At 67.7% G+C, this 215024-nt stretch carries 178 protein-coding genes, 1 tRNA gene, 2 pseudogenes and 2 riboswitches (1 of these 183 cut by a window edge); of the genes and pseudogenes, 98 read left to right on the forward strand and 83 right to left on the reverse strand.

Annotation, left to right across the window (positions count from 1 at the left end):
* Window positions 1-142: the beginning of an efflux RND transporter periplasmic adaptor subunit gene (locus tag AC1DCJ_RS05235; protein WP_038685813.1), read on the reverse strand. It extends 1103 nt beyond the left edge of the window; 142 of the gene's 1245 nt are visible here — the first part of the coding sequence; its start codon is at window positions 140-142; the stop codon falls past the left edge of the window.
* 226 nt (window positions 143-368) lie between these two features.
* On the opposite strand from AC1DCJ_RS05235, the gene AC1DCJ_RS05240 reads away from it, so the two are divergent.
* The 5 genes from AC1DCJ_RS05240 to AC1DCJ_RS05260 all read left to right on the forward strand — a co-directional run bounded on the left by AC1DCJ_RS05240 (window position 369) and on the right by AC1DCJ_RS05260 (window position 6214).
* The gene (locus AC1DCJ_RS05240; RefSeq protein WP_448136902.1) at window positions 369-1700 is read left to right on the forward strand and encodes a M20 family metallopeptidase; all 1332 of its coding nucleotides are present in this window, start codon (window positions 369-371) and stop codon (window positions 1698-1700) included.
* 156 nt (window positions 1701-1856) lie between these two features.
* On the forward strand, window positions 1857-2675 hold the full coding sequence (queF, locus tag AC1DCJ_RS05245) for an NADPH-dependent 7-cyano-7-deazaguanine reductase QueF (RefSeq protein ID WP_141057786.1): 819 nt from the start codon (window positions 1857-1859) through the stop codon (window positions 2673-2675).
* A 232-nt stretch (window positions 2676-2907) separates the two neighbouring features.
* Window positions 2908-3201, forward strand: a complete 294-nt coding sequence (locus tag AC1DCJ_RS05250; RefSeq protein ID WP_038685816.1) for a LysM peptidoglycan-binding domain-containing protein — start codon at window positions 2908-2910, stop codon at window positions 3199-3201.
* Between the two features lie 44 nt (window positions 3202-3245).
* Entirely contained in the window at window positions 3246-3749 is a 504-nt protein-coding gene (locus AC1DCJ_RS05255) for a hypothetical protein (protein ID WP_038685817.1), read from the forward strand.
* Between the two features lie 239 nt (window positions 3750-3988).
* A complete protein-coding gene (locus tag AC1DCJ_RS05260; RefSeq protein WP_141057784.1) occupies window positions 3989-6214 on the forward strand; it encodes an NADP-dependent isocitrate dehydrogenase in 2226 nt (741 codons plus the stop codon).
* A 167-nt stretch (window positions 6215-6381) separates the two neighbouring features.
* Here the strand turns inward: AC1DCJ_RS05260 and AC1DCJ_RS05265 are convergent, their stop codons facing one another.
* A complete protein-coding gene (locus AC1DCJ_RS05265) occupies window positions 6382-7233 on the reverse strand; it encodes a hypothetical protein (RefSeq protein ID WP_478070291.1) in 852 nt (283 codons plus the stop codon).
* A 351-nt stretch (window positions 7234-7584) separates the two neighbouring features.
* Here AC1DCJ_RS05265 and AC1DCJ_RS05270 point away from each other — a divergent pair, with 351 nt between their 5' ends.
* The 6 genes and pseudogenes from AC1DCJ_RS05270 (at window position 7585) to AC1DCJ_RS05295 (ending at window position 13156) form a co-directional block, all read left to right on the forward strand.
* Complete coding sequence (locus AC1DCJ_RS05270; RefSeq protein WP_478070292.1) at window positions 7585-8541, forward strand: hypothetical protein; 957 nt, start codon at window positions 7585-7587, stop codon at window positions 8539-8541.
* Between the two features lies 1 nt (window position 8542).
* Entirely contained in the window at window positions 8543-9091 is a 549-nt protein-coding gene (locus AC1DCJ_RS05275) for a GTP-binding protein (protein WP_478070293.1), read from the forward strand.
* A pseudogene (locus AC1DCJ_RS05280) lies at window positions 9084-9497 on the forward strand (roadblock/LC7 domain-containing protein); the annotation flags it as partial. The gene AC1DCJ_RS05275 and the pseudogene AC1DCJ_RS05280, both read left to right, overlap by 8 nt.
* A gap of 50 nt (window positions 9498-9547) precedes the next feature.
* A complete protein-coding gene (locus AC1DCJ_RS05285; protein ID WP_038685821.1) occupies window positions 9548-9907 on the forward strand; it encodes a hypothetical protein in 360 nt (119 codons plus the stop codon).
* A 582-nt stretch (window positions 9908-10489) separates the two neighbouring features.
* On the forward strand, window positions 10490-12226 hold the full coding sequence (gene aceK / locus AC1DCJ_RS05290) for a bifunctional isocitrate dehydrogenase kinase/phosphatase (RefSeq protein ID WP_478070294.1): 1737 nt from the start codon (window positions 10490-10492) through the stop codon (window positions 12224-12226).
* Between the two features lie 57 nt (window positions 12227-12283).
* Window positions 12284-13156 (forward strand): energy transducer TonB, encoded by an 873-nt coding sequence (locus tag AC1DCJ_RS05295; protein ID WP_428710676.1) that lies wholly within the window; start codon window positions 12284-12286, stop codon window positions 13154-13156.
* A 37-nt stretch (window positions 13157-13193) separates the two neighbouring features.
* On the opposite strand, the gene AC1DCJ_RS05300 is transcribed toward AC1DCJ_RS05295, so the two are convergent.
* From AC1DCJ_RS05300 to AC1DCJ_RS05310, 3 genes are all read right to left on the reverse strand, one after another.
* Entirely contained in the window at window positions 13194-14780 is a 1587-nt protein-coding gene (locus AC1DCJ_RS05300; RefSeq protein WP_478070295.1) for a sensor domain-containing diguanylate cyclase, read from the reverse strand.
* A 166-nt stretch (window positions 14781-14946) separates the two neighbouring features.
* Window positions 14947-15954, reverse strand: a complete 1008-nt coding sequence (locus AC1DCJ_RS05305; protein WP_478070296.1) for a cupin-like domain-containing protein — start codon at window positions 15952-15954, stop codon at window positions 14947-14949.
* Between the two features lie 19 nt (window positions 15955-15973).
* Window positions 15974-18973 carry a TonB-dependent receptor gene (locus AC1DCJ_RS05310; RefSeq protein WP_478070297.1) on the reverse strand — a complete coding sequence of 1000 codons (3000 nt, stop codon included), beginning with the start codon at window positions 18971-18973 and terminating at the stop codon, window positions 15974-15976.
* Between the two features lie 411 nt (window positions 18974-19384).
* Between AC1DCJ_RS05310 and AC1DCJ_RS05315 the strand changes: the two genes are divergently transcribed.
* Window positions 19385-20656 carry a sugar MFS transporter gene (locus tag AC1DCJ_RS05315; protein ID WP_320488762.1) on the forward strand — a complete coding sequence of 424 codons (1272 nt, stop codon included), beginning with the start codon at window positions 19385-19387 and terminating at the stop codon, window positions 20654-20656.
* A gap of 9 nt (window positions 20657-20665) precedes the next feature.
* Here AC1DCJ_RS05315 and AC1DCJ_RS05320 read toward each other — a convergent pair whose 3' ends face one another.
* Entirely contained in the window at window positions 20666-21673 is a 1008-nt protein-coding gene (locus tag AC1DCJ_RS05320) for a LacI family DNA-binding transcriptional regulator (protein ID WP_137190577.1), read from the reverse strand.
* Window positions 21674-22057: 384 nt separating this feature from the next.
* Between AC1DCJ_RS05320 and AC1DCJ_RS05325 the strand changes: the two genes are divergently transcribed.
* Together AC1DCJ_RS05325 and AC1DCJ_RS05330 are read left to right on the forward strand one after the other, a co-directional pair.
* Window positions 22058-24589 carry a glycoside hydrolase family 3 protein gene (locus AC1DCJ_RS05325; protein ID WP_478070298.1) on the forward strand — a complete coding sequence of 844 codons (2532 nt, stop codon included), beginning with the start codon at window positions 22058-22060 and terminating at the stop codon, window positions 24587-24589.
* A 152-nt stretch (window positions 24590-24741) separates the two neighbouring features.
* A complete protein-coding gene (locus tag AC1DCJ_RS05330; RefSeq protein ID WP_478070299.1) occupies window positions 24742-25809 on the forward strand; it encodes a hypothetical protein in 1068 nt (355 codons plus the stop codon).
* A gap of 53 nt (window positions 25810-25862) precedes the next feature.
* Here the strand turns inward: AC1DCJ_RS05330 and rho are convergent, their stop codons facing one another.
* Window positions 25863-27635 (reverse strand): transcription termination factor Rho, encoded by a 1773-nt coding sequence (gene rho / locus AC1DCJ_RS05335; RefSeq protein WP_478070300.1) that lies wholly within the window; start codon window positions 27633-27635, stop codon window positions 25863-25865.
* Window positions 27636-27856: 221 nt separating this feature from the next.
* Window positions 27857-28186 carry a thioredoxin TrxA gene (trxA, locus tag AC1DCJ_RS05340; RefSeq protein WP_038685830.1) on the reverse strand — a complete coding sequence of 110 codons (330 nt, stop codon included), beginning with the start codon at window positions 28184-28186 and terminating at the stop codon, window positions 27857-27859.
* A gap of 568 nt (window positions 28187-28754) precedes the next feature.
* Between trxA and rhlB the strand changes: the two genes are divergently transcribed.
* The 5 genes from rhlB (at window position 28755) to ung (ending at window position 33786) form a co-directional block, all read left to right on the forward strand.
* Window positions 28755-30476 (forward strand): ATP-dependent RNA helicase RhlB, encoded by a 1722-nt coding sequence (gene rhlB, locus AC1DCJ_RS05345; RefSeq protein WP_038685831.1) that lies wholly within the window; start codon window positions 28755-28757, stop codon window positions 30474-30476.
* 122 nt (window positions 30477-30598) lie between these two features.
* Window positions 30599-31285, forward strand: coding sequence for a cell division ATP-binding protein FtsE (ftsE, locus tag AC1DCJ_RS05350; protein ID WP_038685832.1), 687 nt, complete (start codon window positions 30599-30601; stop codon window positions 31283-31285).
* Window positions 31282-32232, forward strand: coding sequence for a permease-like cell division protein FtsX (gene ftsX / locus AC1DCJ_RS05355; protein ID WP_314402225.1), 951 nt, complete (start codon window positions 31282-31284; stop codon window positions 32230-32232). Before ftsE ends, ftsX begins: the two co-directional genes overlap by 4 nt.
* A gap of 7 nt (window positions 32233-32239) precedes the next feature.
* The gene (locus tag AC1DCJ_RS05360) at window positions 32240-33082 is read left to right on the forward strand and encodes a response regulator (RefSeq protein WP_038685834.1); all 843 of its coding nucleotides are present in this window, start codon (window positions 32240-32242) and stop codon (window positions 33080-33082) included.
* Complete coding sequence (gene ung, locus AC1DCJ_RS05365) at window positions 33079-33786, forward strand: uracil-DNA glycosylase (protein ID WP_038685835.1); 708 nt, start codon at window positions 33079-33081, stop codon at window positions 33784-33786. Before AC1DCJ_RS05360 ends, ung begins: the two co-directional genes overlap by 4 nt.
* Before the next feature lie 29 nt (window positions 33787-33815).
* On the opposite strand, the gene AC1DCJ_RS05370 is transcribed toward ung, so the two are convergent.
* Entirely contained in the window at window positions 33816-33956 is a 141-nt protein-coding gene (locus AC1DCJ_RS05370; protein ID WP_320488980.1) for a hypothetical protein, read from the reverse strand.
* Window positions 33957-33986: 30 nt separating this feature from the next.
* A pseudogene (locus AC1DCJ_RS05375) lies at window positions 33987-34181 on the reverse strand (helix-turn-helix domain-containing protein); the annotation flags it as partial.
* A 333-nt stretch (window positions 34182-34514) separates the two neighbouring features.
* Between AC1DCJ_RS05375 and AC1DCJ_RS05380 the strand changes: the two are divergent.
* The 4 genes from AC1DCJ_RS05380 (at window position 34515) to rpoH (ending at window position 54085) form a co-directional block, all read left to right on the forward strand.
* Window positions 34515-36653, forward strand: a complete 2139-nt coding sequence (locus AC1DCJ_RS05380) for a DUF11 domain-containing protein (RefSeq protein ID WP_181406161.1) — start codon at window positions 34515-34517, stop codon at window positions 36651-36653.
* A gap of 80 nt (window positions 36654-36733) precedes the next feature.
* Window positions 36734-49048, forward strand: coding sequence for an Ig-like domain-containing protein (locus tag AC1DCJ_RS05385; RefSeq protein WP_478070301.1), 12315 nt, complete (start codon window positions 36734-36736; stop codon window positions 49046-49048).
* 2 nt (window positions 49049-49050) lie between these two features.
* Window positions 49051-52749, forward strand: coding sequence for a TonB-dependent receptor (locus AC1DCJ_RS05390; protein ID WP_478070302.1), 3699 nt, complete (start codon window positions 49051-49053; stop codon window positions 52747-52749).
* Between the two features lie 460 nt (window positions 52750-53209).
* A complete protein-coding gene (gene rpoH / locus AC1DCJ_RS05395; protein ID WP_038685839.1) occupies window positions 53210-54085 on the forward strand; it encodes an RNA polymerase sigma factor RpoH in 876 nt (291 codons plus the stop codon).
* Between the two features lie 143 nt (window positions 54086-54228).
* Here rpoH and purD read toward each other — a convergent pair whose 3' ends face one another.
* From purD to purH, 4 genes are all read right to left on the reverse strand, one after another.
* Window positions 54229-55512, reverse strand: a complete 1284-nt coding sequence (gene purD, locus AC1DCJ_RS05400) for a phosphoribosylamine--glycine ligase (RefSeq protein ID WP_448136632.1) — start codon at window positions 55510-55512, stop codon at window positions 54229-54231.
* 70 nt (window positions 55513-55582) lie between these two features.
* On the reverse strand, window positions 55583-56524 hold the full coding sequence (locus AC1DCJ_RS05405) for a hypothetical protein (protein WP_478070303.1): 942 nt from the start codon (window positions 56522-56524) through the stop codon (window positions 55583-55585).
* Window positions 56524-57381, reverse strand: coding sequence for a hypothetical protein (locus AC1DCJ_RS05410; protein WP_478070304.1), 858 nt, complete (start codon window positions 57379-57381; stop codon window positions 56524-56526). Before AC1DCJ_RS05410 ends, AC1DCJ_RS05405 begins: the two co-directional genes overlap by 1 nt.
* A gap of 17 nt (window positions 57382-57398) precedes the next feature.
* Window positions 57399-58982: a bifunctional phosphoribosylaminoimidazolecarboxamide formyltransferase/IMP cyclohydrolase gene (purH, locus tag AC1DCJ_RS05415; RefSeq protein WP_478070305.1), complete on the reverse strand. Its 1584-nt coding sequence runs from the start codon at window positions 58980-58982 to the stop codon at window positions 57399-57401.
* 178 nt (window positions 58983-59160) lie between these two features.
* Here purH and AC1DCJ_RS05420 point away from each other — a divergent pair, with 178 nt between their 5' ends.
* From AC1DCJ_RS05420 to AC1DCJ_RS05450, 7 genes are all read left to right on the forward strand, one after another.
* Window positions 59161-61698: a tetratricopeptide repeat protein gene (locus tag AC1DCJ_RS05420; protein ID WP_478070306.1), complete on the forward strand. Its 2538-nt coding sequence runs from the start codon at window positions 59161-59163 to the stop codon at window positions 61696-61698.
* A 76-nt stretch (window positions 61699-61774) separates the two neighbouring features.
* Window positions 61775-62380: a CDP-alcohol phosphatidyltransferase family protein gene (locus tag AC1DCJ_RS05425; protein ID WP_137190563.1), complete on the forward strand. Its 606-nt coding sequence runs from the start codon at window positions 61775-61777 to the stop codon at window positions 62378-62380.
* 38 nt (window positions 62381-62418) lie between these two features.
* Complete coding sequence (locus tag AC1DCJ_RS05430; protein WP_478070307.1) at window positions 62419-64173, forward strand: bifunctional alpha/beta hydrolase/class I SAM-dependent methyltransferase; 1755 nt, start codon at window positions 62419-62421, stop codon at window positions 64171-64173.
* Window positions 64170-65504: a phosphatase PAP2/dual specificity phosphatase family protein gene (locus AC1DCJ_RS05435; protein WP_478070308.1), complete on the forward strand. Its 1335-nt coding sequence runs from the start codon at window positions 64170-64172 to the stop codon at window positions 65502-65504. The genes AC1DCJ_RS05430 and AC1DCJ_RS05435 overlap by 4 nt, the downstream gene beginning before the upstream one ends.
* A complete protein-coding gene (locus AC1DCJ_RS05440) occupies window positions 65501-65926 on the forward strand; it encodes a hypothetical protein (RefSeq protein ID WP_478070309.1) in 426 nt (141 codons plus the stop codon). Before AC1DCJ_RS05435 ends, AC1DCJ_RS05440 begins: the two co-directional genes overlap by 4 nt.
* 33 nt (window positions 65927-65959) lie before the next feature.
* Window positions 65960-66592 carry a lysophospholipid acyltransferase family protein gene (locus AC1DCJ_RS05445; protein ID WP_038685849.1) on the forward strand — a complete coding sequence of 211 codons (633 nt, stop codon included), beginning with the start codon at window positions 65960-65962 and terminating at the stop codon, window positions 66590-66592.
* Window positions 66589-67575, forward strand: coding sequence for a phosphatidate cytidylyltransferase (locus AC1DCJ_RS05450; RefSeq protein WP_478070310.1), 987 nt, complete (start codon window positions 66589-66591; stop codon window positions 67573-67575). Before AC1DCJ_RS05445 ends, AC1DCJ_RS05450 begins: the two co-directional genes overlap by 4 nt.
* Before the next feature lie 165 nt (window positions 67576-67740).
* Here AC1DCJ_RS05450 and fis read toward each other — a convergent pair whose 3' ends face one another.
* The 3 genes from fis to prmA form a co-directional block, all read right to left on the reverse strand.
* Window positions 67741-68016, reverse strand: coding sequence for a DNA-binding transcriptional regulator Fis (gene fis, locus AC1DCJ_RS05455; protein ID WP_038685853.1), 276 nt, complete (start codon window positions 68014-68016; stop codon window positions 67741-67743).
* Window positions 68017-68128: 112 nt separating this feature from the next.
* A complete protein-coding gene (locus AC1DCJ_RS05460; protein ID WP_478070395.1) occupies window positions 68129-69001 on the reverse strand; it encodes a DUF3426 domain-containing protein in 873 nt (290 codons plus the stop codon).
* Window positions 69002-69054: 53 nt separating this feature from the next.
* Window positions 69055-69975 (reverse strand): 50S ribosomal protein L11 methyltransferase, encoded by a 921-nt coding sequence (gene prmA, locus AC1DCJ_RS05465; protein ID WP_137190559.1) that lies wholly within the window; start codon window positions 69973-69975, stop codon window positions 69055-69057.
* A gap of 183 nt (window positions 69976-70158) precedes the next feature.
* On the opposite strand from prmA, the gene AC1DCJ_RS05470 reads away from it, so the two are divergent.
* The 4 genes from AC1DCJ_RS05470 (at window position 70159) to AC1DCJ_RS05485 (ending at window position 73438) form a co-directional block, all read left to right on the forward strand.
* The gene (locus AC1DCJ_RS05470) at window positions 70159-71118 is read left to right on the forward strand and encodes a hypothetical protein (protein WP_137190558.1); all 960 of its coding nucleotides are present in this window, start codon (window positions 70159-70161) and stop codon (window positions 71116-71118) included.
* On the forward strand, window positions 71115-71486 hold the full coding sequence (locus AC1DCJ_RS05475) for a hypothetical protein (RefSeq protein WP_137190557.1): 372 nt from the start codon (window positions 71115-71117) through the stop codon (window positions 71484-71486). Before AC1DCJ_RS05470 ends, AC1DCJ_RS05475 begins: the two co-directional genes overlap by 4 nt.
* On the forward strand, window positions 71486-72223 hold the full coding sequence (locus AC1DCJ_RS05480; RefSeq protein WP_478070311.1) for an alpha/beta fold hydrolase: 738 nt from the start codon (window positions 71486-71488) through the stop codon (window positions 72221-72223). The genes AC1DCJ_RS05475 and AC1DCJ_RS05480 overlap by 1 nt, the downstream gene beginning before the upstream one ends.
* 156 nt (window positions 72224-72379) lie before the next feature.
* Entirely contained in the window at window positions 72380-73438 is a 1059-nt protein-coding gene (locus AC1DCJ_RS05485) for a hypothetical protein (protein WP_478070312.1), read from the forward strand.
* Between the two features lie 341 nt (window positions 73439-73779).
* Here the strand turns inward: AC1DCJ_RS05485 and accC are convergent, their stop codons facing one another.
* The 6 genes from accC to AC1DCJ_RS05515 form a co-directional block, all read right to left on the reverse strand.
* Complete coding sequence (accC, locus tag AC1DCJ_RS05490; RefSeq protein ID WP_038685860.1) at window positions 73780-75147, reverse strand: acetyl-CoA carboxylase biotin carboxylase subunit; 1368 nt, start codon at window positions 75145-75147, stop codon at window positions 73780-73782.
* Window positions 75148-75157: 10 nt separating this feature from the next.
* Window positions 75158-75649, reverse strand: a complete 492-nt coding sequence (gene accB / locus AC1DCJ_RS05495; protein WP_038685861.1) for an acetyl-CoA carboxylase biotin carboxyl carrier protein — start codon at window positions 75647-75649, stop codon at window positions 75158-75160.
* Between the two features lie 53 nt (window positions 75650-75702).
* Entirely contained in the window at window positions 75703-76125 is a 423-nt protein-coding gene (locus AC1DCJ_RS05500; RefSeq protein WP_038685863.1) for a lysozyme inhibitor LprI family protein, read from the reverse strand.
* Window positions 76125-76574, reverse strand: a complete 450-nt coding sequence (gene aroQ, locus AC1DCJ_RS05505; RefSeq protein WP_137190553.1) for a type II 3-dehydroquinate dehydratase — start codon at window positions 76572-76574, stop codon at window positions 76125-76127. The genes AC1DCJ_RS05500 and aroQ overlap by 1 nt, the downstream gene beginning before the upstream one ends.
* A 188-nt stretch (window positions 76575-76762) precedes the next feature.
* Window positions 76763-77821 carry an ACR3 family arsenite efflux transporter gene (arsB, locus tag AC1DCJ_RS05510; protein WP_478070313.1) on the reverse strand — a complete coding sequence of 353 codons (1059 nt, stop codon included), beginning with the start codon at window positions 77819-77821 and terminating at the stop codon, window positions 76763-76765.
* Window positions 77822-77830: 9 nt separating this feature from the next.
* Window positions 77831-78142 (reverse strand): ArsR/SmtB family transcription factor, encoded by a 312-nt coding sequence (locus AC1DCJ_RS05515; protein ID WP_313245956.1) that lies wholly within the window; start codon window positions 78140-78142, stop codon window positions 77831-77833.
* Window positions 78143-78181: 39 nt separating this feature from the next.
* Between AC1DCJ_RS05515 and arsH the strand changes: the two genes are divergently transcribed.
* From arsH to AC1DCJ_RS05550, 7 genes are all read left to right on the forward strand, one after another.
* Window positions 78182-78922, forward strand: coding sequence for an arsenical resistance protein ArsH (arsH, locus tag AC1DCJ_RS05520; RefSeq protein WP_478070314.1), 741 nt, complete (start codon window positions 78182-78184; stop codon window positions 78920-78922).
* Entirely contained in the window at window positions 78919-79329 is a 411-nt protein-coding gene (arsC, locus tag AC1DCJ_RS05525) for an arsenate reductase (glutaredoxin) (protein ID WP_478070315.1), read from the forward strand. The genes arsH and arsC overlap by 4 nt, the downstream gene beginning before the upstream one ends.
* A 117-nt stretch (window positions 79330-79446) precedes the next feature.
* Window positions 79447-80535: a DUF5694 domain-containing protein gene (locus AC1DCJ_RS05530; RefSeq protein ID WP_478070316.1), complete on the forward strand. Its 1089-nt coding sequence runs from the start codon at window positions 79447-79449 to the stop codon at window positions 80533-80535.
* Between the two features lie 180 nt (window positions 80536-80715).
* On the forward strand, window positions 80716-82410 hold the full coding sequence (locus tag AC1DCJ_RS05535) for a serine hydrolase domain-containing protein (RefSeq protein ID WP_478070317.1): 1695 nt from the start codon (window positions 80716-80718) through the stop codon (window positions 82408-82410).
* A gap of 66 nt (window positions 82411-82476) precedes the next feature.
* Complete coding sequence (locus AC1DCJ_RS05540; RefSeq protein WP_478070318.1) at window positions 82477-84456, forward strand: PEP/pyruvate-binding domain-containing protein; 1980 nt, start codon at window positions 82477-82479, stop codon at window positions 84454-84456.
* A 48-nt stretch (window positions 84457-84504) separates the two neighbouring features.
* Window positions 84505-85035, forward strand: a complete 531-nt coding sequence (locus AC1DCJ_RS05545) for a Cif family virulence factor (RefSeq protein WP_478070319.1) — start codon at window positions 84505-84507, stop codon at window positions 85033-85035.
* 87 nt (window positions 85036-85122) lie between these two features.
* Window positions 85123-85416 (forward strand): immunity 53 family protein, encoded by a 294-nt coding sequence (locus AC1DCJ_RS05550; protein WP_478070320.1) that lies wholly within the window; start codon window positions 85123-85125, stop codon window positions 85414-85416.
* Between the two features lie 129 nt (window positions 85417-85545).
* On the opposite strand, the gene AC1DCJ_RS05555 is transcribed toward AC1DCJ_RS05550, so the two are convergent.
* Entirely contained in the window at window positions 85546-86007 is a 462-nt protein-coding gene (locus AC1DCJ_RS05555) for a hypothetical protein (protein WP_478070321.1), read from the reverse strand.
* A gap of 76 nt (window positions 86008-86083) precedes the next feature.
* Here AC1DCJ_RS05555 and AC1DCJ_RS05560 point away from each other — a divergent pair, with 76 nt between their 5' ends.
* The 3 genes from AC1DCJ_RS05560 (at window position 86084) to AC1DCJ_RS05570 (ending at window position 89063) form a co-directional block, all read left to right on the forward strand.
* Window positions 86084-87337, forward strand: a complete 1254-nt coding sequence (locus AC1DCJ_RS05560) for a hypothetical protein (RefSeq protein ID WP_478070322.1) — start codon at window positions 86084-86086, stop codon at window positions 87335-87337.
* A gap of 147 nt (window positions 87338-87484) precedes the next feature.
* Window positions 87485-88423 (forward strand): lysostaphin resistance A-like protein, encoded by a 939-nt coding sequence (locus tag AC1DCJ_RS05565; RefSeq protein WP_478070323.1) that lies wholly within the window; start codon window positions 87485-87487, stop codon window positions 88421-88423.
* A gap of 112 nt (window positions 88424-88535) precedes the next feature.
* On the forward strand, window positions 88536-89063 hold the full coding sequence (locus AC1DCJ_RS05570; protein ID WP_478070324.1) for a YybH family protein: 528 nt from the start codon (window positions 88536-88538) through the stop codon (window positions 89061-89063).
* Between the two features lie 256 nt (window positions 89064-89319).
* On the opposite strand, the gene AC1DCJ_RS05575 is transcribed toward AC1DCJ_RS05570, so the two are convergent.
* The 4 genes from AC1DCJ_RS05575 to AC1DCJ_RS05590 all read right to left on the reverse strand — a co-directional run bounded on the left by AC1DCJ_RS05575 (window position 89320) and on the right by AC1DCJ_RS05590 (window position 92741).
* Window positions 89320-89763 (reverse strand): nuclear transport factor 2 family protein, encoded by a 444-nt coding sequence (locus AC1DCJ_RS05575; RefSeq protein ID WP_478070325.1) that lies wholly within the window; start codon window positions 89761-89763, stop codon window positions 89320-89322.
* Between the two features lie 67 nt (window positions 89764-89830).
* Window positions 89831-90673 carry a type 1 glutamine amidotransferase domain-containing protein gene (locus AC1DCJ_RS05580; protein WP_478070326.1) on the reverse strand — a complete coding sequence of 281 codons (843 nt, stop codon included), beginning with the start codon at window positions 90671-90673 and terminating at the stop codon, window positions 89831-89833.
* A gap of 69 nt (window positions 90674-90742) precedes the next feature.
* The gene (locus tag AC1DCJ_RS05585) at window positions 90743-91780 is read right to left on the reverse strand and encodes an AraC family transcriptional regulator (RefSeq protein WP_478070327.1); all 1038 of its coding nucleotides are present in this window, start codon (window positions 91778-91780) and stop codon (window positions 90743-90745) included.
* A gap of 85 nt (window positions 91781-91865) precedes the next feature.
* Window positions 91866-92741 carry a LysR family transcriptional regulator gene (locus AC1DCJ_RS05590; RefSeq protein ID WP_478070328.1) on the reverse strand — a complete coding sequence of 292 codons (876 nt, stop codon included), beginning with the start codon at window positions 92739-92741 and terminating at the stop codon, window positions 91866-91868.
* A 232-nt stretch (window positions 92742-92973) separates the two neighbouring features.
* On the opposite strand from AC1DCJ_RS05590, the gene AC1DCJ_RS05595 reads away from it, so the two are divergent.
* On the forward strand, window positions 92974-93843 hold the full coding sequence (locus tag AC1DCJ_RS05595) for an SDR family oxidoreductase (RefSeq protein WP_478070329.1): 870 nt from the start codon (window positions 92974-92976) through the stop codon (window positions 93841-93843).
* 29 nt (window positions 93844-93872) lie between these two features.
* Here the strand turns inward: AC1DCJ_RS05595 and AC1DCJ_RS05600 are convergent, their stop codons facing one another.
* Window positions 93873-94190, reverse strand: a complete 318-nt coding sequence (locus AC1DCJ_RS05600) for a hypothetical protein (protein ID WP_478070330.1) — start codon at window positions 94188-94190, stop codon at window positions 93873-93875.
* Between the two features lie 82 nt (window positions 94191-94272).
* Here AC1DCJ_RS05600 and AC1DCJ_RS05605 point away from each other — a divergent pair, with 82 nt between their 5' ends.
* From AC1DCJ_RS05605 to AC1DCJ_RS05620, 4 genes are all read left to right on the forward strand, one after another.
* Entirely contained in the window at window positions 94273-94848 is a 576-nt protein-coding gene (locus tag AC1DCJ_RS05605) for a hypothetical protein (protein WP_478070331.1), read from the forward strand.
* Window positions 94849-95117: 269 nt separating this feature from the next.
* Window positions 95118-95387, forward strand: a complete 270-nt coding sequence (locus tag AC1DCJ_RS05610; protein WP_038685884.1) for a membrane protein — start codon at window positions 95118-95120, stop codon at window positions 95385-95387.
* Between the two features lie 129 nt (window positions 95388-95516).
* A complete protein-coding gene (locus tag AC1DCJ_RS05615; protein WP_478070332.1) occupies window positions 95517-96197 on the forward strand; it encodes a hypothetical protein in 681 nt (226 codons plus the stop codon).
* Between the two features lie 91 nt (window positions 96198-96288).
* The gene (locus tag AC1DCJ_RS05620; RefSeq protein ID WP_478070333.1) at window positions 96289-97047 is read left to right on the forward strand and encodes a carbon-nitrogen hydrolase family protein; all 759 of its coding nucleotides are present in this window, start codon (window positions 96289-96291) and stop codon (window positions 97045-97047) included.
* A 49-nt stretch (window positions 97048-97096) separates the two neighbouring features.
* Here AC1DCJ_RS05620 and AC1DCJ_RS05625 read toward each other — a convergent pair whose 3' ends face one another.
* Together AC1DCJ_RS05625 and AC1DCJ_RS05630 are read right to left on the reverse strand one after the other, a co-directional pair.
* Window positions 97097-98620 (reverse strand): carotenoid oxygenase family protein, encoded by a 1524-nt coding sequence (locus AC1DCJ_RS05625; RefSeq protein WP_478070334.1) that lies wholly within the window; start codon window positions 98618-98620, stop codon window positions 97097-97099.
* Between the two features lie 38 nt (window positions 98621-98658).
* Window positions 98659-99081, reverse strand: coding sequence for a DUF2141 domain-containing protein (locus AC1DCJ_RS05630; RefSeq protein WP_478070335.1), 423 nt, complete (start codon window positions 99079-99081; stop codon window positions 98659-98661).
* Window positions 99082-99227: 146 nt separating this feature from the next.
* Between AC1DCJ_RS05630 and AC1DCJ_RS05635 the strand changes: the two genes are divergently transcribed.
* Together AC1DCJ_RS05635 and AC1DCJ_RS05640 are read left to right on the forward strand one after the other, a co-directional pair.
* Window positions 99228-100331, forward strand: a complete 1104-nt coding sequence (locus AC1DCJ_RS05635) for a sensor histidine kinase (RefSeq protein WP_428710715.1) — start codon at window positions 99228-99230, stop codon at window positions 100329-100331.
* Window positions 100328-100966 carry a response regulator transcription factor gene (locus AC1DCJ_RS05640; RefSeq protein ID WP_478070336.1) on the forward strand — a complete coding sequence of 213 codons (639 nt, stop codon included), beginning with the start codon at window positions 100328-100330 and terminating at the stop codon, window positions 100964-100966. Before AC1DCJ_RS05635 ends, AC1DCJ_RS05640 begins: the two co-directional genes overlap by 4 nt.
* 16 nt (window positions 100967-100982) lie before the next feature.
* On the opposite strand, the gene AC1DCJ_RS05645 is transcribed toward AC1DCJ_RS05640, so the two are convergent.
* Entirely contained in the window at window positions 100983-102194 is a 1212-nt protein-coding gene (locus tag AC1DCJ_RS05645) for an MFS transporter (RefSeq protein WP_478070337.1), read from the reverse strand.
* Window positions 102195-102256: 62 nt separating this feature from the next.
* Window positions 102257-103228: an alpha/beta hydrolase gene (locus AC1DCJ_RS05650; RefSeq protein ID WP_478070338.1), complete on the reverse strand. Its 972-nt coding sequence runs from the start codon at window positions 103226-103228 to the stop codon at window positions 102257-102259.
* 184 nt (window positions 103229-103412) lie between these two features.
* Here AC1DCJ_RS05650 and AC1DCJ_RS05655 point away from each other — a divergent pair, with 184 nt between their 5' ends.
* Window positions 103413-104300 carry a LysR family transcriptional regulator gene (locus tag AC1DCJ_RS05655; protein WP_478070339.1) on the forward strand — a complete coding sequence of 296 codons (888 nt, stop codon included), beginning with the start codon at window positions 103413-103415 and terminating at the stop codon, window positions 104298-104300.
* Window positions 104301-104328: 28 nt separating this feature from the next.
* Here the strand turns inward: AC1DCJ_RS05655 and AC1DCJ_RS05660 are convergent, their stop codons facing one another.
* On the reverse strand, window positions 104329-104502 hold the full coding sequence (locus tag AC1DCJ_RS05660) for a hypothetical protein (protein ID WP_447595878.1): 174 nt from the start codon (window positions 104500-104502) through the stop codon (window positions 104329-104331).
* Window positions 104499-104642: a hypothetical protein gene (locus AC1DCJ_RS05665; RefSeq protein ID WP_161578741.1), complete on the reverse strand. Its 144-nt coding sequence runs from the start codon at window positions 104640-104642 to the stop codon at window positions 104499-104501. The genes AC1DCJ_RS05660 and AC1DCJ_RS05665 overlap by 4 nt, the downstream gene beginning before the upstream one ends.
* 228 nt (window positions 104643-104870) lie before the next feature.
* On the opposite strand from AC1DCJ_RS05665, the gene AC1DCJ_RS05670 reads away from it, so the two are divergent.
* Window positions 104871-105473 (forward strand): M23 family metallopeptidase, encoded by a 603-nt coding sequence (locus tag AC1DCJ_RS05670; RefSeq protein WP_141057731.1) that lies wholly within the window; start codon window positions 104871-104873, stop codon window positions 105471-105473.
* Window positions 105474-105486: 13 nt separating this feature from the next.
* Here the strand turns inward: AC1DCJ_RS05670 and AC1DCJ_RS05675 are convergent, their stop codons facing one another.
* The 6 genes from AC1DCJ_RS05675 to AC1DCJ_RS05700 form a co-directional block, all read right to left on the reverse strand.
* Window positions 105487-106596, reverse strand: coding sequence for an alpha/beta hydrolase family protein (locus AC1DCJ_RS05675; protein WP_478070340.1), 1110 nt, complete (start codon window positions 106594-106596; stop codon window positions 105487-105489).
* 10 nt (window positions 106597-106606) lie between these two features.
* The gene (locus tag AC1DCJ_RS05680; protein ID WP_478070341.1) at window positions 106607-107437 is read right to left on the reverse strand and encodes an AraC family transcriptional regulator; all 831 of its coding nucleotides are present in this window, start codon (window positions 107435-107437) and stop codon (window positions 106607-106609) included.
* 68 nt (window positions 107438-107505) lie between these two features.
* Window positions 107506-109557, reverse strand: a complete 2052-nt coding sequence (locus tag AC1DCJ_RS05685) for a TonB-dependent receptor (protein WP_478070342.1) — start codon at window positions 109555-109557, stop codon at window positions 107506-107508.
* A gap of 98 nt (window positions 109558-109655) precedes the next feature.
* On the reverse strand, window positions 109656-110912 hold the full coding sequence (locus AC1DCJ_RS05690) for a type II toxin-antitoxin system HipA family toxin (RefSeq protein ID WP_478070343.1): 1257 nt from the start codon (window positions 110910-110912) through the stop codon (window positions 109656-109658).
* A gap of 25 nt (window positions 110913-110937) precedes the next feature.
* Complete coding sequence (locus tag AC1DCJ_RS05695) at window positions 110938-111273, reverse strand: helix-turn-helix transcriptional regulator (protein ID WP_478070344.1); 336 nt, start codon at window positions 111271-111273, stop codon at window positions 110938-110940.
* A 133-nt stretch (window positions 111274-111406) separates the two neighbouring features.
* Window positions 111407-112228 carry an arylamine N-acetyltransferase family protein gene (locus tag AC1DCJ_RS05700; protein WP_478070345.1) on the reverse strand — a complete coding sequence of 274 codons (822 nt, stop codon included), beginning with the start codon at window positions 112226-112228 and terminating at the stop codon, window positions 111407-111409.
* A 235-nt stretch (window positions 112229-112463) separates the two neighbouring features.
* Here AC1DCJ_RS05700 and AC1DCJ_RS05705 point away from each other — a divergent pair, with 235 nt between their 5' ends.
* Both AC1DCJ_RS05705 and AC1DCJ_RS05710 read left to right on the forward strand, forming a co-directional pair.
* Window positions 112464-115031 carry a methyl-accepting chemotaxis protein gene (locus AC1DCJ_RS05705; RefSeq protein WP_478070396.1) on the forward strand — a complete coding sequence of 856 codons (2568 nt, stop codon included), beginning with the start codon at window positions 112464-112466 and terminating at the stop codon, window positions 115029-115031.
* Window positions 115032-115102: 71 nt separating this feature from the next.
* A complete protein-coding gene (locus AC1DCJ_RS05710; protein ID WP_478070346.1) occupies window positions 115103-117736 on the forward strand; it encodes an excinuclease ABC subunit UvrA in 2634 nt (877 codons plus the stop codon).
* 140 nt (window positions 117737-117876) lie between these two features.
* Here AC1DCJ_RS05710 and AC1DCJ_RS05715 read toward each other — a convergent pair whose 3' ends face one another.
* The gene (locus AC1DCJ_RS05715; protein ID WP_478070347.1) at window positions 117877-120387 is read right to left on the reverse strand and encodes a PepSY domain-containing protein; all 2511 of its coding nucleotides are present in this window, start codon (window positions 120385-120387) and stop codon (window positions 117877-117879) included.
* Window positions 120388-120401: 14 nt separating this feature from the next.
* Window positions 120402-122501 (reverse strand): TonB-dependent receptor, encoded by a 2100-nt coding sequence (locus AC1DCJ_RS05720; protein WP_478070348.1) that lies wholly within the window; start codon window positions 122499-122501, stop codon window positions 120402-120404.
* 226 nt (window positions 122502-122727) lie between these two features.
* Between AC1DCJ_RS05720 and AC1DCJ_RS05725 the strand changes: the two genes are divergently transcribed.
* Complete coding sequence (locus AC1DCJ_RS05725) at window positions 122728-124023, forward strand: anti-phage deoxyguanosine triphosphatase (RefSeq protein ID WP_478070349.1); 1296 nt, start codon at window positions 122728-122730, stop codon at window positions 124021-124023.
* On the opposite strand, the gene AC1DCJ_RS05730 is transcribed toward AC1DCJ_RS05725, so the two are convergent.
* The 4 genes from AC1DCJ_RS05730 to AC1DCJ_RS05745 form a co-directional block, all read right to left on the reverse strand.
* Entirely contained in the window at window positions 124020-124601 is a 582-nt protein-coding gene (locus AC1DCJ_RS05730) for a TlpA family protein disulfide reductase (RefSeq protein WP_478070350.1), read from the reverse strand. The genes AC1DCJ_RS05725 and AC1DCJ_RS05730 overlap by 4 nt on opposite strands.
* On the reverse strand, window positions 124598-126970 hold the full coding sequence (locus tag AC1DCJ_RS05735; RefSeq protein ID WP_478070351.1) for a protein-disulfide reductase DsbD family protein: 2373 nt from the start codon (window positions 126968-126970) through the stop codon (window positions 124598-124600). The genes AC1DCJ_RS05730 and AC1DCJ_RS05735 overlap by 4 nt, the downstream gene beginning before the upstream one ends.
* Window positions 126970-127308, reverse strand: a complete 339-nt coding sequence (gene cutA / locus AC1DCJ_RS05740; RefSeq protein WP_038685914.1) for a divalent-cation tolerance protein CutA — start codon at window positions 127306-127308, stop codon at window positions 126970-126972. The genes AC1DCJ_RS05735 and cutA overlap by 1 nt, the downstream gene beginning before the upstream one ends.
* Before the next feature lie 70 nt (window positions 127309-127378).
* The gene (locus AC1DCJ_RS05745) at window positions 127379-129181 is read right to left on the reverse strand and encodes an endonuclease (protein WP_478070352.1); all 1803 of its coding nucleotides are present in this window, start codon (window positions 129179-129181) and stop codon (window positions 127379-127381) included.
* A 795-nt stretch (window positions 129182-129976) separates the two neighbouring features.
* Between AC1DCJ_RS05745 and AC1DCJ_RS05750 the strand changes: the two genes are divergently transcribed.
* The 8 genes from AC1DCJ_RS05750 (at window position 129977) to AC1DCJ_RS05785 (ending at window position 136342) form a co-directional block, all read left to right on the forward strand.
* On the forward strand, window positions 129977-130261 hold the full coding sequence (locus AC1DCJ_RS05750; protein WP_038685917.1) for a co-chaperone GroES: 285 nt from the start codon (window positions 129977-129979) through the stop codon (window positions 130259-130261).
* 111 nt (window positions 130262-130372) lie between these two features.
* Window positions 130373-132022, forward strand: coding sequence for a chaperonin GroEL (gene groL / locus AC1DCJ_RS05755; protein WP_038685920.1), 1650 nt, complete (start codon window positions 130373-130375; stop codon window positions 132020-132022).
* A gap of 308 nt (window positions 132023-132330) precedes the next feature.
* Entirely contained in the window at window positions 132331-132825 is a 495-nt protein-coding gene (locus tag AC1DCJ_RS05760; RefSeq protein ID WP_137190522.1) for a MarR family winged helix-turn-helix transcriptional regulator, read from the forward strand.
* Window positions 132822-133562, forward strand: coding sequence for a DNA alkylation repair protein (locus tag AC1DCJ_RS05765; RefSeq protein ID WP_478070353.1), 741 nt, complete (start codon window positions 132822-132824; stop codon window positions 133560-133562). Before AC1DCJ_RS05760 ends, AC1DCJ_RS05765 begins: the two co-directional genes overlap by 4 nt.
* Window positions 133563-133575: 13 nt before the next feature.
* The gene (locus AC1DCJ_RS05770) at window positions 133576-133923 is read left to right on the forward strand and encodes a DUF6616 family protein (RefSeq protein ID WP_038685928.1); all 348 of its coding nucleotides are present in this window, start codon (window positions 133576-133578) and stop codon (window positions 133921-133923) included.
* Between the two features lie 267 nt (window positions 133924-134190).
* Window positions 134191-135264: a 3-deoxy-7-phosphoheptulonate synthase AroG gene (gene aroG, locus AC1DCJ_RS05775; RefSeq protein WP_314403975.1), complete on the forward strand. Its 1074-nt coding sequence runs from the start codon at window positions 134191-134193 to the stop codon at window positions 135262-135264.
* Between the two features lie 328 nt (window positions 135265-135592).
* The gene (locus AC1DCJ_RS05780) at window positions 135593-135862 is read left to right on the forward strand and encodes a type II toxin-antitoxin system TacA family antitoxin (protein WP_320488882.1); all 270 of its coding nucleotides are present in this window, start codon (window positions 135593-135595) and stop codon (window positions 135860-135862) included.
* A gap of 75 nt (window positions 135863-135937) precedes the next feature.
* Window positions 135938-136342: a GNAT family N-acetyltransferase gene (locus tag AC1DCJ_RS05785; RefSeq protein WP_448136590.1), complete on the forward strand. Its 405-nt coding sequence runs from the start codon at window positions 135938-135940 to the stop codon at window positions 136340-136342.
* A gap of 40 nt (window positions 136343-136382) precedes the next feature.
* Here the strand turns inward: AC1DCJ_RS05785 and AC1DCJ_RS05790 are convergent, their stop codons facing one another.
* From AC1DCJ_RS05790 to AC1DCJ_RS05805, 4 genes are all read right to left on the reverse strand, one after another.
* On the reverse strand, window positions 136383-139448 hold the full coding sequence (locus AC1DCJ_RS05790) for an efflux RND transporter permease subunit (RefSeq protein WP_478070354.1): 3066 nt from the start codon (window positions 139446-139448) through the stop codon (window positions 136383-136385).
* Window positions 139445-142552 (reverse strand): MdtB/MuxB family multidrug efflux RND transporter permease subunit, encoded by a 3108-nt coding sequence (locus AC1DCJ_RS05795; RefSeq protein WP_478070355.1) that lies wholly within the window; start codon window positions 142550-142552, stop codon window positions 139445-139447. Before AC1DCJ_RS05795 ends, AC1DCJ_RS05790 begins: the two co-directional genes overlap by 4 nt.
* Window positions 142549-143724, reverse strand: a complete 1176-nt coding sequence (locus AC1DCJ_RS05800; protein ID WP_478070356.1) for an MdtA/MuxA family multidrug efflux RND transporter periplasmic adaptor subunit — start codon at window positions 143722-143724, stop codon at window positions 142549-142551. The genes AC1DCJ_RS05795 and AC1DCJ_RS05800 overlap by 4 nt, the downstream gene beginning before the upstream one ends.
* Window positions 143725-144164: 440 nt before the next feature.
* Entirely contained in the window at window positions 144165-144782 is a 618-nt protein-coding gene (locus AC1DCJ_RS05805) for a trimeric intracellular cation channel family protein (RefSeq protein WP_038685940.1), read from the reverse strand.
* A 90-nt stretch (window positions 144783-144872) separates the two neighbouring features.
* Window positions 144873-144964: riboswitch (glycine riboswitch) on the reverse strand.
* Between the two features lie 8 nt (window positions 144965-144972).
* Window positions 144973-145067, reverse strand: a riboswitch (glycine riboswitch).
* A 44-nt stretch (window positions 145068-145111) separates the two neighbouring features.
* Here AC1DCJ_RS05805 and AC1DCJ_RS05810 point away from each other — a divergent pair.
* The 5 genes from AC1DCJ_RS05810 (at window position 145112) to AC1DCJ_RS05830 (ending at window position 147278) form a co-directional block, all read left to right on the forward strand.
* Window positions 145112-145375, forward strand: a complete 264-nt coding sequence (locus tag AC1DCJ_RS05810) for a GIY-YIG nuclease family protein (protein ID WP_128097542.1) — start codon at window positions 145112-145114, stop codon at window positions 145373-145375.
* An 85-nt stretch (window positions 145376-145460) separates the two neighbouring features.
* Window positions 145461-145940 carry a hypothetical protein gene (locus tag AC1DCJ_RS05815; RefSeq protein WP_478070357.1) on the forward strand — a complete coding sequence of 160 codons (480 nt, stop codon included), beginning with the start codon at window positions 145461-145463 and terminating at the stop codon, window positions 145938-145940.
* A 31-nt stretch (window positions 145941-145971) separates the two neighbouring features.
* Window positions 145972-146418, forward strand: coding sequence for a nuclear transport factor 2 family protein (locus AC1DCJ_RS05820; protein ID WP_354284835.1), 447 nt, complete (start codon window positions 145972-145974; stop codon window positions 146416-146418).
* A complete protein-coding gene (locus tag AC1DCJ_RS05825) occupies window positions 146415-146837 on the forward strand; it encodes a DUF2750 domain-containing protein (protein ID WP_181406158.1) in 423 nt (140 codons plus the stop codon). Before AC1DCJ_RS05820 ends, AC1DCJ_RS05825 begins: the two co-directional genes overlap by 4 nt.
* A gap of 117 nt (window positions 146838-146954) precedes the next feature.
* Window positions 146955-147278: a DUF2004 domain-containing protein gene (locus AC1DCJ_RS05830; RefSeq protein WP_478070358.1), complete on the forward strand. Its 324-nt coding sequence runs from the start codon at window positions 146955-146957 to the stop codon at window positions 147276-147278.
* Window positions 147279-147320: 42 nt separating this feature from the next.
* Here AC1DCJ_RS05830 and AC1DCJ_RS05835 read toward each other — a convergent pair whose 3' ends face one another.
* Together AC1DCJ_RS05835 and AC1DCJ_RS05840 are read right to left on the reverse strand one after the other, a co-directional pair.
* Window positions 147321-147584, reverse strand: a complete 264-nt coding sequence (locus tag AC1DCJ_RS05835) for a hypothetical protein (protein WP_478070359.1) — start codon at window positions 147582-147584, stop codon at window positions 147321-147323.
* Window positions 147581-148891, reverse strand: a complete 1311-nt coding sequence (locus AC1DCJ_RS05840; protein ID WP_478070360.1) for an NAD(P)/FAD-dependent oxidoreductase — start codon at window positions 148889-148891, stop codon at window positions 147581-147583. Before AC1DCJ_RS05840 ends, AC1DCJ_RS05835 begins: the two co-directional genes overlap by 4 nt.
* Before the next feature lie 162 nt (window positions 148892-149053).
* On the opposite strand from AC1DCJ_RS05840, the gene AC1DCJ_RS05845 reads away from it, so the two are divergent.
* Complete coding sequence (locus AC1DCJ_RS05845; protein ID WP_038685954.1) at window positions 149054-149815, forward strand: NYN domain-containing protein; 762 nt, start codon at window positions 149054-149056, stop codon at window positions 149813-149815.
* Between the two features lie 18 nt (window positions 149816-149833).
* Here AC1DCJ_RS05845 and AC1DCJ_RS05850 read toward each other — a convergent pair whose 3' ends face one another.
* On the reverse strand, window positions 149834-150043 hold the full coding sequence (locus AC1DCJ_RS05850; protein ID WP_038685955.1) for a hypothetical protein: 210 nt from the start codon (window positions 150041-150043) through the stop codon (window positions 149834-149836).
* Between the two features lie 102 nt (window positions 150044-150145).
* Between AC1DCJ_RS05850 and AC1DCJ_RS05855 the strand changes: the two genes are divergently transcribed.
* On the forward strand, window positions 150146-150766 hold the full coding sequence (locus AC1DCJ_RS05855) for a glutathione S-transferase family protein (protein ID WP_038685958.1): 621 nt from the start codon (window positions 150146-150148) through the stop codon (window positions 150764-150766).
* A gap of 707 nt (window positions 150767-151473) precedes the next feature.
* On the opposite strand, the gene AC1DCJ_RS05860 is transcribed toward AC1DCJ_RS05855, so the two are convergent.
* On the reverse strand, window positions 151474-153648 hold the full coding sequence (locus AC1DCJ_RS05860; RefSeq protein ID WP_478070397.1) for a primosomal protein N': 2175 nt from the start codon (window positions 153646-153648) through the stop codon (window positions 151474-151476).
* A 495-nt stretch (window positions 153649-154143) separates the two neighbouring features.
* On the opposite strand from AC1DCJ_RS05860, the gene AC1DCJ_RS05865 reads away from it, so the two are divergent.
* From AC1DCJ_RS05865 to sppA, 4 genes are all read left to right on the forward strand, one after another.
* Window positions 154144-155148 carry a hypothetical protein gene (locus AC1DCJ_RS05865; protein ID WP_313245879.1) on the forward strand — a complete coding sequence of 335 codons (1005 nt, stop codon included), beginning with the start codon at window positions 154144-154146 and terminating at the stop codon, window positions 155146-155148.
* Entirely contained in the window at window positions 155141-155719 is a 579-nt protein-coding gene (locus tag AC1DCJ_RS05870) for a DUF3106 domain-containing protein (RefSeq protein WP_478070361.1), read from the forward strand. Before AC1DCJ_RS05865 ends, AC1DCJ_RS05870 begins: the two co-directional genes overlap by 8 nt.
* A gap of 176 nt (window positions 155720-155895) precedes the next feature.
* Window positions 155896-157266 (forward strand): MATE family efflux transporter, encoded by a 1371-nt coding sequence (locus AC1DCJ_RS05875; RefSeq protein WP_448134526.1) that lies wholly within the window; start codon window positions 155896-155898, stop codon window positions 157264-157266.
* Between the two features lie 85 nt (window positions 157267-157351).
* Window positions 157352-159256, forward strand: a complete 1905-nt coding sequence (gene sppA / locus AC1DCJ_RS05880) for a signal peptide peptidase SppA (protein WP_137190498.1) — start codon at window positions 157352-157354, stop codon at window positions 159254-159256.
* A gap of 178 nt (window positions 159257-159434) precedes the next feature.
* Here the strand turns inward: sppA and AC1DCJ_RS05885 are convergent, their stop codons facing one another.
* Window positions 159435-159662 carry a hypothetical protein gene (locus tag AC1DCJ_RS05885; RefSeq protein ID WP_137190497.1) on the reverse strand — a complete coding sequence of 76 codons (228 nt, stop codon included), beginning with the start codon at window positions 159660-159662 and terminating at the stop codon, window positions 159435-159437.
* A gap of 160 nt (window positions 159663-159822) precedes the next feature.
* Between AC1DCJ_RS05885 and AC1DCJ_RS05890 the strand changes: the two genes are divergently transcribed.
* Entirely contained in the window at window positions 159823-160599 is a 777-nt protein-coding gene (locus AC1DCJ_RS05890) for an SDR family oxidoreductase (RefSeq protein ID WP_137190496.1), read from the forward strand.
* A gap of 152 nt (window positions 160600-160751) precedes the next feature.
* On the opposite strand, the gene AC1DCJ_RS05895 is transcribed toward AC1DCJ_RS05890, so the two are convergent.
* From AC1DCJ_RS05895 to AC1DCJ_RS05935, 9 genes are all read right to left on the reverse strand, one after another.
* A complete protein-coding gene (locus tag AC1DCJ_RS05895; protein ID WP_478070362.1) occupies window positions 160752-161525 on the reverse strand; it encodes a hypothetical protein in 774 nt (257 codons plus the stop codon).
* A gap of 53 nt (window positions 161526-161578) precedes the next feature.
* Window positions 161579-162385 carry a DUF4124 domain-containing protein gene (locus AC1DCJ_RS05900; protein ID WP_478070363.1) on the reverse strand — a complete coding sequence of 269 codons (807 nt, stop codon included), beginning with the start codon at window positions 162383-162385 and terminating at the stop codon, window positions 161579-161581.
* Window positions 162386-162441: 56 nt separating this feature from the next.
* The gene (tsaC, locus tag AC1DCJ_RS05905; RefSeq protein ID WP_141057678.1) at window positions 162442-163002 is read right to left on the reverse strand and encodes an L-threonylcarbamoyladenylate synthase type 1 TsaC; all 561 of its coding nucleotides are present in this window, start codon (window positions 163000-163002) and stop codon (window positions 162442-162444) included.
* 111 nt (window positions 163003-163113) lie between these two features.
* Window positions 163114-165585, reverse strand: a complete 2472-nt coding sequence (locus AC1DCJ_RS05910) for a DNA topoisomerase I (protein WP_478070364.1) — start codon at window positions 165583-165585, stop codon at window positions 163114-163116.
* A 191-nt stretch (window positions 165586-165776) separates the two neighbouring features.
* The gene (locus tag AC1DCJ_RS05915; protein ID WP_320488911.1) at window positions 165777-166685 is read right to left on the reverse strand and encodes an RDD family protein; all 909 of its coding nucleotides are present in this window, start codon (window positions 166683-166685) and stop codon (window positions 165777-165779) included.
* A gap of 44 nt (window positions 166686-166729) precedes the next feature.
* Complete coding sequence (locus AC1DCJ_RS05920) at window positions 166730-167527, reverse strand: GYF domain-containing protein (protein ID WP_478070365.1); 798 nt, start codon at window positions 167525-167527, stop codon at window positions 166730-166732.
* 37 nt (window positions 167528-167564) lie between these two features.
* Window positions 167565-168038, reverse strand: coding sequence for a DUF494 family protein (locus tag AC1DCJ_RS05925; RefSeq protein ID WP_038685975.1), 474 nt, complete (start codon window positions 168036-168038; stop codon window positions 167565-167567).
* A gap of 42 nt (window positions 168039-168080) precedes the next feature.
* A complete protein-coding gene (gene dprA, locus AC1DCJ_RS05930; protein ID WP_137190490.1) occupies window positions 168081-169223 on the reverse strand; it encodes a DNA-processing protein DprA in 1143 nt (380 codons plus the stop codon).
* Between the two features lie 71 nt (window positions 169224-169294).
* Window positions 169295-170425 carry a LysM peptidoglycan-binding domain-containing protein gene (locus AC1DCJ_RS05935; protein WP_141057674.1) on the reverse strand — a complete coding sequence of 377 codons (1131 nt, stop codon included), beginning with the start codon at window positions 170423-170425 and terminating at the stop codon, window positions 169295-169297.
* Window positions 170426-170549: 124 nt separating this feature from the next.
* Here AC1DCJ_RS05935 and def point away from each other — a divergent pair, with 124 nt between their 5' ends.
* The 5 genes from def to AC1DCJ_RS05960 all read left to right on the forward strand — a co-directional run bounded on the left by def (window position 170550) and on the right by AC1DCJ_RS05960 (window position 176576).
* Entirely contained in the window at window positions 170550-171062 is a 513-nt protein-coding gene (gene def, locus AC1DCJ_RS05940) for a peptide deformylase (protein WP_137190488.1), read from the forward strand.
* 99 nt (window positions 171063-171161) lie between these two features.
* Window positions 171162-172085: a methionyl-tRNA formyltransferase gene (gene fmt, locus AC1DCJ_RS05945; protein WP_428712011.1), complete on the forward strand. Its 924-nt coding sequence runs from the start codon at window positions 171162-171164 to the stop codon at window positions 172083-172085.
* A gap of 1 nt (window position 172086) precedes the next feature.
* A complete protein-coding gene (gene rsmB, locus AC1DCJ_RS05950; protein ID WP_314403060.1) occupies window positions 172087-173427 on the forward strand; it encodes a 16S rRNA (cytosine(967)-C(5))-methyltransferase RsmB in 1341 nt (446 codons plus the stop codon).
* Window positions 173428-173452: 25 nt separating this feature from the next.
* Window positions 173453-175177 carry an ArnT family glycosyltransferase gene (locus AC1DCJ_RS05955; protein ID WP_478070366.1) on the forward strand — a complete coding sequence of 575 codons (1725 nt, stop codon included), beginning with the start codon at window positions 173453-173455 and terminating at the stop codon, window positions 175175-175177.
* Between the two features lie 124 nt (window positions 175178-175301).
* Window positions 175302-176576 (forward strand): O-antigen ligase family protein, encoded by a 1275-nt coding sequence (locus tag AC1DCJ_RS05960; RefSeq protein WP_478070367.1) that lies wholly within the window; start codon window positions 175302-175304, stop codon window positions 176574-176576.
* A 7-nt stretch (window positions 176577-176583) separates the two neighbouring features.
* On the opposite strand, the gene AC1DCJ_RS05965 is transcribed toward AC1DCJ_RS05960, so the two are convergent.
* Window positions 176584-177705, reverse strand: a complete 1122-nt coding sequence (locus AC1DCJ_RS05965; protein WP_478070368.1) for a glycosyltransferase — start codon at window positions 177703-177705, stop codon at window positions 176584-176586.
* 44 nt (window positions 177706-177749) lie between these two features.
* On the reverse strand, window positions 177750-178568 hold the full coding sequence (locus AC1DCJ_RS05970; protein ID WP_428712007.1) for a glycosyltransferase family 2 protein: 819 nt from the start codon (window positions 178566-178568) through the stop codon (window positions 177750-177752).
* Here AC1DCJ_RS05970 and AC1DCJ_RS05975 point away from each other — a divergent pair.
* Entirely contained in the window at window positions 178567-179625 is a 1059-nt protein-coding gene (locus AC1DCJ_RS05975; RefSeq protein WP_478070398.1) for a CDP-glycerol glycerophosphotransferase family protein, read from the forward strand. The genes AC1DCJ_RS05970 and AC1DCJ_RS05975 overlap by 2 nt on opposite strands.
* A 26-nt stretch (window positions 179626-179651) precedes the next feature.
* Here AC1DCJ_RS05975 and AC1DCJ_RS05980 read toward each other — a convergent pair whose 3' ends face one another.
* From AC1DCJ_RS05980 to AC1DCJ_RS05995, 4 genes are all read right to left on the reverse strand, one after another.
* Window positions 179652-181205, reverse strand: a complete 1554-nt coding sequence (locus AC1DCJ_RS05980; RefSeq protein WP_478070369.1) for a PH domain-containing protein — start codon at window positions 181203-181205, stop codon at window positions 179652-179654.
* Entirely contained in the window at window positions 181202-181741 is a 540-nt protein-coding gene (locus AC1DCJ_RS05985) for a PH domain-containing protein (protein ID WP_414715926.1), read from the reverse strand. Before AC1DCJ_RS05985 ends, AC1DCJ_RS05980 begins: the two co-directional genes overlap by 4 nt.
* Window positions 181742-181825: 84 nt before the next feature.
* Window positions 181826-182962, reverse strand: a complete 1137-nt coding sequence (ribA, locus tag AC1DCJ_RS05990; RefSeq protein WP_478070370.1) for a GTP cyclohydrolase II RibA — start codon at window positions 182960-182962, stop codon at window positions 181826-181828.
* A gap of 69 nt (window positions 182963-183031) precedes the next feature.
* Entirely contained in the window at window positions 183032-183949 is a 918-nt protein-coding gene (locus AC1DCJ_RS05995) for a lauroyl acyltransferase (RefSeq protein WP_478070371.1), read from the reverse strand.
* 85 nt (window positions 183950-184034) lie between these two features.
* On the opposite strand from AC1DCJ_RS05995, the gene dtd reads away from it, so the two are divergent.
* The 4 genes from dtd (at window position 184035) to AC1DCJ_RS06015 (ending at window position 187843) form a co-directional block, all read left to right on the forward strand.
* Window positions 184035-184475: a D-aminoacyl-tRNA deacylase gene (dtd, locus tag AC1DCJ_RS06000; RefSeq protein ID WP_478070372.1), complete on the forward strand. Its 441-nt coding sequence runs from the start codon at window positions 184035-184037 to the stop codon at window positions 184473-184475.
* 88 nt (window positions 184476-184563) lie between these two features.
* Window positions 184564-186411 (forward strand): RNA polymerase sigma factor RpoD, encoded by a 1848-nt coding sequence (gene rpoD, locus AC1DCJ_RS06005; protein ID WP_137190476.1) that lies wholly within the window; start codon window positions 184564-184566, stop codon window positions 186409-186411.
* Between the two features lie 144 nt (window positions 186412-186555).
* On the forward strand, window positions 186556-187239 hold the full coding sequence (locus AC1DCJ_RS06010) for a hypothetical protein (RefSeq protein WP_478070373.1): 684 nt from the start codon (window positions 186556-186558) through the stop codon (window positions 187237-187239).
* A gap of 528 nt (window positions 187240-187767) precedes the next feature.
* A tRNA-Ile gene (locus tag AC1DCJ_RS06015) sits at window positions 187768-187843 on the forward strand.
* A gap of 310 nt (window positions 187844-188153) precedes the next feature.
* Here AC1DCJ_RS06015 and AC1DCJ_RS06020 read toward each other — a convergent pair.
* From AC1DCJ_RS06020 to AC1DCJ_RS06030, 3 genes are all read right to left on the reverse strand, one after another.
* Entirely contained in the window at window positions 188154-188474 is a 321-nt protein-coding gene (locus AC1DCJ_RS06020) for a hypothetical protein (RefSeq protein WP_478070374.1), read from the reverse strand.
* A gap of 1396 nt (window positions 188475-189870) precedes the next feature.
* Window positions 189871-190494: a hypothetical protein gene (locus tag AC1DCJ_RS06025; protein ID WP_478070375.1), complete on the reverse strand. Its 624-nt coding sequence runs from the start codon at window positions 190492-190494 to the stop codon at window positions 189871-189873.
* 197 nt (window positions 190495-190691) lie between these two features.
* Window positions 190692-191015: a hypothetical protein gene (locus tag AC1DCJ_RS06030; RefSeq protein WP_478070376.1), complete on the reverse strand. Its 324-nt coding sequence runs from the start codon at window positions 191013-191015 to the stop codon at window positions 190692-190694.
* A 250-nt stretch (window positions 191016-191265) separates the two neighbouring features.
* On the opposite strand from AC1DCJ_RS06030, the gene AC1DCJ_RS06035 reads away from it, so the two are divergent.
* A complete protein-coding gene (locus AC1DCJ_RS06035) occupies window positions 191266-191541 on the forward strand; it encodes a hypothetical protein (protein ID WP_478070377.1) in 276 nt (91 codons plus the stop codon).
* Window positions 191542-191918: 377 nt separating this feature from the next.
* Here AC1DCJ_RS06035 and AC1DCJ_RS06040 read toward each other — a convergent pair whose 3' ends face one another.
* The 3 genes from AC1DCJ_RS06040 to AC1DCJ_RS06050 form a co-directional block, all read right to left on the reverse strand.
* A complete protein-coding gene (locus AC1DCJ_RS06040) occupies window positions 191919-192473 on the reverse strand; it encodes a hypothetical protein (RefSeq protein ID WP_478070378.1) in 555 nt (184 codons plus the stop codon).
* Between the two features lie 249 nt (window positions 192474-192722).
* Window positions 192723-193049: a helix-turn-helix domain-containing protein gene (locus AC1DCJ_RS06045; RefSeq protein WP_478070379.1), complete on the reverse strand. Its 327-nt coding sequence runs from the start codon at window positions 193047-193049 to the stop codon at window positions 192723-192725.
* Window positions 193049-193414: a hypothetical protein gene (locus AC1DCJ_RS06050; RefSeq protein ID WP_478070380.1), complete on the reverse strand. Its 366-nt coding sequence runs from the start codon at window positions 193412-193414 to the stop codon at window positions 193049-193051. Before AC1DCJ_RS06050 ends, AC1DCJ_RS06045 begins: the two co-directional genes overlap by 1 nt.
* 280 nt (window positions 193415-193694) lie before the next feature.
* Between AC1DCJ_RS06050 and AC1DCJ_RS06055 the strand changes: the two genes are divergently transcribed.
* The 3 genes from AC1DCJ_RS06055 to AC1DCJ_RS06065 all read left to right on the forward strand — a co-directional run bounded on the left by AC1DCJ_RS06055 (window position 193695) and on the right by AC1DCJ_RS06065 (window position 195737).
* Window positions 193695-193919, forward strand: coding sequence for a DUF4224 domain-containing protein (locus AC1DCJ_RS06055; protein WP_478070381.1), 225 nt, complete (start codon window positions 193695-193697; stop codon window positions 193917-193919).
* A 423-nt stretch (window positions 193920-194342) separates the two neighbouring features.
* Window positions 194343-194570, forward strand: a complete 228-nt coding sequence (locus AC1DCJ_RS06060; RefSeq protein ID WP_478070382.1) for a helix-turn-helix transcriptional regulator — start codon at window positions 194343-194345, stop codon at window positions 194568-194570.
* A gap of 153 nt (window positions 194571-194723) precedes the next feature.
* A complete protein-coding gene (locus AC1DCJ_RS06065) occupies window positions 194724-195737 on the forward strand; it encodes a YagK/YfjJ domain-containing protein (RefSeq protein ID WP_478070383.1) in 1014 nt (337 codons plus the stop codon).
* Window positions 195738-195771: 34 nt separating this feature from the next.
* Here the strand turns inward: AC1DCJ_RS06065 and AC1DCJ_RS06070 are convergent, their stop codons facing one another.
* Window positions 195772-196350, reverse strand: coding sequence for a hypothetical protein (locus tag AC1DCJ_RS06070; RefSeq protein ID WP_478070384.1), 579 nt, complete (start codon window positions 196348-196350; stop codon window positions 195772-195774).
* A gap of 507 nt (window positions 196351-196857) precedes the next feature.
* On the opposite strand from AC1DCJ_RS06070, the gene AC1DCJ_RS06075 reads away from it, so the two are divergent.
* The 3 genes from AC1DCJ_RS06075 to AC1DCJ_RS06085 all read left to right on the forward strand — a co-directional run bounded on the left by AC1DCJ_RS06075 (window position 196858) and on the right by AC1DCJ_RS06085 (window position 200176).
* Window positions 196858-197277, forward strand: a complete 420-nt coding sequence (locus AC1DCJ_RS06075) for a hypothetical protein (RefSeq protein ID WP_478070385.1) — start codon at window positions 196858-196860, stop codon at window positions 197275-197277.
* A gap of 291 nt (window positions 197278-197568) precedes the next feature.
* Window positions 197569-198246, forward strand: a complete 678-nt coding sequence (locus tag AC1DCJ_RS06080) for an energy transducer TonB (RefSeq protein WP_478070386.1) — start codon at window positions 197569-197571, stop codon at window positions 198244-198246.
* 661 nt (window positions 198247-198907) lie between these two features.
* Window positions 198908-200176: a two-component system sensor histidine kinase NtrB gene (locus AC1DCJ_RS06085; protein ID WP_478070387.1), complete on the forward strand. Its 1269-nt coding sequence runs from the start codon at window positions 198908-198910 to the stop codon at window positions 200174-200176.
* Between the two features lie 55 nt (window positions 200177-200231).
* On the opposite strand, the gene AC1DCJ_RS06090 is transcribed toward AC1DCJ_RS06085, so the two are convergent.
* Together AC1DCJ_RS06090 and AC1DCJ_RS06095 are read right to left on the reverse strand one after the other, a co-directional pair.
* Window positions 200232-200564: a hypothetical protein gene (locus AC1DCJ_RS06090; RefSeq protein ID WP_478070388.1), complete on the reverse strand. Its 333-nt coding sequence runs from the start codon at window positions 200562-200564 to the stop codon at window positions 200232-200234.
* A gap of 109 nt (window positions 200565-200673) precedes the next feature.
* Complete coding sequence (locus AC1DCJ_RS06095; RefSeq protein ID WP_478070389.1) at window positions 200674-202845, reverse strand: TonB-dependent receptor; 2172 nt, start codon at window positions 202843-202845, stop codon at window positions 200674-200676.
* 154 nt (window positions 202846-202999) lie between these two features.
* On the opposite strand from AC1DCJ_RS06095, the gene AC1DCJ_RS06100 reads away from it, so the two are divergent.
* The gene (locus tag AC1DCJ_RS06100; RefSeq protein WP_478070390.1) at window positions 203000-203869 is read left to right on the forward strand and encodes a helix-turn-helix transcriptional regulator; all 870 of its coding nucleotides are present in this window, start codon (window positions 203000-203002) and stop codon (window positions 203867-203869) included.
* On the opposite strand, the gene AC1DCJ_RS06105 is transcribed toward AC1DCJ_RS06100, so the two are convergent.
* Window positions 203866-205653 (reverse strand): EAL domain-containing protein, encoded by a 1788-nt coding sequence (locus tag AC1DCJ_RS06105; RefSeq protein WP_478070391.1) that lies wholly within the window; start codon window positions 205651-205653, stop codon window positions 203866-203868. The genes AC1DCJ_RS06100 and AC1DCJ_RS06105 overlap by 4 nt on opposite strands.
* A gap of 109 nt (window positions 205654-205762) precedes the next feature.
* Entirely contained in the window at window positions 205763-207145 is a 1383-nt protein-coding gene (locus AC1DCJ_RS06110; protein WP_478070392.1) for an aminotransferase-like domain-containing protein, read from the reverse strand.
* Window positions 207146-207262: 117 nt separating this feature from the next.
* Here AC1DCJ_RS06110 and AC1DCJ_RS06115 point away from each other — a divergent pair, with 117 nt between their 5' ends.
* Window positions 207263-208126 (forward strand): DMT family transporter, encoded by an 864-nt coding sequence (locus AC1DCJ_RS06115; protein WP_320488960.1) that lies wholly within the window; start codon window positions 207263-207265, stop codon window positions 208124-208126.
* Window positions 208127-208147: 21 nt separating this feature from the next.
* On the opposite strand, the gene AC1DCJ_RS06120 is transcribed toward AC1DCJ_RS06115, so the two are convergent.
* On the reverse strand, window positions 208148-208471 hold the full coding sequence (locus AC1DCJ_RS06120; protein WP_320488961.1) for a putative quinol monooxygenase: 324 nt from the start codon (window positions 208469-208471) through the stop codon (window positions 208148-208150).
* 214 nt (window positions 208472-208685) lie between these two features.
* Here AC1DCJ_RS06120 and AC1DCJ_RS06125 point away from each other — a divergent pair, with 214 nt between their 5' ends.
* The 3 genes from AC1DCJ_RS06125 (at window position 208686) to arcD (ending at window position 214550) form a co-directional block, all read left to right on the forward strand.
* A complete protein-coding gene (locus tag AC1DCJ_RS06125; RefSeq protein ID WP_478070393.1) occupies window positions 208686-210164 on the forward strand; it encodes a SulP family inorganic anion transporter in 1479 nt (492 codons plus the stop codon).
* 191 nt (window positions 210165-210355) lie between these two features.
* The gene (locus tag AC1DCJ_RS06130; protein ID WP_478070394.1) at window positions 210356-212968 is read left to right on the forward strand and encodes a methyl-accepting chemotaxis protein; all 2613 of its coding nucleotides are present in this window, start codon (window positions 210356-210358) and stop codon (window positions 212966-212968) included.
* Between the two features lie 157 nt (window positions 212969-213125).
* On the forward strand, window positions 213126-214550 hold the full coding sequence (gene arcD / locus AC1DCJ_RS06135; RefSeq protein WP_448136551.1) for an arginine-ornithine antiporter: 1425 nt from the start codon (window positions 213126-213128) through the stop codon (window positions 214548-214550).
* Window positions 214551-215024: the final 474 nt, after the last annotated feature.

Raw genomic sequence — 215024 nt, forward strand, 5'->3', positions numbered from 1 at the left:
CGTTGCGCTCCTGCCCCTCCTGGCCGGCGCCCGCAGCCGCCGCATCGCCCTTGGGCTTGCCACCGCCGAGCATGCGCACCCCGATGAAACCCACCACCAGCACTGCGACCACCAGCAGCACGATCTTCCAGAAACGCGACATTCAACTAACTCCTGAGGCTGGCGGAGGGCAGGGCCCAAATGGCTGGTGCAAAGCATACCCGTCGCCCGGGAGCTTTCATGCATGACGGATGGGACGGGCGATCAGACCGGATGTGACCGGCCGGGTTCCATGAATGAACGCCTGCGGGGGCAGAAAGTTACAGCAGCAAGTGCGCCGATGCCCTACATTCAGGTTCGACCGTCCTGTTCGTCCGTGGAGATGTGCAATGCCTCGTCTGTCGCTGCTGCTGTCCGCCCTGCTGCTTGCCTGCCCCGCGCTGGCCGCGGCCACCCCCGCCGAGCGCCCGGAAGTGACGGCGGCGGCCACCCGGCTGAAGGCCAAGGTGGTCGACTGGCGGCGCGATTTCCACCAGCACCCGGAGCTGTCCAACCGCGAGGAGCGGACGTCGGCCAAGGTGGCCGAGCAGTTGCGCGCGATGGGGCTGAAACCGAAAACCGGGATCGCCCACCATGGCGTGGTGGCGATCATCAAGGGTGGCAAGCCGGGCCCGCGGATCGCGCTGCGCGCGGACATGGACGCGCTGCCGGTGACCGAGCAGACCGGGCTGCCGTTTGCGTCCAAGGCCACCAGTACCTACCGCGGCGAGCCGGTGGGGGTGATGCACGCCTGCGGGCACGATGCGCATACGGCCACGCTGCTGGGGGTGGCCGACGCGCTGGTGAAGATGCAGGCGAACCTGCCGGGCGAGGTGATGCTGATCTTCCAGCCCGCTGAAGAAGGGGCGCCGCCGCCGGAAGAGGGCGGTGCGGCGTTGATGCTGAAGGAGGGGCTGTTTGCCGACTTCAAGCCGGAGGCGGTGTTCGGGCTGCATGTGTTTTCGAGCGTGCCGGCCGGGCAGATCGCGGTGCGCGGGGGGCCGTTGATGGCCGCCTCGGACCGGTTCGGGATCAAGGTGATCGGGAGGCAGACGCACGGGTCGGCGCCGTGGAACGGGGTGGACCCGATCGTGGCGACGGCCGATCTGGTGGGAACGGCGCAGACGATCGTGAGCCGGCGGGCGAACCTGTCCAAGCAGCCGGCGGTGCTGACCTTCGGGGCGATCAAGGGCGGTATCCGCTACAACATCATTCCCGACGAGGTGGAGATGGTGGGGACGATCCGAACGTTCGACGAGGGGATGCGGCAGCAGATTTTCGCCGACCTGCGCAATGTGGCCGAGCACACGGCGGCGGCGCACGGGGCCAAGGCGGTGACGGAGATCTACGAGTCCGAGGGCAATCCGGCGACGGTGAACGATCCGGCGCTGACCGCGCGGATGCTGCCAAGCCTGCAGGCGGTGGTGGGCAAGGACAATGTGTACGAGCCGCCGCTGCAGATGGGGGCGGAGGACTTTTCGCTGTACGCCAAGGAGGTGCCGGGGCTGTTCTTCTTCGTGGGGTCGACGAGCGAGGGGATCGATCCGGCCACGGCGCCGGCCAACCATTCGCCGAAGTTCCTGCTGGATGAGAAGGCGCTGGACGTGGGCCTGCGGGCGTTGCTGCAGGTGAGCCTGGATTATCTCAACGGGACGGCGGCGCCGGCGCCGGCGGCAGGGTAAAACGACGGTAGGCCCCGGCCGCTGGCCGGGGCGAAAACCAGCGCAGGCGGGCGGGTTACGGCCCTCCCGCCGCCTGGGAGCGCAATGACCCGCGGTCGCCATGCCCGTCTGTTTTCGCCGCCAGACGCCGCGCCCCTGCCGGCGTAAAATGGGGCGATGAATACCCCCCAGGACTCCAGCCTCGGTCGCGAGGTTGCTTACCCGTCGCAGTACGATTCCGCGCTGCTGTTTCCCATTCCGCGCCGTGGCGCGCGTGAAGAGATCGGTCTGGACGAGGCGGCGCTGCCGTTCGTCGGGCATGACCGTTGGCAGGCCTATGAGCTGAGCTGGCTGGACCGGCGCGGCAAGCCGCGCGTGGCGGTGGCCACGGTCAGCGTGCCGTGTACGTCGCCCAATCTGATCGAATCCAAGTCGTTCAAGCTGTACCTCAATTCGCTCAACAGCACGCGCTTCGACGATGACGAGGCGGCGCGGCTGCGGATCACCGCCGATCTGTCCGGGTGCGCCGGGGCGGTGGTGACGGTGCGGTTCGGGGTGCCGATGCTGGTCGAGGAGGCCGAGGGCGAATCGCTGGACGAGCTGGATGTGGCAATCGAGCGCTATGGGCCGCCGGCGCCGGAATTCCTGTCGGCCGACGCCGCCCAGGTGGTGACCGAGACGTTGAGTTCGGCGCTGCTGAAATCCAACTGCCCGGTAACGGGCCAGCCGGACTGGGCCAGTGTGAGCATCCGCTACCACGGGCCGCAGATCGACCGCGAGGGGCTGCTGAAGTACCTGGTCAGCTACCGCGAGCACGCCGAATTCCACGAGCAGTGCGTGGAGCGGATCTTCAGCGAAATCACCCAGCGCTGTGCACCCCAATGGCTGGAAGTGGAAGCGCGCTACACCCGCCGCGGCGGCCTGGACATCAACCCGTGGCGGGCCAGCCCGGGCATCGAACTGCCGGCCCGCACCGTCCGCGACCTGCGCCAGTAGAGCGACCCCACGGGTCGCTGCCCGGGAACCCGGCACCGCCTGGTAGAGCGACCCCACGGGTCGCTGCCCCGGAACCCGGCACCACGCCCAGCCACCCATGGGGTGGCTCTACCCCCCGGGCAACGTGGCCGCCCGTCGCCGTTCCGCGCGTCTTCACATCCACGCCATGCCCTATTAACACCCGCTGTGACACCGTCCGTTCCATGTCGTCAATGAAGACGGGAGTGTGTGGATGAGTACCGATAAGAAGGCCGATTTCTCCGGTGTCACCTCCAGCGTGGACAGCACCGCGCAGAAGGTCGAAAAGGCGGATTTCTCCGGCGTTACCGCTTCGGTGGACAGCACCGCCGAAAAGGTAGGAGGCACCTACACCGTGCAGAAGGGCGACTCGCTGTCGAAGATCGCCAAGCAGGAACTGGGCGATGCCAACGCCTGGAAGAAGATCTTCGAGGCCAACCGTGACGTACTCGAGGACCCGGACAAGATTTTCCCCGGCCAGACCCTCAAGTTGCCGCCCAAAGCCTGAGTCACCCTTGCTTGTAGTCCACTGAATTCCCAGGGAGGAATTACATGAAGAAGACATCCATCAGTACTGCCGTTCTCGCTGCCCTGCTGGCCACCGTGGCATTGGCCGGCTGCAAGAAGAAAGAAGACACCGCCGACAACAACGCGCAACCGGCGGCCATGACCCCGGCCGAACCGGCACCGATGACGCCTGCGGCGCCCGAGCCGATGGCCGCGGCAGCCGGCGTGAACGTGACCGCCGTAACGGTGGGCAAGACCGCGGCCGCCGACAAGAGCGTGGCAACGGTGGCGCTGTTCGCACCGAAGGACGACATCATCGTCTCGGTACGCACTGACGGCGCGGCCAACAACGCCAACGTGGCCGCCAAGCTGACGTTCCAGGACGGGCAGGTGGCCGGTGAGCAGAACCAGGCACTCAACACCACCGGTGCCGACACCACCAACGTCACCTTCAAGAATGCCAAGGGCTGGCCGGCGGGCAAGTACCGCGCGGAAGTCACGGTAGATGGTAAGGCGGCAGGAACGCCGCAAGAGTTCGAGGTCAAGTAAGCCGCCAGCCGACTCTCTCCCGGCAACAGGCTCACGATGGACGCAGCCGCGAGGCTGCGTCTTTTTTATGTGCTGGTTTCAGATGATACGAAGCTGGCCGCACCACAGTGTTCCAATACGTTCGCGTATGGCCCGGCTTTGCTCCGGGGGGCTTAAAACGCGACAATGCGGGAGTTTCCCGCAGCGCGCCCCACCCGGCGCGGTCACTCATCAGATCCGCAAGAGAGCCTCCGTCCCCCATGTCCAGTTCGCCCAAGATTCTCTACACGCTTACCGATGAAGCCCCGTTCCTGGCAACCCAGTCGCTGCTGCCGATCGTCGAGGCCTACACCGCCACCGCCGGCATCGCCGTTGAAACCCGTGATATCTCGTTGTCCGGCCGCATCCTGGCGCTGTTCCCGGATTACCTGAAGGACGCGCAGAAGGAAGTGGACCACCTGGCCGAACTGGGCCAGCTGGCGACCACCCCGGACGCCAACATCATCAAGCTGCCCAACATCAGCGCCTCGGTGCCGCAGCTGAAGGCGGCCATCAAGGAACTGCAGGACCAGGGCTTTGCCCTGCCGAACTACCCGGACGTGCCCACCGACGACGTCTCGCGCGACATCAAGGCGCGCTATGACAAGGTCAAGGGCAGCGCGGTGAACCCGGTGCTGCGCGAAGGCAATTCCGATCGCCGCGCACCGCTGTCGGTGAAGAACTACGCGCGCAAGCACCCGCACCGCATGGGCAAGTGGTCCACCGAGTCCAAGTCGCATGTGTCGCACATGGACGGCGGCGATTTCTACGGCAGCGAAAAGTCGGCCACGCTGGCTACCGCCGGCAGCCTGAAGATCGAACTGCAGCAGGCCGATGGCACCACCGTCGTGCTGAAGGAAAAGACCGCGGTCAAGGCCGGTGAGATCGTCGATGCCGCCGTGATGAGCCGCAACGCGCTGGCCAGCTTCGTGCAGGCGCAGATCGCCGACGCCAAGGCCAAGGGCGTGCTGTTCTCGCTGCACCTCAAGGCCACCATGATGAAGGTCTCCGACCCGATCATGTTCGGCGTGGTCGTCGAAGAGTTCTACAAGGACGTGCTGGCCAAGCACGCCGACGTGCTCAAGCAGGCCGGCTTCGATCCCAACAACGGCATCGGCGATCTCTACGCGCGCCTGCCGCAGCTGCCTGAAGCGCTGCAGGAAACCATCAAGGCCGACCTGGCTGCCGAATACGGCAAGCGCCCGGGCCTGGCGATGGTCAACTCCGACAAGGGCATCACCAACCTGCACGTGCCCAGCGACGTCATCGTCGACGCCTCGATGCCGGCGATGATCCGCGATTCGGGTGGCATGTGGAATGCCGACGGCAAGCTGCAGGACACCAAGGCCGTCATCCCTGATCGTTGCTATGCCGGTGTGTACCAGGCCGTCATCGACGATTGCCGCACCCACGGCGCGTTCGATCCGGCCACCATGGGCTCGGTGCCCAACGTCGGCCTGATGGCGCAGAAGGCCGAGGAATACGGCTCGCACGACAAGACCTTCCAGATCCCGGCCGACGGCACCGTGCGCGTCACCGACGAGGCGGGCGCCGTGGTGTTCGAACACGCCGTGCAGACCGGTGACATCTGGCGCATGTGCCAGACCAAGGATGCCCCGATCCAGGATTGGGTGAAGCTGGCCGTCAACCGTGCCCGCCTGAGCAACACCCCGGCGGTGTTCTGGCTGGATGCCGCACGTGCGCACGACGCGCAGGTGATCGCCAAGGTGGAGACCTACCTGAAGGACCACGACACGACCGGCCTGGACATCCGCATCCTGACCCCGGTGGAAGCGACGGCGTTCTCGCTGGACCGCATCCGCAAGGGCGAGGACACCATCTCGGTGACCGGCAACGTGCTGCGCGATTACCTCACCGACCTGTTCCCGATCATGGAGCTGGGCACCAGCGCCAAGATGCTCTCCATCGTGCCGCTGATGGCCGGTGGCGGCCTGTTCGAGACCGGTGCCGGCGGGTCGGCCCCCAAGCACGTGCAGCAGTTCGTGGAAGAGGACTACCTGCGCTGGGATTCGCTGGGCGAGTTCCTGGCCCTGGCCGCCTCGCTGGAACACCTCGGCAACCGTTACGACAACGCCGGTGCCACGGTGCTGGCCAAGACCCTGGACCAGGCCAACGGCCAGTTCCTGGACAACGACAAGTCGCCGTCGCGCAAGCTGGGTGGCATCGACAACCGCGGCAGCCACTTCTACATCGCGCTGTACTGGGCCCAGGCCCTGGCCGCGCAGGACGACGATGCCGCGCTGAAGGCCCGCTTCGCCCCGCTGGCCAAGGCACTGGCCGACAACGAGCAGAAGATCGTGGAAGAGCTGGCCGCGGTGCAGGGCAAGGCCGTCGACATCGGCGGCTACTACCGCCCGGACGTGGCCAAGGCCTCGGCTGCGATGCGCCCGAGCAGCACCTTCAACAGCGCGCTGGCTGCGCTGTAAGGTCTCGACGCCGCACCTGCGGTGATCGACGAAAACCCGCGCTTCGGCGCGGGTTTTTTGTTGGGCTTCGTTGACCCGCCCCGATGCACCGGCACCCCGCCCCTATCCAACCGCACGCAACCACCCCGGGGGTAGAGCCACCCCATGGGTGGCTGCCCATCTCGGCGCTACCGCCGCGTGGCCACCGGCGCCGGGAACAACGGCGTGAGCCGCTCAATGGCCGCATCGAGCCCCGCGAGCTGGTCGGACTGCAGCAGCTCGTTGCGAACCACCTGCTCGTAGTCGCCGCTGCCGCACGCCCCCATCTGGCAGAACTGATCCATCAGCGGGCCACCGGCCACGCAATCGGCGCCGCGCCGGCACGCGGCAATCTGCAACGCGTACCCGGCCAGCTCGCCCGAGACCGGTTGGCTGCCATCGTCGTAGCGGTAGGCCATCTGACCCAGGTAGTTCAGGGCGTCCAGATCGTCGGCGGCGATCGACTGTTCGATCAATTCCAGGTAGTCGGCCTTGTCCAAGGGGGCCTGCGTGGACATATGCAGCCATGCCTGCGATGCAAGGTCGCCCTGGGCGGCTGCCTGTCTGCGCAACGTCCTCGTGGCGGTGAGCGGATAGTGCAGCCCCTCCTTGCCGCCGCAGCGGGCGAAGATGCGGTGCCCGGCATCGATGATGGCCGGGCCCGCCGTCGGATCGAACGCCCCGCCGGCCAGATGCTCAACGCCACGAAGATATTCCGCGCGCGCCAGGTTGACCATCGTGCAGTGCTCATAGCGCTCGGCGAGGGTGCGCTGCGCCAAGCGGTCACCGGCCTGCGCCGCGATGTTGAGCTGCGCCAGTTCCGCGTTGGCCTCTTCGGCCATGCGTGCCAAGGACGCAGTGGACATCGGCAGTGCGGCGACGGCATGGGCAGAGAGTGCCGCGTGCCGCGGCGGCGGCGTGGGCATGTGGGTCGCTGCGGCCTGCGCGCCGGGCTGCCTGTGCAGCACGCTCCAGGCCACCACACCCATCACCAGCACCAACAGCGCACCGGCGAACCAGGCGCCTGCATGTGTCATGCCCCGCATCCCATTGCCTCCCTGCATGCCCGCTGGACCCACCGATACGCAACGACTCTATCGCATCCTGTCGCGCGGCTTCCGCAGGCGTCCGAACTGAGACGTCCATCGAGGCACGCCCGCGGGCATGAAGGCCGCGTCAATGCGAGTGGTACGGAACTTGCCTTGTCGCCACAGCGTCTGGCCACCCACGGGCTGTGCAGAAACGTCACTTCAATCTGTGCGATGCATCACTTAAGCCCCGGTATCGATGGCATAGCCTATCGACGATCTTTTCTGCAGTAAGTGTGATCTCTCACAACGCAGGGGAAGGCGATGGCCAGGGTGCTGGTGGTCGGATCGGATATCCAGGGGGAGCACGCCTTGTTGCAGCGCCTGCGCTCGGCCGCGGCATTGCCGGCCGACACCGTGCGCAGCTGCCGTGACTTGGATGACTGCGATCTGTTGGTGATCAAGGACACGCCCGCGTTACGCAACGCCGCACTGCGGATGGTGCGCGAGCGGCCGAAGATCCAGTTCTGGATTGAAGACCAGGATGGCCACCTGCGGTATGGCCAGGGCGATGAGGACGCGGTGCTGGACGACCATGCCATCGAGCACGCACTGCGCCAGATGCCCGCCGCGCCAATCGTTGTGCCGATCGAAGAGCCCTGCGCGGCACGCGGCGCCAAGGCGATCACCCGCGCGCTGCGCGAAAGCCTGCAGTCCCGGCACGGGCATGCGGTGCTGGCCTTGAAGGGGTTGCCGGTGCTGCTGCTGGATTTCGAGCAGGACCAGATGGTGGTGCCTGACGGCAGCGGCAATGCCGAGCTGGCGCAGCTGCTCTCCGATGATTTCGAACAGCTGGCGCTGCATGGCATCGCCGCCAAGCGCTACCAGCAACTGGCCGGTGAGCTGCCGCGGCAGTCGCTGCGTCCGCTGTTGTGGCACTGGGGCCAGCACCCGGCGCATTGGCACGACCTGGATGTACGCCTGCAACAGCACGCACGGGTGCGCCTGCTGCGCTGGCCGGATTTCCGCGTGCTGGGCCACCAGCACGACAGCTTCCGGCTGTGTTCGCTGCTGCTGAAACGCGCCTGCAGCGTGGACGAGTGTGCGTCGTTGCTGGACATTTCCGGCGACGCGGTACGCGCCTTCGTGCATCCGGCCTACCTGTGCGGTTACGCTGCGCTGGAGGCACCGGCCGGTGGCAGCCGGTTCATCGGCGGCAGCGATGCCGGCGGTCTGCTGGCCCGGATGTGGCGCAGCGTGCGCCAGCGCAGCGGGGGCTGACGTGCGCGAACACAAGATCGTGGTGATGGGCAGCATGGGGTGTGGAAAATCGACGCTGGTGCGCGCCATCGCCGCCGGTGCGGTGATCAACACCGATGTGCACAACAGCGGCCGCCAGGGCGCGGACAAGGCGTCGACCACGGTGGCGATGGACTACGCCGACATCGACCTTCCCAATGGCGACCGCCTGCGTCTGTATGGCACGCCCGGGCAGCAGCGGTTCGATTTCCTCTGGCCGATCCTGCTGCAGGGGGCCAGTGGCGTGGTGCTGCTGCTGGATGCCACCCGCGACACCGTGGCCGACGAGCTGGCCGCGTACCTGGCGGTGTTGCGGCAGCACGCTGCGCAGGTGCCGGCGGTGATCGGTGTGTCGCGGCTGGACCTGGCCCCGCAGTTCGACCTGGAGGCCTGCGCGGTACACACCGGCCAGCAGGGCCGTTGGCTGCCTGTGGTGCCGGTGGACGCACGCGATCGCGAACAGGGGCTGTGCCTGATGGACGTACTGATGAGCGAAATGGAAGCCGGTGCGCTGGTGGCTGCGCATGGCTGATGGACACGATGCACGCCGTCTCGACCCGGCCCTGCGCGCGCGCCTGGGCCACCACCTGCAGGGCTTTGCCGATGACATCAACGGGGTGCGCAGCGTGGTGCTGGCCAGCGTGGATGGTTTCGCGCTGGTGCCGGCGGCAGGCACGCACGGCAATGGCGAGCGCCTGGCCGCGATGACCAGCGCGATGCTGGCCTTGGCCGCCGCGGTGGGGCGCGAGTTGGCGCTGGGCGAACTGGAAGTGCTGATGCTGGAAGCCGGCGAGGGCAAGGTGCTGATGCTGGCCCTGCCTGCAACGCCGGCGCCGCTGCTGCTGATGACCGCCTGCGACGCGCGCTGCGTGATCGGCAAGGTGCTGTGGAGTGCGAAGGAATGTGGCCGCAACATCATGGCCGAACTCAGCGGATCACGAGCCGATCCGCAGGGGAACACGGGGCTCGACAACCAACGGGGTGCAACATGGCAGGACTCGACGATACCTTGAACGCGCTGATGACCATCGATGGCGCGCAGGCGGTGGCGCTGGTCGACTACGAAAGCGGCATGCTGCTGGGGGAGGCCGGTTCGGGGATGGACATGGAAGTGGCGGCGGCAGGCAACACCGAGGTGATCCGGGCCAAGATGAAGACGGCCGCGTCGCTCAATCTCAACGACACCATCGAAGACATCCTGATCTCGCTGGGCAAGGCGTACCACATCCTGCGCCCGGTCTCGCGCAAGAAGGGCCTGTTCCTGTACCTGGTCCTGGACCGCAACAAGTCCAACCTCGCCCTGGCACGCCGCAAGGTGCAGGACGTGGAAGCCGAACTGGCGCTGTAAGGTTCCCTCCGCCGTCGGCCGCGCCGTGGTGGCGGCCGGCGGCGTTTTTTTTGGTCTCCGTCGCTATGCGGGGCAATCAGAAACGTGCTTTTGACCCTTTCCAGGCGCGGCCGTTGGTGGGTCGGCCGCTGGGCCCCCATGCCCTTTCCGGCGACGCCCCCGGCGTCGGCCTGCGGCCGCCACCTCCTCCTTTGTTTCGCCTCCAAGGGCATGGGGGCCCAGCGCCCGACCCACCGACGGCCATCAAAAACCCGGCTCCCCGCCCGCACCGCAAGCCGAGCCCCGTAGCAGCCGGTAGGCTCCTGGGCAAAATAAAGGAGGAGGCCGCCCTGCGGCCGGGGGACATTTGCACCAGGGCCCTACCGGCTGCTGCGGGGCCCTCACGCTCGCGACCCGCCCGATCGAAGACGCCAGACGATCCAAACGGCGCCTGCACACCAAGCCACCCGCGTCGCGCTGTGCTCCCTCTGCGACGGCACTTGCAACAAGACGCTCCCCTCAGAGGGGAGAAGAACCTTTTTCCTGCTACCGCAGGCCGCGGCGGCTGTCGTATGGTGACCGCTGGTCCCTTCGGTGCGATGAATGGCAGCCGCCGATATTCCTGATCCCGGCACGCTGGCCACAACGCTGGCGCTGCTGATCCGCGATGGCTTCGAGCAGTACCACGCGCGCTTTGCGGCCGTCACGCAGCGGGCGCGGCTGCGCTTTGAAACGCGTGACTGGGCCGGTGCCCGGCAGGACGCCGTCGAACGCATCGGCCTGTATGACCACTGCATCGCCCAGACCGTGGATGCCCTGCGCCGCGGCGCAGGCGAGCAGGTCGGCACCCGCACACTGTGGCTGCACGTACGCCAGGCCTACGCCGCGCTGCTGGACGGCCTGATCGATGCCGAGCTGTACAAGACCTTCTACAACACCCTGGCACGGCGGCTGTTCGCCACGCAGGGCGTGGATGCGGCCATCGAGTTCATGGCCATGGATGTCGAGCCGTCCGACGCGATCACCCATCCGGTCGCCCGCCACAGCTACACCCTGTCGGCCACGCGCCCGGCCGAAGCCCTGCTGCGGGTACTGGGTGACTACCGCTTCGACGTTCCGTATGCGCACCAGCTGCGCTGCGCGGCGGCGATCGCGGTGCGGCTGCAGGACGACCTGGCACACTGGGGCGATTACCCGGTGCGCAGTATCGAGTTGCTGGACACCGTGTTTTACCGCGAACGCCGCGCCTACCTGGTGGGACGCGTGTTCGGCGAGCATCGCTTCTCGCCGTGCGTGATCGCACTGGTCAACGACCAGCATGGCCTGCGCGCCGAGGCCGTGCTGACCCGGCGCCGCGACGTGGCGCACCTGTTCGGCGTATCGCGCAGCTATTTCCAGGCCGACCTGGCTACGGTGGGCGATGCGGTGGTGTTCCTGCGCAGCCTGCTGCCGGGCAAGCCCATCGATGAAATCTACACCGTGCTGGGGCGTGCCAAGCAGGGCAAGACCGAGCGTTATCGCACCTTCTTCCGGCACTTCCAGGACCACCCCACCGAGCAGCTGGTGCATGCCGATGGCACCCCGGGCATGGTCATGGCGGTGTTCACGCTGCCCAGCTATCCGCTGGTGTTCAAGCTCATCCGCGACCGCTTCGCCTGGCCCAAGGCGATGTCCCGGCAGCAGGTGGAAGAGAAGTACGCGCTGGTCTTCAACCTGGACCGCGTGGGTCGGCTGCTGGATGCGCAGCCTTACCGCCACCTGCGGTTTCCGCGTGCGCGTTTCGCCCCGGCACTGCTGGACGAGCTGTTGACGCAATGCCGCAGCAGCGTCAGCGAGGACGGCGACGACGTGGTGGTGACGCTGTGCTACGTGCAGCGCCGGTTCCGCCCGCTCAACCTGTACCTGCGCGAGCAGGCCAGCGAGGCCCGGCGCAACGCGGCACTGGACTACGCCCAGGCGATCACCGACATGGCGCGCAACAACATCTTCCCCGGCGACATGCTGCCGAAGAACTTCGGCGTGTCCCGGCATGGGCGTGCGGTGTTCTACGACTACGACGAACTGTGCCTGGTCAGTGACTGCACCTTCCGCGCCTGGCCCACGCCCCGCAATGCAGAGGAAGCGCTGGCCGACGAGCCATGGTTCCAGATCGGCCCGCGCGATGTGTTTCCCGAGCGATTCTGGATGTTCATGGGCTTGCCGGGGGCCGAGCTGGCGGCCGTGCGCGAGCACTTCGCGCACCTGTTCGATCCTGCATGGTGGCAAGGCCTGCAGGCACGCTTCGCCGCCGGTGATTTTCCTGATACGCCGCCTTATGCCTCAGGCCAGCGACTGGCCTGATTGGAAACCCTGCCAGCCCTGCGCTACGCTCAGCGCCGTCCACAAGGAGCAGGTGCGATGCGTTCATTCCATATTCTTGCGATGGCGTTGGCGATCGGCGCGATCGGCATGGCCGCGCTTCCCGAGGCTGCCGCGCAGAGCGAGCGCACGATACGCGCCCAGGCCGAAGCCAGCATGGTGCTGTCCGGGACCGTCGATGTGGGTCCGGAAGGCCAGGTGGAAGGCTTTGCTTTGGACCAGCGCGACGACGTGCCCGTTCCCATCGCCGGCTTCGTCGACCGGGTGGTGAACGCATGGCGCTTCGCGCCCGGCACCGAAGACGGACGCCCGGTCCGCATGCGTACGCCCGTCACCCTGCGCATTGGCGGCAAGTCACAGCCCGATGGCGCTACCCTGCTCACCCTGTTGGCGGCTAATTTCGACCACTACGATCCCGCTGCCACCGATACCGTGACCGCCCTGACCATGCGGCCGCCGTCCTACCCTGACAGTGTCGCGTCGATCGGCGGACGCGGTGATGTTCTGCTGCTGCTGAAGATTGGTCGTGACGGGCACGTACTGGATGTGGCCACCGAACAGGTGAACATGAAGGTGGTGGCCAGGGGGGCGGAGATGCAGCGCATGCGGGATGTGCTGGCGCGCGCGTCGATGGCCGCTGCGCGTAGCTGGAGCTTCCGCGCGCCAACCACCGGCATGGACAAGGACGCCAACGACTGGACGGTGCGGGTGCCGGTGAGCTTCGCCTTCCACGGCGAGGATGTCCGCTATGGCGCGTGGGACGTCTACGTTCCCGGACCCCGCCAGCAGGCGCCCTGGCGTGCGGATCGGGCGCTCGCCGATGATGCCGGCGGCCTGCTGCCAGCGGGCGGGGTGTACATGGCTGACGCAACCCCCACCGGGCCGCAGCTGCTGACCCCGCCAGGCACCTGAACACCCCCGGCCATGCAGTCCGGGGCGGGCGGCGCCCTCAGTTCGGACCGCGCCTTTCCGGCGCCGGGTGCACCACGGTGCGGTTGCGGCCCTGTTCCTTGGCCATGTAGAGCGCCTTGTCGGCCAGCCGCAGCGCCTGCTGCGGATCGTCGTGATAGCTGGGGTAGTGGGCCACGCCCAGCGACACCGTGACCGAGCCGACCTCCTCGAACACTTCGGCCGCCACCTGCACGCGCAGGCGTTCGGCGATGCGTGCGGACGCCTCGGTGTCGATGCCCGGCAGCAGGATCAGGAACTCTTCGCCGCCGTTGCGGCAGAGCAGGTCGGTGTCGCGCGAGTCGTCGCGCATCAGCTGCGCGATGCGCAGGATCACCGCATCGCCCACCGCATGCCCGAAACGGTCGTTGATGGTCTTGAAGCGGTCGATGTCCAGCGCGATGATCCCGAACGGCTGCCCGCGCGCCTGCCAGTCTTCCAGGCCCTGCTGCAGGCCGCGGCGGTTCTGCAGCCCGGTCAGCGGGTCGGTCATGCTGGCGCGGTTGAGCTTGCCGATGCGGTCCTGCAACAGGTTGAAGCTGTACAGCAGGGCCTGCTTGAGGTGCGCCACCTCGTAGTACCACGCGCGGATGCCGGTGACATGGCGGATGGCGATGCCGGTGTCGCGGTTCTGCACGTTGCGCGCCAGCTGCCACAGCGGCAGCGAGATGCGCCGCGCGAACCACCAGGTAATCAGCAGCGACAGCACGCCAAGCGGAATCGCATTCCAGATCACCGCCTTCATCAGCGTGGACAAGGCCGCCAGCGTGGCATCGGCGGGACGCTGGGCCACCACGCCCCAGCCGACGATCGGCACCGGCGCATAGCCGGCCAGCATCTGCACGCCGTGGCTGTTGCGCACCTGCTGGGCGCCGGTGTGGCCCTTGCTGACCGCCAGCACCGCCGGGTTCTCCATCGCGAACTGGCCCACCCGGTTGGGTTCGATGTGGTACAGGATGCGGCCGTTGCGGTCGACCACGTACAGGTAGGAGCCGTCGCGGTAGTAATGCTTGCCCAGCAGCGTCTGCAGGATGCTGCGCTCGCGCAGGTAGATGGTGCCGCTGACGTAGCCCTGGTACTGGCCCTGCGCGCTGAAGACGGGATGGGAGATGGCCACCAGCAGGCGCCCGGTGGCCGACTGGTAGGGGTCACTGATGAATGGCGCGCGCCGGTCCAGCGCATCCTTGTTGCCGCGGCTGTTGAGGGTGACGCCCTGCAGGGCCAGGCTCTGCGGCGAGGTGGCCAGCACGGTGCCGGCCGGGTCGACGATCAACACCGAGTTGAAGCTGTTGGTCTGCAGCTGCAGGCGTGCCGCTTCGGCCTCCAGCTCGCGGCGGTCGTGCGCGCGCTGGCCCAGCGCGGTGGCGCTGTAGGCCAGCTGCTGCTGCGCGGACTGGATGAAGTTCTGGGTGGTCTCGGCCAGCTTGCTGGCATACACCCGGTTGGCTTCCAGGGTGGTGCCGATCAACTGCTCGCGCTGCACCCGGTAACTGGCGTGCAGGGTATTGGCCAGCGCCACCACGGCACTGAGCAGGGCCAGGCCAAGGATCAGCTTGCCAAGGTTGAGGCGGGTGGAAAACGGGCGCATGCGGGGCTTCGGACGGGCAGGGTGCAGCGCCAGCCGGGATCCGGATGGAACGGCAGCGATGGAGCAATCAGGAGCGCAACATCCCACCCCCGGGCGTACTACGGATCACGCCGCGGATTATTGCGGATTACGGCGCGCCGTGGGTGAAGCGCGCACCCGCACGCGTTCAGCGGTCCAGACGTCGGCGCAGCACGCTGCGCACCTGTGCGGCCGTGTTCGCATCCAGCGCGCCCAGCACGCCGCGCGCGTGGGCGGGGACATGTGCGGCGGTATCCGGGTCGGCATGGAACACGTAATGGTCGAAGACGGCACGCCACTGTTCGCGATGCTGCGGTGGCAACTCGCGCAGCGCCAGCATGGCCAGCATCAACGCGTTCATGGGCGCATCCATCCATGCCGGCACCGGACGCCACCAGTAGTTCACCAGGACGTTGAACGTGTCCAGCCCTTCCATGTGGTGCCACCACAGCGAGGGGATGAACACCGCATCGCCCGGGCCCAGCTCGGCCACCTGCGCATGTGCCAACGCCTGGGCAAAACGCGGAAAAAGCTGCAGGTCCGGTGCGGCGAAGTCGACCAGGCTGATGGCCTGGCCGGCGGGGGTGAAATCCAGCGGACCGATGTACAGGTTGTCGATCTGCTCCGGTGCGAACAGGGTCACCCGGCGCCGGCCGGCGGCCACGCAGGCCAGGTTGTCCGGTACATCCTGGTGGGCGGCAATGCGCGAGCGGTTGCCGATCCAGATGCTGGCCAGCGGGTCGTCCACTCCAAGCGCCAACGGATTGCACGTGCTGAAACCGGGCAGGAAGCTGTCCAGCGTGGTCGAAGCCACGTAGATGCCGGGCGGGTCGGGGTCGGGTTGGTACTTGAGCAGGGTGTCGAGCACCACCTTCAGGGCGATCTGCTCACGTCGGAAGTTGAAGCCGCTCATGTCCGCGTTGTAGAACAGCCGGCCCTGCGCCTGGGGCGGCGCCGTGGTGGCGGTGACCGGCAGCTGGCCGTGGTCGAACTGCTTGAGGTGTGCCACCGCTGCGGCCGCCGATGTGCGTGCCGCAGCCACCATCGGCCAGTGTGCCACCAGCCCGCGCAGCACCTTGGGCGTGGTCCAGCCGGGCAGCTGCGTGTGCAGCTGCGCCGGGTCCAGCCCATGCACTTCCTCGATCCGGCCTGTCATCGCGCCGTGGTTCCTGTGCTCAGAACTTGTAGCGTACCCCGAACATGTAACGCGGCCCGGTCTGGGTGGCGTAGCGCAGCATGTTGGTGTGGCGCGCGTAGGTGCGCATGGTTTCGTCGGTCAGGTTGATCGCCTCCAGGCTCAGCGTGAGCTGGTCGCTCACCGCGTAGCTGATGTTGAGGTCCAGCTGGCCATAGGCGTCGGTGTAGTTCGGGTTCGGGCCCTGCCCGCCGATGCCGTTGAGGAATTTGTCGCGCCAGTTGTAGGCCGCACGCACCTGCCAGTTGTACTTCTCGTAGAACAGCACCAGGTTGGCCGAGTCGCTCAAGCCGATCATCGGGTACTGGTCGCCCAGGCTCAGGTTGTCGAAGGTCAGGCCGGACTTCACCTTGGTGTAGTTGGCCGCCAGGCCGAAGCCGGTCTGCCCGAACAGCTGCTGCACGCTCAGTTCCCAGCCGTCCAGGTGGTCCGAGCGCTGGTTGGCCGGCACGGTGATGTCGAACCCGGCGACCGGGTCGCCGGGCTGGCCGACGATGGTGCCGGTGCGCTGGCCGGCCGAGTTGGTGCCGGTGGCGGTCACGCCCGGGTCGCCGTCGTGGTTGGCGAAGATGTAATCGCGGATGCAGGGCATGTCGGTGACCCCGCAGCCCGAGGCCAGCGCTTCGTTCCAGTAGGTGCCGCCCACCGGGGTGTGCAGCCCGGCGCTGGTGTCGCGCACGATGGTGTTGCTGATGAAGTTCTTGATGTTCTTGCGGAAGAAGCCCAGCGAGGCGTAGCTGGATTCGCCGTAGTACCACTCCAGCGACAGGTCGAAGTTGTCGGCCAGCAGCGGCTCCAGCCCGGGATTGCCGCGCGAGCCGGTGCCGCCCTGGGTGCGCACGATGTTGTCGAAGCGGCGGCCGCTGTCGATCTGGGTCCAGCCGGGGCGACCGATGCTGCGGCTGTAGCTGCCGCGCAGCGCCAGCGCCTCGGTGATGTCCAGTTTGAGGTCCACGTTGGGCAGCACGTAGTCGTACTTGCCCTTGCCGCCGATGAAGGTGCCCTCGGCCGCATAGCCCAGGTTGAACTCGTTGGCCGAGCCCCAGTTGATGCTGGTCGGTACGCGCACCAGCGCGGTCGATTCCACCTCGGTCTGCTCGTAGCGCACGCCGGCGGCCACATGCAGCGGCATCGACCAGTCGAAGGTGGTGCGGTACTGCAGGTAGGCGCTTTTGGAGGTTTCGGTGGTGCGGATGTCTTCGGTGTACTCGGTGGGCGCCAGGTAGCAGGTGGGGCAGGGTGGCTCGCCATTGGCGGCCACCTGGCCTGCACGCTCGCGCAGGCGGTCGAAATCGAATACGAGGAACTGGCCGGTCAGGCGGGGGGCGCTGTGCCCGGAGAACGCATCGAAGTACTTGGCCATGTCGTCGGCGTACCAGATGCTGTCGTCATAGTCGGCCGGGCTGCCCAGCCCGCCCCAGCTGTCGCGCTGCATGATCGCCGAGGCCGAGCGGTTCTCCACCTTGGTATGGCCGACGCCGAAATCCAGCGCGGAATAGTCGGCGAACTTGAACGTACCGCTGCCCTGGTACTGCTGCACCTTGGACTTGTTGTAGCTGTTCTGGAACACCGAACCGGTGACCAGCGCCTGGTTGGCCTGCACGCCGCCCGGTGGCAGCGCGATGTTGATGATCGGCAGGTCGCCGCTGTAGTCCACGGTGGTCTTGCCGCGCACGAAGGCGGCCACGCCCAGCACGCCGGCCGAGCCATACGGACTGTCCGGCTGCGATTCGGCGGTGGCATTGTGGACGTCGAAGGACAGGTTCAACGCGTCGTTGACTTCCCAGGCCACGTTGAAGCCCAGCGAGTCCATGCTGTTCTTGGTGGCCAGCTTCATGCCGCCCATCGACACGTCCGAGTTGACCATGTCTTCGCTGTAGATGATCGGCGCCGCGATCGGACCATTGGTCCAGGTGCTGTCGCCGGGGCCGTAGTTGAACCACACCGACAACTCGCTGCGCTGCTGCTGCACCTTGTTCTCCACGTAGGTGTAGTCCAGCGTGGTGGTGACGTTGTCGGCCGGCTTCCACTGCAGGGTGGCCTGGGCGTTGGTGCGCTGGCGCTGCACGCCGTTGACGTTGTAGGCGGTGTTCTGCGGGCGGCCGTAGATGTCGGTGGCGTCGGGACGGTTCTGGATGCGGTCCGAATAGCCTTGGCCGGGTTGCGGCAGCGCGCGCCAGTCGCTGCTTTCGCTGCCCTGGAAGGTGGCCCAGCCCTCGGCCACGGTGGCCTGGTTGAAGCCCGAATCGCGCTCCTGGTGGCTGGCGCTGAGGGTTACGCCGAAGCGGTCGTCGGCGTAGCGCTGGCTGAAGATGCCCGACAGCTCGCCGGTGATGTTGGCGCCCTGCAGGGTACGCGGCAGGTTGTCGTTGGAACTGTCGTTGACCGCCTTCAGGCCCAGGCTGATCACCGGCTCGGCCTCCAGCGGGCGCAGCGTCTTGATGTTGATGGTGGCGCCGATGCCGCCGGTGGGATTGTCGGCGCGGGTGGTCTTGTACACCTCCACCGCCGAGATCGATTCGGAGGCGATGTTGGCGAAATCGAACGAGCGCGAGCCGGACAGGCCGCCACCGCCGTTGCCCAGGTTGGACGCGGGCATCTGGCGGCCGTTGAGCAGCACCAGGTTGAAGTCCGGGCCGATGCCGCGCACGGTCACCTTGGACCCTTCGCCGCTGGAGGTACGGTCGATCGACACGCCGCTGATGCGCTGCAGCGATTCGGCCAGGTTGGTATCGGGGAACTTGCCGATGTCCTCGGCGACGATGCCATCGACCACGCCCTGGCTGTCGCGCTTGAGGTTCATCGACGAGGTGAGGCTGCCGCGGATGCCGGTGACCTGCACCGCGTCCAGCGTGGTCGGGTCGGGCGCCTCGCCCGTGGCCGGGCGGGCCGGATCCTGTGCCCAGGCAGGGCTGGCCAGCACGGCCAGCAGCGCGGAAGTGAGCATCGCCTTGCGGGGTACGACCTTGTACGTCTTCATGAAAGCTCCCTCCCCAGGGAAATCGATAATGGCGTCCTACGGCGTGATGGCACGGTTCAACAGCACACGGGCCGGATTGGGGGCCATCGTTGACAGCGTTGTCAACAAACGACCCTGCCAGTGCCGATCCCACCGGTACGGGCGCCACGTCCAGCGCTGTCATCCGGGCCGTATCGACGACCGGTAAAGCACCGTGGCGCAGGGCCTGCGGCGTGTTTCCTGCGGTATCCCGTGCTGCCGCTGCAGCATGCCGGCAGCGTTGTGCAGTGCAGAACGAAACTGCGCGGATGCCCCACGCAGGCTGCCGTGCCGCCCATGTCCTGTCTGCTGACAGCGCTGGACAATCGATGACGAAGCGGGTTCCATGTGTGGCCGCCGAATGGCTGGCATACCCTTCAACAAGGACATGCAATGGACAACCCTGCTGCAGTGCGCGGGCAACACGTGCAAAGCAACCGCGTGGCGCTGACGGTGGTCACCGCGATCTTCTTCATGTGGGGCTTCCTGACCTGCCTCAACGACATCCTCATTCCGCACCTCAAGGCCGCCTTCGCGCTCACCTGGGTGCAGGCAATGCTGGTGCAGTTCACCTTCTTTGGTGCGTACTTCCTGATGTCGCTGCCGGCAGGACGGCTGGTCGCGGCCGTGGGCTACAAGCGTGGCATCGTGGCCGGGCTGGCCATTGCCGGCGTGGGCGCGCTGCTGTTCTGGCCGGCCGCGCATGCGCATGTGTACGGGTTGTTCCTGGCGGCGTTGTTCGTGCTCGCCACCGGCATCACCGTGCTGCAGGTGGCGGCCAACCCGTACGTGGCGCTGCTGGGACCGGAGCAGACCGCGTCCAGCCGGCTGACCCTGGCGCAGTCGATGAATGCACTGGGCACCACGCTGGCGCCGCTGTTTGGCGGCCTGCTGATCCTGTCGGCCGAACCGCGCACCGATGAAGCCCTGGCGCTGCTGCCGCAGGCCGAGGCGCTGGCCTACCGCGCCGCCGAAGCGCAGTCGGTGCAGCTGCCGTACTTCGGCCTGGCGGTGGCGCTGTTCGTGCTGGCCGCAGCCATCTGGATGTTCCGCCTGCCGGCCATCCCGGGCGTGGAAGAAGGCGCCACCGGCGGGCGCATCCGGGACGCGCTGCGGCATCCGCACCTGCGCTACGGCGTGCTGGCGATTTTCTTCTACGTGGGCGCCGAAGTGTCCATCGGCAGCGTGCTGGTCAACTTCCTGTCGATGCCGGGCATCGGCGAAGGGCTCACCGAGCAGGAAGCCACCCGGTATGTGTCGTTGTACTGGGGCGGTGCGCTGGTCGGGCGTCTGGTCGGCACCGTGCTGCTGGCACGGCTCGACCCGCGCCGCCTGCTGGGCATCTTCGCGCTGGTGGTGATGGCGCTGCTGGCGGTCACCATGCTGGCCGGCGGCGGGTTGGCCAAGTGGGCGGTGGTCAGCATCGGGCTGTTCAACTCGATCATGTTCCCGACCATCTTCGCGCTCGCCATCGCGCGGCTGGGCGCGCTGACCGGCAAGGGCTCCAGCCTGCTGGTGATGGCCATCGTGGGCGGTGCGGTGGTACCGCTGGCGATGGGCTGGGTGGCCGACAACCACGGCCTGCAGCTGTCGTTCCTGCTGCCGATGCTGTGCTACCTGTACATCGTGTTCTACGCGTGGCGGGGCTCGCGCCACGCCGCGTAACCGCGCGCCTCAGCGCCGCCGCGGCGCCTGGGTCGATTCGCGCACCAGCACCGCATGGTCCACCGTGACCATGCGGCCGGCGTCGGGTGAGCGGATGTGGTCGATCAGCTGTTCGGTGGCCAGCCGGCCCATGTGCGAGGTGGGCTGCCGCACCGTGGTCAGCGCCGGGTAGATATGCCCGGCGATCGGCGTGTCATCGAAGCCGCACACCGACAGGTCACGCGGAACGCGCAGGCCACGCTGGCCGGCCACGCGGTAGACCGCGGCGGCCATGTCATCGTTGGCTGCGAAGATGGCGGTGGGCGGCTGCGCCAGGTCGAGCAGCGTATTGGCCGCCTCGATCCCGGATTCGAACGAAAACTGCCCGTTGACCACCAGGCCCGGGTCGTAGGCGATGCCGTGCTCGCGCAGCGCCTGGCGGTAGCCGGCCAGGCGCCACTGGCAGGCACCGTGCGCGCGCGGGCCCTTGATGTGGCCAATGCGGCGGTGGCCCTGTGCCACCAGGTGGCCCATCAGTTCCACCACGGCCGTGGTTTCATCCATGCGCACGCCGATGCGGCCGTCCGGGTGGCGCGGGGCGATGCTGGAAAAGGGAATGTCGTGCTCTTCCAGATAGGCCAGCACCACCGCATCGTCGGTCAACGGTGGAATCAGCACCACGCCATCGGGACGCGAATTCTCGAACAGGGCCGCCAGGTCGGGCAGGGTGCTGCGGCCGACGCCGACCGGCCCCAGGATCAGGTTGTAGTGGGTGGCGTGGCAGGCTTCGAGCATGCCGTTCTGGATTTCCATCAGGTAGTTGCGCGACGGATTGTTGTAAACCAGCGCCAGTGCATAGGAGCGCTGCCCGGCCAGGCTGCGTGCCGACAGGTTGGGCTTGTAGCCCAGCCGCGCCACGGCCGCGGTGACCCGCTCGCGCGTTTCGGCGCGCACGTTGGGCTCGTTGTTGAGCACGCGGGACACGGTCTTGATCGAAACGCCCGCAACTGCGGCGACATCCTCGATTCGACTACGCATGGTGCGGTAGATCCTATGTGGGGGCAGGTCGGCAGTTGCCGATGGTAGTGCGGCAACATCACCGGGAGGTTGCCGAGGCAGGCCGATGGTGCCATGCCGCGATGACTTGTGGCGCGCCGTTGAATTTCGTGCGGCGTTGCAACACCCAGCATGAGATCGATGCAAGCGGTCGCGCGGTAATGCCCGTCGTAGCAGGGCGCACGTCCCGCGCGGGCCTTCCCGCGGTTGACAGCGTTGCCGGGTGTTTGTATGACAGCGCTGTCAGACAGGGGCGTTGAACCGATCCACATCCTCGCCGGCACCCCGTCGTCGCCCATCGCGCGTGGTCGTCATCCGCGCGGCGCCCACCCCGATCGCGCGTCATTCCACCGGAGGTAGTTGTCCGTGAACAGCCCCAACAAGACCCTTCTTGGCAGCTGCCTGCTGCTGGCCCTGGCCGCACCGGTGGCCGCTGCGCCCGCCAGTGGCGACCGCCTGCAGGACTGGCCGCGGGTGACCAGCGCGATTGCCAGCGATGCGGCCATCGAGGCGCGGGTGAAGCAGATCGTGGCGCAGATGACCCTGGCGCAGAAGGTGGGGCAGATGACCCAGCCGGAGATCAAGACCATCACCCCGGCGCAGGTGCGCCAGTACTACATCGGTTCGGTGCTCAATGGCGGCGGGTCGTGGCCGGGCATGAACAAGCACGCCACTGTCGCGGACTGGTTGAAACTGGCCGACGCGTACCGCGCGGCCTCGTTGGCCACCGACGCACGCACGCCGGTGCCGGTGATCTGGGGCACCGATGCGGTGCACGGCCACAACAACGTCCATGGCGCCACGCTGTTCCCGCACAACATCGGCCTGGGGGCGGCCGGCGATGCCGAGCTGGTCGAGCGCATCGGGGAGGCCACTGCACGCGCCACCCGCGCCACCGGCATCGACTGGGTGTTCGCGCCCACTCTGGCGGTGGCGCACGACCCGCGCTGGGGCCGCACCTACGAGAGCTTCTCGTCCGACCCGGCACGCGTGCGCGAGTACGCACGCGCCTACGTCAAGGGCGCGCAGGGCCGCTTCGGCGACGACGGCAACGTGGTGGCCACGGCCAAGCATTACATCGGCGACGGGGCGACCGACAACGGCCGCGACCAGGGCGAGGCGCTGGTGGACAAGGCCACCATGGTCAACGTGCACGGGCAGGGCTACTACGGTGCGCTGGGCGAAGGCGTGCAGACGGTGATGGCCTCGTTCAACAGCTGGAACGACCGCACCGGCCGCGTCGACTACGGCAAGATGCACGGCAACAAGGCGCTGCTCACCGATGCCCTGAAAGACAAAATGGGCTTCGACGGTTTCGTCGTCTCCGACTGGAACGGCATCGCCCAGGTGCCGGGCTGCCGTAACGACAGCTGCGCGCAGGCGATCAACGCCGGCATCGACATGGTGATGGTGCCCGACGACTGGAAGGCGTTCATCGCCAACACCATCGCACAGGCGGAGAAGGGTGAGATCCCGATGGCGCGCATCGACGATGCAGTCAGCCGCATCCTGCGGGTCAAGCTGCGCGCCGGCCTGTTCGAGCACACCCCGTCGGACAGCCGCTACGCCGGTGACGCCAACGCCGTGCAGCACCGCGCGCTGGCGCGTCGGGCGGTGCGTGAGTCGCTGGTGCTGCTGAAGAACGAAGGCAGCGCGCTGCCGTTGCGTCGCGACGTGCGGGTGATGGTGGTGGGCAAGAGCGCCGACAGCCTGTCCGACCAGGCCGGTGGCTGGTCGCTGACCTGGCAGGGTACCGAGAACACCAACGCCGATTTCCCCAACGCCGATTCGGTACTGGGTGCGTTGCGCGCCGAGCTGGGATCGCAGCAGGTGGCCTACAGCGCCGATGGCACCGGGCTGGATCCGAGCAGGTTCGATGTGGTGGTGGCGGTGGTGGGCGAAACCCCTTACGCCGAAACCAACGGCGACATCCTGGCCTCAGATTCGGTCAGCCACAGCCGTGCCTATCCGCAGGACCTGGCCGTGCTGCGCGCGGCGCAGGCCAGCGGCAAGCCGGTGGTGACCGTGTATTTCTCCGGCCGCCCGATGTACACCAACGACCTGCTCAACCTGTCCCAGGCGTTCGTGGCCGCGTGGCTGCCGGGCAACGAAGGCCGTGGCATCACCGACGTGCTGGTGGCGGGCAAGGACGGAAAGCCCGCGCATGACTTCCGCGGCCGGCTGAGCTTCCCGTGGCCGGGCGTGCCGTGCCCGGCACCGATTGACCGGCCCGACCCGAAGCGTCCGCCGCTGTTCGCGCTGGGTCACGGCCTGGCCTACACCGCGCCCGGCACGCTGACGCGCCTGCCCGAAGCCAATCCGGACAACTGCGGAGAGGTGACCACGCTGCCGATCTTCAACCGCGCCGATACCCCGCCGTTCGCGCTGCACGTGGCCGCCAACGGTGCCACCCAGCCGCTGGGCAACGACCTCAATGCCACGCTGCGCTGGCCGACCGCCACGCCGGTGGTGCAGGTGCGCACCGTGCAGATGAACACCCAGCAGGATGCCAAGGAAGTCACGTGGCGGGCACCGGCGCAGTTGATCGCACGCAGCACCTCGCGGCGCAACCTGGGGGCGCTGGCGCGCAACCATGGCGCGCTGCAGTTCGACGTGCAGCTGGTGCAGCGCCCGACATCGCCGGTGACGGTGAGCATGCAGTGCGGCACCGGGTGCGAAGGCGGCGTGGATATCGCGCCGCTGCTGACCACGCTGGCGCCGGGCCAGAAGCAGACCGTGACTGTGCCGCTGGCGTGCTTTGCCAAACGCGGCGTGGACCTGGGCGCGGTGGAAGCGCCGTTCGTGGTGAGTGCCGACACACCGTTTGCCGCGGCGTTCACCCAGGTGCGCGTGTCGGTGAATGCAGACAAGGCGCCGGGCGTGGTGCGCTGCCCGTAACGCGCCACCGTCGGATGCTGGCCAGCGCCGCGTAGCTCTGCGGCGCTGCGCCGGGTCCCGATGTTGGTGGGGTGGTGCATTTGCAACTTTTTGCATGGCCAGCACGGGATGTCGCCGCTCAAAATCGTGGGTTTCGAAGAGACCCGCCGTTCATGCGACGCCTACTGAAAACGCTGCGGGTCATGCCCTATGCGGTGCACCGCCCGCATTTCATCGAGCCGCATCTTGCACGGACGCAGCAGCTCCTGCAGGACGGCGACTTCGCTTCTGCCGATGCCGTGCTGGCGAGCCTGCCGGCCGAGACGTATGAGTCTCTGGTGTGGCGCATATGCAGGGATCGCCGCGCCCCTCACTGGCTGACGACGTGGTCTGCGCAGCAGCCATCCTCCCCTCATCCCCCGCTGATAGAGGCATACATGGATGTTTGGGGCGCGTGGGCGGTGCGGGGCGAGACCTATGCGAATGCCATTTCTTTCCTGCGCCGAAGACGCTATCCGAAGATCATGGCACAGGCCTACGAGAAGTTTGTCCGGATCGTTGAACACGATCCGGACAACGCCATGGCGTTGGCGGGTTTGATTCATTGTGACGTCGTCATAGGCATCGGTGAAGGACAGCGCGATGCCTGGCTCAACCGGCTGCTTGAGGCAGGGCACTTTCACGGTCCCGCCATTCATCAGTATGCCCGGGGAACCCTTCCCAGGTGGGGTGGATCGCATGACGAGCATGTGCAGTTCGCCGGTTGGATCGTGGAGCACGCACCTGCCGGGAGCTGCTCGCATGTCGTGGCGGCGCAGGCCATACTGGATGACGCGTTCACTACATCCGAAGAGATCACCGATATCCGGAAGATCGCCGGACACCTTGCCGACGATGCGGTCGCGGCGTGGTTGCGCCGCGCCCTCCTGAAATGGGCCGACGCTACTCCGGTTACATTGGCTGCCCGCATCGGGGAAATCGGCACCCGCAGTGACGATGCCTATGATGGGGTATGCCTTGAAACATTCGCGCTTGCTGCGTACTTCGCCGGTGCGAACGAGGAATCACGACTGCTGCTCAAGGCGCTGCGCGGACGGTTGCAGATCGATGACTGGGAGAACTTCATTCCGCCCATGCCGATGTGGTTGTACGCCATCACGTCGAAGCGACGCGGTGCGAGACGGGTTCATGATCGCGTGTGCCGCGCCTTGGGGCTGGACCCGCGCGATGTATGCATGTAATGCAAAAAAGGCCCCGCGATGCGGGGCCTTTTTCTGTTCGCCTGAAGCGCCTATCAGCGCTTCATCGAACCGAAGAACTCGTCGTTGGACTTGGTGTTCTTCATCTTGTCGAGCAGGAATTCCATCGCGGCCATTTCATCCATCGGATGCAGCAGCTTGCGCAGGATCCAGATCTTCTGCAGCAGTTCCGGTTCGATCAGCAGATCTTCGCGACGGGTACCCGAGCGGTTGATGTCGATCGCCGGGAACACGCGCTTTTCAGAGATGCGACGGCTCAGGTGCACTTCGCTGTTGCCGGTGCCCTTGAACTCTTCGTAGATCACCTCGTCCATCTTGCTGCCGGTATCGACCAGCGCGGTGGCGATGATGGTCAGGCTGCCGCCTTCCTCCACGTTACGCGCCGCGCCGAAGAAGCGCTTCGGACGGTGCAGGGCGTTGGCATCCACACCACCGGTGAGCACCTTGCCGGAGCTGGGCACCACGTTGTTGTAGGCACGCGCCAGGCGGGTGATCGAGTCGAGCAGGATCACCACGTCCTTCTTGTGCTCGACCAGGCGCTTGGCCCGCTCGATCACCATTTCGGCCACCTGCACGTGACGCGCAGCCGGCTCGTCGAAGGTGGAGCTGATGACTTCGCCGCGCACGGTGCGCTGCATTTCGGTCACTTCTTCCGGGCGCTCATCGATCAGCAGCACGATCAGGTGCACGTCCGGATGATTGGTGGTGATCGCCGTGGCCACCTGCTGCATCATCATCGTCTTACCGGCCTTGGGCTGGGACACGATCAGCGAACGCTGACCCTTGCCCTGCGGTGCCATCAGATCGAGGATGCGGCCGGTGATGTCTTCGGACGAGCCGTTGCCGCGTTCCAGGGTGAAGCGCTTGCGCGGGAACAGCGGGGTCAGGTTCTCGAACAGCACCTTGTTCTTCGACGCTTCCAGCGGCTCACCATTGATGGTGTCCACGATCGACAGCGCGAAGTAACGCTCGCCGTCCTTCGGGAAGCGGATGCGGCCGGACAGGTGGTCGCCGGTGCGCAGGTTGAAGCGGCGGATCTGGCTGGGCGAAATGTAGGTATCGTCCGGGCCGGCCAGGTAGCTGGCTTCGGCGGCACGCAGGAAACCAAAGCCGTCCGGCAGGATTTCCAGCACGCCGTCGGCGGCAACGCCGTCGCCATGGCGGGTGAGCACCTTGAGCAGGGCGAAGATCACGTCCTGCTTGCGGGCACGTGCCACGCCTTCGGAGATCTGCAGCTGCTCGGCAATTTCCAGCAGCTTCTGCGCCGGCATGCGCTTGAGGTCGCTCAGCGAATAGACCGGGAAGCCTTCGGGCACGTTGGCCTGCTGGCTGCGCACGAACGGCTGCTGTTCGCCGTTGTCCTGCGGCATGCCGTCGTCGTTGTAGCGATCGCCACCGCGATTGCGGTCACGGCGATTGCGGAAACGATCACGGCGGTTGCCCTGACCCTGACCCTGACCTTGGTTCTGGCCCTGGCCTTGACCCTGCTGGTACGGGTTCTGCCCGCCCTTGGGATTGTTGTTGCCGTTCTGGTTGCGCTGGCCACCGTCGCCGGTGTCCTGTTGCGCATTGCCCTGGGCAGAGGCGTCGCCGCCGGTAGAGGCGGACGGTGCCTGCTGCGGCGCCGACGGAGCGGCGACCGGCGCCGGCGCGTCATGCGCGGCAGCCAGGGGCAGTGCAGGCTGGGAGGGGGGAGAACCTGCCTCGGCAGCGGTGTTGGCGGCGGCCTTGGCGACGCGCGGCTTGCGCACGCGCTTCTCGGCGGGCGCGTCGGCGCTCCCGGGTTCGGAAGTAGTGATATCGGACAAGTGCTGGATTCCTCGCTAGAAGGTGCGAGCGCCCGGCAGGGCAGCGAACGTTGGGAAAGGATTCTGGAAAGAACGTCGTCCAGAAGATGCGGCGCGCGAATGCGGCCGGATGCTGCCGACACTAACACCGGCTCGCGGCGGTGCGCAAGCCGGGTGGGGCAGGGTCATTCATGCGGGGCAGGCCCCGCGGGCAGCCGGCAGGGGCCGGCTGCCTGCTGCGATCAGGCCAGCGCCTTGTCCAGCATGCCGGCCAGCTGGGCCTTGCCGACCGCGCCGATCTGCTGCGCCTGGACCTGGCCGTCCTTGAACACCAGCAGCATCGGGATCGAGCGCACGTGGTACTTGGCGGCCAATGCGCGGTTCTGGTCCACGTTGACCTTGGCGATCTTGGCGCGGCCGTTGTAGGCGTCGGCCAGTTCGTCCAGGGCGGGGGCGATCATCTTGCACGGACCACACCACTCGGCCCAGAAATCGACCAGCACCGGTTCCTTGGAATTCAGCACTGCGCTATCGAAGTCGGCATCGCCGACATGTACAACCTTGTCGCTCATCTTGGTTTCTCGTCTGGAAATGCACCCGGCCGAGCCGGAGGAGGTTGAATTTGGACGCCACCGGAAGGTGCCGTCCGCGTCTGCTGCCTCGTGGCCGCGAGGGCGGCCAGCGGTGCGCCAGGTGGATGCCTGGTCGCTCACGGCGGGCAGTGTACCCCTATCGTCGCGGCCGGGCAGGTGCTGCCTGAAACCCAGCATCCCGTGATTGGCGCCCTGCATTGATGGGGCAGTCCTTCTCTATATGCGGCCGTGTGCGACCGCCTCCAGTGGCCGTGGCGCGCGCGTTCAACTGGCGGCAGGCGCGGTGAAAACATGTGAAAACCGACGGGTCGATACCGGGGACCGACGGTGACAGCCGGCCTCTGGCGGGCTGTCTCAGCCATCCTTGCGACGGCGGAGGCCGGTTTGGCGCCGACATTGCGCTAAACTGCGCCATTGTGCGGCGCCCCTGGACCGGTAGGTCCGGCCCCGTCCAACCCCGGCGCAGGGCCCGCAATGGCGACGGTGCCCCCCAAGATTGCAAGCCTCCCGCGCACCGCTGCCGGGGCGGCCTTACCAAGACGGACACATGAGCGACAAACCGCTGACCGATTTGACCTTCTCCTCCTTCGAGCTGCACCCGGCCCTGCAGGCCGGACTTGAAGGAGCCGGATTCACCCGTTGCACGCCCATCCAGGCGCTGACCCTGCCGGTCGCGCTGCCCGGCGGCGACGTCGCCGGCCAGGCCCAGACCGGCACCGGCAAGACCCTGGCCTTCCTGGTCGCGGTGGTGAACCGCCTGCTGACCCGCCCGGCACTGGCCGACCGCAAGCCGGAAGACCCGCGCGCGCTGATCCTGGCCCCCACCCGCGAACTGGCCATCCAGATCCACAAGGATGCGGTCAAGTTCGGTTCGGACCTGGGCCTGCGCTTCGCGCTGGTCTACGGCGGTGTGGATTACGACAAGCAGCGCGAGATCCTGCAGCAGGGCGTGGACGTCATCATCGCCACCCCGGGCCGCCTGATCGACTACGTCAAGCAGCACAAGGTGGTGTCGCTGCACGCCTGCGAAATCTGCGTGCTCGACGAAGCCGACCGCATGTTCGACCTGGGCTTCATCAAGGACATCCGCTTCCTGCTGCGCCGCATGCCCGAGCGCAGCACGCGCCAGACGTTGCTGTTCAGCGCCACGCTCAGCCACCGCGTGCTGGAGCTGGCCTATGAGCACATGAACGAGCCGCAGAAGCTGGTGGTGGAAAGTGAGTCGATCACCGCCGCGCGCGTGCGCCAGCGCATCTACTTCCCGGCCGACGAAGAAAAGATCCCGCTGCTGCTGGGCCTGCTGTCGCGCAGCGAAGGCGCGCGCACCATGGTCTTCGTCAACACCAAGGTGTTCGTCGAGCGCGTGGCCCGTTCGCTTGAAAAGGCCGGCTACCGCGTCGGCGTGCTGTCCGGCGACGTGCCGCAGAAGAAGCGCGAGAGCCTGCTCAACCGCTTCCAGAAAGGCCAGCTCGAAATTCTGGTAGCCACCGACGTGGCCGCTCGCGGCCTGCACATCGACGGCATCAAGTACGTCTACAACTACGACCTGCCGTTCGACGCCGAAGACTACGTGCACCGCATTGGCCGTACCGCGCGCCTGGGCGAAGAAGGCGATGCGATCAGCTTCGCCTGCGAGCGCTACGCGATGGGCCTGCCGGACATCGAGGCCTACATCGAGCAGAAGATCCCGGTCGAAGCGGTCACCAGCGAAATCCTGACCTCGCTGCCGCGCCCGGAACGTGCGCCGGCCGAAGCGGGCGAGGACGGCGACGAGAACGAGAGCGTTGGCCAGATCTTCCGCGAGGCACGCGAAGCGCGTGCGGCCGAAGAACAGCGCCGTGGCGGTGGCAGCAGCAGCGGTCGCGGTGGCAAGCCGTCGGCCGGTGGCCGTGGCGAACGCCGCGCACCGGGCGAGCGCAGTGCCGACGGCAAGCCGCGCCGCGAGCGCAAGCCGCGCGTGGAAGGCGACGCCCCGGTCGAGGGTGAGGTCAAGCCGCAGGCCGCGGTGGCCCAGGCCGCCGTTGCCCCGGCTGACGCCCCGAGCGCCGCCGACAGCCCGGCCGTGGAAGGCGAGCGCGCCCCGCGCAAGCGTCGTCGTCGTCGCCACGGCCGTCCGGTCGAAGGCGCCGAAGGTGCCGCACCGCAGGCATCGGTGACCCCGGTGCAGGTGACCGCCAAGCCGATGCGTGGCACCCCGGCCGCCGATCCGGGCGCGTCGTTCCTGACCCGCATCGGTCGCAAGATTCGCCGGATGCTCTCCGGTAGCTGATCGGCATTGCCGATCAGCGGGTGGCACCCGACCGTTGGTCGGGTGGCGTGCCCGCCGTGCCGACCGTGGGTCGGCACCCCCCCCACCTGCACGCCGCCACCCTCGTCCTGCATAATCAGGGGATGAGCGTCCTGCGTTTTGACAATGTCAGCAAACAATATGCCGGCGGCCACCAGGCACTGGTGGACGTCAGCTTCGATGTCGCCCCCGGGGAAATGCTGTTCGTCACCGGTCACTCCGGTGCGGGCAAGAGCACCCTGCTCAAGTTGATCCACCTCGACGAGCGGCCCAGCCGCGGCGCGGTGATCTTCAATGAGCGCAACCTGCTCAAGGTGCGTGGCGGCAACATCCCCCGGCACCGTCGTGAGGTGGGCGCGGTCTACCAGGACCACCGCCTGCTGATGGACCGCAGCATTGCCGAGAACGTCGCCCTGCCGCTGATCCTGCGCGGCACCCGCCGCGCCGATATCGGCAAGCGCGTGCGCTCGGTGCTGGAACGGATGGGCCTGGGCCACCGCGAAAAAGCGCTGCCGTCGCAGCTGTCGGCGGGTGAGCAGCAGCGCGTGGGCATCGCCCGCGCGATCGTCAGCGAACCGCGGCTGCTGGTGGCCGACGAACCCACCGGCAACCTCGATCCCACCCTGGCGGCGGAAATCATGGCGCTGTTCGCCGAGCTTCCCGAGCGCGGCACCAGCGTGCTGGTGGTCAGCCACGACCTGGCCCTGCTGCGGCACATGCGCAAGCGCGTGCTGATCCTGGACCACGGCAAGCTGATCGACGACATCTCGCCGCAGGACCTGGCCGAATGAACGCACCCACCAACAAGGAAGCTGCAGCACCGTCGCGCCTGGGCGTATGGCTGCATCACCACGGCCATAGCGTGGTGTTCAGCCTGGGCCGTGCCTGGCGCAAGCCGTGGGCCACGCTGCTGACCATCATGGTGATGGCGCTGGCCTTGGCCCTGCCGTTGGGCCTGTCCATCGCGCTGGACAACCTCACCCATTTCGCCGGCAGCGTGCAGCAGTCGCGCGACATCAACCTGTTCCTCAAGACCGACACCGACGCGGCGGCGGCCGGGCAGGTCGCCGATGCGTTGCGTGGCCGGGCCGATGTGGCCAACGTCACCGTGCAGACGCCGGAGCAGGGCTTGCAGGAACTGCGCGACGGCGCCGGCCTGGGCGAGGCGATCGATGCGCTGCACGACAACCCGCTGCCCACGCTGCTGATCGTCACCCCGAAGGCGGGCGCCGACGACGCACGCCTGGCGCAGTCGCTGGAAGGCCTGCCGCAGGCCGACCTGGTGCAGCACGATGCGCTGTGGCGCAAACGCCTGGACGCCTGGCTGGGCTTCGGTGCGCGCCTGGTGCAGGTGCTGTCGGTGCTGCTGGGCCTGGGCGCCGCACTGGTGGTGGGCAATACCGTGCGCCTGGACATCCAGGCACGCCGCGAGGAAATCGGCGTGCTGCAGCTGCTGGGCGCCAGCGACGGCTTCATCCGCCGCCCGTTCCTGTACCTGGGCGCGTGGTACGGCCTGGGGGCCGGCGCGGTGGCGCTGGCGCTGATCGGCGTGGCTGGCTTGGCCTTGCGCCCGCCGCTGGCCGCGTTGTCTGAAAGTTATGCCAGCCCGTTCGTGTTGCACGGGCTGGATCTGCTGCATTCATCGTTCGTGCTGGTCGGCACCGTGGTGCTGGGCTGGCTGGGCGCGTGGCTGGTGACGGGGCATTTCCTGCGCCAGACCCGACCGACCGAAACCTGAGGCCCGCATGCGCCCGCAAGCCCTGAAGCACCTGGTCGACGATGCACCGCGCGTGATGGTGGTCGACGGCTCCAAGCTGGTCCGCAAGTTGATTGCCGATGTGCTGCAACGCGAATTGCCGGCGGTGGAGGTGGTGGGCTGCGCGAGCATCGAAGAGGCGCGCAACGCCCTCGCAGCCGGGCCGGTGAACCTGGTCACCACCTCGCTCACGCTCAGCGACGGCGATGGCCTGGCGCTGGCGCGGCTGGTCCGCGAAACCGCCGGGCAGGCTTACGTGCCGGTGATCGTGGTATCCGGCGATGCGCAGCAGCACCTGGAACAGCGCCGCTTCACCGACTACGTCACCGATTATTTCGACAAGGCGCTGGGCCATGAGGCGCTGGCCACGTTCATACGTGGCTATGTGCAACCGGAAACCATTCCCGGCGCCACCATCCTGTATGTCGAAGACAGCCGCGTGGTGGCCGAAGCGACCAAGCGCATGCTCGAACGCCAGAGCCTGCGCGTGCTGCACGTGATGACTGCCGAGGAAGCCTTCGCGCTGCTCACCGCCGAATCGCTGGGCCGCAGCAGCCACCGCATCGACCTGGTGCTCACCGACGTGACGCTCAAGGGCGAGCTGAGCGGGCTGGACGTGGTCGAGCGCGTGCGCGTGGATTTCGGCTACGGCAAACGCCGCCTGCCGGTGTTGGTGATGACCGGCGACGGCAACCCGCTCAACCAGTCCGGCCTGCTGCAGGCCGGTGCCAACGACCTGGTGCAGAAGCCGATCGAAGAGCGCTTGCTGGTAACCAAGGTCCTGTTCCAGCTGCGCCTGTCGCGGCTCAATGAAAAACCCCTGGTGCGATGAACGACGACGCAACCCCCAGCATCCAGCTTGAACCGAGCTGGAAGGCACGTATTGGTGAGTGGCTGCTGCGTCCGGACATGCGTGACCTGTCCAGCTTCCTGCGCCAGCGCAAGGCCGCCGGCGCGCAGGTGTTCCCGCCCGGCCCACAGATATTCGCCGCGTTCGATGCCACCCCGTTCGAGCAGGTCAAGGTGGTGATCCTGGGCCAGGACCCCTACCACGGCGCCGGCCAGGCCCATGGCCTGAGTTTCTCGGTGATGCCCGGCGTCCCGGTGCCGCCGTCGCTGCTCAACATCTACAAGGAAATCGAAGCCGACCTGGGGATTCCGCGCCCGGACCACGGCTGCCTGCTGCCGTGGGCGCGCCAGGGCGTGCTGCTGCTCAACGCGGTGCTGACCGTGGAGGCCGGCCAGGCCGGTGCGCACCAAAAGCGCGGCTGGGAAGGGTTCACCGACCATGTCGTGGACACCCTCAACCGCGAACGCGACGGGCTGGTGTTCATGCTCTGGGGCAGCTACGCGCAACAGAAGGGCAAGGTGATCGACACCGGCCGCCATCGGGTGCTGAAGGCACCGCATCCGTCGCCGTTGTCGGCGCACCGCGGTTTCCTTGGGTGCCATCACTTCTCGATGGCCAATGAATACCTGCAGCGCCGCGGCCAGACGCCCATCGACTGGTCGCTGCCGCCGCGCGCGGCGCTGTAATCCGGGCCGGCAACAGGCCGGCCGCCCGTTTACTCGGTCAACATTTCCATTATCGCGCGCGCCACCTGGCGCTTGCGCGCGGGCATGCGCCGCAGTAACGAGAGAATCTCGGTTTCCTGGGCGGTACGTGCTGCTTCTACCGGTAACGCCTCCGGCAACGGCAGGTCCACGCCGTCGTCCGGACGCCCGGGACCGCGCCCGGTAGCCAGCCATTCAAAATGGACTTGCGTCACAATTGCGATGCAGGCAAGGTGTTGCACGCTCGGGAATGTACCGCCTTCCCGTTCCCACTGCGCTACGGCACTACGTCGCACGCCGGCCGCCAACGCCAACTGCGCCTGGGACAGGCCAGCCGTTAGTCGGGCTCGCCGGATTCTGTCGCACATGGCCTGCATTTTGTGACCCCCTTTCCCTGTTCGGTAAGCACTGCTTCCCTGGAAGTGATTCTTTTCCTGTGTGTACAGAATCGCTTACGTCCACTGCTATATCCGGGGTAATCGTCCGACGCCGACCCGCCAGCAAGCGTCACTGCCCCCCTATTTCACGCCGTCTTGTTTGACGGAATTTTCGTTGCCCCGCATTAATCAGCCCGAACCGGACATAAACGCATTCCCAAGCGGGAAACGGCACCGGCAGGCACGATCAGAACGACGACGGAGTAACTCCGCCGCCACGGTCGAACTCTGCCCAAAATCGGCGGAGACGCATGTATGGTTAATGTGAAAGGCGTGAACGTTCCGTCAGTGCGGTGGCAGTCATGGCTGCTGTTGGCACTACTGGCGGTGCTTTCATGCCTGGGCCAGGCGCGTGCGCAATCGGCCTGTACCGCCGGTGCCTGCGTGAGTGCCGGTCCGCGGCTGGCCTCGGTGGATTCCACCCAGAGCCCGGTGCTCAACCTGCTGTTCGGCGCGCTGCTGCCCGGCACCAGTCTCAACCTGAGCGTGGCCGACTGGAACAACCTGGCCGGCGCCAACATCAACCTCAACGCCTTGCTGACCCAGCTCAACGGCGGGGTGGTGGTGAGCGATCCCAGCCAGGTGCTCAACGCCAATATCACCCTGGGCCAGCTGCGCGCGGCGATGGTGCAGGTGCTGCAGGCCGACGGCCAGACCGCCGCGGCCAACGTGCTCAACGCACTGCCGTTGGGCGTGGCCGGGACCACCGGCAACATCCGCCTGGCCGACCTGCTGCAGATCGCCCTTCCCACCGGGTCGCTGGCCACCGTGCGCCTGAACGTGCTGGACCTTCTGACCGGCGGCGTGCAGCTCTACAACTTCCGCAACGTGCTCACCACGCCGACGCCGATCACCGTCAACACCGCGGCGCTGGGCCTCAACGGTGTGGCCAACGTGCGCCTGTGGCTGCAGGTGATCGAGCCGCCGGTCTACACCTGCGGCACGGTGGGCGCGGCGTTCCACAGCGCGGCCATCCGCATCAAGCTCGACCTGGACCTGGTGCAGGGACTCAACACCGGCACGCTCAGCGCCGCGCTCAACGGGCTCAACCTGCTGGGGGTGTCGCTGTCCAACACCAGCATCACCGCTGACGTGCTGCACCTGCAGCTGTATGCCGATGTGGCGCGTGCCGAAGGTTCGATTTCGGCGGTGAACCTGGTGGGCAACGCGGTCACGCTGCAGGCGCGCCCGGGCCTGGTGAACCTGTATGTCGGCCAGATCAGCGACGCCACCTTCTTCAACCGCAGCACCGTGCTGACCGACACGGCACTGACCGCCGCCACGCTGACCTCGCTCAGTGTGAAGGTGCGGGTGGCGGCCAACGTGCTTGGCCTGCTTACCCCGATCGCCGACATCACCGTGCCGCTCACGGTCAGCGTGCGCAGCTTCGCCACCGCCACGCCAGGGCTGCAGAGTGCCAGCTTCACTGGTCCCTACCCACAGACCCGCACGCTGACGGCCGGTACGGTGAGCGCGGCCACGATGGTGTCCACGCTGGTCAACTCGTTGAACATCCAGGTCACCAGTGGCAACCCCACCGTGACCCTGCTCGGCGGCCTCCCGCTGCCGCTGCCGGTGGCCGACCTGGTCAACGGCATCGTCAACACGCTGCTTACGCCCATCCGCTCCGCCGTCAACGTGCTGGTCACCCCCGTGCTGACGGCCGTGCTCGGGGGCCTGGTCGACAACCTGCTGGCGCTGCTGGGCATCCGTATCGGCCAGGCGGTGTTCACCGTGGAAGGCATCACCCAGGCCTGCGCGGCGACGCTGCAACTGGTCAAGGACCTGCAGCCCACCAGCGACACCGGACGCTTCAACCTGTCCATCACCTACAACGGCAGCACGGTGGGCTCGGCCAGCAACGTGGGCAACAACGGCGCCACCGCGGCGGTGATCACCGTGCCCGGCGGCAGCTACGCGCTGGCCGAAGCCGCCGCCGCCGGCACCACGCTGGCGCGCTATGCCAGCAGCTGGCAATGCACCGACCAGAACAACACCGTGGTGTCTTCCGGCAGCGGCGGCAGCTTCACCCTGCAGGCGCCGGCGATGACCGCCACCGCCGTGACCCTGGTGTGCCGCATCACCAACCGCACGCGCCAGGCCGAGCTGTCGATCACCAAGAGCGACGGCAGCGGCACCTACACACCGGGCGGCACGGCCACCTACACGCTGCTGGTGCGCAACGACGGGCCCGACCCGGTCACCGATGCCGTGGTGGCCGACAACCTGCCCAACGGCATCACCCTGCGGGGCGCCTGGACCTGCAGTGCCACCAGCGGCAGCACGTGCGCGGCGGCCAGTGGCGGTGCGGTGGGCGGCAACGCGGTCAGCGTGGGCGTGAACCTGATCAATGGGGGCCAGGCAACGATCAGCGTGCCGGTCAGCTTCAGCAGCAACCCGGGCGCGTACTAGCACCCGGGGCGGTACCGCAGTGGGCGTGGGGATGACCCCGCGCCGGGGATGGACACGATCACCGCTTCGAGGATGAGCGCATGGCAGCACGCCGCACGCAGGGCAGGGCACGCAGGGCATCGGCCGGCATCGCGCATGCGGTGGGGCTGTTGGCGTTGCTGCTGTCTCCCACGCTGCTTGCGCAGAGCTACCCGAACCCGCTCAACAACACCGCCACGGTGACCGCGCCGGCCGATGTGGGCGACCCGACCCCGGGCAACAACACCGCCACCGATACCAACGCGCTGGCCCTGCAGGCGCAGCTGAGCGTGACCAAGACGTTGCTGAGTGCCAGCCCGGTGGCCGCCGGCGGCGCCGTGCAGTACCGCATCCAGGTGAGCAATGCCGGCCCCTCGGCGGCGCAGGGCGTGGGCGTGGTCGACACCGTGTCGTCGCTGCTCACCAACGTGGCCTGGAGTTGCCAGCCCAGCACCGCGGCATCGTCGTGCGCGCAGTCCAGTGGCACCGGCAATGCCGTCAACGTGCAGGTCAACGTGGGCGTGGGTGACAGCGTGGTGCTGCTGGTCAATGGCACCGCGCCCAGCGCCACCCCGGCCACCGTGCCGGCCAACAGCGTCGCGCTGGTGCTGCCCACCGGCACCACCGACCCGACCCCGGGCGACAACAGCGCCACCACCCCTGCCGTGCCGGTGCAGGCCAACGCGCTGGTGGCCAACAACGATGTATTCGCCACCGCAATCTCCTCGGCCACCGGTGGCACCACGCCCACCGTGCTGGCCAATGACACGCTCAACGGTGCGCCGGTGGTCGGCGCCAACCTGATCATCGCGCTGCAGGGCGCGCCGGCCGGATTCACCATCAACAGTGCCGGCGTGATCACGGTGCCGGCCGGCGCCACCGCCGGTGCCAGCAGCCTGACCTACCAGATCTGCGAGAACGCCTCGCCGACCAACTGCGCCACCGCCACGGCCAGCGTTGTGATCGGCCCGACCGCGGTGAACGACAGCTTCAACGCCACCGGTGGTGCGCCCTCGTTCGCCGGCAACGTGGCCAGCAACGACAACGCACCGACCGGTGCCGTGTTCAGCGCCGTCGGCACGCCGCCGGCCGGGCTCACCGTCAACAGCGATGGCACCTTCACCTACGCGCCTGTCGGCGGCATCGCCACGCCCACCTCGTTCCAGTACCAGGTCTGCCTGCCCGCGCCGAATGGCACCGTCTGCGCGACGGGAACCGCTGCGATCGTAGTCAACGCCAACGCGCTGGTGGCGGTGGATGACACCTTCGCCACGCCGATCCCGGCCGGCACCGGGGGGCTCACCCCTACCGTGCTCACCAACGACACGTTCAACGGCGGCGCCGTGCCGCTGGCCCAGGTGACGCTGAGCCTGGTGGGCGCGCCGACGGGCTTTGCCATCAATGCCAACGGCACCGTGCAGGTGCCGGCCACCGCCGCGGCCGGTCCGCTGGCGCTGACCTATCGCTTCTGCGAAAACGCCTTGCCGGCCAACTGCGCCACCGCCACCGCCAATCTGGTGGTGAGCCCGGATGCAGTGAACGACACGGTGACCACCCCCGGCGGCGGTCAGCCGGCCACCGGCAGCCTGGCGGGCAACGACAACATCGCCAGCGGGTCCACCTACACCCTGGCCACCGCGCCCACCCGTGGCGCCGTCGTGGTCAACGCCGATGGCACCTTCAGCTACACCCCGTCCAACGGCAATACCGGGCCGGACTCGTTCACCTACCAGGTGTGCCTGCCGGCCCCGAACGGCACCGTGTGCGACACCGCCACGGTCAGCGTGAACGTGCAGGCCAACCAGATCGCCGCGGTCAACGATGTGTTCACCACGCCGCTGCTGCCGGGCACCACCACCACGGTGAGCCTGCTGGGCAACGACACCCTCAATGGGGTGGCGGTGGCCCCGGCCGCGGTACTGCTCACCCTGAGCGGCGCACCGGCCAACTACGCGGTCAACGCCAACGGGCAGGTGCAGGTGCCGGCCGGTGCCGCGGCCGGTGCGGTGACCTTCGACTACCAGATCTGCGAAATAGCGGCGCCCACCAACTGCGCCACCGCCAGCGTGCAGCTAGTGGTCGCGCCCGATGCGCTCGACGACGCCTTCGTGGCCACGGCGGGCGTGCCGCTGACCGGCACCGTGACCGGCAACGACAACGTGGGCGTGGGCGCACAGTTCAGCCTGCTGGCCGTGGCCGCGCATGGCACTGTGACGGTCAATGCCGATGGCAGCTTCAGCTACACCGCGCAGTCGGCGTACATCGGTCCGGATATTTTCCGCTACCAGGTGTGTCTGCCGGCACCGAATGCGGGCGTGTGCGATGCCGCCACCGTGACCGTCAATGTCGGCGCCGCCGTCATCGCGGCCGGCAACGACGACTTCACCGGCACGCCGCTGACCAGTGCCGGTGGGCTGACCGCCAGCGTGCTGGACAACGACACCTTCAACGGCGCGGCCATCCTGCCTGCGCAGGCCACGCTGTCGCTGATCAATGCACCGCCAGCCGGTTACACACTGGCCGCCAACGGCCAGCTGCAGGTGCCTGCCGGCGCGCCGGCCGGGCCGATCAGCCTGACCTACCAGCTGTGCCAGGCCGGCACCAGCAACTGCACCACCGCGAGCATCGCGGTGGTGATCGCGCCCGACGCGGTGGCCGATGCGTTCACCACCCAGGTGGCGCGCGCGGTCAGCGGCAACGTGGCGGTCAATGACACGGTCGCCGCCGGCACCACCTACGCCGTGACCGGTGCCACGCCGGCCGGGCTGCTGTTCAACCCCGATGGCAGCTTCACCTACACCCCGCCGGCGCAGTACACCGGCACCACCACGTTCACCTACCAGGCGTGCCTGGCCGCGCCGTTCGCCGTCGTCTGCGATACCGCCACGGTCACCCTCAACGTCAATGCCGGCACGCTGGTGGCCAACGACGATGACTTCCGCGCCGCGATCATCAACCCGGCCAGCGGCGGTACCACCAACAGCGTGCTCGGCAACGACACCATCAACGGCGCGATTCCGCCGGCCCCGGCCGATGTGATCCTGAGCCTGCTGGGCGCGCCGGCCGGCTATGTGATCAACAGCAACGGCACCGTGTCCGTGCCCGGTGGCGCGGCGGCCGGTGCGGTCAGCTTCTCCTACCAGCTGTGCGAAGCGGCACTGCCCAGCAACTGCGATACCGGTGCGGTGCAGCTGCTGCTGGGGCCGGTGGCGGTCGATGACATCTTCAGCACGCAGGTCGGCGTGGCGGTGACCGGCAACGTGGCCGGCAACGACAACGTACCGGCCAACGCGAGCTTCAGCCTGAGCGGCACCGCGCCGGCCGGGCTGGTGTTCAACCCCAATGGCAGCTTCACCTACACGCCGCCGGTGGGCACCCAGGGCGCGGTCACCTTCGCCTATCAGGCCTGCCTGCCCGCACCGGACACCACCGTGTGCGCCGGCGCGTCGGTCACGGTCAACGTCAATGCCGGCACCCTGGTCGCCAACGACGATGATATCCGCGCGACCCCGATCAACCCTGCCGTGGGCGGCAGCACGGCGTCGGTGCTGGGCAACGACAGCCTCAATGGCACCGTGCCGCCGGCCTCGACCGATGTGCTGCTCACGCTGGTGGGCGCGCCGTCGGGCTACACGCTGGGCAGCGATGGCGTGCTCGCCATTGCCAGCGGCGTGGCTGCCGGTGCGGTCACGCTCACCTACCAGCTGTGCGAAGCGGCGCTGCCGGGCAACTGCGATACGGCCCAGATCCGCCTGCTGGTCGCGCCGCTGGCGGCCGCCGATGTGTTCTCCACCCCGGCCGGGCAGCTGCTGGCCGGCAACGTGGGCAGCAACGACAACGCGCCGGCCGGTGCGGTGTTCCGCGTGCCCGGCGCGGTGCCGGCGGGCCTGCAGTTCGGCGCCGATGGCAGCATCCAGTACACCCCGCCGGCCAACTTCACCGGCCCGGTCACGTTCACCTATGAGGTCTGCCTGCCCGCGCCGGACAGCGCGCAGTGCAGCACTGCCACGGCCACCATCAACGTCAACGCGGGCACCTTGGTGGCGCGCGACGACGACATCAGCGCCACGCCGCTCGCTCCCGGTGGCACCGCTGCCAGCAGCGTGCTGGTCAATGACACGCTCAACGGCGTTACGCCGCCGGCCGCCGCCAGTGTGCTGCTGAGCCTGGTCGGTGCGCCGGCCGGTTACGCGCTCGATGCCAACGGCCTGCTGCAGGTGCCCGCGGCCGCCACCAGTGGCGCGGTGGTGCTGACCTACCAGGTCTGCGAAGCGGTGCTGCCCAGCAACTGCGCCAGCGCCACCCTGCGCCTGGTGGTGACGCCGTCGGCCAGCAACGACACCTATTCCACCGCGGCCGGGCAGGCGCTCAACGGCAACGTGGGTGACAACGACAACGTGCCGGCGGGCGCGCTGTTCAGCGTGGTCGGTCCGGTGCCGGCCGGGCTGACCTTCACCGGGTCGGGCAGCTTCACCTATGTGCCGCCGGTGGGCGCTACCTCGCCGGTGAACCTCGACTACCAGGTCTGCCTGCCGGCGCCGAACGCGGCGCTGTGCGCCACGGCCAGCGCCACCATCACCATCACCGTGGGCAGCCTGGCCGCCAATGGCGATGACTTCAGCACCACCCCGATCAACCCGGTCAGTGGCGGCAGCACCACCTCGGTGCTGGCCAACGACTCGCTCAACGGCGCCACGCCGCCGGCAGTGGCCGACGTGCTGCTGTCACTGGTGGGCGCACCGGCCGGCCTGGCCATCACCGCCGAAGGCGCGGTGACCGTGGCCGCCGGTACCCCTGCCGGGGTCAAGAACCTCACCTACCAGTTGTGCGAAGCGGCCGCGCCGGGCAACTGCGACACCGCGACGATCCGCCTGGTGGTGGCACCGTCGGCGCTGGACGATGCGTTGTCCACCGCGGCCGGGCAGGTGCTCACCAGCAGCGTGGCCAGCAACGACAACGTGCCGGCCAGTGCGGTCTTCCAGGTGGTGGGTATCCCGCCGGACGGGCTGGTGCTGGCCGCCGATGGCAGCCTGGTCTACACCCCGCCAACCGGGTTCAGCGGCGCATCCACCTTCGCCTACACGGTCTGCCTGCCGGCACCCGATGCGGGCGTGTGCGCCACCGCGAACGCAACGCTCAACGTCAACAGCGGCACGCTGGTGGCCGTGGCCGATACCTTCGCCACCCCGATCGCGCCGGGCACGGCGTCGCCCACCGTGCTGACCAACGACACCCTCAACGCGGCCACGCCGTTGCCTGCCGAGGTGGTGCTGTCGCTGGTCGGCGCGCCCACCGGTTTTGCGATTGCCGCCGACGGCACCATCAGCGTGGCCACCGGCACCGCGTCCGGTGCCACCACGCTCACCTACCAGATCTGCGAGGCCGCCGCGTCGGCCAACTGCGCCACCGCCAGCGTGGCCCTGGTGGTTGCTCCGGCACCGGCCAACGACGCCTTCGCCGTGCAGGCCGGGCAGACGTTGACCGGCAATGTGTCGGGCAACGACAACATGCCGATCGGATCGGTGTACGCGCTGCAGGGCACGCCGCCGGCCGGGGTCACCTTCAACGCCGATGGCAGCTTCACCTATGTACCGCCAGCGGGCACCACCAGCCCGGCCAGCTTCGATTACCAGGCCTGCCTGCCTGCGCCGAACAGCGCCGTGTGCGGCACCGCCACGGCCACGCTGAACATCAACAACGGCCTGCTGGTGGCGGCCGATGACAGCTTCGGTGCGATCGCGCCGGGCGCCAGCACGCCCAGCGTGCTCGGCAACGATGCGCTCAACGGGGTGACCCCGCCGGCCGCGGCCACGGTGTCGCTGTCGCTGGTGGGCGCACCGGCCGGTTTCACCCTCAGCCCCACCGGTACGCTGTCGGTGGCCGCCACCGCGCCCACCGGCGCCATCGCGCTGGTTTACCAGATCTGCGAAACCGCGGCGGCCAACAACTGCGCCACGGCCACCATCGCGCTGGTGGTGCGCCCGGTGCCGGTCAACGACGTGATCGCCGTGCAGTCCGGGCAGCCCAACACCGGCAACGTGTCGGGCAACGACAACATGCCGGCCGGCTCCACCTGGAGCGTGGTCGCGCCGCCGCAGGGGCTGGTCTTCAACAGCAACGGCAGCTTCACCTACACCCCACCGGCGGGCACCATCGGCCCGGTCACCTTCAGCTACCAGGCCTGCCTGCCGGCGCCGGATGCCGCGGTGTGCGGTACCGCGACGGCGACCTTGAACATCGCGGTGAACGCGGTGGTGGCCAACGACGACACGTTCGCGGCCCCGATCACCGCCGGTTCGGCCACGCCCAGCGTGCTGGCCAACGACGCCCTCAACGGGGTCACCCCGCCGGCCTCTGCCGATGTGCAGCTGCTGCTGGTGGGCGCACCGGCCGGGTTCGTGATCAACAACGACGGCACCGTGCAGGTGCCGGCCGGCGCGACTGCCGGTGCGACGCTGCTGAACTACCAGCTGTGCGAGACCGCGTCGCCGACCAACTGCGACAGCGCCGCGATCGGCCTGGTGATCACCCCGGCACCGCAGAACGACGCGTTTGCCGTGCAGGCCGGTGGCACGCTGGTGGGCAGCAGTGTGGCCACCAACGACAGCATGCCGGCCGGCTCGACCTGGGCAGTGCAGGGCACGCCGCCGACCGGGCTGGTGTTCAACGGGGATGGCAGCTTCACCTACACCCCGCCGGTGGGCACCACCGGGGCGGTCACCTTCACCTACCAGACCTGCCTGCCTGCGCCCAACGGTGGCGTGTGCGGCCTTGCCACGGCCACGGTGAACGTCAACCTGGGCACGCTGGTGGCCGGCGATGACAGCTTCACCGGCGTCGTGCCGGGCACCGCCACGCCCAGCGTGCTGGCCAACGATGCGCTCAACGCGGTGAGTCCGCCGGCCGCGGCCAGCGTGCAGCTGAGCCTGGTGGGTGCGCCGGCCGGCTACGCCATCGCCGCCGATGGCACCATCACCGTGCCCACCGGGGTCACCTCCGGCCCGGCCACGCTGACCTACCAGATCTGCGAAACCGCCGCGCCGTCCAACTGCGATACCGCCACGGTGTCGCTGGTGATCACCCCGTCCGCGCAGAACGACGCGTATGCCGTGCAGGCCGGCGGCTCCATCAGCAACGGCAACGTGGCCGCCAACGACACCCTGCCGGCAGGCTCCACCTGGACGGTGCAGGGCGCCACACCGGCCGGGCTGGCGTTCAACGGCGATGGCACCTTCACCTACACCCCGCCGATCGGCACCGTCGGCCCGGTGGTCTTTACCTACCAGGCGTGCCTGTCGGCGCCGAACGCCTCGCTCTGCGACAGCGCCAGCGTCACCCTCAACATCAGCAACGGCACCCTGGTGGCGGTTGACGACACCCTCAGCGGGGTCGCTGCAGGAGGCACCACCAGCGTCAGCGTGCTGGCCAACGACACGCTCAATGCGGTGAGTCCGCCGCTGCCGGCCAGCGTTGTGCTGACCCTGGTGGGTGCGCCGGCCGGGTACACCCTCAATGCCGACGGCACCCTTGGCGTGGGCAGCACCGTGACATCGGGCACCACCACGCTCACCTACCAGATCTGCGAAGCCGCCGCGCCGACCAACTGCGATACCGCCAGCATCACCGTCATCGTCAGCCCCACGCCGCAGAACGATGCCTTCTCGGTGCAGGCCGGGCAGACGTTGAGCAACAGCGTGGCGACCAATGACAGCCTGCCGCCGGGCTCGACCTTCACCGTGCAGGGCACCCCGCCGGCCGGGCTGACCTTCAACCCCGACGGGTCGTTCACCTACGCCCCGCTGCCCGGCACGCCGAGCCCGGTGACCTTCACCTACCAGGCCTGCCTGCCCGCACCGAACGTGGTGTGCGCCACCGCCAGCGTCACCCTCAACATCGCCACCGGCTCGCTGCTGGCCGGCAACGACACGCTCAGCGGCGTGGCACCGGGCACCACCTCGGCGGCCAGCGTGCTGGCCAACGACAGCCTCAACGGTGTGTCGCCGCCGGCGGCGGCCAACGTGCTGCTGACCCTGGTCGGCGCACCGGCGGGCTTTGCGATCACGCCCACCGGCACCATCAGCGTGGCCACCGGCGTCAGTGCCGGACCGACCTCGTTGACCTACCAGATCTGCGAAGCCGCCGCGCCGGGCAACTGCACCACCGCCAGCGTCACCGTCATCGTCAGCCCGACGCCGCAGAACGACGCGTTCTCGGTGCAGGCCGGGCAGACGCTGAGCAACAGCGTGGCCAGCAACGACAGCATGCCGGCCGGCTCCACCTGGGCGGTGCAGGGCATGCCGCCGCCGGGCCTGACCTTCAACCCCGATGGCAGCTTCACCTACGCGCCGCCGGCCGGTGCGGTGTCGCCGGTGGGCTTCACCTACCAGGCCTGCCTGCCGGCGCCGAACGGCAGCCTGTGTGCCACCGCCACGGTGGCGCTGAACATCAACAACGGCACCCTGAGTGCAGGCGATGACACCCTGGTCGGCGTGCTGCCCGGTGCCACCATCGGCACCAGCGTGCTCGCCAACGACAGCCTCAACGGCGTGTCGCCGCCGGCCGCGGGCGATGTGTTGTTGAGCCTTGTGGGCGCGCCGGGTGGCGTCACGCTCAACCCCGACGGCACCATCACCGTGGGCAGCGGCGTGGGCTCCGGGCCGACCACCCTCACCTACCAGATCTGCGAAGCGGCCGCGCCGTCCAACTGCGACACCGCCAGCGTCACCGTGGTGGTCACCCCGGCGCCGCAGGATGACGCCTACGCCGTGCAGGCCGGGCAGACCCTGTCCAACACCGTGGCCGCCAACGACAACACCCCGCCCGGTGCGCAGTTCACGTTGCAGGACACCGCGCCGGCCGGCTTGACGTTCAACGCCAACGGCAGCTTCACCTACACCCCGGCGGTCGGCGTGGTCGGCCCGGTCAGCGTGGCCTACCAGGTCTGCCTGCCGGCGCCGAATGCCAGCCTGTGCGGGCGCGCCATCGTCACCATCAGCATCAACAACGGCCAGCTGGTGGCCGGCGATGACACGTTCACCGGCGTCGCACCGGGCACCACCTCCGGGCCCAGCGTGCTGGCCAACGACAGCCTCAACGGGGTGTCGCCGCCGGCTGCGGGCGATGTGCTGCTGAGCCTGGTCGACGCGCCGGCGGGCTTCAGCATCGGCACCGACGGCAGGATCAGCGTGTCCACCGGCGTCACTTCGGGTGCAACCGCGCTCACCTACCAGATCTGCGAAGCCGCCGCGCCCGCCAACTGCGACACCGCCAGCGTCACCGTGGTGGTCAGCCCGGCACCGCAGAACGATGCGTACTCGGTACCGGCCGGGCAGACGCTGACCAACACCGTGGCCAGCAACGACAGCATGCCGGCCACGGCGGTCTATACCGTGCTGGGTGCGACTCCGGCCGGCCTGAGCCTGACCAGCACCGGCGCGTTCACCTACACCCCGCCGGGCGGCACGCCGAGCCCGGTCAGCTTCACCTACCAGGCCTGCCTGCCCGCGCCGTACGCGGCCAGCTGCGGCACCGCCACGGTCACCATCAACATCAACAACGGCACGCTGGTGGCCGGCGATGATGTGCTCACCGATGTGCTGCCCGGCGCCACCTCGTCGGCCAGCGTGCTCGCCAACGACCGCCTCAACGGGGTCAGCCCGCCGCCGCCTGGCGATGTGATCCTCAGCCTGGTGGGCGCACCGGCCGGCATCTCCATCAGCCCCGATGGCACGATCAGCGTGGGCACTGGCGTCGCGTCGGGCGCCACCCAGATCACCTACCAGATCTGCGAAGCCGCCGCGCCGGCCAACTGCACCACCGCCGGTGTCACCCTGGTGATCACCCCGGCCCCGCAGAACGACAGCGTCACCGCCCCGGCCGGGCGCCCGACCCTTGGCAACGTGTCGTCCAACGACAACACGCCGCCGGGCGCGCTCCACACCCTCACCAGCGGTGCAGTGCCCGGGCTGGTGTTCAACGCCGACGGCACCTTCAGCTACACCCCACCGTCGGGCACCACCGGGCCGGTGACCTTCACCTACCAGGTATGCCTGCCTGCGCCGTACAGCGCGCAGTGCGGCACGGCCAGCGTCACGCTCACATTGTCCGGCTCGGCCAACGTGGTGCTGTCGGTCAACGACGACTTCACCGCTACGCCGGTGGACCCGTCGGTGGGCGGCACCATCGCGCGCTCGGTGCTGGACAACGACAGCTTCAACAACGTGTCGCCGCCGCCGGTGGGCAGCGTGGTGGCCAGCCTCACCGGCAGCACGCCGGGCTACACCATGAACAACCAGGGCCAGATCATGGTGGCCGCCGGCGTGCAGCCGGGCCAGGTGCAACTGGCCTACCAGCTGTGCGAGAACGGCGTGCCGACCAACTGCACCACGGCCATCGCCACGGTGCTGGTGCAGGGGCCGGTGGGTGCGCTGCTGGCGGTGGACGACAGCGCCGGTCCGATCGGGCCAGCCGGGCAGGCACGCGTGTTGAACGTGTTCACCAACGACACCTTCAACACCGCACCGCTGGACCCGGCCCAGGTGAGCTTCGCGCCGGTGGCCACCCCCGCGCTGACCTTCAGCGCCGATGGCTGGGTGGACGTGGCCGCCGGGCTGGCACCGGGCAGCTACAGCACCACCTACACCCTGTGCCTGCTCAACCAGCCCACCGTGTGCGACACCGGCACGGTCAGCGTGACCGTCATCGCGGTCCCGCCGGGCGTTGATGCCGAGGATGACCAGGTGCAGGTGCCGCAGGACGGCGTGATCGAGATCGACGTGCTGGGCAACGACCGCGTCAACGGCACGCCGATCGATCCGGACACGGTGACGGTGACCATCACCGCGCCGCCGCCGTATGGCACGGCCACGGTGATGCCGCGCGCCCGCATCCGCTTCGCCGCGTTGACCAACTTCGCCGGCGTGCAGGGCTTCGACTACCAGGTGTGCGACGTGGCCGACCCGGCCATGTGCGCCAGCGCCACGGTCACCGTGACCGTGGAGCCGAACGTGCTCACCCTGGTGGACGACGCGGTCACCATGGAGACCACCGCGCCCGTGCAGATCGACGTGCTGGCCAACGACAGCGCCCGCAGTGCACCGCTGGATCCGGCCTCGCTGCAGGTGGTGACCGCACCGACCCACGGCAGCGTGCAGTGCGCCAACGGCCTGTGCAGCTACACGCCCGCCGCCGGGTTCGCCGGCACCGACAGCTTCCGCTACCGGGTCTGCGACGTGTCCATTCCCACCGCACTGTGCGCCGAAGCCAACGTGGCGGTCACCGTGTCCGGCCAGCAGGCCGTGCTGCGCCTGACCAAGGTGGCCGCCAAGCGCAGCGCGCAGATCGGCGACCTGGTGCGCTACACGGTGACCATCGACAACGTGGGCGAGGTGGATGCCAACGGCGCCACCCTGCTGGACACGCTGCCGCCGGGCTTCACCTTCGTGCGCGGCGGGTTCGCGGTGCAGGACGCCGACAACGATGCGCGCACCAGTGGCGTCCAGCCGCTGCGCATCGACGGCATCGACATCCCGGTGGGCGAGCGCGCCACGGTGGTGTACTACCTGCGCGTCGGGGCGGGCACCGGCACCGGTGTGCACACCAACCGCATCACCGCCATCGATGGCGAGAACCGCAGCATCGGCAACGTGGCCTCGGCCGATGTGGACATCACCACCGATCCGCTGCTCGACGAGAGCCTGATCATCGGCAGCGTGTTCGACGACCGCAACGGCAACGGCGTGCAGGACCCGGGCGAGCGGGGCATTCCGGGCGTGCGCGTGGCAGCGGTGGAAGGCCTGCTGATGGAGACCGATGCCTTCGGCCGCTATCACCTGGTGGGCATCCCCGGCGGCCAGGCACGCGGGCGCAACTTCATCCTCAAGGTCGACCCGTCCACGTTGCCCAGCGGGGCCCGCTTCACCACGCCCAATCCGCTGGTCCGGCGGATCACGCCCGGGCTGCCGGCACGGTTCGACTTCGGTGTGCGCATGCCCGATGGCGCGCTGAGTGCCGCATCGCCCGCCGACGCGACGGCGCCCCGGCCGGTCCGGATCGAACTGGGCGATGCCTTGTTCGCACCCGGCAGCGCCCGCCTGGATGCCAGCCGTGACGCCGTGCTGGACAAGGCGGCACAGGCGCTGGTCACACGCGGCGGCGGCCGTGCGCTGCTCACGGCCGCCCCGGGCCAGGAGGCCCTGGCACGGCAGCGTGCGCAGGCGGTGCAGGCCGCACTGGCCACGCGCGTGCCGACGACGGTTGCAGCGGCCAGCCACATCGAGGTCGTGGGCGGCGACGGCAGCACGCTGTACCGGCTGCGGCTGGACGATCCACCCGAGCCTCCTCCCGGCGCGGACCGCACCACCAGGGAGGGGCGTTGACCATGGATATCACCCTGAGCAGACCCTCGACCTGGACCGCGCTTCTTCTTCGCCGTGCGCCGCTCACGCTGGGCACCGCGCTGTTGCTGGCCACCGCGCCGGCCATCGCCCAGACGGCGCTGCCGCCCACCGCACCGGATGCGATCCGCTGCCAGGACGACAGCTGCCGCAGCGACGACGGCCTGCTGCTGCGCATCGGCGATGACGATGGCGCGGTGCTGCCGTTGCCGGGCCGCGTTGATCCGCGCGCGGCCAACGCGGTACCGCTGGCACCGGCCACCACGCCGGATGTCGCCGGTCCCGGCGGCCAGTTCATGGCCGAACTGCCCAATGGCGGCGTGGTGTGGGCCACCGAAGACCCCACCATGGTGCCGCCCAGCCTGAGCGTGCAGGCGGCGGCCACGGTGCCGTTCGAAAACGGCCGGGTGATCCGCCCGCTGCGCTTCCACAGCTACAACAACTACGCCTCGTTCATCCAGAAACTGGAGGTGACGCTGTACCGCGGCACCGACACCGACCTGGTCACCCCGCTGGCGCGGATCCCGTTGCCCGCCGATTACGTGGGCGACGCCGAATGGGATGGCACGCTGCCCGAACAGATCAAGCTGCGCACCGGCGATGACCTGATCTACGTGGCCCGCGCCTACGGTGCCGGCGGCGCGTTCGACGAGACGCGCATCCAGCGCATCCAGCTGGTCACCCCGGCCGACTTCGACCGCGGCCTGCAGGTCACCCGCGAGAACGTGCAGAAAACCCTGGGCCAGGCGCTCGACGGCGACAGCGCGCAGGACCTGCAGGTCAGCAACAGCATCTACGGGCAAAGCACGCTGCGCCTGCAGAACATTCCCATCCACGGCTCACGCGTGCGCCTGTATGGGCGCAATCTGGAACCCAACAGCCGGGTGCGCATCAACGGCCAGGACTTCCCGGTGGACCTGGAGCAGAAGTTCGCCGCCGAGTTCCTGGAGCCGGTGGGACAGCACCGCTACGACGTCAGCGTGGAAGCGCGCGATGCCCCTTCGGCGCAACGCCAGCTGGACGTGGATGTGACCGGTCGCTACCTATTCCTGGTGGCCATCGCCGACGTGACGCTGTCCAAGAACAGCGCCAGCGGCAACGTGCAGCCGCTGGCCGCCGACGATCGCGACACCGACGGTTTCCTCAGCGATGGCCGGTTGGCGTTCTATCTGAAGGGCAAGATGCGCGGCAAGTACCTGGTGACCGCGCAGGCCGACACCCAGGACCGCGAGCTGAAGTACCTGTTCCGCGACTTCACCCAGGCCGATGCACAGGACGTGTTCCGCCGCCTCGACCCGGACCTGTATTACCCGGTGTACGGCGACGATTCCACCACCTACCGCGACGTGGATACCCAGGGCCGCTTGTATCTGCGCGTGGACTGGGACCAGAGCCAGGCGCTGTGGGGCAACTACGCCACCGGCATCACCGGCACCGAGTACGGCCAGTACGTGCGCTCGCTGTACGGCGGCGCGTTGAACTGGCGCTCGCTGGAGGCCACGCCGCTGGGCGAGGCGCGTTCGCAGCTGAAGGTGTTCGGGTCCGAAGCGCAGTCGGCACCGGGGCATAGCGAATTCCTCGGCACCGGCGGCAGCCTGTACTACCTGCGCCACACCGATGTGCTGCCCGGTTCGGAGCAGGTGGTGCTGGAAGTGCGCGATCGCACCACCGGGCGCACCGAAACCCGCGCCACCCTGCAGGAGGGCGTGGACTACGAGATCGACGACCTGCAGGGTCGCCTGATCCTGACCCGCCCGCTGGCCCAGCTCACCCGCGAGAACGTTCGCAGCATCACCCGTGACATGCCGCTGGACGGCTACGACCAGTTGCTGCTGGTGGACTACGAATACGTGCCGCTGGGCTTCAGCAGCGACGACGTCACCTACGGTGCGCGCGGCCGCCAGTGGATCGGTGACCACGTGGCGATCGGGGGCACCTGGATCGACGAAAACCGCAGCGGCGAAAACTACAGCCTCAAGGGCGCCGACCTGACCCTGCAGGCCGGGCGCGGTACTTACCTGAAGGTGGAACAGACCCGCACCGATGCGACTGCCGCACCCGTGTTCTATTCGGACAACGGCGGCCTGAGCTTCATCCGCCGCAACCCGTACGAAGGGCGGCGCTCGGGCACGGCCAGCGCGGTGGAAGCGCGCGCCAACCTGCGCGAGCTGGGCTGGACCGCGCAGGACTGGAGCGTGGGCGCGTGGTGGCGCGACGTAGATGCCGGTTTCTCGGTAGCCCGCCAGGACACCGGCCAGCCGATCCAGGAATACGGCGCGGAGTTCCTGGGCTACCTCACCGACGACTTCAGTCTGTACGGCCGCCACACCCGCACCGAGCAGGGCGAGCTGGCCCTGGAGCAGAGCCAGCTCACCGCCGAGTGGCGGCTGGGCAACGACGGCCAGCTCACCGGCGAACTGCGCCGCGTGCGCGAAGAACAGGCGCTGCAGGACGTGTCGGCGATGCTGGCGGCAATCGGCTACCGGCAGCGTTTCGGGTCGTCGTGGGAGCTGTACGGCACCGGCCAGGTGACCCTGGACGATGACGGCGGCGCGTACGAGAAGAACGACCTGCTCACCCTGGGCGCGCGCTACCTGTTCGGCGACCGCAGCAGCGTGGGCGCCGAAGTCAGCGGCGGCAGCCGCGGCAACGGGGCCAAGGTGGATGCCGAGTACCGCATGGCGCCGGACCACAGCCTGTACGGCAGTTACAGCTACAGCACCGACCGCACCGGCACCGACCCGCTGTTCGACACCGGCCTGCAGAGCGGCTGGACGCTGGGCCAGCGCTGGCGCCTGAGCAACCAGGTCAACGTGTACAACGAAAGCCAGTACCTCAAGGACCGCCGCCAGGACAGCGCCGGGCTGGTGCACACCTTCGGCATGGACTTCTATCCCGCGCAGGGCTGGAACCTGGGCTTCACCGTGATGGACGGCGAACTGGATTCCACCGTGGGCCGCATCGACCGCCGCGCATACAGCGTCAGCGGCGGCCGCACCGACGCGGTGGCGCAGTGGAACAGCAAGCTGGAGTACCGCCGCGACAGCGGTGCCGAGCAGCGCGAGCAGTGGGTGACCACCAACCGCCTGCTGTACAAGCTCAACGAAGACTGGCGCTTTGCGCTGCGCGCCAACTACGCCGACACCGACGACCGGATCAATCCGGTGGCCGATGCCAAGCTGGTGGAGACCAACATGGGCTTTGCCTGGCGCCCGCACGACAACACCGGGTGGGCCGGCTTCGGCAAGTTCACCTATCTCTACGACGTGGCCTCGCTGGGCCAGGAAGGCGGCAACCTCTACGACCAGCGCTCGCAGGTGCTGTCGGTGGAGGGCATCCGCCAGCTGGGCGCGCGCTGGGAAGTGGCCGCCAAACTCGCCTCACGCTGGGGCGACTACCGCACCGGCCGCGGCGAAGGCGCCTGGCTGAACAGCCGCGCCGACTTCGCCGCGCTGCAGCTGCGTTACCGCCTGTTCGAGAAGTGGGAAGGGCTGGCCGAGCACCGCTGGCTGAAGGTACGCGACGGTGGCGTCCGCAAGGGCTGGCTGCTGGGCGTGGACCGCCGGGTGGGCGAGAACTTCAAGGTCGGGGTGGGCTACAACTTCACCGAGTTCAGCGACGACATGACCGAGCTGAAGTATGACCAGAAGGGGTTCTTCTTGAATATGGCGGGGTACTACTAGGCTTCGGTGTTGGCTGGCCTGCCACGCATCGGTCTTCGTCATTGTCTGGCCTGCCACGCATGGCGTGGCACTACCGGAGATGGCGGCTTCGGCGGTCGGCTCCGGCCGCCGCTCGTAGAGCCGGGCTCTGCCCGGCTGGGCCACCGACCAACCCGACCCCTTGCCATGCTGCTGGCCGGTTCCGCACCGCCCTGCTCGCCGGGCTGAATGCCTGCCAACACTTTTCGGCTGAATGGGGTAGGGGAACCCAGTCGTTCAGCGGAAATCGACGCTCCGTGGTCGCATTTATTCGATCAAGCTATTGATTTAAAAGGCGTTTGCCGTATTTTTTGACCCTCTCGCCACTGTCATCATTTCGCGGTACGTTATCCGGGTAATCAGTGCCATCGTTGCATGAACAGAACGCTGGAACTTCTTTCCCCTTTAGCAGTCCAAGTTTCAGACTGCTAAGATGAGCCCTATGAGCCAGAACACGTCTACTGCCCTTGTGGCAAACAATCTCCCGATTCCCAGTGCGCTCGGTTCGCTGGACGCCTACATCGGTGCCGTGCACCAGATCCCGGTGCTGTCGGTCGATGACGAGCAGGATTTGGCCCGCCGCTTCCGCGACGAGCTGGACCTGGACGCCGCGCGCGAGCTGGTCCACTCCCACCTGCGCTTCGTGGTGCACGTGGCCCGTGGCTACAACGGCTACGGCCTTGCCCTGGGCGACCTGATCCAGGAAGGCAACATCGGCCTGATGAAGGCGGTGAAGCGCTTCGACCCGGACATGGGCGTACGCCTGGTGTCGTTCGCGGTGCATTGGATCCGTGCGGAAATGCACGAGTTCATCCTGAAGAACTGGCGCATCGTGAAGGTCGCCACCACCAAGGCGCAGCGCAAGCTGTTCTTCAACCTGCGCAAGTCCAAGACCCGTCTGGGCTGGATGAACGCGGCCGAAGTGCGCGCGGTGGCCAAGGATCTGAACGTTTCCGAGCGCGAAGTGCTTGAAATGGAATCGCGCCTGTCCGGCCGCGATATCGGTTTCGATGCGCCCAGCGACGAAGACAACGAAAACGCCCCGCCGTCGCCGGCTGCGTACCTGGTGGCCGACGCGGAAGATCCGTCGATGGCCTACGAGCGTGCCGACAGCGAAGACAACAAGCTGCAGCTGCTGCGCGAAGGCATGGCCGAACTGGATGCGCGTTCGCGCGACATCATCCGCCGTCGCTGGTTGGACGCGGACAGCAAGGTCACCCTGCAGGAGCTGGCCGACGAGTACGGTGTGTCGGCCGAACGCATCCGCCAGGTCGAGGCGAACGCGCTGAAGAAGATGAAGGCGCTGTTTACCGCGTAATGCGGGGCGGCGTTGAGGTGATGAAAGGCCCGGCACTGCCGGGCCTTTTCTTTTCTGGAAGCGTCGGTCCTGTAACGCAACGGCCCGGCAATGCCGGGCCGCTGACGTCACACGCTCCATGCCATGCACGGATCAGCGCGGCCTCACTTCTCCCGCGCGATCGCACGCCAGCCGATGTCGGTGCGGTGGAACTCGTTGTCCCAGGTCACCTTCGCCACGCCGGCATACGCGTTGGCCTGCGCATCGCCCACGCTGTCGCCCAGCGCCGCCACGCACAGCACCCGGCCGCCCGCGCTCACCACCTGGCCCTGCGCGTCCAGCGCCGTGCCTGCATGGAACACCTTGGCCGTGGCTGGCACCGTGTCCAGGCCGTGGATCACATCGCCGCTGATCGGCGTTTCCGGGTAGGGCGCCGCCGCCATCACCACGCCCAGCGACGGGCGCGGATCCCACTGCGCCTGGACCTCGTGCAGGCGTGCGTCGATGGCCGCCTGGACCAGCTCCACCAGGTCCGACTGCAGGCGCAGCATCACCGGCTGCGTTTCCGGGTCGCCGAAGCGCACGTTGAACTCGATCACCTTCGGCGCGCCGTTGGCATCGATCATCAGCCCGGCATAGAGGAAGCCGGTGAACGGAATGCCGTCGGCGATCATGCCCTGCACGGTCGGGTTGACCACCTCGCGCATCACCCGGGCATGCACCGCGTCGGTGACCACCGGGGCCGGCGAGTACGCGCCCATGCCGCCGGTGTTCGGGCCGGTGTCGCCGTCGCCCACGCGCTTGTGGTCCTGCGAGGTCGCCATCGGCAGCGCGGTGGTGCCGTCCACCATGGAAATGAAACTGGCTTCTTCGCCGTCGAGGAACTCCTCGATCACCACGCGCGCGCCGGCGTCGCCGAACGCGTTGCCCGACAGCATGTCGCGCACCGCGTCTTCGGCCTCGGCCAGGGTCATCGCCACGATCACGCCCTTGCCCGCGGCCAGGCCATCGGCCTTGACCACGATCGGTGCGCCCTTCTCGCGGATGTAAGCCAGCGCCGGCTCGATCTCGGTGTGCACCGCATAGAACGCGGTGGGGATGTTGTGGCGGGCCAGGAAGTCCTTGGCGTACGCCTTGCTGCCTTCCAGCTGCGCGGCGGCGGCGGTCGGCCCGAAGATGCGGTGCCCGGCGGCGCGGAAACGGTCCACCACGCCGGCCACAAGCGGCACTTCCGGGCCGACCACGGTCAGGCCGATGCCTTCGGCGGCCACCAGGGCCAACAGCCCGTCCAGGTCGGTGACCTTGACCGGCACGTTGCGGCACTTGGCCTCGGTCGCGGTACCGGCGTTGCCGGGGGCCACGATCACTTCCTCCACCGTCGCGGACTGGGCCAGTTTCCAGGCCAGGGCGTGTTCACGGCCGCCGGCGCCGATGACCAGGATCTTCAATGCAGTTCTCGCGTGTGGGGGCAGGCCCGCGATTTTACGCGGTGTCGGCCGGGCCTGCATTCGCCCCGGCTCAGGGCGTGTCGCAGCCCTCACGTTGCAGCGAGTCGGGCACCGTATACGCCCGTAGCGTCGGGTCGAAGATCAGCCGGTGATACTCTTGGAACGGGCCGGCGCAGTCCTGCCCGGTGCCGCGCACGATGAGCGGCCAGAAGCCGTCCACCGCCTCGTTGCTGCCCAGCTGCGTGCTGAAGTCGATGTTGTAGTGCGCGTCCTCGCACACGGAGCGCTCCGCATCGCAGTCTTGGCTGCCGTCGTTGTCCAGGTGGTCGCGGTAGCTGGCCACCTCGCGCAGGTAGTCGCCGTGCATCGCCACATAGCTGCGGTTGATCCGCGTGGTGCCGCGGCGGGCCCACGGATGGGTGATGATGAAGGCGTCGCGCTGCGGCCCCAGCCCCACGATTCCCACCGTGCCCGGCGCCCCCCACTGGCCGTACTGGGCCTGCAGGCGCTGGGCGATGATGCGGAAGGGCACTTCCAATGCCATCAACTGTTCCACCCCGCTGGTGTCCTTGGGCACGCGCGCATCCTCGCCCACCTGCAGCGCGTACAGGTCGATCCGGCCCGGCTCCACGCTGGCGGCATCCTCCAGCCGCTGGCAGACCGCCAGCAGGGTGCGCGCGCGGCCATCGCGATGCACCGGTTCACGCGCGCACACCTCCCGCGTGACCGGGCGCTGCGCGTCCACCTCGGTGTCTTCCCACTGGTCCTGCCAGGCGCCCTCCAGCCGTGCGCGGCCGCCGTAACGCGCCTGCAGGAAGCCCAGCAGACGTTGCTCGGTGGTGCCGCGCAGGTGGGGCATAGCCTCTATCGGCGCGCTGGTATCGAGCGCCCGTCGCGGCTTGGTGGGGTTGGCCGGTGAGCTGCTGTTGGTGCAGCCGGCCAGCAGCACAAGCAGGGCGGTGGCCAGCGCGGGCCGGTGCGGGCAGGTCACTGCACGGCCCGCGCGCACCATCACTCGCACCCTTCGCGGTTCAATGTATCGGGGAAAGCGTAGGTCCAGGTCTTCGCGTCCAGGGTGAAGCGATGCTCGCGGCGCACCGGGGTGCGGCCACAGCTCATCCCGGTTTCCTCGATCACCAGCGGCCACTGCCGTGCAGCCGGGTCGCGGGCATCGAAGGTGAGGGCGAAATCGAGGTTGAACAGGCGGGCCTGGCAGTCCGGCTCGGCGTCGGCATCGTCGCAGTCGTAGGCACTGCTGTTGTCGATGTGGCTGCGCACGCCACCGGCCTCCACCAGCCCGTTCGGGCCGGGCAGCACCAGCGTCTGGGTGATCAGCGAATAGCCCTGGCCAAACCAGCCGTGCTCGATGCGGAACCCGTAGAAGTCGCTGCCGGCGCGGATGATCTGCACCGTGCCGGGCTGGCCCTGGCTGCCGAAGTTCTGGCCGGTCAGTTCGGCGGCCACGGCGAAACGGTCGGCCTCGGGGCGCAGTACGAAGAAGTCGATCGCGCCCGGGTCCGGGTGCGCGCCGTCCAGCGGCCAGCCGCATACAGCCAGCAGCTGCTGCCAGCTGTCGCCGGTCACTACCGGTTGTTCGGCGCAGACGCGCCAGTCGGTGGGGCGGGTGTCGCCATCCTGGTTCCAGCTGCCACGCCACTGACCGTCCAGTTTCGCGGCCTTGCCATAGCGTTCGGTCAGAAAGGCCTGCAGCCGCGCGGTACGGCTGACGTGGGCCACCGGTGCGGCAGGCGTCTGCGCCGCAACGGGGGCGGCCGGGGTCGCCGGTTCACTGGCCGGGGTGCACCCGGCCAGCGCGGCCGCACTGGCAATGGCCAGCGCGGCGAGGGTCTTCATGTGCTGCGGGGACATCCGTGTCGCTCCAAGGGTCAGTGGCGGAAGTGGCGGACGCCGGTGAACACCATGGCCAGGCCGTGTTCGTCGGCAGCGGCGATCACTTCGTTGTCGCGCATCGAGCCGCCCGGCTGGATCACCGCCTTGATGCCGGCCGCAGCGGCGGCATCGATGCCATCGCGGAACGGGAAGAACGCATCGGAGGCCATCACCGAGCCTTCCACCACCAGGTTCGCGTCGGCCGCCTTGATGCCGGCGATGCGCGCCGAGTACACCCGGCTCATCTGCCCGGCACCCACGCCGATGGTGCGGTTGTCCTTGGCATACACGATGGCGTTGGACTTCACGAACTTGGCCACCTTCCAGGCGAACAGCAGGTCGGCAAACTGCTTGTCGGTGGGGGCCAGCGTGCTCACCACGGTCAGTTCGTCGCGCGCCATGCCACGGTTGTCCGCGCTCTGGATCAGCAGGCCCGAGCCCACGCGCTTGGTGTCGTAGTTGTTGCGGCCCTGCCCATGCGGAATGCGCAGCACGCGCACGTTGGCCTTCTTCTGCGCGTATTCCAGCGCAGCCGGTTCGTAGTCCGGGGCGATCAGCACTTCAACGAACTGGCGGTCCAGGATCACCTTGGCGGTGGCGGCATCCAGCGGCTGGTTGAAGGCGATGATGCCGCCGAAGGCGCTGGTCGGGTCGGTCGCGTAGGCCAACTCGTAGGCATCGCCGTTGCCGGCACCCACGGCCACGCCGCACGGGTTGGCATGCTTGACGATCACGCAGGCCGGCGCGTCGAACTGGCGCACGCATTCCCACGCCGCGTCGGCGTCGGCCAGGTTGTTGTAGCTCAGCTCCTTGCCCTGCAGCTGCTGGAAGGTGGCCAGCGTGCCCGGCACCGGGTACAGGTCGCGGTAGAACGCGCCGCTCTGGTGCGGGTTCTCGCCGTAGCGCAGGTCCATCACCTTCACGAAGCTGGAATTCATCTGCGCCGGGAATTCGCTGCGCACCGGCACCGCCGCATCGCGGGCGGCAACGGCGGACAGGTAGTTGCTGATCGCCGCGTCGTACTGGGCCACGCGGTTGAACGCGGCCACCGAGAAGGCAAAGCGCTTGGCGGCCGACAGCTTGCCGTCGTTGGCGTCCAGTTCGGCCAGCAGCTCGGCGTACTGCGCCGGGTCGGTGGCCACGGCCACGCGCGCGAAGTTCTTCGCGGCCGAGCGCAGCATCGCCGGGCCGCCGATGTCGATGTTCTCCACCGCATCGTCCAGCGTGCAGTCGGCCTTGGCGGTGACCGACTCGAACGGGTACAGGTTCAGCACCAGCAGGTCGATCGCGCCGATGCCGTGTTCGGCCATCACCGCGTCATCCAGCCCGGCACGGCCGAGCAGGCCGCCGTGCACCATCGGGTGCAGGGTCTTGACCCGGCCGTCCATCATTTCCGGGAAGCCGGTGACGTCGGCCACGTCCTTGACGGCCAGGCCCGCCTCGCGGATCGCCTTGGCGGTGCCGCCGGTGGACAGCAGCTCCACGTTGCGCGCCGCCAGGGCGCGGGCCAGGTCGATCAGACCGGTTTTGTCGGAGACGGACAGGAGGGCCCGACGAACGGGCAACAGATCAGCAGTCATGGGGACAGGGCAATCGGCAGCGGAGCGGGGCCAATATTGTAGGCGGTGGGGGCCGGTGGCGGGCGCCGCCCGGCCGATATTGCCCCCGGCAGCCGCATCCGGCACACCGCCCGGCCCCCGCAGGCCGGCGGCGCTGGGGTAGGCTGCGCGCTCTGCCAGGGATTTGCAGGTCCAGAACGTGTCGACAGCAACATGGAAGGGGCCGCTGCTGGCCAGCCTGGTGGTATTCGCCGGGACCGGCACCGCCGTGCAGGCGCAGGACACCGCGCGCGGGGCGGCCGACGCACCGGTGCAGGTCGTGGAGATTGCGGCGCTGCCGGTGGCGGTGGATGCCGCCCACGGGGCCAGCGTGCCGGCCGATGCCGACGGGTCCAGCAGTGACGACCTGGAGCAGCGTGCCTACCGGGCCTACGAAGACCAGGACTGGCCCCAGGCCAGCCGCCTGATCGCGCAGGCCATCGCGCTGGCGCCGGACCAGGCCGGCCTGTACCGCCTGAAGGCCTACATCGCCGCCGCGACCGGCGACGACGCCGGGGTGCTGGCGGCGGCGGAGCAGGCGCTGCAGCGCGATCCGGGCGATGCCGAAAGCCTGCAGCTGCGTGGCAGTGCGCGGGCCAAGGCGGGTGATGCGCAGGGCGCGTTGGCCGACTATGCCGCGGCCTTGCAGGCGGGCTGGCATACCAGCGGCTTCTTTCGCAATTACCTGTACGTGCTCAACCAGCAGCATGCCAACGCGCGGATGCTGGAGGTGCACGCCGCCTACGAAGACGCCTACCGCCGCGACCCTGAAGGCACCGGGCTGCACCCGGACATTCCCTTCCATGCCGCCCAGGCCTACCAGCACCTGGGCCAGCCGCGCCGCGCGCTGGACCTGCTGGACCAGGCCATCGCACAGTTGCCCCAGGTGGCCGGCTACTACGGCAACCGCGCGCTGGCCCAGCACGCGCTGGGCCGCTCCAGCCAGTCGCTGGCCGACGATGCGCGGGCGATGCAGCTGGACCCCACCGAGCCGCTGTATCCCTACAACCGCGGCGTGACCCGGTTGGACCTGGGCGACGCGGCCGGGGCGCTGCAGGACTTCAAGGCGGCCGTAGCGCTGGGCAAGGACGACGCCGATACCTGGCTCAACATCGGCGTGGTCGAGGAGCGGCTGGGCCACACGCGTGAGGCGCTGGCCGCCTATGACCGTGCGTTGGCGAAGGCGCCGGGCAACGCGAAGGCGCTGACCAACCGCCTGTCGCTGCTGGGCAAGGCCGGAAAGGGCGATGCCGCGGCGGTAGCCGCGCAGGCCGCCCACCTGCCCACCGAAAACCAGGCGCAGCTGCTCTTCAACCAGGGCCAGGCGCAGACCCGGGCAGGGCAGTGGCAGGCCGCTGCGGATCTGTTCGCGCAGGCGGTGCGGCTCGACCCCGGCCTGGACACCGCCTGGCTCAACCTCGGTGTGGCGCAGGCCCGGCTGGGGCAGCATCAGCGTGCGCTGGACACCTTCAACGATTACATCCAGCGCGCTCCGCTCAAGACCCTCGGCCTGCTCAACCGCGCCAACGTGCTGCACGAACTGGGCGATGACGGCGCGGCCGAGAAGGACCTGCTGCGTGCCGCCCAGCTGGAGCCGGGCAACCTCGACATCCAGCAGCGCCTGGCCACCCACTACAGCCGCACCGGCCAGACCGACAAGGCGCGGCGCTACTATGCCCAGCTGGTGCAGCTGCCGGGCAACCTGTCGCCCGATGCCTTCATCAACTACGCGGCGATGCTGCTGCAGCTGGGCGATACCCGCGAGGCGGCGGTGGTGGCGGCCAACGGTGTGGCGCGTTTTCCGGACGACTACGGCCTGCGCGTGAACCTGGGCAATGCATTGGGGGACAGCGGCCAGCACCCGCAGGCGGTGGACGCCTACCGCGCGGCGATGCGGCTGCAGCCGGCGCGCCTGGACGCGCACTACAACCTGGGAAACCTGTACCTGCAGCAGCTCAAGCAGCCGCGCAAGGCCGTGCAGGAATACCGCACCGCGTTGAAGCTGCAGGGCGATCCGGAGCTGGACGTTTCGGCCCAGCGCGGACAGCGCATGGACATCCACCTCAACCTGGCCAGCGCGCTGGCCGACACCGGCGATGCGGACGCCGCGCGCCGCGCGCTGCAGGCCGCCATCGATGACGCACCGGACGATTACCGGCCGTGGTTCAACCGCGCCGCGATGGCACTGTCGGCCGGCAACCCGGCGGCGGCCGCGCCGGACTTCGAGGCGGCGTGGGTGCGCCTGGACGCACTGCAACACGCGCAGCCGGCGCAGGCGCAGCCTGACCTGGCGTTGCAGGAACACGCCGGCTACGTGCTGTTCCACCTGGGGCGCACCGGCGAGGCGGCCAGCCGCATGCAGCAGGTGCTGCAGGCGCAGCCGGACAACATCGACGCGCAGCGCAACTATGGCTACATGCTGCTGGACCTGGGCCGGCCACAGGATGCGAAGCGGTTGTTCGACCAGGCCTTCACCCGCGAACCGGACGAGGTGGACGGCTGGCTGGGCATGCTGGCCTGCGCGATGCTGGAGAGCGACCCGGCGCAGCTGGGCCGGCTGAAGCGACAGTTCGAACAGCGCTTCACCACGCGTTACGTGCTCGCCGCAGGTCTGCCGGCGCAGTTGATGCGCAGCGAAGGCTACTGGTACTCCGACCGCTTCCTGCAGCTCTGGCAGCAGCTGCTGGCAGCGGAGTGAGCCGATGCCGTCGGCGGGCGTTTCCCTGCATCGGCGCCGACAGGTAGATTAGCGAACGTCAGGAGGACAGCACGGCATGTCGATCTATGCATTGAAAGGGCGCTTCCAGGATCTGCTGCGCCCGGGCGTACGCGGTCTTTACCGCGCGGGCATCACCGCCAATACGGTCACGGTGTTGGCCGCGGGGGTGTCGTTGCTGGTGGCCGCTGCCGTGTGGCGCTGGGCGCCCCTGCACCCGCTGCTGTATCTGGCCCTGCCGCTGTGGATGCTGCTGCGCATGGCACTCAACGCCGTGGACGGCATGCTGGCCCGGGAATTCGGCCAGCAGTCGCGCCTGGGCGCGTATCTCAACGAGTTGTGCGACATCGTCGCCGACGCCGCGCTCTACCTCAGCCTGCTCAGCGTGCCGGGGGTGAACCCCACCGCGTTGTGGGCGCTGACGTGGATGGCCGCGGTTTGCGAGTACGCTGGCGTCCTGGGCGTGATGGTGGGGGCCAGCCGGCGCTATGACGGGCCGATGGGCAAGAGCGACCGGGCGTTCGTGATCGGCCTGATCGGCGTGCTACTGGCGCCGGGCTGGATCGACGGCGCCATCGTGGGATGGATCGCGTGGGCAGCGGCCGCACTCTGCGTGCTGACCAGCTGGCGGCGCGTTCGACAAGGATTGGCGGAGATCGGCTGACGTGGCCGGATCCCGCCGGATGCACAACGGAGTGATGCATGCGCGCACAGCACCATCTGCAGTTCCACAGTTTTGATGGCCAGCCGCTGTTCTACCGGCATTGGTCGGCCAGCGGGTTGGCTGCCACGCGCCGTGCGGTGGTGCTGCTGCATCGCGGCCATGAGCACTCCGGCCGGGTAGCGCATCTGGTCGATGAGCTGGACCTGCCCGACACCGATGTGTTCGCCTGGGATGCGCGTGGCAATGGCCAGTCGCCGGGCGAGCGCGGCGATGCGCCGGGGTTCGAGGCGCTGGTGCGCGACCTGGACAGCTTCATCGCCCATATCGGCCAGCAGCATGGCATTGCCGTGCAGGACATCGCGATCATCGCCCAGAGCGTGGGCGCGGTGGTCGCCGCCACCTGGGTGCACGACTACGCGCCGCCGCTGCGCGCGCTGGTTCTTGCCTCGCCGGCCTTCAAGGTCAAGCTGTACGTGCCGTTGGCGGTGCCCGGGCTGAAACTGATGCAGAAGCTGCGCGGCAACTTCTTCGTCAACAGCTACGTCAAGCCGCAATGGCTCACCCACGATCCGGAGCGGGTGGAAAGCTACCGCACCGATCCGCTGATCACCCGGCCCATCTCGGTGCGCGTGCTGCTGGGGCTGTACGAGGCCGCCGATCGCGTGGTGGGCGATGCGCAGGCCATCACCGTGCCCACCCAGCTGCTGGTGTCCGGGTCGGACTTCGTGGTGCATCGCGCGCCGCAGGACCGCTTCTACGAGCGGCTGTCCTCGCCGATCAAGGAACGCCACCTGTTGCCGGGCTTCTTCCACGACACCCTGGGCGAGCGCGACCGTGCACCGGCCATCGCGGCCATCCGCCGCTTTGTCAGCGAGCGGTTCGCGCAGCCGCTGGTGCGGCCCAGCCTGCGCGATGCGCACCGGCATGGCCCCACCTTCGACGAGGCGGAAATCCTGTCCTGGCCCCCGCAGCGCAACAGCGCCAAGGACCTGTACTGGCGTTTCACCCGGGCCGGGCTGCGCTTCGGCGGCACGCTGTCGGAGGGCATCGCGCTGGGTCTGGAAAGCGGCTTCGATTCGGGCAGCACGCTGGACTACATCTACCGCGACCAGGCACGTGGGAGCGGCCCGCTGGGCCGCATGATCGACCGCAACTACCTGGACGCGATCGGCTGGCGTGGCATCCGGATCCGCCGCACCCATGTGCGCGAGCTGCTGCAGCTGGCCGCGTTGCATCTGCATGGCGAGGGGCACCCGGTGCGCGTGCTGGACGTGGCCGCCGGGCATGGTCGCTACGTGCTGGATGCACTGGCCCAGGGCGAACAGCGCGCCGATGCGATCACCCTGCGCGACTTCAGCGAACGCAACGTCATCGACGGGCGCAAGCTCATCAGCGAATTCGGTGCCGATGACATCGCCACCTTCGAACAGGGCGATGCGTTCGATGCGGCTTCGCTGGCAGCCCTGCCGGTGGCCCCCACACTGTCCACGGTGTCGGGGCTGTACGAGCTGTTCGCCGACAACGATGCGGTACTGCGCTCGCTGCAGGGCATCGCCGCGGCCATGCGCGAAGGCGGCTACCTGGTGTACACCGGGCAGCCGTGGCACCCGCAGCTGGAGTTCATCGCGCGCGCGCTCACCAGCCACCGCGAAGGCGCGGCCTGGGTGATGCGCCGGCGTACCCAGCAGGAAATGGATGAACTGGTGCGCCTGGCCGGGTTCGAGAAGGTCACCCAGCGCATCGACCGCTTCGGCATCTTCACCGTGTCGCTGGCGCGCCGGGTGCTGCCGTGACCGAGGGCGTGCGGCCCTGGCGCCGCGCCCTGCTGTGGCTGGCCTTGCTGGGGCCGTTCTTCTTCCTCAGCTATGGCCTGGCCAATGCGATGGCCGGGCGCCTGTCCTACGTGCCCTCCATCGTGTTCGACTGGGAAGCGGCCATTCCGTTCCAGCCGTGGACCATCGTGCCGTACTGGTCCATCGACCTGTTCTACGTGGCCTCGTTCTTCATCTGCACCCAGCGCGCCGAACTGGACATGCATGCGCGCCGGCTGCTCACCGCGCAGTTGCTGTCGGTGGCCTGTTTCCTGCTCTGGCCGCTGCGCTTCAGCCTGGAGCGACCGGAAACGACCGGCGTGTTCGGCTGGCTGTTCGACGTGCTGCTGGGCTTCGACAAACCGTTCAACCAGGCCCCCTCGCTGCACATCGTGCTGCTGGTGGTGCTGTGGGTGCGCTTCCAGCAGCACCTGCGCGGGTGGTGGCGTGCGGCCCTGCACGTGTGGTTTGCGTTGATCGGCATTTCGGTGCTGACCACTTGGCAGCATCACTTCGTGGACGTGCCCACCGGCGTGGCCGTGGGCTGGCTGTGCGTGTGGCTGTGGCCGGCGCACGGCCGCTCGCCGTTGGCCCACTGGCAGTGGGCGCAGGACGGCACGCGTTGGCGGCTGGCGATGCTGTACGGATTGGGCAGCGCGCTGTGCGCGTCGCTGGCGCTGACCTTCAGTGGCTGGGTGCTGTGGCTGGGCTGGCCGGCGGTGTCCCTGGCGCTGGTGGCGCTGGGCTACGCCGCGTTGGGCACGGCGGTGTTCCAGAAGCAGGAAGACGGCCGGCTGAGCATGGCCGCGCGCTGGCTGCTGGCGCCGTACCTGCTGGCGGCCTGGTTGAACTCGCGCTGGTGGACCCGGCGCGCGCCACAGCCGCAACTGGTGATCGACGGCGTGTGGCTCGGACGCATGCCGGCGGCCGGGGCATCCTTGCCGATGTCCACCGTGGTGGACGTGTGTGCCGAGCTGCCCTTCGCGGGGCAGGTGCGGCACTACCGCAGCGTGCCGATGCTGGACCTGGCCACCCCCACCGCGCACGACCTGCAGCGTGCTGCCGAGGCCATTGCACACGGGCATCGCCGTGGCGAGGTGCTGGTGTGCTGCGCGCTGGGGTATTCGCGCAGTGCGGCGGCCGTGGCCACCTGGCTGTGCCGCAGCGGACACGCCGACAGTGCCGACGCGGCGATCCGCCTGCTGCAGCTGGATTGCCCGCATATCGTGCTGCATGACCGGCACCGCGATGCAATTGAACAGGCCGTGCGCGATGCCGCCGCGGCCAACGGAAGCACACAGGTGAGCGCATGAGCATGCTGTTCCAGTTGCGGGTGATGACCGCGGTGCTGCGCCAGGCCCGCATGGCCACCGGCATCTCGGTGCTGCTCGCAGGCGCGGCGCTGGCACTGCTGTGCCTGTCGATGCCGCCGCTGGTGGTGGCAGTGCCTGCGTTGGTATCGCTGCTGGCTGGTGCGGTGCAGGCGTACTACGCCGCCCGGGTCAGCTTCGATGCGGCGTTGCTGGAGGCATTGCAGGTCAGCCATCCCGACGCCGCACCCGGGGTGATCGATGACGTGCTGCAGAAGCTGGGGCTGCGCGAAGCGTCCACCGCCACGCGGGGTTGGCAACCGCGCTGGCAGGGCATGCGCCGCCTGCTGCGCTGGCAGCTGCTGGCGCTCGGCGCGCAGGCGGTGTGCCTGCTGGGCGCGCTGGTCCTGAAGACGTTGCCGTGATGCCACCACCGCCCCTCGCAAGGACGCCTGCCCATGTTTGCTGACCTCATCGCGCGCGGCTGCAGCTTCGCCATCCGCGCGCTCACCGGGGCGCGCGCGCTGTGGCAGGGCTGCGCCCCGTCCAGCGACCACCGCGTGTACTACGGCAACCATGCCAGCCACGGGGATTTCGTGCTGATCTGGTCGGCGCTGCCGATCACCCTGCGCCGCCAGGTGCGACCGGTGGCGGCGGCCGACTACTGGCAGCGCGATGGCCTGCGCCGCTATCTGATCCACGCGGTGTTCAACGGCGTGCTGATCGAGCGCGATGCAACCAAACGCACTGAAGACCCGATCGCCTGCCTGTGCCAGGCCGTGGATGAAGGCAATTCGCTGATCCTCTTCCCCGAAGGCACGCGCAATCCCGACGAGGGCGTGCTGCCGTTCAAGAGCGGCATCTACCACCTGGCCCGGCAGCGTCCGGAACTGGAGTTCGTGCCGGTGTGGATCGACAACCTCAAGCGGGTGATGCCCAAGGGCCGCTGGCTGCCGCTGCCGCTGCTGTGCACCACCACCTTCGGCGAGCCGCTGCGGCTGAAGGCCGATGAAGACAAGGACCGCTTCCTGGAGCGCGCGCGGCTGTCGCTGATGGCGCTGGACCCGCAGCCGCGCAGGGAGCGCGCATGACCATCTGGCTCTCGACACTGGCCACCGACGTGGCGCAGTTGTCCACGCACGCGCAGACGCGCCTGCTGTTTGCCGGCATTGCGGCGGTGCTGGTGGTGGCCACGCTCATCGCCGAAACCCTGCGCTGGCGCGCGCGGCATGCGCCCAGCAGCGTGTTGGCCAACCTGGTGTCGCGGATCCGCGCGTGGTGGGTGATGGCGGCCGTGGTCGCGCTGGCGTTTTTCTTCGGGCGAACCGGCGTGGTGCTGCTGTTCGCGCTGGTGTCGTTGTTCGCGCTGCGCGAGTTCATCACGCTCACCCCCACCCGTGCCGGCGATTACTACGCGCTGCTGGCCGCGTTCTATGTGGTGCTGCCGTGGCAGTACTGGCTGGTGTGGACCGACTGGTACGGCATGTACACCTTGCTGATTCCGGTCTACGCGTTCCTGTTCCTGCCGATCCTGGCCACCATCGGTGGCGACACCACCGACTACCTGGAGCGGACGTCCAAGGTGCAGTGGGGGTTGATGATCTGCGTGTTCTGCATCTCGCACGTACCGGCGCTGCTGAACCTCAAGCTGGCCGGGGTGGACCCGGCGCGCAACCTGCTGCTGTTCGCGTTCCTGGTGATCGTGGTGCAGTCCTCGGACGTACTGCAGTACATCTGGGGCAAGCTGATCGGCAAGCACCTGATCGCGCCGAAGCTGTCGCCGTCCAAGACCGTGGAAGGCTTCATCGGCGGCGTGCTGTCGGCCAGTGCACTGGGCGCGGCGCTGTGGTGGCTGACCCCGTTCACGCCGTGGCAGGCGTTCGGCATGTCGCTGGCAGTCAACCTGATGGGCTTCTGGGGCGGCCTGGTGATGTCGGCGATCAAGCGCGATCGCGGCATCAAGGACTGGGGTCACATGATCGAAGGCCACGGCGGCATGCTCGACCGGCTGGATTCGGTGTGCTTCGCCGCGCCGGTGTTCTTCCACCTGGTGCGGTATTTCTGGAGCGCGTGACCCGTACCGACACCGAACCGGTAGGCATCGACCGTTGGTCGATGTACGTCAGCAACCGTGGCGCATGACCCGAACCGGTAGGCATCGACCGTTGGCCGATGCACGTCAGCAACCGTAGCGCATGACCCAAACCGGTAGGCATCGACCGTTGGTCGATGCACGGCATCAGGTGGCGATGCCGTATTCCTTCAGCTTCTTGCGCAGCGTGGCGCGGTGGATGCCCAGCATGGCCGCGGCGCGGCTCTGGTTGCCTTCGCAGTGGTTGAGCACTTCCACGAACAACGGGATTTCCATTTCGCGCAGCACGATCTCGTACACATCGTCGGCATCGCAGCCATCCAGGTCGCGCAGGTAGCGTCGGACCGATTGGGCCACGTGTTCGCGCAGCGGTGGCTTCGGCGCGCCACGACTATTGTCAGGACGAGAAAGGACAGCGTTCAAGGAGGTTCCCGGTGCAGATGCCGGGGCGGACAGCAGCCCCGGTCGGAGAATTGTAGGGGGCCAGTCTAGCGCGTGCGTGGGCAGCCCGCCACGCTCGACGCGCCAGGCACGGTTACTGGAACTCGAAGGTGAATGCGACGGTGGAGGCGGCGGGCTCGCGTACGCGGAACGCAATCTGTGCACTTTGGCCGGGGTCCAATACGCTGTTGGCGTCAAGCGAACGGTCCAGGTAATCGTGCGGGGCAAACACCCCGGTGCCGATCACGCGCCCATCGGCATCGGACAACGACAGCCGCAGCGCCGGCCAGGCCTGGGCCCAGCGCGCATCGTTGCGGAAGCTGGCCTGCACCTGCAGTGCACCGGGCTGGCCCGGCACCGGACGCACGTCGCGGCTGATCATGCTGAACGCCGCCGGCTCCTGCCACGCAGGCAACGTGCAGCGCAGCACGCTGCACAGCCCGGCAATCCACGGCCGGCTGCCGGCATCGGCGGCCAACCGCGCGCGGTCGGCCACGGCAATCTGCAGCACCAGCAACAGCACCAGCCCGGCCAGGACGCTCCATTGCCAGCGCGGGGTGTGCAGGCGTGCGGCGCGCAACCGCATGAAGCTGGGTGCGGCGGCGCTGCCTGCGCCGATCGCCGGTGCAGGCACGTCCATGCTGCCGTCGTCGTCGGTCGCATCCTGCTGCGGCATCGGGTCGCCGGCAGCGGCGTGCACGGTGTCATCGTCGGTGTTGGCCGTCGCGTGCGTCGGTTGCCGTTGCGCTACGTCCGCCACGGGCGGCTCACGGTCATCGCGTTCGGCCGGCGGCGGATCGAACACCGCTATCTCAGGCGGCCTGATCTGCGCAGGCGTCTCACGCAACGCGCCGTCCGTGGCCGGTGGTGCGTCGTCCGGCAGCGGCCGCTCGCGCGGCGCATCGTCCGGGCTGGCGCGCAGGAAGGTGGCCAGCGGGCGGCGGGGTGGCGGGGTAGGCTCGGTCATCGATTCGGGGCCGGGCGGCAGGGTCGCGCCCATTCAAGCACGTTCACGCCAGCTCAGGCGCGGCGCACGCCGGTGATGCGCATCCAGTCTTCGTCCTGGGCGGTTTCCAGCTGCTCGAACCACGGCGCATAGCGCACCAGCAACTCGTCTTCCTGGCCATGCAGGATGCCCGACAACGCGATGCGCCCACCGGGGGCCACGCGTGCGGCCAGTACATCGGCCAGGGCATCCAGTGCCGAGGCCAGGATGTTGGCCACCACCACCGGGTAGGTAGCCGGCGGCTCGTCGTGCGGCAGGTAGACCTGCAGGCGATCTTCCAGGCCATTGCGCTGCGCGTTGTCGCCGGTGGCGATCACCGCCTGCGGGTCGTTGTCCACGCCCACGGCACGCGCCGCGCCCAGCTTCAATGCCGCCAGCGCCAGGATGCCCGAGCCGCAGCCGAAATCGAGCACGGTCTGGCCGTCCAGCACGCCCTCGGCGGCCAGGCTGTCCAGCCAGCGCAGGCACAGCGCGGTGGTGGGGTGGGTGCCCGAGCCGAACGCCAGGCCCGGGTCGAGACGGATCACGGCGGCATCGTCGGCCTGCGCGGCCTCGGGCAGGTCGTGGTTCCACGGCACGATCCAGGTGCGCTCGCCGAACGCCATCGGCTGGAACTGGTCCAGCCATGCGCGCTCCCAGTCTTCATCGGCCACCGCACGGAAGCTGGCATCGGACCAGTCCAGGCCCGGGTCGAAAGCCTCCAGCGCGGCCAGCAGCGCCAGTGCGTTGGTCTCGGCCGCGAACAGGGCGGTGAGTACCAGGTCGTTCCACAGCGGGGTTTCGCCCACGCCCGGTTCCAGGATGGCGCGCTCGTTGCTGGTATCGGCATCGGCGTCGAGCAGGGTCACCGCCAGCGCGCCGACATCGTCCAGCGCATTTTCGTAGCGGGGCTGGGTGGATTCGCTGCAGCGGAGGGTGAGTTCCAGGAACGGCATGGGAAGAATTACCTGCGGAAAACCGTGAATGCTAGACCATTGTGGGGGCCTGCGGCCCGTGGCGCGCCCTTGGTCAGTCTCGCGCGGTGGCGAGAATGCAACCGCCACGCAGTTCAGACACGGCCCGGAGGGCTTGCTAAACTTGGCGTTCCGCTGCCCTACGGGCATCTTCCGGTCCTGCGCATGGCGCTCGTGCCCACCCTCAAAACCTGGTTGCTGGTCGTACCGGCCCTGGCGTTGCTGGGGGTGGTGGGCTATCGCGCCGGTGGGCATGTGCGGCACGACGACACGGTGCCCGGTACGGTGGACGAAGCGCCGGTAACGCTGGTCTCGTCCGCGCCGATGCAGGCCCAGCAGCTGGCGCGCCAGTTGCTGTCGATCGAGCGCGGCACTGCGGTGGCCTCCGGCCTGCCGCTGGATATCCGCGCCGACATCGAAGGCGATACCGATCTGTTCGCCTATGCCCAGCGCCTGCAACTGCAGGCCGCCAACGGCAATGCCGAAGCGTCGTGGATGGTCAGCCGCGTGTACGACTACTGCGCCATCTATGCGATGGATCCGGGCGGCTACCAGTTGGACAACGCGCTGTTGAACGGGCTGGGCCTGACCGCCGCGCCGGCCATGGTGCAGGCCCGCGAGCGCGTGGCGCGACGCTGTGGCGGCTTCGTGGCCAGCGACGGACTGGGACGCCAGTTGATCCTCACCCAGCGCCAGCAGGCGGCCAAGGCCGGCAACCTGGCCGCCGAGGCGTCGTTGTTCGCCGACGGCCAACCGTTGATGACCACGCCGGAGTATCGCCGGGGGCTGGTCGAGCGCGTGCTCGATTCCCGCGACCCGGAAGCCTTCATGGCGCTGTCGCCGGCGATGGGACAACGCGCCAGCGGCGACCGTGCGCTGGAGGGTCTGGTGGCAGGGGATCAGTTCAGTGAACTGGCCTGGCGGCTGGGTGCATGCCAGCTGGGCATGGCCTGCGGGCCGGACAGTGTGCTGATGAACAATTTCTGCGCGAACGGTGGGATCTGTTCGCAGGACGGTGGGCAGGATTTTGCCACCTTCGTCTATGACGCCGCGGTTTCGCGGCAAGGTGCGGGGAAAATGAAGGCTTTGGTTGAAGAACTGATCAAGAAGAGGAAAGGGCGATGAATTACCGTCGATTCCTGCACGGTGCCAAGTTCTGGTTCTGGGTGGTGTTGTTCGTGGCCTATTCGGCCGGCGCGGTCGGGCTGGTGATGATCGATACCTATGAGGATCGCTATCGCAACCTGTCCAAGGTGCAGTTGACCTCGGTGAAGACGCAGGAAGACGTGCGACGCGCCGGTGCCAGCCAGGTGGCCGCGGTATACCGCGCGCAGAGCGGCATGCCGTTCGCGTCGCTGCCGGCCGGCAGCACCTTCCAGGTGGTGTGGCCCGATGGTTCCACCGAAACCATGGTGATTGTCGACCCGACCTCGTCGCTGGGCGTGGCACCGGTCAAGAACAGCCAGGTGACCGCGGCGAACGCGCCGCGCTGATGCCGCAGGCCGAAGGGGGCGTGGTTGCCACGCGCCCGCTGCGGTTGGTGCTGCTGCCCGGTCTGGATGCGACCGGCAGCCAGCACGCCGCGTTCTCCGCCGCGATGCAGCGGCTTGGGGTGGTGGTCACGGTGATTGCCTACCCCGTCGACCGCACGCTGGACTACCCCGCGCTCGCGAGCTTCGTGCGGCAGGCATTGCCTACCGACGGCGACTACCTGCTGTTGGGTGAATCGTTTTCGGGGCCGCTGGCGTTGTCCATCGCCGCTGCACCGCCGCCCGGTCTGCGTGGTGTGATCCTCTCCACCACGTTCGCGCGTTCGCCCTGGCTGGCATGGCGTCGCCTGCAATCGCTGTTGTACTGGGCGCCGGTGCGTGCGCTGCCGATGCCCGCGTTGTCGTGGCTGCTGCTGGGCCGTTGGAGCACGCCCGCCTTGCGCGATGCGCTGCGCGATGCCCTCGCCAGTGTCGATGCGGATGTGCTGCGCAGCCGTGCGATTGCCGCGCTCGGCGTCGATGTCGCTGTCCACGCAGGCGCGATGAGGCTGCCCACGCTATGCCTGCATGCGGTGCAGGATCGCCTATTGCCCCGGCGCTGCCAGCGCCACCTGTCGGCGTTGCTGCCCGCGCAGGCCACTCGATGTCTGGACGGCCCGCATCTGATGCTGCAGGCGCGGCCGGAAGCGGCGGCGCAGGTGGTGGCTGCCTTCATGCAGGATGTCTGCGGCAGCGCGTAACAGTCGTGGGCGTAGCCGGCATACACCCGATGTGACCGGCGCGTTGTGATCCTGTCCACGCGGTCTTCGCTTACGGATCTCGGGCAATTCACGGTGTGACGCGCAGCCTGCGGGTGTTGGCTGCATCCGCAGCGCACGTGCCGGAGACCCTGTCGAATGAATACCCGAGGCGATTACGCCGCATCCGAACCACACGCCACCGCGACGGTTGCGGTCGTCACCCCGCCCCCCATTGCGCCGCACGACAGTGCCACGTCCTGGGGCGCAATCTTCGCCGGTGCCGCCGCGGCTGCCGCGCTGTCGCTGGTGTTGTTGATCCTGGGCGTCGGCCTGGGGCTGTCGTCGGTATCGCCGTGGTCTTATGAGGGCGTGTCGGCCGAGGCGTTCGGCTGGTCCAGCATTGCCTGGCTCACCTTCACTGCCATTGCCGCCTCCGGACTGGGCGGCTATCTCGCGGGCCGGCTGCGCAACAAGTGGAGCAACCTGCACGGCGATGAGACCTACTTCCGCGATACCGCACACGGCTTCCTGTCGTGGTCGGTGGCTACGCTGTTGACCGCTGGCCTGCTCACCACCGCCATCGGCGGCGTGCTGGGCGCGGGCGCCAAGGTGGCCGGTGCCACCGCAGGGGCGGCCGCCACCACCGCAGGCGGGCTGGCCGCCGCTGCCGGTCCGGCCGCCATGGGCGGTGACAACGGCGACCTGCAGTACTGGGTGGATGGCCTGTTCCGCGCCAATCCGAATGCACCGGCTGCACCGGCCGCACCGATGGGCCCGCCGCCGGCACCGGTTGCCGGCGCTGCACCGGCGATGGTGCAGCCGCAGGCAGGCGCCGTAGCACCGCCGCCGCGCCCGATGCCGGGTGCCGAACGCGGCCCGGGTCCGGGTCGGGGTGACGTCCGTGGTGAGGTCAACCGCATCGTGGTCAACAGCCTGAAGGGCGATGCGATGGACCCGGCCGATACCCAGTACCTGGCGCAGCTGGTGGCCAACCAGACCGGCATGAGCCAGGCCGAAGCACAGGCCCGCGTGACCGACATGCAGACCCGCCTGCGCGCCTCGCTGGAGAAGGCCAAGAACGACGCCAAGCAGGCGGCTGACGACGCCCGCAAGGCAACCGCCTACGCGGCGCTGTGGCTGTTCATCACGCTGCTCATCGGCGCGTTCAGCGCCAGCCTGTTCGCCACCTGGGGCGGCCGCCGCCGCGACCTGTAACCCACCGCTCAACGAGGAGGATTCACCATGAGATACCTGCTGCTGTGGTTCCTGGGCATTCCGATCCCGATCCTGCTGCTCATCGCGCTGCTGCGTTGAGGCAAAGCGTACCGACCAACGGTCGGTACCTACCGGTCGGTGTCGACCCTTGGTCGACCCACCGGAACCGGCCCAAGCACCGGTAGGTGCCGACCGTTGGTCGGCACGGGGAACCGGCCCAGGCACCGGTAGGTGCCGACCGTTGGTCGGCACGCAGGAACCGCTCCCCGTAACCCATATTCCGGACAAACAAAAAGGCGGGGGAATCCCCCGCCTTTCTGCTGTAACGCTCTACCGCGCGATCAGGTCAACGCAATCGACTTGTTCTTGCGTTCGGCCAGGCGCTTTTCCAGGTAGTGGATGTTCTGCCCACCGGCCTGGAAGCCCTTGTCGCGCATGATCCGCTGCTGCAGCGCCACGTTGGTCTTGATGCCATCGACCACCATCTCGCTCAGCGCCACGCGCATGCGCGCGATCGCGGTTTCGCGGTCCGGGCCGTGCACGATCAGCTTGCCGATCATCGAGTCGTAGTTCGGCGGCACGCGGTAGCCACTGTAGATGTGGGTATCCACGCGCACACCGGGACCACCCGGCGGATGGAAGGCGGTGATCTGGCCCGGGCTCGGCACGAAGGTCTCGGCGTCTTCGGCGTTGATGCGGCATTCGATCGCGTGACCGGTCAGCACCACGTCGCTCTGCTTGATGGTCAGCTTCTGGCCGGCGGCAATGCGCAGCTGTTCGCAGACCAGGTCGATGCCGGTCACCATCTCCGTCACCGGATGCTCCACCTGCACGCGGGTGTTCATTTCGATGAAGTAAAAACGGCCGTCTTCGAACAGGAACTCGAAGGTACCCGCGCCGCGGTAGCCGATGCGGATGCAGGCTTCCACGCAGACCTTGCCGATCTGCTCGCGCATTTCGTCGCTGATGCCCGGTGCCGGCGCTTCTTCCACCACCTTCTGGTGGCGGCGCTGCATCGAGCAGTCGCGCTCACCCAGGTGGATGGCGTTGCCCTGGCCGTCGGCCAGCACCTGGATCTCCACGTGGCGCGGATTCTCCAGGAACTTCTCCATGTACACCTGGTCGTTGCTGAAGGCAGCCTTCGCTTCGGACTTGGTGGTCTCGATGGCCGCCTTCAACGACGCCTCGGCATGCACCACGCGCATGCCGCGACCGCCGCCGCCACCGGACGCCTTGATGATGACCGGGTAACCGATCTCACGGGCAATCTTGGTGTTGGCCACGATGTCGTCGGTGAGCGGGCCGCCCGAGCCGGGCACGCACGGCACGCCGGCAGCCTTCATCGCACGGATCGCTTCCACCTTGTCGCCCATCAGGCGGATGGTGTCGGCCTTGGGGCCGATGAAGATGAAACCGGACTCTTCCACGCGCTCGGCGAAGTCGGCGTTCTCCGACAGGAAGCCGTAACCCGGGTGGATGGCCTGGGCGTCGGTGACTTCCGCCGCGGCAATCAGCGCCGGAATGTTGAGGTAGCTCTCAGACGACGGTGCCGGACCAATGCAGACCGACTCGTCGGCCATGGCCACGTGCTTGAGGTTGCGGTCGACCGTGGAATGCACGGCCACCGTGCGGATGCCCAGGGTGTGGCACGCGCGCAGGATGCGCAGCGCGATTTCCCCTCGGTTGGCAATAACGACTTTGTCGAGCATGGACGAGTCCTTAGCCGATCACGAACAGCGGCTGGTCGAATTCGACCGGCTGGCCGTTTTCGCCCAGGATGGCGACGATGGTGCCGGAAACATCGGCTTCGATCGGGTTGAACATCTTCATCGCTTCGATGATCGCCAGCGTTTCGCCTGCCTTCACGGCCTGGCCCACCGACACGAAGGCCGGCTTGTCCGGCGAGGACGACGAGTAGAACGTGCCGACCATCGGTGCGCGCAGCACGTGGCCGTCCGGCAGGGCATTACCGGCCTTGGCGGTGCCGCCGGTGGAGGCTTCGGTGGGCGACTGCATCGGCATCGCCGGGGCCGCGGCGGCCTGCACCGGCGCGGGCGCCATCATCATCTGCGGGGCGGCCTGCATCATGCCGTAGCCGGAGACCGGGGCGCGCGACAGGCGCACGGACTCTTCGCCTTCCTTGATTTCGATTTCGGCGAGGTTCGACTCTTCCAGCAGGTCGATCAGCTTCTTGATTTTGCGGAGATCCATGGGGGCCTCTTGGCTCGTGGTGTCAGTGTGGTGGGAAGCGCGGTGCGCTCGGGTCAAAGCAATTCGTAGAAATCGCGCAGTTGCCGCGTACGGTCGCGCGCCAGGGTGATCAGGCAGCGCATCTGCGCGCCATTGCGCGCGGTGCCATCGGAGTTGAGGGCGTAGACCGCATTGCAGTCGTGGTCGCGCAGCTGCATCCAGGCACGTTGCGCCAACACCAGCTCCTGTTCGGCATTGCCGCAGTAGCTGCAGCTGCCGCCCTTGGCCGGCGTACGCAGCTGCTTGCGCGCCTGCGCATACACGGCATTGAGTTCGACGTCGGCGGCGGCCGCCACGTCCGAGGCGCACAGGTCGCTCTCCATCGTGGTGGTCGGGTGCGCACAGTCGATGCCTTCGGCCTCACGGTCGGATGCCGCCGCGCCGGCACACAGGCCAGCCGACAGCACCACGCAGGCAAGGGCGCGCAGCAGCGTCATCAGGCGCGCGTGCCCTGCAGGCGGGTCAGGGCGGCATCCATCGCGTAGCGGTAGCTGTCGGCCCCAAAGCCGCAGATCACGCCCACCGCCTTGTCGCTGAAATAGCTGTGCTGGCGGAACGGCTCGCGCGCATGCGGGTTGGACAGGTGGATTTCGATGAACGGCACGTCCACCGCGGCCAGCGCATCGCGCAGGGCCACCGAGGTATGGGTGAACGCGGCCGGGTTGATCAGGATGAAGGCGGTGCCGTCTTCACGGGCGGCCTGCACGCGGTCCACCAGGTGGTGTTCGGCGTTGGACTGCAGGCTCTCCACGTCATGCCCGGCGGCGTGCGCCTGGGCCAGCAGGGCCTGGTCGATCTGCGCCAGCGTGGTGTGCCCATACACCCCCGGCTCGCGTGTGCCGAGCAGGTTGAGGTTGGGGCCATGCAGGACCAGCAGTTTCGCCATGGGTGCCACGAAGCGGGAAAGGGCGAAGTCTGGCGGAACCGGCTGATGGTGTCCAGTTCGGCGAAGTTACGCGTGTTTCAATCGATTGTTTGAAATGCGCTGCATTCACCCGCCCCGCCAGCATCTCACGCGCTCACCCGCCTGATGCAACACGCGCCCCTGCACGGCCGTGCCACGACCCGGAGCGCTCACCCGGTATGCGCGTCCGCTGGAAACCACCGCTTCCCGAGACGCAACGCCACATGCACCAGCAGGATCAGCACCGGCACCTCCACCAGCGGCCCGATCACGGCGGCGAACGCCACCGGTGAGGCCAGCCCGAAGGACGCGATCGCCACGGCGATGGCCAGTTCGAAGTTGTTGCCGGCCGCGGTGAACGCGATGGCCGTGGTGCGTGGGTAGTCGCGGGCGATGAACCGGCCCATCAGGAAGCTGAGGATGAACTGGATCAGGAAGTACAGCGTCAGCGGGATGGCGATGCGCACCGCATCCATCGGAATGCGCAGCACCTCGCCCCCTTTCAGGCTGAACATCGCCGCGATGGTGAACAGCAGCGCGGCCAGCGTGATCGGGCTGATTCGCGGCAGGAACGTCTCTTCATACCAGCGGGCGCCCTTGCGCGCCTGCAACCAGCGCCGGGTGAGGAAGCCGGCCAGGAACGGAATGCCCAGGTAGATCAGCACCGCCTCGGCAATGGTCCAGAAGCTGACGTTGATGACGCTGCCCTGCAGCCCGAGCATCGAGGGCAGCCACGACAGGAAGAACCACGCATAGCCGCTGAACAGTGCGATCTGGAAGATCGAGTTGAACGCCACCAGCCCTGCCACGTACTGGCTGTCACCGCGGGCCAGCTGGTTCCATACCAGCACCATGGCGATGCAGCGCGCCAGGCCGATCAGGATCAGGCCGGTCATGTAGTCGGGATAGTCGCGCAGGAACAGCACGGCCAGGCCGAACATCAGCAGTGGCCCCACCACCCAGTTCTGCAGCAGCGAGAGAAGCAACACGCGCTTGTCGGCGAAGACCCGGGGCAGTTCCTCGTACTTCACCTTGGCCAGCGGCGGATACATCATCAGGATCAGGCCGATCGCGATGGGGACGTTGGTTGAACCGACCGACAGGCTGTCCAGCGCGGCCGGTACGCCGTCGAACATCGCGCCCAGCCCCACGCCCAGCGCCATGGCCAGGAAGATCCAGAGGGTGAGGTAGCGATCCAGAAAGGAAAGACGCGGGGGCTGAGGGGTCATGGCGCGTGCTCAGCAACCGGGCCGGTCACAGGCCGCATCATCGGCGCAGCAGTTTTCGGTGAGGTAGGCCACCAGTGCGTTCATGGCCTGGAACTCGGCCCGGTAGCAGATGGTGCGGCCACGCTGCTCGGCGTTGATCAGCCCGGCCGCGCTCAGCTCCTTCAGGTGGAAGGACAGCGTGGCCCCGGGCAGCGCCAGCGCCTGGGCGATGTCGCCGGCCAGCTTGCCGCCGCGGCCGGCCTGCACCAGCAGGCGGAAGATCGAGAGTCGGGTGGCGTGGCCCAGGGCAGCCAGTGCATGTGTTGCCGTCGTATGTTCCATGATTCTAGAATAATGGAACTATTCGCGATGGACAACCCCATGCACCCCCTCCCCAACGTAGTGCCCGGCGCTCTGGACCTTCCCTCGGCCGCCAGGCTGGAGCAGGGCACGCCGCTGCATCACCGCCCGCGCATCCTCATCCTGTATGGCTCGCTGCGTCCGCAATCGTTCAGCCGCAAGCTGGCGCTGGAAGCGCAGCGGCTGCTGGAACAGCTTGGGGCGGACACCCGGCTGTTCGATCCGCGTGGCCTGCCGATGCTCGATGCCGAACCGGCCACGCATCCCAAGGTGCAGGAACTGCGCCAGGCATCGCTGTGGTCCGAAGGCCAGGTGTGGGTCAGCCCGGAGCGGCATGGCACGCTGACGGCGGTGTTCAAGAATCAGATCGACTGGCTGCCGCTGGAAGAAGGCAGCGTGCGCCCCACCCAGGGACGCACGCTGGCGGTGATGCAGGTCTGCGGTGGCTCGCAATCGTTCAACGTGGTCAACGCGCTGCGGGTGCTGGGCCGTTGGATGCGCATGGTGACCATCCCCAACCAGTCGTCCGTGCCCAAGGCGTGGCAGGAGTTCGATGACGCGGGGCGGATGAAGCCGTCGGCCTATTACGATCGCGTGGTGGACGTGATGGAGGAACTGGTCAAGTTCACCCTGCTGGTGCGCGGGCGCAGCGACTACCTGGTGGACCGCTACAGCGAACGCAAGGGCGCGGTGGAGGCGGTCGCGCTTGCGGCCGCTGCCGGCGTGGTGGACGCAGCCTTGAACCAGACGGAGGGCGCATGAACGCCGTCATTTACCACAACCCCAATTGCGGCACCTCGCGCAACACGCTGGCGATGCTTCGGCACGTGGGCATCGAACCGGAGGTCATCGACTACCTGGCCCACCCGCCCAGCCGCGCGCGCCTGATCGAGCTGATCACAGCGGCGGGCCTGAGCGTTCGCGATGCCATCCGGCAGAAGGGCACGCCCTATGACGCGCTGGGGCTGGGCGACGCCGCGCTCAGCGACGACGCACTGCTGGACGCGATGCTGGCCCACCCGATCCTGATCAACCGGCCGTTCGTGCAGACGGCGCTGGGCACCCGGCTGTGCCGTCCCTCCGAGGTCGTGCTGGAGATTCTGCCGCCGATGACGCGTCCTTTCATCAAGGAAGACGGCGAGGTGGTGGACGCGGGGCAGCGGAGCTGACCGATCCCGATGCAGCAAACGCCGGAAGGGTTGCCATGACCATCGGGGGTTTCCGCTGCGCGCCCGGTGCACCAGCATCGCGTCCAGGCAAGGCACCCGCCATTGCATGGAGGCAGCATGATCGGACGCATCAGCGGTATGTTCATTCTTGGGCTGTGCAGCGCCAGCGCGCTGGCCGCCGGGACGGGGTACCAGACCCCCTTCCACCCCGATCAGCTGAAGGGCCCGCCGGCGGGCCGGCCCAACGAGGTGCTGGTGCTGGGCTCGCCGCACCTGTCGGGCATGCCGGAGGCCTTCGCACCCGCCCAGCTGGAACCGCTGCTCGAGCGTCTGGCCGCATGGAAGCCCGAGGCGATTGCGGTGGAGGCCGTGTCCGGCCTGCAGTGCGACTACATGCGCCGCAATCCCGCGCGGTATGCCGACAGCGTCAGCAGCTACTGCGTGGATACCGGGCCGGCGCAGGCCGCAACCGGCCTGGACGTACCGGCCGCCAACGCCGAGGCCGAGCGCCTGCTGGCCCAGTGGCCCGCCACCCCCAGTGCGGCGCAGCGGCGACGGCTGGCGGCGGTATGGCTGGCCGCCGGTGAGCGCAACTCCGCGGTGGTGCAATGGCTGCGCCTGCCCGCCGAGCAACGCATTGCCGCTGACGGTATGACCGACGCGCTGGTGGCTTTCCTGGACAAACGCCTGCAGCGGCGCGACGAGTCCGTGCTTGTAGCCGCCACGCTCGCCGCCCGGCTGGGACTGGAGCGGGTGTGGGCGGTGGATGACCACACCGCCGATTCGCCCACCCCCAAGGAGGTGGAGAAGGCTGCGGCTGATGCGATCACGAAGGCATGGGACAACCCGTATTCGAAAGCCCGCGCCGCTGCGGACATTCCGCTGTACGCCAACGTGGCACAGCCTGACGGCCTGCTGGCGATCTACCGCGCCTACAACGCACCGGAAGGCGCGATGCAGACCTACCGCAGCGATTTCGGTGCAGCGTTGGTGGAACCGTCGCCGCAGGCATTCGGCCGCAACTACGTGGGCTACTGGGAAACCCGCAACCTCCGCATGGTCGCCAACATCCGCGACGTGGTCGGGCAGACCCCCGGCATGCGCCTGCTGGCCATCGTCGGCGCGTCGCACAAGCCCTACTACGAGGCCTACCTCAACCTGATGCACGACGTGCAGCTGGTGGATGCCGAGGACGTGCTGCGCTGACGCCCATCGACGGCGTGGCGCCTAAGCACGCCGTTTCAAATGCAGGGGTTCGGCTAGGCCAGGAGATAACTTCCGGCCTATATCGCAGCCTTCGATGGCCATGCTAGGTTGCGCTGCCCAACACTGCCGTGGGCATCCATCCAGGGGCCTGCCGTGCGTGTCAGTCGATCCGTCTTGTTGATGGCGATCCTCGCCGCCGCATGGGCCGTGCAGCCCACCCTTGGTCAGGCGAAGCCCGCCGGCATCCCACCGGCGGATCGCCACGCGCAGGTGGACGCGCTGTTCGCTCCGTGGAACGGCACCGCCACGCCCGGCTGCGCGGTGGGGATCTCCCGCGACGGTGTGCTGGACTACGCGCGCGGCTACGGCATGTCCACGCTCGAGTACGACATCCCCCTCTCCCCGGAATCGATCTTCCTCGTCGGCTCGGTCTCCAAGCAGTTCACCGCCTTCTCGATCGCGCTGCTGGCACAGGACGGCAAGCTGTCGCTGGACGATGACATCCGCACCTACCTGCCGGAGATGTCGAACATTGGCCGCAAGATCACCATCGCGCAGTTGATGCACCACACCAGTGGCCTTCGCGAGCAGGGGCAGCTGCTGTACCTGGCCGGGTGGCGCAGCGACGACCTCATGACCCAGGACGACATGCTGGCCATTGGCAGCCGGCAACGTGGCGTGAACTTCGCGCCGGGCAGCGAAACGCTCTACAACAACCTGGGCTATACGCTGCTGGCGGTGATCGTGCAGCGCGTCTCCGGCAAGCCGCTGTGGGCCTTTGCCGATGAGCGCATCTTCAAGCCGCTGGGCATGGCCGACACCCACTTCCAGGACGACCACACCGAGATCGTGCGCGGGCGTGCCGCGGCGTACCAGGCCGATGGCAAGGGCGGCTGGAAGATCAGTATTCCGGCCTCGGACTACTACGGCCCGACCGGGCTGTTCAGCACCGTGGGCGACCTGCTGAAGTGGCAGACCAACTTCGTTGACGGGCGCGTGGGTGGGGCAGCGTTGGTGGCCTCCCTGCAGCAGTCGGCTGCGCTGGATAGCGGCGCCCCAACTGGCTACGGCGGCGGCGTGTTCGTGAGCACCTACCGTGGTCTGCGCACCATTGGCCACGATGGCGTGCATGCCGGGTACCGGGCCGACGCGCTGGCCTTCCCCGACCAGCGGCTGGCGATCGTGACGCTGTGCAACGGCACCACGCTTGCACCTGCGGAGCTCAACCAGAAGATTGCGGCGGTGTATCTCGGGGCCCAGATGACGCCCGTTGCATCCCCGGTGAAGGTACCGGAAGCGGCGTTGCTGCCGCTGGCGGGCGTGTATTGGAGTGCCGTGACCGACGAGGTCGTACGGGTAGAGGTGAAGGACGGTGGGCTGCGTCCGGTCGGCGCGTCGTCCCCGTTGGAAGCGCTCGGTGGTGGGCTGTTCCGCGCGGGCGAGGTGGCGCGATGGCAGTTCGACACCTCCACCAAGGCGCTGCCAGCAGCACGCGAGCTGCGGATCTGGGATTCCTGGCCCACGCCGCGCGTCTTCTCGCGCGTCAATGCGCCGATGCCCAATGCCGAGGCGCTGGCATCGATGGCCGGGCAGTACCGTATCGACGAGGTCGGCATGACCTATACGGTGCTGATCGTGGACGGCAAGCTGACCGTGCGCTGGCCGCGCCAGAGTGACCTGGTGCTGGAAGCCGTGGGCGGTGACCGCTTCGTCAGTGGCCCATGGACGGTGACATTCACGCGAACGTCGCTGGGTGCGGTGGACGGGTTGACCCTCACAGCCCGCCGGTTACGGCGCCTGCGGGCCGAACAGATCACCACGGTGGAGGTGCCGGCGGTAGCGGCGACACGCATAGGCGCCGACCACGCGCGCTGACGCCCGATCCTCCAACGCTGCCGGACTGGCTTATGATCCACCCACTTCAACTCCTGCACCGGCATCATGGACCGATCCCGTACGCACCTTGCCTGGCCACCGCGCGTGCTGGCCCTGCTTGCGCTGCTGCTGTTCTGCACCTCAGCTGCGCTGGCGCAGACCGCACGCAAGCCATCACCCTACGAGTACCGGCCAGGTAACGAGGCCGCTGCAACGCCCACCGAAGGGCCGGACTATCTTTCGCGCGTCGACAACCGCGCGCAGTTCATGCAGTTGGCCCGTGTCTACAACGCCGGCACCGCGCTGGAGATGCCGCACCTGATCTTCGTGATCGACCGGCAGAACGCTGCGCGAATCTACTACATCAACACCCCACGCATTGCGCTGCACGAGCAGTTCGTGCGCCGCCAGCGGCTGGTGCGCAGCCTGGACAAGGCCATGCTCAACGCCCAGTACAGGGACCCCGAGCGGCGCTTCCTGTTCGGCACGCTCAGCTGGCAGCGCGATCTGCCCGGCTACACCTACGAGTTCTGGGAGGGCGACAAACTCACCGCGCCCCTGCTGCGGCAGACCGACGCGGTGGTGCGCGCATCCTTCCGCGAGCCGATCCGCTTCAAGACCAACTCCACCCAGCACGAGCAGCTGGCCACCAGCATGGGGCTGGCCTACGTCAGCCAGGAGGCACTGCTGCGTGAGCAGCGCTTCCTGCCGTTGAACACCGGCCGCGCCGAGGGGCGGCTGCGCATCGTGCGCTCGGAGGCACAGCTGCGCACGCTGTCGCCGGGCGACATCCCGGTGCTGGACGAGGTGCCCATCGCGCTGGCACCGGTGGCCGGCCTGGTCACCCAGCGTCCCTCCACCCTGCTGTCGCACGTGAACCTGCTGGCCAAGGGCTGGGGCATTCCCAACCTCTACCTGCGCGATGCCCAGGCGGCCCTGCGCCCGTACGACGGCCAGTGGGTCGCGCTGGAGGTCACCCACAACAACTACCAGGTCACCCGCCTGACGCGCCCGGCACGCACGCCGTCGGCCACGGCGGCGCGCCCCACGGTGCGCAACCTGCCACGTCCGGACCTGAGCGTGGTCGCCCTCAAGCCGCTGGCCGCGCTGCGCGCGCGTGACAGCGGCCATTGCGGGGTGAAGGCGGCCAACCTGGGCACGCTGAAAACCGCGCTGCCACCCGCCGCGCGCGTGCCCGACGGCTTCTGCATCCCGTTCGCCCACTACCAGGCGATGATGCAGCGGCTGCGCATTCCCCAGCGCCTGCAGGAACTGCAACGTCTCCCCGGTTTCAGTACCGACGCGGCCGTCCGCCGTGACGCGCTGGCGGGACTGCGTGCGGAGATCGCCAACGCCGCGCCCGATCCGGCCTTCGTGCGCAGCCTGGACAGCCAGTGGCGCAGCCAGTTGCAGGGCGGCGCGGTGTTCGTGCGCAGCTCGTCCAACTCCGAGGACCTGCCGGGCTTCAGCGGCGCGGGTTTGTACACCACCGTGCCCAATGTCACCCGCACCGACGACGTGGCCAAGGCCGTGCAGACGGTCTGGGCGTCGGTCTTCAACTTCGAGGCGTACGAGGCCCGTACGGCCGCCGGCCTGCGCCAGGACGCGGTGGCCATGGCGGTACTGGTGCAGCGTGCCGCGCCTTCGGACAGCTCCGGCGTGATGATCACGCGCGATCCCTTCGACGCCGCCCGCCGCCACATCACCTACATCTCGGCCAAACGCGGCCTGGGTATCCGCGTGGTGGAAGGCAAGCGCCAGGCCGAGCAGGTGATGTACTCCACCTGGTCCAAGGCGGTGCAGGTGCTGAGCCGGTCGGCTGAAGATACCCAGCTGGTGGCCAACGCGGCCGGCGGTGTGCGCGAAGTGCCCATCACCGGCTCACGCCAGGTGCTCACCGATGCGCTCATCGCGCGGTTGGCCCGGGTGGGCGCCAGCACCAAGCAGGCACTGGGTGGCGTGGACCAGGACATCGAGTGGGCCGTGGTGGGGGATGAGGTACTGATCCTGCAGTCGCGGCCGTACGTGGATGGCAGTGCGCGGTAGCGGATGCGCTGGCGTGCGCCGGTTGAACCCACCTATCAGGAGCGTTGCATGGCCATACGAAGCATCCCGCTGATCGCCTTCTTCGTCGCGCTGGTTGTCTGTGCCCCGGCACGCGCCGAACGCACCGTGGCCGACGATGTGCAGGCGATCGAACACGTGATGGACGCGTTCCAGTCAGCGCTGATCCACAAGGACAAGGCGGCCTACATGGACCTGTTCTTCTCGGACAAGCCCGCCGACATCGGCTGGCAGTTCGTGTCGGAGGATGTTCGCCTGGCGACGATCCGCAAAACCAAGCCCGACGCGATCAAGGCGCGCCAGCTTCCCTCGAACACCTTTGTCGCCCTGATCGACGAGGTGGTGGCGACCACCGAGCCGCGCGCCGAGGAATTCTCCAACGTGAAGATCGACACGGACGGCGATGTTGCGTCGGTGTCGTTCGATTACCGTTTCCTTGCCAACGGCGCGACGACCAACTGGGGCAGGGAGATGTGGCAGCTGGTGCGAACCGAGCGCGGCTGGAAGATCTTCTCGGTGGTGTATTCGATCCATGACAGGTTGAGCAATGCGGGCGACTGATGGCTCGCGCCGGCACAGTTCAGCCCGTGCGTGATCTCTCACTATGCAGCCATCCGGCCCGTGGTCCGGGTCACAAAGGGGACGTCGATGCACGCGCTTGACCGCCTTCAGAAGTGGTACGCCGATCAGTGCGATGGGGACTGGGAACATTCCTTTGGCATCAGGATCGACACGCTGGACAACCCGGGCTGGACGGTGTCCGTGGACCTGATCGATACGGTGCTTCAGGACAAGCCCTATGCCCCCATCCGCCGAGGTGACTCAGAGACGGATGCGCAATGGCTGTATTGCAAGGTCGACTCGTGCAGGTTCGAAGCCGCCGGCGGCGTTGCGTGCCTTCCCGACATGTTGGAGCAGTTCCTTTGCTGGGCAGGTTACTGAGCGTGTTGGCACGCCGGCCTTTGGGGCCGATGACCAAACGTCCACGTACGGCTTAGTGCACGCCTGTGCGTTGCGGGGAGCTCAATCCCTCTTCAACGCGCAGGAATGCATGCATGAAGCAACGAACGGTCAGGGTTCCTGGTAGTCGCTTTCATCGTAGCTGCCCATCACCGTGCAGGTCAGCGATGAACTGCCTTCGCCCAGCATGAGCTCACCCATCTTCGTCGTGCGTCCAGCGTTGGCGGCGAGCCTTGCCGCCTTGCGCACAGCAGCGGCGCTGGCGTTGAACGCGGCGGTGTAGCTTTCGCCCAGGTCACCGTCCGGATCGATATAGATGGATACCTCGCGCACCGGTAAGCCGAACACGGCAAACGGAACCGGTGGGGTGATCGGCTTGAACTCGCCGGACGCGCTGCGGTCAAGGGCCTTCCAGGCGGCGCTGTCCGCGTCGGGTTGCGTCCTGCATTCCAGTGCGGCCTGGATCGCCGGTGCCACGGCACGCCATTGCGCCGCATCCAGCGCGTGAGCCGCCGGCGCGGCGAGGAGGCCAACAAGCAGTGGTGCGATGTACTTCACGCGGGCACTGCGCACCTGCGTCATCCATTGACCAACGATCATTCCCTGTTACTCCGGTTGCGCCTCAGGGTGTCAACGGCGACGGACCACGATGGCCACTCCCTGGCAGGGGCAAGTCTACGATCTGTGCCTGCACCGGGCCACCCTTCGGCAGGTGCGCGCAGCCGCATCGGGGTGCGGCCTCCCGGTGACGGCTCCAGGCCGTAGAATCGCGATTCCAACGGTGAAGGATCACGACATGAAGCACAGGGGCAGGGGACCGGGCAGGCTGTGCATCGCCCTCGCAGGACTGACGCTGCTGGCCGGGTGCACCGAACCGCCCATGGCCGAGCCCAATGTGCAGGCAACGGCAGGGAGACGCGCGCCCGATCCTTCCGTTGAGGGGGCGACGCGGGCCGAACCCGCCCCGGCGCCGACGCCGACGCCGACGCCGACGCCGACGCCCGCCGCGCAGTTCGAAGCGCCGGCCAAAGCGGACACCCCGCCGACCACCTGCCGCATCGATGGGTTCGTGATGCCGGCCAACGCCAAGGTCTATGCGGCGGGTGCCTATGCAGGCAAGGAGACCGACCTCCAGATCGACCAGAGCGGCCACCAGGCCACGACCATCCAGGTGGCGGTGCACGCACCTGACGCCCCGGTGGTGCTGCTGCTGGGCGCTTACGAACCCACGGTCTGGAGTGTGGGCTGGACGCGTGGCACGCGTATCGCCGCGGTGCTGCTGACCGGCTATCACCGCCAGCAGCTGACCGGCCTGCCCGCCGCGGTGCCGCTGCTGGTGAGCACCTACGACAATCGCGGTCCCTGCGGCTATGCCTACGTGGGCGGCGAAGGCTCAGTGAAGCTCAATCCCCTGGCGCGCGAAGTGTTCGGGCGCGCTGTGGATGTGGCCTATGAGGCGCGTGATGGCCGCGCGGTGGTCGGCAGGCTACCGCCGGGCGCGCCATTGGTGACCGATGCCGCAGCGGCCCCGGTGCAGGACTTTCAGTTGAAGGGCGTAGCGCCAGCAGGCCAGGCCGGCATCGACGCGGCGCTACGCACTGGCATCCTGCGCCCCGCAACAGCGGCCGACCTGCGCGCATGGGAGGCCGCCCGCCAGCAGAACACCGGCGCGCCGGACGTGCCGCGCATCGAGGGGGCCAGCGCAGCGCGTCAACAAAGCGTGCCGTACCGCAGCTACACGGTGCTCAAGGCGTTCGCCCTTCCCGCCGGCCTGTATGGCGCCCACTCGGCCACGTTCTTCGTCGCGCCCGGCGTACCGGCACCTACCGGCAATCCCGGGCATTCGGATGTGCGTTTCATCGAGAACGGACGTTGCCTGGGGGTGACGTGCGGGATGCGGTAGGAGCAGGGCGCGGTCATCACGTATGCGGCTACGTGGCACTGACGAACCCCGCGACACCCTGCGGGGCGCTTGTCCCATCGCGATGTATTGCGATGCATCCGCTGGTTGCCAGTAGCAACGCACGAGAAGCACGACAAGGATCCGTCAATGAACGCACCCGACGTCAGGCGTATCGCTCGAAAGCTGTTGTCGCTCTATATGGCCGTGGCCATCAGCGTCGCCGCCGTGCTTACGGTGTCGGCCATTCTGGTGTTGCCCGCCTATGTACTGGGCCACGCCGACATGGACATAACGTTCGATATCCGGGAGCCCGGCGGTCCAGGCAGTCGGGACGGTTCTGCGGTGTACGGGTTCAACGAAGCCAAGGGCATCACCTGTAACGATGCCACCGACGACATGGCAGATGGCAAATGGTGGATACGCTGCCGGTACGTAGCCGATAAGGTGAGCTATGCCACCGACTATCTGCGCGCCAACGGGCTTGAGGTGGGTGGAACCTACGCGCGCATCGTCATGCAACCGGCGGGCGGAAGTTGGATAAACCTCGTTTGCGCGGCCTTTCTCGTTGCCTGCCTGGGCCTGATCTGGAGCTGGCGGGACGCCTCACGCCTGCGCCGTGAGCTGGGATGGATCGCGGGTAACAAAGGCAGAAGTCTGCTCGCGGCTGTGGTCCCGGGCGTAGTGACGATGGCGGCGGCCGGCGCGTGCACCTGGATGCTGGGAAGCGCACCTGCCCCTCAGATACCGCCGATGCGCCACGAGTACATGGTGGCCATGTTCATGACGATCGTGGTGACAGCGCCGCTGGTTGAAGAGTTGCTGTATCGGGGCGTCCTCTTCGATGTGTTGGTCAAGCGCAGCACTGTGGTGGTGGCCGCATGCCTGGGAACCGTCATCTTCGTCGGCGCCCATGTGGGAACAGAGTTCTGGAAGATCGATCCGGTGCGCGTGACGGCCCTGGGCATGGGGTCGCTTGCGCTCTACGCCGTCAGGGTCCGTACCGGCTCGCTGCTGCTGTGCATCGTGGGGCACATGCTGCTCAATGGGTTCGTATTCTACGTCTACGCTGCCAGTGCGATGGATTGAGCGTGGCTGCGTCCCACCGGTCAACCTGTGCGCTTCCCGCACCGGCATGGCCATCGGCGTATTCTTGGAGCAGCGGCAGCCGTCGCCATCCTTGACCACAGGAGCCGGATCCATGCGCGCATTGGTACTCGCTTTGATCTTCCCTTGGCTGGCGCTCACGGCAAGCCCGGCGGCCGCGCAAGGCGCTCCCGCCGCCCAAACGCAGACACCGCTTCCCGATGTGCCGTTGCCGGCCGAACTCGATCGTGTGCTGCGCGACTACGAGCGCGCATGGAATGCCGGTGACGCAGCAGGACTTGCCGCGCTGTTTGCCGACGACGGCGTGATACTGCAAAGCAACCAACCGCCCGTACGCGGCCGCGCCGCCATCGAGGCGGCCTACGCGGGCCAGGGCCCGGGCGGGTCACTGCGCCTGCGCGCATTCGCCCACGCAGTGTCCGGTACCGTCGGCTACGCCATCGGCGGATACGGCTTCGGCGGCAGCCGACGCGATGCGGGAAAATTCACCCTTGCCCTGCAACGTGCGGCGGATGGACGGTGGATGATCTTCTCGGACATGGACAACACGAACGCCGCGCCGCAGGCGCGCAAGCCGATCGACGCGCCCCATCCCGCGGCAGCGCCTGCCGCACGATCCTGAGCGCGTGGTGAGGGGGCTTGATGCGGCCAACATCACGCCGTGGATAGGATGGTGCAGCGACACCCATCTTGGGTAGACACACCCTTCTTTGAAGCACCCAAGCGCAACGCGTATTCCCACCCCGCCAGCCCGAGAGCACGGCCATGCACCGCAAAATAGGGGCATGGCCGCAGCGTGAGCGCTACGCGCTACGCGCTGCGCACGTGCGCAGCCGGCACTACACCCGCAACGCACGATCAACGGTGCACTGTCGCCTTTACTTCGGTACGCCGGTCCACGATTTGCTCATGATCTTCCACTGCCCGTCGGTCTTGAGCAGCACCACGTAGTCCACGCCATCCCATCCGGGGTAGTCCAGGTTCACCCGCACGGCGGCCAGGTTCCGGGCCACATCCACGATCTGGTAGCTGCGTTTGCGCTGGGCCTCGTTGGCGGCCGGCTTGCCATCGAACCCCTCGGCGAACTGTTCCCCGGTGCGGGAGGCCAGTGCCGGTCCGCGGGCTTCCGAGTAGCCGATCATGACGCCATCGCTGCGGAAGACCTGCTTGGCCAGTGTGTTGTCGGCGCTGCGGTAGGCGCGCATGAAGGTCTGCATGACCTGGTCTACGGCCGCACGGTCGCTGCTTTGTGCGGCGGCGGCGGTGGGAAGCAGCAGGAGCAGCGCGCCTGCAAAAGCCAGGGGTCGGATCGAAGTTGTCATGGGTGTTCCTGTGGTGTGGGTAGGCGAACAGCGCCAGGCGGCGCCCGGCGTTGGGTACTGCGGTGAATCAGTTCGGTGCGGCGCGTTGCGGCAACCGGTGCGCAGGCGGGCCGAGCGCGGCCACCACGGCGCGGGCCACGGGCGCGGCGGAGGCGTAGTTCTGCCCGGTCACCAGCCGGCCATCGACCTGGATGTGCGGCGCCTCGCCGTCCACGGCATGGAACACGCCGCCGCGCGCACGGACGGTCGTGCCGATCAGGAACGGGAACTGCTTGAAGTAGGCCGCGCCCTGCTGTTCGTGCTCTTCGGGAAACCCGCTGACACGCTTGCCCGCGATCAGGTAACCGCCGCTGGCCAGCCGCAGGTTCACGATGCCGGCCGTGCCGTGGCACACCGCTGAGACCACGCCGCCGTTGCCCTCGTAAACCTGCAGGGCGATGCGTTGCAGGGCCGGGTGCTCGGGGACGCCGTACATCGCATTGCTGCCGCCCACGTAATACACGGCGCGGTAGCGGGCCGCGTCCACCTGGGCCGGGGTGAAGGTGGTGCGCAGCGGGTCCATGATCCGCGCGTCGTGCAGCCGGGCGGCCACGTCCGGGCTGACGTAGTCATCGAGGATCGGCACGGCGCCGCCGTCGGGGGACACCATGTCCACTGCGTAGCCGGCGGCATTGAACACGTCCCAGGCATGCACCACTTCGCCGAAGCTGATGCTGGCCGGCAGCGTGGAGGTGCCATGCACCGTGCTGCTGGCGATGATGAACAGGATGCGGTCCGGGCTGCCCGCTGCGGGCCGCGCGGGGGCAGCCGAGGCAGCCGCAGCAGGTGCGGCGTCGGTGCTGCAGGCGCCGCCCAGCCAGACGCTCAGCAGGAGCAGCAGGCAGGCGGCGAAGGTGCGGAACGTGTGCATGGCGCTGGCTCGTGGGAAGGAGCCTGCACCCTATCGGATGTCTTTCAGATCAATATGTTGCGGAACGTTTCAGGAGTGCTGAAATCGATTCTGGGAGTCGCTGCCGGTGGCGCGGAACGCCGCCGGGGTGATCCCCTCCCACTTCTTGAAGGCGCTGTGGAAGGTGGACATGGACTGGAAGCCGGCCTCCTCGGCCACCCGCTCCAACGGCTTGGGTGGTAGCTGCTGAAGCAGGGCTTTTGCCTCAACCACGCGGAGCTGCGCCAGGTACTGCTTGAAGGAGGTCTGGTTGTTGTCGTTGAGCAGCTGGGACAGGCGCGCCTGCGGCATGCCCAGCCGCCGGGCCAGCCGGGGCAGGGTCAGCGCAGGGTCCAGGTGCAGGCGTTCGGTGGCCATCAACGTGGCCAGGGCCTGCAGTTGCGCGGCGGCCTCGGGGTCGGGAATGCGGCGGTCCTGGTAGGGCTCGATCGGCGCCTGGCCCGCGCGCAGGCGCAGCCAGGCCACGATGCTGGCCGCAAGGACGAAGGTGAACGACAACGCGCCCACGATGTAGGACGTGTAGCCGGCGGTGTAATACGCGATCCAGATGACCCAGATCCCCGCCAGCGCGCCGAGCAGCATCGGCGCCGCCGGCGTGCCGCGCAGGCGGGTGCGATAGACGTACAGGTGCCCGCTGGCCAGCAGCAGGTAGCCCAGCCATGCGTAGTTGATGGCCGGGGTGATGCCGTGGCGCCACAGGTCCACATGGGTGGAATAGGGCACCACCACGTTCAGTGCGATGGCCATCACCAGCAGCGCGCCCAGGTGCCAGCGGTCTGTGCGGGCGGGGCCGGAGGCATCGCCCTGGCTGGAGCGGATCAGGAAGAACAGGCAGGGCCCGATGAAGAAGCACGCCGTCAGGCCGAGCTGCAGCACCACCAAGGGGATGTCCGGCCAGAAATGGAAGGCCACCGATTTCCCGGTTCGCACGCCCACCATCAGGATCAGCAGCGCCAGCCAGCGCTGCGACGGCGCACCGTTGGCCCGCCACCACAGCACCGATGCCGCGACGATGCCGTTGAAGGCACCCAGCATGGCGAAGAAGAACAGGAAGTGTTGGCTGAGCATGGCCGGAGTATTGGGTAAAACGGCCCTTCGTCAAGCTGCCAGAAGTCCCGTGTGCGGTGGTGGCGGCACCGTCGGCCGGGCCCTTTTATCCGTTCAGAACCAGCGACATGTCGGGATATCGGGCGCATAGGAAGTCAACGAACGCGCGCACCTTGGGCGCTGCCAGGCGCCTGGATGTGTGCAGTACCCATAGCGCGGGATCTGCGCCCGACACCACGCCCCACTGCACCAGATCGCCGCGGGCAAGATGATGCCAGGCAATGGACTCTGGCATGAGAGCGACGCCCGCGCCTGCCAGTGCTGCGTCGCGGATCATGAGGAAAGAGGACAGCCTGAGCCGGGGAATGGGCTCCAGAACCAAGCGCCCATTGTCCAGGTCCCAACGACCGGATTGGAAGGTCGAGGCGACGATCGCCGGCACCTGCCTCACCGCACCAGGGTCTGGTTGGGCAATACCGGGAGCGGCGACGACGACAAGCCGATCCATGGCGAAGCAGCGTCCCACCAGGGTGCTGTCGGGGCTCGGATTGACCCGGATGACCACATCGAACTGCTCGTCGACCAGATCGACCATGCGGTCCTCAGCCACGACCTCGATCAACACTTCCGGGTAGGCCGCGCAGAACGCAGCGCTTATCTGCCCCATGGCCAGTTGAGAGAACAGCACGGGGGAGGCGACGCGCAGGTGCCCGCGCGGCAACGCCATGCCTTCGCGTGTGGCGATCATCGCCTCGGCGACCTCTCCCATGGGCGCCTCGATCCGGCTGGCAAGGAGCTGGCCGGCTTCAGTGAGCATCAGACCCCGCGCGCTGCGCTCGACCAGTCTTACGCCGAGGTGCTCTTCCAGATCCGAGATTCGCCGGGACAACGTCGCTTTCGGTTTGCCGCTTGCCCGGCTGGCCTTGCCGAGGCTTCCACTCGCGGCCACCAGCAGGAAGTCACCCAGATCATTCAGGTCCATGGTGTCTCACATCTGGAACGGTGGGTCTACATATTGTCGTCTTCGTTCTGGAGGTGCAACGGCCTATCGTCCCTCCATCGCATCCATCCCGGCGTCACGCCCTTGCACATCACGCATCGGACAGCACGGCTCCGGTCTGGCCATCGAACGCAATCGCACCCCCTCGCGCGCTGACAACGTCGTCGCGGATTTCCCGCACTGATTCCTGTTCCACTCCCTGAAGGAGATTCACATGAGCATTCTTGTCACCGGCGCCACAGGCACCCTCGGCTCTCTCATCACCCACGGCCTCGCCAGCGCAGGTGCCGACGTCACCGCTCTGGTCCGCACCCGCGGGAAAGTGGCGTTCCCCAACGGTGTCACCGAAGTCGTCGGCGATCTGACCGACGTGCCGTCGATCCGCGCTGCATTGGCGTCGGCACGCACGCTGTTCCTGCTCAACGCGCTCACGCCGGACGAAGTGACCCAGGCGCTGATCGCGTTGAACCTTGCCCGCGAAGCCGGCATCGAACGCATCGTCTACCTGTCGGTCATCCATGCCGACAAGTTCACCAATGTGCCGCACTTCACCGGCAAGCACACGGTTGAACGCATGATCGAAAGCCTCGGCATTCCTGCCACCATTCTGCGTCCGGCCTACTTCATGCAGAACGAGTTCATGGTCCAGAAGACGATCCAGGACTATGGCGTCTACCCGATGCCGATCGGTGCCGCCGGCGTCGCCATGATCGATGCGCGCGACATCGCGGAGATTGCCGTGGCGGAACTGCTGCGACGCGACCGCGCCCCGTCTGCGCTGGACACCGTTACGCTCGATCTGGTGGGGCCGCAGGCAGTGACGGGCGCTTCGGTAGCCAAGGTGTGGAGCACGGCGTTGGGTCGGGAGGTGATCTATGCGGGCGATGACGTGGCAGCGTTCGAGGCACAGATGGCTGCATTCGGTCCGTCGTGGATGGCCTATGACATGCGCCTGATGATGGCGGGCATCCAGACGTTCGGGATGCAGGCAACCGAAGGCACGGTTGCGCGTCTGGAGGCCATCCTTGGGCATCCGATGCGTACCTATGAGGACTTCGTTGGTGAGCTGACGACGAAGGGTTGACCGCCTCATAGGTTGGGCAGGCCGGCGAGTTACCAGTAACTCCCCGCAGCCGCGTCGAGCGCGTTCAGCAGGTGGGCTTCTTCAAGCGGCTCCGGCGATTGGCCTGCGTCCATTTCCCACACCTGCAGCGGCGCGTTGCGTTCGGCGAACACGCGGACGATGTCGCGGATCTCACTGTCACGCTGCACATGGTCGTTGCCATACAGTTCGCAGGTGTAGAACGTGCCGCTGGCGCCCAGCGCCAGTTGGCCACGCGCGTGGCCCAGCGAAAGCGCCAGCCGACGGTGCAGGAATGCCGCCAGGTGCAGGTCGGTGGTGGGCAGCAGGGAGGCGAGGGCGATCTTCATGCCGCCAGTATCACCGACCTGCTTGGTCAGCCTGCGCTGCTAAGATCGGCGTCCGATCGACTCACTGCCGAAGTCACCGCCCGTGCTCTACCACCTGCGTCTGAAAGGCAATGGCGCGCACATGATCGGATCGTGCGACGAAGTGGACCCGGCCAGTTGCGTTCCCACGTGTGCCACCTGCGGCTACCGCACCGATCCGGACTTCACCAACCCCGGATTCCGGATGCGCAGGCGCCGCCTCGACATCTCCTGCTGCTACGACGGTGCGGTGGTTGTCAGCGACCGCTTCCGAACCCTGTATGCATCATTGGGTGGATCCAACCTGCGCTTCGTGGACCTGCCGAAGGCACCGGGCTTCCATCACCTCACGTGCATCACCCCGGTCGCGCTGGACTATGCCGCCATGGGGACGCAGTGCCTGCGTTTGTGCACCGGCTGTGGACGGCACCTGGATGTCGTGGGCTGCGTCACCCTCGTGCTCGCTCCCGGTGCGCTTCTGGCCGGCAATGAGCTGGCCTTTGCCGACCGGTATTTCGGCTCGCACAACGAGGCCACTCCGCTGCTGCTGTGTGGTGAGCTTCTGGCGAAGGCCATTGGGGCCGCGGGACTGGCGGGCATCGATGCGTGCGAACCGGTGGCGATGACGCAGCAGGGGTAGCAGCGATCTCTGTCGCGCGCCTCGCCGCGAGCGTGGCCGCTTCTGTGCGCAGCACGCGTTGTTATCGCAGCCACGCCATGATGCTGATGCCCGGCGTGCTGGTCACTCACGTAGCACGCGTTCTCATGGAGACCGATGGAGTGAAGCTGAAGCGATGATGGTCGCTCTTCACGCTCCCTCTACGTCTTCCAATCGCAGCTGAAAGCCGGTCATGGCTCTGGCGAAAAGGCCGCTATAGTCCGGGTTCCCCAGACGAAGGAGGGAGTGCAATGTTCCTCACCAAGCGACAGATCAACACCGCCCGTACGCTCACCGTGGCCATCATCGCCACCGTCGGTCTCAGTGCCTGCGCCACCTATAAAGACGAATTTGCAACGATCAACTCACGCCTCGACCAGCTCGACGTGAAGGTTCAGGGCGCAGCCCAGAGTGCCGAATCGGCCAACCAGTCCGCACAGCAGGCCAACCAGCGTCTGGATCAGATTGAAGGCCGCGTCCAGCAGCTTGAAAAGGCGCCCCGCCGCACGCCGCGCGGTTAATTGGAATCGGGTTCCGGTGGCCGTTGCAGGCCACCGGCGTCCCGTGATCACACCGTCTTAACTGCAAGGAACCGTGCCATCCCTACGTATTCATCTCCTGCATTCCGGTCCGTCTGTGGCGCGCTGGTCATGGCGTTGGCGTTGGCCGGCACCAACGTAGCCCGCGCCGAAGAACCCGTTGCCCAGCCTGCCGCCGCCGTCGATGAGCTGCCGCAAGGCCAGGAAGTCTCCGACACCGTGATCGAGCTTGCCGGCTGGGTGGTCGCAAGCAAGGACAGCCAGGGCTATCCCTTCGCGGTGCTGGACAAGGCCGCCGCCCAGATCCTGATATTCGGCGGCGACGGCAAGCTTCGCGGCGCGGCACCCGCGCTGTTTGGCTCGGCCATCGGCGATCATTCCGCACCGGGCGTTGCCGGTCTTGCGCTTCGCGCGATTCCGGGACGCGACCGCACCACACCGGCCGGTCGCTTCGTGGGCGGCTACGGCCCCTCCATCGATGCCGGGCGCGTGCTGTGGGTGGACTACGAGTCCGCCGTCTCCCTTCATCCCACCCCGCCTGGTACGCCGGCCGAGAAGCGTGCCGAACGCCTGGCCTCGGCGTCGCCGGACGACAACCGTGTCACGCACGGCTGCATCAATGTCTCGACCCCGTTCTATGAGCAGGTCGTGCGGACCACGTTCGAGCGCGGTGGCGTGTTCTACATCCTGCCCGACAAGGCGAGCATCGCCGAGACCTTCCCGGCGTTCGCGGAGAGTCGCGCGGCTGCGCAGGACGGCGACGGAAAGCGTACACGTTCCGCCCGCAAGTGATGGACGCATTGCCGTGTTGCCCTGTGCCCGCTTGACGGTGTATTGAAGGGCGCACGCAGCGCATTCCGCCCTGCCTGGCAGAGGAAGCGCCATGAAGCTTGTTGCGGCACAGATGCGCGCGCTTGCCGGTGATATCGATGGCAACATTCACCGGCACATCGCCGTCATTGAACGGGCCGCGTCCCACGGCGCGGCGTTGGTGGTGTTCCCCGAACTCTCGCTCACCGGCTACGAACCCCGCCTGGCGCAGCGGTTGGCGATGGCCCAGGACGATCCGCGCCTGACGGTGTTCCAGGCACTCAGTGACCGGCACCAGATGCTGATCGCGGTCGGTGCTCCGTACAGCGGGTATGAGGGCATCGAGATCGGCATGTTCGTGTTCCGCTGCCGGCAAGCGCCGGCGGTGTACGCCAAGCAGATGCTGCATGCCGACGAACGGCCGTACTTCCATCCGGGCGACAGGCCGATGGTCGTCGCGCTGCGCGGTGCGGTGATCGCGCCGGCCATCTGCTACGAATCGCTGCAGGCGGTGCATGCGCAGGCCGCGGCAGCGCGTGGGGCAACGGTCTACTTGGCCAGCGTGGCCAAGGCCGCGCGTGGCGTAGAGACAGGCTACCGGCATTACCCCCCTATCGCGCGGCAGCACGGGATGACCGTGATGATGGCCAACGGGGTGGGCGCGGCCGATGATTTCGTCATGGCGGGTCGCTCCGCCGTCTGGCGCAATGACGGCCAATGCGTGTGCAGTGCCGATGCGGAGGGCGAGGCGCTGGTGGTGTATGACCTGGCCACGCAGGTGGGCGAGGTACTGCCGATGGACGACGCTGCGGCCCCGGAACCGTCGCCCTGACGCGCGCGATCCCGGGGAGGTGCTGCTCGATTCTCAGCGTCTCACGCCATCAGCCGCGCGCGGCGAACGTGCCATGGAAGCCCAGCGGTACCGCATACGGCAGCCATGCCTGTACCAGCGGACCCGCATCGATGCGCTGCGCATCCAGCACCGCGATACCGCTGCGTTGGGTGGCCGCATCCAGCAGCGTACCCACCAGCCAGCCGTCGTCGGCGCTGCGGCTGCCCGGGCGCGGGACGAACACGTGTTCCTCGGCGAGGATATCGCGACCGTACCGGTGCACCTCGCGCCGACCCCGATCCACGTCGTAGCTGGCCACCGCGTTGAAATAGGGCGCCGTTGTTTCGCCCTGCATGGCCGGTGCGTACAGGCGCGCACCTCGGCCGCCGGCGCTGCGGCGGTCGAATAGCGGGAATTCGATGCCCTGGATACCGGTCTCTTCCCAGTGCGCCTTCCCGGTGCGCAGGTCCAGGTGCAGTTCGCGCAGCGAGGCATTGGAATGGGTCGCGTGCGCGGCATCGCCGGCCATCGCGGCATGCATCGGTGAGCGCGCTTCGTTGATGTCGTCGTGGCGCACGGTGCGCATGACGATGCGACCGTTGCGCTGGTAGGCGTCGCCGAAGTGGTAGGCCGCGGTGAAGTCCGCTTCGAACCACTGCGCGGTATCCGGCGCCGCCTTGGGTACCACGGCAATGCGGCAGGGGCGGTCCGGGGCGAACTGCAGGCGCTCGAAGAAGGCCGCACCGGATGGCTTGACGTCGAACGGCATCAGCATGAACACCAGATGGTCGTCGGTCATGGCGAAGGCATGCAGGTAGCCCATGAACTGGGTGTCCAGCACGGTGGCCGAGCGCAGCTGCCCGTCTGCGCCGATCTTCCAGACCAGCAGGCCGGTGCCGCCCAGCAGCGACAGCGAGCCAAAGTTCCACACGGTGCCGTCGCGGTCCACCAGCGGGTGCGCGGAGAACGGCACGGTGGCCAGGTCCGGGCGCCAGGTGGTGGGCCCCAGCGTGGTCAGTTCATCGGGGTCCAGTTCGAACGCCGAGCCGGCTTCGCACAGCGCGAAGAGGCGGCCATGAATGCTGATCACCGAGGTGTTGGCGGCGTTGGCATCGTCGTTGTTGCGTACCGCCTGCATGTCCGGCACGGCGGTGCCGGCGGCCGGGTACAGGAAGCGGCCGGCCTTCTGCTCGCGGGTGAACTTGGGCGTGGCCACCATCCGCGCGCGATGGGTCAGCGTGCCATCGCCGTTGAAGTGCCAGCCGTGCACCATGCCGTCGCCGTCGAACCAGTGGTCATAGCGGAAGCCGTTGCGTTCGGTCCAGGCCGGGCCGTTGCGGTACAGCGTACCGGCCAGCCCCTGTGGCAGGCGGCCCTGCAGCTGCACCGTCGCCGGCCCGAGGGTTTCGGTGGTGACGCTGCGCCAGCCGGTCAGCCAGGGGTGCTGCTGGCGGGCGGCGGCGAACGTGGCGGCATCGCCGGCCATGGCCGGCAGGCTGCGCAGGGCAGTGGCGCCGATCACGGCGGTGGTGGTGGCCGACAGCAGCGAGCGGAGGAAACGGCGGCGGTCCATGCGGGAATCTCGAAAAGGGGACGGAGGAGGGCGTGCGGTCAGCGCAGTGCGATGTCGATGGCCGCGCCGTCGGCCGGCACGTGTACCCGCGCTTCGTCGAAGGTGGGCTTGCGCTGCACGCGCGGGTTGTTGCTGAAGCCGTAGCCTTCTACCGGGATGCCCACCAGGTTGGTGTCCAGCGTGCCGTTGTCGTTCTCGTCATGGGTAACCAGCACCGCGTAGTCACCGGCGGGCAGGCTTTTGAACACCACCTGCGCTGCATCGGCCGTGGCCGGCAGGCTCTGCGCCTGCACCGGGGCCGCCTTGCCGTCCCAGCCGACGGCGCTGTCCACCACCGCCAGCCGCACGGTACCGGTATGGGCGCGGATGCCGTGCAGGTCCACCTGCAGGTCGCCGGCAGCGGCGGTGGAGGTCAGCAGCAGGCCGGCGAACGGAAGGCAGAACAGGGCGTTGCGGATCATGGCGGTGGCTCGGTTGGGTGTGGGGCCAGTCTGCCCAGTGCACTGCCGCCGCCCCATGCCCAGTGGTCATCGATCCGCAGTGCCGGAAGTCACTTTCTGCGTCGCGCCCATTGCCGGGCGGCATCCTGCACGGGCAGCATGCGCACATGCCTTCTTTCCTGCGCACCCTCATCAGCCCCCTCAGCCTGGCCGGCCTGCTCACCATCCTGGGCGTGGGGCTGTCGCTGGGGCTGCCCTCCGATGCCGACGGCGCGCTGCGCTGGGGCGTGCTCGGGGTGTTCATCGCGCTGTTCCTGGCCTACGACCATCTGCCGCCGCGGTCGCCGCTGCGCCTGGTCAGCGACGTGCTCCAGGCGCTGCTGGCGTTGTGGCTGTGCTGGCTGGAGCCCCGCGTGGGCACGGTGCCGGTGCTGCTGGTGGTGCTGGTGGCCCACCTGGCCGAGCACTGGTCGCCGCGCGCGGTGCTGGCCACTACGGTGGTGCTCAACGTTGCCCTGTACCTGGTGCTGCGCCACAGCGGCTTCAGCCAGCCGCTGCTGATCGTGGCGATCTACGCCGGCTTCCAGGCGTTTGCCGCGCTTACCGCGCACTACGCACGCAGCGCCGAGCAGGCACGCGATGCGCTGGCCCGGGTCAATGCGGATCTGCTGGCCACGCGCACGCTGCTGGCCGACGGCGCACGCGACGCCGAGCGCCTGCGCCTGGCGCGCGAGTTGCACGACGTGGCCGGGCACAAACTCACCGCGATGCGCCTGAACCTGCGCGCGTTGTCTACCGATCCTGCGCTGGCCGGCCGTGAGCAGGTGCTGCTGGCCGAGCGCCTGTCCGCTGAGTTGCTCGGCGATATCCGCCAGGTGGTGCAGTCCATGCGCGATGACCGCGGGCTCGACCTGGCCACCGCGCTGCAGGCGCTGGCGGCGCCGTTCCCGCGGCCCGGGCTGCGCGTGCGCATCGGCGCGCAGGTCCGCATCGGCAATCCGCTGGTGGCCGATGCGGTACTGCGGCTTGCCCAGGAAGCGCTCACCAACGCGGCCCGGCATGGCGACGCCAACACCGTATGGCTGGACATCGACACCGACAACCACGGCGTGCGCATCGACATCCGCGATGACGGCCAGCGCAGCGAGCGCATCCGCGAAGGCAACGGCATCACCGGCATGCGCGAACGCCTGGCCGAGCTGCAGGGGCAGCTGGAACTGGCGCGCACCGATGCCGGTGGCATGCACCTGATCGCGCGGTTGCCGGCATGAGCGCGGCAACCGTGCGGGTCGCACTGGCCGACGACCAGGCCCTGGTGCGGGCCGGCCTGCGGGCCCTGTTGCAGGGGTTGGGCGTGCAGGTGGTGCTGGAGGCCGACGACGGCCAGGCATTGCTGGATGGCCTGGCCCACCAACCGGTGGACGTGGTGCTCAGTGATATCCGCATGCCCGGCCTGGACGGCATCCAGGCGCTGCAGCAGGTGCGTGCGCGCGGCGACACCACGCCGTGGCTGCTGCTGACCACCTTCGATGAAAGCGATCTGCTGTTGCGTGCCAGCGAAGCCGGTGCGCAGGGCTTCATGCTCAAGGATGCCGCCCCGGAAGATCTGCACGAGGCGATCTGCCGCGTCGCCGCCGGCCACACGCTGCTGTTGCCGGTGAGCACCGACCCGGTGCGTGCGCGCTACCGCTTCCACGATGAAGCGCCGCCCAGCGATACCTTCAACGAGAAGGAAGTGGCGATCCTGCGCTTGCTGGCCGGCGGCTATTCGAACCGCGAAATCGCACGCAGCCTGTTCCTGGCCGAGGGCACGGTGAAGAACTATGTCTCCACCATCCTGGACAAGCTGGGCACGCGCGACCGGACCCGCGCGGTGTTGAAGGCGATCACCCTGCGGGTGATCTGAGCCGCGGGCCCGGTACTCAGCCGCGCCGACCCACGCGCGCCACCGCGACCGCTGCGGCCGACGCCAGCAGCAACAGCAGTGCACTCACGCCGAACGTGGCCCGGTAGCCGGCACCGTCGTACAGCAGGCCACCCACGGTGGAGCCCAGCGCGATGCACAGCTGCACCACCGCCACCATCAGGCCACCGCCGGCCTCGGCGTCGCGCGGCAATGTGGCGGCCAGCCATGACCACCACCCCACCGGCGCCGCGGTGGCAACCAGCCCCCACGCCGCCAGCAGCACGGCGGTCACCGTCAGCGAATGGCCGAACACGGTCAGGCCCAGCGCGATCACCGCCATCACGAGCGGGAAGAGGATCAGTACCGGGTACGGGCTGCCCTTGAGCAGGCGTCCCACCAGCAGCGTGCCGACCAGGCCGGCCACGCCGATGGCCAGCAGGATGCTGGACAGCGCGGGCAGGGCGACGCCGGTGGTGCCTTCCAGGAAGGGCCGCACATAGGTGAACAGCGTGAACTGCCCCATGAAGAACAGACCCGCAGCGAGCATGCCCAGCGCGGGCAACGGGCGGGTGAGCAGCCGCAGCGCGCCGGGGCGTGCGGTGGCATGCGGGGCCGGCCGCATCGACGGCAGCGCAATCCACTGCCATGCCAGCGCGATCACCGCCACGGGCACGATGCAGAAGAAGGCACCGCGCCAGCCGATGATGCCGCCCAGGTAGCTCCCCAGCGGCGCGGCCACCACCGTGGCCAGTGCGTTGCCGCCGTTGAACAGCGCCAACGCCTTGGGCACCTCGTCCGTCGGTACCAGGCGGATGGCCACGGCCGCCGACATCGACCAGAACGCACCGATGACCACGCCGATCAGCGCCCGCCCGAGCATGTACATGGCGTAGTTGGCGGCCGTGGCCACCACCACGCCGGACACGCACATCAGCACCGTGAGCAGAAGCAGCAGCGCCTTGCGGTCCATGCGGCCGGCCACGCGCGCGGTGAGCAGGCTGGTGACCACCGCGAAGGCGCCGGAAATGGCGATGCCGTAGCCCACCCAGCCTTCGCTCACCCCAAGCGTGGCGGCGATCGGCGAGAGCAGGCTGACCGGCATGAATTCCGAGGCGATCAGGGCGAACACGCACAGGCTCATGGCCAGTACGCCGCCCCAGTTGGCCGGATGAGGCACAGCGTCGTGGGCGGCGATGGCAGGCAGGGGAGGGGAGGCAGGCGTGGACATGACGACTCGGTAGGGGCGAAAACAGGGCGCCGGCCCGCGGTGGGCCGGCGTTTGTTGCGGGCTCAGCGCGCGCGCACGTGGGTGGTGAAGAACGCGGTCAGCGCGTCGAATGGAATCAGCGCCACCCGGTCGTACAGGTCCACATGCCCGGCGCCGGGCACCACCAGCAGCTGCTTGGGCTGGCCGGCCAGGCGGTAGGCCTCTTCGCTGAACTCACGCGAGTGGGCGGTCTCGCCGGTGATGAACAGCATCGGGCGCGGTGAGATGGTCTCGATGTCGGCGAACGGGTAGAAGTTGAGGAACTTCAGGTTGCTGGTCAGCGTGGGATGGGTGGTCAGCGCCGGCGAGGATCCGGCCGGGGTGTACTCGCCGCGCGGGGTGCGATAGAAGTCGTAGAACTCGCGTTCAACCGGCGAGGACGTTTCATCGATGCTGTGAACCGACCCGCTGGTGTACTGCACCGGCCCGCCGGCGAATTCCACATCGCGCTGGGCCACCGCGGCGGCAATGGCGGCCTTGCGTTGTGCCACGCTCACCGCGTGGCCAAGACCGTTGCGGTTGGCCGCGCCCATGTCGTACATGCTTACCGTGGCGATGGCCTGGATGCGCGGGTCGATCTTCGCCGCGCTGATGACGAAGCTGCCGCTGCCACAGATGCCGATGGCACCGATGCGGTCCTTGTCCACGAACGGCTGCGTGCGCAGGAAATCGACCGCCGCGCTGAAGTCCTCGGCGTAGATGTCCGGCGACACGGCGTTGCGCGGTTGTCCTTCGCTTTCGCCCCAGAACGACAGATCCAGCGAGAGGGTGACAAAGCCCTGCTCGGCCATGCGCGTGGCATACAGGTTGGCGCTCTGCTCCTTCACCGCCCCCATCGGGTGACCGACCACGATGGCCGCGTGCGGCACGCTGCGGTCCAGATCCTTGGGCACGAACAGGTTGCCGGCCACCTGCATCTGGTACTGGTTCTTGAAGGTGACCTTCTGCACGGTCACCCGGGGGCTGGAATAGAAATTGTCTGCGCCGTGGCTCATATCGGCTCCTGAGGCAAAGAGGGGAAGGGTCAACAGCGCAATCAGCGCGAGCAACCTGGGCATGGGCGATCCATCGGTGAGTGGGCCAGCCCAGTGTGGTCGCGCGGGCACTATTTGATTAGCTAACCAATCGGGAATGACGCTGTTAGGTGCGCTAATCAATGTGGCGTGCCAGACTTGCCCCATGGCACGCCGCAATCTCAATGACCTTCTGGCCTTCGTCACCGTTGCCCGCGAGGGCAGCTTCACCCGTGCCGCCAGCGTGCTCGGGGTGACCCCGTCCGCGTTGAGCCAGGCCTTGAAGGCGCTGGAAGAGCGGCTGGAGATCCGCCTGCTGACCCGCACCACGCGCAGCGTTTCGCCCACCCAGGCCGGCGAGCGCCTGCTGGCGGCCATTGGCAATCGCTTCGATGAGATCGAAGCGGAACTGGACGCGCTGACCGCACTGCGCGACAAACCGGCCGGCACCGTGCGCCTGACCAGTGGCGACTTCCCGCTGCGCACGCTGCTGCTGCCGCGGTTGATGCCCCTGATGCACCGCTACCCGGACATCAACATCGAGTTCGATGTGAGCTACGGCCTGCGCGATATCGTGGCCGACCGCTTCGACGCGGGCATCCGGCTGGGCGAAAGCATCGACAAGGACATGGTGGCGGTGCCGATCGGCCCACCGCTGCGCATGGCGGCGGTGGCCTCACCTGCCTACTTCGCCAGCGTGCCGCCGCCGAAGGTGCCGGCGGACCTGACCGGGCACCGCTGCATCAACATGCGCTTCCCGACCCGTGGCGGGCTGTACGCGTGGGAGTTCGAGCGTCGGGGCCGTGCAGTGAACGTGCGCGTGGACGGCCAGCTGACCTTCAACACCTCGCCGCACATGGTGCTGGCCGCGCTGGACGGGCTGGGCATTGCGTTCCTGCCCGAGGACGAGTTTGCGCCGCACCTGGAAGACGGTCGGTTGCTGCGGGTGCTGGCGGACTGGTGCCCACCGTTCCCGGGCTATCACCTGTATTACCCCAGCCGCCGGCAGCATTCGCCGGCGTTCGCGCTGGTGGTGGAGGCGTTGCGGCGCTGAAGCGGTTGGCCGTGTTTGTCAGTGCCACTTACAGCGTGGTGCTGTCCACCAGTTGTCGCCCGGCCTGGGTGAGGTCGATGTCGCCGTCCTCGGCCTGTGCTGCATAGCCGGCCGCAACGGCCCAGTTCGCGTCTGCGTCGGATACCGGGCGGGTGGCGTTGATGTCATCCAGGATGCGGCGCTGCTCGGCGGTCAGGCTCACGTGGTCGGCCCGCTGGACCCCATCGCGGCCCCGCTCTGCCTGGCACGGATGGCGCGGCGGTGGTTCACCCACCACACCAACCCGGGCAGCCCATACAACAGGGCGCCGACCAACAGAAATATCTTGAATGCGGTGTTCATGGGGTGCCTTCGATAGCAGCCTGCCGGGCGTCCAGCGGAGGGAAACCGGAATGAATTTCCCAGGCGACAGCTGCAGTTCAGCAGATAGGGCGTGAAGCCGCTGTCCATCCTGGGCGGCACCGCCGTGAGGCTGGCCAGACGGGCCACGCACTTCATGCCCAGCCCACACACGCTTTGTACCCTCGTTGCCTGCGCCCCACTGGAGCAACGATGCGCCCGGATACACCGATGTCTTCTTCTGCCGCTACCCCCTCACCGGCACGTCGGCTGCGCCGCTGGCTGGTCCGCCTGCTGCTGTTGGCCACCTGCGTGGTCGCGGTGGGTGCCCTGTGGAACAGCCGCTGGGCAGAGGTGCCGCGGGCGATGTGGACACTGGCGCGGATGCCGCCGCCCACCGCACTGCCGGTGCCTGTGGACGGGGTGACGGCCCGGCGCATCGCCGATACGTTCGGCGCGCCCCGTGGCCGCGACCGCACCCATGCCGGCATCGACATCTTCGCCAAGCGCGGCACGCCGGTACGCAGCGTGGGCGACGGGATCGTCGCCGACGTCCGCGAGGGCGGGCTGGGCGGTCGGCAGGTGTGGGTACTGGGTCCGGCCCGCGAGCGCTATTACTACGCCCACCTGGAAGGCTGGCGCGACGGCTTGGTGCGCGGCGAGGTGGTGGCGGCCGGCACGGTGCTGGGCTACGTGGGCGACAGCGGCAATGCCAAGGGCACGCCACCGCACCTGCATTGGGGCATCTACGGGAGCGAAGGCGCGTACGACCCGCTGCCGTTGCTGCGCGCATGGACGCCGGCCCCACGCGCAACGCCGGCAGCGCGGCGATGACGTCGGGCGCGCGCTAGCGGGTAGCGGGCGTGCTCGATACCGGTGCCAGCGCTTGGCCAAAAAGCTGCAGCGCCTGCGCGATGGCCGCTGCGTGGGCCGCGGCTTGTGGCGCCTCCGGCGGGCAAAGCGTGGCCAGGCGTTGGCGGCCGAGCGGGGTGCAGGCGGCCAGGAATTCGTAGTGGCCTACGCTAGGCAACGCGCGCAGCGTCGCCTGCGGTGCGAGCGCTGCAAGCACCTCGCCATTGGTGGATGGCGGCGCTACCGCATCGGCGTCGCCAAGCAGAATCGACACCGGCTGCGGCAGTGCGCGCAGCTGCGCCGGCGTAAACGCCTGCACGATGGCCGGTGCCATCAGGAAGGCGGCACGCACACCGGGCACGCCATGGTCATCGCCTGCCTGTGCCATGTAGGGCGCCAACGCGGGCGTCGCCGCCGCGTCGATGCGGGCCTGCAGGGTGGACGCGGGCATTTCCAGCTGCGGCTGGCACACCCCGTCATCCGGGGTGGCGCGGCAGAACGCCAACAGGTGGGCCATGTCCACGCGGGCACCGGCGGCGGCCAGCGCGGTGAAGCCGCCGGCGGAGAAACCGGCCACCCCCAGGCGCGTGGCATCCACGTGCGTGCCGAGCTGCGCGTCGGCCTGCACCGCGGTGAGGGCGGCCTTGAGGTCCTCGGCCCGTTCCCAGATCAGGATGCTGCCGGCCAGCGTCATCGGCTCCACGCCGTTGTTGCCCGGGTGGTCCACCGCGATCACCAGGTAGCCGGCCCGCGCCATGGCAATGCCGAACCAGCCCATCATCCGCGCGCTGCCGCCATTGCCGTGCGACAGCAGCAGGGTGGGCAGGGCACCCGGCGCAATGGGCGCGTCGACGGCGGCGCTGCCCACGTTGAACAACGGGGCGTCCGGTGGCCCGATGGTGATGGGCCGCTCGCGCGCACCGGGCGCAGCCGGGTACCACACGGTGTAGCGCAGGCCGTCGTGCTGCGCGGCATCGCGCACCGCGGCGCTGGCGCTGCGGGTCAGGCCATGGCGCTCGCCGACCACGGCCGGCGCGGGGGCTGCAAGCGCGTGGGCGCTGGCCAGGCAGAGCAGCAGGGTCAGGCAACGGGCAGGCACTCGCATCGGCGTTCTCTCAGGTAGGGTTGGTGTCGGTTAGTGGCAGCCAGATTTCCACGCCGCCGTGGCCGCTGTGGGCGTCAAACCGTGCGTCGTAGCGTTCCAGCTCCGGCGCATCGGCCAGGCTCAGCCCGGATGCGGGCAGGTAATGGTTCAACAACCAGTACCAGGTGGAGCGGATCGCCGAGATGTGGCCGGCGTGCCACGCCACCACGTAACGATGGGCGGGAATGCGCACGGTCTGCCAGCCGTCCGGCAGCGCCGCGAAGCCGGCCACGCCGATGCCGGCGATGTAGTCGAAGCTGCCGTCATCGTCGCTGTTGCAGCACACGCCATAGCTCACCTCCGGCGCGGTGGGGCAGTGCAGGGCCAGCCGTTGCCATTGCGAGGGAATGGCGGCCACCGATGCGCCGTGGTGGCGCGCGCCGATCCCGGCTACCAGCAAGGTGTCGGCGTTGACGATGCGCGGTGGCTGCGCGCAGGGCAGGGCATCGTCGTGCAGCTTGATCGCCTCCACCAGCGCGATGCTGTCCAACCCTTGCGCGCGCACCTGTTCCGGCGGGCGACCGAACTGCTCGGAGAACGCACGGGTGAAGGTGGGATGTGAGGCATAGCCTGCGTCCAGCGCGACCTTCAGGATGTCGCGCGCGCCGCCGGCCAGTTGCCGCGCCGCTTCGCTCAGGCGTCGCCCGCGCAGGTAGCGCACCAGCGAGGTGCCGGTGCTGGCCTGGAACACGCGGGACAGGTGGAACGGCGACACCCCCACCACGCGCGCCACATCGGCCAGTGCGATCGGCGCGGCGTGGTGGCTTTCGATGTACCACAGGGCCCTGCGTGCCGCGCTCATGCCGCCTTCCGGATCGGGACAGGCACGCAGCGTAGCCCAGCATCGCCAGGGCCGCTTGGCCGTTCTTGCTACAGCGTGAGGTTCAACGACACGAACAGGCTGCGTCCCGGAGCCGGCGAGAACATCGGCTGGTCATCGCCGCCCCAGAAGAAATTGTCGTACCACGCGTAGGCGTAGGTGCGGCCGGTGAGGTTCTTCACCTGCACGTCCACGCTGAGCCGGTCCGACACCGCATAGCCGGCGCTGGCGTCCAGCACCGCGAAGCCGCCATAGCGACCGTGCTGGTTGCGCTCTTCGATGTAGTAGTCGCCTTGCCGGCGGCCCTGCATGCCGAAGCGCCAGCGCGCATCGGGACGGTAGTCGGCCCCGATATTGGTGATGTGGCGCGGCGTGGCCAGCACCTCGTTGCCGGCCAGCGAGCGGCCATCGGCGGTGAACGCGCTGATCACCTTGGCCTGCTGGATGGCGTGGGATGCCCAGAGCGTCCAGTGCGCGTTCACGCGTGCATTGAACTGCAGGTCCACCCCGCGTCGCCGGGTCTGGCCCAGGCCGACGGTGGTGCCGGTGGCGGGCATGTTGGCCACTTCATCGGTGGCATCCTGCTGCCAGACGGCGACACGGGCCTGGGTGCCGTCGGCCGGGCTGAAGCTGATGCCCAGTTCCTTGCCGGTGTTGACCGACGGGCGGAACGCGGCCTGCCCGCTGGTCAGGTAGGCCGGGGCGGTGGACCCGGTCAGCACCTGGAAGGTGCGGCCCCAGTTGGCATATACGTTCAGCGAGGGGGTGAACGCGTACGCCACGCTGAGCTTGGGTTGGTCTATCCAGCCGGAGCGCTGCAACGGCGCGCGGATGCCGCCGGGCAGGTGGGTGTCGCCCGAGAACCGATCCACGCGCCACGCCGGGACGATTTTGAGCGCCGGTGTCGGCTGGATCACGGCCTGCAGGTAGCCGCCGACGTTGTCCAGGGAATAGCGGTCATCGTTCTGGATGCGCGCCGGGACGGCATCGAAGTCGGTCGGGATGCCGTAGGCGTAGCGCAGTCGCCGGTACGCGTTGTCCTGCTGTTCGGCGTTGATGCCACCGGCCACGGTGAGCCGCTCGCTGGCGCGCCAGGTCAGGGTACTCAGCAGCCCCGTCTGCCGTTCGTCCCACTGCCGGCGCTGGCGCGGCGCGTTGCCGGGCTGGTAGTCGGTGAAGGTCACCTGGCGGTCGTCCTCGTACCGGTTGTAGTACAGCCGGTTGCTGAGCTGCAGGGTGTCGGTGAGGCGCACGTCGAGGTGCGCACCGAGGGTGCGCATGTCACGCACATCGCCATCGTTGGCATTCTTGCGCGGCGATGCGCGGCGCGCGTTGGCCAGTTCGGTGGCGGTGAGGAAGCCGGGTTCGTCGGCAACGTGGTGGTACACGCGTGCGACCAGGCCGGCCTTGAGCACGTCCTCGTCGCTGCCGATGAACCATTTGCCGCCCAGCGAGTACTTGCGCGACCGGTCGTGGTCGCGATAACCGTCCGAGGCCTGGGTGCCGATGAAGTAGTTCTGTGCCACGCCGTTGGCCTCGCGACCGAGCGCGACCTGCACTTCGCGGCTGGCGAAACTGCCGACGCTGAGCCGGGCATCGGTGTAGGTGCCGCCCTGGCGGGTGCCGATGTTGATGTTGCCGCCGATGTTGTGCAGGCCGTAGCGCGGGTCGTTGGTGCCGCGCACCACTTCGATGTAGTCGATGTCCAGCGGGAAGATCATGTCCACGAAGCGCTGGTTGCCGCTATTGACGTTGCTGGGAATGCCGTCGATGAGGATCTTGATGCCGTTGATGTAGCCCTCGCCATTGAACGCACGGAAGCTGGCCTTGCCGGACTCGGCGCCCTGGCGGGTTTCGGTGAGCTGGATGCCCGGCATCTGGCCCAGCAGTTCCCAGCTGTTGCCGACGTTCTTGGTCGCGATCTGGTCGGCGCCCATCACATCCACCGAGGTCAGCACCTGGCGCGACGCCAGGGGGCCGGTGCTGCCTTTGCGGGCTTCAACGCTGCCGAGGGTGACGGTTGGATCTGGCGCGGGGCCGGCGCCGACATCAAGGGGAAACAGGGCCGCCAGCAGGGCTGAGGCAAGAGCAGGGGTCTTCATGTGGAAAGGGGGAGGCGGCCACGACGTAATAGGCGATGATATAACATAACTAAACGAGAAAGGTGCGTGGCCATGCCTTGGCTCTCGGTCATCGCGTGTCAGCGGAAGCCGGCCACCAGGTGCTGCAGCGCATCGGGTGCGCCCTCGAAGATCGACGGGTTGAGGATGTTCCGGGCGCGCAGCAGGTTGCGGTCCACCTCGGCCAGGCCTGCTTCCTGGCACACCGCATCGAAGTGCTGCTGGATGCTGGTGATCTGTCGTGCGATGAGCGCGGTTGCCGCTGCGTCATCAAGCAGGAAATGCGGCGCCGCCTGCAGGCAGGTAGCCAGCCTGCTGCTGCGCTGCTGGCCAACGATCAACATCGCCTGGCTGGCTTCGTTGCCCGCGCGCGCCTGGGGGCAGATGTCGTAGGCAGGGGTGAGTGCAAGCGAGCTGCCATTCCAGAACGCGGCATGGTTGCGTGCGTGATCGTCGGTGTTGCCGCACAGCACATTGAACACCAGTCGACCGAACAACTCATGCAGGGTCGGCACGGGTGCATCGAAACGATGACGGACAATCTCGGCCAGGGTTTCATAACTGGCGTAGCGCGCCATCAATTCGTCCAACTCCAGAATCGTCAACGCCGACACCATTGCCCGCCGCTGGTAGCCATCGGCGGTGTGCTGGCGGTCGAAACGCTGGATCAGCAGCACGTCCCTTCCCGCTGCTGCCGTCAGCTGGACCACGGCAACATCCAGCCCCGCCAAGGCAGCCAACCGCATGGCCACGAACTCGCTCTTGACCACGTTGAAGGTATCGCTGGACGAGGAGAACTTCGCGATCCACTTGTGCGCCGGCGTTTCGATCATCGCCTTGGGCCGGGCCCCGCCCAGTGAGGTGCCGTGGTACAGCGCCTGCTCAAGCGCCGGCGTCAGTGGCAGACCTAGATCCACTCTTGCCGCTGCCTGCTGCAGTTCCTCCAGCGGTGCCCCTTGCGAGGCTCGCGCTTGGTAACGGGTGGCCGACGCTTGGAAATCGAGACAACCAATACGGTCCGAGCCGGACTCCAGCAGGTATGCAAGCTCGCCCAGGGCGGCCGGGTCCATGTCGTTGGCAGCCCGTCCGTAGCGATGGTTGAGGATGACGCGTCGGCCCCATGCATCCGGCGCTCCGTCACGCAGGCAGCCGGCCATGGCCAGGCCGGGGCGCGGTTCGATGGCCCCGGTGACCAAGGGCAGTTCGGGCAGGTAGAGCGCAATCCGGTCTTCGCGTGCCAGATAGCTGCGGCCGTAATTGAACACGTAACGGTCCTGTTCCTGCACCACGCGCCCGGCTACCACCGGTTCGGTTGCGCCCGGTAGCCAGGTCCACACAAACACCTCGTGAGCGCTGGCTGGCTCAGAAGTCATCATTCACCGCGCGGGTTCGGGGCCGTGCGCTGCGCGGGAGCAACTGCAGCGACTTCTCTACCGAGGCAGCGGCGAGCCGGGTGACCATCGGATCCGGAGAAAACAAGGGAACACCCACGATCGCCGCCAGCTCGAACACCGAGCCGATGGCACAGCCCCCATCGCCCGCTTCCACGCGCTGTACCAGACTCCGCGATACGCCTGCACGCTGGGCCAGCGCGTCCAGCGTTATTCGCCGCTCCAGGCGCGCCTCACGGATAAGACGTCCCAGCAGCACCACCGCCTCCTGGCTGTAGCGGGACAAGGAATGGCGGACTTTGGGCATGTAAAGCTCGTATATGAGGCGGAGAGGTGCTTCCCGGGTCGTTTATGAATCATGCGCCCGCGAAAACCCCCTGTCAAAGCAGCGGGTTTGCTCATATATAAACCATTAAGCGCCTTCGCGGCTCATTTTTGAGTCATGCCGCCCCGCGCAGCCACGCCGTGATCGCCTCCTGCAGGCGCGGGTGCGCGGGCACGGTGATGCCGAACGCCTCGTGCAGCACGGTCAGCACATCGTCGGCGTCGTTGAGCATGCGGCGCTCGCTGGGCTGCCCGCGGCGGTGGACTGTGTAGGCCCCGGCGCCGATCGTGCGGCGCCCGTCCGGCCCGGCCAGGGCGACTCGTAGCTGCCCGGGAAAGGAAGAATGCGGGTGCGTGCATACGTACCAGTTGCCCACCTCATGGTCGATGGGCGCCTGCATCTGCAGGTCGAAGTGGTAGAGCGGCCGCCACTCGCCGGCGACGTCCACCCGTAGCAGGAACTGGTCGTGCTGCTGGTCCAGCCGGTAGTGCTCGTGCGGCGTGGCCTGGGCGAACCGATGGTCCAGCCGCAGCGGACCGGTCGGCGTGTTGCCGCCAAAGCCGACGTCGGCGATGTAGTCCACCGCGTCGATCCGCACCAGCACCAGCATGTGGGTGCGCGCGGTGGGGGCGTCATCGGCGCGTCCCATGACCACGCGCGCGGCAAGGGCGCGGGCATCGAAGCCCAGGTGCTGCAGCAGCGCCAGGAACAGTCCGTTGAGCTCGTAGCAGTACCCGCCGCGTCCTTCGCGCAGCAGCTTGTGCGCCACGCTGGGCAGGTCGATGGCCACCGCATCGCGCAGCAGCGTGGTGAGCGTCTCGAACGGAAACGTGGCGTTGTGACGTTCCTGCAGCAGCGCCAGCGTGGCCAGGGTAGGGGGCGGAGGCGCCGCGACGCCGAGGCGGGCCAGGTAGTCGCGACAGGTGTGCGGGTCCATGGGCAGCGGCCATGCGGGAAGGTGACGCCACTGTGGCGGCTCAACCGTGGTTGAGGTCAAGCACGGGCGATCGAACGCTGAATCGCGCCCGCGGAATGCCGGCCACCGTCATCTTGCCGTCGCTTGCCCCCGCTACAAGGGGCGGGGGTGGCAGCGCGCTGCGGCCGCTTCGAAAATGCAGCCTAAAGACCGCCTGTTTCCGGCCGATACCGATGCGTCAATCCGCCTGGAGCATCTGATGTCGGTCGTCCCCCGCCGCCCGTTGTCCCGGTTCGCCCGCTTGGGTGAACACCTTCCACGTCCCGGCTTCAGCCGCGCCATCGGCGCGCTGCGCCGGCTCAGTGTGGCACGCAAGCTCAAGGCCGCGCTGCTGGTCTGTGGCAGCGGCCTGCTGGTCGTGGCGCTGGTCTACGCCGGTACCCGCTACAGCAGCGAGCGTGCCGCCGCCACGTTCGCCGCCCACCAGCAGAACGCCGCGCTGGCCAGTGCACTGGCCACCCAGGTGGCCGAAGCCCGCCGCCTGCAGACCCGCTATGCCATCCACTTCGACGCTGCCGACCGCAGCGCCCTGCAGCAGGCCCAGCAGCAGCTGCAGCAGTCGCTGCAGGCGTTGCAACGCGCCCCGCACGACCGCGGCACCGCAGCCGCGTTGACCGCACTGGCGGCGCGCGCCCAGGAGTTCAGCGCCGGCATTGCGGCGCTGAACGACCGCGCCGACGAGATGGGGCGCGGCGACGCCGGACTGCGCGCGCAGCTGGACGCCAGTGCCGCAGCACTCGATACCCTGCTCGCCGACGCGGCCCAGCTGCCGTTGGCGCTGCAGTGGCAGCGCATGCGGCGGCAGGAAGCGCTGCTGTTGCTTACCGGCGATGCGGCGCATACCGACCAGGCCAGCGAGGCCAAACTGCCGTTCGACCTCGCGGTGTCGGCCTCGGGCCTGCCAGGTCCCACCCAGGACGCGCTGCGTGCCGCGATGGACGATTACCAGGGCGCGTTGCTGGCCTATACCGCCGCACGGGTGGGGCTGGACGTGGAGGCGATGGCGCTCACCGATACCGCCGCGCAGGTCGCGCCCGCGCTGCAGCACCTGCAGCAGGCGCAGGCGGCCGCGCTTGCCGCAGCACGCGCACGCCAGCAGGCCCAGGCACGGGCGATGACCGTGCTGTTCGCCGCGACGCTGGCGCTGGTGGCACTTGTGCTGATCGCCAGCCTGGTGCTGGTCATGCGGGCCGTCCGCCAGCCCATCGCCGACACCCTGCGGTTTGCCGAGGACATCGCCGAGGACCGGCTCGACAGCGTGCTTGCGGTGCACAACCCGCACGACGAGATCGGCCAGTTGGCGCAGCGGCTGATCCACATGCAGCAGCGGCTGCGCGAGCGCATCCAGGCCGAGCGCGCCAGCGCGCAGGACAACACCCGCGCCCGCCAGGCATTGGACAGCGCCCAGGCCTGCGTGATGGTGCTCGACCCGGACGGGCGCATCGGCCTGCTCAACCGCGCGCTGCTGGCCGAACTGGCCACGCAGGAAGCCCAATGGCGCGGCCAGCCCGCCGCCGCGCTGCATCCGGTGTTCGAACGCATCGTGGCGCAGCTGCACGGCAACGCGACGTCCAGCCATGAGATCCTGCATGCCGGCATCGGCTACCAGCTGGTGGTCAATCCCATCCTCGACCACGACCAGCTGCTCGGTGCGGCCGTGGAGTGGCGCAGCCGCGCGCTGGAAACCACGGTGGAAACCGAAGTGGCCGCGCTGGTCGATGCCGCCGCGCAGGGCCAGCTGCACGGTCGCATCGACACCACCGGCAAGCAGGGCTTCGTGCACACGCTGGCGGTCAGCATCAACCGCCTGCTGGATACCTTCCAGGGCAATCTGTCCGGCGTGCAGGCGGTGCTGTCCGGGTTGGCGCAGGGCGACCTGCGCGTGCGCATGCAAGGTCAGTTCCAGGGCGTGTTTGCCCACCTGCGCGACGATGCCAACGCCACCGTGCAACAGTTGACCGACATCGTGGCGCGCATCCAGCAGGCGTCATCGGCCATCGACCAGGCCGCCGGCGAGATCGTGGCCGGCAACCAGGAGCTGGCCGGGCGTACCGAGCGCCAGGCCGCGCATCTGGAAGAAACCGCTTCGTCGATGGAAGAGCTCACCGCCACCGTGCGCCAGAACGCCGACGCCGCCCAGCAGGCCAACCAGCTGGCGCTGCAGGCCACCGGCGTTGCCCAGCAGGGCGGCGCCTCGGTGGCACAGGTGGTGGCCAGCATGCGCGACATCGCCGACGCGTCGCGGCGTATCGGCGACATCACCGGGGTCATCGACGGCATCGCCTTCCAGACCAACATCCTGGCCTTGAACGCGGCGGTGGAGGCGGCGCGGGCCGGCGAGCAGGGCCGCAGCTTCGCCGTGGTGGCCAGCGAAGTGCGCCTGCTGGCCCAGCGCAGTGCCGACGCCGCACGCCAGATCAAGGGCCTGATCGAGGCCTCGGTGGACACCGTGGCCGCCGGCAGCCGCCAGGTGGACCAGGCCGGTGCAACGATGGGCCAGATCGTCGGCAGCGTGCAGCAGGTCAGCGCCATCATGGCCAGCATCTCGGCCGCCTCGCAGCAGCAGAGCGCCGGTATCGAGCAGGTGGGGCATACGCTGCTGCAGATGGATGGCAGCACCCAGCAGAACGCCGCGCTGGTGGAGGAAGCGTCGGCGTCGGCGCAGGCGATGGAACGCCAGGCCGCGCTGCTGTCCGACGCGGTGGCCGCCTTCGTGCTGGAGGTGCCGGCAGTGCGGCCGGTAGCGGCGCGCGCGGTGGGCTGAACGCGCGACCGATACGCAGCCCTCACGCGTCTTCACTGGCTGCTTCGACGGGCGCTCATTATCCTGCACGCATGAGCACCCGTCGCACGCCCCCCGCAGCTTCCGCACGCAACGCCTTTGTCCGCGTCCGCGGCGCCCGCGAACACAACCTGAAAAACGTCGACGTGGAGATCCCACGCGACGCCCTGGTGGTGTTCTCCGGCATCTCCGGTTCGGGCAAGTCCTCGCTGGCCTTCGGCACCTTGTACGCCGAAGCGCAGCGGCGTTACCTGGAGTCGCTGTCGCCTTATGCGCGCCGGCTCATCGACCAGGTGGGCGTGCCCGACGTGGACGCCATCGAAGGGCTGCCGCCGGCCGTGGCGCTGCAACAGCAGCGCGGCACCGCCAGCGTGCGCTCCAGCGTGGGCAGCGTCACTACGCTGTCGAGCCTGCTGCGCATGCTGTACTCGCGTGCGGGCAGCTACCCGCCGAAGCAGCCGATGCTGTTTGCCGAAGACTTCTCGCCCAACACCCCGCAAGGCGCCTGCCCGAACTGCCATGGGCTGGGCCACGTCTTCGAGGTGACCGAGCAGTCGATGGTCCCCGACCCGTCGTTGAGCATCCGCGAGCGCGCCATTGCGGCGTGGCCGCCGGCCTGGCACGGGCAGAACCAGCGCGACATCCTGGTCACCCTCGGCTACGACGTGGATATTCCCTGGCGCGACCTGCCCAAGAAGCAGCGGGACTGGATCCTGTTCACCGAAGAACAACCGGTAGCGCCGGTGTATGCCGGCTTCACCCCGGCCGAAACCCGCGCCGCGCTGCGCCGCAAGGAAGAGCCCAGCTACATGGGCACCTTCAGCGGCGCGCGCCGCTACGTGCTGCATACCTTCGCCACCACGCAGAGCGCGATGATGAAAAAGCGCGTGGCGCGCTACATGGTGGGCACCGTGTGCCCGGTCTGCGACGGCAAGCGGCTCAAGCGCGAAGCGCTGTCGGTCACCTTCGCCGGGCTGGATATCGGCGCGCTGTCGCAGCTCTCGCTCAGTGCCATGGCCGATGCGTTGCGCCCGGCCGCTGAAGGGCGCTTCCAGGCCCCCGCCGCGTCCGGCACGCGCAGCCGTGCGGCCGGTCGCAAGGCGCAACAGGCGCGTGCGGCCGCCGGCGGGCCATCCCACGTGGGCAGCAGCGACGTGCGCCGCACGCCGGACCTGTCCGAAGAAAAACGCATTGCCGCGCAGCGGATCGCGCAGGACCTGGTAGAGCGCATCGGCACGCTGGAAGCACTGGGCCTGGGCTATCTGTCGATGGACCGCGCCACCCCGACGCTGTCGCCCGGCGAACTGCAGCGGCTGCGGCTGGCCACGCAGATCCGCTCCAGTCTGTTCGGCGTGGTGTACGTGCTCGACGAGCCGACCGCCGGCCTGCACCCGGCCGACGGGCAGGCGCTGTACCACGCGCTGGACCAGCTCAAGGCCAGCGGCAACACGTTGTTCGTGGTCGAGCACGACCTGGAGATGCTGCGCCGTGCCGACTGGCTGGTCGATGTGGGCCCGGGCGCCGGCGAGCATGGCGGGCAGGTGCTGTACAGCGGGCCGCCAGCGGGGCTGCGCACGGTCAAGGCATCGGTGACCGCGCCGTATCTGTTCGATAGCGGCCGCGGCACGCGTCGCACCCCGCGTACGCCCGCGGCCTGGCTGGAACTGCGCGGGATCCACCGCAACAATCTGCACGGGCTGGACGCGCGCTTTCCCATCGGTGCGTTCACCGCGGTCACCGGCGTGTCCGGTTCGGGCAAGTCCAGCCTGGTCAGCCAGGCGCTGGTGGAACTGGTCAGCGAGCATCTCGGCCACGAGCCGGTGCGCGAGGAGCCCGACAGCGAGCTGCCTGTGCCCAGCAGCATCGAACGCACCCGTGGCCGCCTGCATGCCGGTGCCAGGCACATCACGCGGCTGGTCAACGTGGACCAGAAGCCAATCGGGCGCACCCCACGTTCCAACCTGGCCACCTACACCGGCCTGTTCGACCACGTGCGCCGCCTGTTCGCCGCCACCCGCACCGCCAAGGCACGCCGCTACAGCGCCGGGCGTTTTTCCTTCAACGTGGCGCAGGGCCGCTGCGACACCTGCGAAGGCGAAGGCTTCGTGCACGTGGAACTGCTGTTCATGCCCAGCGTGTACGCGCCGTGCCCCACCTGCCATGGCCAGCGCTACAATGCCAAGACGCTGGAAGTGGAATGGAACGGGCGCAACATCGCCCAGGTACTGGGCATGACCGTGGAGGAAGCCCTGGCCTTCTTCGCCGACGAGGCCCCGGTGCAGCGCCCGCTGCAGCTGCTGCGCGACATCGGCCTGGGCTACCTGCGGCTGGGCCAGCCGGCCACCGAGTTGTCCGGGGGCGAGGCGCAGCGGATCAAGCTGGCCACCGAACTGCAGCGCAGCCAGCATGGCAGCAGCCTATACGTGCTGGATGAGCCGACCACCGGCCTGCACCCGGCCGACGTCGACAAACTGATGGCGCAGCTGCAGGGACTGGTGGACGCGGGCAACACCGTGGTGGTGGTGGAACACGACCTGCGCGTGGTGGCCGATGCGGACTGGGTGATCGACGTCGGCCCGGGGGCGGGCGAGCAGGGCGGCACGATCGTGGCCACCGGCACACCCGCGCAGGTGAGCCGCGCCAAGGCCGGTGCCACCGCGCCCTACCTGCGACGCTGGTTCCCCTAAACCGTGCGTCGCTGCACGACGCGATCACCGACTGAAACAACCCAGCCCCGGTAGAGCGACGCCATGCGTCGCTGCACGACCCGACCACCGATTGAAGCAAACCAACACCGGTAGAGCGACGCCATGCGTCGCTGCACCCCTCAATACACGTCGCGGCGGTAACGTCCTTCGCCCAGCAACGCATCCACCTGGTCCTCGCCCAGCACCTCGCGCAGCACCGCATCCACTCCATCGGCCATGCCGTGCAGCGAACCGCACACGTAGAGGCTGCCCCCCATCGCCACCCAGGCCCGCAGCGCCTCCGGGTCCGCACGCAGGCGGTGCTGCACATAGCCGCCGCCGTCCACGTCGCGCGAGAACGTCAGGTCGACGCGGGCCAGGTGGCCCTCGGCCTGCCAGGCCGCGATCTCGTCGCCGTACAGCCGGTCGAACGCGCGGGTGCGCTCGCCGAACACCAGCCAGTGGCCGCGGTCGCCGTGCGCGGCGGCTTCGCGCAGCAGGCTGCGCAGGCCGGCGATACCCGTGCCATTGCCGATCAGCAGCATCGGTGCGTGTTCCGGGAAACGGTGGAAACCAGCGTTGCGACGCACCCGGGCCTGGATCATCGCCCCGGGGGCGGCGTGCACGCACAACCACCCCGCGCCCAGCCCGTGGCGGCCATCGGACAGGTGGGTAAGCCGGATTACCAGCTGCAGTCGATCATCGTTGGGGACCGAGGCAATGGAGTACTCGCGGTGCGGCAACGCGGGCAGCGTGGCCAGCCAGGCGGCGGCGTCGGTGACCGGCAGGGCCGGCGGGACGTCGGGCAACACACGGCCAGCCGCCACCTCGACCAGCGTGGTGGCCACACCGTCCACCACGATGCGTGCCGCCGGGTCGAGCCCGTGCCTGGCCAGCACGGCGCGCACGTATGCATCGGCATGCCGCGGTGCCACTTCCAGGATGTCACCGGCCTGCCAGCTGGCGTGTGCCGGCGGGGTCAGGTCCACCTGCCAGATCGCCGCGGCGGCGCTGCCTGCGTTGAGTTGCTGGCGGCTCTGCAACACCCACGTCTGCAGGGCGGCCGGCGCCAGCGGCGGTGCCGTGTCTTCGATGCCGCTGATCGCGCCCAGCTGCTGCTGCCAGCGTGCGAGTGCCACGGCGTCGTCGCGGTCCACTTCCAGGGTGGGGAACAGGCGCTGCGCGCCCTGCGTGTGCAGCCACGCATCCACCGCACGCGAGAAGCCGCAGAAGCGCACGTACTCGCCATCGCCCAGCCCCAACAGCGCATAGTCCAGCCCAGCCAGCGGCAGGGATCGGGTGAGCAGGCGGCGCTCGAACACGCGTGCGGCGTCCGGCGCTTCGCCATCGCCGAAGGTGCTGATCACGAACAATGCCTTGCCGGCCTGCTGCAGGCTGGCAGCATCGAGCTGCCCCAGCGCACGGACCTGCACCGCCAGTCCCGCCGCCTGCAGCTGCGCGGCCGCGCGCCATGCCAACTGTTCGGCGAACCCGCTCTGGCTGGCGAAGGCGACCAGCCACGGTGCCTGGCCGTTGCCTCCCGCCGTGGCGATGGGCAGGCGCGCGTTGCGTACCTCGCGCTTCTTGCGGCGCCGGTCCAGGTACAGCATCCAGCCAGTGATGAAGAACAGCAGCATGGCCAGGCTGCTCAGCATCACCACGATGCGCCCGGGCAGGCCGAAGAAGCTGCCCGAGTGCAATGCGAACACGCTGACCATCACCTTGCCGCCCGCGCCCTGGGCCGCATACGGCTCATAGCCCAGCAGTGCGCCGCTGGCCGGATCGATCTGCACGATGTCCTGAGCGCGGTCGTGCGCGGTGTTGGTGCCCTGCACGCGCGCAATCACCGCCCGCCCGGGCTTTGCCGGGAAGCGCAGGTCCACGTAGCCGCCGCGCACGCCCTCCAACGCGTACAGCGTGGCCTGCAGCTTGCCCAGGTCCAGCGCGTCCGGCCCGGCGGTCGCGGTGGCCTGTTCGGCACGGGCGCCGCCCAGCAGCTGGGTAGCGCCCGCGCGGTACCAGTCGAACGACCACCACAGCCCGGTCAGCGCGATCAGCAGGTACACCAGCAGCACCCAGGTGCCCACCACCGAGTGCAGGCTCCACAGGAACGCGCGCCCGCTGCGGGTCCATTCCACCGCCAGCCAGGTGCGCCAGTGCCACCAGCGGCGAGGCCAGCGCAGGTACAGCCCCGACAGGCAGAAGAACACCAGCACGATCGCGCAGCTGCCGGTAACCACGCCGCCGCGCTCGCCGGCCACCAGGTGCCGGTGCAGGTCTTCGACGAAGGCGAAGAACGCCAGGCCGCGCAGGTCATTGAACACCCTGCCGGTATAGGGATCGAAGTAACGCCAATGTTCCTGGCCGCCCTCGAAACGCACCACCGACAGCCGCTGGCCGGTGGCGTCCATGCGCAGCCGCTGCATCGCGCGCGGCTGGCCCTGCTGCAGCCGCGGCACCAGCTCGGTCAGTGCCATCGGCTGCGCACCGGCTTCATGCTGCCGGGCCACCTGGGCGAACACCGGGTTGGCCGCGCGCATGATCTCGTCTTCGAAGGCCAGCGTGGCCCCGCTCAGGCCCATCACCGCCAGCACCGTGCCGGCGGTGATGCCGAGCAGCCAATGCAGCTGGAACAGGGTCCACTTGAACATGCGGGTCGGTCCGGTCAGAAGTCGAGCTGGTAGCTGAGGGTGACGGTACGCCCGCGCCCGGCGAAGTAACGGTCCGGCTCGATCAGCGCGCTCTGCGAGTAGTAGGTGATGTACTGGCGGTCGAGCAGGTTGGCCACGCCCAGCTGCACGCTGCCCTTGGGCAGGGTGTACGTGGCGGCCAGGTCGAACAGTGCATAGCCCTGGAACTGCTTGGCCGCTTCATCGAAGCTGCGGTCGAACGCGTACTGCCCCTGCACGAACGTGGACAGCGCGGGCGTCCACTGCGCCGACCAGCTGGCAATCACCCGGTTCGGCGCGATGTTCAGGCCATCCAGGCGCGCATCCAGCCGGTCATCGGCATCGCTGTCGTAGCGCCCGCGCGTCCACGCATAGGACAGGCCGAGTTTGTGCGCTTCGTTGAGGCGGTAGCGCACGCTGGCATCCAGGCCTTCGATGCGGGTTTTCTCGCGCGCCATCTGGAAGGCACCATCGACTGCGATGATCCGCGTACCCAGGTCCGAGCGCGACTGGAACAGCGCCACGTCCGCTTCCCATGCACCGGCACGCAGCCGCCCGCCGAGTTCAACATTGCGGGTCAGCACCGGTTCGAGCGTATCGAGGTCGGCCACCGACGTGCCTCGGGTGTTGATCGAGCGCAGCACGCGGCCCACGTCAGGCATGCCGAAGCCTTCGGAGTAGCTGCCGAACACGTTGAACGTGTCGGTCGGCGCGAACACCAGGCCGGCGTTGTACAGGGTTTCGCCGAAGGACAGTTTGCCGCCCTCCACGTTGACCCGGTTGTAGCGGTACAGAGTCTGGTAGCTGTCGATGCGCAGGTCGGCTTCTTCGCGGCGCACGCCCGCCTGCGCGGTCAGCGTGGGGAGCAGTTTGTACTCGGCCTGCACGAAACCGGCCACGTTGCGGAACGTGGATTCCGGCACATAGGTGCGGCCGGTGCCGTACAGGTCCTGCTTGCCACTGTCGTGCAGCAGGTCGATGCCGCCGGTGAGCTTGAGCGCGCCGCCCAGCAGGTCGTCGCGACCCAGGCTGGTCTTGGCGCCCCACTTGGAGGCTACCGAGCGCGACTGGTCGTACAGCGTGCCTACCGGGGCGATCAGCGGATCCTGGAAGGTCGAGGAGCGGTCGCCGCCGAACAGGCCTTCGAATTCCTGGTTGAACACCATCGCGCGCAGTTCCATCCCGGCCAGGTCGTGATGGATATACGACAGCCCGGTGGTCCACACATCGTTCCACGGAGGCGTGCCCGGCGGGGTGCCGCGCACCGACGTGGTGGGAATGCCGGCGCTGCGGTTGCCGGCCACGGCGAGGTAGTCGGCCTTGGACTTGATCCGGTAGCGGTTGGAACTGAACTGCAGTTCCTGGTTGTCGTCGAACCAGTAGCCCAGCTTGGCGTGCAGGTCGTAGGCGCGGGTGGCCATCAGGTCGCCCTGCGTGGTGTCGGTGCCGATCGCGGCGCCGTCGCCGTCCAGCCACAGGCCTTGGTCTTCATAACCGGCGCCCAGCAGGTAGTCCCACCGGCCCTTGCTGCCGCTGATGCGGTAATCGGTGCGATAGCTGGTGGTGTCACCGTCCAGGCCGCTGGTCGGCACGGTGGTCTGCACGCCCAGGTGCTGGTTGATCTCGCCCGGCTCGGGGCGGCGGGTGATCAGGTTGATGGTGCCGCCGGTGGCGCCCAGCCCGTTCATGGCGTTGGCGCCCTGGATCACCTCGATCCGCTCGACCATGGCGTAGTCGATGGTGTGCGCTTCACGGCCGGTCGGGCGCAGCGGGTTGGACTGCGGAATGCCATCGACCAGGATCAACGGCGTGCGCCCACGCAGGGTCTCGCCACTGCCGTTCATCTTGCCGCGGCTGGGCGTGTACGACGGCAGCAGGCTGGACAGCAGGTCCGACGAGTTGCCGCTGATGCGCAGCTGCTGTTCGATGGCCTGGCGGTCGATGATCACCACCGTCTGCGGCGCGGTGTCGGCCAGCTGGCCGGTGCGCGAGGCGCTCACCGTGACCGTGTCCAGGGTGCGGGCGTCGGTCTGCTGGGCGATGGCGGGCGCCGACAGCAGCGCGGAAAGGGCGATGAACAGGGGAGATAAGCGCACGGGCACGTCCTTGGAGCATGGACGTGGCAACACCAGCCCAGCAGCGAATGAGAATTGATCGCGTCAATTCTGAGTGTGCCTCACTTGGCGGTCAAGCTAAGGACACCCTGTTCCTGCGCAAGATTTGGAACAAACACGGTGCAAGTACAAGATCGGGACGACAAAGGTAGTATTGAGAAATTCGACTGTGATGGTAGGTTTAACCAAACTGGACAGGGGATTGGCTATGGATATTTGGGAAAGGCGACAGGACGAGACAGGGAAAGTTGACCCTAAGCGAAATGAGTATGGTCGAGACCGAGCTCGAGTAATCCACTCGGCGTTCTTCCGTCGGTTGCAAGGGAAGACGCAGGTCCTCGGGCTTGGTGAGAGTGATTTCTACCGCACCCGTCTTACTCACTCGATAGAGGTTGCCCAAATTGGAAGTGGAATCGTTGAGCAGCTTCAGGGGGATTCGAGGCAGTCTGATTTCCATCAGTTTCTTCCCTCATCAAATCTGATTGAGGCGATCGCACTGGCGCATGACATCGGGCATCCACCGTTCGGGCACGGGGGGGAGGTGGCGCTGAACTACTGCATGCGAGAAGAGGGCGGATTTGAAGGTAATGCGCAGACGTTGAGGATTGCTGCAAAGTTGGGTGAGTACTCCAAGGACTTTGGCTTGAACCTGACTCGGCGAACGCTTCTTGGACTTTTAAAATATCCTGTACTCCACTCTGCTGTCGTGAATTCTGGAAAGTACGGTGGAGCGGCTGCGCCCTCTAACTTGGACGATTACAAGCCGCCGAAATGTGTGTTTGATTGTGATGCTGAGTCTCTCAGCTTCGTGCTTGAGCCGCTCTCATTTACAGAGCGCAATGTATTTATGGCGGCGGAATCTGTAGATGGGAAGCACAGCAAGTCAGTCCATAAGGCATTCGATACGTCAATAATGGAGTTGGCTGACGATATTGCTTACGGAGTTCACGATCTTGAGGATGCAATCGCGTTGCGATTCGTCAGTGAGCATCAGTGGCGTAGTCATGTACATGACAGGATCACGGATGGGGCTGCGAACTACCCGCTGAGATCGGAAATTGATTGGATAACTAAAGAGCTATTCTCTGGCTGTAGTCGTGAGCGAAAGCACGCAATCAGTTACCTAGTTGGGTACTTTATTCGCGCTTGCTTCATTGTTGACAATGGACGATTCTCAAATCGTCTGTTCGGACTGACGGCCACAATGGATGAGGGTAAGCGTGACGAACTCGAGCTCTTGAAAGCGTTTGTCGTCAGGAAGGTGGTAAAAACCGCTGAGGTGCAAACGCTAGAGTACAAAGGGCAGCAAATGGTGATCAGACTGTTTAGTGCGATCGCTGATAATCCAACACGTCTATTGCCAGACAAGCAGAAGATGGACTACGAGCATTACGGGGTTCGCGCCATATGTGACTACTTGGCCGGTACGACGGATGACTATGCAACGCGCCTTTACCACAAAATGTTTACGCCGTCCTCTGGATCGGTGTTCGACAGACTCTAAATGCGCTTGGGCGGGCGTTCTACACTGCCGGCCCAATCCTCGATCTCGCCGGCCGCGAACGGCCCCAGCTTCTGCTTCACGATGCGCCCGCGCGCATCCACCAGCACCGAGTAGGGCAACAGCCCCTGCGCGTTGCCCAGCCGCACGCTGGCATCGGCCGGCCCGGGCGTGTCCAGCACGATCGGATAGCCCACCGGCACCTGGGTCAGGAAGTCGCGCACGCCTTCGGGTGTATCCAGCGCCAGCCCCAGCACCTGCACGCCGTCGGCCGGCTGGGCGGCGGCATAGGCGGCCAGCGCCGGCATTTCTTCCACGCATGGGCCGCACCAGCTGGCCCACACGTTGATCAGCAGCGGGCGACCGCGGAAGCGGGCCAGATCCACGGGCGTGCCCGACACATCGGGCAGGGCAATGGCGGGCATCGCATCGCCGATCCCGGCGCCCGGGGTGACCGCGCGCGGTGGCGGAGGCGGTGTTGCTGCACCGGGGCGGTTGAAGAACCACGCCCCGGCGGCCACGCCCAGAACGGCCGCCAGAACGGCCACCACCGCAAGTTGGCGGGGTGGCCGCGGGCTCATCGCGCGGTCCGCAGCAGCGCTTCTTCGACGATGGCCTGGGTGAGCACCGTGGGCAGCACGGTCGGCGGTGCGCCCGGGCCATACACCACGTACAGCGGCACGCCCACGGCCTTGTGCTCATCCAGGAACGCGGTGATTTCCGGGTCGACGTTGGTGTAGTCGCCGCGCATGTACACCGCGTTGGTACGGCGCAGGGTGTCGTGGAAAGCATTGGTGCCCAGCACCGTGCGTTCGTTGGCCTTGCAGGTCACGCACCAGTCGGCGGTCATGTTGACGAACACCACGCGGTTGTCCTGGCGCAGACGGTCGAGCATCTGCGGGGAGTAGGCCACCACGTTGTCGGCGGCGGCCGCGGCCGCCTTGGCCGGCGGCACCAGCCGGGTCACGCCCCACACCGGCACCAGCGCGGCAAGCAGCAGCAGGAGGGCCAACAGCCCGCCCACGCGCTGGCTGCGCCAGCGGCTGCGTTCGTACCACCACAGCGCCAGTGCCAGCACCACCAGGCCACCCAGCACCAGCGTCATGGCATCCACGCCACGCTGCTTGCCCAGCACCCACAGCAGCCAGATCGCGGTGCCGTACATCGGGAAGGCCAGCACGTGCTTGAGCGTTTCCATCCAGGCACCCGGGCGCGGCAGGCGCTTGGCCAGCGACGGAATGAAGCCGATCAACAGGAACGGCAGCGCCAGGCCCAGGCCCAGTGCCATGAACACCAGAATCGCCGGCACGGTGCTGGCGGTGAACGCATACGCCAGCGGCAGGCCCATGAAGGGCGCCACGCACGGGCTGGCCACCACGCAGGCCAGCACGCCGGTGAAGAAGTCTCCCACCGGGCCGCTGCGCGCGGCCAGCGACTGGCCCACACCGCCCAGGCTGCCGCCCAGCGTGAACACGCCCGACAGGCTCAGGCCCACGGTGAACATCAGGTACACCAGCGCGGCGATGAACCACGGGTGCTGCAGCTGGAAACCCCAGCCCGCGGCCTGGCCGGCGGCACGCAGGGCCAGCACCAGGGCACCGATCGCGGCGAAGGCCACCAGCACGCCAGCGGTGTACCAGAGCGCATGGCTGCGGGCGCGCTGGCGGCTTTCGCCGCTCTGCGCCACGCCCAGCACCTTCAGCGACAGGATCGGCAGCACGCACGGCATCAGGTTGAGAATCAGGCCACCCAGCAGGGCCAGCAGCAGCGCGCCGATCAGCGTGGTGGGCGCGGCATCGTCGCCCGGCGGGCGGGTGCGCTGCGCGTTGTCGGCACTGGCATCGGGCACGCCCGACGCGTCGGTCGCGGTGGCGGCCGTCTCGTTGGGGCGGATCAGCATCGGCTGGGTGGCCATGCCGTCGGTGTCGCGCTCGCGTGCCTGCGCGCGCTTGTCCTTGCCGGGCAGCGGCGCAATCACGTCGTTCTGGTGCGCGGCTTCATCGGCGCGCGCGTTGACCTTGCCGGCCGGCAGCGCCAGCTTCACCCGCCGCGTCATCGGCGGGTAGCAGATGCCATCGGTCTGGCAGCCCTGGAAGGTGATCACCAGGGTGGCTTCGTCGGCGTCGGCACGGCTGCGGCGCAGCGGCAGCTTGACGTCGACCTGGTCGAAATACACCGCTACATCGCCGAAATGTTCATCGCGGTGCGACTTGGCCGCCGGCCATGCCGGCTTGTCGGCGCGGATTCCGGCGGCGCCTTCCAGCTTCAGCGAGGTGCGGTCGCGGTAGAGGTAGTAGCCCGGCGCCGGGCTGAAACGCAGCAGCACGGTGTTGCCGTCATCGACGATGGCGTCGAAGCCGAACGCACGTTCGGACGGCAGCGGCAGGGCCTGAGTGTTGGCGGCGCCCGGCAGGCGCAGGCCGCCGCCGTTGCCGGCCAGCGGATTGTTGAACGGCGAGGCGCCAACGGCCGCAGGCGCGGCGGTGGCCGGGGCCACGCCCGCAGCGGCGCCGCTGCCGGCGGGCAGCTTCACTTTGATGCTGCGCTTCTGCGGCGGGTAGCACACCCCGGCATCGGCGCAGCCCTGGTAACGCACTTCCAGGGTCACCGTGTCGGTGCCGTCGTCGGCCTTGCCCGGCAACACGGCGGTGAGCCGTTCGCGGTAGGTTTCCACCTCGCCGAAGAAGTCGTCGTGGTGCTTCTTGCCGGCCGGCATCTGCAACGCCTCGGCGGCAAAGCCGGCATCGGCCTTGACCGTGGTGCGGTGGCGGTACAGGTAATAACCCGGCGCGATCTTCCAGCTGATCTCGACGCGGTCGCGATCACGCGCCTGCGCGGTCAGCCCGAACGCCTCGTCCACCGGCAGCAGGTCTTTCTCGCTGACGGCCCACGCCGGCAGGGACACCACGAACAACGCGCACAGCGCGGCAACACGACGAAACAGCGTCATCAATCACTTTCCTCACGGGTCTGCGCCCGAATCCAGTCCAGGTACGCCGGCAGGCCGGCGCGGGTTTCGACCGCGATGCACTCCGGGAGTTCATACGGATGCAGCGCATGCACCCGTGCGATGGCCGCGTCCAGGCGGCTGCCGGTGGTCTTGATCAGCAGCTGGACCTCGTGGTCCTCGCTGATCTCCCCGTGCCAGCGGTAAGTGGAGTGCGCCCCGTCCAGGCGGGTAACACACGCCGCCAGGCGTTCTTCCACCAATGCACGTGCCAGCCGCGTGGCGCAGGCCGCGTCGGGGCAGGTGGTGAACAGCATGAATACGGGATCGACGGTCGACATGACCGCCGAGTATAGGACTGCCAGACCCGAATGGTCCGGCCGGCGCCGTTGCGGCGCCGGCCGGCGGGGCTCAGTTGAGCAGCTGGCAGCTGGTCGGCTTGGCCGAGGTGAACAGGGCCGGGGTGGCCCATTCGGGGTGGTCGATGAACGGGTTGCGGTTGCCCTGGAAGCTGTAGATCACTTCATTGCGGGCGCGTTCGGCGGCATCCGGCGGGTCGGACAGGTGCCATTCGATCAGGGTCGAGAGCAGGCCCATGTACGCCGGCGAGGCCGAGGTCTTGACGATTTTGGCCCGGTCGTCGGTCAGCTCCAGGTCGGGTTCGGACTGGCCGGTCTTGGCGTCTTTGCCCCCTTCATAGCGGATGGCCATGTACATCACGGCCCGCGCCATGTCGCCCTTGCGGTGGCCCCACACTTCAAAGGTGCCGGTATTGCCGTCCGGCGTGCGCACCCAGTTGGAGTTGCCGGGATAGCCGCCGCTGCCGCCGCCGAAGCCGTTGTTGGACTCGGTGGCGCGCTCGCCGCAGTTGCTGTCGCACTTGCCGAACGGCTTGTTGCCGCGGTCGGCGTTCCACTGTGCGTCGGTCAGGTACAGCATGTGGGTGTCGGTGTAGGGCGCATACGGCAGGCCCTTGTCGCCGGTGGTGTTGGCAAAGCCCAGCGAGTTGGGCCAGGTGTGCTCGCGGTTGTAGGTCAAGCCGCTGCCGGTGCCCGCGCGGCCGCTGACCTTGGTGTAGCTGCGGTTGCGGTAGGCGTCCAGGATCTTGCCGCTGTTGTTGGGATCTTCGTCGGCGATTTCCAGGATGGTCCAGGTGCTGGTGCCCGAGCCGCTGTACGGGTAGGCGGTGTGGCCCTTGATGGTTTCATGCAGCGAGCAGCGCAGCTGGCTGGGGTTGGCGGTGTTGACGCGCGAGTAGTACTCGCCGGGGGTGCCCGGGTTGCCTGGATCGGGATTGCCCGGGTCCGGGTTGCCGGTGCTGCTGGCCACGGTGAAGGCGATGCGGGTGTCGGCGGCGGGGCGGGCGCCCTGGGCGTCGCTGACCTTGGTGGCGCGGATGTCGAACCGGCAGGCTTCGCCGGCTACGAGGGCGGTGTTGGTGGAGACGGTGAAGGCGCTGCCGCTGCTGGCGTGGCTGAGCGGCACGCTGCCGGACTGGCCGCAGCTGAGCACGAATGCACCGCTGGCCAGGGTCACGGTTTCGCTGAAGGTGACGGTGAGGTCGGCGGCGGCCGGGAAGGTGCTGGCGCCTTGTTCGGGGGTGGTGGTGCGTACCGACGGCGGGGTGTTGGGGCCGGTGCCGCCGGTGCCGCTGAAGGTCTGGCCGTTGTTGCAGGCGCCGAAGGTCTGTTTGGCCGATTCGGCCCAGGTGAAGTGGGCGTACTGGCTGCCGCTGCCGGTGAGCTGGAGGGAGGTGCCGGGGGCGGTGCTGTTGCTTTCGCTGACGGGGATGTTCTGGCTGGTCAGGCCGGCGGCCGGGCCGCCGCTGGCGGTGATGGTGCCTTCGTAGCTGATGAACTGGACGACCTTGCCGCTGGCGTCGACGAGGGCGATGCCGTCGTTGGCGCCGTTCTGGAGGCCGTTGGTGGGGTAGGTGACGGTGGCGAGGGTGGCCTTGCCGCACCCGGCGGCGGTGCCGGCGGGGACCGGGTTGTTGGCATACACGGTGGCGGCCGAGGGGCTGCTGCCGTTGTACAGGTAGAGGCGGTAGGTGCTGAGGTCTTCACCGCCGGTGGCGACGACTTCGATGGCTTCGCCGACGTCGCCGGCGGGCGTGCTGTCGTCGTAGTGCAGTTCATTGATGAATACATCGGCCTGGGCGGTGCCGGCCAATGCCAGCAGGCACGCCAGGGACAGCGGTGTGAGCAACCTCATCTACTTCTCCTTGTGATTGGTTATTGCTGGCCGAATCTAATCAATCCAGATGACACATCTATCGATATGTCGGGATCGGCCTTCCGCAGTGGGACGTGCGTCAAGGAATTGGCGGGGGAGGGTTCTTTTTTTTTCGAAGCTGAAGAGCCGGAGCCAGAGCTGGAGCCAGAGCTAGAGCTAGAGCCAGAGCCGTGAAGCCAGAGCCTCGGTTGGCCGGTCCTGCAGGCTGGGCGGGGGTGTGAGGGTTCACGGGACACGCTGCAAGTACGTCCCTGTAAGCTCCGCCACCGCATCCATGCGGTGGAGGGTCCCGTGAACCCTCACACCCCCACCCCAGACAGTTGGCTGGGGGCCCGGGGGAGAGCGGGCGCCTTTCCGCGCTTGGCGGGGAGGGCGTCTGCCTCTGCCGTTCCGTGAGCAACGGCAGAGTGTCTGAGGGGTGGTAGGGGTGGGGATGCGGGACCCTGAGCCGCATGGATGCGGCGACGGAGCTTACATGGACGTACTTGCAGCGTGTCCCGCAGCCCCGCCCCTACCAGCCCGGCGCGTCGAGCCCACAGTCTCGGGGCGCAGTTGACCTTGATCTTGACCTTGACCTTGATCTTGCCTCGAGCCCCACCGGCCGCCGGCCGGAAAAATTTCGTCTTCGCCCCTTGAAAGGGAAGTGCCCAGCACCATCTCTGCTCTGTACCCGCACCGTCGGGTTTTTTCGTGAGCGTGGCTGGCAGTCGCCCTGTGCGAGTGCTAACATCGCCAGACTTTTCCAGACCAATCAACAACTTAAAAGGGTCTCACATGAGCATCAAGCCGCTTCATGACCGCGTCGTAGTCAAGCCGATCGAAGCCGACGAAATCTCGTCCGGCGGCATCGTGATTCCGGATTCCGCCAAGGAAAAGTCCACCAAGGGTGAAGTCGTGGCCGTCGGCCCGGGCAAGCCCCTGGACAACGGCAGCGTGCGCGCGCCGTCGCTGAAGGTCGGTGACAAGGTCATCTACGGCCAGTACGCCGGCAGCAGCTACAAGTCCGAAGGCGTCGAGTACAAGGTCCTGCGCGAAGACGACATCCTCGCCATCATCTGATGACGCAGAGCGGGGCTCTGCCCCGCCGCGCGGTAGCCGGACTGACCGGTCGACCGTATCCCCCATTCAAGCAGCCGGGCATCGCCCGGCTCTACATAAAAGGTAATCGCAATGGCTGCCAAAGATATTCGTTTCGGTGAAGACGCTCGTTCGCGCATGGTGCGCGGCGTCAACATTCTCGCCAATGCCGTCAAGGCAACCCTGGGCCCGAAGGGCCGCAACGTCGTGCTCGAAAAGAGCTTCGGCGCCCCGACCATCACCAAGGATGGCGTGTCCGTTGCCAAGGAAATCGAACTGGCTGACAAGTTCGAGAACATGGGCGCGCAGATGGTGAAGGAAGTTGCTTCCCGCACCAACGACGACGCCGGCGACGGCACCACCACCGCCACCGTGCTGGCCCAGGCCCTGATCCGCGAAGGCGCCAAGGCCGTTGCTGCCGGCATGAACCCGATGGACCTCAAGCGCGGTATCGACAAGGCCGTCATCGCCGCCGTCGCCGAGCTGAAGAACATCTCCAAGCCGACCGCTGACGACAAGGCCATCGCCCAGGTCGGCACGATCTCGGCCAACTCGGACGAGTCGATCGGCAACATCATCGCCGAAGCCATGCGCCGCGTGACCAAGGAAGGCGTCATCACCGTTGAAGAAGGCTCGGGCCTGGACAACGAGCTGGACGTCGTCGAAGGCATGCAGTTCGACCGTGGCTACCTGTCCCCGTACTTCATCAACAACCAGCAGTCGCAGACCGCTGACCTGGACGATCCGTACGTGCTGCTGCACGACAAGAAGATCTCCAACGTGCGCGACCTGCTGCCCGTGCTGGAAGGCGTCGCCAAGGCCGGCAAGCCGCTGCTGATCATCGCCGAAGACATCGAAGGCGAAGCGCTTGCGACCCTGGTGGTCAACACCATCCGTGGCATCGTCAAGGTCGTGGCCGTCAAGGCACCGGGCTTCGGTGATCGTCGCAAGGCGATGCTGGAAGACATGGCCGTGCTGACCGGCGGCACCGTGATCTCCGAGGAAATTGGTCTGTCGCTGGAAAAGGCGACGATCAAGGACCTGGGCCGCGCCAAGAAGGTGCAGGTCTCCAAGGAAAACACCACGATCATCGATGGCGCCGGCGAGAAGGCCAACATCGAAGCGCGTGTCACCCAGATCAAGACCCAGATCGAAGACACCTCGTCCGATTACGACCGTGAAAAGCTGCAGGAACGCGTGGCCAAGCTGGCCGGCGGCGTTGCCGTGATCAAGGTCGGTGCCTCGACCGAAATCGAAATGAAGGAAAAGAAGGATCGCGTCGACGACGCCCTGCACGCTACCCGTGCAGCCGTTGAAGAAGGCGTGGTCCCGGGCGGCGGCGTTGCGCTGGTCCGTGCAGTCACCGCGCTGAGCGGCCTGAAGGGTGCCAACGAAGACCAGAACCACGGCATCCAGATCGCCCTGCGCGCCATGGAAGCCCCGCTGCGCGAAATCGTGGCCAACGCCGGCGAAGAGCCGTCGGTCATCGTCAACCGCGTCAAGGAAGGTACCGGCAGCTTCGGCTACAACGCGGCCACCGGCGAATTCGGCGACATGCTGGAATTCGGCATCCTGGACCCGACCAAGGTGACCCGTTCGGCGCTGCAGAACGCTGCCTCGATCGCCGGCCTGATGATCACCACCGAAGCGATGGTTGCCGAAGCCCCGAAGAAGGATGACGGCGCTGGCGCAGCTGGCGGCGGCATGGGTGGCATGGGCGGCATGGGCGGTATGGACTTCTGATGTAGAGGCCGGCCTACGGTCGGCACACATCGGTCCGGTAGGTACCGACCGTTGGTCGGTACCCGCCATGCGCCAACGTACGACGAAAAACCCCGCCGAAAGGCGGGGTTTTTTTGTGCGCGCATCACCGCCTCACAGCACGCGCGTCGCTGCGTCCGCTTCCTCCTGCAACCAGTGCAGGAAGCCCTGGATGGCTGGCACAGGCAGTTAACCGCCCACGGTGGAGGCGCACAGGCGCGGCGCACGCACTTCCACTGGCGTCGCGACGGCGATATAGTTAGCCGCCGTATTACTTGTGCAGCGCCCGTATGTTGGAAACAAAACACCAGGCGTTTCTGACCGAGCTGGAGCGCCGTGGCCAGTCCGATGCGGGCGAGTTGGCGCTGTGTTTCCAGCTGTTGTCCCTGGCCCGTGCGATCGACCAGGACTGCGCCAGCCGCCTGGCGCCGCAGGGCCTCAGCGAAGGGCGCTTCGTGCTGCTGTTCCTGCTGCGTGGGGCCGATACCGCGTTGTCGCCGCACCAGTTGGCCGAGCGCGCCGGCGTTACCCGCGCCACCGTGACCGGCCTGCTGGACGGGCTGGAGCGCGAGCAGCTGGTGAGCCGCCACAGCGACCCCGATGACAAGCGGCGCATCCACGTGCGCCTGACCCGGGCGGGGCAGACACTGTCGGCGCGCCTGTTCGACCAGCAGACGCAGTGGATCGCCTCGCTTTTTGCCGACATCAGCGCCACCGAGCGCCAGGTGCTGGGCACGCTGCTGCACCGCGTGTGGTCGCGCACCGATGCGGGACGCACCTCATGAAAACGCCGATCACCCGCGAGCGGCGCGGCCAGCTGGATCGGGGCGAGGCCGAAGCGGCCCATCTGGCCGAAGTGCTGGCCGTCGATTTTGCCCGGCTGATGGCCCATGTCGCGCCGACCTTGCCGGCCTCGGCGCTGGCCCCGATGCGCAACGCCGCCAAGCTGGGCATCACCCTGCGCATGCAGGGCGCTGCCACGCTGCTGCGCGCGCATGGGCATGGCGATCATGCCCACTGGTCACGGCACGCCAGCGACACCGTGCGCGGCTGGGCCTGTTACCTGATCGGCAGCGATCCGGCGCTGACCCTGGAGCGCAAGCTGGATGCCCTGCGCGCGTTGGCCGACGATCCGCACTTTGGCGTACGCGAGTGGGCGTGGCTGGCCGTGCGCCCCCACATCGCCGCCGAGCCGCTGCGGGTGCTCGTGCACCTGCAGGCCTGGGCCCAGGATGCGTCGCCGAACGTGCGCCGCTTCGCTTGTGAGGCACTGCGCCCGCGCGGGGTATGGGCCGCACATATCACCTTGTTCAAGCAGGAACCCCACCATGCGCAGGACCTGCTGGACGCACTGTGCTGCGACGCTTCGCGCTACGTGCAGGATTCGGTAGGCAACTGGCTCAACGACGCCGGCAAGACCCAGCCGGACTGGGTCCGCGCGCTGTGCGGCGAATGGCAGCAACAGCACGCCGACGATCCGGCCAACACCTACATCCGCAAGCGCGCCCTGCGCTCGCTCTGACCCAAGGAATGCCATGTCGTACATGCTGATCGAGCTTTACACCGCCACCCCCGCCTGGACCGCGCTGGACCCGGTATCGCGCGGGGCGCTCTTCGCCCGCATCGGCGCGGGCATGCAGCATGTCGATCCGGCGCGGATCAAACCGCTGGCCATGGGCCCGCTGGATACGGACGTGCCGCGCAGCAGCGCAGAGCAGTTCTACGCCGTGTGGCAATGCAGCGACCGCACGGACGCTGATGCGCTGCTGGCCGCCATTGATGGCACCGGCTGGCACACCTACTTCACCACCACCCACATCGCGGGCGCATCGGGCGGACTGCAGCAGCATCTGGCCGAGCTGGCGGCGCTGCCGAAGGCATGACGGCGTGCGGGCAACGGCTGAACACCGCGGCCCAGTTGCGAATGAAACATTTTGCGCCGCACAAAAGCTGTGCTATCAATACTCCCCAATGAACGCACGCCCCGCCAATGCCTACTTTTGGTATTACTTTCCGAAGCCACCGGCGGAGGAAGGCATGCGCTCACCCTGAAGAAACCTTCAGACGCATTCCCGAAAGCCGCCAGCGCACCTGGCGGCTTTTTTGTTGCCGCCGCGCTGGGGACCCCCACTTCCAAGGAGTTTTCCCCCATGCCCCCGCACACCGATGACCTGCGCATCCGCAAGATCGAACCGTTGACCCCGCCGGCCCAGCTGCTGGCCATGCTGCCCTGCGACGATGAAGCCTCCGACACGGTCAGCGCCTCGCGCGCGGCCCTGCACGAGATCCTGCACGGCCGCGATGACCGCCTGGCGGTAGTGATCGGCCCGTGCTCGATCCACGACCCGGTGGCCGCCATCGAATACGCCCAGCGCCTCAAGCCACTGCGTGACGCCTACGCCGATGAGCTGGAAATCGTCATGCGCGTGTACTTCGAAAAGCCGCGCACCACGGTGGGCTGGAAGGGCCTGATCAACGACCCGGATCTGGACGGCAGCTTCAACATCAACAAGGGCCTGCGCGTGGCGCGCGGTCTGCTGCGCGACATCAACAAGCTGGGCCTGCCCGCCGGCGTTGAATTCCTCGATGTGATCTCGCCGCAGTACATCGCCGACCTGGTGGCCTGGGGCGCGATCGGCGCACGCACCACCGAAAGCCAGGTGCACCGCGAACTGGCCTCGGGCCTGTCGTGCCCGGTCGGGTTCAAGAACGGTACCGACGGCAACATCAAGATCGCCGCCGACGCGATTGGTGCTGCGTCGAATCCGCATCACTTCCTGTCGGTCACCAAGGAAGGCGGCACTGCCATCGTCGCCACCGCCGGCAATCCGGATTGCCACGTCATCCTGCGCGGCGGCAAGACGCCCAACTACGACGCCACCCATGTGGAAGCGACCAGCCAGACCCTGGCAAAGTCGCACCTGGCCGCGCGCATCATGATCGATGCCAGCCACGCCAACAGCAGCAAGAATCCGGAAAACCAGCCCAAGGTCATCGCCGACATCAACGCGCAGCTGGCCAACGGCGAAGAGCGCATCGTCGGCGTCATGGTGGAAAGCCACCTGGTGGCCGGTCGCCAGGACCTGGTCGACGGCCAGCCGCTGACCTACGGCCAGAGCATCACCGACGGCTGCATCGGCTGGGACAGCTCGCTGGCCGTGCTGGAAAGCCTGGCTGAAGCGGTGCGGGCGCGGCGGGCGGTGCGGATCAGCGAAGCGGCGTGAGCCGAAGGTGCGCCCACGACGGCGCAGGAAACCACCTGCGTCGCATGGGCGGGCGCATATTGATCCGTGCGTCTTCGCCCATCGCGCCATGACGTTTCCCGGTAGAGCCACCCCATGGGTGGCTCTACCTGAGGCGTGTCGCCGCTGCTTCAACACCACGGTGACGGCGTAGGTGGCACGTCTACCTACGCGTTGATGCGGGCGTTCCCTATGTATCGCGGGGGATCAACGACGTAGCGTGAACACTCTGGTACCCACGGGGAGCACGACGTTGAGCGCAGCGCAAGGTGTGTGTACAGTGTATATACAACCTCCTGGATCGCCCGCCATGGCTCTCCCCAGCAAAGTCATCAACTTCAGGGCACCTGCCGACAAACAGGCGCTGATCGACCGTGCGGTCAAGATCAGTGGCGTAAGCCGCACCGAGTTCATCCTGGACGCTGCCTGCGACAAGGCGCGGGAGGTGCTGGCAGATCAGACCCAGTTCTCGCTCACTTCTCAAGAACTGAAGCGCTTCAACGCACTGCTGGATGCACCGCTGGAAAGCAATGCCGCCATCCGGCGGCTGCTGAACACGCCTGCACCTTGGGAGCGCTGAGTGGTACAGCTGGGTGTGCCGTGTGCGCTCGCCAGCGGGCATCGGGTGGACGACTTTCGATGCAGCGCTTTGGCGTTGACCCGCTGGCTGCAGGAGCGGGCGCACCGGAACCAGGTGTCCGGGGCATCGCGCTGCTTTGTGGTCTGTGATGCGCAACAGAACGTGTTGGGTTACTACGCTCTCGCCGCCGGCGCGGTTTCACACGGGATCGCGCCGGGCAGCATTCGGCGCAATATGCCCCATCCCATCCCGGTCATCGTACTGGGCAGGTTGGCGGTACACGCGGATTGGACCGGGCAGGGTATCGGTGCGGGGCTGCTTAAGGATGCCGTGCAACGCACCCTCCACGTGTGCCGTGAGATCGGTGCACGTGCGTTGGTGTGCCACGCCATGGATGAAATGGCGAAGGCGTTCTATCTCAGGCACGGGTTCATTGAATCCCCCATGGATGCGATGACGGTGATGTTGCCTGTTGCATAACGGCGCCGCGGATGCCGGCCGTGCCCGGCGCGCAAGGTGATCACGGTGTGCGCCGCAGCTTCGCCAACGCCAGATAGATCGCCGGCGTTGTGTACAGGGTCAACCACTGGCTCACCAGCAACCCACCCACAATTGCAATGCCCAACGGCTGGCGCATCTCCCAGCCTTCGCCGGTGGCCAGCATCAGTGGCAACGTACCCAGCAACGCGGCCACACTGGTCATCAGGATCGGGCGGAAGCGCAGCCGTGCCGCCTCGCAGATGGCCTCATACGACGACAGCCCGCGCTCGCGTTCGGCCGACAGCGCGAAGTCGATCATCAGGATGGTGTTCTTCATCACCACGCCTACCAGCAGGAACAATCCCAGCAGCGAGATCAGGTTCAATTCGTTGCCGAACGCCATCAGCGCCAACAGTGCGCCCACGCCGGCCGAGGGCAGGGTGGACAGGATCGCCAGCGGCTGCACGAAGCTCTCGTACAGCACGCCCAGCACCAGGTACACCGCCAGCATCGCGCCGACGATCAGCCACAGCTGACGCTCACGCAATTTCTCGAAGCCACCGGCCTCGCCACTCAGCCTGGCCTGCACATGGGTGGGCAGCATGATCCCGGCCATCGCGCGGTCCACGGCTTTCACCGCCTGGTCCAGGGTTACGCCGGGTGCGAGCGCGAACTCGATCCACACCGAGGCGAACTGCTGGCTGTGGTAAATGCGGTCCGGCGCCATGCCGTAGGACCAGCTGGCAATGGAGGACAGTGGCAGGCGCTGACCGTCCTTGCCGATCACGTGGATCTGGTCCAGCGTGGACGGGTCCTGGGTATAGCGCGGGTCCAGTTCCATCACCACGCGGTACTGGTTGAGCGTGTCGTACAGCGTGGCCACTTGGCGCTGGCTGAAGGCGTTGTTGAGCACCGAGGCGATCATGCGCATGTCCACGCCCAGCCGTGCGGCGGCGTCGCGGTCGATGTCCAGCACCACCTGGCGCATGCCTTCATCGCCCTTGGATTCCACGTCCACCAGCTCGGGCAGGGCACGCAGGGCGTCGGCCACCCTGGGGGCCCATTGCCGTAGGGGTTCCAGCTCGCCGGACAGCAGCTGGAACTCGTACTGGCCACTGTCGCCGCTGCCTTCCAGCTTGATGTCCTGGTCCACCCACAGGAACATGCCGCCGCCGGGAATCTTCGGCATGTTGCTGCGCAGGCGGTCGATCACCTGCTGGCTGGACACCTTGCGCTCGGCCAGCGGCTTCATCTTGATCATGATGAAGGCGTTGTTGACCCCGCTGCGCCCGCCGATGTACCCGATGATGTCGCTGATGGCCGGGTCGGCCAGCAGCAACGTCCGATACGCGTCGATCTTGGGCTGCATCACCTGGAATGACAGCCCATCGTCGCCGCGCGCGAAACCCCGCAGCTGGGCGGTGTCCTGCTTGGGCACGATGCCCTTGGGCACCTGCTGGAACAGCCACACGTTCAGCCCGATCACCGCGCCGAACAGCAGCAACGGCACCGCCAGCCAGCGCAGCATCGTCTGCAGGCTGGCCACGTAGCCGCCGCGCAGCCGCTCGAACAACGCCGTGCCGCCCCGCTGCAGCACGTTGCCCGCACCGGGCCGCTCACGGCCCAGCAGACGCGCGCACAGCATCGGGGTCAGGCTCAGCGAGACCAGCAGCGACACGCCCATTGCCGCCACCAGGGTCAGCGAGAACTCGCGGAACAGCTTCTCCACGAAGTCGTCCAGGAACAGGATCGACACGAACACCACCGCCAGCGCGATGTTCATCGACAACAGCGTGGCGCCCACTTCACCGGCACCACGCAGGGCCGCGTCCATCGGCGAGGCGCCGTTCTCGCGATGGCGGGCGATGTTCTCCAGCACCACGATGGCGTCGTCCACCACCAGCACCGCGGCCACGATCAGCGCCATCAACGACAGCGTGTTGAGCGAGAAACCGAGCAGCGCGATCACCGCCAGTGCGCCCAGCAGCGACACCGGAATGGCCAGGGTGGGTACCAGCGCGGCGCGCCAGTGGCCCAGGAACGCCAGCACCACCAGCACCACCAGGGCAATGGCCAGCAGCAGGGTCAGCTCAGCCTCGCGCAGGGTGGCGCGGATCACCGGCGAGCGGTCCATCACCACCTGCATGTCGATGCTGGCCGGCAGCAGCGCCTGCAGCGTGTCCATCTGCGCGTTGATGGCGTCGACGGTCTCGATGATGTTGGCGTCGGGCTGGCGGCTGACGATCAGCAGCACCGCCGGGCGCTGGTTGTGGAAGCCGCTGGCATAGCGGTCTTCCACGCCCTCGCTGACCTGGGCCACGTCGCGCAGGTGCACCGGGCGGCCCTCGCGCATGGCGATGATCAGGTCGCGGTACTCGGCGGCGGTGCGCAGCTGCAGGCTGGCCTCCAGCTGCCATTGCCGGCTCTGGCTGGCCACGGTGCCCAGCGGCTTGAGTGCGTTGGCGGTGCGGATGGCCGCCGCGACGTCATCGAGCGCGATGCGCTGCTGGTTGAGCGCATTGGGGTCCAGCGACACCCGCACCGCCGGCAGCGAACTACCGCCGACCTGCACTTCGCCCACGCCGGGAATCTGCGCCAGCTTCTGCGCGATCACCGTGGAGGCCACATCGAAGATCTGCCCGGGCGAGAGGCTGTCCGAACTCAGCGCCAGCGCCAGGATAGGTGCCTGCGAGGGATTGACCTTGTTGTATTGGGGCATGCCCGGCATGCCGCTGGGCAGCTGCGCGCGGGCGGCGTTGATGGCCGCCTGCACGTCGCGCGCGGCGCTGTCCACGTCGCGCCCCAGTTCGAACTGCAGCTCGATCTGGGTGGAGCCCTGGGTGCTGGCCGAGTCGATCCGGCTCAATCCCGGAATCGTGCCCAGCGCCCGTTCCAGCGGCGTGGCCACGTTGGCCGCCATCGATTCGGGGCTGGCCCCGGGCAGGCTGGCGCTGACGTTGATGGCCGGGTAGTCCACCTGCGGCAGCGGTGCCACCGGCAGCAGCCGCAGGCCCAGCAGGCCGGCCAGCACCACCGCCACCGACAGCAGCAGGGTGGCCACCGGATGCTGCACGAACCAGCCGATCGCCCGCGCCAGCGGACTCACGCGTGGGCCTCGGCCGCATCGTCGGCACGTTCGGCCGGGCGCTGGCGGAAGCGGTCGAAGAACAGGTAGATCACCGGCGTGGTGAACAGGGTGAGCACCTGGCTGACGATCAGCCCGCCCACCATCACCACGCCCAGCGGCTGCCGCAGTTCCGCGCCCGAGCCGCTGGCAAACATCAGCGGAATGGCGCCGAACAGTGCGGCCAGCGTGGTCATCAGGATCGGACGGAAGCGCAGCAGCGCGGCCTGGTGAATCGCCTGGCGCGGGGCCAGGCCGAACTCACGCTCGGCCTCCAGCGCGAAGTCGATCATCATGATCGCGTTCTTCTTCACCAGCCCGATCAGCAGCACGATGCCGATCACCGCGATCAGGTCCAGGCTGCGCCCGCTCAGCAGCAGGGCCAGCAGCGCGCCCACCGTGGCCGAGGGCAGCGTGGAGAGGATGGTGATGGGGTGGATGAAACTCTCATACAGCACGCCCAGCACCAGGTACATCACCACCACCGCGGCCAGCACCAGCCACAGCGTGCTCGACAGTGAGGCGCGGAACGCGTCGGCCGCGCCCTGCAGGCGCAGCTCCACCCCGGTGGGCAGGCCGATCGCCGCACGCGCGCCTTCAATGGCCTCCACCGCTTCGCCCAGCGACGCACCGCGTGCCAGGTTGAACGAGAACGTTACCGCCGGGAACTGGCCCACGTGGTTGATCAACAGGTGCGCCGGGCGCTGCTCGATGCGCGCGATGCCATTCAGCGGCACCTGTTTGCCATCCGGCCCGGCCACGTGCAGTCGCGCGATGGCGTCCGGCCCGAAGGCCACGTCCGGGCGCGCTTCCAGCACCACGCGGTACTGGTTGGCCTGGGTGAAGATGGTGGAGATCTGGCGCTGGCCGAACGCGTCGTACAGCGCATCGGCCACCGCGTCCACGCTGATGCCCAGGCGCGCGGCGGCGACGCGGTCGATCAGCACGTGCGCCTGCAGGCCCTGGTCCTGCAGGTCGCTGGCCACGTCGGCCAGGGCCGCGGACTGCTGCAGGTGCGCCAGCAACCGGGGCGTCCACTGCGCGAGCTGGTCGCTGTCGGGACTGGTCAGGGTGAACTGGTACTGGGTGCGGCTGATCCGGTCCTCGATGCCCAGTTCCTGTACGGGCTGCAGGTACAGCTTGATGCCGGGTACGTGCGCCACGCGCTGCTGCAGCCGCGCGATGATCGCCTGCGCGTCGGCATCGCGCTGCGCATGCGGTTTCAGTTCGATCAGCAACCGGCCACTGTTGAGCGTGGCGTTGTTGCCGTCCACGCCGATGAACGAGGACAGGCTGGCCACGTCCGCATCGTCCAGCAGCGCCGCGGCAAGCGCCTGCTGGCGCTGCGCCATGGCCTGGAACGAGATCGACTGCGGCGCTTCGCTGATGCCCTGGATCAGGCCGGCGTCCTGCACCGGGAAGAACCCCTTGGGCACCCACACGTACAGCGCGGCGGTAAGCAGCAGGGTGGCCACGGTGGCGCCCAGCATCAGCGGCTGGCGCTGCAGCACCCAGTGCAGCTGGCGGTCGTAGATCGCCACGACGCGGTCGAACGGGTCGCCCTGCTGCGCCGATTCCTGGCCGTCGGCATCGCGGCGGGTGGCATGCCCGGCCTTGAGCAGGCGTGCGCACATCATCGGCGTCAGCGTCAGCGAGACCAGCAGCGAAATGCCGATCGCCACCGCCAGGGTGATCGCGAACTCGTGGAACAGCTTGCCCACCACGTCGGCCATGAACAGCAGCGGGATCAGCACCGCGATCAGCGACAGGGTCAGCGAGATCAGGGTGAAGCCGATCTGCCGGGCGCCCTTCAGTGCCGCCTGCATCGGCGTGGCGCCGCGTTCCAGGTGGCGGGCGATGTTCTCCAGCATCACGATCGCATCGTCGACCACGAAGCCGGTGGCGATGGTGAGCGCCATCAGGGTGAGGTTGTTGAGCGAGAAACCGGCCAGCAGCATCACCCCGAAGGTGCCCACCAGCGACAGCGGCACCGCGATGCTGGGAATGATCGTGGCCGGAATGTTGCGCAGGAACACGAAGGTGACCATCACCACCAGCGCGATGGCGATCAGCAGTTCGTGCTGCACGCCGCGGATGGAGGCGCGGATCGATTCGGTGCGGTCGCTCAGCACCGCCACGTCCACGCCCTTGGGCAACGACGCCTGCAGCTGCGGCAGCAGCGCCCGCACCTGGTCCACCACGGCGATCACGTTGGCACCGGGCTGGCGCTGGATGTTGATCAGCACCGCCGGCGTGGTGCCCGACCACGCGGCCAGCTGGCGGTTTTCCGCGCCGTCTTCGATCGTGGCTACATCGCCCAGGCGCAGCGGCGCGCCGTCCTTGTAGGCCAGGATCAGCGCCTGGTACTCGGCCACCGAGCGCATCTGGTCGTTGGCATCGAGCATGATCGCGCGGGTGGGGCCGTCGAAGCTGCCCTTGGGCATGTTGACGTTGGCCGCGCCGATCGCGGTGCGGATGCTGGCCATGCTCAGCCCGTTGGCGGCCAGCGCCGACGGGTTCACCTGGATGCGCACCGCCGGGCGCTGCCCACCGGCCAGGCTGACCAGGCCCACGCCCGGCAGCTGCGACAGGCGCTGGGCCATGCGCGTATCCACCAGGTCGTGCACCTGCGGCAGCGACAGCCCCTGCGAGGTCACCGCCAGGGTCAGGATCGGGGTGTCGGCCGGGTTGACCTTGCGGTACACCGGCGGCACCGGCAGGTCGTCGGGCAGGAAGCTGTCGGCGGCGTTGATGGCCGCCTGCACTTCCTGCTCGGCCACGCCCAGGGCCACCTCCAGCGAGAACTGCAGGGTGATCACCGACGCACCGCCCGAGCTGGTGGAGGACATCTGTTTCAGCCCGGGAATCTGGCCGAGCTGGCGCTCCAGCGGCGCGGTCACCGCACTGGTGGTCACCCCCGGGCTGGCGCCCGGGTACAGCGTGGTGACCTGGATGATCGGGTAATCCACCTGCGGCAGCGCCGCCACCGGCAGCAGCCGGTAGGCCAGGATGCCGGTCAGCAGCAGCGCCACCATCAGCAGCGTGGTGGCTACCGAGCGCTCGATGAAGGGGCGCGAGAGGTTCATGCGCCGGTCCGCGGCGCGTCCACCTGCGTGCCCGGCGTGGGCACCACCTCTACCGGCGCACCTTCGCGCAGGCCGTCGATGCCTTCAACCACCACCCGCTCGCCGGCCTTGAGGCCTTCGCGCACCGAGACGCGCTCGCCATCAGCCGGGCCCAGCACCACGTTGCGCAGGTGCGAGGTGTTGTCCGGGGCAATCACATATACATAGCTGCCCTTGCTGCCGAACTGCACGGCGGCGTTGGGTATCACCACCGCATCGGCACTGCTGACCTGCAGGCGGATGTTGACGAACTGGTTGGGGAACAGCGCCTCGTCGGCATTGGCGAACTGCGCGCGCAGCTTCAGCGTGCCGGTGGCGGTGTCGATGCGGTTGTCCAGGCTGGACAGCACGCCGCTGCCGAGCGCATGGCGCTCTTCGCGATCCCAGGCTTCCACCGTGAGGTCGGGCGTGGCGCGCACGGCGGCGACCACGGCCGGCAAGTCCGGCTCGGGTACGGTGAAGAGCACGCTGATCGGCGTGGTCTGGGTGATGGTGGCCAGCGGTTCGGTATCACCGCTGCGTACCAGGTTGCCCACGTCCACGTTGCGCAGGCCCATGCGCCCGGCTACCGGCGCGGTGATGCGCGTGTACTGCAACTGCAGGCGGGCTTCATCCACCGCGGCCTGGTCGGTCTGGCGCCGGCCCTGGAGTTGGCGCACCTTGCTCTGTTGGTCGCTCAGGTCCTGGGCCGACACGAAGTGCTTGGCCTGCAGTTCGCTGTAACGCTTGAGCTGGGTCTGCGCGTTGTCCAGTTCGGCCAGGTTCTGTTGCTGGGTGCCCAGCGCACGCGCCAACGCCACCTGGTAGGGGCGCGGATCGATCTCGGCGATCAGGTCGCCGGCCTTGACGTGTTCACCCTCGCGGAACGACAGCCGCAGCAGTTCGCCCTCCACGCGGCTGCGCAGGCTCACGGTATGCAACGGCGTCACCGTGCCCAGCGCCTTCAGCCGTACCACCAGGTCTTCGCGCACCACGGTGGCCACGCGCACCGGCGTTGCGGTGCTCGCGGGTGCGGCTTCGGCGGCCGGCGCGGGCGACAACACGCGCCAGGCGATCACGGCGGCGGCCAGCACGGCCACGACCAACAGCGGTTTGAACAGACGACGGGAACGCGAGGGGAGCGGGGCAGACATGGGGCATCCTGCGCGTGCGCCACACGGCGAACGCGTCCATGGTTTACCGGCCCGTGGGGGCAGGCGAGGCGAAGTGGGGTTGTCTGGCGGGGCCGCTGGTCGAATGCCGCAGCGTGGCTGGATACCGACCCGGGAGGGGCGGGGGCGTCATGGTACCGCGTGTGGGTGCCTGCACTCACATGCCCTTGGTCATGGGGCGGGGCAGGGCCCGGGTGGATGGGCGCATTGCGTCATCCGACCAACGCGGTCACGGGGGGCGCATGCATGCCGCTACCCGACCAACGTGGTCACGGGAAGGCGCATGCATGCCGCCGGTAGGTACCGACCGTTGGTCGGTACGCGCCGTCACCCGACCAACGGTCGGGTGCTACCGGTGCATTGAACGTGTGTCATGCCACCCGACCAACGGTCGGGTGCTACCGGTGCATTGAACGTTCCGTTCAATGCACCTCGTCGCGGTAGACGAACTTGGGCATTTCCCATTTGAAGTGGATCGCCAGCAAACGCAGCAGGAAGCCGCCGCCCAGGCACCACAGCGTGGCCGCGTTGATCGACACGCCCAGCTCCAGCAGGCCCAGGTAGGCCGCGCCGGTGAACAGGGTGATCACCGCATACAGTTCCTTCTGGAAGATCAGCGGCACCTCGTTGCACAGCACGTCGCGCAGCACGCCGCCGAAGGCACCGGTCAACATGCCCGAGATCAGCACGATCGGCGCGGCGTGGCCGGCATCGCGCGCCACCGCGCAGCCGATCAGGGTGAAGCAGATCAGCCCCAGTCCATCCAGCACCAGGAAGGTGCGGCGGAAGTGGTGCATCCAGCGCGCCACCCAGGTGGCGATCAACGCCGCGCAGATGGTGAAGCCCAGGTACTCGGGGTGCTTCACCCAGCCCAGCGGGTAGTGGCCCAGCACGATGTCGCGCAGCGAACCACCGCCGAGCGCGGTGACGCAGGCGATAATGACCACGCCGAACAGGTCCATGCGCCGCCGTCCGGCGGACAGCGCGCCGGTCATGGCTTCGGCGGAAATGGCGATGAGGTAGATCAGGGAGAGCAGCATGGGGGAGGCTCCGGGCACGTCAGGCGGGGACGGAAGCACGCACATCGCACGCCAGCGCGGGGCACTGTCGTGAGGGTGGGATTCCGTTGCCGCTCCCGCTGTCCTTTTGCCTGAGAGTTCGGTGGCCAAGGCCACGTGCCCCTTCGGCGGGTCATTGAAGACCTCTCTCCAGATCGGCGTGCTGGATGCATGGTTGGTGGCGTTCCGAGCCACCGGCCTGAGCGATTATGGGAGCCTGCGCCTTCGGCGGGTGCCAGCGTGGCACCTCTCTCCTGCATCCGGGGCGGATTCTAGCAGCCGCCGGGCGCTCTCCGGTGGATAATCCCGGTATGCCCGCTGAACCCGCCCCTTGGTACGTGTACCTGCTGGAATGCCGCAACGGCAGTTATTACGCCGGCATCAGCAACGACGTGGACGCCCGCTTCCAGGCCCATCTGGCCGGCAAGGGCGCCAAGTACACCCGCGCCCATCCGCCGGTGAAGCTGCTGGCCATGCGCGCCTACCCAGACCGGGCGACCGCCTCCAAGGCCGAATGGCAGCTCAAGCGCCAGCCGCGGGCGCGCAAGCTGGCGTGGCTGCAGGCCACCCCGTAGCGCCGGGCTCTACACGGCTGCGCGTGACGCTGGCTCGCCGTCACGGCGTAGGCCACAATCAGCCGACCATCGGGAGGGAACCAGGATGTTCGATCTCCAACGAAAGCCGCTGACAGGGACGCGCACGACGTGGCTCCTGTCGCTCCCCACGCTGCTGCTGGTCGGCGTGGTGATCGCCGCGCCCGCATCGGCGGCCAGGCCCGTGAACGCACTGCGTCATGGCGGCATTGCCCCGGCCGACGCCTTCCGCGCCGCCTACGCCCCCGATGCCATCGCGGCCGCGCGCACGCCGCTCGACCCGGCCAAGGTGCCCGCCCACCTTCGTGGCCTGGTGCCGCTGGCCGAATACTGGGGCATCGGCGACGACGTCCTCCGCGAGATGATGCAGGAGGGGGAGAGCCCGGCGAAGAAGAAGGCGATGGCCGATGCGGTCAGCCCGCACAATGCGGCGATCACGGCCTGGCTGGACGGTCTTCGCACGGGTGAGCCGATGAGCGACGAGGCGGCTGCCTTCATGTACATGCAGCTGGGCCTGACCGAATTGGAGCTGTTCGGCGAGGAATGAGCTGCGCCACCTACCCGAGGGAAACCCTGCGATGACCCCGCTTGCCCTGTTGCTCGCCCTTGCCGGCGCTACTACACCTGCCGCCCCCGCCATCGATCCCGCCACGCGTGCCGCGATCGAAGCCACCTGCCTGGACTACGTGGACGGCCAGCTCGAAGGCGACCCGGCCCGCGTGGCGCGTTCGCTGCACCCGGACCTGGCCAAGCGCGCGATCCTGGGTGACACGCCGGATGAGCGCCTCGGCCTGCGCCGGATGTCGAAGGAAGAACTGGTGGAGCTCACCCGGCAGGGCGCGTTGAAAACCCCGAAGGACCAGTGGAACCGCAGCTGCACGCTGCTCGACGTTACCGGCAACGCCGCCTCGGTGCGGTTGGAAACACCGTGGTTCGTGGACTATTTCCACATGGGCCGGTTCGGCGAGCGCTGGGTCATCGTCAATGCGCTGTGGTACAGCAAGCCGAAAGCGGCGGCGAAGTGACGACCACGCACAGCGACAGTGAGGCGGGATATCGATTCGGGCCGCACGAGGTCGACGCCGTGCTGCGTGCACGGCCAGAGAAGCGCTACGCCTATTTCGTCAATCGCGTGGCCGACTGGGAAGAAGTGTGGGGATTGCGCAACACCGATGGCTGGGTGATGTCGGCTACCGATGCGGATCAACAGGTGGCGCCGTTCTGGCCGTTTCGCGCGTTCGCCGAACGTGCGGCGGTGGGCAGCTGGTCGAACACGTGGCCGGAGAGGATCGCGCTGCACGCCTTCCTGGAGCGCTGGCTGCCCGGCCTTGCCGGTGACGGTCGGCGGGTCTGTGTGCTGCCTGACGAACACGGCCAGGGCGCGACCGTCGAGCCTGCCACGCTGAAGGCCGATATCGAAGAAGAGCGGGAAAGACTCGAATAGTCTGCGGGAGACGAACGCGCGCGATTGACCGCCCGCCGCGTCACCGCGATCATGCGCTGCGCCCTGCGCGTCTCCACGATGCAAGGCCGCATTTCACCCCACAGACAAGGAAAGCACATGACCGATACAACCGCACAACGACAGGCGCAGGCACTGGCCGCCCTCCAGCAGGCCGTGGGCACCGAAGCCGGGGAAGACGGCGTGGATATTTTCGCCGACCACCACCGCGACGAGCTGCCGGCCAGCTATTGGCAGCAGCACCTCGGCGACGTTGCGCCGACGTCGGCCGCCATCATCGGCCTGCTGGAATTCAAGTCGGCCTGGGGCGAAAACGAGATCGAGTATTTCGATTTCACCCTGCCGGGCGACGTCACGAACTACGTGGTGTCGGTGCACTTCGATGAGGCCGGCGAGATCGACGCGATCGCGATGGAAAGCTGATGCATCGGGGCGAAGTCACCGGACATACCGATGGGTTCACCCCTAACGCGGCGGCAGCACGAACATCAGCAATACGCACAGCGCCAGAATGCCCACCAGCACCCAGCGCAACCCCTGAGGTGACAGCACACCGAACAGGCGCAGCTGGCTGGCAGCGAAGTGGTGCCCGCAGTTCGGACAACGCACCTGCATCTGCACGTGGCGCGGGGTGATCGCGTTGAAGAACATCGGCACGCCGCTGCGCACCAATGCCCTGCGGCTGTCGAACACGGCCGCGCAGCCCGGACAGGTTTCGCGGTTGCTCATGGCGCGGGCGGCGGCGGGGTATCGCTGGGCAGCTTCGGCCTGCGGTCCTCGCGGTCATCCCCGAAGATGATCCGCGCACTGCGCTGGTAGCTCCAATACGCCACCGCCCAGTTGAGCAGCACCACGATGCGGTTGCGGAAGCCGATCAGGAAGAACACGTGCGCGGCCAGCCAGAACCACCAGGCCAGCACGCCGGACAACTGCAGCTTGCCCAGGTGCACGATGGCCGCCATGCGCCCGATCGTGGCCAGGTTGCCGAAGTCCTGGTACTTGAACGCGCCCGGCGCCGGTTTGTCGTCCAACCGCGCGCGGATGATCGCGGCCACATGCTTGCCCATCTGCTTGGCCGCCGGTGCCACGCCGGGCACCGGCCGGCCGTCGGCCTGGCTGAGCGCGGCCAGGTCGCCGGCAACGAAGATCTCCGGGTGGCCCTCGATCGTCAGGTCGGGCTGTACCGGCACGCGGCCGGCGCGGTCCAGCGGCACCTCGAGCGTGCGTGCCAGCGGTGAGGCGGCCACGCCGGCGGCCCACACCACGGTGCGCGCCGGCACGAACTGGTTGCCCAGCTGGAAGCCGTCGCCGTTGATGTCACTGACCGGCGTACCGGTGAGTACTTCCACGCCCAGTTTTTCCAGCTGGCGGCGCGCCTTCAACGACAGCACCTCGGGGAAGGTCGACAGCACCCGGGGGCCGGCTTCCACCAGGCGCACCTTGGCGCTGGCCGGGTCGATGTGGCGGAACTCGTTGCGCAGCGTGTGCCGGGCGATTTCGGCCAGGGTGCCGGCCAGTTCCACCCCGGTGGGCCCGCCGCCGACGACCGCGAAGCTGAGCCAGGCGGCCTTGCGGGCCGGATCGGGCTCGGCCTCGGCGCGCTCGAAGGCCAGCAGCAGTTTGCGGCGGAGCGCGATGGCATCGTCCAGGGTCTTCAGCCCGGGCGCATCGGCGGCCCATTCGTCGTGGCCGAAGTAGGCGTGGGTGGCACCCGTGCACAGCATCAGCGTGTCATAGCCCAGCGCGCTGCCATCGGCCAGGGTGATCTGCCGGGCCTGCTTGTCAATCGAGGTCACTTCGCCCAGGCGCACTTCCACGTTGCGCTGGTCGCCCAGGATGTGGCGCAGGGGCGCGGCGATATCCGGGGCCGACAGGCCGGCGGTGGCCACCTGGTACAGCAGCGGCTGGAACAGATGGTGGTTGCGGCGGTCTACCAGGGTGATGCGCACACGCGCGCTGGCCAATGCCCGGGTGGCCCAGAGGCCGGCGAAGCCTCCACCGATGATCACCAGGTGGGGCAGGGTATCGCGGGTCATGCAAGGACTCCTTGGCGGGGGCCGGCCCTCCGGCCCATGGGTTCATGGTCGACGCGGCATATCGTCGCACGTGAAGCACGATGTTCACGCGGATGACAGATACTGGGTTCAGGGGCCGTCGCGCTGGCGCATGGCCGTGGTCGCATCGCTGTGGAGGCTGACATGACCGAACCGGAAAAGCGCATCGCCCTGCTCATCGATGCCGACAACGCGCCGTCGTCGAAGATCGACGTGGTGCTGGCCGAGGTGGCGCGCTATGGCGTGGCCAACGTGCGCCGCGCCTATGGCAACTGGAAGAGCCCGGCGCTGAAGGGCTGGGAATCGGTGCTGCATGCCTATGCCATCCGCCCGATCCAGCAGTTCGCCTACAGCCGGGGCAAGAACGCCTCGGACATGGCCATGGTCATCGATGGCATGGACCTGCTGTACGCACGCAACCTGGATGGGTTTGCGATCGTCTCCAGCGATGCCGACTTCACCCCGCTGGTGATGCGCCTGCTCACCGACGGGGTCAAGGTGTACGGGTTCGGGGAGAAGAAAACCCCCGAGCCCTTCGTCAATGCCTGCTCCAAGTTCACCTACCTGGAGGCACTCGGGCAGGACCTGGCCGCCGACCCCGAGGTGGAGCACGGCAACGAGGAAACCCGGCCGCGCAAGAGCGGCCCCGAGCTGCGCAGCGACACCCGCCTGGTGCAGATGCTGCGCAGCGCGGTGGCCTCGGCCGAAGCCGACGATGGCTGGTCGCACCTGGGCCCGGTGGGCAGCCAGATCGGCAACCAGGCCTCGTTCGATTCGCGCAATTACGGCTACGGCAAGCTCAGCGAACTGCTGGCCGCCACCGGCTTGTTCGAGATGAAGAAGGACGGCAAATCCACCTACGTGCGCGCGCTGCCGAAGAAGGGCGCGGCCAAGGCGGCCAAGTGATGCACGGTGGGGTGCCGGTCAGTGCGTGGCGTGCACCACCGACAGCGTGCGCGCGTCGGACTGCTGGTAGCCGTCGATGACACCGCGGCCGAAATCCTGCAGCGTGCCGAACGACATCAGCACCAGCGCGGCGGCCAGCATCAGGTTGCGATGATGACGGCGGTAGCCCACGACCAGCAGCACGATACCCAGGCACAACAGACTGATTTCGAGGATCTGCGCAAACATTGCATTTCGCCCATGAGGTGACGGCCACGCCGCCGACCGGCGTATCGTAGCGCCACTGCGCGGTGCTGTGGCACCGCTTCTGTCCGAACCGGGAAACCAACCATGCTGAAGATCTGGGGCCGCCACAATTCGAGCAACGTGCGCAAAGTCCTCTGGTGTGCCGAGGAAATCGCCGTGCCCTACGAGTCGATCCAGGTCGGCGGTGCGTTTGGCGGCACCCAGTCGCCCGAATACCGCGCAATGAACCCCAACGGCCTGGTGCCGTTGATCGAAGACCACGGCCTGCCGCTGTGGGAATCCAACACCATCGTGCGTTACCTGGCCGCGCGCTATGCGCTGGGCACGCTGTACCCGGAAGATGTGGTGGCGCGCGCCCAGTCGGAGAAGTGGATGGACTGGACCACCTCCGCCTTCTCCGGCGTATTCCGCGACCTGTTCTGGGGCACTCTGCGCACCGCCCCGGCCGACCGCGATGAAGCACGCATCGCCACCGCGCTGGTGCGCTCGGGCGACCTGCTGGCCATGGCCGACGACGCGTTGTCGCGGCAGCCGTGGCTGTCAGGCGATGACTTCGCCATGGGCGATATCCCGCTGGGCGCCTTCATCTATGCCTGGTTCGAAATGCCGATCCAGCGCCCGCAGTTGCCCCACCTGGCGGCCTGGTACGAGCGCCTCAAGCAGCGCCCGGCGTACCAGCGCGGGGTCATGACCGCGTTGACCTGACGCGCCGTGCCGACCAACGGTCGGCACCTACCGGATGGGTGACACCGACCGGATGGGTGGCACATACCGGATGGGTGGCACATCCGGATGGGTGGCACATCCGGATGGGTGACACCGACCGGATGGGTGGCACATACCGGATGGGTGGCACATGGTAGGTGCGGACCGTTGGTCCGCACGTGCCCCGCGCATGCGATGCAACGATGGCGAACGCGCCGCACCGACCAACGGTCGGCGGTGGCACATGGTAGGTGCGGACCGTTGGTCCGCACACGGCCCGCGCACGCGATGCAACGATGGCGAACGTGCCGCACCGACCAACGGTCGGCGGTGGCACATGGTAGGTGCGGACCGTTGGTCCGCACGTGCCCCGCGCGTGCGACGCAACGACGGCGAACGCGCCGCACCGACCAACGGTCGGCGGTGGCACATGGTAGGTGCGGACCGTTGGTCCGCACATGGCCCGCGCACGCGATGCAACGAAGGCAAACGCGCCGCACCGACCAACGGTCGGCGGTGGCACATGGTAGGTGCGGACCGTTGGTCCGCACATGGCCCGCGCACGCGATGCAACGAAGGCAAACGCGCCGCACCGACCAACGGTCGGCGGCGGTACGTGGTAGGTGCGGACCGTTGGTCCGCACGTGCCCCGCGCATGCGATGCAACGACGGCGGACGTGGTGTGCCGACCCACGGTCGGCACCTACCTAGTACAGATCCGTCGGATCCACATCCAGCGACCAGCGCACCTTGCGTGCCTGCGGCAGCGCGTGGATCTGCGGGGTGATCAGGTCCAACACGCCGTGCAGCGGTTGGCGTGCGGGCGCCGACAACAACAGCTGCGTGCGCTGGTACCCGGCGCGGCGCGGCATCGGGGCTGGCATCGGGCCGTAACGCTCCACCGCGGCATCGTCGGGAATCAACCCGCGCACCGCGGTGAGCATCGCGTTGGCATGCTCCACCTGCTGCGACTCGGCGCGCAGCAGCGCCAGGTGCGCGAACGGCGGAAAGCCGGCCGCTTCGCGCTGCTGCAGCTCGGCCTCGGCAAAGGCGTGGTAGCCGCCATTGACCAGCGTTTCCAGCAACGGGTGCCCGGGGTGGTGGGTCTGCAGCCACACCTCGCCCGGATCGGTGGCGCGCCCGGCGCGCCCGGCCACCTGGATCAACTGCTGGGCCAGCTTCTCGCTGGCGCGGAAATCGGCCGAGAACAGGCCCTCATCGATACCCACCACCACCACCAGCGTCAGCTTGGGCAGGTCGTGGCCCTTGGCCAGGATCTGCGTGCCGACCAGGATCCCGGCACGGTCGCCCAACGCCGCCAGTTGGGTTTCCAGCGCATCGCGGCGACTGGTGGTACCGCGGTCGATGCGGATCACCGGATAGTCGGCGAAGGCCTCGACCAGATGTTCTTCCAGGCGCTCGGTGCCAATGCCCTGCGGCTGCAGCGCCAGGCTGCCGCAATCGGGGCAGGCCAACGGCGCGGACTGGCGCGCGCCGCAGTGGTGGCACTGCAGGCGGCGGCCGCCGGCGTGCACGGTCATCGGCGCGTCGCAGCGCTGGCACGGCGCGGTCCAGCCACAGTCGTGGCACAGCAGCACCGGCGCATAGCCGCGGCGGTTCTTGAACACCAGTACCTGGTGGCCGGCCTGCAGGTGCTCGGCAATGCCCTGCAGCACCTCCGGCGACAGCCCGTCACGCAGCGGCCGCTTGCGCACGTCCAGCACGCGCACCCGCGGCGGGCGCGCATCACCGGCGCGTACCTTCAGGCGCAGGTGGGTGTAACGGCCGGCCTGCGCGTTGTGCAGCGATTCCAGCGACGGCGTGGCACTGCCCAGCACCACCGGCACGTCCAGCGCCTTGGCCCGCACCAGGGCGAAATCGCGCGCGTGGTAGCGGATGCCGTCCTGCTGCTTGTAGCTGCCGTCGTGCTCTTCATCCACCACGATCAGCCCGGCGTTGGGCAACGGGGTGAAGATCGCCGAGCGCGTCCCCACAATCACCTGCGCTTCGCCACGCGCGGCTGCAGCCCACACGCGTGCGCGCTCGTTGTCGTTCAAGCCCGAATGCAGCACGTGCACCGGAATGCCCAGGCGGGTGCGGAAGCGCGACAGGGTCTGCGGCGTCAGGCCGATTTCCGGCACCAGCACCAGCGCCTGCCGGCCGCGTGCCAGGCAGTCCACGATCGCCTGCAGGTACACCTCGGTCTTGCCGCTGCCGGTCACCCCGTCCAGCAGATAGGCGCCGAAGCCACGGGCACCGGTGATCGCCGCGATCGCGGCGGCCTGCTCGGGGTTGGGCTGGGGGCCGGCGCTGGCGTGCGCAACGGGCACCTGATGGTCCAGCGCGATCCGCTCGACCACGCCGCGCTTGGCCAGGGCACGGGCGGCGCTGCGCCAGTCGTCCATACGGGCGTCCAGCACGTCTTCGTCCACCACGCCCTCGGCCAGCAGCGCGCCCAACCGCTGCGGACGGGTGCCGGCACGCAGGCGCTCGCGCTGCGCGTGGCCGTCGGCGGTCAGCTGCCAGCCCCAGCGGTGCGTAGCAGGTACCGCCTCGCCCCGTCGCAGCGGCGCCGGCAGGGCGGTGCTGACCACCTCGCCGAGCGGGGCATGGGTGTAGCGCGCCAGCCACTGCAACGAGGTCCACAGCTCGCCGCCCAGCAGCGGTTGCGCATCGATCCAGTCCAGTGCGGTGCGCAGCGTGCCGCCATCGGCCACCACGCCGATGCCCGCCACCACTCCCACCAGCTCGCGCGAGCCGAACGGCACCCGCACCCGGCGCCCGACCATGCCGGCATGTGGCGGCTCGCCCGGCGGCGGGGCGTAATCGAACCACTGGGGCAGGGGCAGCGGCAGCGCAACCTGAACGGTCGGCGCATTCAGGTGGGGCGCGGGGCCACCGGTCAGCGACAGGATGGGGGCCGGATCGGAACTGGGCATCGCAGCAGTGTAGCGGCCCGCCCACGCCCCGGCAGCGACCATGAACACGCTTGCGGATCTCTCTGCGCGAACCTAAATAGCGGCTAAATATCTGTCCTGTCGAGAGATTCAGGCTTATCCACATCTTCTGTGGATAAGTCTGTGTGCCACTCTCGATCTCCGGGCCGTGCGTCAGGAAGTTCCGACCTCTCCCTCAACTTGGTCAAAAAATAGCCATACAACAATAGTGATTAAATTCAACAAGATAGCTGTGAAACAAAGCTGAAACATGCATCCCATGGCTATCACACCCCGTTGTACCCGCGTTTTCCTTGATGCTGTGCACAACCTGCGGCCATGACAGCGGCAATCCGGCTGCCCCGTCTTCACACGCTGCCCATATCGGCACGCCGGATTGGCCGCGCAATCGCTATCATTTCCGCAAATGATGGAGTTGCTATGACGGCTGCGACGGCCCCCCTTTCTTCTACCGCAGCCGGCGCGCTGTCGGCGTTCCTGCGCGGCGTTGAACGCCGTGCCCTGGTGGTGGCCGAGCTGCAGTGCGGCGACCCGGCCGTGGCCGAACAGGCCCTGGTGGCCGTGATGCGGGCGTTCGCCGGTATCGCCAGCGACGTGCCGATGGCGCAATGGCCGGACCGTTTCTGGATCCTGCTGGCCCACCGCACCCCCATCCGCATGCCGGCCGAGGGCGGGCGCTGGGAGGCAGGGCTTGGCCACCTGCAGGCCCTGCCGCCGCCAGCACGGCTGGCGCTGCTGCTGCGCATCGGCGGTGGGCTGGACGAAGCGGCCGCCGCACAGATCCTCGACCTGCCCGTGGCCGACTACCAGCAGGCACTGGCCGACGCCTGCCCGCGCGATGCGCACGGCCATCCCGATGCGGCCGGCTGGCGCGCGCTGGCCGAACAGGTGCAGCAGCGCCTGCGCGACCTGCCGCTGTCACGCTTGCAGAAGCTGCAGCAGCCGGTGGCCGCGCCAACCCCGGCCAACCACGATGCCGCCTCCTGGCGCACCCCGAACAAGGCCGACGCCACGCCGGCCCGGGCCCGGGCGCGCCGCAAGGGCGGGCGCCGGCTGCCCTGGAAGGGGTTGTTGATCGTGGCGGTCACTGCCGGCGTGCTGCTGGGCGGGGCGGCCTGGTGGAAACATGCCCGCACCGCGACCGACCCGGCCGCCAGCGCGCCCGAAGGCGCCGTTGCAGACGCCGGCCCGGTGCAGGTGGAAGCCCTGCCGGCCGAGGATGTGCCCGTGACCGCGCCGGCCGACCCGGCCCATGCCGCCACCGACGCGGCCATGCTGGCCGACCCGGACCTGCCGCTGGCGCGCGATGCCGACCTGTATGCCTGGTCGGCCGCGGGTGGCCCGGTGCCGGTGGATGAATCACAGCCGCAGCCCAGCCGCCCGGAAGCGGCGGCGGCCGGGTTGGAGACCAGCACCGATGAATAAACCCCTTCTGCGCGTGGCGCTGTTGCTGGCCCTGCCCGCGTTGGCCAATGCCGCCTCGCAACCGTTGCCGTTGCCTGACCGCGACACGGCGGCGCCGGCCGTCGCCACACCGGCCACCGCGGCGGCCATTCCGACCACCCGCGCTGCGCTCGACCCGGCCCAGCTGCAGGAGCTGCGCCGCCGCTACGCCGCCTGGCAGGGCCTGCCGGCGGGGGAGCGGGCGCGCATCCGCGATGCCGCGCAGCGCATGGCTGCCTTGCCACCGGCCCAGCAACAGGCGTTGCGCGCACGTTTCGACGCGCAGGACCAGCGCTTCCGCGACGGCTGGCTGCTGGGACCGCAACTGGGCCAGGCCTTCCCCAAGCTGCAGGGATTGTTCGGCTACCTGCCGGCCGAACAGCGCGAACCCGCGTTGGCCATCCTGCGCCAGCTCAGCCTGGACCAGCTGGCCCAGCTCAGCCTGGTGGCCCAGCGCACGCCGCCGCAGGAGCGCGACCAGGTCCGCAGCCAGTTCCTGGCGCTTGCGCCTGGTGCCCGCGACGCCTGGTTGAAGCAGAACGTCGGGCATTGAGCGCATTCCCGCCGCCGCGCATCGCCAGGTGCGAGCGTGGCGGCGGCGCCATCGTGTCGCAAACCGCATATTCACCCCCGGTCGTGGGTTTTGATCTGCCACGCGCGTAAGATGACCGGCCGCAACCCGGTGCCTGTGCCCTCCGCGCGCTGCCGCAGTTGCCGTACGTGATCCCCATGTCCATCGCTTCTCCTACGCCGCGCCTTTCCCAGGAAGTGCGCGCCACCGGCCTGCTCGCGCTGCCGCTGGTGCTGGGCCATGTTTCCACCGGCCTGATCTCCTTCGTCGACAACGTCATCGCCGGCCACCACGGCACCCAGACGCTGGCTGCCGTCACCATCGGCACCGCGCTGCTGTGGCTGCCGATGCTGATCCCGATCGGCACCCTGATCTCGCTCACCGCCTCGGTGTCGCAGCTGCATGGCGCTGGGCGCGAGCGCGAGATCGGCCCGCTGTTCCGCCAGGCACTGTGGCTGGCGCTCGGCCTGGGCCTGATCATGTTCACCTTCCTCACGGTGGTGCCACCGCTGCTGCCGGCGTTCGGCATCGCCCCGGACATCGTGCCCGGTGCCACCGCGTTCCTGCATGCGGTGCGTTGGGGCGGCCCGGCGCTGACGCTGTACTTCTGCATGCGCTACCTCAGCGAGGGCATGCACTGGACGCTGCCGACCATGATCCTGGGCTTCGGCGGCCTGGTGATCTTGGCGCCGCTGGGTTACATCCTCTGCTACGGCAAGTTCGGCTTCCCGGAAATGGGCGCCGAAGGGCTGGGCATCGCCTCGGCCACGATGATGTGGATCCAGGCGCTGTGCTTTGCCGGCTACCTGTGGAAAACCAAGCGGTTCGCGCACCTGCAGCTGTTTTCGCACTTCGAGTTGCCGCGCTGGGCCGCGATCTGGGACCTGCTGCGCACCGGCCTGCCCATCGGCATCACCGTGCTGATGGAAGGCGGGCTGTTCATCGTCACCGCGCTGCTGATCGGTCGCCTGGGGGCCACCGAAGCGGCGTCGCACCAGATCGCCATCAACGTGGCGCAGCTGTGCTTCATGATCCCGATGGGCGTGGCCGAAGCCACCACCGTGCGCGTAGGCCATGCGGTGGGCAGCGGCAACGGGCTGGGCGTGCGCCGGGCCGCGATTGCCGGGCTGGTGATCATCCTGGGTACCCAGACGCTGTCGGCCCTGGTGCTGCTGTTCGGCCACGACGCTATCGTCGGGGTGTACACCGCCGACATGGGCGTGGCCGCGCTGGCCTCCACGCTGCTGCTGTACGCCGCGGCGTTCCAGTTCCCCGATGGCGTGCAGGTGCTCTCGGCCGGCGCACTGCGCGGGCTCAAGGACACCCGCGTGCCGATGTTCATCGCCATGTTCTCGTACTGGGGGCTGGGCATGCCGCTCGGTGCCGGTCTGGGCCTTGGCCTGGGCATGGGACCGCAGGGCATGTGGCTGGGCCTGATCCTGGGCCTGACCGCCGCCGCCATCCTGATGGCCTGGCGCCTGCGCGTCAGCAGCCGCCGGGTCGGCCTGGCGTTGCCGCCCGCCGCCTGACGACCCCCTTACTTGTGTCCGATGCCGGTCTGCCCGGCACCGGCTATGCTGGCATTACGGCAAGAAGCCAACTGGAGTTTTCCCCATGAACCAACCCGCGCGTCGCAATCCCGTCGCCAGCTTCTTCATCGGGCTGTGGGATGTGATGAACTTTACCCGCAGGCTGATCCTCAACCTGGTCTTCTTCGGCCTGCTGTTGTTGATCCTGATCCTGTTCGTCGTGGCGATGGGCAAGGGCGCCAGCTCTGGCAACGCATTGCAGGACCGCACCACCCTGGTGATCGCGCCGGAAGGCCGGCTGGTCGAGCAGTTCAGCGCCGACCCGGTCAGCCGCGCGCTGTCCAAGGCGATCGGTGACAACAGCGCCGAGGAAGTGCAGCTGCGCGACCTGATCCGCGCCCTCGATGCGGCCCGCACCGACAAGAAGATCGAGCGCGTGGTGCTGGAGCTGGACAAGCTGCAGCCCAGCGGCTTTGCCTCGATGCGTGAAGTGGCTGCCGCGCTGCAGGAACTGCGCGCCGCCGGCAAGCAGGTGGTGGCCTTCAGCGAAAACATGAGCCAGTCGCAGTACCTGCTGGCCGCGCAGGCCGACGAGGTCTACCTGGACCCGATGGGCGGCGTGGTGCTGGAAGGCCTTGGCCGTTACCGCCAGTACTTCCGCACCGGCCTGCAGGACAAGCTGGGCGTGGACGTGCATCTGTTCAAGGTGGGTGAATACAAGTCCGCCGCCGAGCCGTACGTGCTCGACGCCGCCTCGCCGCAGGCCAAGGAAGCCGACCTGTTCTGGATGAACGATGTGTGGCAGCGCTACCTGGGCGACATCGCCAAGGCGCGCAAGCTTGACGCTGCACAGCTGGCTGCCGGCATCGACACCATGCCCGAAGGGATCGCCGCCGCCGGTGGCGACCTGGCCAAGTTCGCCCTGCAGCAGAAGCTGGTGGACGGGCTGAAGACGCGCGAGGAAGTGGAAGACCTGCTCACCGATCGCGGCGTTGCTGACGAAGACGCCGACGGCGGCTTCCGCAGCGTGAACCTGGATGCCTACCTGTCCGCGCTGGACAGCCGCCGCTCGCCGGTGGATTCGCGTCCGCAGGTAGCGGTGATCGTGGCCGCCGGTGAAATCGCCGGTGGCGACCTGCCGGCCGGTCGCGTCGGTGGCGTGTCGACCTCGGCCCTGTTGCGCGAAGCCCGCGACGACAAGGACGTGAAGGCGGTGGTGCTGCGCGTGGATTCGCCCGGCGGTGAAGTGTTCGCCTCCGAGCAGATCCGCCGCGAAGTGGTGGCGCTGAAGGCGGCCGGCAAGCCGGTGGTGGTGTCGATGGGCGACCTGGCTGCCTCCGGTGGTTACTGGATCAGCATGAACGCCGATCGCATCTACGCCGATCCGTCGACCATCACCGGGTCGATCGGCATCTTCGGCATGATCCCGAACGTGGCCCGTTCGCTGGACAAGATCGGCGTGCACACCGATGGCGTGGGCACCACGCGCTTCGCCGGTGCGTTCGACATGACCCGTCCGATGGACCCGGCCGTGGGCCAGGTGATCCAGTCGGTGATCAACAAGGGCTACGCCGATTTCACCGGCAAGGTGGCCGATGCACGCAACAAGCCGGTCGAGGCGGTCGATGAAGTCGCCCGCGGTCGCGTGTGGAGCGGTGCGCAGGCCAAGGAGCGCGGTCTGGTCGACGAATTCGGTGGGCTCAAGGCTGCCGTCGCCGATGCGGCCAAGCGCGCCAAGCTGGGCGAGGTGGACAAGGTTCGCGTGCGCTACATCGAGAAGGGCGCCACGCCGTTCGCGCAGTTCATGAGCGGCTTTGCCGGCAGCCACGCCGGTGCGTGGATGCTGGGTGAGTCGGGCATGGCGCGGCTGATGCTGGCCCGTTCGATGCCGGAGCTGGATACTCAGCTGCGCTTCGTCGAAGACGCGGCCCGCGATCCGCGCGGCAGCGCACCGGTGAAGGCACTGGCGTACTGCTTCTGCGGCTTCTGATGCGCTGACGCGCACGCGATGAAAAAACCCGGCCAAGGCCGGGTTTTTTTTGGGGTTCCAGACCCGGTAGAGCCACCCCATGGGTGGCTGCTCTCCGATCCGGCGCCACGCGCAGCCACCCATGGGGTGGCTCTACCGATGCGATCCAGCGCCATGCGCAGCCACCCATGGGGTGGCTCTACCGGTTGGCGGGGGTGTCGCTGGCGGCTTCTTCGGCGGCGCGGGTGTCCGGCGCCTTTTCCAGCATCTCGCGAGCCGCCTTGGCCTTGTCCAGCGGCTGCTGGATGGAGTCGCGCAGTGCGGTGGCCTGCGGCTCCGGCGGTTTGTCCGGTGCCGGTGGAACCGGTCGGTTGCAGCCGGCCAGGGCCAGCAGCGCGGTCAGCGGCAGGACGACACGGATGTTCATGGCAAGCGCACCTTGATGGCCGGGGAGGACAGTGTCGCACCGTCGCCGCCGGCGTGCATGCGGGGCGGACCATGTGCAGGGGCTGCGCTATCCTGCGTCCAGCGCACCGCATGGTGCAGTGCGCAGCATCACGGGGCAGGGCCCCGCGCAGGAGATACAGGTGAGCGCGCAACGTTGGCGATTGGATGGGCAGACCGCCTTGATTACCGGTGCAAGTGCCGGCATCGGACTGGCGATTGCCCGGGAACTGGCCGGGTTCGGCGCGGACCTGTTGATCGTCGGGCGCGATCCCGATGCGCTGGAAATGGCCCGCGATGAACTGGTGGATACCTTCCCCGACCGCGAAATCCACGGCCTCGCCGCCGACGTCTCCGACGACGAGGACCGCCGTGAGATTCTCGACTGGGTCGAAGACCACAGCGATGGCCTGCACCTGCTGATCAACAACGCCGGCGGCAACATCACCAAGCCGGCCACCGAATACACCGAAGACGAATGGCGCGGCATCTTCGAGACCAACCTGTTCTCGGCCTTCGAGCTGTCGCGCTACGCGCACCCGCTGCTGGCCCGGCACGCCGCCTCGGCGATCGTCAACGTCGGCAGCGTGTCCGGCCTGACCCACGTGCGCAGCGGCGCGGTGTACGGCATGACCAAGGCGGCCATGCACCAGATGACCCGTAACCTGGCCGTGGAATGGGCCGAAGACGGTATCCGGGTCAACGCGGTGGCGCCGTGGTACATCCGCACCCGGCGCACGTCCGGGCCGTTGTCCGATCCGGATTACTACGAAGAGGTGATCGACCGCACCCCGATGCGGCGCATCGGCGAGCCGGAGGAAGTGGCGGCCGCGGTGGGGTTCCTGTGCCTGCCGGCGTCCAGTTACGTCACCGGCGAATGCATCGCGGTGGATGGTGGGTTCCTGCGGTACGGGTTTTGAGGCCGATTCGCGGGCGGTAGCGCAGCCGACCAACGGTCGGCTCTACCGGGATGGGGTGGCGCAGCCGACCAACGGTCGGCTCTACCGGATGGGGTGGCGCAGCCGACCAACGGTCGGCTCTACCGGGGTGGGGTGGCGCAGCCGACCAGTGGTTACGGGATGGGGCAGTCGCTGTCGGCGAGGATGGCTTGCAGGCGTTCGCGTTCGGCTGTTGCCAGGGCCGCGTTTTCCGGCGTGGCGAAGCGCTCCCGTCCGCGCGCATCGCGGAAGCGCTGCTGCCAGCTGTTGCAGCGCTGTGCTTCAACGACCGGCGCGCAGATATCGCGGATCACTTCGCAACCGGCCGCGTTGAGCGGCGTGGTGCCGCCCAGGCCGGTGACGGTCATCAGTTCGCAGTGCGGCGGCGCCGGTTCGCGTTCGTGCAGGTAGCCGCCGCCGTCGCGGCCCTGGCAGGCGTAGATCTCCGGCAGCGGCTGCTTGGCCACGGCGTCTGCTTCGGCCTGCTGCTGGGCCTGGCGGCGCACCACGTCGCTGTCCAGGATGGCCGTGCCCTCGGCTGCTACCGAGGTCTGCACATCGCCGGCCAGCAGTACCTGCAGCGGCGCGTGTGCCAGGGTGACGGCGGCACCGGCCGGATCGGCGCTGGTCGGCACCGCGGCCGCCACCGGGGCGGGCGTCGGCACCGCCGCCGGTGCAGCGCCGCTGGCCGGCGCGGTGAAGCGCTGGATGCGTTGCTGCGTGCCCGGCGGGCAGGGCGCGTTCTGTACGGTGAGGGCGCCATCGGCGGCCGTACACCGGAACAGCACCACATCCTCCGCGGCATGCGCCGGTGCGGGCAGGCACAGCCACACCGCGAGCAGTGCCACGCTGCCGCGGGGCGCGGCGCGGCGCATCATGGACAAGAGGGGCAGGGAAGCGATGTGCATCGGGTCGTGGTGGCAAGGCCGAAGGCGTAGCGAAGTGCGCATTGAAGCACGTGCTAGCGGCAGTCGCGTTCCAGTCGCGCATCCACGCTGCGCTGCTCGCGGGTGAGCGCGTCGCGCTGGCCCTGCAGCGCACTGTTGTACTGGCGCACCAGTTCCCAGCGACGATCCTGCAGGCGTGCGCAGACATCCTGCTGCGGCAGCGGGTTGCACGCGTCGCGCACCAGCACGTTGCCGGCGGGCACCACGGTGTCGGTGTAGGTGCCGGGGTAGACCTCTCGGCTGCCTTCCCAGTGCGTGCTGCCACTGCCCACGCTGAGGCTGCCGCCCACGTGCGGGCCGCCGCCGGAGATCGACAGCGAGCCGCCACTGGAACTGACCGAGCCCGATCCCGCGCCGGACCCCATTGGGGCGATCGGCGGCAGGGGACGGTGCGGACGGCCGCCCCCGGGCGGGCGATGGCCGCCGCCATACGGCAGGTACACGCTGGTCCAGATCGGGACCCAGCGCGGATTGCCCTCACCACTGTCGCTGGTATAGCGGCTGCCGTCGTCGCGTACGCATTCGTACAACGGCTGCGGCGGCTGCACGTACACGTGGCGCACCTCGCGCTGCGGCGCGGCCGGTGCCGGCGTGGCGGTGGGGTCGCGGTCGCTGCGCACCACGCGCGGGGCGGGGTCGCGCGGGCGTTGCATGTCGCGCACTTCCTGGCGCCCGTCGCGGCAGGGCGCATCCTGCAGCGACACCGCGCCATTGCTGCCCACGCACCGGTACACGCGCACGTTGCCGGCGTCCTGCGCGGCCAGTGGCGCGCTGACGCAGCACAACAGCAGGGACAGGCGCAGGGCGGTCGTTCGGGGCATGGGTCCAGTGTGCGGCTTTACCGGCAGCGGCGCAAAACAGCGGGCATGGGGGCTGCTCAGCTGCGCAGTATCTGCCCGCTGAGCGCGTCGCGGATCGGGGTGGGCTGGGCCAGTCCGCCGGTGTCGCCGTCGATCAGGCCATCCAGCAGTGGCAGCAGCGCGGGGTCCAGTTCGGTCCGGGTCCGCGCCGGTGGCTTGCCGGCCAGGTTGGCGCTGGTGGACACCAGCGGGCCGCCCCAGGCGCGACACAACGCGGCCACCAACGGGTGCGCGCTGATGCGTACGGCAATGCCGCTGTGTGCGCCGGTGATCCAGCGCGGTGCGCGCGGGCCGGCCGGCAGGATCCAGGTGTTCGCGCCAGGCCAGCTGGCCAGCACCACGGCCTGGCGTTGCGCCGGCAAGGCCTGCAGGCGCACCCAGTCGTCGAGCTGGGCCAAGTCGGCCGCCACCAGGATCATGCCTTTCTCGACCGGGCGCTGCTTGAGCTGCAGCAGCTTCATCACCGCCGCCTCGTGGGCCGGATCACAACCCAGGCCCCAGACCGCTTCGGTGGGGTACGCCACGACCCCGCCTGCGCGGAGCACGGGCAGGGCGGTATCCAGGGTGAGTTCGTTCATGGCGGCAACAGCGGGCGTGGGCATAGGCCCACATTATCCGCCCGCGGCGTGGCAACCGGGTGATCCCCGCGCAGATCCACGCATGGCGTGGGCCTGCGCCGGTGGAGGCCCTCAGGCCTTCTTGGCGACCGTCTTCTTGGCGACTTTCTTGGTGGCCGCTTTCTTGGTGGCTGCCTTCTTGGCCGGTGCCTTCTTGGCGGCGGCCTTCTTCGGCGCAGCCTCCTTCTTCACCGTGGCCTTCTTGGCGACCACTTTCTTGGCCGCCTTCTTGCCGAAGCCCTTGCGCACCGGCTTGCCGGTTTCTTCCATCAGCTGCTGCACTTCGGCCAGGGTCAGCGACGCCGGCTCACGATCCTTGGGGATCTTGCCGTTCATCCTGCCATCGCTGATGTACGGGCCGAAGCGGCCGTTCAACACCTGGATGTCGCTGCCTTCGAACTCCTTGATGATCCGGTTGCGCGCGATCTCTTCCTTCTCTTCGATCAGGAACACCGCACGGGCCAGGTCGATCGTATAGGGGTCGTCTTCCTTCTTCAGCGAGGCATAGGTGCTGCCACGCTTGGCGAACGGACCGAACCGGCCGATGCCGACGCTGACGTCTTCGTCCTTGTCCTGGCCGAGCGCGCGCGGCATCAGGAACAGCTCCAGCGCGTCTTCCAGGGAAATGGTGTGCATCGACTGGCCCGGGCGCAGCGAGGCGAACTTGGGCTTGTCTTCGGCATCCTCGGCGGTACTGCCGATGGCCGCGTACGGCCCGAAGCGGCCCAGCCGCACGCTGACCGGCTTGCCGGTCTTGGGGTCGGTGCCGAGCTCGCGCGCGCCACTGGCTTCGGCGCGGTCAACCGACTCGTTCTTCTCTTCAACCAGCTTGCTGAAGGGGTCCCAGAAACGGGCCATCAGCGGAATCCAGTCTTCCTCGCCACGCGACACCGCATCGAGTTCGTCTTCCAGCTTGGCGGTGAAGTCGTAATCCACGTACTGGGTGAAGTGGCTGGACAGGAACTTGGACACCGCACGGCCGACGTCGGACGGACGGAAGCTGCGGCCTTCCATTTCCACGTACTTGCGGAACAACAGGGTCTGGATGATCGAGGCGTAGGTCGACGGGCGGCCGATGCCATATTCTTCCAGCGCCTTGACCAGCGCCGCTTCGGTGAAGCGCGGCGGCGGCTGGGTGAAGTGCTGGTCGGCCACGATGCGATCGAGCGGCACGCGGTCGCCGGGCTTCATCGCCGGCAGCTTGCGGCCTTCGTCGTCATCCTCGGCGCTCTTGGTGTCCTTGCCTTCTTCGTACACGGCCAGGAAGCCGGGCACCACCACGGTGGTGCCGCTGGCGCGGAACACGTGTTCGCTGCCGGCCGACAGGTCCACGCTCACGGTGTTGAGCGTGGCCGGGATCATCTGGCAGGCCACGGCCCGCTTCCAGATCAGTTCGTAGAGCTTGCGCTCGTCGTCGGTCAGGAAGCGTGCCACCTGCGCCGGGGTCCGCAGGGCCGAGGTCGGGCGCACCGCTTCATGCGCTTCCTGGGCGTTCTTGGACTTGGTCTGGTAGGTGTTGGGCTGGTCGGGCAGCGAGGCGATGCCGTAATCGCGGGCGATCACGTCGCGGATCTCGGCCAGCGCGTCCTGGGACAGGTTGACCGAGTCGGTACGCATGTACGAGATCAGGCCGACGGTGCCTTCTTCCTCGCCGATGGCCACGCCTTCGTACAGCTTCTGCGCCACCTGCATGGTCTTGCGGGTGGTGAAGCCCAGCTTGCGCGAGGCCTCCTGCTGCAGCGTGGAGGTGGTGAACGGCGGGGCCGGGCGGCGCTTGCGCTCCTTGCTGGCCACGTCGGTGACGTGCAGCGCGCCCTGCGCGGCCTGCTGGATGCGCAGGCGTGCGGCTTCGGCGGTATCGCCGTCGGTCACGGTGAACTGTTCGAACTTCTTGCCGTCCAGCTTGGTCAGGCGCGCGGTGAACGGCTGCGAGGGATGCGCACAGGCGGCATCGATGCTCCAGTACTCGCGGGCGATGAAGGCTTCGATCTCTTCCTCGCGCTCGACGATCATGCGCAGCGCCGGGCTCTGCACGCGGCCGGCGGACAGGCCGCGCTGCACCTTGCGCCACAGCACCGGGGACAGGTTGAAGCCCACCAGGTAGTCCAGCGCGCGGCGTGCCTGCTGCGCATCGACCAGGTCACCGGCGATCTCGCGCGGGTGGCCCATGGCTTCCTTGATGGCGCGCGGGGTGATCTCGGTGAAGACCACGCGCTGCATCGGCTTGTCCTTGACCAGCCCGCGTTCCTTCAGGATTTCGGCGATGTGCCAGCTGATCGCTTCACCCTCGCGATCCGGATCGGTGGCCAGGAAGATGTCGTCGGCGCCCTTGGCAGCCTTGACGATGGCATCGACGTGCTTCTCGTTCTTCTCGATGAGGTCGTACCGCATCGCGAAGTTGTTGTCGGGATCGACCGCGCCTTCCTTCGGCACCAGGTCGCGCACATGCCCATACGAGGCCAGGACGGTGTAGTCCTTGCCGAGGTATTTGTTGATCGTCTTGGCCTTGGCGGGCGATTCGACGATGAGCAGGTGCTTGGGCATGTCAGATTAATTCTGTGGGCAGCAGCCCGGGAGAGGGCGCTAGGGTGGAGCAAATGGCCGCATTAGTGAAGGGCAGCGGGCGATTTCCATAAACTGAACGCCCGGGTATGCGCCGGGCGTTCAGCTTTTCCTCTTATTAGAGGAATCACGACCGAGCCGCTCGTGTCAAGCGGCCCGGTGTGAGGGCGGGGTCAGGACATGGACGAGGCGATGACCCCGATCATGGCAATGCCCACGCCGATGGCGGCCACGGTGACCAGGCCGGAAACCACCAGAACCACGATGGTGACGGTGCCGAGGGCCGGCTGCTGCAGGTGCTCGTTTTCGGTGTACGCCCATTTGTCGACCACCACGGTGTCGCAGATCATGTCGTGCAGGGCCTGCTTGCGCTCGGTGAAGGCGGCCATGATGAAACCGATCATCAGGGTCAGGCTGCTCAGCAGGAAGCCGAAGTAGCGCCCGATGCCGCGGCCCAGGGTGAGCCGTTCGCCATTGCCACGCACCACCTTGATGCCCACGGCCATCTTGCCCAGGGTGGCGCCACCGGCCGAGGCGTGGAAGCCGGCGTAGTAGGCCACGCCCAGTGCCAGGCCGGCGACCATGGCCAGCAGGCTCATCACCAGCGCCACCGACTCGTTGCCCGACACCGCGCCGATGCCGTTGAAGATCAGGCTGATCGGAATGTTGACCACGCTGACCACCACCGAGTCGAGGAAGTAGCTGGCATAGCGCTTCCAGAACCCGGCGTAGACCACGTTGCCGCCACCCACCACTGCCGCGTTGGCATAGCCACCGGCGGCCGGTGCGGTGTACGGCGAATGGGTGCCGCCACCGGTGCCCGGCAGCGGCGCGGTGCCGTTGTCGATGGCCGTGTAATCGCCGCGCAGGTCGAAACCGCTGCCCAGGTTCTCCGCAGCGCTGCTCAGGTTCTGCAGCTGCAGTTCGTCGACCGCCTCGGACAACGGCTTCCACTGTGCAAAGCCCTCACGCCAGACCAGCGTGGTCAGGCTGATCTGCGCGCGCTGGAAACGCAGGCGCATCTCGTCGGCGGTCAACGGGCCCTGGCGTTCCTGGCCATCGGCGAAATACCACTCAGTCATTGCTTCAATCCCCTTTGGGTTCATCCATGGACATGCGTCCGTTGTCAGCCGCGGCAGTGCTGCGGCAGGTACTTGTCATCCGGCTCGCCGGTGCATTCCCACTGGTGCAGTTCCGGGTCGAAATCCAGCCACAGCTGCTTGCCGTCCAGGGCCGCTTTGTCGGGTACCGACAGCTCGGCTTCGATGCCGCAGTGGCTGTTGTCGAAGCGACCGATCCGCACCGCCGCCAGGTCGCCGCTGGCATAGCTTTCGGCCGGCTGGAATCCGTCGTCGTCGTTGACCGGGCAGCGCCCGTGGGTCTGCACGAACTCGCTTACCTGCACCTTGATCGGGTCCAGTTCGGTGATGGCCTGCGCGGTCTTGGAGCGCAGCACATACTCCTGGTAAACGGGCAGGGCGATCGCGGCAAGAATGCCGATGAGCACCACCAGCAGCAGGCCGACGATGCCGGCCACGATGCCGGCGATGGCGCAGCCGGACAGACCCTGACGCGGCGGTACCGACGTGGCGGCCATGGCGGGCGCGGCAGCGGCCGTCAGCGGCGGGGCAGGCGTGGGCGGCACCGGGCCGGGCGCGGGGCTGTCCACGGGGATCTGCGGCGGCAGTGCAGCAGCGAGGGTGTCTGTTTCGGCAGGGATGTCGGCCACAGGCGCCGGCGGCGCGGCCAGCACCAGGCCGATCTCGTCGGCCACCTCGCGCAGCGGTTGCCACTGCGCCATACCCTCGCGCCAGACCAGCGTATCGGCCGCAATGCGGCTGGACTGGTACAGCGCGATCAGTTCATCGGACGCCAGCGGCCCGCGCTGCTGGCGATTTCCTTCTGCATAGAACCACTGGCCCACGGCACGCTCCTGAATGCGCTAGGCGCCCAGTGTACGGTCAGTGAAGCGGTTCCGGTTCGTCAATGAACATCTGCGTTTCCATCCAGGCGTAGGCGGCCTCGGACCCGGGCTGGTTGAACAGCACCATCAGCACCACCCACTTGAGGTCGTCCAGGTCCAGCTCGTCCTGGTCCAGGGCCATGGCGCGGTCCAGCACCAGCTCGCGCTGGTTGGCGTCCAGAATGCCGTGCTGCTCCAGGAACATCAGGAAGCCGCGGCCTTCAACGTCCAGCTTGTCCAGTTCCGGTCCGTGGTAGATGCGCACCGGGCCATCGACCCGGGCCACGTTCACGGCCGGGCGCTGGTCGGCGAGGGCATCGAGCCAGTCGAACGCTTTCTTGATTTCGGTGGGGCTGAAGCCGGCCTGTATCAGGCTGTTCTGGAGGGTGTCGCGGTCACGGACGAGGTCCGGGTCCTCGCTGAAATAATGTTCGAACAGGTACAGCAGGACATCCAGAATGCTCTCTTTCATTGCCCCTCGGCCTGCGTCAACGACGCTGTGGAGGTGAAGAAACTAGGGTTTTCGACAGTAGCGGCCATAGGCGGCAACCACCTTTCCTTCCAGTTCCATGACCAGCAGCATGGCCGACAGCTGGGCCGTCGTCAATCCGCTGCGTTGGATCAATGAATCCATACCCGTTGGGTTGTCATCCAGTGCCTGCCACAAGCGCTGGTAGTCCGGGTCGGGGAAGGAGGGGGCGCGCCGAGGCGCCGGTCGTGCCTGTTCAGTGGGGGCGTCCAGCCGGGTTCGCAAGGCCTGGCCCAGGGTGCCGGCCAAGGCGGTCAGCCCGGCGATCACTTCGTCGGGGTGCTCCACCAGCATCACGCCCTCGCGGATCAGCCGGTGGCAGCCGCGCGCCCGCGGGTTGCGTACCGAGCCGGGCAGGGCGAAGACCTCACGCCCGGCCTCGGCCGCCAGCCGGGCGGTGATCAGCGCCCCGGACCGCAGCGCCGCTTCGATCACCACCGTGCCCAGGCTGAGCCCGGCGATCAGCCGGTTGCGCGCGGGGAACTGGCCGGCCTTGGGCGCGGTGCCGGGCGGATACTCGCTGACCACCGCGCCGCCTTGGGCGATCCGCGCCTGCAGGGTGGCATGGCGCGGCGGGTAGGTCTGGTCCAGGCCGGTGGCCACCACCGCCACCGTCACGCCGCCCGGCACCCGCAACGCCGCGTCATGGGCGCGCCCATCCACCCCGGCGGCCAGCCCGCTGACCACCGACAGCCCGCTGCGCGCGAACGCGGCGGCGAATTCGGCCGCCAGCTCCGCGCCGCTGGGCGACGGCGTGCGACTGCCCACCACGGCAACCCCGGGATGCCAGAGCATGGCCGGGTCGCCCTGCACGAACAGCACCAACGGGGCCTGGGGATGGTGGCGCAGCAGCACCGGGTAGTCGTCGCTGTGGATCGGCAGCAGGTGGTGGCCCGGTTGCGAGGCCCAGTGATGGGCCCGTGCCAGTGCAGCCGGGTCGGGGTGGGCCAGCCGCGCGCACTGCTCGGCGGTGCAGCCGCTGGCCCGCCAGCTCGATGGCCCGGCACGCAGCGCAAGGGCGGCATCGGCGTGGGTCTGCAGGAGGCGCCGCCGCGGCGGCAGGGGGCCGCCGGCCAGGACCAGGCGGAGCAGGGCGTCGCGGGTGTCAGGCAGGAGGGTTTCGCACATCCGCCAAGGCTAGGCCGCATACAACAACGGCGCCCTGGGGCGCCGTCGGAGTAGTGCGTAGGGTTTTGCGTTTACTGAGCGTCAGGATGCTTCGCTGCGTACCCGACCAGCACCGGCTTGACCCCCTGCATCACCAGCGCATAGCTGACCTTGTCGTAGGTGCGGAACACCATCGCATGGGCTGCGTATTCGTCGGGCAGGGTGATGCGGCCGGCGCCGTCGGTGAGCGAGTCGTCCATCCGCGACGAACCGGGGAACTTCATCCGGTTGGCCACGTGGCGGCCCTGGCGCCACAGCGACACCACGGTGCCGTTGTCGATGCCGTCGGCACTGCCGGCCGAGATCGCCACGATGTCGCGCGGGCCACCGGACAGGAACATGTCGGTGACGGCCAGTACGCGGATATCCAGGCCTTCGGTCTGGGCGGCCGGAACGTGCGGGAAGAACTGCAGGTCGTACGGTTTGGCCTCCACCGGCACCAGGCGATCACCGACCCGGACTTCACGTCCGCCGATCTGGGTCTGCAGGGCGATGGTGGTCACATCCACGTTGCCAGACGCCACCTTCGTGACGGTGCCAACGTTGACCTGGGCCAGCTCGTAGCCCAGCGTCTGGTTGCGCTTGCTGGGCACGAAGAAGTCTTTCCAGAGGTTGCCGCTGCCCGGGGTGACGTCACCGTTGGCGGTCAGTTCCTCGGTCGGCTTGGGCAGCGCGAAGCGCACGGTCGGGCGGACCACGGACCAGCGCTGGCCCACTGCAGCCCCTTCCAGCCCGCGCACATAGGCGGTCTGGCCACTGGTGGCACGCAGGCGGTTGTCTTCCAGGCCCGCCACGAACGGCAGCGACTTGACCTCGTCGACCACGCTCAGCTGCTTCAGGAAGGGCTCGACCTGGTCCAGTGGAATGCCGGTGATCGGCGCTTCCTGGCGCGGGCCGGGCTGGGCCACGACGCGGTCCAGGTAGGCCAGGCTCAGCACGTCACCCGGGTAGATCAGGTGCGGGTTCTTGACCTGCGGATTGGCCTGCCAGATTTCCGGCCACAGCCACGGCTTCTTGAGGAAGCGCGCGGAAATGTCCCACAAGGTATCGCCCTTGCGGACGACGTAGGTATCCGGGTGCCCGCCATTCACTTCAACGGCGGTAGCATAGGTGGCAACGGTCAACATCGCCACGGCGACGACCGTACGAGTACGTTCAAACATAGGTGGTGCCTGATTCCCCAACAGGTTGCCGCACTATAGTCCAGAAACCGGGGCGCAGGGCAAGCGTTGGCGATAGAATTGCGACGTACGCCGCTTTGACCGGCGCCCCCTACCGGTATTTGCCATGGCTATCCTGCCCATTCTTGAGTTCCCCGATCCGCGCCTGCGCACCAAGGCCGCGTTGATCGACGCCGCCGAAGTGACCACGCCGGCGTTCCAGCAACTGCTCGACGACATGTTCCACACCATGTACGACGCTCCGGGCATCGGCCTGGCTGCCAGCCAGGTGGACGTGCACCAGCGCTTCATGGTCATCGACGTCAGTGAAGAGAAGGACACCCCGCGGGTGTTCATCAACCCGGAGATCGTCGCCAACGAGGGCGGCCAGGTCTACCAGGAAGGTTGCCTGTCGGTGCCGGGCATCTTTGCCGACGTCACCCGTGCCAACCAGATCACCGTGCGCTTCCTGGACCGCCAGGGCCAGCCGCAGGAACTGACCACCGACGGCGTGCTGGCGGTGTGCATCCAGCATGAGATGGACCACCTGGACGGCAAGCTGTTCATCGATTACCTGTCGCCGCTGAAGCGCGAGATGGTGCGCAAGAAGCTGGCCAAGGCGCGCAAGCACGTTGCCTGAGATGCCCAAGGGCCGGGCCGCGCGGGCTGACCGCGGGCCGGGCCTGGTTGTGCGGCGCCGGCCACCGGCGCCGTTTTTCTTTCTGCAAGTGGGGTAGCCATGAAGATTGTCTTTGCCGGTACGCCGGAGTTCGCCGTGTCCTCGCTGCGCGTCGCCGCGCGCCACCATGAAGTGGTGGCCGTGTACACCCAGCCGGACCGTCCGGCCGGGCGTGGGCGCGGGCTGATGCCGTCGCCGGTGAAGCTGGAGGCGATCGCGCGTGGCATCCCGGTGTTCCAGCCCGAGCACCTGAAGACCCCCGAAGCCCAGCAGCAGCTGCGCGACCTGCAGCCGGACCTGATGGTGGTGGTGGCCTACGGGCTGATCCTGCCCAAGGCCGTGCTGTCCATCCCCACCCACGGCTGCTGGAACGTGCATGCCTCGCTGCTGCCGCGCTGGCGCGGCGCCGCGCCGATCCAGCGTGCGATCCAGGCCGGCGACAGCGAAAGCGGCGTGTGCCTGATGCAGATGGAAGCGGGCCTGGACACCGGTCCGGTACTGCTCAAGCAGCACCTGGCCATCGGCGCCCATGACACCGGCGGCCAGCTGCATGACCGCCTGGCCGAACTGGGCGCGCAGGTGCTGTCGGACGGACTGGGCCTGTTGCGCGCCGGCATCAAGCCGATTGCCCAGCCGCAGCCGGAGGCGGGGGTGACCTACGCACACAAGCTGGACAAGGCCGAAGCCCGGCTGGACTGGGCGCAGGACGCGCAGGCACTGGAGCGCACCGTGCGCGCCTTCAACCCGTGGCCGATCGCCGAGGCCCAGCTGGCCGGCGAGCGCGTGCGCATCCACGGCGCGGTGGCGCTGCCGGACAACCAGGGCAAGGCCCCGGGCACGCTGCTGGCGGCCGCCCGCGAAGGCATCGACATCGCCTGCGGTCAGGGTGCACTGCGCCTGCGGGTGCTGCAGCGCGAAGGAGGCAAGGCGATCACCGCTGCCGACTACCTCAACGCGCGCCGCGACCTGAGCGTGGGTGCCTGAGATGACCCAGCTCCGGCAGGACAAGCAGGCCCCGCAACGTGCCGCCACCGCCCCCGGCGTGCCCACCCGTGTACTGGCCGCCAAGGTACTGGCCCAGGTGATCGGCCGCGGGCGCTCGCTCAAGGCCGAACTGGCCAAGGCACTGCCCACCCTGGACGACAGCCGCGACCGTGCCCTGCTGGAGGCGCTCTGCTTTGCAGTGCTGCGCCGCCGCGGTGCCTACGACGCCGCGCTGGCGCAGTGGATGCAACGCCCGCTGGGCGTGCGCGAAGACGAACTGCGGGCGCTGCTGCTGGTGGGCTTTGCCCAGCTGGATGCGCTTGAACTGCCCGCCCATGCGGCGCTGTCGGCCACCGTGGACGCCGCCCGTGCGATGGGCCGCGACCGCCAGGCGGGCATGGTCAACGCGCTGCTGCGCCGCGCCCAGCGCGACGGCATTCCGGCCCAGCCGGCGCGCGCTGCGTTCCCGGACTGGCTGGCCGGCATGATCGAACAGGACTGGCCGGAGCAGGCCGAGGATGTGTTCGCCGCCAGCCTGCAGCCCGCGCCGTTGTGGCTGCGGGTGAACCGCCAGCACGGCAGCCGCGAGGCGGTGCTGGAACAGCTGGCTGGCGCGGCCATCGAGGCCGAGGCGTCGCCGCTGTGCAGCGATGCGATCCGCCTGCCAGTGCCCGTGCCGGTGGCCGCGCTGCCCGGGTTTGCCGCCGGCGCGTTGTCGGTGCAGGACCTGTCGGCGCAGCAGGTGGCCGATGCCCTGGCCCCGCGCCCCGGCGCCCGCGTGCTGGACGCCTGCGCCGCACCCGGCGGCAAGGCCGCGCACCTGCTGGAGCGTGATCCCAGCCTGCAGCTGCTGGCACTGGACATCGATCCGCGCCGGCTCAAGCGCATCAGCGAGACCTTCGCCCGGACCGGCGTGGGCGCGCAGGCGCGCGTGCTGGCGGCCGACGCCGCCGCGCCGGACAGCTGGTGGGACGGGCAGCCGTTCGACTGCATCCTGCTGGATGCGCCGTGTTCGGCCACCGGCATCATCCGCCGCCAGCCGGACGTGCTGGTGCACCGCCGCCCGGCCGATATCGAGGCCTTGGTGGCGCTGCAGGCCCGCCTGCTGGATGCCTGCTTCCGCATGCTGGCCCCCGGCGGCACCCTGCTGTATGCGACATGCTCGATCCTGCGTGAAGAGAACCAGTTCCAGATCGAGTCCTTCCTGCAGCGCACCCCCCGCGCAGGCTTCCTGCCGTTGGGCGAGGCCTTCGGCCACGACTCCTGGGCCGGCCGCCAGCGCCTGCCCGGTGAAGAAGGTGCAGACGGATTCTTCTACGCGCGTCTGCTAAAAAAGGGCTGATACCCCGCTGCTGGACCCGCGTCATATGTTGAACACCCCTGCCAGACGCGAGTTCTGGCTGCTTGCCACGATGGCCCTGCTGGTGCTCGGCGCCGGCCTGGGCCTGCGCGACCCCTGGCCGTCGGACGAGCCGCGCTTTGCGCTGGTGGCCAAGCAGATGGTGCTCAGCGGCGACTGGCTGTTCCCGCACCGTGGCACCGAGCTGTACTCGGACAAGCCGCCGATGCTGATGTGGGCGCAGGCCGCGCTCTACAGCGTGTTCGGCAACTGGCGGGTGGCGTTCCTGCTGCCGTCGCTGCTGGCGGCACTGGGCACGCTGGCCTGCGTGTACGACCTGGGCCGGCGCCTGTGGACCCGTCGGGTGGGCCTGTACGCGGCCTGGGCGCTGTTGTTCGCGGTGCATTTCACCTTCCAGGCCAAGAAGGCGCAGATCGACCCGCTGGTGGTGTTCTTCATCACCCTGGCCAACTACGGCCTGCTGCGGCACCTGCTGTGCGGACCGGCGTGGCGGTGGTGGTGGCTGGGCTGGTTCGCCGCCGGGCTGGGCGTGATCACCAAGGGCGTGGGCGTGCTGGCGCTGCTGATGGTGCTGCCGGCGGCGGTGGCCTCGCTGCTGGGCTGGCCGCGGGTTCGCCTGCACGTGCGCGATTGGCGCTTCTGGCTGGCCCCGCTGGCCTTCGTGCTGGCGGTGGCGCTGTGGCTGGTGCCGATGGTGCTCGCCGCCACGTCCAGCGGCTCGGTGGAGTACCGGGCCTATATGAACGACATTCTGTTCCGGCAGACCGCCAAGCGGTACGCGCAGTCGTGGGACCACCACCAGCCATGGTGGTACTTCCTGGCCACCATGCCGTCGATGTGGCTGCCCGCGATCCTGGTGGTGCCGTGGGCGATCCCGGCCTGGTGGCGCCGGCTGCGCCGCCGCGATCCGCGCTATCTGATGCTGCTGGGCTGGTGGCTGCTGATCGTGCTGTTCTTCTCGATCCCGCACGGCAAGCGCGATGTCTACATCCTGCCGGCGCTGCCGATGTTCTGCCTGGCGCTGGCGCCGCTGCTGCCGGGGTTGCTGCGACGGCGCGACGTGCAGTGGCTGCTGGGCGCGTTCAACGTGCTGCTGGTGCTGGCCCTGCTGGGGGCGGGCATTGCCATGCTCGTCGGCCAGCCCGGCTTTGAAAGCCGGCTGATCCTGCAGCGCGGCATCGATGCCTCGGTGACCGCGGCGCTGGGCTGGATCGGCGTGGCGCTGGGCGCCTGGGGCATGGCCAGCCTGTGTTTCAGCGGCGCACGGCGACGCCACGTGGCGGTGCTGTCGACCCTGGCGATGGTCTGGGTGGCCTACGGGCTGGTGGGCTACCCCCTGTTCAACGATTCCAGCTCCGCGCGGGGGTTGATGCAGCAGGCCGGGCAGCGCATCGGCGCCGACGCCCAGCTCGGGCTGGTGGGCTGGAAGGAACAGAACCTGCTCATGGCCGACCGCCCGGCGACCACGTTTGGCTTCAAACGCCGTTGGTACAGCCAGCTGCAGGACGGCGTGGCCTGGCAGGCGCAGGCGCCGCAGCAGCGCTGGCTGCTGGTACAGGAAGCGGCCGTGCTGGAGTGCATCGACCGCAACCGTGCCGAACGGGTGGGCGTGGCCAATCGCCGCGGCTGGTGGCTGGTACCGGCCAACGCCGTGGTCGGCCCGTGTCGGCCCAGTGCCCGGGAACTGGCACGGATCACCCTGGAACAGGGCCGGGAAGCGCCGGAGGAGTGATGGGACTCTCATGGATCATTACGGGACGATCAGCGACAATGCCGCCTGCTCGCCCGATCCTGGAATGGAGGCCGGTGAACCCGTTCCTCCACCGTCATTACGCCGCATTGCCCAGATCGTGACCATGTCTCCACTCCGTCCTGCCCGCGCCAACCTCGCCTTGGCATGGGCCTTCACGATCGCGCTCGGGTTGTCCCCGGTGCTGCTGATGTCGACCCTGGACGGTGGCAGCGCGGGCTACTACCTGCTGGTCCTGCTGAGCATCATCGTGCTGTTCGTGGTGCGCAGGGCCGCGCCCGGGCAGGTCTGGTGCGACAACCGCCGCGAGTACGTGTGGATGGGCGTGGGCGTGGCGGTGATGCTGATCGGCGTGCTGACCAGCCTGCTCGTGCACGGCCTGTGGAAGGGCTCGGAGGTGGAAAAGGCCTCGCGCTTCCTGACCGTGCTGCTGATCCTGGCCGCCGCGCTGCGGATTCCGCGCCCGATTCTGGCCCATGGCCTGTTCGGCCTGTTGCTGGGCATCTGGTATGCGGTGATCAACGTCGGCTGGCTGGTGTTGAGCACCGGGGGACGCCCGGCCACCCGCCAGTTCAACACGGTGACCTACGGCAACCTGACGCTGCTGTTTTCGATGCTGGCGCTGCTGCTGCTGGGCTACCGCATCACCCGTTTCAAGCGCACCGAGTTCGCGCTGAAGCTGATCACCGGCGTGGCCGGGCTGGGCGCATTCCTGGCCACGCAGACCCGCGGCGGCCTGCTTGCCGTGCCGGTGCTGGTGTTCATCGCACTGCTGGTGCAGGGGCGCCGGCTCAACCGTTACAAGGCCTGGGCCGGTGCGTTGCTGCTCGGCGCGGTGGGCCTGATCGTGCTCAGCGACAGCACCCTGCGCGAGCGCATCCACCTGGGCGTGAACGAATTCGAAGAGTGCCAGGTGACCCACCTGGCCGATACGTCGGTGTGCATCCGCCTGCAGCTGTGGAGTGCGGCCGGGCACATGATCCAGAGCGAGCCGGTGTTCGGCATCGGCGGGGGCGACCGCTTCCGCGAAGAGCTGCGCAGCCTGGCCGAGGCGCGCCAGGTGTCGCCCACCGTCGCGCGCGACTACGGCGAAACCCACAACGACCTGCTGTATTTCCTGGCCACCTACGGCGTGCTGGGCGGGCTGGGGCTGGTGCTGCTGTACGCCGCGCCCGGCTGGGTGCTGCTGCGCCGCCTGTGGCGCGAGGACGACGCCGGGCGCCTGTTCGCCGGTGCCGGGGTGATGATCTGCGCCAGCTACCTGGTGTTCGGCCTCACCGAGATGATGTTCCGCGACATGCGCTCGGCATCGTTCTACGCCACCTGGGTGGCGGTGTTCCTGGCCCTGTCCGACCCGGTGCGCAGGCGCCAGGCGGACTGAGCCCGGTTCAACCGCCCTGCAGGGCGGCGTCGTAGCTGGCTTCGGTCAGGCTGGTGAACGTGTCCAGGCCGAACTCGCGCACGGCACGCGCGCGCGCGGCCACGCCGATCCGGCCCAGGTCGTGGCGCTGCGCATACAGCTGGGCCACCTGGGCGACGATGGCGCTAATGTTGCGCACCGGCACGATCCAGCCGTCCTGGCCGTGGTCGATGTTCTCCGGCAGACCGGCGTAATCGCTGACCATCACCGGCGTGCCCATCGCCATCATTTCGCGGCAGGCGAAGGAGATCGTCTCCACGTCGTGGGACAGCACGAAGCCTGCGTCGCCGCTGGCCACGAACGGCCGGATGTCCTCCAGCAGCCCGGGCAGGTGGACCTGCGCGCCAAGGCCCAGCGCGGCTACCCGTGCCAGCAGGCGCGGGTCCGCGTCGCGACCGGCCACGGCCACGTGGATGTGGCCGCGGATCGGCTCGGGCAGCGTGGCAACAGCCTCGACCAGGTCGATCCAGCCCTTGTGGCCGTCGGTGCCGGCATTGCTCACCATCACCAGCGCATCGGGATCGGTCGTCCAGCGGGCGCGCAGCGCCGCGCCGGCAGACGCATCGACCGGGGCGAAGCGGGCCAGGTCCACGCCATTGCGCACCACGTCGATGGGGCAGCGCCGGTACGGGCTGTCCAGCAGCATCTGGCGGGTATGGGCGGATACGGCGATCACCCGGTCGGTGCCCCAGCGCGCGCGCAGGCTGTTGCCGAACGTGTTGCTGGGCTTGCTGTTGTGCTTGGTGAACACCATCTTGGGCCGGTGGGCCAGGCCGGCCACCGCTTCCATCATCACCCGATGGTCGCGCGCGCCGTTGGCATGCACGATGTCGATGCGGTGCCGTTGGACCAGGTCGCGCAGGCGGCGCATGTCGGCCCATTGCTGGGGCAGCGTGGGCAGGCCGCTGCTGAAGGCGATGTCCAGCGGTTCGGCACTGCCTTCGTCGCGGACCACGCGCAGCACGCGGCTGTTGTCCGGGGCGGCCATGAACAGCTGATGGCGCGCCGACAGCGCGCGTGCCAGCGACACCAGGTAGGTGGTGTGGCCGCCGCCGTCGCCGGAATGGAAGTTGGTGTAGAGGATCTTCATGGAGGTCTTCGATCAAACGCGCATGAAGTCTGCCACAGCAGCGCTCATGCGGCGTCGCTGCGGCGCGGCGGGTCGCTCACCGGCTGCCCGTGCTGCAGCATCCACAACATGATCGTTTTCTGGCGCACGTAGTTGGCGCGCACGTAGGCATACACCAGCCCGTGCCAGCCATCGCGGAAGCCGCCGCGCAGCAGCAGCCCGCGCCAGAACCGCCACGCCGGGGCCAGGACCAGCTTGGCCAGGGTGGCGCGCTTGCCGCGTGCGAACTCGTGCTCGGCCATCATCCGCGCGTAGCGCTGGGTCTTGCTCAACTGCTGTTCCAGCGAGCGGTACGGGTAGTGGATCAGGTCGCCGCGCAGCACGCCCACGCTGCCGTCGACGCTGGCCGCTTCGTGAATCTCGCGCTTGCCGCGCCAGCCGCCGTGGCGGCGGTCGAACAGGCGCAGCACGCGGTCCGGGTAGGCGTTGCCGTGGCGAAGGAACTTGCCGAAATACTCGGACAGGCGCGCGAAACGGTAGCCATGGTGGCCGGCAAAGCCGCTGGCCTGGGCGGCCAGGATGGCCGCGCGCAGGTCGTCGCTGATGCGTTCGTCGGCATCCAGGCACAGCACCCAGTCATGGCGGGCCTGTTCAACGCAGAACGCCTTCTGGCTGCGGAAGCCGTCGAACGCGCGCTGCAGCACGGTGGCCCCGGCGGCGCGGGCGATGGCCACGGTGGCATCGGTGGAATGGGAGTCCACGACGATGATCTCGTCGCAGAAGGCCAGCGAGGCCAGGCAGTCGCCGATGCGGTCGGCTTCATTGAACGCGATAATGCAGGCCGAGATGCGAGGCCGTTCAGTGGGAGCGGTCGTGGAGGACATGATGGCCGAGTACCTGCTGTTTGCGACGGAGCGTTATGCGCTGCCCATTCTCGCCCCTCTGGCCCAGGCGTTGCACGCGTCCGGGCAATCGGTGTCGGCCTGGTTTGCCGATGGCGCCGCCGGGGGCAGCCTGCCGGGGGTGCCCAACGTGGACCTCACGCAGGCGCTGGCGCTGCGCCCGCGTGCGGTGTTCAGCGCCGCCAACTGGGTGCCGCCGTTCATTGCCGGGGCCAAGGTGCAGGTCTTCCATGGCTTCAATGTGCAGAAGCGCGACAGCGCCCGCGGCCATTTCCGCGTGCGGGGCCTGTTCGATCTGTACTGCACGCAGGGACCGGCCACCACCGACCCGTTCCGCGAACTGGCCGCGCGTCAGGGCCATTTCGCGGTGGCGCAGACCGGCTGGCCGAAGCTGGACCCGCTGTTCCGCGACGACGGGGGCGCCAGCGCGGCGCTGCGGGCGCCCGCCGCTGGCCGCCCGGTGATCCTGTTCGGCTCCACCTTCACCGAACGCCTGAGTGCGGCGCCGCACCTCTACGATCACATCGCCGCCGACATCGCGCGCGGTGAGCGTTACTGGCTGCTGACCCTGCATCCCAAGTGCAGCGAAGAAATGTTTGCGCGCTACCGCGCCCTGGCCGGCGACAACGCCGCCTTCATCGAGCCCGAGCAGGTGATGGCCGCGCAGCGTGCCGCCGACGTGCTGGTGTCGGACACCTCCTCGATCGTGTCCGAGTTCGTGGTGCAGTACAAACCGGTGGTGACCTTCCGCAACCGCGTGCCGCAGCCGCACATGATCGACTTCGACGACGCCCCCCAGCTGCCGGCGATGCTGGACCGCGCGCTGTCGCCCGAGCCGGCACTGGTAGCGCAGATCCAGCAGTACGCCGACAGCATCCACCCGTACCGCGACGGGTATTCCAGCGAGCGGGTGATCGCGGCCACGGAGGATTTCCTGGCCGGGGAGCTGGGCACGCTCAAGCGCAAGCCGTTCGGCGCGTGGACGCGCGGCCTGCAGATCCGGCGTGACCTGGGGTATTGGGGGCCGTCGAAGCGGTAGAGCCGACCGTTGGTCGGCTGCGTCGGTTACCAGCGCAGGCGTCGCTGCGCCAACGCCGCGCTCAACCGCGCATGCACCGCGCGCGCCTCGGCGTCGGGCAGGTAGCGCAGGCACAAGGCCACGCTGCCGCTGGCACCGGCGGTATCCAGCCACACGCTGGCGGTCCCCAGCAGGCGGTCCAGCGGCGAACGGCTCAAACGCAGCACCTGCAGTTTGTCCAGCTCGGCGAACCGCCACCAGCGCTGCCACCAGCCCCCGCGCACGGCCACGTACTGGTCGTCCAGGTGATAGCCCATGCGCGCCATCTGGCGATGCGCGCGGAAGGCCGACCACGGCAGCCACAGCAGGATCACAGCTGCCCACGGCACCTCGTTCCACATGCCTGCCGCGGCCACCAGCGGTACCCACACCGCCGTGCCCAGGCTCAGCCGCCACCAGCCGCGCTGCTGCACCGGTTGCCAGTGTGCGGGTGGCCATTGCACCTGCGGCAGCAGGTGCTGCACCAGCGCGTCGGCCGCCTCTGGCGTGGCCAGCGGGGCCAGTTCGCGCAGGTCGCGGCGCTGGTTCTCTTCGGAGACCCCGGCGGCAATGTCGATGCGCAGATGGCGGCGCCCGGCCCAGCGCTGCAAGGGGCTTTCGCGCAGCGTCCAGGCTTGGATGCGACGCCGCGCCACGCTGCTGCGCAGGCGCGTGAGCAGGCCGCTGACCACGGTGAGCCGGCGTTCCTGTTCGCTCAACTGGAAGCCGTGATAGCGCAGCAGTGCCAGCACCACCGAAAACACGCGCAGCAGCACCCAGAACGCGGCCGCAGCCACCAGCGCCGCCACCGCCCACACCCAAGTGGCCGGATGCAGACCATTGGCGTAGCCCAGCGCCTGACGCCCGCCTTCTTCAATCGCGTCGGTCACGGTGCCATCGGGGAACAGCTGGAACGAGGCGCCCACGGCGGCCAGCACCACCACCCAGCCGCGGTTGGACAGCAAGCCGATGCGCACCACCTCCGGCGTGCTCAGCTGCAGCAGCACGCCGTCATCCACCGGCGGCGTGACCGCCTCTGCATCCAGATCCGCATCCGCGGTCGTCGGGGGCGCCACGACCGCCTGACCGCGGTGCCGCACCAACTGTTCCAGCGCCAACGCCTGGGACAGCTTGAGCACGCGCATTTCCGCCTCGGGCCGGGCGCCACCGGCCGATTCCAGGCGCAGTTCGGCCACCCCGAACAGGCGATGCAGCGGGTTCTGGTGCACCACCACGTTGTGGATGCGCGCGAACGGAATCTCGCGCCGGTTGCGCGACACCACCCCGCTGCGCACGCTGATGGCGTCGCGGCCGATCCGGTAGCGATAGGTCAGGTACTGCAGCACCGAGGTGCCCACCAGCACCACGATCACCACCAGCGCGGCCAGGTAGGACCACATCTGATCGCGATCACCGCGGTTGCCGAACACCAGCAGCGCCACCAGCGGCAGCAGGAACTGGCGCAGCTGCATCAGCAGCACGAACAGCCATGACCACCGGTGCAGACGCTGCTCTGGCGGCGCCTCGTTCAATGCGGCCTCTGCCGGGGGCGGGCTGCTCACAGGGCGTCGTCGTCGCGGTCGAGCTGGTGGGCCAGGGTGTCGCGCAGGCGTTCGGCATCTTCGCCATCCAGCCCGCTCAGGCTCACCGCGCTGAAGCGGCTGCCGGCGGTGTGCACCACCAGCGTGGCCAACCGTGCGCCGCGCTCGATCGGCCCCCGTCGCAGGTCCAGGTGCTGCACGCGCGAGATCGGCACGCGGGTTTCCTGCTGCCACATCAGGTCGCGGCGCACGCCCAGGCCTTGTGCATCGAGCCGCCAGAACGTGCGGCGCTGGCGGCGGTAGCCAATGGCCGCGCCGATGGCCGCACCCAGCACCAACATGCCGGCCACGCCCAGCCAGCGCAGCGGCAGGTCCAGCAGCACCCATGCCGTGCCGAGCCCGCCACCGATCAATACGGTGCCGGTGATGGCCCCGGCCACCGCGGCGATGGCGGCGGCACGCCGTGGCAGCGCCTGCCAGTCAGGGCTGTGCGGCAGCGGCAGCGGCGGCAACGGCGGCGGCGAGGGAACGGCAGGGGTGTCGATGGCGTCGGACAAGGCAGGGCGCTCGGCAAGGGAAATGCCGGGCGTGCTGCTGCTGGCGGTGCGCCCGTCGCGCAGACGGTAGCAGGTTGCCGCGCGCTATTGCGCGGCCTGGATCAGCGCGTCGACGTCGAGCAGGTGGCCGGCCCGTTCGGCCTTGGTGCGCAGGTACTGTTCGTTTTCGGCGGTGATATCGCCGGTGACCGGCACGCAGTCCACCACGTCGATGCCGGCATTGCGCAGCCGCTGCGCCTTGGTGGGGTTGTTGCTGAGCAGCTGCACGCGCTGCACGCCCAGCCCCTGCAGCATCGCCACCGCGCTGCCGTAGCGGCGCTCGTCGGCGCCGAAGCCCAGCTGCGCATCGGCGTCGATGGTGTCCAGGCCGTCGTGCTGGTAGCCGTAGGCGCGCATCTTGGCGGCGATGCCGGTGCCACGGCCTTCCTGGTCCAGGTACAGCAGCACGCCACCGCCCAGTTCCTTGAGCTTGCGCAGGCCGCGCCGCAGCTGGTCGCCGCAGTCGCACTTGAGCGAACCGAACAGGTCGCCGGTGAGGCAGGACGAATGCACACGCACCGGCACCACGGCGGACAGATCCGGGGTGCCCACGATGATCGCGACCTGGTCACGCTGGGCCACGCCGCCGCGGAACACGGCAAATTCGGTCATGCCCACCTCACGCAGCGGCACCGGCGAGCGGGTGACCAGTTCGTAGGCGTGGGCGGCCTGCTCGGCGCCCTGGTGCAGGTCGCACAGCGATACCTGTGCACAGTCATCGAAGCGGTGGTCCGCCGGCTCCAGCAGCACGCCCACCATCGCCGGCAGCAGCAGGCCCAGGCGGGCGATTTCCACCGCGCCATCGTCCAGCGCCTGCCCGGCCGACCAGCCCGCCGGCATCACTTCCGGTTCGCGGCGGTAGCTCAGCGAGGGCAGGGCGTCGAAGTCGATGCCGGCCAGCGGCACGCGGGCGCCGTGTTCGGCGGCTACCCCCAGCACCCGCGCACGGGTGGCGGTGAGGAACAGGTAGTGGCGGTCGGCGGCGGCCTGGGCGAACGCGCTGAAGCTGCTGCGGGTGCTGCTGTCCAGGGCGATGAAGGCCAGCCGCTGGCCGTGGCCGTCGTCGATCACCACCGGGCGGCCCGCGCGCAGTTCGGCCACCGCCCGTTCGCAGCGGATCGCGGCCGGGTCGCCGAACAGGGAAGAAGCAGCATCAGACATGGCAGGGGCCGTGGGGGACATCGTGGGTTCCACAGTGGGGACGGAAGGCGCCATTTCCAATCGCGCCGGGGGCGCGACGCTGCGTCGCAGTCAGTGGGGGTGTTCCTCGGTGGCATAGGGGTCCACCTCGTTGCTGCCCGGCGGGCGCAACGTGTAACGCTTGTAAGTCCACTGGTACTGGGTGGGGTCGCGCCGGGCGATCCGCTCCAGCCCGGCGTTGAGTGCGGTGGCCGCCGTGCGCGGGTCCGGGTCGGCCACGGCCGGGTCGGCCGGCTCGACGTGCAGGGCAAACTGCATGCCCGGGCCCACGCGCTCGCACCAGCCGTACAGCACGGTGGCCCCGGTCCGTTCAGCGAGCCGGTTGACCAGGGTCATGGTCAGCGCCTCGACCCCGAAGAACGGGGCGAACACGCCGTCGCCGGCCTTGGGCTGCTGGTCGGGCAGGATGCCGGTGGCGCCGCCGTCCTTGAGCACCTTGAACAGCTGGCGCACCGCCGGGCCCTCGGCGCGCACCTGCTGCACGTTGTCGCCGCCACGCACCAGCTGCAGGAAGGCATCGCCCACGGCCTCGTCGGGGGCCTTGTAGACGATGGCGATCGGCCCGCGCGAGGCCAGCCACTGGTTCAGCAGCTCCCAGTTGCCATGGTGGGGGGCGGCCACGATCACGCCCTTGCCGGCGGCCAGCGCCGCGTCATACAGCGCCTCGCCATGGCGCTCCACCAGGCAGGCCAGGTTCTGCTCACGCGGGCGGGTCCACAGGCGCAGGGTTTCCAGCGCCTGCAGCGCGGTGGAGCGCAGCACCTGGCGGTGCATCTGCACCCGCTGGGCGTCGGTCAGTTCGGGGAAGGCCAGTTCCAGGTTGCGCCGGGTCACCCGGCTCTCGCGCGCATTGAGACGGATCCACAGCCACGCCAGCACGTGGGCGAAGCCGCGCAGCCAGGACCAGGGCAGGCGGGTGAACAGGGCGGCGGCGCGGTAGGCCAGGCGGGCGGTGGTATGCGGTTTCATCACGGGGAAGTCTAGCCGCTGGGACAATCGGCGTGGACCGGCGGGCGCGTTAAGGTAGGCGGCCCCCACCCCGGAAGCCCCGCCCATGCTCGTTCTCATCCAGCGCGTCACCCAGGCCAGCGTGCATGTCGATGACGTGGCGGTGGGCCGGATCGGCCCGGGATTGCTGGCGCTGGTGGGCATGGAGCCCGGCGACAGCGAGGCGCAGATCGCGCGGATGGCCGATCGCCTGCTCGGTTACCGTGTGTTTGCCGATGAAGGGGGAAAGATGAACCGGTCGCTGGCCGATACCGGCGGCGGGCTGCTGCTGGTGAGCCAGTTCACCTTGGCCGCCGATACCGGCAGTGGCATGCGGCCGGGCTTCAGCACGGCCGCCCCGCCGGCCGAGGCTGAACGTGGATTCAACCGGTTGGTGGACATCTGCAGGCAAAAACACGCCCCGGGGGTGGAAACAGGCCAGTTTGGTGCCCATATGGTTGTCAGCCTGGTCAACGATGGTCCGGTGACCTTCCTGCTCAGACCCTGACCCCCGGGACCACCGCCCGGGCGGTGGGGCGCCAGGCTGGTATAATGCTAGGTCCTATTCCTCTCCCTGCCGGTGGCGCGAGCACTACATGGCCAACGAACGTCCTGCCCAGCAAAACGACATCAAGCTTCTGATCAGCAAGGGCCTGGAACAGGGCTACCTGACCTACGCCGAAGTCAATGATCACCTGCCCGACGACATCGTCGATCCGGAGCAGATTGAAGACATCATCGGCATGATCAACGGCATGGGCATCGATGTCCATGAAGTTGCTCCCGATGCAGAAACCCTGTTGCTCAACGATGGCAACACCGGCAACCGCGAAGTCGATGACACCGCGGCCGAAGAAGCTGCCGCCGCGCTGAGCGCGCTCGACACCGAAGGTGGTCGCACCACCGACCCGGTGCGCATGTACATGCGCGAAATGGGTACTGTCGAGCTGCTGACCCGCGAAGGCGAAATCGCCATCGCCAAGCGCATCGAAGAAGGCCTGGGCCAGGTCCAGGCCGCACTCGGCACCTTCCCGGTGTCGGTGGAATCGCTGCTGGCCGACTACGACGCGCACAAGGAAGGCAAGAAGCGCCTGGCCGAAGTGATCGTCGGCTTCAACGACCTGGTCGAAGAAGTCCCGGCCCCGGCCGTGGCTGAAGACACCAGCGACGACGCTGAAGACGACGCCGACGACGAAGACGACGGCGACGACGTTGAAGAAGAAGCCGGCCCGACCGGTCCGGATCCGGAAGAAGTCGCACGCCGCATGCAGGCCTTGAGCGACGCGTACACCGCGTTCAAGAAGGCCGCTGCCAAGGGCGACCGCAAGCCGCTGGCCAAGCTGCGCGACGACATGGCCGCCGTGTTCGTGACCCTGAAGCTGCCGTTGCCGCTGACCGATGTGCTGGTCAAGCAGCTGCGCGACGTCATGGCCTCGATCAAGTCCCACGAACGCCGCGTGCTGAACCTGGCGACCGTGACCGCGCGCATGCCGCGCAAGGACTTCATCCGCTCGTGGGAAGGCAACCAGACCAACCTGGAGTGGGTGGAAGACGCACTGAAGCGCAAGCAGAAGTGGTCTTCGGCCCTGCGTGACGTGAAGGACCAGATCATCGCCGAACAGCAGGCGACGATCGACATCGAGAAGACCACCTGGCTGGAACTGGACGAGCTGAAGGAAATCAGCCGCGCCATGGCCTACGGTGAAGCGCGTGCGCGCAAGGCCAAGAAGGAAATGGTCGAAGCCAACCTGCGCCTGGTCATCTCGATCGCCAAGAAGTACACCAACCGCGGCCTGCAGTTCCTCGACCTCATCCAGGAAGGCAACATCGGCCTGATGAAGGCCGTGGACAAGTTCGAATACCGCCGTGGTTACAAGTTCTCCACGTATGCGACCTGGTGGATCCGCCAGGCCATCACCCGTTCGATCGCCGATCAGGCGCGCACCATCCGTATTCCGGTGCACATGATCGAAACGATCAACAAGTTGAACCGCATTTCCCGTCAGATGCTCCAGCAGTATGGCCGCGAGGCTACGCCGGAGGAGCTGGCCAAGGAAATGGACATGCCGGAAGACAAGATCCGCAAGGTGATGAAGATCGCCAAGGAGCCGATCTCGATGGAAACCCCGATCGGCGACGACGAGGATTCCCATCTGGGCGACTTCATCGAGGACACCAACGTGGAGTCCCCGATCGAGAACACCACCAACATCAACTTGTCTGAAACCGTGCGCGACGTGCTGGCCGGCCTCACCCCGAGGGAAGCCAAGGTGCTGCGCATGCGCTTCGGCATCGACATGAACACCGACCACACCCTCGAGGAAGTGGGCAAGCAGTTCGACGTCACCCGCGAGCGCATCCGCCAGATCGAAGCCAAGGCGCTGCGCAAGCTGCGTCACCCGAGCCGGTCCGAGCAGCTGCGCAGCTTCCTGGATATCGATTGATCGATTCCGGCAGTTCGCGATGAAACACCAGCAGACCCCGCGCAAGCGGGGTTTGTTGTTTCTGGCGTTCGCCCGGGTTGGGCGCTGCAGCGCACGCGGGGTAGCATGCGCGTCGCTGTTTACTGCCTAGTCAACGCAATGCTTATGAAACCGTGGGTCCTGCTGCTTGCGCTGTGTCCGTTCGCCGCATTGGCGCAGACGCCGCAGCAGCCGTCATGCAACCTGTCCGACTTCTTCACCAGCCAGTTCGACTACACCGTGGGGAGTGTGGTGGAACCCGGTCAGGTGGTGCTGCTGGGCGAACGTGCGGGGTGCCTGGACGAGGAGCGCGCGGGGTGCCGCACTGGCGAGAAGGTGGCGCCGGCCAGCAGCCTGGTGATCGGCGACCGCTGGAACGAGTACTACTGCGTGCAGGTGCTTCCCCCCGGCAAGGAAGTAGTGGGCTGGGCGCCGGCCGGGCGTGTCATGAAGAAGGGACATATGGCCGAAACCGACTTCACCAGCTGGCTGGGGTATTGGGACGGGCGCGGTGGGCGCGGTGGCCGCACGCTGGAAATCCGGTACGAGGGACGCACGCTGCTGTTGAGCATGCTGCCACCGGGTGGCGAGGGCGCAGGCACGCTGATTGGCAGCGCCGAGCCGATGGGCGACGAGCTGTTCCTGGGCGAGGCGCCCTGTGAGGCGCGTGCCTCGCTGCAGGGCTCGCAGTTGGTGGTTACCGACAACGGGCAGTGCGCCACCCCGGCCGACAGCCTGCGGGGCGTTTATGGCAGCCGGACGGTTGCGGAGAGGTTGGAGCGGCTGATGAAGCGGCTGGAGGATCGGTAGGTTAGAGGTGTTGTTTCGTTGCACGTTTCGTAACTTAATTCCGCCGTTCTCTACATCGATGATCGGCTTGAGGCGAGATTAATCAACGGGTTACGAGTTCATCCCGTAATGGCCGCCCTGAAGTTGGCGTGTGGATTCGTAACTTAATTCGCCCAAACCGAGGCCGTCGTCCGTCCCCGTGCCATCCAACCGCAGGCGCTGTTCGACAGCTTGCCTGCTGGCAAGGTGGCAGGCCTTGGTCGATCGCGACGCGTAGGCCACCAGGGATAGGTTGCACGCGTTCCAGCGGCTCATCGGCGACAGTGAAATGCATCCGCCCCCGGAGCTGCGCACCTGCACTGGGCTGCACCGCTGGCGGTGGACTACTGGCAGCGCGTGGCGGGCTCGGCGCTGCTGCGCTCGGCCGAACTGCGCGAGCTGGCGGCGGAGAATGCACGCCGGGTGGAGGCGATGGGGCAGCGTTTCGGATGATGTTTGGGTGTGTAGTGGAAAGCGTGCAGGGGGCTCCACTACACTGTGCAGCTGCGGGGGCCTATAGCTCAACGGTTAGAGCAGAGGACTCATAATCCTTTGGTTCCAGGTTCGAATCCTGGTGGGCCCACCACATTGACGTCTACTGAAGTAGCGATAGCGATAGCGGTATCGCCACACCTTGGGGCCGGTCGGACGCACCTCAATGCACAAGCCACGACGTGTATTGGTATGCGACCGCTATCTCAGAGACGGATCGGATGCTTCCACTTGCGTTCCCCAAGTTCGTCGGGCAGGCGCATCAGCACGCGGCCCAACGGTCGGAATGCCACTTCTTTCTCATGCTCCTTCTGCATCCATCCCTTCGGCTGGCCGCCAGCGTTTGACAGGTCCACCTTATCGCGCTTTATCTGACTGCCTCCTCGGGCTGTGTGATTTCACGTTCAGCGGTGCTTCTCTGCGCAACTCGATTCTTCGGTTTGGAGGCAGCAAACATACGACCAGTCGTCGCCCCGTTCCTTCTTCCTCGCGTGCGCCGCGTTCCACGCCACGGAAGCACATTGCTGCAACCCTACTGTGCTGCCAAGTAGTCGTTCTGTGGACTCCGGCGTATCGTAGTAGTAGACGTTGAAAGTTTGTTGCTCTAACTGTTTGCAGGTGAATCGTGAGTACTCCTTACAGGAGTTTTGTTCGCAGCCTACGAGAGCGATGGTTGCGACCGCAAACGACAGGAGCTTGGTCACCGTGCTCTGAAGGAGGGTCATCGCGTCGCTCCTCGTGTCATCGCATCGACGTATGCCATGCAGCCCTCCACGAACGACTGGGAGTTGCCAGTGCAGTTGGAGGCCGCCGATACGCCTTGTCGGGCCGCCCAGGCATAGCCGGCACGATGCCCACTGCAATCGGTGGCGCACCTGTAGTCCATGAATGTCCCAGGGGGATCGCTAGGGCGCTTAGTCGCACTCTCGACCCACCGGTAGTTGAGCTGGCGACATGCGCTATCGGTGGGAAGAGGATTCGCGGTGTAGGTCCGGATGCCGTCCCTGATGCATGCAAAGAGATGTCCCTCCTTGCCTTGGTACTCCTGAGCCGTGGCCAGGCCAGCAGCGGCCATCGACGCGGTAAGAACTAATACCTGCAGGGCTGCCATCTCCTCCCCCTCCATGAGTTGCCGAATCGTAGCACCCAGCGAGGCGGCCTCGCTTCGCATAGGAACCCAACGCCAATGAGACCATCGAGACAAGCCCCTCACACCGCCGACCAGGCCGCCGGCAAGCTAAATGTCGAGGTAGGCAAGGGGCAGACCCTCGAGTAGAAATAAGCCAAGCTTATCGTCGAGGGGGTTGCGAGCAATGCCTTTGTCAGCATGCCGTTTGCGCAGCACTCTGGGGTAGCCGGCGGCAATGAGCTGAACGAGCTTGTGAGGTCTACCCGCGCTGCAGTTGGACGAGTCGCGAAGGGCGATATTGGCCAGGCAGACGGCCTACTTATCAGCCAAACCATCGCCCTGAACGCGGTGTTCTTGGAGATGAGCCGGCGAACTGCGCTCAACATGGGCTCACACCTTGGTGCGATGGAGACCTACATGCGGCTGGCCTTGAAGGCGCAGTCCCAATGTCGGACCACACTGGAGTCACTGGCAGAGATCAAGAACCCCCGGGCGGTGGCATTTGTGAAGCAGGCAAACATTGCCGGCGGCCATCAACAGGTGAACAACCATGCCCCGGAAAGTCCCGGGCAGGCACCGGAAAGGACCGGGCGCGCGGGAAGAAAAAGACAGCAGAACAAACTATTGGAGGACGTCCAAGATGCGCAGTGGCTGGACCCCAGAGCGGCGTCGGCGGCAAGCGCTGGCGATCCAGAAATGGCGACCGTGGGAGCGGTCAACGGGGCCTCGCACCAGCCAGGGCAAGGCAAAGGTCGCCCTGAATGCCTGGAAGGGAGGAGAGCGCCCTGCTCTTCGCGAGCTCGCTCAGGTGCTGGCAGGGCTGCGGCAATAGGCGGGGGCCAGGAATGAGTTCTCTAGCGGATATCCCAGCCCTCCCCGCGGCAGCAGAAGCCTTGGACTCCTGGGACTGGATGGAGTGGCTCTTGGCCGCCCATGAACGGCAGCCATGGACTCGACCGGCCGTAAGGACGGTCCACGGGCTTTGCTAACTGTCACTGCTTCCAAGCGGGCTTGTTGCGAGGAATAGGCGCGTTAGTAGATATGACTATCGCGCGATCGGCACGGAGAGCAAGCGCGACGATTTCTTGCTTGAAGTCTCCAAATTTGCATGCCAACACTTGATCAACAAGGAAATCACCCAATGTCATCGGCGGAGGCTCCCAGCCCGGTGAAGCACCAACTGCGTGATAGATCTGTGGCTGAGAACGGTCTGATGGGCATTCCATGACGACTGAGTGTTTGCTGATCTGAAGCATTCTACGGGTTTGGCTCGCTAGCTTATCGCCCGCTACGGAGCCACCAGCAAGGCTCGATACGTCATTCTTAGCCTGAATCAGGACAGCCTTCTGGTCGCTGTTTCCGAATTCATCCTCCCATGTGAGCACGACGCCTATATCAATACCTGTAGATTTTTCGGCTGCTCCAGGGCCTCGATCTGTCGAGGGCACACCTTCGATCCTCAGGTACTGACCGCTAGGACTCCGAATCTCTCTTTTGTACAACCTTCCAAAGAGAGCTGCTGTGTAGGCTGGTTCCTGTTGGAAAGCAGTGCGATCCAATATCGCCGCTGCTTCACGAATCAGTTCCTTCAGCTCTTCCTTTATGACGTCTTCCATTTCCAATCCCCTGCTTCGGTGTGATCGAGGTTCTACGCACAATATGCGATCAATTGTCGTGGTTGGACAAGAGTCAATTGGGAGCCCTTGCAAGATCGTAGCGGGTGGCAACTGCCAATATGGGTTGGTCAGCTACTTCAGCAATGGACGATGGATATCTTCCATTCGATCCAAGACATCCTCCCGCTGCATTAGTCCTACTTCCGGGTCTCCATGCAGACGTACATGTCCCACTCTCTTTCGTATCGGCAGCCAACGCCACACTCATAGCTCCCAAAGTCGTCTGATGGGTTCTCAGATGCCAATTGTCTCAGTGCGCCAATGGAGGCGCTTTGGCACTGCTCGAAGGACTCGTAGTGGCCGTAGATCGCCTTGGAGGCGTCTTCGGCTGCCAGCGACCTCCCTGGAGGGTAGACGAAGGCCGTCCAAGTCGATGGCGGTTTGGCACAGGCCCCGAGCAGGGCGAAGACGGGTAGAACGACGAACGGCAATCTAAGCATGGCCGGATCCTTGGCGTTCATGGGCATCCTATCAGCATCCACCACGCGACAGCATTGCGAACGCATCGGCCAAGTATGACGAACGAAATTCTCTGCCTGCTGAGTGGGTGGCGAAGGGAGGCATCAGATTCCAGTCTTGCTAGTCTGCGCGGGGGGGCGATCAATTCACAGGCGCTGTGACCATCGTTCTGTGAGGGCCGCTCAATCTCGTGGTCGTTTCAAGATCAGCATTAGTGCCAACGTCTTGTGACCCCTAGCCTTCGAAGGGCTTGTGTTGATCGAAGTCAATGGTGCGCGGTATCGTTGCGGTCTGAACTATATGGGGATAGCTGTGTTGAACCACACCGGATTGGCTGACAAGGCTTACAAGCACCTGGCGAAGACAGCGAACGAGACGAGCGATGAAGGTGGTCTCGAAGCCCTGCTCAGCCTTCTTGAAAATTTTGACGATTCTCTCAGTGGCCTTGATGCTCAGGATGAAGTCAAGCGTGAAACGCGCGTTGTCATTATGCAAAGGCTCAATCGGTTTCGTGCTAAAAATGGTTAGGGAATGGGGAGTGAGCGGAAGGCGGGTCTTGGTTTGCCAGCAAGACAGGGTGAAGCAATCCGCGGCCGTTCCTACTTCCGGGATTGTGGTGGGCATGGTGGTCGGTGATCATCGCGAAAGTCACCAGCACGCCTGAGCTGCTGGTTCTCCAGGGCGTGGACCCCGGGGTTGTTTGGTGGGCTACGCCTAGTTTCCAGTGGTTGACCTTGGCCGTGACTATTGCCGCCGCAACCTGGTTCTATGTCAGGGAAAACCGTTATCGCTGAAACCGGGGGAGATCTGAAGTAGCGTCCCCGCTCGCGCGGGGACGTCCGTACTCGACGTAGTCAGGTGCGGATCAACAAACTTTGAAATGCGTCGTGTGACGGGGTTAGCAACTACTGGCAAACGTACTCCGTAGAGCTTTCAAAGAACCTGTCGTAGAAGTCGTTGGGATTGTGGCCAGAGCCGAAGTACACAAGCTCTCTACGGTAGTAGTTGGCGACGCCATAGACTCCAGGCGAGCTACAGGTCGCAGGCATTGCGCCTTGGTAAAATTGACCGCTGAAGGTGTAGTGGGACTCCTCGCAGGAGTAGCCGCCGCCAACGGCTTCGGGATCTGGCCTACAGGTGCCGCCAGCGCCCTTCATATTCTGAAAACCGGTGGATGCGTCGCTCGGGCACGAGCCCAGTCCTTCCGGGCCCCAGTCGCCGTACAAGTAGACGCCGCTCGGCCCATCCACGCCGCCCTGGCAGAAGTTGGTATAGGCCACCGGATAAGGCTGGATGGTTTCCGAATCCACCCATAGCAGGCGGCCCGTTGGCACCCACTGACCGGCGAACGCGCTCTGGGCGAAGCCGACCGACAACAGAGCAAGGGACACGCCCAACATCAGGCGGCGCGGGTTCGAGCGGGCAGTCCTGCAATCGTTTTGCTTTGAGTTCACTTCCATCTCTCCATGAGTAGGGTAGTGCTGCATTGCTCGTGTACGGTCGCAACAGCCCGGCAGAGGTGCAATCGGAAAACCGCTCAGAAGGCTGTAGGTAAAGCCCCACCATGCTTCGGAGCCGAGGCGCCCGTATCTGCTCGATGAAACTCTGTCTGGTGGCGACTGCAGGAGAGGTTCTCAAATGGAGGGACGAGAACAGGGGCATTCCGAAGGGCCGGAAAGGTAAGCGGAGCAGTGCATCGGCCGCCGCCGCTAAGCCTGCCGCGCGTCGGCGCACCGGCGCCCGTTAGTTCTCCTCGTCGTCGGTGCCAACAGAGCTGCGAGCCTCTCATCGGCCGAGCTAGGGCGGGGGGCTGCTTGGGATGCTTTTGGTGCCGCAGGCAATACTGCAGAGGTCCGCCGCGAGCGCTCCCACCAGTCCTCAAGATCGGCCGGGTGAATCCGATCCGACTTGGCACTAGATCCTAGTCGGATAGAGGTGAGTTGCCCTCCATCGATGGCTCTGCGAATGGTCTTGGGCGAGCAGGCGCTTCGTTCTGCTGCCTCGGCCAGCGTCATCAGCTTTCCAGACAGGGCCATTAGCGTTTCCCGTTGCGTTGGTCGTAGCGGCGCAGCCGCGCTAATGCCTCCTCCATCTGAGGAGACGTAGGGACAATGGAGGGCGACGCGCCGGCCGCCACGTTGGATTTCCAGCCGCTGGAGCTGTGGATTGCCCTGTACAGCTCGTTCTTCTCGTAGAGCTTCTTGCCCATGAACTGTCTAGGCGAGAGGTCGTACTCTCCGGCCTTCGTATTGAACTGACTGAGTGACACCCCACAGTAGTGCGCTGCCTCTTCCACGGTCAGCCAGTCTTTGCCGGAAAGGTCGATCCGCAGGGTGATCAGCTGCTGCCTCAAGAGGGCGATCTCCTGCTCAAGCGGCAGCGCGGCTGGCAACTCGTCCATGGCTTCTCCTTGGTCTGTAGCCGAGAGTAGCGCCCTGGGGCATGATCGGCACTGGCTACTCTGAGACGTCCGATGAATGGGGAAGTGCTGTCGCGCGCTGAAGTCGAAGAGATCACTCGAACCCCGATCAGGGTGCGGCAGTTGGCGTTCTTTACGCAGAACCGAATCCCTCATTACGTCAACGAGTACAACCGGGTGATCGTGCTGCGCAAGGTAGTAGGAGCGCCAGAATCGCCCGACGCGCCTAGGCCAGTGTGGCGGTCCAACAAGGAGATTTGAAATGTCTGAGAAGCTCTGCCTCACAAAGGATGAGATCAAAGCCCTGACGCGCACGCCCATGAAGGCCCGTCAGCTGCAGTTCCTTCGCCAGAACGGAATCCGGCACTACATCGACGGGCACGGGTGGCCGGTGGTCCTGCGGGCCGCAGTGGGGATCATCGAACCGGCTCCGGTGGCCAAGGTGCTTGAGTGGCGATCCAACAAGGAAGTGCCTGACCTCGGCTGAAGTGCCGTCAATCAAACGGATTTCAAACCCATAACACGATAGGGAGAGGCATCAGCCTTTCTGCTATGCCGGCGCAATGCCGGCTCCCTACCGACTAGGAGCCTATCGTGTTCATCGAACGATCCAATTCCCCTCTCGAGTACCTAGCCGCCTTCGCGGTCGTCTTCATGGCTGGCTTCTTGACGAGCCAGCTCAGGTGAATCGCCAGAGGGGAGCTTCAAGCTCCCCTCCCTCCTGAAACTTGGTTCCGGGTCAGAGAAATTTGGTTCCTTTTGGCGCCATATCGATGGCAGGCTCTCTCTGGCCCATTGAAATCAATGACTTGCGAATTAGTTGAGTAAAAGTTCACTACCGCTAGCGCGCTCCCCAGCTCGATCTTGGCTGCCTAAGCTCTCCTCTTCGCAACCAGCTGAGGATCAGGAAATGCCGCTCGCTAGCAACAAACCGCTCTGTGTAATTACCCGTGAAGAGGCACAGAGGCGCCTCGGGCTCGGCCGTTCCACTTTCTACGCGTTCTCCAATGAGAACTCGCCCTCGTACAAGCCGTCCTTCCCCAAGCGTGTTCGTCAGGGCGGCCTGGTGGGTTTCATTGAGCACGAGGTGGATGACTACGTTCGTAGCCTCATGCAGGCGCGGGAGGTGAGCCGCTAGGGAGCTCTAACTTTCCCGACTAGTGAGCCGGTTTGGTTCCTAGTGAGACCGGATTCGCGTGGCGTTCCCTGTAAATGGCGACTAACTGCCAGCAGGAATGAACGTTGTTATCAACGAACAGAGTTATCAACGAACAGAATTGGAAGAAATTACATGGGTATCGCAGCAAACAGCGTTTCAATGACGCGGCGAACGTATCTCTGGAACGAAGACGGCAGGCCCGTCATCACCGGTGAGCAGACCGCGATCTATGCCGTGAAGAAGGTCGTAGACATGATGGCAAGGCTGATGCGCAGTAAAGGTGACCTCTTCAAGGTGGGCGCCACGGGTCTCGTCTTGCAGGATGATCTGGCTCAGCAGTTCCGGACCTGCCTGAAGGCTGACTTGGCCAAGATCGCGCGGCACTTCCCTGCCCATCGCCACAGCCCGCTCTTCACCATCTTCAAGCGCTTCAGCGCGCCCGTACGCTTCAAGTGCAGTGGGAAGCTCTTCCCAGAGGATGTTGCTCCCCTCAATGCTGCCGTGGCAAAAATGCGCGCATTCTCTAAGGGCGCCGCATTGGGGCCTGCGTTAGCGAACATGCGTCGCGCTGAGCGCAAGAACCGCAGCAGCACCCGCGAGCTGCTGCATCAGTTGCGCCAGGGCTACTCCAAGTTGCTGATCATTCGATTGGACTTGGGCTACTTCTCGAAGATCCTGACGGATTTCGGCTTCTGCGCTCAGGATCTACCGATCAATGAGGTGAAGCGCCATCGCGATGCATTCGTTGCCTACCTCCGCAGCGGGCCGTACTCGAAGCACCTCGCCGGATACATCTGGCGCCTTGAGTGCGGCCTGGAGAAGGGCAGTCACTTCCACATGGCCATCTTCTTCGACGGCCAGGCGCTGGCCAAGGACATTAGTATCGCCGACGCCTTAGGGCACTACTGGAAGAATCGTGCCTCGGGTGGTCACGGTATGTATTTCAGCTGCAACAAGAACAAGGAAGCGTACGAGCGCTGCGGGATCGGTATGGTTGCACGTACTGACGATACGGCCTGGGCCAACGTGGAGGAGGCAATGTTCTACCTCACCAAACAGGACTACTACCTCCGGTTCCGCCCCGCCAAGGGCGTTCGGACGTTTGGTTCCGGGGGGCCGTACGGTGGCGTCCAGCCCGTTGAGTAGGCAATGCAACGCTGGCCCCCTCGGGGGTCAGCGGTCATTTTGCTGAACTCAACTGAGATACCAACGCTAACATCGCCGGTCGCTTTTTCAGCCTTGCAAGCCAATCGGTCTGATTTGAGCCCATGTCGTGATCCTTCCCGAACGCCTGGGCTTGAATCTCAAGAGCTGCAATTGTCCTAAAAGCGCTTTTGGCATGGTGCGATTTCAACTTCGCTGCTATCGCGTCCAGCTTCTCAGCGAGGTTGGCTGCCTTGGAGTCCCCCCCTCTTTTCCCTGCTCGAGCTGGCCGGTCGACTTTGCTTGCTTGAAACCGGCCTTCGCGTACGCCTCGGTGATACGCCAGCGAATTGCTCGCCTGAAGCAGATGGAACCACGCGTCCTCCAAGCTGCCTTCTGCATGATGAGCTTTGGCCTGCCTCAAGTGATCTTCCACGAAGTCCACGTTCTTCGGGGACAGCTCAATCAGCTCCGAATCACCTGCGCCCCCGATGCCCGTGAAGCTTCCTTCCAGCTTGTTCAAGGCAGTGAAGTGGGATTTTTCGACCACGAACTCCGATGTCCACCCCCGGCTCTCCAGGTACTCAAAATCACTCAGTTCGGGCTTTCTTGCCACAATCAGTCTCCTTTGACTCTTGCAGAATAGTCTCTTCACGCCAGAAGCATTGGCAAGCCCATTCGGCATCCAGCCAAGAGACAAGTGAGTCGCTTTGTGAGTCTAAAGTGGATGTTGTTGGATATAAGTCAACTAATATCAACAACTTACGTAGCTGATGTGGTTGCTGGTGGGCCACCACTTCAACATGCCGTGTTGCCACATCTGTGGACGAAAAGCATGTTGCCAAGCCCTTGAGGGCATCTTCCACTTCCTCCATCAAGTGAAGCAACCGCTTGCCGATACGGGCGGCGGTGGTTTGGATCAGCCCGACATTCCATCCGCAGGTCAGCGGCTAGCCTGCAGCGCGTTGTTGGAGAGCCTGGGGCAAGGGTTAGACGATTTCAGTACCCAGCTGTCTGCCAAGACGGCTGGCGGTGCGGCGGTGGCGCTCTCCCCGGCGCTGAATACCTGCCCGTTCTGGCTAGAATGCCGATCCCCCGATCCCTGCAGTGAAGAATGGCCGCCATGGACAAGCTTGAGCTCCTGCGGGTGCTTGAGAACGCGTCGACATCAAACAAGCAGGTCTTCGGGGCTGCATGCCTGTACCAGTACTGCGCTGCGAAAGGACTCCAGCACTGTCCATCCGTTCTCGAACTGATAGGTCATCTGAGGTCCATTTCCGCGTCTGACAATCTGCCTGGATGGGCGGCGGGAGGGGCCGTTCTTCGGCTGAGTGGACGAGGGGATGCCCTCCCTGCCGACGTCGAGAGCCTGTTGACCGAGGAAGAGGCGGTCGAATTTGGGATGCTGGTCGAATGCGTGGTCGAGATCGGCATCGTGGATATGTTCGGGGATCGCACCGCCCTGCCCATGCAATTTGCCCGACGGACCATCGAGATGCTGGAGCGAGCAGGGATACAGGTTCCAGATCCATCCGTGGAATAGGGGCCGTGGTCGTCAACTCATATTGACGGCGTCAACGACGAAGGGGGGTCTCCAAGGGTGGAGTCGGCATCGCCTATCAGTCAGTACCGCTGAAACACGGATGATCGGATGGCAAGGGTTTTGAAGTGCCCGGTCTGCCATGGCGAGGTGCCCCGCAGCGCGGTTTAGCGCCGGCTGAAAGCCGCCAAATCGTTGCAGCTGGGCATCCATTGCGCTTCATCGCGGTGAACCTCAGGGAGCTCATTGCCAATTGCTAGAATTCGCGACCGTTCTATCGTGAGTTTCAGCGTCATGTCTATTCGTACCGGCCTGCTGCCGGGGGTTGCACTGTTGATCCTGCTGTTCACCGGTTGCGCCACTACACGGGAAGCCGATGTGGTTGAGCCAGGATGCCGGATGCTCCCCACTACCCTCCGCTTCATTGATTCGAGGATAGGCGGCGCGCGCTTGGAGCAGGATTGGTCCGCATGTTATTTCGAGGGGACCGCCAGTAGCCAGAAGGTTGCAGACGACCAGAAGAACGTACTTGCCGCACTGGCTTCGTCCCGCTGCGGCGCCACGATCGTGAAGGACGCGCCAGACCCTGCTGCGAAGGAACGGGCAGAACAGGGGAAGGGCGTGCAAATGCGCATGCGCTTGGTCCAGAGCGCGCCGGATAACCGCTGCAGCCTGGGTGGCGCCGTCGGGCCTGATCTTGCAGGCGACGAGTACGAGATACAGGTAACGGCACAGCAGCCAGGCCGTTATCCAGCTGCTGCATACAGGCAGGATCGCGAAGGGCAAACCGTGGTAATCGTACTGCTGGACGATCAGTTTGAATTGATCGGGGCGGTCGTTGAGACATCCAGCGGATACGAGGACTTCGATGAGGCGGCCCTGACGGCGGCGCGCGAGTGGCGCTTCAAGGGTCGTACCTCCCGGCCCGGGACAGTTTTCGTCCGTTTGCCATTCGACTTCAAGAAGAACTAGACGTCCTATCGCGCAGCGCAGTCCTTGGACTGTGGCAGAGATAGAAATTCGTCAGAATTTCAGAGAATGATTTCGTATACCGTTGCGTGCTCGAAAAGCTGCGCGAAGAGTCCCGACACGGGCCAATGGTATCCGTAGTAGCGCGGCGCCGGCCATTGACCCTGAAGACGTTCCTGATCCTGGCGGCCGTGGTGGCCGCGATGCTCTACCTGCCGAAGCTGATCGTCGCGCTGTTGCCCTAAGCACCGCCTGCCGGGGGCAGTGCGGCCGTCCAGACGGCCAGACGGAAGCCGGCGCCAGAGCGGGTCAGCGCACGTTGCAGATGCACTGCCCCACCCATGGCGCCCGCAGTTTTCCAGGAAGAATCAGGTCGGCGCGAAACCGCGTGCGCTCTTCTTTTCATTCTTCTCTGCCTTCTTTTCCTTGGCAGTCTTGGCAGGCTTCTTCTTCTGCTCTTTCTGCTTGTCCATACCCTTGGCCATTGCAGTGTTCTCCGGTGGTTGTGGGGCGGAGCATGGCACATCTGGTGGCGCCCACGCGCGTTCCCGTGGCCGGTCGTTGGGGCCCGGTGGGGCGGCACCCGTGCCCTGGCCACCGACGGCCCAGCGCGGCGCGCCCCGGATGGGTGCAGAATGGCCCCCTATCGTCGAGCGCCGCGTCCATGACCATCCCCCAGATGGATGATGTTTTTCACCAGATCGTCGAGCTGTCCCTGGACTCCATCAAGGAGGTTTCACTGGACGGCACGGTCAGGTTCGTCAACGCCCACGGGCTGGCCCGGGTGGCGGCGGAGAATGCCGAACATGTGATCGGCGCGCCGTGGGCGTCGCTGTGGCCGCCCGAGGAGGGCCACAAGGTGGCCGATGCCCTGGCCGCCGCCGCGCGCGGCGAGCGCCGCCAGTTCGAGGCCCAATGCCTGACGCCCGCCGGCGAGCACCGGTTCTGGCTGGTGTCCACCAGCCCGCTGCGCGACGCGCAGGGCGCGGTGCGTGGGCTGCTGGCGGTCAACCGCGATGTCACCGCCCGGCATCGCGCCGAGGCCGCGCTGCGCACCCTTACCGCAGCACTGCGCGAGCATGCCCCGTCGATGGTCGGGACGGTGTTCACCGACGAGCTCAACGAACAGTTGGCCACCGCCCAGCAGCGCAGCAGTGAGCTGCAGGGGGAGCTGGACATCGCACGGGTGGCCCAGCGCGTGGCCGAGACCGTGGCCGCGCAGGCACAGAAGGGCGACGCGGTCGGGCAGCTGCTGGCCGGCACCGTGCACGACCTCAACAACGTGCTGCACGTGGCCGGTACGGCCATCGAGATGGTGCGCACGCACGGCGAGCTGGTGGAGCGCGATGCCAGCCTGCTGCAGATGGCCGACCGGGCAGTGCAGCAAGGCGCGGCGATGTCGCAGCGGTTGCTGGGGTTCGCCCGCCACCACCCGTATCGGCCGCAATTGGTGGACGTGGCGGGGATGATGGAGGAGCTGTTGCCGCTGCTGCAGCAGGCCGCCGGCGCCACCATTGCGCTGGCCTACCGCCCGCAGATCGCCCAGGCGCTGGTCCAGGTCGACCCGCACAGCCTGGAACGGGCGGTGATGAACCTGGTCATCAATGCGCGCGATGCCTGTGGCGAGCGCGGCAAGGTCACCGTGGTGCTGGGCGAGCGGCACGTGGATGAGGTGCCCGTGGACGAGCCGCACGCGCCGGGTACGTACATCGTGCTGAGCGTGCAGGACGACGGGCCGGGCATCGCGCCGGAGGTGCGCAAGCGCCTGTTCGAAGCCTACTTCACCACCAAGCCGGCCGGTATGGGCACCGGGCTGGGGCTGGCCCAGATCCGGGCCGCGGTGCGCCAGGCCGACGGTTTCGTCGAGATCGACTCGGTCCCGGGCGAGGGCGCCTGTTTCACCCTCGGATTCCCGCGCGCACCGCGCGCATGACCTCCGCGCCGCATTGAGCGGCCACGGTGCCGGTTGCATGAACCGGCGCGGGTGCCTAGGTGGGGCGCTGCAGATGCACCTCATCCGTGCCCGCGCCCGGTGCCTGGGGGATGTCCCCCACGACGGGTATCAGCCCGTGTTGCACGCGCCGCACAAAGTCGGCGAAGCGCGCGCCGGAAATAGCCTGGCGGTTGTTGCACCGGTCGCAGGTGAGCACGGCCGCACCATGGGCCACGTTGACCAGGCCCGGCGCGCCGGACAGGCTGAGGAGCGCGTGGCACTGCAGACATTGCGCACGCACGAACGCCAATCGGTTCAGCGCCTGCGGATCGTCCTGGCTGGCATCACCGATCACGTCCAGCAGGTAAAACAGGCCTGTGTTGGGCATCCGCTTGGTTCCTCGACGATGCAGCCTGAGGGTACTGCCGGAGCCGATCAAGGTCGGGTGAATTCCCGTGCGGCCGTCACGCGGTGCATTGCTCTCCCGCGTAGCGTGTTCAGAACCGGTAGCCCACCTCTGCACCGATGATCCGCGGCCGATCGACCGGCCCGTACACGTTGCCGTCGCGGCCGAAGGCCAGGTTGTCGAAGATGAGTCCGTTGATGCGGCGCTTGTTGGTGAGGTTGTCGACGTACACGCGCGTGGTCCACGGTCCGGTCTCGTAGCCCAGTTGCACCCCGATGATCGCCACCGCCGGTTGGAACGCCCGGTTGCGCTCGTCCAGCGCCATGCGTCCGTTGAAGGCCGATTCCACCCGCGCGAACACGCCGGAACGGTGCTGGTAACGCGCGGCCAGGTAGGCGGTGTACTGCGGGGTGAGCTTGACCTTGTTGCCGGCCAGGCTCTGGTTCTCGCCCACCAGCAGTTTGCGGTACTGCGCATCCACGTAGCCGGCGTTGGCGGTCAGCGTCAGTCCCGGCAGCGCCTGCAGCACGCCTTCCAGTTCCACCCCGCGCGAGCGGATGGACGCATCCGAGCCGACGTAGTCCGATGAGATCGGGCGGCCGTTGGCATCGGTGGCCAGCTGGATCTCCTGCCAGTTGTTGGACTCGATCTGGAACACCGCACCGCCGATGTGCCCACGCCCGCCCAGCACGTTCATTTTGAAGCCCGCTTCATGGCTCCACATCATTTCCGATTCGTAGCGCAGCACCTTGTCGTTCACCACGTCGTTCTGCGCGGCGGCCAGGTTGAAGCCGCCGGGAATGTACCCCTTGGCCGAGGCCGCGTAGAACGACAACGTGTCCGAGGCGTCGTAGCGCAGCGACACCCGGGGCAGGGTGGCGGTGAAGGTATGCGACAGTTCGGCGTCGCGGTAAAACACCAATCCGCCCGGGCCCAGGTCCAGTTCGCCCGCGCTCTGGCGGGTGGAACGTCTGGCCTGTTCGTAGCGCAGGCCGAGACTGGCGGTGAGTTTTGGCAGGGCCGGCGGGGTATAGCTGAGCGTGCCGAACACGCTGTAGTCCTGCCCGTCCGACCCCTGCAGCGGCGCCAGCACGTAGCTTTCCAGCCCGCGCGGCGGGGGTCCGACCCGCGTGCCCAGCACCGAATCCTTGTTCACCCGGTAGGTGGACACGCCGCCGATCCAGGTCAACGGCTGGTCATCGAGCGAGCTGAAGCGCAGCTCGCCATTCCAGTTGCGCTGGGCGTCGTGGATGCGGCCGGCCAGCGCCGGGGTGTGGGTCATGTCGAAGTCGTAGCCGCCGGACGTGTCGCGCTGCTCGCGGTAGGACACCGCCGCGTCCATCGTGCCGCGCGCAAGCTGCCACTGCGCGCTGGCACCGGCCACGTTCTCGGTCTTGCTGGTGCGCTTGGGCGCGTCGTTGATGTAGGTAAAGTCGCCGGCGTGGCGGCCGCCGTTGTACAGGTCGGCGTAGCGGCGGTTGTACAGGCCCACGTCCAGCGGCAGGTATTCGTATTCGAACATCCCCGGCGCGCGCGTGCCCAGGTGGTAGGCGATGGCGTTGATGGACAGCGTGTCGGTGGGTTCCCAACGCAGCTTGCCCTGCAGATAGGTTTCCTTGACCTTGCCCGCGATGCCGTCGAACGGGGTCAGGTTCTTCAGGTGGCTGTCCTCGTCGGAGGCCATGAACGCCAGCGAGCCGAACAGGCGGTTGCTGCTGCCCAGTGCACCGCCCAGAAAGCCATCCACGCTGGTGCCGTGGCCATTGCCGAAGTGGGTGGCGCGCAGGTTGACCTCGCCTTCGGTAGTGGCCGATGGCGCGCGCGTGCGCACCAGCACCAGCCCCGATTCGCTGTTGGCACCGTACAGCGTGCCCTGCGGCCCGCGCAGGATCTCGACCGACGCGACGTGGTTGAGCACCGCGTTGCTGAGTTCGCGGAACGGGATGCCGTCGATGTAGACCGAGGCGCGGTTGACCAGGAACGGATTGGACTCGATGCCGCGGATGGAAATGAACATGTCGCTGAGCTGGCCCATCACGTTGAACTTCACGTTGGGGGCAAGCTTGTCCAGGTCGCGGAACTCGGTGACGTTGGCCTGCTGCAAGGCGTCGCGGTCCAGCACGGTCACCGAGATGTCGCTGCGCAGGTACGGCGTATCGCGCTTGCTGCCGGTGACCACGATGCCGTCCAGCTCGGTGGCCCTGGCGGCAGTGGGCGCGTCCTGCGCGTGGGCAGGGCTGGCCTGCAGGGACGGGAGTGCCACAGCGAGGGCGGCGGCAAGTACGGCGTGCTTCACAGAACCCCTGGATGGCGGTGACAGGCACCGCGATGCGAATGATCCGGCAATGTTATGGTGTAACAATTAGCGGCCGCCGCTCCATTCCTGCGCGGACTGCTCCAGAACCGGATTTCTGCCGATGTCGTCGCTGCGCGCTGCCGCCGAACCGATCCCCCCGCGCCTTCTCGAGGACGGCGGCGGGCTGCGGCCGGACGCGTGTATCCGCAACGCCGACGGCAGCGTCCTGCTGGTCCGCCAGCCCTTCGCCGCTGCCGAGGGACGCATGGGCGACGGCACCGGCCTCCGCATCGGGCTGCTGGTGGGCGGGGGTGGCCTGCTTTACCAGCGCACCGCGCTGGGCACCATCGACGGTCGCTGGCGGGTGGGCGAAACCAACGTGGCCCTGCCGGGCTGCCCCGGCGAGTACCGCAGCCCGGCGCTGGACCTGCTTGGGCTGGTGGTCGACCTGCCGCGTTTCAGGCTCGAGCCCGCCGTGCCGGGGATGGCCGACCTTGAGCACGCCGCCGCCCGCCTGCACGCCGACCCGGTGGTGGCCGCGGTGCTGCATGCGTTGTGGCAGTGCGCCGATGCGAACGCCTGCTCGACGGCATTTTTCGACCACGGGGTGGACATCGTGCTGCGCCGCCTGGCCAGTGTCGGTGCGCCGTTGCCCGCGCGTCGCCCACCGGCACGCCCGTTGCCCCGCGCGGAGATGGCGCGCGTGCAGGCGTTCATCGAACATCACCTGGGCGAGGACATCAGCGTGGCCCGCATGGCACGCGAAGTGGCGCGGGATGCTAGCGGCTTCAGCCGTGGCTTCACCCAGGCCAGTGGCATGACGCCCTACGCCTACCTCACCTGGCGCCGTATGGAAGCGGCCAAGCAGATGCTGCAGGCCGGGCAGCCGGTGACCGGCATTGCCTTGGCAGTGGGCTACGCCAACCCGGGCAAGTTCGCCGCCGCGTTCCGGCGGGTGGTGGGCCAGGCACCCAGCGCGTGGCGGCGCTAGCCCGCTTCGTCGGCAGGCGATCCAGCGCGGCAGGCGGCCACCAGGTGGGCAACCGCCTCGGCCAGCATCGGCCGGGCCAGGTGGTAGCCCTGTGCCTCGTCGCATCCCCACAGGCGCAGCAGCGACAGCTCCGCCTCGTTTTCCACGCCTTCGGCCACTGTGCGGTAGCCCAGTTGCCGCGCAAGCTTGATGATCGCCTCCACTTTCAATCGCGCGGTGCGTGACTGGGCCATGCCAGTGACCAGGCTGCGATCGATCTTGATCAGCGAAATGGGCAGTTCGCTGAGGTAACTGAAGTTGCTGTAGCCGCTGCCGAAGTCGTCGATGGCGATGCGGATGCCGGCCGCGGCCATCGCGCGCAGTTGCGGCAGCGCCGACGGATGGCCCTGCAGCCATTCGCCCTCGGTGATTTCCACTTCCAGCAACGACGCCGGCACGTGGTGTGCGGCCATCTGCGAGGACAGCATGTCCCACAGGCCGGCATCATCGAAGTCACGCGCCGACAGGTTCAGTGAGAGGCAGAAGCCGGGCAACGTGTGTTGCCAGCGCGCCAGTTGGGCCAGGGCATGGTCCACCACCCAGCGGCTCATCGCCGGCATCAGCGCGGTGCGCTCCAGCACGGGAATGAACTCACCCGGCCCGACCGGCCCAAGCATCGGGTGCACCCAGCGCAGCAGCGCTTCGGCGGCGACCGGCAGGCCGTCGCACAGCGCGAAGCGGGGTTGATAGACCAGGTTGAACTGATGCTGCGCCAGGCCGCGCGCCGCGTCGGAGGCCAGCCGGTAGCGGCGGCGCAGGCGCGTATCGCGGTCTTCCGAATACCAGCAACGGCCCGCATCGGTCTGGATGGCGTGGTTCATCGCCACCAGGCATTTGCGGATCACATCGCCGGTGTCCACCGGCGTGGCCTGGAAATCGCAGACGCCAGCATGGAACTGCGGCGACATCGGGATGCTGCCGGCCAGCAACGGCCGCCGCAGGCGCTCACGCAGGCGATCGAGCAGCGCGTCCACCTGCGCGTGGTCCTGGTCGCTGAGCACGAACGCGAAGCGGCTCACGCCCACGTGGTAGGCCGCCGCCTGGTCCTGCAATACGTGCTGCACGCGCAGGGCGGCCTGTCGCAGCAGGGTTTCCACCGGCTTCATGCCCAACGCCTGGCCGGCGTCGTTGGCGCTGTGCACGTCGAACACATCCAGCATCACCGCGGTGAAGCGCCCGCCGTCGCCGCGCCGTGTCAGCAGGTCCAGATCGGCCTGGAACTGCTGGCGGTTGGGCAGCCCGGTGACCTGCTCGCGGCGGCCCATCGACACCTTCAGTTCCATCTGCGCCATCACCACCCGCGCCAGGGTCTGCAGTTGCTGGGTTTCCAGGGGCGACAGCACCCGCGGCACACGGTCCATCAGGCACAGCGTGCCCAGCGCCATCCCGGCCTTGGTCACCAGCGGTGCGCCGGCATAGAAGCGCAGCTGCTCTGGCCCGGTGACCAATGGGTTGTTGGCAAAGCGCGGATCTTCGCGCAGGTCGGCCACCTGCATCACCTGGTCGGATTGGATCGCCCAGGCGCACACCGAGGCGTGCCGGTCGGTGCGATCCAGCGCCAGCCCGACGCGCGAGATGAAGCGCTGGCTGTCGGCATCGAGGATGGAGATCAGCGCGATCGGAACGCCGAAGGTGAAGGCCGCAAGCTCGGTGATCGGGTCCAGTGATTTCCCCAGCGCAGGGTCCATAACGTTCAGGGCTTCGATCAACGCCACCCGGTCACTATCGTCGCTTCTGTCCCACATGCACTGCGCCTGTCGTCCCCTGCCTTGCCGCTACTATCCCGCGCGGCGTGCGCAACGCCCGTGAAGTGCAGGGCAGCGTGGGGCACACGCATGAAGCGTTCACGATGGATCACCCCCGCATGGCCCGCGCCAGCACCTCGAACACGCGCGTGTCCTGTGCCTGCGCGGCATTGAAGCGCAGGAAGCCGGTCGCACCCAGCGACGGGCTGAACGCATTGCCGGGCGCCAGCACCACGCCGTCGGCCAGGCTGCGCTGCGCAATGGCTGCAGCGTCCAGGCCATCGGGCAAACGGCACCACAGCAACATGCCCGCCTGCGGCACGATCCAGGGCTGGATGCCGAGCGTGGCAAGGCGGTCCAGGGTGACCTCGCGCGCGGCGGCCAGGCGCGTGCGCACGGTCTCCACGTGGCGGCGGTAGCCGCTGTCGGTGAGTGCGGTGAGCAGGATGTCGGCGGCCAGGCGACCGCCGCCGAAACTGGTGGCGATCTTCAGGTCGGCAAGGGCGTCGATCCACTCCGGTCGCGCGGCGATGAAACCGCATCGCACCGCAGCAGACAGCGTCTTGGAAAAGCTGCCGATCTGGATCACCCGCGACAACCCGTCGAAGGCGGCCAGCCGTGGCGCGGGGCTGTGTTCGAAATCCGCAAACAGGTCGTCTTCGACGATCACCAGGTCGCTGCCTTCGGCCAGCGTCAGCAGGCGGTGTGCGGTCACCGGCGAGAGCACCGCCCCGGTCGGGTTGTGCAGGCCCGAATTGGTGATGTACAGCCGCGGCGAATGCGCCTGCAGCGCCGCACCGAACGCCTCCACGTCGGGCCCGTTGGGCGTGTACGGAATGCCCACCACCTGCACCCGGTGTGCCTTGAGCAGGGCCAGGAAATTGAAATAGCAGGGGTCATCGACCAGCACGGTGTCGCCGGGCTGCAGCAGGAAGCGGCAGATCAGGTCGATGGCATGCGAGCCCGACTCGGCCAGCAGGATCTGCTCCGGTGCTGCGTCCACCCCTTGGCCGGCCAGCCGCCGTGCCAGCAGCTGGCGCAGCGGCGGCAGGCCCAACGGGCTGGCGTAGTCGGCCAGGGACGTCGCCGATGCGCGGGCCGCGCTGCGCAGGCCACGGCGAATGCCCTCGACGTACATCCAGTCTTCGGGCAACCAACCGCAGCCCGGCTTTAGCACGCGCGCATCGTGTTCCAGCGATTGCCGGGCCAGCCAGAGCGGGTCGACCTGGCGGTCGCGGGGCGGGTCGATGCCGCTCAGCGCCAGCGGTGCCACCGGTCCGTTGACGTGGAATCCTGCGCCGGGCCGTGAACTGATGACGCCTTCGGCCACCAGCCGTGCGTACGCTTCCACCACCGTGGACACAGACACCTGCAGGGCCTTGGCCTGGGCGCGCACCGACGGCAGGCGCATGCCCGGCACGTAGCTGCGGGCGTTGATGCGGGCGCGCACGCTGGCCATCACGGCGGCGATGCGGGTAGGGGGAAGCTCCATGCCACGGGGTCCGTACTGGGGGTGGGGGCATAACAGTTTGGTGAAAGTGTACTGGACTGTGTCTGGGGCCGGCAGGCGACGCGTGGTCCACTGGTGGCCACTCTCAGGAACACCAGAATGGACACCACCACCCGGGGCTGGATCAACGGATTCATCGGCGTACTGATCTTCGCCGGCTCACTGCCCGCCACGCGCGTGGCGGTCGCCGACATCGATCCGACCTTGCTGACCGCCGCGCGCGCCAGCATCGCCGCCCTGATCGCCGCGGCGATGCTGCTGGTGCTGCGCCAACCGCGCCCGGCACGCACCGCGGTGGCGTCATTGCTGGTGGTGGCGCTGGGCGTGGTGGTGGGGTTCCCGCTGCTCACCGCGTTGGCCCTGCAGCATGTGTCCTCGGCGCACTCGATCGTGTTCCTGGGCCTGCTGCCGCTGAGCACGGCGGTGTTCGGCGTGCTGCGCGGCGGCGAACGGCTGCGCCCGGCGTTCTGGGGGTTTTCGCTGCTGGGCAGTGCCTCGGTTGCCGGCTACGCGCTGCTCGGCGGCGGTGCTGCGTCGTTGCAGGGCGACCTGCTGATGCTGGCGGCGGTGGTGGTGTGCGGGCTGGGCTATGCCGAAGGGGCGCGGCTGTCGCGCACGCTGGGTGGGTGGCAGGTGATCAGCTGGGCGCTGCTGCTGGCGATGCCGCTGATGGTGCCGCTGATGTGGCTGCGCTGGCCGCCCACGTTGGCCACCATCGGCGCGCCGGCCTGGTGGAGCCTGGCCTACGTGTCAGTGTTCAGCATGCTGGTCGGCTTCATGTTCTGGTATCGCGGGCTGGCCCAGGGAGGCATCGCCGCAGTGGGCCAGCTGCAGTTGCTGCAGCCGTTCTTCGGGCTGGGCCTGGCGGCCCTGCTGCTGCACGAACAGGTGAGCTGGACGATGCTGGCGGTCACCGTGTGTGCGGTGAGCTGCGTGGCCGGGGCCCGTCGGTTTGCCCGCTGAGCTGCGGCCGGGCGTAGGGCTCTAAAGCCCCATGCCACCCACCGGCTCGGTCTCGAAGCGTTCGCCGAACCCGGTGATATGCGGCCGGGCCTTGGCGATCGCGGCCTGTACCGCAGGCAGTGCCAGCGACGCGCGATGGTGGTCCTGGCTGTCCCACACCTCGGTGATCCACAGCGCGTCGGCATCGGTGGGATCGCGGGCCACCACGTAGCTGCGGCAACCGGGCATGGCATCGGTGCCTTCCTGCAGGATCGCGATGACCGCGTCGCGCTGCCCGGGTGCGATCAACATCCTGCCAATCAAGCCGTACATACCTGCCACCTGCCACGAGGAATCAGCCGGCATCGTGCGCGCGGCGCGCGGCGGTGGTCAACCGGCGTTTGAGCCGGCCCCGGCGCTGCGCTATCCTGCGCGCCGCCTTTGCCCGCCCCGCTGGATTGTGATGACCCCACCCTGATACCGCGTTGACCACGCGCCCGTGCCACTGCCGGGTTCCAGGGAGTGTCCTGTCTTCATCACACAGCGCGCCGTGCGTATCGCCGGTGCGCGGAGTCTGCCCATGTCTGTTTCCTACCCGCTGCGCCAGCAATGGCTCGGCAATATCCGCGGTGACCTGCTGTCCGGTACCGTGGTCGCGCTGGCCCTGATCCCCGAGGCGATCGCGTTTTCGATCATCGCCGGGGTCGACCCCAAGGTGGGGCTGTACGCCTCGTTCTGCATCGCGGTGGTCACTGCCATCGCCGGCGGTCGCCCGGGCATGATTTCGGCGGCCACCGGTGCGATGGCGCTGGTGATGGTGGACCTGGTCAAGGACCACGGCCTGCAGTATCTGCTGGCGGCCACCATTCTGGCCGGGCTGCTGCAGGTGCTGGCGGGGGCGTTGAAACTCGGCGTGCTGATGCGCTTCGTGTCGCGCTCGGTGATCACCGGGTTCGTCAACGCGCTGGCGATCCTGATCTTCCTGGCGCAGATGCCGGAACTGATCGGGCGCTCCTGGCACGTGTGGGCCGTCTGTGCGGCCGGGCTGGCCATCATCTACCTGCTGCCGCGGGTGACGCGCGCGGTGCCTTCGCCGCTGGTGGCGATCGTGGTGCTCACCGCGCTGTCGATCGGCCTGCACTGGGACGTGCGCACCGTGGGCGACATGGGCGCGCTGCCCGACAGCCTGCCGGTGTTCCTGTTCCCCGACGTGCCGCTCACCTGGGACACGCTGCGCCTGCTGCTGCCGGTGTCGGCCACGCTGGCGGTGGTGGGCCTGCTGGAGTCGATGATGACCGCGCAGATCGTGGAGGACATGACCGACACGCCCAGCCAGCGCAACCGCGAGTGCGCCGGGCAGGGCTTGGCCAACATCACCGCCGGGTTGTTCGGCGGCATGGGTGGCTGCGCGATGATCGGCCAGTCGGTGATCAACGTGTCGTCCGGCGGGCGCGGGCGGCTGTCGTGCCTGGTGGCCGGCGTGCTGCTGTTGCTGCTGGTGGTGTACGGCGCCGAGTGGGTGCGGCAGATCCCCATGGCCGCGCTGGTCGCGGTGATGGTGATGGTCAGCATCGGCACGTTCCATTGGCGCTCCTTCCAGGAACTGCGCCAGCACCCGAAGAGCTCCTCGGTGGTGATGATCGCCACCGTGGTGGTGACCGTGGCCACCCACGACCTGGCCAAGGGCGTGCTGACCGGGGTGTTGCTGTCGGCGCTGTTCTTCGCCCGGAAGGTAGGGCGCATGCTGCAGGTGGGCGATACGGTGCTGGCCGACGGCACCCGCGTGTACACGGTCAGCGGCCAGGTGTTCTTCGCCTCGGCCGGGCAGTTCGCGGCCAGTATCGACTTGCAGCAGGTGCCGGGGCGGGTGGTGATCGACCTGGCCAATGCGCACTTCTGGGACCTCAGTGCCGTGGCGGCGCTGGAGCGGGTGGTGGACAAGCTGCGCGCCCATGGCGCCGAGGTGGAGGTGCGCGGGCTCAACGCGGCCAGCCAGACCCTGGTCGAGCGCGTGGGGCGTTCGACCGGCCACGCGGCCGCGCGCCCCGGCGAACACTGAACGGGGTCAGGAAACGGTCCTCAACATCGGCGCGCCAGCGCCGTTATCCAGCTCAATGCCCCGATGTCTGCGATCGGGGCAAGGGCTGGCCGTGAGTTGCACCGCGCCACCCGGACCGCAATGGACTGCGCGAAGCCGTAGTGGCGCCCCCAGGCGACCGCTGATCCGACCCTTTTTCCGGAACCGCCCCCATGCCTGCGTCCCGCCCGACCTCTTCCCAGCGCCCCGGAAGCATCGCCAACCGGCTGATGTTGGGGACCGCGCTCATCGCCATGCTCTGCTTCGGCATCACCGCTGCCATCAGCTACCGCGAAGCCAGCCAGGCGCTGATCGATTCTTCGCGGCAGACCATGCAGAGCGAGGCCAATGCCGAATCGCGCCGGGTCGGTGCCGACCTGGCCGCCGCGTTCTCCACCAGCCAGGCGCTGGCCGACAGCCTGGTGGTGCAGCACGCGGCCGGCGGCTTGACCCGGGCCACCGCCTCGCACGTGATCGAACAGCAGCTGCGCTCGCACCCGGAGTGGGTGGGGCTGGGCACGCTGTGGGAGCCGCAGGCCTTCGATGGCAAGGACAGCGAGTTCGTCGATGCGGAAGCACACGACGCGACGGGCCGTTTCATGAGCTACTGGTCCTGGCAGGACGGCACGCCCAAGCAGGACCCGCTGAAGGGCTACGAGGTCCCCGGTGATGGCGACTGGTACCTGCGCCCGCGTGCGCTCAAGCGCCAGACCGTGGCCGAACCGTACAACTACGAGATCGCCGGCAAGCCCGTGCTGATGACCACCCTGTCCACCCCGGTGCTGGACAAGGACACCTTCCTCGGCGCGGTCACCGTCGACTTCGGCCTGGCCGCGTTGCAGGAGCGCCTGGCCGCGCTGCGCCCGATGGGCGAAGGCCATGTCGAACTGATTTCTCCGGGCGGCATCGTGCTGGCGGCCCAGGATGCCAAGGAGATCGGCAAGCGTCGCGACGATACCGCCACCCGCCGGATCCTGGCTGCGGTGGGTGCCGACAAGCCCTACGAAGACTTCAGCGTGGATGCGGCCGGCAACGTGAAGGCGTATGTGCCGCTGCGCATCGGCACCAGCCAGGAGCGCTTCGCCCTGGGCGTGGTGGTGCCGCACGACCTGATCACCGCACAGGCGCGTTCGCTGCTGTGGATCATCCTGGCCGTGGGCCTGGGCGCGGCGCTGGTGCTCAGCGCCAGCGTCTACATACTGCTGCGCCGCCAGGCGATCCGCCCGCTGGCCGAAGCGGTGCGGCTGTCGGCCGATGTTGCCGAAGGTCGCCTGGACACCGCGCTGCCGCCGCCGCGCAACGACGAAGTGGGGCGCCTGCTCGAATCGATGCAGCGCATGCGCAGTCAGGTGCGCGCGGTGATGGCCGCACAGGGCGAAATGGCGCAGCGACATGAGGCCGGTGAACTCAGCTACCGCATGGACGCCCAGTCCTTCCCGGGCGAATACGGGCAGATGGTGGGCGACACCAACCAGCTGGTGGGCGCGAACATCGCCGTTACCCGCCGCCTGGTGGAAGTGATGCAGCGGTACGCGGTGGGCGACCTGTCCCAGGATATGGACCGCCTGCCGGGCGAGCAGGCGCGCTTCACCGAGGCGATGGACACCACCAAGGCCAACCTGCGCGCGATCAACACCCAGATCCGCGACCTCGCCGGTGCTGCCGCGCTGGGCGATTTCAGCCAGCGTGGCGATGTGGTGCGCTTCGACCACGACTTCCGCGGCATGGTCGAAAACCTCAACACCATGATGCAGGTCAGCGACGACAACCTGCAGCAGATTTCCGCGCTGCTGCGGTCGATCGCCGCCGGTGACCTTACCGCGCGCATGCACGGGCAGTTCCATGGCGTGTTCGCGCAGATGCGCGACGACGCCGACACCACCGTGACCCAGCTGACCGACATCGTGGGCCGCATCCAGCAGGCCACGGCCAGCATCAACCTGGCCGCCGGCGAGATTGCTTCGGGCAACAGCGACCTGTCGCGCCGCACCGAGCAGCAGGCCGCCAGCCTGGAAGAAACCGCCGCCTCGATGGAGGAACTGACCTCCACCGTGCGCCAGAACACCGATCACGCCGTGCAGGCCAATACGCTGGCGGCCAACGCGGCCGAGGTGGCGTCGCAGGGCGGGCAGGTGGTGGGCCAGGTGGTCACCACCATGGCCGGCATCGAGGCCTCGTCCAAGCGCATCGCCGAGATCATCTCGGTGATCGACGGCATCGCCTTCCAGACCAACATCCTGGCGCTGAACGCCGCCGTTGAAGCCGCCCGTGCCGGTGAGCAGGGCCGCGGGTTCGCGGTGGTGGCCTCTGAAGTACGCGCGCTGGCGCAGCGCTCCGCCGGTGCGGCCAAGGAGATCAAGACCTTGATCGACGACTCGGTCAGCCAGGTCACCCAAGGCTCGGCACTGGTGCGCACCGCCGGTGACACCATGCAGGAAATCGTCAGTGGCGTGCGCCGCGTCAACGACATCATGGCCGAGATCTCGGCGGCGTCGAAGGAGCAGTCGGCCGGCATCGAGCAGGTCAACCAGACCATCACCCAGATGGACGAAACCACCCAGCAGAACGCCGCGCTGGTGGAAGAAGCCACGGCGGCCGCCCGTGCAATGGAAGAGCAGGCCCAGCACTTGGGCACCGCCGTGGCGATCTTCCGTATCGATGCCGGTGCCTCCCCGATCCCTGCCTCCCGTCCGCACGCGGCGCCGCCGGCCAAGCGTGCCGCCGTCGCGGCGCGCGGCGCGCCGCGTGAGCCGGCGGTGGCCGGCGGCGACTGGCAGACGTTCTGATCCCGGCGCGCGGCGGGGCCCGCCGCGCGCTCGGCTAGACTGTGCCTGGAACACGGCAGGTGCCCCTGCACCTGCCACGCACAGGACACTGGATGGCACGCACTGCACGCCCCCCGCTATGTACCGGTGACCCCGCGGCCTTGTCGTCGGTGCGCGCATGACTGCGCCGTCCAACCGGCTTGGCCTGGCCGCACTGACCGCCCTGGTGGTGGGGTCGATGGTGGGCGCGGGCATCTTCTCGTTGCCGCAGAACATCGCCCGCAGCGCCGGTCCTGGCGCAGCGCTGCTGGGTTGGGCGATCAGCGGCCTGGGCATGTTGATGCTGGCGTTCGTGTTCCAGAACCTGGCCAATCGCAAGCCGCAGCTGGATGCCGGCATCTACGCCTATGCCAAGGCGGGCTTCGGCGACTACATCGGCTTCTCGTCGGCGTGGGGCTACTGGATCTGCTCGCTGCTGGGCAACGTCAGCTTCTTCGTGCTGATCTTCAGCGGGCTGGGCTACTTCGTGCCAGCCTTCGGTGAGGGCAATACCTGGCAGGCCATCGCCTGTGCGTCGGTCCTGTTGTGGGCCATGCACGCGATGGTCCTGCGTGGGATCGGCCAGGCGGCGCTGATCAACGCGGTGGTGACGGTGGCCAAGGTGGTGCCGATCGTGGTGTTCGTGGTGATTGCCGCCGTCGGTTTCCGGCTGGAGGTCTTCACCGCGGACTTCTGGGGCACGCTGTCGCTGGGCGGCCTTGGCGGGCAGCTGCGCGGGATGATGCTGATCACCGTGTGGGTGTTCATCGGCATCGAAGGCGCCAGCATCTATTCGCGCCGGGCGGCACGCCGCGCCGATGTCGGCCGGGCCACGGTGATCGGCTTTCTGGGCGTGCTGGCGCTGTTGATGCTGGTCAACCTGCTGTCGATGGGCGTGCTGGGCCAGCAGCAGCTGGCGCACCTGCACAACCCGTCGATGGCGTTCGTGCTGGAGGCCATCGTCGGCCCGTGGGGCGCGCGTCTGATCATCATCGGGATGGTCGTGTCGGTGCTGGGTGCGTTGCTGGCCTGGGTGCTGCTGTGCGCCGAAGTGCTGCACGCCGCTGCCGGCGACGGCACCATGCCGGCTTTCCTGGCCCGGCAGAACGCCAACGATGTGCCCGCCAACGCGCTGTGGCTGACCAACGGGCTGATCCAGCTGTTCCTGTTGATCACGCTGTTCAGTGCCAGCACGTATACCAGCCTGGTGCTGCTGGGGGCATCGATGGCGCTGGTGCCGTACTTGTTCTCGGCCGCCTACGGGGTGCTGGTGGCCTGGCGTGGTGAAGGATACGCCGACGCTTCGGCGCCGCGCCGGCGCGATCTGGTGATTGCGGTGCTGGCCACGGTGTACGCGCTATGGCTGGTGTATGCCGGCGGGGTGACGCAGGTGCTGCTGTCGGCGCTGTTGTATGCGCCGGGCATGCTGATGTTCGCGCAGGCCAAGCGGCAACATGGGCAGCCGGTGTTCACCCCGGTGGAGCGGGTGATCGCGGTATGCGTGCTGGCTGTATCGCTGGCGGCGGTGTGGGGGCTGTGGCACGGCCACCTGACCTTGGGCTGAGGTGCGCACCGCATCGCGCCAAACCGGTAGGTACCAACCGTTGGTTGGTACGGACGCCACGTATTTTCCCTGCGAATGGACGAAGAACTAAAAAAGGTTCTTCGTCCATCTGAGGGAAGCGTCTTGTTGCAAGAACCGTCGAAGCGTGAGCACGACGCTACGCGCGTGGCCGGGTGTGCAGGCGCCGCGGCTGGCGTCTCCGATCGGGCCGGTCGCGAGCGTGAGGGCCCCGTAGCAGCCGGTAGGCCCCTGGTGCAAATGTCCCCCGGCCGCGGTCGCGGCCTCCTCCTTTATTTTGCCCAGGAGCCTACCGGCYGCTAMGGGGCTCGGCTWGCGGTAAGCARCGGAAGCCWGGCTTTTCTGGCGCYGTCGGTGGGTCGGGCGCTGGGSCCCCATGCCCTTGGAGGCGAAATAAAGGAGGAGGKGGCGGCCGCAGGCCGACGCCGGGGGACATTCGCCGGAAAGGGCATGGGG

It is taken from the genome of Stenotrophomonas sp. 10N36 (assembly GCF_056395005.1).

Excerpts from the sequence above, each read along its gene's own strand:
- AC1DCJ_RS06100 (WP_478070390.1), top strand. The coding sequence starts at position 203,000 with ATGTCGTCGCTGCGCGCTGCCGCCGAACCGATCCCCCCGCGCCTTCTC.
- AC1DCJ_RS05410 (WP_478070304.1), bottom strand. The coding sequence starts at position 57,381 with ATGTCCCCGCAGCACATGAAGACCCTCGCCGCGCTGGCCATTGCCAGT.
- AC1DCJ_RS06060 (WP_478070382.1), top strand. The coding sequence starts at position 194,343 with ATGCCGCTCGCTAGCAACAAACCGCTCTGTGTAATTACCCGTGAAGAG.
- AC1DCJ_RS05840 (WP_478070360.1), bottom strand. The coding sequence starts at position 148,891 with ATGACCCGCGATACCCTGCCCCACCTGGTGATCATCGGTGGAGGCTTC.
- AC1DCJ_RS05315 (WP_320488762.1), top strand. The coding sequence starts at position 19,385 with ATGGACAACCCTGCTGCAGTGCGCGGGCAACACGTGCAAAGCAACCGC.
- AC1DCJ_RS05390 (WP_478070302.1), top strand. The coding sequence starts at position 49,051 with ATGGATATCACCCTGAGCAGACCCTCGACCTGGACCGCGCTTCTTCTT.
- AC1DCJ_RS05475 (WP_137190557.1), top strand. The coding sequence starts at position 71,115 with ATGAATTACCGTCGATTCCTGCACGGTGCCAAGTTCTGGTTCTGGGTG.
- tsaC (WP_141057678.1), bottom strand. The coding sequence starts at position 163,002 with ATGAACGAACTCACCCTGGATACCGCCCTGCCCGTGCTCCGCGCAGGC.
- AC1DCJ_RS05725 (WP_478070349.1), top strand. The coding sequence starts at position 122,728 with ATGGATATTTGGGAAAGGCGACAGGACGAGACAGGGAAAGTTGACCCT.
- AC1DCJ_RS05625 (WP_478070334.1), bottom strand. The coding sequence starts at position 98,620 with ATGGACCGCCGCCGTTTCCTCCGCTCGCTGCTGTCGGCCACCACCACC.
- AC1DCJ_RS06085 (WP_478070387.1), top strand. The coding sequence starts at position 198,908 with ATGACCATCCCCCAGATGGATGATGTTTTTCACCAGATCGTCGAGCTG.
- AC1DCJ_RS05820 (WP_354284835.1), top strand. The coding sequence starts at position 145,972 with ATGACCCCGCTTGCCCTGTTGCTCGCCCTTGCCGGCGCTACTACACCT.
- AC1DCJ_RS05425 (WP_137190563.1), top strand. The coding sequence starts at position 61,775 with ATGTCGATCTATGCATTGAAAGGGCGCTTCCAGGATCTGCTGCGCCCG.
- AC1DCJ_RS06075 (WP_478070385.1), top strand. The coding sequence starts at position 196,858 with ATGGACAAGCTTGAGCTCCTGCGGGTGCTTGAGAACGCGTCGACATCA.
- AC1DCJ_RS05700 (WP_478070345.1), bottom strand. The coding sequence starts at position 112,228 with ATGGACCCGCACACCTGTCGCGACTACCTGGCCCGCCTCGGCGTCGCG.
- arcD (WP_448136551.1), top strand. The coding sequence starts at position 213,126 with ATGACTGCGCCGTCCAACCGGCTTGGCCTGGCCGCACTGACCGCCCTG.
- AC1DCJ_RS05250 (WP_038685816.1), top strand. The coding sequence starts at position 2,908 with ATGAGTACCGATAAGAAGGCCGATTTCTCCGGTGTCACCTCCAGCGTG.
- AC1DCJ_RS05305 (WP_478070296.1), bottom strand. The coding sequence starts at position 15,954 with ATGACAGGCCGGATCGAGGAAGTGCATGGGCTGGACCCGGCGCAGCTG.
- AC1DCJ_RS05300 (WP_478070295.1), bottom strand. The coding sequence starts at position 14,780 with ATGCGCCCGTTTTCCACCCGCCTCAACCTTGGCAAGCTGATCCTTGGC.
- AC1DCJ_RS05845 (WP_038685954.1), top strand. The coding sequence starts at position 149,054 with ATGACCGAACCGGAAAAGCGCATCGCCCTGCTCATCGATGCCGACAAC.
- def (WP_137190488.1), top strand. The coding sequence starts at position 170,550 with ATGGCTATCCTGCCCATTCTTGAGTTCCCCGATCCGCGCCTGCGCACC.
- rpoD (WP_137190476.1), top strand. The coding sequence starts at position 184,564 with ATGGCCAACGAACGTCCTGCCCAGCAAAACGACATCAAGCTTCTGATC.
- rpoH (WP_038685839.1), top strand. The coding sequence starts at position 53,210 with ATGAGCCAGAACACGTCTACTGCCCTTGTGGCAAACAATCTCCCGATT.
- AC1DCJ_RS05470 (WP_137190558.1), top strand. The coding sequence starts at position 70,159 with ATGGCGCTCGTGCCCACCCTCAAAACCTGGTTGCTGGTCGTACCGGCC.
- rhlB (WP_038685831.1), top strand. The coding sequence starts at position 28,755 with ATGAGCGACAAACCGCTGACCGATTTGACCTTCTCCTCCTTCGAGCTG.
- AC1DCJ_RS06040 (WP_478070378.1), bottom strand. The coding sequence starts at position 192,473 with ATGGAAGTGAACTCAAAGCAAAACGATTGCAGGACTGCCCGCTCGAAC.
- fmt (WP_428712011.1), top strand. The coding sequence starts at position 171,162 with ATGAAGATTGTCTTTGCCGGTACGCCGGAGTTCGCCGTGTCCTCGCTG.
- AC1DCJ_RS05590 (WP_478070328.1), bottom strand. The coding sequence starts at position 92,741 with ATGGACCTGAATGATCTGGGTGACTTCCTGCTGGTGGCCGCGAGTGGA.
- ung (WP_038685835.1), top strand. The coding sequence starts at position 33,079 with ATGAACGACGACGCAACCCCCAGCATCCAGCTTGAACCGAGCTGGAAG.
- AC1DCJ_RS05500 (WP_038685863.1), bottom strand. The coding sequence starts at position 76,125 with ATGACGCTGCTGCGCGCCCTTGCCTGCGTGGTGCTGTCGGCTGGCCTG.
- prmA (WP_137190559.1), bottom strand. The coding sequence starts at position 69,975 with ATGCCGTTCCTGGAACTCACCCTCCGCTGCAGCGAATCCACCCAGCCC.
- AC1DCJ_RS05730 (WP_478070350.1), bottom strand. The coding sequence starts at position 124,601 with ATGAGCCCGCGGCCACCCCGCCAACTTGCGGTGGTGGCCGTTCTGGCG.
- AC1DCJ_RS06110 (WP_478070392.1), bottom strand. The coding sequence starts at position 207,145 with ATGGAGCTTCCCCCTACCCGCATCGCCGCCGTGATGGCCAGCGTGCGC.
- AC1DCJ_RS05445 (WP_038685849.1), top strand. The coding sequence starts at position 65,960 with ATGTTTGCTGACCTCATCGCGCGCGGCTGCAGCTTCGCCATCCGCGCG.
- AC1DCJ_RS05570 (WP_478070324.1), top strand. The coding sequence starts at position 88,536 with ATGCGCGCATTGGTACTCGCTTTGATCTTCCCTTGGCTGGCGCTCACG.
- AC1DCJ_RS06020 (WP_478070374.1), bottom strand. The coding sequence starts at position 188,474 with ATGACCCTCCTTCAGAGCACGGTGACCAAGCTCCTGTCGTTTGCGGTC.
- AC1DCJ_RS06010 (WP_478070373.1), top strand. The coding sequence starts at position 186,556 with ATGAAACCGTGGGTCCTGCTGCTTGCGCTGTGTCCGTTCGCCGCATTG.
- AC1DCJ_RS05865 (WP_313245879.1), top strand. The coding sequence starts at position 154,144 with ATGACGGCTGCGACGGCCCCCCTTTCTTCTACCGCAGCCGGCGCGCTG.
- AC1DCJ_RS05795 (WP_478070355.1), bottom strand. The coding sequence starts at position 142,552 with ATGAACCTCTCGCGCCCCTTCATCGAGCGCTCGGTAGCCACCACGCTG.
- AC1DCJ_RS05910 (WP_478070364.1), bottom strand. The coding sequence starts at position 165,585 with ATGCCCAAGCACCTGCTCATCGTCGAATCGCCCGCCAAGGCCAAGACG.
- AC1DCJ_RS05540 (WP_478070318.1), top strand. The coding sequence starts at position 82,477 with ATGGACCGATCCCGTACGCACCTTGCCTGGCCACCGCGCGTGCTGGCC.
- AC1DCJ_RS05595 (WP_478070329.1), top strand. The coding sequence starts at position 92,974 with ATGAGCATTCTTGTCACCGGCGCCACAGGCACCCTCGGCTCTCTCATC.
- AC1DCJ_RS05580 (WP_478070326.1), bottom strand. The coding sequence starts at position 90,673 with ATGCACACGTTCCGCACCTTCGCCGCCTGCCTGCTGCTCCTGCTGAGC.
- AC1DCJ_RS05620 (WP_478070333.1), top strand. The coding sequence starts at position 96,289 with ATGAAGCTTGTTGCGGCACAGATGCGCGCGCTTGCCGGTGATATCGAT.
- AC1DCJ_RS05770 (WP_038685928.1), top strand. The coding sequence starts at position 133,576 with ATGTCGTACATGCTGATCGAGCTTTACACCGCCACCCCCGCCTGGACC.
- AC1DCJ_RS05610 (WP_038685884.1), top strand. The coding sequence starts at position 95,118 with ATGTTCCTCACCAAGCGACAGATCAACACCGCCCGTACGCTCACCGTG.
- AC1DCJ_RS05630 (WP_478070335.1), bottom strand. The coding sequence starts at position 99,081 with ATGATCCGCAACGCCCTGTTCTGCCTTCCGTTCGCCGGCCTGCTGCTG.
- AC1DCJ_RS06115 (WP_320488960.1), top strand. The coding sequence starts at position 207,263 with ATGGACACCACCACCCGGGGCTGGATCAACGGATTCATCGGCGTACTG.
- AC1DCJ_RS05855 (WP_038685958.1), top strand. The coding sequence starts at position 150,146 with ATGCTGAAGATCTGGGGCCGCCACAATTCGAGCAACGTGCGCAAAGTC.
- AC1DCJ_RS05960 (WP_478070367.1), top strand. The coding sequence starts at position 175,302 with ATGTCTCCACTCCGTCCTGCCCGCGCCAACCTCGCCTTGGCATGGGCC.
- AC1DCJ_RS05460 (WP_478070395.1), bottom strand. The coding sequence starts at position 69,001 with ATGACCGAGCCTACCCCGCCACCCCGCCGCCCGCTGGCCACCTTCCTG.
- sppA (WP_137190498.1), top strand. The coding sequence starts at position 157,352 with ATGAACCAACCCGCGCGTCGCAATCCCGTCGCCAGCTTCTTCATCGGG.
- AC1DCJ_RS05260 (WP_141057784.1), top strand. The coding sequence starts at position 3,989 with ATGTCCAGTTCGCCCAAGATTCTCTACACGCTTACCGATGAAGCCCCG.
- AC1DCJ_RS05885 (WP_137190497.1), bottom strand. The coding sequence starts at position 159,662 with ATGAACATCCGTGTCGTCCTGCCGCTGACCGCGCTGCTGGCCCTGGCC.
- AC1DCJ_RS05615 (WP_478070332.1), top strand. The coding sequence starts at position 95,517 with ATGGCGTTGGCGTTGGCCGGCACCAACGTAGCCCGCGCCGAAGAACCC.
- arsH (WP_478070314.1), top strand. The coding sequence starts at position 78,182 with ATGCACCCCCTCCCCAACGTAGTGCCCGGCGCTCTGGACCTTCCCTCG.
- AC1DCJ_RS05665 (WP_161578741.1), bottom strand. The coding sequence starts at position 104,642 with ATGAACACCGCATTCAAGATATTTCTGTTGGTCGGCGCCCTGTTGTAT.
- ribA (WP_478070370.1), bottom strand. The coding sequence starts at position 182,962 with ATGTCCCCCACGGCCCCTGCCATGTCTGATGCTGCTTCTTCCCTGTTC.
- AC1DCJ_RS05750 (WP_038685917.1), top strand. The coding sequence starts at position 129,977 with ATGAGCATCAAGCCGCTTCATGACCGCGTCGTAGTCAAGCCGATCGAA.
- AC1DCJ_RS06030 (WP_478070376.1), bottom strand. The coding sequence starts at position 191,015 with ATGAACGCCAAGGATCCGGCCATGCTTAGATTGCCGTTCGTCGTTCTA.
- AC1DCJ_RS05965 (WP_478070368.1), bottom strand. The coding sequence starts at position 177,705 with ATGAAGATCCTCTACACCAACTTCCATTCCGGCGACGGCGGCGGCCAC.
- AC1DCJ_RS05995 (WP_478070371.1), bottom strand. The coding sequence starts at position 183,949 with ATGAAACCGCATACCACCGCCCGCCTGGCCTACCGCGCCGCCGCCCTG.
- AC1DCJ_RS05745 (WP_478070352.1), bottom strand. The coding sequence starts at position 129,181 with ATGAGGTTGCTCACACCGCTGTCCCTGGCGTGCCTGCTGGCATTGGCC.
- AC1DCJ_RS05710 (WP_478070346.1), top strand. The coding sequence starts at position 115,103 with ATGAGCACCCGTCGCACGCCCCCCGCAGCTTCCGCACGCAACGCCTTT.
- AC1DCJ_RS05485 (WP_478070312.1), top strand. The coding sequence starts at position 72,380 with ATGAATACCCGAGGCGATTACGCCGCATCCGAACCACACGCCACCGCG.
- accB (WP_038685861.1), bottom strand. The coding sequence starts at position 75,649 with ATGGATCTCCGCAAAATCAAGAAGCTGATCGACCTGCTGGAAGAGTCG.
- AC1DCJ_RS05295 (WP_428710676.1), top strand. The coding sequence starts at position 12,284 with ATGCGTTCATTCCATATTCTTGCGATGGCGTTGGCGATCGGCGCGATC.
- AC1DCJ_RS05805 (WP_038685940.1), bottom strand. The coding sequence starts at position 144,782 with ATGCTGCTCTCCCTGATCTACCTCATCGCCATTTCCGCCGAAGCCATG.
- AC1DCJ_RS05780 (WP_320488882.1), top strand. The coding sequence starts at position 135,593 with ATGGCTCTCCCCAGCAAAGTCATCAACTTCAGGGCACCTGCCGACAAA.
- accC (WP_038685860.1), bottom strand. The coding sequence starts at position 75,147 with ATGCTCGACAAAGTCGTTATTGCCAACCGAGGGGAAATCGCGCTGCGC.
- AC1DCJ_RS05715 (WP_478070347.1), bottom strand. The coding sequence starts at position 120,387 with ATGTTCAAGTGGACCCTGTTCCAGCTGCATTGGCTGCTCGGCATCACC.
- AC1DCJ_RS05975 (WP_478070398.1), top strand. The coding sequence starts at position 178,567 with ATGATGGCCGAGTACCTGCTGTTTGCGACGGAGCGTTATGCGCTGCCC.
- AC1DCJ_RS05810 (WP_128097542.1), top strand. The coding sequence starts at position 145,112 with ATGCCCGCTGAACCCGCCCCTTGGTACGTGTACCTGCTGGAATGCCGC.
- dprA (WP_137190490.1), bottom strand. The coding sequence starts at position 169,223 with ATGTGCGAAACCCTCCTGCCTGACACCCGCGACGCCCTGCTCCGCCTG.
- AC1DCJ_RS05530 (WP_478070316.1), top strand. The coding sequence starts at position 79,447 with ATGATCGGACGCATCAGCGGTATGTTCATTCTTGGGCTGTGCAGCGCC.
- AC1DCJ_RS05895 (WP_478070362.1), bottom strand. The coding sequence starts at position 161,525 with ATGCACATCGCTTCCCTGCCCCTCTTGTCCATGATGCGCCGCGCCGCG.
- ftsX (WP_314402225.1), top strand. The coding sequence starts at position 31,282 with ATGAACGCACCCACCAACAAGGAAGCTGCAGCACCGTCGCGCCTGGGC.
- aroG (WP_314403975.1), top strand. The coding sequence starts at position 134,191 with ATGCCCCCGCACACCGATGACCTGCGCATCCGCAAGATCGAACCGTTG.
- purH (WP_478070305.1), bottom strand. The coding sequence starts at position 58,982 with ATGACTGCTGATCTGTTGCCCGTTCGTCGGGCCCTCCTGTCCGTCTCC.
- trxA (WP_038685830.1), bottom strand. The coding sequence starts at position 28,186 with ATGAGCGACAAGGTTGTACATGTCGGCGATGCCGACTTCGATAGCGCA.
- AC1DCJ_RS05255 (WP_038685817.1), top strand. The coding sequence starts at position 3,246 with ATGAAGAAGACATCCATCAGTACTGCCGTTCTCGCTGCCCTGCTGGCC.
- AC1DCJ_RS05645 (WP_478070337.1), bottom strand. The coding sequence starts at position 102,194 with ATGTCCACGCCTGCCTCCCCTCCCCTGCCTGCCATCGCCGCCCACGAC.
- AC1DCJ_RS05310 (WP_478070297.1), bottom strand. The coding sequence starts at position 18,973 with ATGAAGACGTACAAGGTCGTACCCCGCAAGGCGATGCTCACTTCCGCG.
- AC1DCJ_RS06130 (WP_478070394.1), top strand. The coding sequence starts at position 210,356 with ATGCCTGCGTCCCGCCCGACCTCTTCCCAGCGCCCCGGAAGCATCGCC.
- AC1DCJ_RS05565 (WP_478070323.1), top strand. The coding sequence starts at position 87,485 with ATGAACGCACCCGACGTCAGGCGTATCGCTCGAAAGCTGTTGTCGCTC.
- AC1DCJ_RS06055 (WP_478070381.1), top strand. The coding sequence starts at position 193,695 with ATGTCTGAGAAGCTCTGCCTCACAAAGGATGAGATCAAAGCCCTGACG.
- AC1DCJ_RS06025 (WP_478070375.1), bottom strand. The coding sequence starts at position 190,494 with ATGGAAGACGTCATAAAGGAAGAGCTGAAGGAACTGATTCGTGAAGCA.
- AC1DCJ_RS05330 (WP_478070299.1), top strand. The coding sequence starts at position 24,742 with ATGCGACGCCTACTGAAAACGCTGCGGGTCATGCCCTATGCGGTGCAC.
- AC1DCJ_RS05765 (WP_478070353.1), top strand. The coding sequence starts at position 132,822 with ATGAAAACGCCGATCACCCGCGAGCGGCGCGGCCAGCTGGATCGGGGC.
- ftsE (WP_038685832.1), top strand. The coding sequence starts at position 30,599 with ATGAGCGTCCTGCGTTTTGACAATGTCAGCAAACAATATGCCGGCGGC.
- AC1DCJ_RS06080 (WP_478070386.1), top strand. The coding sequence starts at position 197,569 with ATGTCTATTCGTACCGGCCTGCTGCCGGGGGTTGCACTGTTGATCCTG.
- aroQ (WP_137190553.1), bottom strand. The coding sequence starts at position 76,574 with ATGGCGAAACTGCTGGTCCTGCATGGCCCCAACCTCAACCTGCTCGGC.
- AC1DCJ_RS05680 (WP_478070341.1), bottom strand. The coding sequence starts at position 107,437 with ATGAGCGCGGCACGCAGGGCCCTGTGGTACATCGAAAGCCACCACGCC.
- AC1DCJ_RS06050 (WP_478070380.1), bottom strand. The coding sequence starts at position 193,414 with ATGGACGAGTTGCCAGCCGCGCTGCCGCTTGAGCAGGAGATCGCCCTC.
- AC1DCJ_RS05360 (WP_038685834.1), top strand. The coding sequence starts at position 32,240 with ATGCGCCCGCAAGCCCTGAAGCACCTGGTCGACGATGCACCGCGCGTG.
- AC1DCJ_RS05830 (WP_478070358.1), top strand. The coding sequence starts at position 146,955 with ATGACCGATACAACCGCACAACGACAGGCGCAGGCACTGGCCGCCCTC.
- AC1DCJ_RS05285 (WP_038685821.1), top strand. The coding sequence starts at position 9,548 with ATGGCAGGACTCGACGATACCTTGAACGCGCTGATGACCATCGATGGC.
- AC1DCJ_RS05440 (WP_478070309.1), top strand. The coding sequence starts at position 65,501 with ATGAGCATGCTGTTCCAGTTGCGGGTGATGACCGCGGTGCTGCGCCAG.
- AC1DCJ_RS05635 (WP_428710715.1), top strand. The coding sequence starts at position 99,228 with ATGCCTTCTTTCCTGCGCACCCTCATCAGCCCCCTCAGCCTGGCCGGC.
- AC1DCJ_RS05515 (WP_313245956.1), bottom strand. The coding sequence starts at position 78,142 with ATGGAACATACGACGGCAACACATGCACTGGCTGCCCTGGGCCACGCC.
- AC1DCJ_RS06065 (WP_478070383.1), top strand. The coding sequence starts at position 194,724 with ATGGGTATCGCAGCAAACAGCGTTTCAATGACGCGGCGAACGTATCTC.
- AC1DCJ_RS05270 (WP_478070292.1), top strand. The coding sequence starts at position 7,585 with ATGGCCAGGGTGCTGGTGGTCGGATCGGATATCCAGGGGGAGCACGCC.
- AC1DCJ_RS05385 (WP_478070301.1), top strand. The coding sequence starts at position 36,734 with ATGGCAGCACGCCGCACGCAGGGCAGGGCACGCAGGGCATCGGCCGGC.
- AC1DCJ_RS05900 (WP_478070363.1), bottom strand. The coding sequence starts at position 162,385 with ATGCCCCGAACGACCGCCCTGCGCCTGTCCCTGCTGTTGTGCTGCGTC.
- AC1DCJ_RS05835 (WP_478070359.1), bottom strand. The coding sequence starts at position 147,584 with ATGAGCAACCGCGAAACCTGTCCGGGCTGCGCGGCCGTGTTCGACAGC.
- AC1DCJ_RS05560 (WP_478070322.1), top strand. The coding sequence starts at position 86,084 with ATGGCCACTCCCTGGCAGGGGCAAGTCTACGATCTGTGCCTGCACCGG.
- AC1DCJ_RS05240 (WP_448136902.1), top strand. The coding sequence starts at position 369 with ATGCCTCGTCTGTCGCTGCTGCTGTCCGCCCTGCTGCTTGCCTGCCCC.
- AC1DCJ_RS05870 (WP_478070361.1), top strand. The coding sequence starts at position 155,141 with ATGAATAAACCCCTTCTGCGCGTGGCGCTGTTGCTGGCCCTGCCCGCG.
- AC1DCJ_RS05955 (WP_478070366.1), top strand. The coding sequence starts at position 173,453 with ATGTTGAACACCCCTGCCAGACGCGAGTTCTGGCTGCTTGCCACGATG.
- AC1DCJ_RS05735 (WP_478070351.1), bottom strand. The coding sequence starts at position 126,970 with ATGACGCTGTTTCGTCGTGTTGCCGCGCTGTGCGCGTTGTTCGTGGTG.
- AC1DCJ_RS05320 (WP_137190577.1), bottom strand. The coding sequence starts at position 21,673 with ATGCGTAGTCGAATCGAGGATGTCGCCGCAGTTGCGGGCGTTTCGATC.
- AC1DCJ_RS05575 (WP_478070325.1), bottom strand. The coding sequence starts at position 89,763 with ATGACAACTTCGATCCGACCCCTGGCTTTTGCAGGCGCGCTGCTCCTG.
- AC1DCJ_RS05875 (WP_448134526.1), top strand. The coding sequence starts at position 155,896 with ATGTCCATCGCTTCTCCTACGCCGCGCCTTTCCCAGGAAGTGCGCGCC.
- cutA (WP_038685914.1), bottom strand. The coding sequence starts at position 127,308 with ATGTCGACCGTCGATCCCGTATTCATGCTGTTCACCACCTGCCCCGAC.
- AC1DCJ_RS05935 (WP_141057674.1), bottom strand. The coding sequence starts at position 170,425 with ATGTTTGAACGTACTCGTACGGTCGTCGCCGTGGCGATGTTGACCGTT.
- AC1DCJ_RS05925 (WP_038685975.1), bottom strand. The coding sequence starts at position 168,038 with ATGAAAGAGAGCATTCTGGATGTCCTGCTGTACCTGTTCGAACATTAT.
- AC1DCJ_RS05760 (WP_137190522.1), top strand. The coding sequence starts at position 132,331 with ATGTTGGAAACAAAACACCAGGCGTTTCTGACCGAGCTGGAGCGCCGT.
- arsC (WP_478070315.1), top strand. The coding sequence starts at position 78,919 with ATGAACGCCGTCATTTACCACAACCCCAATTGCGGCACCTCGCGCAAC.
- AC1DCJ_RS05450 (WP_478070310.1), top strand. The coding sequence starts at position 66,589 with ATGACCATCTGGCTCTCGACACTGGCCACCGACGTGGCGCAGTTGTCC.
- arsB (WP_478070313.1), bottom strand. The coding sequence starts at position 77,821 with ATGACCCCTCAGCCCCCGCGTCTTTCCTTTCTGGATCGCTACCTCACC.
- AC1DCJ_RS06120 (WP_320488961.1), bottom strand. The coding sequence starts at position 208,471 with ATGCCGGCTGATTCCTCGTGGCAGGTGGCAGGTATGTACGGCTTGATT.
- AC1DCJ_RS05480 (WP_478070311.1), top strand. The coding sequence starts at position 71,486 with ATGCCGCAGGCCGAAGGGGGCGTGGTTGCCACGCGCCCGCTGCGGTTG.
- AC1DCJ_RS05850 (WP_038685955.1), bottom strand. The coding sequence starts at position 150,043 with ATGTTTGCGCAGATCCTCGAAATCAGTCTGTTGTGCCTGGGTATCGTG.
- AC1DCJ_RS05650 (WP_478070338.1), bottom strand. The coding sequence starts at position 103,228 with ATGAGCCACGGCGCAGACAATTTCTATTCCAGCCCCCGGGTGACCGTG.
- AC1DCJ_RS05550 (WP_478070320.1), top strand. The coding sequence starts at position 85,123 with ATGCACGCGCTTGACCGCCTTCAGAAGTGGTACGCCGATCAGTGCGAT.
- AC1DCJ_RS05600 (WP_478070330.1), bottom strand. The coding sequence starts at position 94,190 with ATGAAGATCGCCCTCGCCTCCCTGCTGCCCACCACCGACCTGCACCTG.
- AC1DCJ_RS05675 (WP_478070340.1), bottom strand. The coding sequence starts at position 106,596 with ATGCGAGTGCCTGCCCGTTGCCTGACCCTGCTGCTCTGCCTGGCCAGC.
- AC1DCJ_RS06105 (WP_478070391.1), bottom strand. The coding sequence starts at position 205,653 with ATGTGGGACAGAAGCGACGATAGTGACCGGGTGGCGTTGATCGAAGCC.
- AC1DCJ_RS05545 (WP_478070319.1), top strand. The coding sequence starts at position 84,505 with ATGGCCATACGAAGCATCCCGCTGATCGCCTTCTTCGTCGCGCTGGTT.
- AC1DCJ_RS05430 (WP_478070307.1), top strand. The coding sequence starts at position 62,419 with ATGCGCGCACAGCACCATCTGCAGTTCCACAGTTTTGATGGCCAGCCG.
- AC1DCJ_RS05655 (WP_478070339.1), top strand. The coding sequence starts at position 103,413 with ATGGCACGCCGCAATCTCAATGACCTTCTGGCCTTCGTCACCGTTGCC.
- AC1DCJ_RS05800 (WP_478070356.1), bottom strand. The coding sequence starts at position 143,724 with ATGTCTGCCCCGCTCCCCTCGCGTTCCCGTCGTCTGTTCAAACCGCTG.
- AC1DCJ_RS05640 (WP_478070336.1), top strand. The coding sequence starts at position 100,328 with ATGAGCGCGGCAACCGTGCGGGTCGCACTGGCCGACGACCAGGCCCTG.
- AC1DCJ_RS05815 (WP_478070357.1), top strand. The coding sequence starts at position 145,461 with ATGTTCGATCTCCAACGAAAGCCGCTGACAGGGACGCGCACGACGTGG.
- groL (WP_038685920.1), top strand. The coding sequence starts at position 130,373 with ATGGCTGCCAAAGATATTCGTTTCGGTGAAGACGCTCGTTCGCGCATG.
- rsmB (WP_314403060.1), top strand. The coding sequence starts at position 172,087 with ATGACCCAGCTCCGGCAGGACAAGCAGGCCCCGCAACGTGCCGCCACC.
- AC1DCJ_RS05970 (WP_428712007.1), bottom strand. The coding sequence starts at position 178,568 with ATGTCCTCCACGACCGCTCCCACTGAACGGCCTCGCATCTCGGCCTGC.
- AC1DCJ_RS05915 (WP_320488911.1), bottom strand. The coding sequence starts at position 166,685 with ATGACTGAGTGGTATTTCGCCGATGGCCAGGAACGCCAGGGCCCGTTG.
- AC1DCJ_RS05405 (WP_478070303.1), bottom strand. The coding sequence starts at position 56,524 with ATGGTGCGCGCGGGCCGTGCAGTGACCTGCCCGCACCGGCCCGCGCTG.
- AC1DCJ_RS05585 (WP_478070327.1), bottom strand. The coding sequence starts at position 91,780 with ATGCTCAGCCAACACTTCCTGTTCTTCTTCGCCATGCTGGGTGCCTTC.
- dtd (WP_478070372.1), top strand. The coding sequence starts at position 184,035 with ATGCTCGTTCTCATCCAGCGCGTCACCCAGGCCAGCGTGCATGTCGAT.
- AC1DCJ_RS06045 (WP_478070379.1), bottom strand. The coding sequence starts at position 193,049 with ATGGCCCTGTCTGGAAAGCTGATGACGCTGGCCGAGGCAGCAGAACGA.
- AC1DCJ_RS05685 (WP_478070342.1), bottom strand. The coding sequence starts at position 109,557 with ATGAAGACCCCTGCTCTTGCCTCAGCCCTGCTGGCGGCCCTGTTTCCC.
- AC1DCJ_RS05535 (WP_478070317.1), top strand. The coding sequence starts at position 80,716 with ATGGCGATCCTCGCCGCCGCATGGGCCGTGCAGCCCACCCTTGGTCAG.
- aceK (WP_478070294.1), top strand. The coding sequence starts at position 10,490 with ATGGCAGCCGCCGATATTCCTGATCCCGGCACGCTGGCCACAACGCTG.
- queF (WP_141057786.1), top strand. The coding sequence starts at position 1,857 with ATGAATACCCCCCAGGACTCCAGCCTCGGTCGCGAGGTTGCTTACCCG.
- AC1DCJ_RS05695 (WP_478070344.1), bottom strand. The coding sequence starts at position 111,273 with ATGCCCAAAGTCCGCCATTCCTTGTCCCGCTACAGCCAGGAGGCGGTG.
- AC1DCJ_RS05670 (WP_141057731.1), top strand. The coding sequence starts at position 104,871 with ATGTCTTCTTCTGCCGCTACCCCCTCACCGGCACGTCGGCTGCGCCGC.
- AC1DCJ_RS06090 (WP_478070388.1), bottom strand. The coding sequence starts at position 200,564 with ATGCCCAACACAGGCCTGTTTTACCTGCTGGACGTGATCGGTGATGCC.
- AC1DCJ_RS06125 (WP_478070393.1), top strand. The coding sequence starts at position 208,686 with ATGTCTGTTTCCTACCCGCTGCGCCAGCAATGGCTCGGCAATATCCGC.